The organism is Sphingomonas sp. TX0543 (genome assembly GCF_048565505.1).
In the GTDB taxonomy this organism is placed as follows: Bacteria; Pseudomonadota; Alphaproteobacteria; order Sphingomonadales; family Sphingomonadaceae; genus Sphingomonas.
Genome location: NZ_JBLZUS010000004.1, coordinates 1 through 227097 on the forward strand (window position 1 = coordinate 1; position 227097 = coordinate 227097).

The window sequence follows — 227097 nt, forward strand, 5'->3', positions numbered from 1 at the left end:
TTATACGGCGATAAAGCGAAGGAATAGCTAAATTATCGATCCGATACGTAATTTCCAATTGTACTTGGAGCCCATGAAGCAAAAAAGGGCGACGCCGTGTGCCGGCGTTGCCCCGAGTTTCGGCGTGCGGGAGCGAAAGGGGCGCGCCCGTGCGCCATGCGGTGCCGTGAGGGAGTGCACGGCACCGGGGGTGGATCAGGCGTCCTCGGCGACGCGCTGGCGGCGACCGCGGCCCTTGCCGACCGGCTCCTCTACCGGGGCGGTGGTTTCGCCCAGGCCGTTGTCGGTGGTGCCCGCATCGTGATCGGGGCCCGTTGCCGACCGGGCCGCCATCGGCGCCGAACGGCGGCGACAGATCGTCTACCGCCTTGACGCCGAGCGCGGCACCACATCGCGGCGCTTCTGGGCGCGCTGCCACACGACGTTGTACGAGCCGTCGTCCTGGCGGAAGGCCGAGACCTGCAGCGGCGCGGCGAGCGACGGATCGTCGATGCGGCCGTTCAGGAACGCCTCGCCGGTGTTGTTCGAGGTGAGTTCGAAGAACGCCCCGACCTGCACCCACGTCCGGCCCCGGGGTCAGCGCGTGGATCTCGTAGCGCGGCGCGCGCGGGTTGGACGACTGGACCGGCTTGAGCGCGATCGTCATCGCGACGGCGAGGGTGGAAATGCGGCCGATGAAAATGCCCGCGTCGTTCTGCTTGATCTGACCGATGTTCATGACGTGTTCCTGCTGATGTCGTGCTGGACCCCATGTCCTCGACACCGATCTTCAATCCTCCTCCCCTCCCCGGCCCTTCGGCCGCGGAGCGCGTAGCGCCCCTCACCGACCGCGTCTTCACGCGGACGGTGGATCGTGCGGCAGGCGGACGATGTCGGTGCTCAGTGGGCGAAGCTGGTCGGTGAGCGCGGTGCCGATATCGGCGTGCGCCGCGGCGAGCGCGCCGATCGCGCGGCTGACGACGTCGGTCGCCTCGTCGCTCGGATCGATGCACCAGCATTTGCCGGCGTGGCGGATGTCGATCAGCCGGTCGGACTTGTTGTCGATCCCGAACGTGTAGCCTTGACGCTGGTCGAAGCCGGCGACGGTGACGTCGGTCGTTTTGGCCTTGATCGTGACGACGGGCGCGACCGCGGGGGTCAGCAGCACGGTATCGCGCGGCGTTTGCGCCTGTGGGACCAGCGCGGGTGCGGGGCGGCTTGCCAGTGTTCGGCATCTTCGGGATCGGCACGAGGCTGTTCACCGCGTCCTGCGCCATGTCGGCCGCCATTGCGGTCGCCATGAAGATGGCGGTGCGCGCGGATACTGGGCGATGGCCTCGCGGTGCGGCTCGGTCAGCGTGGGGAGGAGGTGGCAGAGTTTGGTGTCGAGCGCGAAGGCGACGGGCTCGGCGTTGGGATCGATGCACATGATCGTGACCTTTCGGCAAATGCCGGACCCCATGTCCAGGATGCCGATCCGGTCCCTCTCTCCTTCCGGCGCAGCCGGCGCCGGCATCGTCGCGAGGCGTGCCGTGCCGTCCACAGGCGGTCGCGGACGTCGCACGACGCTTCCGGCGGCCGACAAGATGATCGATCGAGCGTTGCAGGAAGAAGGCGTGCGCGCTGTCGGATTCGAGCGTCCCCAACCGGCGTTCGAGCGCCGTGATACGGTGGTGGATCGCATCGATCGTCAGCATGATATCGTCGAACGAGAGCGCGACGACGGTCTGCGGATAGGGATAGGGCAGCGCCGGCGCGACGAAGGCGAGGAAATGGGGCTGCACGGCAAACGGTGCAGGAGGGCGGTCGCGACCGCGCGGCGGATCTGGGAGGCGCCGTGCACGGTTCTGCTAGCAGCACGTCCATCGCCATCGGGCGGACGATGCGCAGTGCGCCGGGGTCGAGGGTGACGGCGATCGGATCGTGCTCGAGGCGAGACCGATGACGCCCTCCGACAGGATGGCGAGAACGTCGCCTTCCTCGATGCAGGGACCGTCATCGAGACAGGCGTCATGCGCGGCTTCGCTGGTGTCGAAATAATGGACGCGATACATGGGCTGGTCCCTTTCTGCTGGGTCAGGAATATTCCGGCGACGTGCGGGAAACCGCGTGGGCGGGAGGCCGGAGAAGCTGAAGGCGCGGAAGCGTCCGCCGGTGTAGGCAGCCGAATCCCACCGGCGGGCGATGCCGGCTGCAGGCGCTCGAGCAGCCGGTTGGCGCGGCGCATCGCCGCGACCGCGGCCTCGTCGTGGTAATGGAGGGCGATCACGCGGACGAAGGGTGCCGGTGTCGTACCGTAGGGTAGGAGGGGTGACGCCTGCGAGAGGACATCCCACCTCCCCCCTCCGAACCGGACGTGCAACTTTCATTGCATCCGGCTCTCCGCTTCGCGTGTCACGGAACGCATGTCCGGCAGCTTTCCCGCATGAAGGAGTTGGTGACAGGACACACAGAGTGCCCGCACCTTCCGGTTCCGCTCAGCGGCAAGCCGCCGATGCACGGGACCGTGCCTCATTCGTCGAACGGGATTGCTGTGATGAAGATGAAACGGTCCTTCCGTGCTTCCGCATGTTGAGCATGCGTCGGCAAGCGCCCGGTCCGTCAGGTTGGTCCTGGCAAACCGGAGCGCCTCGGTGCGCGGTACTTGGTCGATCGACGCCCAGATGACGGGTTGCCTTTCGACTTCAGCCAAGCGCCAGACCGGCACCCTCCTCTCATCCTTTCCAACGCCAAAGCGCGCTGCATATCGACCCGGAGCCACCCTGAAGCGCCGAAGAGCAGCGACAAGGCTGATCCGGTGCTTGTTTCCGAGGGTCTTGAACAGACTACCTCGCCAGAGGTGCTCCAGCTTGCTGAGCGCGCGCTTCACGTCCACCGCCAACGCATAATAGTTAGCGAAGCCGCGAAGTTCGGCATTGTAGACCTTGACGATTTCCGCGTCGTCCATGTGGAGCAATTTCGGACGGCTCCGTGCATGACTTAGATCATACTGACCGTAGTCGTGCCGCAGGCTAAACGCTTGCACCTTGTCGCGAGGAACGAGCAGTTGGATATGATCCGTGACCGTCCGTTTCGTTGCGACGATACCGGGTTTGACTCGTTGTTTGACGAGCCGGTCCGATGCCGTTCTGGTGCGCACGTCATAGCCAAGGAACCGTGCTCCCTTCTTGGCGTCGCGTATCCCGCTCTTGTGCGGCGAGGTGCGGAGCATCAGGTTCGCGGCGAGGTAACCCTCGACCTCGGTCTTGATTTTCTCGGCCTCGGCCCGGCTGCCGATAACCCCGAAGAGGAAATCGTCGGCATACCGGACATAGCGCAGACGCTTGAAGTCTGGATCGAATGGGTCCGTCGCGGGTAGCTTGCGCATGGCCGCTGTGGTTTCCCTGATGCGATCCAACCATGGCTGGATTTCGTCATCCCGCCCGGCAGCACGCAGTGAGTTGACGCGCTTCCGGGCATATTCGGAACGGCGTTGTAGATGCCTGTAATCGGCGGACTTACGCCGTTGAGCACCTTTATCGAAGCCCGCAATCAGGCCGGCGACGAAGCCGTCCAGTTCATGCAGATAGACATTGGCGAGCAGGGGCGAAACGATGCCCCCTTGCGGCGTCCCACTATAGGTTTCATGGAAACGCAGCTGCTCAAGATACCCTGCTTTCAGCATCTTCCCGATCAGCGCGATAAAGCGCCGATCATCGATCCGCTGCTCCAGCAGGCTCAACAACTTCTCGTGGGAGATGTTGTCGAAGTATCCTTCAATGTCGATTTCGACGAGCCACTTCACGCCGCGCCACGTCTTGCGGACGTGATCCAGCGCCGTGTGACAGGACCGTCCCCGCCGAAACCCATGCGACCGATCCGAGAAGATCGGCTCATAGACTTCATTGAGGATCATCCGCACGACTTCCTGAACCAGTCGGTCGGTCGCCGTAGGGATGCCAAGCGGTCGCGTTTTGCCGTTGGCCTTTGGGATGTAGACTCGCCTGACCGGCTGGGGGCGATATTTGCCCTCTGCAAGTTGGGAGATCACGGTGTCGATCTGACTTTCGTCGAGATCGGTCACCGCAACCCCGTCGATGCCCGGGGTCTCGGCCCCGCGGTTCTGTTGGATGCGTGCCAACGCCGTGCCCCACAACGAGCGGGACAGAAGCAATCGAAAAGCACCGTTTATACGCTTGCCGGTCAGGGCAATCGTTCCAAGTGATTCCAGCCTTTTCAGGGCAGCATCGGGTTGCATCAGCATACCTCCGCCAAGAAGCGTGACTGGATCGAAGCTGCCGCACTTCCCCCGGTTGGTTGCGCTTTCGGACGGGTCGCCCCGCCCTTATACGGCCTACCGTCCCCCGCCGAAGCGGAAGCTGTCCCGGACATTACTCCGGGCGTTTGAGTAATATTGCGGCTCCGTCGCCATACAGGTCGACAAGTCGACCAGCTACAGGCGATCCCGTAGTTACGCGTGAAAGGATATACATGAACGGTCTTAGGCGGCCTTTTCATCTCTAGTCCTCCGAGGGAGGTCACGCCGACAAGGTTGGCCGGGCATGCCGCTGGTATGGACATGCCCGCTTCTCGAGCCCGAGATGGTACGTGGGGCTCGACACGTCGGTGCGAGGTCTCAGTCGCTTTCCTCGCCGCCAAGGGTTAGGCCGCGAGAGATTGGGCTTCACGCAGTGTAGCGTTCACCATAACCGTCTTGCCTTGACCCGCCGCTTCGCATGCGACTGTCCACTTTGGGCCTTTTCCGAGCATGCTATGGTCCCGTTCCCCTTTCGGAGTTTCAGCCCGAAGGCACCGGTAAGCTCGGCAGACAGATGTCATTGCCAACAAACATCACGTCATCAGACGCACTCCTTTCTCGCGCCGCAACGGCGCACACCATCCCCCTTCCTCGGGGCCGCCCCAGGCACGGTCGATTTCGTAGAAGGCGAGGATGCTGCGCATGGGGTCAGCTCCGGTTGTCACCGGGTCGGATGATCCTCCCGGTTCATAACAGCCGGTCCCCCTTCCCCTTCCTCAGACGTCCGGTGCTTCGTCGGGACGCTGGTGGCGCAGCGCACGCGCGAGCGCCCGCTTGCGGGCGGTCGCCGCGGCGCGCGACGGATAGGCGCCCGAGAGGCGAGAGGGGTGTGACAAGCTGTTGTCGAACACGACCCAGCCCGTTGCGGTATGGGCGACGTGCATCCCGTCGCTGCGCGAGGGGGTGGTCATGACGGGCGCGCCCGCCTGATCGCGGCCTCGGCGATGAGCTGGCCGGCAAGCGTGTTGCGATGCGACGCGATCCGGCTGTCGGGCGCAGCCACGACTTCGGCCGCGCGTGTCAGCAGCGCAGCGAGGTCAATGTCCGACATCGGCGCCGGGTTGGTCGCGGATCGCGCGGGTTCTTCCCCGGCCTTGTCGAGCATCAGCACGAGGATCGAGGGCTTGATCTCTTCGTCGAGCGGTCGACTGTCGGCGACGAACTTGCCGCCACGCGTGATCGCGAACGCGTTGAAGGTGGGTGATACCCCGTTATCGGCGTTGGGGATCGTGGTGCCGCGATCATATATCCTGACAGTCAAGCCAACTTGGGCGCTTGGCACAGTGGCAAAGCGCTACTGCACTTTGTCACTGTGCCAAGCGCAACCGCCGAAGGCGGAGTTCATCGTGCTCGGCGTGTCATTTGCTCATGCCTACCGGCACTCGTCTGAGCCCTTCAACAGATGGCAAGATTTGGCGTTTCGAATTGAGCCATATTACGGCCGTGTTGGGTGGTCAGTTGCCATTCCTCTGCGCGAGGCATGACCTTTGGGCATTTGCATCCTGCTTCATCGCAACGGCGTGGAGTCCAACTGCGAGCAGAGGTATAGCAAGGCCGACCATAAACTTCCGGGTGGAGGGCGCGAGTTTCAATCTCTCCATCAGAACCGCGCCTGCGAACAGAGCTATCACCGCCCCGATCCGCGTGATTGTGTAGAATACGCTTTCCGGCCTGCATGGCATCGCGGTATTGAAAAAAATGAGAGCGACCGCGATCAAGCCCGCCAGAAAAAAGCCGAGGCTCAAGATTGTGGCGGCGGCAGGAACGAATACGCGCTCGATCATTGCATTCACATACCGTGATTTGGAATGCCCGCAACGGGGCGCGAGCCGCCAGACCGCTTTTCTTGCCGCGCTGCGGTAAGCCGCCCTTCCGCTGACCGATGCCCATGGCCGCGCCGGGAAAGGCCGAAAGGGGTGGTGAGCGGACCGTGAGCTTAGGGTCGCTGGATAAGGGTCGCAATCCAGAATTACCGATGATATTTGACGAGAGGGGTTGGCCAATCGTGACGGCCAAATAGCTGAAAAATCGGGGGCATCATGCGATATTTGATAGCGGCTGCAGTGATGGGTTTAATTACTGTTCCGTCCACCTTGCCAGCGCAAGATATTCGCCAAGTGAAGTATCAACGATGGGGTATGTTTGGTGGATATAAAGACAAATTGATAGGTCAAAATTCATGGAAAGTAATAGCCGGTGTCAACGGAAGGGCTCCGGAAGGCAGCGCTTTTAATATTGCACTCTATCGGGCAGCAGAACTCAGCAAGGTGGCAGGGTTCAAGTATTTCCAGATCATTAATCAGAAAGGTAAGCAGTCATATGTAAGCCTTGGCGGAGCGTCTTCCAAACATAGCGCTGGAGGGGATGCAGAACTGCAGATTATAGCGGTTAACGAACCTTCTGCCCCCGAAAACTGTCTGGCCGAGAGACGGGAACTTTGTATGACGCTTGAGGTAGACGCTACCATGCAGCGAGTGAGCCCATTTCTGAAGTTCCCTCGCCTCAAATGATGTGATGCGGCACTGATCTGAGCCGCCTTGCTTAATGTCCGCAACGGGGCGCTTGCAGACCGGTAGAAAAACTTCGTTGTCGGCGATGCGCCACATCGAAGGCAACGTGCAGTAATCTGTCAACATTCGCCAGTAAACCACCATTTCGAGATCGGCCAGCCATTCTTATTTCGGTCATTTTCTCGCTGACTTTCAGAACCCCCGGGGTCGGCTGAAGGGTACTCTTTCGGCACGGGCGCGGGGATGGCGGTAAATGAGAAACCGGGAACAGGATGAGTCGGGAAGGCGTAGTTTTGGTGAAGAGGTTAGCGATGCTGCCGGGCCTACGGCTCGCGAGGATCGATCCCGGCAATTACCGCATTCAGACGGTCAAGTTCGTTCCGGAGGGCCTGACGCTGGAGATCGGATATGCGTCGCTCGCGTAAGTGCGACTTGGCATCGACAGCCGCGCGTTCCCATGCCGGCCTATGGCGCGCGGTGATGCAGGCATTGGGGCAGCGGGTCGGCTCGCATAGCGCGGTAAGCGGCTGCGAGGGATCGCGGGTCGTCACGCGCTTAAGACAGAGCGCCGTCGCAGGATCGAAGAAGCAATCGGCGAGCTGCCCAACATGGAGGGTACGCGCGACGCTGGCGAGCATCACACGTAACCTTGCTCGGTCGGCGATCATGGCAGGCAAAGGACCGAGTGCGTCCGCGGCCTCGTCGAGAGTCCGCGCGATGCGCGGTCCTGCCGGACCGCCAAGCGATGCGCCGCCTCGCCGTCGGTCGAAATAATCCAACAGGTCATCAAGCTGCCCAAGCTGGCGCTCTGCCTCGACTTCGGCGCGAAACCCGGATCTGCTGGTTCCGGAATAGCCATCGAAAGCGGCAACCGAGGCGTGTTTATACTGGATCATGCCGGCGATGGTGCCGAAAGGACGGTTAGCGATATGCCACGCGATGGTGCGACGAAACTGGCGCGGTGTGATGTGCCATGGCTTGCCATCGGGTCCGGCCGGGACGATCGGCATGTCGGCGCTGCCGAAGGCGGTGGTGACGTGATCGCGAAACGCGTTGAGATGGCGTATCACATCAACTGACAGATGCGTCCTGCCGGAACTGGAGCGTAATGCTGGCCAAAGCGTATCGCTGCCACCGGAGCGTGTCGACCTTGCCGACGCCAGGCGTTCGAGCACCGCTATGGCGTCTGCTACCGGCTCTATCGTTACCCAGCTTGCCGCCTCACCTGTGGTTGCGCGACGCTTATAGATGGTCGATCGAATACGGAATCGCTCGAGCAGGCCGTCCTCGCTGCGCTCAATCGAGAGGCAACCGAGCCGCATCGCCTGGACCTCGGAGTCGCGCATGCCGGTGAGATAGGCGCACACTATATAGGCAGCGACCTGAAGCATCTGCTCTTCACGTGCGAGAGTCTTCACGTCGAAGCGCGCGCACCAGGGCTGACCACTGTCGGGATCAATTGAGATCGGCGTGTCCATTCCGCCTGTTTCGACACCGAGGTTGGCGACGGCAGCCGCGATAATGGCGCGCGAACGCCTGTCGATTCGGAAGCTCATGGCCGGCTCCGCCGCAGCATCGACACAGGCGTGAAGCTCGAGAAGATGGTAGTTAATCGTCGGCGTTGCTTTCTGCGCGCCGACGTTGCTGTTCTTTGCGGCCCAGATTTGCATACCCCAAATCGGCACGCCACGGCCTTGCCGCGCTCGGCGGGCGAGATGGCGCTCGAGGCGAGCATGTTGTCGCCGTCGCCGCTCCGAGTTCGGCAGTCGACGCTCGATGGCGAGCAGCCGGGTGCGGCGCGCCTCGAGACGATCGAGCGCCTCTCGAGCCGCCAGGATGTCGTAGGCGAAGATGCTGACGTAGCGCAATGACCAGGCGAGCAGCGCGGCGATAACATTCTCGGGAAATCGCGGCGTGCGGTTCTCAACGACGTACCGGTGGCCTGCGACGCGAGCGGGTGCCTGTCCGGCCCAAGGTTCGAAAGCGAGACCACCGTTGGGCAAGTGGTCGCGATAGTGATAGAGATGGGAGACTGATTGCAGGTGTTGGCCGACTACTTCGGGTAGGAGGGCGAGATCGTCACGAAGATGACGGGCGTAAGCATCGACTAACGCCGGATCGATGCGTGCAAGATCAAGCCGTTTGAGCTTCAGGCGAACGAAGGCGAAGAAACGGCGTGCGCGGTCGAACGCGTGACGGATACACGTTGGCGGCAACTTTGGGGCGTAGCCGGGAAGATCGACGTTGAGGCGCGCATAGAGATAGGCGCGCATGGCGGCCTGCATATCGGCATGTTCGAGCAAGTCGAAATGCACCATCATCTGGGTGCGCTGGGTGTTCTCACGAAAGATAGCGGGACCGAGATCCCAGCTTGGATCGCCGACGCGCGATAGCTCCTCGCGGGTATAGCCCGGCTTCAGCGGCGCGCTCGCCAGCACTGGGCGATCGTCGAATGCCAGCGCGCGGACATGAGCGGGCGCGGTCATCCTTGTGCCTCCGGCGGCAAATAGAGCCGCTCGTTCTTCATCTGCTGGCGTGCATCGGTGATTACGATATCGGAGAAGGCCGGCAGGATCTGGCGGGTAATGCGGGCATGGACATGACCGAACTTGACCGCCCAGTCGCTCGCCAGCAGGCCCCGTCGCTGCTCTTCGACGAACGCGAGGAAGGCGAGAATGGCGGGAAGCTTGCGCGCGGTGATGACGGCGTTGGGACAATCGAGGCAACCCCAGAAGGGCTGCACGCACGGCGATCCGGCTTCGGTGAAGGGGCTACTATAGAAGCCTGCGCAAGCTGCGAGCCAGACATCCTGCTCGCCGTCGAGTAACGAACCCACTGTACCCGCCGGCGTCAGCGGCAAGGCCTGTGCGGGCGCTTCGCGCAGCGCCTGTTCGGCTGAAGGCGCAAGGACGATCGGCATCGCCGTAGCCAGCGCTTCGCGGAACGCATCAGCGACGGTCGCCTCATGCAGGGGCCGGAGCGATGGGAGATCGGCATAGTGCCGCGCGGCGACCTCACGGGAGTGTCCGACAGCGAAGCGAGCCATGTGGCCTTCAGTTTTGGTGTACCACAGCGCCTTGTGGGTCTTGCGGAGCCGGGAAAGCAATAGGTGGAGCGGTTTGCCGTCGTCATCGACAATATTGTGCCGCGCGGCCCAGGCCGTGACGCGCATGTTCCCAAGAGAGATACCTGTCCGAAGGCCTCCCTTTTGATGATAGGTCCAGAGACAATCGCCGGGCAGGTGCTTACGAGCGGCGGAGGTGATGTCGATCAGGCGGCGGATCAGCCCGCCGGGCGTTCCGCTACCGCCGTCGCGGACGCGCATACTCTTGTGCGCAGCGCCGCCCGCGCGGCGCTTCAGGTAGCGCAGTTCCACAGTGCCGGCACGTGCATTGGCGAGACAGTCCACGGTCAGCGCCGTTAGGCACTCGGGCTCTAAACCGGTGTCGAGCGTGAGCATGACGAGCAAAGACGGTAGATCGGAGCCAAGTAAATGATGCCGGCCATGAATGTAAGCGCTGAACCCGTCGGATGGCAAACCGTGTCGTCTGTGCAAGGCATATAGGTTTACCATGTCGCGCTGGTCGGTCAGGATAGAGCCATCGCGAGCGATGATCGCTTCAACGTTGGCTCGCGCACTCACGATTGCTGGCTTGTCGTCGTCGGTGCGATCCTCAACGCGGAGACGACGAAACATTGCTTCGACGTCAATCCGGGCTGCGTCGCGCAGTGCTCGCGCTACGAATGGGCTGTACGCATCGCGCGGGGTCGAACAGCCGACCGAGGTGGCCAGAATATAGCGTAGCCGCTTTTGCAGATCGGGCGCGATCCAGTCGCGCCCGTCGGCTTCGATTACGCGTAGCGTGTTGACGATCATGCTGACCGTTCCGTGACAAGTTCCCGCGCGTATCCCGCTCCGTTCGAGCGCTTCCGCGAAGCCATCGATGTGGATCGCACGCAGATCACCGGGACCGACCACCTCGGGAGCTTGGTCACCCAGCCAGGCGAAAAACCGCCGATAGCCATACCCATACTGTCTGACAGTCGTGGCGGCTCCCAAGGGGCCGCCGAGCGCGGCCAATCGTCGCAGTGCGCCGGCAAAGGCGATCGCTAGCGGGCGAGGATTGAACCTTGTCATATCGACCAGGACCGTGCCGCCATATCGCGCCTCGATGGTGAACTTAAGGCCGAGTACCGGATCGGGCTTCTGTGGCTCCGGCGTGATCGACGCGAAGATCACAGGACGGCCCTTTCGGGGACGCCCGCTCATGCGCCCTGCTGTCCCGGCAGCAGCGCGAGCAACTCCTCGACGGCAGCATCCACCGTATCGGCGCGGGTCGCTATATGGTCGAGGTAGATATAGGTGGTGGTGAGGCTCGCGTGGCCGAGCAGGCGTTGTACCTGTTGCAGCGGATCGCCCAAAATCAGCCGATAGCTCTCCATTGGTCCCGCTGGCAATGCCGCTTCGCGCAGCCGCTGCTGGATCAGCAATGCGAGCATATGGACGGCGAAGGCGTGGCGAAGCTGGTGCGGACTGATCGACAGCGGGAAGCCATTCTCCGCGCACCGCTTGCAGGCGCGGGTGAAAATCACCTCCCACGAGTTAGGGCGGACAGGCTGCCCGACCTCGGTCAGCCATAGCGCCGCTGGCTCGCAGGGCGTTCCATCCTCGTCGCACAGGATTAGGCGGCATCGTTCCTCCGGTGTGCAGACATCGCGCATGCGGTCGAGACCGGCGCGGGTGACAGGGATCGGTCGGGCGAACTTGGTGACACCGTCGCGCGCGGCGAACTTGGCCAATCCCGAGGCACGCTCGATGGCGACATAGGCTGCGATCTGACGCAGCAGCCGGCGCGGAACCAGAACGCTGCGTCCTCGGTCGCCCTTGGTGAGCGGCGGCGGGAGAGGCAGCCAGAGCTGCTGGGCCCGGTTGCCGTCGCGGTCGATCGAAGGAAGCTCGGCAGCGAGCAGGCACGACGCCTCTTCGAGGCGCAGGCCGGTGGTGACGAGAAGATCAGCAAACAGCGCGTTGCGCAGCCCGTTACGATCGCGAGCACCGGGGCGCTCCGTGCCGTCAGAGGTAAGGCCGCGCAGGCCGATCTCGCGGAAGACGCGGTAGTCTTCCATCGTGACGAACCGCACGTCCGATCGCTTGGCAACACGTTCATAGGCGTCGTTGCGCGCCGCGATCATGCCGCGCCGGCCTCCCTGGGCCGGTCGCCACACGGCGCGCCGGCTGAACGGCACCTCGGCGATCAGACCATGTTCCTCGCCCCAGCGGTAAAGGCGATCGAGGCTAGCCACAGCCCGGTTCCAACTTGCCGCCATGATCCGGTGATCAGCCTCATCGAGTCGTCGCTCACGATGATAGGCGGATACATCATCGCGGGTTGCTTCCCACACCGTCTTCCCACAGGCATCGAGAAAGCGAAGCCAGACCGCGACATCATAAGCATAGGCGCGAAGCGAATGACGCGAACGGACCCCCGACAGCGGTAGGTCGAGAAAGAAGCGATCCAGATCGCGATCATAGAGCGCGTCACCACACAGGATCAGTGGCACATGCGCGTCGAGACCCTTGGCCGCGCGGCGCTCGCAAACAATGATGGTCGACACCGGCGCGAAACCCTCCCCCCGGACCCCCCACCCGGAAGCTGACCTTCACACCGATGCACCCGATGGCCCGGCAGTAATAAGGCTGGCCTTCGCCAGCTCTTGGGTCAGCGCTACGGCCAGCCTGATTACTGCCTACCGTGGGCGTCCATCACCGACCCTACTACAAATTTGCGGTCGGCGCAGACTGTCCAGATAACATCATGGTACTGAATATCTACGAATCCTGCCGGGCTTCGTTCGCGATCGGGCAGGAAGCAAAAGGTCACACGGCGGCCGTCGCTGGTTCGGGCAGTGATGGTGTATTCGCCATCGGGAACGTCGATGGGCTTGTGCGGCACGTCGTTGAAGCCGGCGAAGCCGAGCGCAACGGCCTCGGCCTGGGACATGACGGGGAAGTCCGTGGAAGCGGTCATGACAGTATCCTTTCGCGTTGGATCAGGCGGCTCGGCGCTGGGCGATGAGGTCGGCAAAGCGGTCCCGCACGGCGCGGGCGGTCGGAAAGCGGTTGGCAAGCTCGTGGCGCGCGAGGATCGGCGCGCGGGCCTCGGCAATGGCCGCGGCCTCGGGCAATGTCGGCAGGCGCGGCGGCCAGCCCCTGACGTATCGCAGGCCCTTGGGCATCGCGCCTTCGGCCTCGCGGCGCCGCTGGGCATCGATCTTGGCGGCGGCGATGCGGATCTGCAGGTCTGGCGGCAAGAGATCAGGTGCGGTGTCCGCGAGCCAGCGCGCGGGCTGAAATGAGAACGTGGACGTCGCCTCGAGGTCGCACAGGTGGATCAGAGCATCGCGGTTGGCGGGAGCGCTGGCCGATGCGCGGGCGTCGGCGATCGACTGCAGGACGCAGAAGCGGCAGGAAAGCCGCGAACTGGAGTAGCAGGTGTAGGCTTCGTGAAGCGGGATGCCGAGATGATGGTGCGCAGTGAAGACTTCGGCCGTCGTCCATTCGACGATGGGGTGCCAGAGCATCATGCGGGTGCCATGGGCATTTCCGGCACCGGCGTAGCGCGTGTCCGCCTTCCATTCGGGGGCCCTGGAACGCGCGGTGCTTTCATCACGGCGAATGCCAAGGACGTTGATGATGGTTTCACCGCGCAGCGTTCGCGCAAGGTGCGGGCCGATGACATGGGCCTTGGCCTCGGAGGTGCAAAAGCGCAGCGAAGCCGATGACCATGGACCGATCAGGTTGAAGGTTTCGAGGGCCTCGTAGCGCCGCTTGCCGTTTTCGAAGCGCTGTGCCCAGCGGTCGAACAGGTCGCCGGCATTACGGCGCACGACGCAGAGCGGTAGATCCGCAAGCGCTGCGAGCCGTTCGACCATGGCAGGGGTACTGTCCCATTCGGCGCGGCCGAGGTCGGCATGGATGACCAGGCGACGGTTACGGGGATGGCCGAGCTGATCGAGCACGATCGAGACGGCGAACATCGCGGCCGAGGAATCCTTGCCGCCCGAGACGTTGAAGACGATCCAGGCCCCGGCCTTGATCGCGGCGCGGATCTCGGCAGGCAGGGCGAGCGAAGGCAGTCCTGCCGGCGTGGTGCCGGCAGGCTGCAGATGCTGATGCAGCATGGGATCAGCGCGGCGTCAGATGGGTGGTGATCGCAGTTTCCTCGACGACGGGAAGCCTGCTGGCGAGGTCACGCGCGATCGCTTCGCGGTAGGCGACCGCCATCCACATTTCGCGGGGGTGGCCTCTGTACTCCTTGCCGACCAGCTCGATCTTGTCGCCATACTGTTCGATGCGCTGCCCGTTGTAGCAGACCAGGATTTCCCATTGGGTGACGCTGAAGCGCTTCTGTTCGATGGTGACAAGGGCGGGATCGAAGACCGGCCTGGGTGTCTCGGAAGGACCGGCGCCCGTTCCGAGCACGCGGCCGATGATGCCGGTGGTGCTGTGAAAATCGATCCCGGCTTCGGTGATGATGACGCAGCCGCCGCCAAATTCGTCAGGCCGCAAGGCATCGCAGGTGTGCGCCCATGAGAATGCGCAAGGGAGTGCGGATTTGCAGGCGGTGAAGATCAGGTTGGCCACCTGATCGACGCCGAACTGGTTGCCGCTGAAGCTGACTTTGCAGTGTCCCTCGGCATCGACTTCGCTGATGACGATGCTGCAGTCGAACGAGGGGAAGTCGGGATCGTCGAAGAGGTCGAGGAAACTCCCGAAATCGTCCCCGTCCTTGGGCGGGAAGAGAGCGGCGAAGCGCGGGCCGAGGTTGTCGTATTCGAGGTCGCGGGGAGTATCGCTCGCGAAATCCTCGACGATCTCGCTCGCGCGCAGCGCCAGCCTGACCATTTCGGCATCCTCGGCGGTCATCTCGAGGATGAAGGAACTGGAGAGGTAATTGTTTGCCATGATGGATCTCCTGAGCGGTCAGGCAGCATCGCCGGCGAGACGCGCGCGGGCGGTCTCGGCGAGCTTGGGGAATGCGGCCGAAAGGTTGGTGTGGATCGTCTCGAATGCGGGGATCGCGAAACGGCCGTTGGCGCCGGGGCGCGTGGTCAGCAGCGCGCCGATCGTCACTTCGTCGAGTTCGGGCTGGGGAATGGAGGCGACGTTGCCGTCATATTCGACGGGACAGGCAATCGCAGCCTCGATCCAGGAGCCGAGCCCCTCTTCTACGGCCTCAGCGTAGGCGACGACGGCAGGATCGTCTTCATCGTCGATATGCAGGACGAGGGTACGATAGGTGCCAAAATCATGCCGGTTAGGCTTGTTGGTGAGGCGGCATCCCTGCGGAGGAAGGCCATGGATGGCGATGATGCCGATCCGATATGCGTCGATCTCGAAGCGATTGACCCGCTCGAAGTCGGGGGTCTGGCCAAGCTGGGCGCAGTCGGCGTTCGCGGGCGCTGCGCCAATGTCGATGGTGTAGGACAAGGGAACCTCCGTCGATCCTCCATGGATCGCCCGTCCCCTTCCCCCTCATCTCAAGGGGCATCAGGCTCGATGGTGAAGTTCCAGCCATGGATATGGAGCATCTCGTTCGCGTCACGGTCGAAGGCCAGGAAAGTGTCATCGAGGTCGGCTTCGGGTTCGATCAGCAATTCGAGGGTATGGTGGGTACTGTCCGCGATGACGGCGCGCGTGTAACCGGCCTCGCGGGCTTCGGCCTCGGTGTGGATCGGCGGAGGCGATGCCTGGATGAAGGGCTTCGCAGCCTTCTGGGCAGGCCCATCGAAAGTGCCGAGGGTCTTCAGGCGATCGGTTTCCAGCGTCGCGCCAAGATCCTCGGGCAGATCGGCATATTCGGTCGCGACCGTGATCGCGGCCGCTGCAGTGGGAAGTTCGCCGGGGGCAGCGCCTTTCCAGATGTAGGTCGTTTCCTCCCCGTCGATACGGGGATGGGGCTGCATGACCTGGACGAAGAACGTGGCCAAAGGCCGGTCCCATCCGATGGCGACGCTGCTCGCAACGCCTTTTCCGGGAAAATCGTAACGGCTCATGAGGGTGGATCTCCGTTCAATTCGCCAGTGCGAGCCATTCCACATGCCAAGGGCGCGGGAACGGATTGTAGCGGATGAAGGCAGGGACAAGGGGCATGCCCATGGCAGCAAGGCTTTCCGTCATGGAAACCCGCTGGAGGGCTTCGGCAAGGTCATCTTCCAGCATCAAGTCCAGCATGGCAGCTTCGTGGACCTGTTCACAAGTGAGCATTGTCCAGTCCAGCGCATCGAGGAAACCCTCGCGGCGCTGGGTGAAGCGTTCGATCCGTGCGGCATCGCTGCGAACCTGATCGATAACCTGTTGTGTCGTGAGCATGGGATGTCTCCCTAAGCGGCGATGGGTTCGCGGCTGATCGGCGCCGTGGTCTCGACGGGCGCGGGCGATGGCACGATGGCATCGAGACGTAGATCGCGACGGATGCGGGCGGCAAAGCGGGCACGGCGGACAAAGTCGCGCATGGGCGCAAAGCGCAGCTTGTGGCCGGCTGCAGGACCGCGTTTGGCGAAGTATTGCACCTCGTTGCCCTCATGGAGCGGGCCGACGCTGAGCATGATCGAAATGTCATCGCTCGACAGCGCGACATATCCTGCGATCGCGGGATCGCTGGGCGTGGAACTGATGGTAAAGCTGCCGGGGGCGAGGCCGATTTCCAGGGCAAGCGCTTTCATGGCCTTGCGCCCGTCGGCGTGGAAGCGCTCCTTGGCAACCCGGTCATGGGCGACGCCGCGCACGGCCAGGGTAAGAAGCGCAGGGAAGCGTTCGAGTTCTGCCATGCGGCGGCTGCAGGAGAAGCGCAGGCTGTCATCATCGGCGCGGTCGGCGGTGACGGACGAGAAATGCCGCGCGAGAAGCGCGATCGCCGGGTCGTGATCGGGATCGACGCCGGCAACGCGGCAATCTTCCATGGCCCGGTTGAGGGCGTGGAGCGTCGCGGTGATGGTGGTCAGGCTGCTGGGGTCGATCGCCTGCATGTGACGGAACGGGACGTCGTAGGTCATGGTGGGGCTCCGGGTCAGACCGAGCGCATTCCCGCGCTCGATTTTCCCTTCCCCCTCCCCTTTTCAGGGCCTTGGTGCCTTCAGGGTGACTGGATAGTCGCAGTTAAAGCCAAAACTTGGGGTCAGAAGTTCAGACGATCTCGCTTAGAAACTCGAAAACGGTAGCAACTTCCTTCTTGGGTTCTGTCCCATTCCTGATGCTGTTTTTGTAGCAGGTGCAGCTTATTTTTCGTATCAATGTTGGCGTTAGCTCGATGCCTCTATCCAACGCTTCGGTCATTACCGCCTCGATGGTGTCGCCGATGAACTGGACGATCTCTTCGGAGGCGGCCGACGATTCACCTTCGATAAGCCAGGCCAGGTTCGTATCAAACTGCTGGCAAAACCTTTGTGCGACCGGAATTGGCAGATCGCGCAGTTCCAGTTCGTAATTTTTGTAGGATTTATCTGCAATTTCGAGAATTTGGGCTGCGCGTGCCTGCGAAATTTTTAATTTCGCGCGAACGCTGGCCATTCGTGCACCAATACCGGATGTTGCTTGATTGCTCACTAACTGGCTCCACAAATCCTGTATGTTCAGCGATGTGTCAAACATTAGGTGGTTTCGGGAAACCAGTCGACCTCGGTGGCCGTGCCGGTGGCCTCCAGCGCCTCGATGTCGGCGATTGTCCAGCATTTGCGGTCGGACATGCTGAGGTTGGCATAGCCGGCATAGTAGCGGCCCTTGTGCTCGATGAACTGCGTGTAGACGCGCTGCACGACAGCTTCGCTGACGAACCATCCGGGGCTGAAGCGGCTGTAGATGGGAGGCAGGATGCCGAGCATGTGCTCGTAGAAACGCTCAGTGACGCGCGTGAGCGGAAACTTCGCCATCGTGCGCTCGACTTCGCCCTTCAGGTAGGCTTCGCATGTCATAAGGAAGGCTTCGGGATCTTTCTGGCGATAGTCCGCCAGAGCCTTGGCATGGTCGATGCCTTCCGCGACATAAGTCTTTGGGTACTCGCTGCTGGTGGTCATGATGTAGTGATCGGACATGTCAGGTCTTCTGTGGTTGCCGCCCGTGATGCAAGAGGGTTTTGACCTTCTGAACTGGTGATCGAGTGCGGTCTTCTGTCAGGCCTTGATTACGGCGCTTTCGAAGGCCGCTGGCCGGTATGGTGATCAGCGGATCAGGGCCAAATCTCATTGGCGAGCTTTATCACTCAGAGTCCTGAACTGGTTTTCCTGATCCAGATCTGTTCGATCATTTTGCCCATTCGGGTCGTTGCCTTCTCACACCCCTTTCATCCAACCTGTCTAAGTTTGCCTTATCAGGCAGCCTTGACCGGCGTCGGATTCCTGTAATCTTCATTCTTGGTCAGCATGGCCCAGATCTGGCGTGCCATTTTGTTAGCCAATGCGATGGCGACCAGCATGCGCGGCTTGCGAGCCATCATGCGTGCCAGCCATGAGCTTTCCGGGATCGACTTGCGTCCCATCCAATTCAATCGCGACATCGCGCCAATGATCAGCATTTGCCGGATGTCGCTCTGGCCAGCCTTGGTGATCCGCCCAAGCCGTTCCTTACCGCCTGATGAAAACTGTCGCGGGACCAATCCAAGCCAGGCCGCAAAGTCGCGGCCATTGTTAAAGGTCGCCATTTCAGGCGCAAAGGTCTCCACTGCCATCGCCACTAGCGGACCGACGCCAGGCATGGTTTGCAATCGCTTCGATATCGGCGTGGTGGCTGCGAGTTCCTTGATCTTTGCGGTCTTTGTATCAATCCAACCACTGAGCGCCGCGACCTGATCGAGCATCGCGAGGCACTCCTCGCGCATCAAAGGCGGCAAATCGCTATTGGGCGCCTCCAGGATCGCGCCAATGCGGCTGACGTGCTGAATACCCTGAGGAACGATGTGCCCGAACTCATACAAGGCTGCCCGCAAGGCGTTCACTGTCTCTGTCCGCTGACGTACCAGGCGCTGGCGTGATCGATACAGGATCGCCGCGCTCTGCTGAGCCACGGTCTTGGGTTCGACAAAGCGCATCTCGGGCCGTTGAGCCGCCACCACAATCGCTTCGGCATCGGCTGCGTCGTTCTTCTGCCGCTTCACAAATGGGCGCACATAGCGTGGCGCGATCAGCCTGACCTCGTGACCAAATCCGCTCAACAAACGGGCCCAGTAATGGGCACTACCGCACGCCTCCATGACGACCACGGCAGCTGAGTGTTGAGCCATGAACACGCTAAAGGCCTGCCGCGACAGCTTGCGTTGAAACAGTATCTCGCCGTTCATCGACGCCCCGTGAATCTGGAAAACAGACTTTGCCAGGTCCACACCAATCATCGTATCGATACTCATGGTTGCCGTCCTCTCTGCGCGTAGCTTGAACCAAAACTATGCTGGCACAACTTGATGCCGTCAGGGAGGGCGGCAACCACCCCATCTCATTGCGCGCGTGGCTTGCGCGCAAATCCCGTTCCCCCTCTCCTTTCGCGGCCTCGGGTTTCAGGCAGCCTTGGGGCGACCGCAGTAGAGGTCGGCCGCCCACGTCTCGATCCAACCAGAGGTCACTTCATCGTGGGCCAGATCGCCGGTTTGTATAAGCGCGCGGATCTCGGCCTGTGCTTGCTGGATGGCGGCTTCCCATGGATCGGAGGGAATTTGTGAAGGTGCCGGTTCTGTTGTGATCGTGAGCGGGCGATGAGGTTCGTGCAGCCGGTCGAGCTGGGCGATAGTCCATCTTTCCATGTGGTCGGCCGCGAAGACATCGGTCTTCGACACCTGCCGGCGCAGGGCATCGCGGCGCGCGGCCGCGCCCCAGGCCTGGGAATCGAGTGAGGCCACGCGATGCGCATAGGGCTGAAGGTAGGGGATGGCCGCTCCCTTCACGCCGAAGAGGTGGAGGCGGGGGCCGGGGTTTGGCAGCACCGCGTCGAGGTGCGCGACAACAGCGATCAATCCGTCAGGGCCATGGATGTCGCGGCGACACATGGAGCCGACGCCGACGATCGTGCCGGGATTCATCGACCACGCCAGCATCTCGGCGCAGCGCTCGTAGTCTTCTGGATAGCGGCCCTGAAGGACCGGCATGAAGCGGTCGATGATGCCAAGGTCATAGGCGCGCGATCGGCATTCGCGGTTCGTCGCCACGGTGCGGGCGATACGGTCGAGGACTTCGGCGCGATCGGTGGCGATCTCGGCTTCGCAGCAATAGTCGGCGGCCGCGAAACGGCGGAAGGGATAGGATGCGGCGAGCGCCATGTAGTCGGCGATCGACCATGGATAGCCGCCATATCTGGACATCAGGACATAGCCTGCGCTGTCCAGATCGAGGCTTCTGAGCCCGTGGGCGTTCGCAAGTTGGCTAGTGCGCCAGCCATGCCATTCGCGCCAGCCCCCTGAAGCGGTGCGCCAGCGCGACAGGCAATTCGCGGAAATCAGCATGGGCTGCTGCATGATGCGCGCGCGTTGAAGGATCGGCCCTTCGTTGAGATGGGGCAGGCCGACGATCACCTCGATCGTCATGACAGGATCTCGGCGTCGAGTTCGTCGAAGCTGATGACGCTGCCTCGTGCATCATACCGGGCGGCATCGACCAGGGCCTTGAACACGGGGTCGGTGTATGTCGGACGGGCCAGATGATCGACGCTGGCGAGGCGATAGCCAAACACGCCGACCTTGCCGCTCGGCACCCAATCCGCCCAATCGCCATAGGCGGTGGTCACAACAACCTGACCGATGCGGGCCTCGAAGGCTTCGCGCTCGCGCCGGACATGGCTCTGGCGGGGTTCGATGGCCTCGCCGGCATAGGCTTCCCATCGCTCGGGTCGCCAGCTTTTAACGGTGCTGGTGGCGAGCGAGAGTTCGATGTCGAAGAGCGGATCTCCGGCAGCGGCAAACTCGGTCTGGAACGCCAAGATCACGAGCGACCAGTCAACGTCATGCTCGTACTCGGGTTCATCCAGACGCAGCGCCTCGGGCATGGCGGCCTGACGTGTTTCGGACAGGACAAACCCGCCATGCGATGCGGTCGTGACACGCCAGATGCCGGGCAGGCGCTGCGTGGCAGTGACGGTTTTGCCCCAGCGGGTCATCTCCGGTGCGGGGGAGGAAGCGAATGCGGGCATGTGTCTTCTCCTCGATCGTTCGCTTCCCCCTTCCCGCTCCCCTCATTCAGCCTCGGAAAGCCAGGCTGCCATGTTCTGGACGACGGGGCGCCGCTCGCAGTGCCGCCGAGCGCCCTCGGCGCTGTTGATGGCACTGTGAAGGCGGCCAGCGGCCTTGGAGGCCCCGGCCTCGCGCAGCAGGCCGCGCGCACGGCGCATGAGCTTGAGGGCGTCGTCGATCTGTTGTTTGGAACGGGGTGTTGCGGGTTTCAGGCGGGGCATCTCAAGTCCTCCTGTCTCTTGAGGGCAATGCGCGCTGCGACTTCGCTGGCCGTAAGATCGGCACGCTCGATCACACGCCAGGGCTGGATGGCATCGCCGGGGGCGATCATGACGGCGATTCCGGCCTGCATCATGCGCTGCGCGACACGGATGGCATTCTCGCGGCTGCAGAGGCGAGCCCGCAGCGGCGAGAGGCTGGATGGGGGCGTTACATAGAACGGGCACAGATATACGCTAGCGACCGTTGGTGTCGGAAAACACCTGTTTGCCGTACAGTCCCGCGAATGACGTGGTCTGGGACATTCCTGCCGGTCGGCGCCGCGACTGGGAATGTCCGGTTACGCCGACACCCGCCATTCGTAGATCCGCTTAAGCCATCTCGATCAGGTCCGAGCTAGCGGACTGTCCGGTTAGTCCGCTCGGGATCGTGCAAGGAGCCAAGCTGCCCTTCGTTCACCAAGCCCGAGATGCGGGTGCGAACGGCCGAGGTGGATCCGTTGGACGATGGGGACTGCCCGGAATCCATCCGTCAATCCCATAGAGCGGCCGTTCATTCAGCATCGCCGGCTCGCTGCCTAGTCGATCTTGTTGGACGTTGAGGAATGACCGGAATCGTGGGCTGGGTCGTGATATGCGGCCCTTGGTTCGGGCATTCCTCTTGCGGATCGGGTGAAAGAGTGGGGGGAATAATGCACCGCTCCTGTCTTAGGCTGTAAACTCATAAAGCTGTAGCTGCGCTATCTGCACATGCTATCATTTTCGTAAGGGGCCCCGAGAATCACTTGAGGATTGAGCGGCTCCGATCGGGGGCTCGGGTGCGATCATGGGGGCGGAGGACGAGCGGTGAGGGCGATGGAATGCGACTAGCCCGCTGGTGCAGCTAACTACAGAAGCATCAGCTGCCACTTGTTTGCGAGTTTTCATTCGAAGTCTGCCCTGTTATGCATTGCTGACCTTGATGTTCATGGCCAGCCAAGAACTCGGGTTGACCGGTAGGTCACATTTAATCTGGCGAGAGGAGTAAATGTCCGTCGTCAGAACATTCGGCACAACTCGCGGCGTAGATTAGCGGAGTGCGGACCTCGTCAGGGGGTTGATGTTAGGCGGCGAACTTGCGGTGCTGCAAGCGCCGATGTTCGATGGTCTGTCGCTTGATCCTTTCGCGCAGTTTGATGATTGCCGGTGCCCTGCCGAAGTAGGCATCGGCGGGCGTCACGTTGCTGAGGCTCTCGTGGTAACGCTGGTGGTTGTAGTGCTCGACGAAGGCCTCGATCCGGGCCTCGAGGTCGCCGGGCAGGAAGTAGTTTTCCAGCAGGATGCGGTTTTTCAGGGTCTGATGCCAGCGCTCGATCTTGCCCTGGGTCTGCGGGTGTAGCGGGGCACCGCGCACATGGCTCATCTTCTGGGCCTCGATGTATTCCGCCAGTTCGCCGGCGATGTAGCTGGGGCCATTGTCCGACAGCAGCCTTGGCTTGTGCAGCACCGTGGCGCTGTCGCAGCCCGATGCGGCCAGTGCCATGTCCAGCGTGTCGGTCACGTCCTCGGCGCGCATGTTGGTGCACAGCTTCCAGGCGATGATGTAGCGTGAGAAGTCGTCGAGCACGGTCGACAGGTACATCCAGCCCCACCCGATAATCTTGAAGTATGTGAAGTCGGTCTGCCACATCTCGTTCGGCCGGGTGGTCTTGGTGTGGAACTGATCGGCGGCCTTGATCACCACATAGGCCGGGCTGGTGATCAGGTCATGGGCCTTCAGAAGGCGGTAAACCGTGGCTTCCGACACGAAGTAACGCCTTTCGTCGGTAAAGCGCACCGCCAGCTCCCGTGGGCTCAGCTCGGACTGCTCCAGTGCCAGTTCGATGATCTGATCATGGATGTCAGGCGGGATCCGGTTCCACACGCGGCTCGGTGCCGATGGCCGATCTTCCAACGCCTCCGGTCCGCCTTCGAGGAACCGGTCGTACCAGCGGTAGAACGTCCGGCGTGCGATCCCCAGCTTGTCGAGGGTGAGCTTCGCCGGCAGATGCGACTGCTCGACGATCCGGATGATCTCGAGCTTCTCGGATGCGGGATATCTCATTCGTCGTCGCCCCCATCCGCGATCATGCTTTTTTTGAGCAGACGGTTTTCGAGCGTCAGGTCGGCCACGCATTCCTTCAGGGCACGGGCTTCGCGGCGCAGGTCCTGCACCTCGCCGCTGGTCGCGGCACGAGCCGTGTCACCCGCCAGGCGCCGCTTGCCCGCTTCCATGAACTCCTTCGACCAGGTGTAATACAGGCTCTGGGCAATGCCTTCCTTGCGGCATAGTTCGGCAATGCTGTCTTCGCCACGCAGCCCATCGAGCACAATGCGGATCTTGTCTTCGGCCGAAAAATGCCGCCGGGTCTGCCGCCGGATGTCCTTCACCACACGCTCAGCAGGGGCCTTGGCAGGCGATTTTTTCAAGGAGTGTTGGGGCTTCATCTTCGTTCCTTCGTCACTACGACGAAGCCCCAACACTCCTTAATTCACAACCTCAAATCTGTGCCATTGGCGCTGACGGGGAACACTGAAGCGCCTCGCAGGTAGGCCCAAATTCGATCGAAAACCGGCTCAGAAACAGGTCCAAATCCGCTCCGTGCGCGAGGCGTGCCACTATCGCCTTGAGTGGCACGGAATTGGTGGCGAGTACTGTCTCCAGCTCTGTGCGCGTTAATGATTGTGAACCGGACGAACCAGGAAAATAGCAAAACAGTCTGTAATGAACCTTCGGAGGGGCGCTATGATGAGAGAAATGCTCCAGCATCAGCAGGATTGGCTTGTAGACCTTTCCCAATGTGAACTTCTCAGCCTGCTCGTGATATTTGCACTGCACGGCCGTCGTTAGGTCCGGTGTCGTGACGTCGATGTCCTCGATCGCTCCCTCGATCGTTATAGTAGAGCCGTCAGTCGCTTCGAGGATCTCCGAAAGATATCGGAGAAACTGATAGACGTAACCTTTGATCGAATATTCGGCAGTCCGCGCCACAGCATTCATCCTCCTATGTTGAGCGTGGGCTGCTGGTCCCAACCGGTCAAGGAGAGTTCAAGCAGCAGGCGCATTGAGGCGGTCATTCAGCATGGCGGAAGAAAGGCTGATCCTATTAGCAGCGACATGGCGGAACGTCCGATCGCGGCAGGTCAGCACAATGACCTGCATCCGCTCGGCCACCTCGCTCAGTATTTCGACCATCAGATCGAGCCGGGCATCGTCGGCATAGACGAGTGGATCGTCCAGGATCAACGATACCGGCCGCCCCTGGTCGAGAAGCATATCTGCAAACGCGATCCGCGTCAGTACCGCTAGCTGCTCCTGTGTGCCGCGCGACAGATCGCTGCACCCTTCGCTGATCCCGCCGCGCACCACAGCTTCGAGGGTGAGATCCTCTGAAAAACTGAGGTCGCAGCCCGGCAAAAGACGCTCGATGTGCCGCTTTGCGCGCTTTGCGACCGGTCCGACGAACTTGGCTGAGGTCTCATCGCGCGCTTCGTCAAGCGTATCGCGCAGCAGTTTGAGCGTATCGGCCTCCTCGGTGATCCGCTGCAGAGCCGCGCGTGCCGCCTCCGCCTCTTCGCGAGCACCCGCCTCCCGATCGGCGAGACCTTTGCCGCCCTCACTCTCAATCGTCCCCTCCAGTCGCGCCTCGTCCATCTCGAGCTTGGTGCGTGCCTCCCCCGCCGCCTTTGTCCGCGCATCGATTGTCTCGATCTTCCGCGTGATCACCGCAGGGTCGTGCGCCGTAGCGTCGCGCGCGGCCTCCTCCAGCTTCACAGCTGCCTCGGCGGTCTGCTCACGGGCACGAGCCAGGTCCACCGCGAGCGTCGGGAATTCAGGACGGCTTTCAATCGTCTCGATCTGGGTGCCGGCGTTGGTGAGAGTGCTGGCAGCACCCGCTTCCGCGCTGGCCAGCGGCGCGTCCTCTTGTTCAACACGGCGCAGGGCTTCGACAGCGCTCTCCTGGGCACCTTCGGCCCGTGCAAGAGTCGTATCAGCCGCTTCCAAGTTTGCGGTAAGCAAAGCGATATCCGGAATATCGGCTTCCACGATGGCTGTCTCGTCGATCAGTCCGACGACAAAGAGCTTTAGCGCCTCTGGACCGGCAGCGAGCTCGATAATGTCATCCGAAGCGGTGACAGCCGCAATGCGCGCAGCGATAGTGCGCAGCTCACTCGCGGCGTCGCGCGCGGCGTCGTTCCGTGCGCGTGCTGCCGACAGGCTCTCAACTTCCAACTCTAACAGAGCGGACCTCTGGCGCTCCAGCGCTGAAGCCAAAGCTCCTTCGGCGCTCGCCGCGCCTGCCGGCGGCGTGATGACCAGCTCGGCACTCCCGAACCGAACGCGAGTCTCGCCTGTAAGAGCGCGTTCGCCGAGCGCCATCGGCTCGCCATCTATCGATACGCCGGCTGCATCGCCCACCAGGGCAATCCGCGTGGCGCCTGCGGCCCGCAACGCGCGCGCTTCAGCTACGAGCCGCTCGTTTGTCTCAAGCGCTTCCATGGCTTTGGTGGAAATGATCGTCGTGGCAAGAGCCGCAGCCTCTCCCTGAAGCCGCTCAAGGTCGATGAGTTCGGTATGACGCGCGTGTGCCGCGTCTACGGCACTACGGCGACGCGAGGCGCGCAAAACGACCTCGCCCGTGCTGAGAGCACGGCGAGCCTCCTGGCGGGCCGTGCGCGCAGCCTCCAGTGCGCTGCGTGTCTCGGCAAGACGTTGCTTCGCCGTTGCCAAGCCATCGAGAATTTCGGCGCGGCGTATGCGCGCATCGGCCAGCGCGAGTTCGGCGCTGTTCCGATCGTCCGTCGCCTTGCGATGACGATCGACAAGGTCTTCCAAGCTACGGGCCTTCGCGCTGATGGCCTCATGCTCGGCCCGCCGCGTTGCGAGGATTTGGGCGGCCGCGCGAGCTGTCTCGAGAGAGGCGGCGAGATCCTTCCGCGTTTGCACATCTGTGTCGTCCGCGATCTCGCGGTGAACGACCTTGAGCCGGGCCCGCGCAATTTCGAGCTCGGCGAACGTCCTTTCAAGCCCAGCCAGACGTTCAGCGGCGTCGCGCGCGGCCGCTTCCGCCTGCTCGACACGCTCGCGTGCTTCATTCTGTCGCCCGCGTTTTTGTCCGGTGGGGGACCAGTACCGCCCATATTGCTCGTCGATCCTGGATCGGACGCGCGTGTAGGCGGGGCCGCCCATGATTGAGCCGACTTCCGCTTCAAGCGTCGAGCGGACCGTGTCCCGCACGATCTGTCCTGGCCCGGTGACCGCGAGCGCCTCAGCTTGTGCGACCCAAAGAAGTCCGAGCGCGCCGTATGTGCCGGCATCGCCCTTCTGGCTGGTATCGCGTACTGACCCCAGCAGCGTGTGCAGGCGGGCTTCCGCTTCTTCGCCCTGTGCCTTGCCCTGTGGACCGGTGACCTCGATCGACGCGCCACGCAGGAAGCGCTTGGTCACCGTCCATGGCGCGCCATCGGCGTCGAACGAAACCTGAATCTCCGGTCCGACAGCTTCGCCATAAGGCGCGAACGATTGGGCAAGCTGGTTCTTCGTGCCGTGGCGAACGAAAAACGCCGCGCGAAGCGCCTCAAGCAATGTCGACTTACCGGTTTCGTTGGGTTCGATGACGATATTGAGACCGTCGGTCAGCCCCTCGATCGCCATTGGCTCCCGAAACTTGCGGAAGCCATCGACGGCGATACGACGCAGGTACAGGCTCATGCCCTGTCCTCCCGGCTATATTCGACGAAGAGGCGCTCCAGGGCACGCTTCGCGATCAAAGCGTCGGCACCGCCCGTTTCGATCGAGGCGGACAGCTTCGCCGCCGCGACGCCGAGCATGCCCTCTACCGAAAGGCTTGCGAGGTCGTCTTCGCTCGGGCGGCCGACAAGGTCGTCAGACCGAACGTCGAGATAACGGACCCGGTGCCCGACATCATTTTCCAGCCTGCCCAGCATCCCGACCCGATCCGTAAGGCTGGTGATTCCGGCCAGCGACAGTTCGAGGAGGGTGGACGGGGGATCAATGGATCCCAGCAATTGATCGCACTCGGCATCGAAACCGGCTTGGTCGTTCACCGTCCAGCTTCGCCTGATCCACTGGAAACGCCCCGTGCGGATCGGGGTGACCGACGGGTCGCCGCCTTCGGCTATATCGACGAGCAGCACGTGGCCGGGCTCGTCGCGCTGGAAGCGATCAGTTTCGGGTGTGCCGGCGTACCAGGTGCGCGCGTCGATATTGAGCGTCCCGTGCCAGTCTCCAAGCGCAAGATAATCGAGCGAGGAGCGACGGGCCCGGTCGGGCGCGATCTGGTTCTTGGTTTCGCCTTGGGTGCCGAAGTCACGGATCGATCCGTGCGCGAGGCCAATGCGAATGCGACTGCCGGGTGTCTCCATGCTGTCGAAGAGCTCGGTAGGATCATCGAGATTGTGGCGATGCGTAAGGGGCGCCGGCAGGAGCCAGATTCCCGGCTCGATCTCGTGAGGCTGCGCTTCTGCCAAGACGGTAATGCCGTTACCAGCGCGGTGACGCACGCGGTCCCAGAGGCCACCATTGCGCGCAAAGTCGTGATTGCCGGGCAAGAGCCACCACCGGCATGCATGGCGCTCCATTCGAGAGATCGCCTGAACGATCGTGCGGTCTTCTGGTCCCTCGGTGTCGAAGACGTCGCCGGCGACCAGAACGTGAGCCGCGCCGTGGAGAGCTGCCTCCTTGCCAATTGCATCAATGGCGTCGAAGCGTGCCTCGGACAGCGCGGCGCGTACCTCCGGCTCAAACCGGCCATACGGCTTTCCGAGCTGCCAGTCCGCTGTGTGAATGAGCTTCATTGTGGCTTCGCAGATCGGTGTGTCATCGCAATCCCATCGCACGGGCCCAGGCATCGACCTGACCAAAGGCATCCTGCTGCCACTCGTCCGGCGTTCGGCCGTCCAGGATATCGGAGCCTTCGACGAAATTGCGCACGCACGTCGGCCCGTAGCCGTCCGGATCGTCGAATTTCGCCACGACATGCGCGAAGCCGTCCCGGCCACTCTGATGCTCCAACAGCGGGCGGCAATCGTCCGCAAGCGCATCGATCCCGCCGGGATAATTCCGGATCGAGTAATAGACGTCGTAGGCGTCTTTCTGCTTGTACCGTCCGTCGAGCGCGAAGCCTTTCATGGCGAGAAGCGCCGGAATCGAGGCGACAGCGATCATCACCTTGTTGGTCCCGCCCTTGGGCATATCGCCTTCGATCGCGACGAGCTCGTGGAAGTGAATGGCAAGCTCCGCGCCCGACGCACGCTGGGTCGCGAATTCGGTGGTGAGCGGCGGCCGGTTCTTTTCCAGCACGGCGTCATAGGGCCGCAGGAAATCGACGATCACATCAATCGGCGGTCCATCGTCCTTCGGCTGGACCGTCCGGACCATCTGGAAATATTTGAGCGTGTCGCGGGGTGCGTACCCCTGTTCGTGGAGGGCATCGACGAGAGCGACATACTCCTCGCCGGCGGCCAAGGCCTGCGCGTCGAGACTGAGATCGATGTCGAGGGTGCCGACGTGGCGCATCTCGCTGTCCTCGAGCAGCAGCCAAGGCACGGCGCCGCCGATAACCGCGAACTTCCCACGAAAGCTGCCCAGCGTCTGGCCGATCTCAACGAGCACCGACTTCACAGCGGCGCTGGTGCGGTCGTCATAATCTGTGGCCGATTGCGGTTCGTCGTTCATGAAGGCCACCGCAAAAGCTTGTCCTTCAGATGTTCTGCCCCTTCGACGCCGCGCTCGCCGCCCGCCATGAGATCGAGATAGGTTTGAACCGGGCTCGTCGCGATGACCCCCGGTGCGACGGCCCGCGCGTCGTCGAGCACGCCATCTTCATCGGGGACGCGCACGACAATGTTCGCACCCTTTGCGGGTGCAGTCAGATTTAAGATTGTTTGCAAGGCGCCAAGGCCCTTCTCGTCAGCGTAGAAATAGCTGGTGCCTTGGCGAACGAAGGGCGCGTACCAATCGGCCGCGCTGAACGAGGCCAGCGCCACCCTTCCCTGCTCGGTCGCTAAATCACGCAGGCGCTCCGTCAGGGCTTTGCCATGGAGGTGGGTATAGAGGCGGACCTCCTCCCCTCTGGGCGGCTCATAGTTGCGGGCCCATTCGTCCAGCAGACCGGAAGGATCGACGAGCCGCAGCCCCTGTTCGGTCTGATCGGCCCATTCGCGTTCGCGCAGGGCGGTGCCGATCGTGCTGACCAACCCGAGGCTGACCTTGGCTTCTTCAGCAAGCTCGGTCACGCGCCAGGGCCGATGCGGCTCGTTCAGCAGTACGCGCAAGATCCGGGTCGACTTTGGCTTGAACAGGGTGCGCAGGGAACGTCGTTCGGGATCGGGTTTCCCCTCGACCTTGCGCTCGATGAAGATGGTATCGACAACGAGGCGCGCGTTGCCCTGAAAATCGAGGTAGGCGATGTCTTCCTCGCGACATGCCGCCTGCGCCTGTTCGGATAAATAGGGCGCGATGAACATCGGCACCCCCTCTTGGCCGGTCTGATCGAGATAGCGTTTGAGCTGGTAGGCCACTTGGTGCGCTATCCGGGGTTGCCCGTTGCCTTTGACCTCGACCACGATCTTGAGCGGTCGGCCGGCGAACTCGGTTTCCGCGACGATGTCTACGCCGCGATCAGCCTCGCCTGGCTTGCCGATCATCGTCATCTGGCCAAGGGCAAATTGGGGGATCGAGCCCAGGAAGGCCTTGAGCGCTTCTGCCGCCCGTCGTTCGGTGTCCATTGCGTCTTTCACCGAACCGTTGAAATCATGATTCGGCTGAAATTGCAAATTATTTCACTGAAACATGCTTTTCAACAAACCGTTGAAAGTCGCAGAATGGTGAAATGATCTATGGTCCCGGCGTGGTTATGAGGCTTTTTGAGACCAAAGGGCCCGAGCCGCTGCTTCGGTGATGGTGTACACCGCCTCGCGCTGAGCGCCACGATTGTGGTGGTCCACGCGGTAGCCCTGGTAGTGTCGTCGGACCAGACCGGCGCGCACGAGATCAGAAACGGCGCGGCTGACGTTGCACCGGCCTGAGCGCCGGACCCGTTCACGGACCTCATTGTCGATCGCCCTTGCGGCCTGCTCGGCGTCGTCTGGCAAGGCATCCTGCGCAGCAAGCGAAGCTTTGACCTCTTCGACGATGATCAGGCGACGGGCATCACGCTTTGCCATCGGAACCAGTGAATCGCACAACCAGTCGCGGAGCGGTACGCGAACCTCGTCTTCGGTATCGACATAGGGGCCCGCTGAACCGCTGTTCCCCCCGGCGGCTTTGGCAATCAGGTTGAGGACCATGAACGCATAGCGCGGTCGTGGCGAGAAATCCGCGATCCGTTCGATCAGCGCCGGCAAATTCAGGGGCTTGGCAGGCGCTCCCTGACCGACTTCAACGGCATCGAAAAGGTCGGCTTGGTGGAACATAAGATGAATCTTAGCATCGCTTGCGGCAATGTGAATCCCGTTCGTGCGTCTTTCGTCAGTTTTTTCTGCTGTGACACTTCTTGCCCGCTTGGCCGCTCGCGCGGCCACCGCAGGTCAGCCGCAGTTGGTATCTAGGCCTGCTCGACGGCCCGGAGGCGCTCGGTAACGTCGCTGACGCCTGGTGCATCCCACACATCATCGCGAAGGTAGAATTTATGGCTCTTCGTATAATCGACGAAGCTCGTTCGCTCGAACACCACGCTTGCAGGGATCAGCGCCGCGCGAATGACGCAGAAGTCGTCGTTGAAGAGAACGCCGGCCAATATATCGAAACCGTCCGTCGACCGGATCGCCGACATCTGACGCGACTTGTTGCGCCTGTGCAGCCGCCGGCCCTTGATCTGATAGCGGACGCCGTCCGAGTCCGCCGCGTCGAAGCCCTTCTTCTGTCCGTCGTCAGAACATTCGGCACAACTCGCGGCGTAGATTAGCGGAGTGCGGACCTCGTCAGGGGGTTGATGTTAGGCGGCGAACTTGCGGTGCTGCAAGCGCCGATGTTCGATGGTCTGTCGCTTGATCCTTTCGCGCAGTTTGATGATTGCCGGTGCCCTGCCGAAGTAGGCATCGGCGGGCGTCACGTTGCTGAGGCTCTCGTGGTAACGCTGGTGGTTGTAGTGCTCGACGAAGGCCTCGATCCGGGCCTCGAGGTCGCCGGGCAGGAAGTAGTTTTCCAGCAGGATGCGGTTTTTCAGGGTCTGATGCCAGCGCTCGATCTTGCCCTGGGTCTGCGGGTGTAGCGGGGCACCGCGCACATGGCTCATCTTCTGGGCCTCGATGTATTCCGCCAGTTCGCCGGCGATGTAGCTGGGGCCATTGTCCGACAGCAGCCTTGGCTTGTGCAGCACCGTGGCGCTGTCGCAGCCCGATGCGGCCAGTGCCATGTCCAGCGTGTCGGTCACGTCCTCGGCGCGCATGTTGGTGCACAGCTTCCAGGCGATGATGTAGCGTGAGAAGTCGTCGAGCACGGTCGACAGGTACATCCAGCCCCACCCGATAATCTTGAAGTATGTGAAGTCGGTCTGCCACATCTCGTTCGGCCGGGTGGTCTTGGTGTGGAACTGATCGGCGGCCTTGATCACCACATAGGCCGGGCTGGTGATCAGGTCATGGGCCTTCAGAAGGCGGTAAACCGTGGCTTCCGACACGAAGTAACGCCTTTCGTCGGTAAAGCGCACCGCCAGCTCCCGTGGGCTCAGCTCGGACTGCTCCAGTGCCAGTTCGATGATCTGATCATGGATGTCAGGCGGGATCCGGTTCCACACGCGGCTCGGTGCCGATGGCCGATCTTCCAACGCCTCCGGTCCGCCTTCGAGGAACCGGTCGTACCAGCGGTAGAACGTCCGGCGTGCGATCCCCAGCTTGTCGAGGGTGAGCTTCGCCGGCAGATGCGACTGCTCGACGATCCGGATGATCTCGAGCTTCTCGGATGCGGGATATCTCATTCGTCGTCGCCCCCATCCGCGATCATGCTTTTTTTGAGCAGACGGTTTTCGAGCGTCAGGTCGGCCACGCATTCCTTCAGGGCACGGGCTTCGCGGCGCAGGTCCTGCACCTCGCCGCTGGTCGCGGCACGAGCCGTGTCACCCGCCAGGCGCCGCTTGCCCGCTTCCATGAACTCCTTCGACCAGGTGTAATACAGGCTCTGGGCAATGCCTTCCTTGCGGCATAGTTCGGCAATGCTGTCTTCGCCACGCAGCCCATCGAGCACAATGCGGATCTTGTCTTCGGCCGAAAAATGCCGCCGGGTCTGCCGCCGGATGTCCTTCACCACACGCTCAGCAGGGGCCTTGGCAGGCGATTTTTTCAAGGAGTGTTGGGGCTTCATCTTCGTTCCTTCGTCACTACGACGAAGCCCCAACACTCCTTAATTCACAACCTCAAATCTGTGCCATTGGCGCTGACGGGGAACAATCCATCGCGACGGCTTGCTGTTCCAGCATGTGTCCTGGGTCGCAGCGAGGATGGCCGTTCCGAACGGATACATGACGGCGCCACAAGTGCGGCAGGCTGACAAGGGATTTGACGGGTTCATTGTGGATTTGGACGATGACGGCGAAGAAATCGTCCGGATCGTGCTGTGCGAGGACAAGGCCTCGAAATCGCCACGCGGTCTGATCACCTCGAAAGTTTGGACCGATATTGAAGCGATCCTGCGCGGTGAACGTGACGACGAGATCCTTGCCGACCTCGTGACGCTTCTCAAGAGCGTGCCGGGGATCGACGCCGAGACCGCAGTTGATGAGGTGTTCTGGGAAGGGGCACGGGAGTTCAGGGTCGCGGTGGCAACAGGAGAAAACCAACGCAAGGATGGTGAGTTCCAGCACATCGTCGCTGGCTTCAAAGCCGTAGCGGGTGGCGCGAAATCGTCCCGATCCGCCGGAGTGTTAGCGTTCGATGAGGTTCGAAAAGGGCTTGCTCTTCTTGCTGACGAGGTAGCTGCCAAGGTGGTGGAGATCACCGATGTTTGACTCTAGCTCGCGCGCGCTCCTGAGGCAGGCGCCGGATCTGCCAGGCTTGGACCCTGAGGCATTGGATGAACTTCTCACCGCCGCCCACATCGAACTGTCGACGATACGCCTGCTGGCCAGAGAAGGAGAGCCGGGCGCCGCAAGCGAGGTGATTGATCGGGTCAGACGCCTCGCCTCGACTTTCGAGGCATACGTTGCGCTCGACTTGCGCCCCGAGCAGACGCGGGCAGCTGCGTTCGTCGCGGCAAGCGCCCATCAGGTGCTCGGCCGCATCCGCGAATCCGGGACTCGCCGGCTAACGGTGGTATCGAGCGACACAATTAGCTCGACAATCTCCGCGACGCTCCTCTTTCTCATAGCTGATCGCGCCGCCGACGCAGCCGAAGTTGCCGGTCAGCTCAGAGCGAGAGGCGAGCCTCGCGCCGTCCGACGGTCGTTGATTCTCAGCATCCGCGAACTTGCGACTGGCAACCTTGGCCCACTGGTTGAACGAAATCTTGACGAGGATCGCATCGTCCAGGACGACAGCCGTGAAGTTGCCGCCGATCTGTTACTTCGGGAATGTGCCCGAGTAGTACAGGCACTCGGGCATGAGGCACGGGGCCAAGCGGAACTCGACATCGACATCCGCGGACGACTTGAACGCGTCATCCGTCTTTCCGAGGCCACCATCGTCGATATCAGCCATGGAGTAGGAGGGGCAGCCCACTTCCAGTTCGCGGGCCCGCACCACCTTGCCTCGCTCCTCAGCCGTCTCATCGACGGGGTCCAGGAAGCAATGCTTGTAAGAATACCGGCGCCGTCTGGAGCTAATTCGGAGGCATGGTCTGGGTGGCTGCACTCGCAGGCGCAGTCGCGTCCCTTCCTCTGGATCAATCACCTCAAGGCCGTCAGGACCGGCTACCTTAATGGACGCTTGTAGATCCGCGGAAATAATCGACAACTTCGTAAGCGCGATAGGCATCGCTCATCGACATGCCTTGGCGCACATAACGCGGCCATTCAGGAAACCTAAGGGCAGACACATACGTGTGACCCAGGCTGATGGGCACGCCATCTGCCAGGCTGCGCTGAAGTACCCGATGAACCGGAGCCCCCTCTGTCAGTTCGAGGGCCTGGGCGATTGCTGGTGATGCCGGGACAATTTCGTCCGAGAGGATCTCTCCGTCCGGTTCCACGCCTTCAGACAAAAGATTCTGACGAAACCGCGCTCGGCGCCCGACACGATAATTCAGCTTTGACGCTGATTCGACAAACGTCCCGCGTCCTTGCTCGACACGTAGCTTGCCGTCGACAGCGAGTGCTTCCACAGCCCTTCGAACAGCATACCGCGTCGCCCCAAACAGGGAGCAGAGCTCAGGCTCCGTCGGTAGCTTGGCGCCAGGCTTGAGCACGCCATTCTGGATTTCTGTCGAGATGGCGTCGCGGATCGTCTGCCACCCGGAATTCCGAGGTGCCGCATCATTCGGATGATTCATGATCCGTTCGTAGCACGATATCATTCGAATGTTAAATCCGACATCGATCACGGACCTTTAGTTGTTCGTCGAAGGTTGGCTGGTAAAACTCGCGGAAATCTGCGGACTTTTGCGAACGTCTGACCTGCGATCGTCAAATCATTCGGATGAATTTTTCCCCATGTCGTGAAACTATCATAATCCAACACTAGCGGGACATTCGAATGTTTCAGGGATGTCCCGGCGCGCAGGCCGGGGCGGGCCGGGGGCACGGTCAGCTGCGCGGACCAATCGGTTCAAACATGGATTTCACGAGGGTTCAAATGACTGTTTCCGCAACCGAATTGCTGGAGCGCTACGACTCCACCACAAATAAGTCGCACTATTCATCCGAACGAGTTTTCGGCGCCCGTCGCGCCAGCCTCCTTGGCGCGGCCTGCATCGTGGCTCTTGGCATTTGCGCTCAGCCAGCCATCGCAGACGAAGCCGCCGCTGACAGCGATGGCTCCGATATCGTCGTGACGGCAACCAAGCGCCGTGAAGAGATCTCGAAGGTGCCTATCAGCGTCGAGGCCTACAATCCCGAAGCGCTGGAAAAATCAGCCATCCGCAGCGTGTCCGACCTCGCCCAGATGACGCCGGGCGTCCAGTTCGACAAGTCGGCCGGATACTATGGCGGCGGTGCGCTGACCAACATCGCCATCCGGGGCATCAACTCGTCCGTCGGTCACTCCACGACCGGTATCTATATCGACGATACCCCGATCCAGGCGCGTGCCACGTGGATTTCGGGCTTCGGCAATCCTCTGCCCCTGATGTTCGATGTGGATCACGTCGAAGTCGACCGCGGCCCCCAGGGCACGCTGTTTGGCGCAGGCGCAGAAGGCGGTGCGCTGCGCTTCATCAGCCCTGAGCCCGGTCTCGATCATTACACGGGTATGGCGCGTACCGAGCTCTCGTTCACGCAGGGCGGCAGCCCAAGCTACGAAGCCGGCGCCGCGCTCGGCGGGCCCATTGTCAATGACAAGCTCGGGTTCCGGGTCAGCGGTTGGTATCGCCACGACGGCGGTTACATCGACCGGGTCGATCCGTTCAACCTGAAGACCGTGCAGGCGAACTCGAATTTCTCCGACTCCTATGCGCTTCGCGCTGCAGTGACAGCAGCACCGACGGAGTGGCTGAAGATCACGCCGTCGATCTACTTCCAGAAGGTCAATACGAACGACAGCGCTTCGTACTACGAGTACCTTTCCGATCCGAGCGAAGGCAAGTTCAAGAACGGGCGTCTTCTGCGTCAGCCTAACCAAGATCAGTTCGTGCTTCCCTCGCTGAAGCTCGAAGCCGATTTAGGCGGTGTTACGTTGACCTCGGTCAGCTCGTACCTCGACCGCAAGGGCAGCGTGCTCGCTGACATCACCAGCTTCTATGGCGCGGTAACTGTCGGTTATGGCAACCCGATGGGCCTCGCCTATCCCGCGCGCCAAACCGACGCGGCCTGGAAGGATGTCACCACCTCGCTGCACCAGTTCACGCAGGAAGTGCGTCTTTCCTCCTCGAACCCGGATGCTGCGCTAAAGTGGACCGTTGGTGCATTCTACTCCGACAGCACCCAGCACGACACCCACGTTTCGATCGACCCGTATTATTCAGCCTACCTCGGCATGGATCCCTACGTGTCCGAGTTCACCGGCAGCCTCTACTCCTACGACAAGCAGATCGCAGGTTTCGGTCAGGTCGATTGGGAAGTGGTCAAGGGCCTGACGCTGACGGCAGGCGCTCGTATCGCGAGCACCAAATCGAGCTTCTACCAGGAGCAGAGCGGCTACTGGACCGGCGGCCTGTTCCCGGTTTCGAGCGGCAAGAACCACGAGAAGCCATTCACCCCCAAGGTGGGCGTGACCTATCATGCCAGCCCGAACCTCATGCTCTATGCATCGGCCGGCAAGGGCTACCGCGTCGGCGGCACCAACATCCCGATCCCGCTGCAGACCGAAGAGGGCGGCGTTGGCTGCCCGGTTCCCTCGCAGCCGGCCTCCTTCAAGGCGGATTCGGTCTGGAGCTACGAAGCCGGTCTGAAGGGCAAGCTGTTCGGCGGCCGTCTGGGCGTGGACGCCAACGCCTTCCATATCGACTGGAACGACATCCAGCAGGGTGTCTATATCCCGACCTGCGGCTACACCTACACGACCAACGCCGGCAAGGCTGAGGTCAACGGCTTCAATCTCACCCTCAATGCCAAGGTGACCGACGCGTTCAAGCTGGGCGTGTCCGCCAGCTACACGGGCACCCGCATGAAGGAGACGATCGAGCAGTACGGCGTCATCCTGAACACCAAGGGCGATGTCATCGGCTCACCGCCCTGGGTCAATTCGCCCTGGGACCTGCGCGCCACCGCGGAATATACCTTCGTCCTGCCCGGCGACATCGATGGCTATCTGCGTGCAGAAGATGTCTTCCACAGCCGTAATCCGGGACCGTTCAACTCGCAGAACCCGGCATCGCCGGTGCTCTACAAGCCCGACATCCCGGCAAACCCGGCGACTAACCAGCTCAACCTGCGTGCAGGCGTGAACTGGCAGAACGTCGATATCGCGCTCTTCATGACCAACGCGCTGAACGCCCATCCGGCACTTGGCCGCTACCAGGACCTGGTGGGATCGGATCTCTTCACTGACACCACCTTCCGGCCCCGCACGATCGGCATGTCGGCATCGAAGCGGTTCTAAGTTCAATAATCACGGTCGGATCGGCGCTTGTCGATCCGACCTCTTAACCCGATTGCCGCCCAGATTTGCTAAGCATGATCTCGCAATGGGCGCTGGTCGATCAAAACGTTCACAGTGAGCGCACAAGCGCGAAGACCTGCCGGGTTGCTCAGGAACAGGTCTGCAAAATGCTCAGGAGTATGACATGAAGATCAGCACCGATCGCATTCTCACCACCCATGTTGGCAGCTTGCCGCGTCCGGCAAGCCTGGAAGCCAAGCTGCTGGCACGCGAACGCGGCGAACTCGACGCCGCATCGCTTGACGCGATGCCCGATGAAATCACGACTGCGGTTCGCGACGTGGTGAAGCGGCAGGCCGATCTTGGCATCTCCATCGTCGACGACGGCGAGATGAGCAAATACGCCTATGCAACTTATGCGCGTGACCGCATGACCGGCCTCACCGGCGTCGATCACCCGCTGGCCCTGTCCGAGCTCACCGAATTCCCCGAGTTCGCCAGCAAGATCGTGATGGAAATCAAGACCCCGGCCTGCGTCGGCCCGCTCTCCTATCATGGCGATGAGCATGTCGCGTCCGACATCAACAACCTGAAGGCCGCGCTTGAAGGCGTCGCGGTTGAGGACGCGTTCATGAATGCCTCTTCGCCAGGCATCATGGCGCATTACATGCCCAATAAGTTTTACGCGACGCAGGAGGAATACCTCTACGCGCTCGCAGACACGATGAAGCGGGAGTACGACGCCATCGTCGCCTCCGGCCTTCTCCTTCAGATCGACTGTCCCGAACTCGCGCTTGGCCGGCATTTCCGCGCGCAGCCGATGGAAGTCGCGGACTTCCGTAAGGAAGTCGCACTTCACGTCGAAGTGCTCAACCACGCCCTGCGCGACATTCCGGCCGACCGTCTGCGTCTGCACTTGTGCTGGGGTAACTACGAATCGCCCCACCACCACGACATCGACCTGCACGAAATCTTCGACCTGATCGTGACCGCCAAGCCGATGGCGATCCTGCTCGAAGCGGCCAACCCGCGCCATTCCCACGAATGGAGCCTGTTCAAGGAGACGCCGCTTCCCGAGGACAAGGTGATCGTGCCTGGCGTCATCGACACCTGCACGAACTATATCGAGCACCCGGAAGTGGTGGCGCAGCGTATCGAGCAATACGCCAATCTGGTGGGCCGCGAACGCGTGATCGCCGGTACAGACTGCGGGTTTGCAAGCTTCGCCTCCTTCCATACCGTCGATCCGGCAATTGGCTGGCGTAAGCTCGAAGCGATGGTTCAGGGCGCCGAGATCGCCTCGCGCCGCCTGTGGCGCTGAGCGAGACCCGTAAGATGAAAATCATCCAGATTACGGATTTGCACCTTGTTCCCAAAGGGCGAAGTCTGTTCGAAAACGATCCCGGCGTGCGGCTTGAGGCCTGCATCGCCGATATCGCTGCCAACCACGCTGATGCCGACTTGTGTGTCATTACCGGCGACCTGGCCCATCATGGCGAGCACGGCGCATACATCCGCCTGCGAGAAGCGCTAGAAGCGCTGCCGGTGCCCGTCCGCCTGGTTATCGGCAATCACGACGCCCGTGACGAGTTTCTCCAGGTGTTTCCCGAAGAGCCAACCGACGCAGATGGTTTCGTTCAGTCTTTCATCGACACCGACGCCGGGCGCCTCCTGTTCCTCGACACCAAGAAGGCGACCGGGCACGCAGGCGCCTATTGCGCAAAGCGACAGGCATGGCTGAAGGCGCGGCTTGAAGAGGCAGCGGGTCGTCCATGCTACCTGTTCATGCATCACCATCCGCTGCCCGTGAACCTGCGCGCGGTCGACGAGATCATGCTCGAGGATCCGGACGCCTTTGCAAAGGTGCTTGAAGGACACGATATCCGGCACATCTTCTTCGGCCACGTGCACCGGCCGATCGCAGGGAGCTGGCGCGGCATTCCCTTCACTACCCTGCGCGGCCTCAACCACCAACTCTGGCTCGACTTCACCATCGAGCGCGGCATCCCCTGCAGCATGGAGCCGCCGGCCTATGCCATCGCATTCCTGCAAGGCGGAGCCGTCATCGTTCACACCCACGACTTTCTCGATGCCAGCCCGAAGTACATGTACGATCCAGACCTCCCCGTGGAGCAGCAGGTCGTTCGTATGGCGCCGCGCGAGACCCGCATCACGGACAACGCCCAGTGACTGTCACCCAACTCCCCGATCCGGTGCTCCAGCGCACCAACGAGTTCACGTCGGCGGAAGCTGTGTCGACGAGCCAGTTGCCCTTCCTTGATCTGTCACTCCTGTATGGCAGCCAGGAGGACCGTCAGCAGCTGGTCGGCGAATTGCGCGAGATCCTTTTCGATCATGGCTTTTTCTATCTTCGTGGTCACGGCGTCAGGCCCGACCTCATCTCGCAGGCCCTGACGGCATCGAGGATGTTCTTTGCCTTGCCGCGCGAGGCCAAGCTCGAAATCGACATCGTCAAATCGGCCCAATTCCGCGGCTACACCCGTATCGGCGGTGAACTGACCGGCGGCCGACAGGATTGGCGCGAGCAGGTCGATTTCGACCGCGAGGAGGACTTCGCCGAGATTGGTCCGGACACGCCCGCATGGAAGCGGACGATTGGCCCTAACCAGTGGCCCTCGGCAATGCCCAGCCTGAAGCCGATCATCACGACGTACCAGGCCGAAGTGACCCGCGTCGCGATCGATTTGCTGAAAGCCATCGCACTTGCTCTCGGGCAACCGGAAGGTGCTTTCGAGCCGCTCTACAAATCGGCTCCGCGTCAGCACCTGAAGATCGTTCGCTATCCCGGCCGTGATGTGGCCCGCTCTGAACAGGGCGTCGGGGCGCACAAGGACGGCGGTCTCGTGACGATCCTGCTCCAGGACAGCACCGAGGGTCTCCGTGTCCAGCGCCAGGATGGCAGCTGGGTCGAAGCACCACCGATCCCGGGCACCTTTGTCGTGAACACCGGGGAATTGCTCGAGCTTGCAACGGATGGTTTCGTGCGCGCAGACGTCCATGCAGCGGTGACACCGCCTTCCGGAATCGTTCGGTACTCCATCCCGTTCTTTCTTGGTGCCAGCCACGAAGGACATATCCCTCTCATCGACCTCCCGCCCGAACTCAAGGCGGTCGCCCGCGGCGTGAGCTCTGACCCGGCCAACCCGCTGTTCCGCAGCGTCGGTGAGAACCACCTGAAGTCGCGTATCCGTTCGCATCCCGATGTTGCGCGGGCCCATTACGGTGACCTGATCGATCCCGATGCCGCCACAAGCGCTAAGGCAACGCAAACCCATGGGGTTAATGATGTCTAGACATCTAGGTTCAATCACGCTTTCGTTTGCATTCGCAGAGACGCTGAATGCAAGTTGTCTCCCTAAGAGCCCGAGCGGAAAGTAGTTGAGCGATATCAGCAGGATGTGATTCACCGTCGTTGTCGAGACGAATGGAGAAGCACATGGCCTGGACTGATACCGCCCGGCGGCAGCATATGCGCAATGGGCCGGGCTACCCAAGCGATTTACGCGACGGGGAATGGGCGCTGATCGAGCCTTTGTTGCCACCGGCTCGCAGTGGTGGGCGGCCGCGGACAACGCGCCTGCGCGCGGTGATGGACGCGATCTTGTACATAGCGTCGAGCGGTTGTGCATGGCGCATGTTGCCCAAATGCTTTCCACCGATCTCGACAGTGCGCGGTTATTTCTACGGCTGGCGGGACAGTGGCCTGCTCACGACAATCAACCATCTTCTGGCGATGACAGCGCGCCAGCAGGTTGGCCGGGAGGCGAGCCCGACGGCGGGCGTGATCGACAGCCAGTCGGTCAAAACGACGGAAAGCGGCGGCGTTTCCGGCTACGATGCGGGCAAGAAGATCAAGGGCCGCAAGCGGCACATCCTCACCGACACCTGCGGATTTTTGATCTTCATCCTCGTCCATGCCGCCGACATCCAGGATCGCGATGGCGCGCCCGATGTCCTCAAAGCCGTCCGCTTCCGGTTCCCCTGGCTGCGGCACGTCTTCGCCGATGGCGGCTATGCAGGCAGCAAACTCAAGGACGCGCTCAAGGGCCACGGCAGGTGGACGCTCGAAATCATCAAGCGATCGGATACCGCCAAAGGCTTCGAGATCTTGCCGCGCCGATGGGTGGTCGAACGCACATTCGCATGGCTGGGCCGGTGCCGCCGTCTGGCCAAAGACTGGGAGCGATCCATCGAAAGCTCCACCGCATGGGCCACCGTGGCCAGCATCCGCATGCTCACCCGCAGGATCGCAACATTCTCAAACCATTGAGAAACTTTTGAATCGGGCTCTAAGGTCTCGAAAGGCCCCTTGAATGGCTGATCTGCTCACAAACGCCCAACTGGTTCTGGCCGACCGCGTCGTCACGGGCAGCATCCGCCTTGACGGCGCGCAAATCGCTGCCGTCGAACCAGAGGCGACACTCGCAGTCCCGGGCGAAGACCTGGAAGGCGACTTCTTGCTGCCGGGGCTGATCGACCTTCACACCGACAATATCGAGCGCCACTTCCGTCCGCGCCCTCGCGTGACCTGGCCGTTCCCGATCGGATCGGTTCTGACGCACGACTGGGAACTCCTCGGCGCCGGTATCACCACGGTTGTCGATTCACTCGCGCTCGGCGACTACGATGGCGATGGTGCCCGTGCAGCCATGCTTGACGGAGCGATCAGCAGTCTGAAAGCGGCGCGCGACGCCGGCTTGCTGAAGGCTGAGCACTACCTTCACTTGCGCTGCGAGCTTGCCGATCCCGGTGTCCTCGAGTTTGCGAGAGGCAGGCTGGCAGACCCAACCGTCCGCCTCATCAGCCTCATGGATCACACGCCCGGCCAGCGCCAATGGCGCAACCTGGACATCTACCGCGAATACTACCGCAAAAAGCATGCGCGGGTCTGGAATGATGAAGAGTTTGCAGCGCATCTCGAAGTCTGCCGGAACAACCAGCAGACCCATACCCCCCGTAGCCGCGATGCAATCCTTGCAGAGGCTGCCCTTCATGGCCTGCCCCTGGCGAGCCATGACGATACCACTGTCGAGGATGTCGACCAGTCGCACACGTACGGCGTGGGTATCTGCGAGTTTCCGACCACGCTCGAAGCGGCCCAGCGCGCTCACGATCATGGGATGAAGAACGTCATGGGCGCGCCAAACGTCGTTCTTGGCAAGTCCCACTCGGGCAATGTCAGCGCAATCGAACTTGCGCACGCCGGTCTCGTCGACATCCTTAGCTCGGACTATGTGCCCTCGAGCATGCTGCAGGCCATCTTCAAGCTGGCTGGCATGGGCTTCGACCTGGCCAAGGTGGTCGCGATGGGCTCGCTGGCACCCGCACAGGCGCTTCGTTTCGACGATCGCGGCTCCATCGCTCCTAGCCTTCGTGCCGATCTTTTGCGCGTCCGGGTGGTCGATGGCCTGCCAGTGATCCGAAACATCTGGATCGGTGGCCGACGCATCCTGTGATCCGTGGGAGCAGGACTCCCAGCACTTCCTTTCTCGATGGAATTCTCAACGATGGAAAACGCCCTACCTCAAGGGACCGGTGCGGATACCGCGCGCGCGGATTGGATCGGCATCCTCTCGCGCGCCCGTGCCGACGACGTGGAAAATCTGGCCGCTGCTCATCTTGCCGACGTGGATTTCGAATGGCTTCGCGCTCCGCACGTCGGACTGGTCATGGTCCGCGGCCGGGCCGGTGGCACCGGCGCGCAGTTCAACCTTGGCGAAATGACGGTCACGCGTTGCTCGGTGCGCCTGCCCGACGGGGCTGTCGGACACGGCTATGCTTCGGGCCGCAGCCGCAGGCAGGCGGAACTGGCTGCTCTGCTTGATGCACGCCTTCAGCAGCATGAGTTGCAAGCGACCTTGCTCGAACAGGTGATCGAGCCGCTGCGCAAGGTCGAAAGCGACCGTCGCCTTCTCGCGAGCCGCAAGGCCGCAGCAACCAAAGTCGAGTTCTTCACGATGGTTCGCGGAGACAACCTGTCATGACACAGCACGCCTTCACCCCGCCCGCAAGTGCAAGCCTCCTGCCAGGCTTCGCCGATCCGGTCTTCGACTCCCAGGCGACATTCCGCGCGATCATGACGGCGACCGCCTATCCGGGGCGCGTCATCACGCTCGATCAGAACCAGCAAGCTCCCGAGCCGCTCTCCAGCGCGACCGGCGCACTGGCGCTGACATTGCTCGATGGCGAAACCTCCGTTTGGCTCGCTCCGTCGGCTGCGGGAGAAGCAGTCAGGACCTGGCTTGGGTTCCACACGGGAGTCCCGGTCAGTGGGGAGGCCGACGTTGCGCGGTTTGCGGTCGTTTCCGATCCTTCTGAAATGCCCGGCCTGACCGCCTTTGCTCAGGGGACTGACGAATATCCTGATCGTTCGACGACCCTGATTATCCAGGTCTCCTCACTCGATCAGGGGCCGCCACGGACCTGGCGCGGGCCGGGTATCAAGGGGGAGCGATCGGTCGCCATCGATGGCCTGCCGGACAGCTTCTGGTCGGACTGGGATCTCAACCGGGAGCTCTATCCCGCCGGCGTCGACATCTTCTTCACATGCGGCAGCGCGATGGTCGGTCTGCCGCGTACCATTACCGTGGAGATCTGACATGGCTTATGTGGCCGTAAAGGGTGGCGAGCAGGCCATCCGCAACTCCCACCGGCTGATCGCCGAAACCCGCCGGGGTTCCCCTGACGTCAACGAACTTGGCCTCGACCAGATCAGCGAGCAGCTCGATCTCGCGGTCGACCGAGTAATGACGGAAGGCTCCATCTACGACCGCGAACTCGCGGCGCTCGCGCTGAAGCAGGCGCGAGGCGATACGGTCGAGGCGGTATTCCTGTTGCGCGCATACCGCACGACCCTGCCGCGTATCGCGACCTCGGAAGCGGTCGATACAGCGGCAATGGCCGTCCGACGTCGCGTGTCTGCGATCTTCAAGGATATCCCCGGCGGCCAGGTGCTGGGACCAACCTACGACTACACCCACCGTCTGCTGGACTTCGCACTCGCCGCCGAGGGTGATCCGGAAACAGCTGTCCTTGCCGATGAACCGCTCGATCAGGTTGTCCCGCGGGTAATCGACGTGCTGGACGGGGAAGGCATCATCGAGCCGGAAATCCCGGTGCCTCAGGATGACGTCTTCGATCTGACACGCGAACCGATGTCGTTCCCCGCTGGCCGCGACCAACGCCTTCAGAGCCTCGCACGCGCTGATGAGGGCATGCTGCTCGGCCTCGCCTATTCGACGATGCGAGGATACGGCAACGCTCACCCCTTCGTCGGCGAGATGCGCCTTGGCGAAATTCTGGTCGAGATCGTGCCGGAGGAGCTTGGCTTCCCGGTGGCGGTAGCCGAAGTCACCGTGACCGAATGCCAGATGGTCAACCAGTTCCAGGGCAGCGAGACTGTCCCTCCGCAGTTTTCACGCGGTTACGGTCTCGCTTTCGGCCACTGCGAACGCAAAGCCATGTCCATGGCTCTGGTAGACCGGGCCCTGCGGGCCCCTGAATTCGGCGAGAGCGTCCGCTACCCGGCGCAGGACGAGGAATTCGTCCTTTCGCATGCCGACAACGTCGAGGCGAGCGGCTTCGTATCGCACCTGAAGCTGCCCCACTATGTTGACTTCCAGGCTGAGATCCAGCTGGTCCGCCAACTGCGCGCCGAGCGCGACGCCGCGCGAACCAGCACCAGCGAAAACAAGGAACCGGCGCAATGACCGCGCGCACCCACGAAATCGAAGGCGAAGGCTACAACTTCGCCTACCTCGATGAACAGACAAAGCGAATGATCCGACGTTCGCTGATAAAAGCTCTCTCCATTCCCGGCTACCAGGTGCCGTTCGGAGGGCGCGAGATGCCGCTCGCCTATGGCTGGGGTACGGGCGGCATGCAGATCACCGCCGCAGTGATCGGTCCTGAAGACCGCCTGAAGGTTATCGACCAGGGCGCTGACGATACCGTGAATGCGGTGTCGATCCGACGCTTCTTCGAGACCGTCACCGACGTTGCCGTCACCGACAAGGTCGATGAAGCAACCATCGTTCAGACCCGCCACCGCATCCCGGAAACGCCGCTGCGCGAAGAGCAGCTCATCGTCTACCAGGTTCCGCAGCCCGAGCCACTGCGCATGATCGAGCCTCGCGAGACCGAAGTGCGCAAGATGCACGCCTACGCAGAATATGGCGCCATGCAGGTCACCCTGTTCGAGGATATTGCCCACTACGGGCGTATCACGCGCAGCTACGACTACCCTACGATCGCAAATGGCCGCCATCTCATGGCACCGTCACCCATTCCCAAGTTCGACAATCCGAAAATGGAAATGAACCCGGCGATCCAGCTGTTCGGCGCTGGTCGCGAACGCCGCATCTACGCGGTCCCGCCTTACACCTCGGTCCGAAGCCTCGATTTCGACGACTATCCCTTCGAGGTGCAGCAGTGGGAGGGAAGCTGCTCGCTCTGCGGCTCCTCCGAAAGCTATCTCGATGAGATCATCACCGACGACAAGGGCTCACGCATGTTCGTGTGTTCGGACACCGATTTCTGCAACGAACGTCAGGCGCGTCAGACCGATATGCCTGTTTCCATCGAGGAGAACGTACGATGACCGGTGCAGCTGAACACAAGCGCCGAGCGCTGTTCGAAGTCTCCAATCTTTCGAAGTCCTACGGCGGCCAGATCGGGTGCGAGGATATTTCCTTCGCCCTCTACCCCGGCGAAGTTCTCGGCATCGTCGGCGAGTCCGGCTCGGGCAAGTCCACTCTCCTGGGCTGCCTTTCCGGCCGCCTCACCCCCGATGCGGGGACGATCACCTACGATGTCAAGGACCGGGGCCCGACCGATGTGCTCGGGCTGTCCGAGCCAGAGCGTCGCCGTCTGGCCCGGACGGACTGGGGCATGGTCCACCAGCACGCGCGTGACGGTTTGCGCATGGACATCAGCGCGGGAGGCAACATCGGCGAACGGCTAATGGCGGTGGGCAATCGTCATTACGGCGACATCCGCGAGGAAGCGCAGGACTGGCTGACCAAGGTTGAGATCGACCTTTCCCGGACCAACGACAAGCCGATGTTCTTCTCCGGCGGCATGCAGCAGCGCCTGCAGATCGCCAGAAACCTCGTCACGCAGCCACGGCTCGTCTTCATGGACGAGCCAACCGGGGGCCTTGATGTTTCCGTGCAGGCTCGTCTGCTCGACCTCCTGCGCGGGCTTGTCCGGGAAATCGGGGTCGCTGTGATCCTGGTCACACATGACCTTGCGGTCGTTCGCCTGCTTGCCGATCGACTGATGGTGATGCAGCGTGGCCGGGTCATCGAGCAGGGGCTGACCGATCAGGTCCTCGACGATCCCCACCATCCGTACACCCAGCTGCTCGTTTCATCTGTGCTTCAGGCCTGAGGAGATCACCACCATGAGCGTCCTGCTCCAGGCCCGTGGCCTTACCAAGACTTTCACTCTTCACACCCAGGGCGGTGTGCAAATACCCGTTTTCAACGATGTCGCTTTCGACGTTTCTGCTGGCGAATGCGTTTGCCTCCACGGTCCTTCGGGCGCCGGCAAGTCGACCCTGCTGCGTTCCCTCTACGCGAATTACAAGCTCGACGCTGGCGAAATCCTGATCGCCGCCGACGATCGGGCGATCGACCTGGTGGCGGCGCAGCCTTGGGAAATCGTTGAGCTTCGCCGTCGTACGATCGGCTACGTCAGCCAGTTCCTGAGGGTGATCCCGCGCGTGTCCACTCTGGACGTCGTTACGGAGCCAGCGCGCGCGGCCGGTGTTGACAAGGACGAAGCGACCCGCCGGGCAAAATCGCTGCTCTCTCGGCTCAACATTCCCGAACGTCTCTGGTCGTTGGCACCAGCGACCTTCTCGGGAGGCGAGCAGCAGCGCGTGAACATTGCCCGCGGATTTGTCGTTGAGTACCCGGTCCTGCTTCTGGACGAGCCAACGGCATCGCTCGATGCCGCGAACCGCAAGACGGTCGCTGCGCTCATTCGCGAAGCCAAAGCACGCGGCGCTGCGGTGGTCGGGATCTTCCACGATGAGGAAGTGCGTGATGCCGTCGCCGATCGCCTGTTCGAGGTGGGTCAGGCGAGCAAGCGTCTTTCCGAGGTCGCGGCATGACGGTAGTCCAGCCCCGCTACGCGATCTACTTTACGCCGCCAGTGGACCACCCACTGACACAGGCCGCCGTCGCGTGGCTGGGCCGCGATGCTTTCGACCCCGCTAATACCCCCGCCATCGTCCATCGCGATGCCAGCCTTACGACCGAGCCCCGTCGATACGGTTTTCACGCAACGCTCAAGGCCCCGTTTCGACTGGCCCCTGAAGCGCGGATCGAGGATTTCGAAGCCGCCGTTGCACGGTTCGCAGCAACCCATCGCCCGTTCCCGGTTGTGCCACTTCGCCTGGAACAGATCGGTGGCTTCTACGCTCTCGTGCCCGATGCGCCTTGCCCCGCGTTAAACGACTTTGCTGGCGCAGTCGTCGGCGCCTTTGATGGCTTTCGCGCGCCACCGACGGATGATGAGCTTGCTCGGCGCAAGCAAGCTGATCTCGACGACGTTGAAACGGCCCATCTCGAACGCTGGGGCTATCCCTATGTGTTCGAGCGCTTTCGCTTCCATATGACGCTGTCGAACCGTGTCACCGGGGAGGAGGCGTCAAGCATTGAGCCGGAACTACGGGACCGGTTCGACGCTCTGGCGAGAAACGGGATACTCATCGATGCACTCGCCCTGTTCGAAGAGAGCGAGCCCGGGGCCGACTTTCACGTCCGATCCTATTTCCAGTTGGGAGCAGGCTTGCGAGACCTGGGCGCCTCCTACTGGTCGTCGGCCCCAGCGGCGTCGGCAAGGACACGCTGCTCGATTACGCGCGGACCAAGCTTGCCAGCGACCCGCGCATCCGTTTCGTACGTCGCGTCATCACACGAGCGGCTTCGCCGGGAGAGGATCATGAACCCATTGATGACCAGGCATTCGACCAACGCTCCGCGCGCGGGGAGTTTGCCCTTCAATGGGACGCCCATGGCCTGAGATATGGCATTCCAGCGGCGATAGAAGGTTGGCTGGCCCGCGGCGATACCGTGGTCGTCAACGGCTCGCGCCGCATCATCCGCGATGCACGCAGAGTCTATCCCTCACTCGAGGTTATCGGCATTAGCGCTTCTGAACAGGCCATCGCGGAGCGGCTCGCGCAACGCGGCCGGGAAGATGAGGCCGCGATCGGTGCGCGCCTCGCACGTAGCAGGACAATGGCCTTTGATGTCGGAGATGCCTTGATGATCGACAATTCGGGCGAAATCCCAGTGGCAGGCGAAGCGCTTGTCGCGGCTCTCGCTCGTCGAGAATGCCTTGATGGCGCGGTTCAAGAAGGCTGCAAGTCGTGAAGCGCTGGGAAGCGATTCGACTTTCACTCCTGCAGGACATGCGGGGCGGTGCCTTTTGCCCTGGCGACAAGCTGCCTGCCGATTCCGAACTTGCCGCCAGGTTCGGCGTGAACCGGCATACAGTCCGTCAGGCCATCCGCACCCTCGAAACGGAGGGGACGTGTTCTCGCTAAGTAGAGAAGTCACAATCTGCGCCATATAGAAATGTCACAGGTTGGGGAACAGCAGGGGCTGCGTGGAGCCATCGACACAGCGCAGCGCAGACCCTGCTGATGCGCTGACCTTGGGGTAGTAGACCCATGGACCCGCTGCCCTGCAGTGGGCCCGGTCATATCCTCTGCAGGAAGCTGAGCGTACCGCGTTCGCGCAACGCCTCATCACTGAGCCTGGGACCGCGCTTGAGCTTCGAGCCACCCAGTTTGCGGCGGTCGATCTTTGGCGGCGGTTCCGGTTCGGGGAACAGATGCATGGGCTGGTCACGGCGGGCTGGGGCGTCGTTGTTGCGCTTGCGGTGATGCGGCATGATTGCCTGCATCTGTTTGGCCAGCAACAACGCCGCATCCAGATGCTTGTTCTCGACAATGGCAGGCTGGTTCACCTGCCGCATCTTGTCGAACTGACGATAGGGCAGGACATGACCCTCATGCTCGATCTCCAGTCGGCCGTCGGGATATTCACAAACCGTCACCCGCTTGCGCGCCAGATTCAGGCTGACATCGTTTGGCTCTAGAATGAACATCGCCTTGTTGTAATGCAGCGTCAGCGCCGCCGTCACGGTCCGCTGCTCACGCCAGACCATGATCGCGCGCAGATCGTCATGCGGGGCGAGGGGGCGGTGCAGATCGCGGGCATCGAAGGCTGGGCGGGCAAACCGCGCATTGTGCCTGGTCCTATAGCTATCGAGAAAGGCGTTGGCGTCCTCGATCGACGAGATACCCTCCAATCGCATCGCTTTCACCAGGCGGTCCTGTAAAGTGGCGTTGGCCCTCTCGACGCGGCCCTTGGCCTGCGGCGAGTTGGCGCAGATGATCTCGATGTTCAGCGCATCCAGCGCACGGCCAAAATGCGTCATGCCATCCCCGCGTGCCGCACTGGCTTTGGCATTACGGAAAACACTGTGCTTGTCGGAATAGAACGCCACCGGCTTGCCGTGTCGCTCGATGTACGCGCGGGTCGCCTCCATATAGGCAAAGGTGCTCTCGCTCTCGACCATCTGGAGGTGCATCAGCTCGCTGGTCGCGTCGTCAATATAGACGAGAAGCGTGCATTGCGGCCCGCGATCCTCAAACCACCAGTGCTTCGAGCCGTCGATCTGGATCAGTTCACCGCGACAGTCCCGGCGATAGCGCGGCTGATATGGGCGAGGACGGCGAGCCTGACGATCCTTCCAAATCCCGGCCTCGATCATCATCTGCCGCAGCTTCTCACGCGAGATCCGGAGATCATGCCGCTCGGCCAGATACTCCGCAGCCAGGGTAGGCCCAAAATCATGATAATGGGTCCGAACCAGTGCGACAATCTGATCTCTGATAGCATCATCCAAGCGCCGGTTGCTTGGTCGACCACGGCGGCGCGACAATAGCCCGGATGATCCATCGTCAAGGTAACGCGTCAACAGTCGATGGGCGTGGCGGCGGCTGACGCTCATCAGCCTCGCTGCCTCGGTAACGGTCATGCGACCTGAAACCACATGCATCAGCGTCTCAACCCGCGAAAGCTCCTCGGTACTCATACGCAACACCGCCATGCTCAATACCTCCGAACAGCCGGAGGGCACGGTAGCCCAAGTGAGACATCTCTACTTTGCGCGACTGTGACATTTGAACGTTGCTGCTACAATCTGCCAGTTCGATAACATAGATTATGTAAAATCGTGCCGTCCCGTACGCCGTCACGCAGCCTCAGTATATACCCGACTTCAAGTCGCTGTTGCGTGCTCGTCGATGGCTTTCTCCGTCGCTCAACACTCGGCATTGCCGTCTGCAGATGCCATGATCAAGCCTGAGCACCGGCAGGAGGCGAGAAGTCGGGCGCCCGCGCCATGCAAGCGCCCGATTTCCCATTGGCTACTCTGAAAAGCCGATTCGCCTGAGATGTAGTCCTACATACCGTTCGAGAGATTGGTGTCGGGATCGTTGGTCCGCATATCCTCGGCCTTCTTGTCCCCCAGCTCGCGCGCCGCGTCGGCGCGGTTTTCCAGGCGATCCTCCGCAGCTTCTGTCGGCGCGTTGTCGGCCGCATCTTCGAGGTTGTCCGCGACGCGCTCGGCGTTCGCTTCGATGTTGTCGGCAGCCTGTTCGCGCGGACTGCTGTTGCAAGCCGCCAGCGACATCAGCGCGACCGCGGCCGTGCCCGCCAAGATCCTCTTCATCGTTCGTCTCCCGTGGTTGAACCTCGAAAAAATCGCCCGGCTGACTTCACTTCTTCGCGGCGTTGAACTCGGCGTGCCGATCCTAAAATTCTCCGCCGCGTCGGTTATTTAATCAGAAAGACTCGCGCGCAACATCCATGCATTCTGCTCATGGACGCCGATCCTAGCCACCAGCATATCGTGACTGAACAGGTCGCCAGCCTCGTCCGCCAGCTGCGCAAACTCGCTCATACGCCGCGCGACCTTCTCGTTATCGTCGACAAGCTCGGCGATCATCTCGCGAGTCGGCTTGTGGGGCGCATCATTGTCGATGACCGTCAGCTCGCGGAATGAGGCGTTACCCGTTGGGGCAAGTTTGCCCAGCGCCCTGATGCGCTCGGCGATCGCGTCGGCCGCTTCGTGGAGCTCCTGATACTGCGCCTCGGTCATGTTGTGCAAACCGTAGAAGCTGGAACCCTGGACGTTCCAATGAACCCCGAGGGTCTTGGCATACAGGTATAGCTGTCGGCAGTCGCCTTGGTCAGTGCCTCGGCCACCTGATCGCGAGCGCTGCTCTCGACGCTGGTGTTCAGTGCCGTGCCATCGCTCTCGACGCGTTCGGCGCGTTTTGAACCCTTCTCCGACTTCGCCATGGGCCTACTCCTTCGATCAATTAACGACGGTCACGAGGACGGCGGGACAATCGTCCCGCCGCCTCGATCACTTCTTCTTGGGCGCGCGCTTCGGTGCGGCAGCGGCTGCGGTATCCTCGTCCTCGTCGGGGCTGTCCACGCCCGCCTCAGTCAGCGCTTCACCCAGGGCCTTCAGCTTGTCCTGCCACTTATCGGCCTTCTCGGCGATCTTCGTCGTGGCGGTGCCAAGGCGGTGGACAAGCGCATGGACCCGATCGGCGTCCGGCTCGGACTTCTCGAGCTGCTTGCGAAGCGACGTCAGATCACGCAAGATGCCCTTCGCACCCGGAACATCGACGTCTGCCAGCGCGGCTTCCCAATCCTCGATCATATCAACACCCTTTGGCGGGCTTGGTATCTTCGAGTCCGCGGTTGATCGCGTTCATCGTCCCTGCGAACTTCACTGCCATTTTATTGATCCTCTTAAAACTTGACCGTGTGCGACGGTGGGGCAGGCATCAGGCCTGGGTCTGTGTCGGACTATCGCTGGGCGCGTCGCCCGGGGCTGCGGGTTCCTCTACCGGCTGCTAATCGGGAACTTCCGGATCATCGATCGACGGCGCAACGGGATTATCCGGCCCGGGCAAACTGCCCGGCTGGTTGTCCGGCCGGGGTGCGCCATCGGGATCATGGAGGGACGGGAGCGTAGGGATCGGGAGGAAGGGTAGCCATCAGGATATCCTTTGAAGATTACTTGCTGTTGACGTCATTGCCCGCTGTCGGCGTCGTCACCGGGTCCACCATACGATCGAGCTTGGCGACTGAAATGGGTCCGGGCGATCGGACATCGTCGGCATGCGAGAACAGCCAACGACCAATTAGACCGGCGAGCACGGCACCGACCAGCGGCGCGACCCAGAACACCCAAAGCTGAGCAAGAGCGGTGCCTCCCATCATCAAGGCAGGGCCGGTACTGCGCGCAGGATTGACCGACGTGTTGGTCACCGGGATCGAGAGGAGGTGGATCAGGGTCAGCGCCAAACCGATCGCCAGAGGCGCGAATGCCGCTGGCGACCGTTCGTCGGTCGCGCCCAGGATGACCATCAGGAAAGCTGCCGTCAGCACCGTCTCGACGACCAGCGCAATGACCAACGGATATCCTTTGGGGGATGCATCGCCGTACCCGTTCGTCACAAATCCTCCGAGATCGAACCCGGGCATGCTGCGGGCGATCATGAGAAGGAGCAGCGAAGCGACGATCGCGCCGACGAGTTGGGCCGCCACGTAAGCGGGAATCTCACGCGCCGGGAAGCGGCCTGCGGCGGTCAAGCCGACTGTAACCGCAGGATTGAAATGTCCCCCGGAAATCGCGCCAATGGCGAACGCCATGGTGAACACGGTAAGGCCGAACGCCAGCGCGACGCCGAGAACGCCGACACCGCCCTCCCCGGTCGCGAGCACGGCGGTGCCGCACCCACCGAGCACGAGCCAGAATGTGCCGAACGCCTCCGCCGTCATGCGCTTGGACATGCGCGCGCGTGGAGGGTGCACGACCGCGTCAGTCATATGCGGACCTCGGCGAAGCGCGTTAGCGAGGTGTCAGGCCTTAGGCATCCAGTCGTTCATTGGTGACGATCCCCGTTCTATGTAAAATGCCTATGCACGGCAGGATGCATAACCAGAGTGTAAGCGGCGGGTTCCGTTCAGGCACGAAAGAACCGCTCGCGCACGGACTCTAGAGATGACGATGGCTTGGCTGCGTTGGCCTCAAATAATTCAGCCCGGCCTCGCGCGTGCGGACCGGGCTGAAAAGTCACGTCGGCAACGCGTATCGGCGTCGCTAAGGTTCTGGTGTTAGCGTTCCATGCTATGCTTCAGGTCGCGCATCTGATCGTGGCCTTCCTGCACCGACTGGTTGGCCTTGGCGATTGCCGCCCGCACCTCCGGCGACAGATCCTCCTTCGCCAACGCATCGTCGAACTTCGCCTTGATATGGTCTTCGCCCCGCTCGACCTCGTCGATGATCGCCTTGTCGTCCTGCCCCGTGACCTTGGCCTTGAGGTCGAGGAACATGCGGTGGGCTCCGGCAAGCACGGTCCCGTCATCTTCGGGATCGCCGCCCAAACGGCGGACTTCCGCCTGAAGGTCGCTCACGACCTCGCGGCGTTCACGAGCACGATCCGAGAACACGCTGCCGTAGCGAGGATTTTCGATATCGCCCGCGGCTTCAGTATAGCCATCCACGCTGTCGAGGGTGGTGGCGATCAGCCTGTTGAGGACGCTGATATCATTGTCACGGTCTGCCATTGGGTACTCCTTCGTTGGTGAGAGGTGCGAACGCTCGGGTTCGTTCGATGTTACCTGTGCCGAGAGTTTTAAGCCGTTGCTGCGCCGAGTGCTTGCGCCCCGACCGATTTTATAGGCGGCGACTGCGCCGACGATGGCCACCGCCGCCTTGCCGGGCTTGCCGTTGCGCAGCAGGAGCAGCCCCGCGGCACACAACGCACCCTCGACCCAGGCCGGGCCGTAGGTCGGGGGAGCGCGTGTCCCGAACTTGTCGGGCGCCCTCGCCCGTCGATCGTCACCTGACGGGTCTGGCGTTCGCCCGTGCGGCGAATCGCTGAGAGGAGAGGTGGATGGCTGCGCCTCTGCCCCCCGCCCTCGACCTGACGTTCGAGCTCGGCATTCAACTCGGCGCCCAGCAGAAAGACGAACGCCGACAGCCACAGCCAGGTGAGCATCACAATCACCGCGCTCAGCGAACCATAGGTCGCGCCATAGTTGCCGAAATTCGACACATAGACGCCAAAGCCGGCGGTTCCGACCAGCCACAGCACGGTGGCAGCCAGCGATCCCGGCGACAGCCAGACCCATGACGGTTTGCGGCGGTCCGGTCCGAAGCGATACAGGATCGCGGCAGCCGTCACGACGAATGCTCCCAAAAGGGCGTAACCTGTGACCCTGATGAGTGTGAGAAGAACGTCCGAAGCGCGCGGAACCAGGCTTTCGAGAAATCCGAGAAGCGTTGTCGATGCGATCGCCAGGAAGATCAGGAACACACCGCCGGCGACCAGCGCGAAATACAGGAGGTTGACGCGGAAGAACCCGCGCCGCTCGGTCTCGCCATAAGCGACGTTGAGCGCTGTCACGATCGCCGACGCGCCTTTGGTGGCGCCATAGAAGGCGAGCGCGATCGCAATGATCAGGCCGAGACCCTGCTTGCCCTTCGAGGTCTCGACAACGGTCACGAGTTGTTCGGTGATGATGGTGGCCGCCTCGCGCGGCACTGCGGCGAACACGTGCTCGACGTTACTGCGAACCGTCTCGGGCTCGGCGAAGAGACCGTAGCTGAGGACAACCGCGCCGAGCAGCGGGACGATCGCGGCGAATGCATAGAAGGCGATACCGGCGGCGATGAGGCCGATATTGTCCTTGCCGGTCTCTTCCCAGGTTCGGCGGAGCACGGCCAGCCAGCCTTCGGTCGGGATCGCGAACGGCGACCGCGCTCCAGTACCGGCCTTGTCGTTCCCGATCGTCATGCCGCGCCTGCCGATAATCGAGGGTTAAGCCGCCGCAATGTCTCAGCGGAGCGGTGGAGGGCTTTGCGCTCCTCTTCGTCGAGATCGAGCTCGATGATCCGCTCGATCCCGTTCTTGCCGAGCACGCACGGTTTGCCGAGGCACACGTCGGTCAGACCATATTCACCATCAAGGACCGTGGAGACCGCGAGAACCGCGTGCTCATTGCGCAGTACGGCTTCGCAGATCCGCTGGACGCACAGGCCGATGGCATATTCGGTATGCCCCTTGCGACGAACGACCTCGGGTGCCGCGCGACGAACACGCTCGAGCATCCGATCAAGGTCCCGTGCCTCTCCGCTGTCCGAGTGTCGGAGGAGAGGCACGCCGGCGATGCGTGCACCGCTCCATACGGCGACTTCGGAATCCCCATGTTCGCCGATGATATAGGCATCGACCCCGCGCGGCTCGATATCGAATGCTTCGGCGAGCATCCCGCGCAATCTGGCGGTATCGACCAACGTCCCGGTCCCGACAACCTGGCCTGTCGGGAGCCCCGATTCCTCGAGCGCGACCTGGACGAGCAGGTCGACCGGGTTGGTTGCCATGACGATCACGCCGTCGAACCCCTCCTTCTTGAGCTTGCCGACGATCTCACGCACGATCGGTGCGTTGGCGTCGAGGAGATCGAGCCGCGAGGTGTCGCCGCCGCCTGTGGCCTTTCCGGCAGCGATGACCACTACGGAGCTGGATGCGGCGTCAGCGTAGCTGCCGTTGATGACGTTGATGGGAGACTTCATCGGGACCGCGACCGCGTGTTCGAGGTCCATGACCTCGCCTTCGGTCCTTTCGCGGTCTCGGCCGACCAGCACGAGTTCGCGGATGAAGCTGCTCTGGATGAGCGCGTAGGCGCTCGCCATCCCGACCCGCCCGCAGCCGATGATGTAGACCCGGTTGTCGTGCGTTGCGGAGGCGGAATGATCGTTCATTGTGAGGCTTTCGTTTCATCGAATAAAGGCGGGTGCAGGGAGCGGGACCACGCGAGCCGTCAGTGCAGCGGCGCGCGACGGTGGACGATGAGCTGCTTGAGGCCGAAAACGATCACACCCGCGACCAGGACGAAGCCGGCGTCGACCGCCAATCGCACCCCGCTGGCGGCCGCCAGATCCAGACGCCCCATCGCCAGGGCTATGCCAGCCACCGACGCTGCTTCGATCAGCCGCATAGCGACCAGTGCGCCCGCGATCACGCTTCGGCGGTATGAGGCCTGGATGAGTACGCCGGCAAAAGCCCCGGCAAGCGCGATCGTCAAAAGCTCCGGCGAAGGATGGATCGTATGCTTGAGGACGTCGCCCTCGAGGAAGGCTGACGATTGGACGCCGCCGAAGTTGGAAAGCAGTAGCCATGTCGCCCCTGCGGCAGCCGCCAGAACCGCGTAGCCGGTGAGCGTCGCCAGCATGCCGGCACGGGCTACTTCGGCCCGTCTCAGCACCATGCCCAACGGCAGTTTCGCCAGGGGCTCGAATCCGGGAGCGATGATCGCGGACGCGACATATGCCACTGCCGCGATCGCGGGCTCGGTGAACGCTCCGGCGGCGCCGATAACGCCGCCAAGCGCCATCAGAAGCAGGAAATTTGCGGTGAGGCGTCCCTGATGCCGGAGACCGGTTTCGAGCTCCTCCCATATCGCCTCGTCGACGTCGGCGTCGATCTGCTTCTGGTTTTCGGGGTCGCTGATGCTCGCGACCTCCGCCGTTAAGACCGTGAACGGCGTATCGCCGCCGATCGTCGCCACGGCGCGCATCACATCGTCGGTTGCACGATTGAGGGCGTGGACGGTCACCACGTCGCCGACGGGTTTGATCGAAGCGCCGTGCTGCCACGTCAGCACGACTACCCCTTCGAGCTGGCTCAGCGCGGCGATCAGCTGCTCGCCGCGGTGCGAGGGCACGGTAATGTCGATGACACGATGCACGATTATTCCTTGGCCGGATAAGGGTGATTTTCGACGCGACATCGCAGGCGTTGCGCTCTTGAATCGTATGCGTCCGCAAGGCGTCGGTGGGCGATAACTGCCTCGACGCTCCGGCTAAGGCGCGCTGCCCGCTTTTCCGCGTGCGCACGGCTTTCGCAGTAGCCGAGCTCGCGCTCGATCGCGGCAGCTTCGCAATCATCGGGTGTTTCCATATCGCGCCATTCCGGTGTCAAAGCAGTAGGGGTAAGATGGGGCCCGGGAGCGCGTGCCCCCGGGTCCCGATCAAGTTGCTACGCGCGACCTCTCCGGGCCTTCAGGTACAGTCCCGGGCGATCGACCCGTGAACATCATTTGCCGCGAATGGCGTCTGCACGGTCTTCGGCCGCGCCGGCCTTCTGCTCGGCATCCCGACGGACCTTCTTGGCTCGTTCCTCGAGCGCATCGGCTTCCCGATCGGCCGTACTGCGTATCGCGTCCGCGCGGTCCTCGGCGGCATCGGCGTTCGCTTCGATCGCCGCGTTCGCGCTTTCTGCCGCACGATCCTGCGCCTCTCCCGCCGTTTCTGCCGGGCCGCTGACCAACGTATCTTCGCCGGAGACGACGCCGGCATTGGCGTCCGCCTGCTCTCCGGCGTTTTCGCAACGGCCGTCACAGCCCGCCAGCAGGATGCCGACAGCCAACAGCGATTTGCTCATCCAGCGGGTCATGCCTGCGTGTCCTGTTCGCGCGGAGCGATCGGCGACGCAGGGGCGACCGGTACGGTAGAGGGCGCAGCAGGCCGGTTCGCCTCATCCTCTGCCTTGCCCAGCAGCCTCTGAACGATCCTGCCGGCTTGATCGCGCCCGCCAAGGCCAAAAGCGAGTGCGAACGCCACCGCGATCGCCCCGAGAATGAGGCCGAACGCCAGATTGATGATGTCGTCCGCCAAACCCATGAAGCGCAACCCGATAGCTGTGCCCAGGACGATGATCGCCACCTTTGTGAGCGAAGCGGTAAAGTCGGCACCGGCCCCGCCGCTTGCCTTAATCGTCGTCGAGATCAGGCGTGCGATTGCGACGGCTGCGGCGATGATGATCGCACCGAAGACCACCTGACCGAAGAGCGTCAGCACCTCCGCCATGATCCGCGAACCATAGGCGAAATTGAGCTGCCGGAACGCCTCCATCAGGCCGAAGATGACAATGGCGATGAAGACGCCCGACCCGATCATCTTCGTCGGGGTGAGCGTCGCACCCGCCTTGACGGATACCTGCTCGGCGCCGGTGACGCCGTCGACGGAAGCATCGCTCCGGGGAAACAGGCCCAGGGAGTTGATCGCCTTGTCAACGCCGGTCGAGCCCAGGAAGGACGTGATCAGCTGCGAAGCGAATTTGCCGAGGTAGTAGGCAAGCGTGATGATGATGCCTGCCGCGATCACATGCGGAATGGCGTCGAGAATGATCCGCAGCATGGCAGTCGCCGGCTGCGAGATGGCGGCGATATTGAGTGTGTCGAGCGCCGCGATCGCCACTGGAATGATGATCAGCGCAAACACGACGCTACCGACCGCGCCCGGCAAGGCGCTCGGGTCGGCGGGCGGCATGCTGCCGACGTGCGCCGACAATCGTTCGACATGGCTCGCGGTGATGACGGCTTCGACCGCCTTCTTCGCCACGCTTGCCAGGATATACCCGAGAAAAAGGATCAGACCGGCGCCGATGATCCGCGGGACGGCATTGCCGAAGCCGTTCAGCATTTCGGCAAGCGGACCCGTCGCGCTAGCGAGGCCGAGCGGTTGCGCTGCAAGGAAGAAGGCAACCAGCAAAACGACCCAGAACGCAGCATCCCCGACCTGCGCACCGATCGTCGACTGATCGCGTGGCGGATGGTTGGGTTGATTGGCGCGCCGCGCCAGCGGGGTCCGATTGATGAGGTTCGCGACGCCCCATTTGACAGCGCGTGCAACCAGCCATCCGATCAGAAGAATGACCAGCGCGCCGATAATGCGCGGCCCCCATTCCTGCGCGTACATCCAGACTTGGTTCGTAAAGTCGCGGGTCCCGTCGATCACGGTTCCCCCCGCATATCGCACATCGTTCATATCAACCTCCCTGAACCCCGGCCGCTTCCCTCAACGCACCCCAAGATGCGGCCGCTTTCGTGACTTCCAGGGGTATTTTGACATCGTTGACCTGAGCGCCCGCGCGGATCAGGTCATTGGCCGTCAGGCGCCCGGCCTGCGACTGACTTAAAGCTTGTGCGGCGCGCCCGAGTTGTCGGAGCTGGCCCAGCGACAGGCGCGACTGCAGGCGAGCTCCCATGCATCGCGCCGAACCTTCGCTTAGTCCGTATTCTCCAAGCCCGGTCGCTATTCGTGTCGAAGGGCTGGCACAGGAAGCGAGCAGAACAGCCCCGGCGACAGGCATCGCCGTGCCGCCTAGCGCTCTCCATGCCGATCGAACCATGCCGCTATCGCCCCGTTATGTATTCAACCGTTCATTAACGGTTTTTCACATGGCGCGTTCCCGCGGAGGTTTCTTTGTCGAAATTGATCGACGTGTAGGGCGGCGCGTTGAGCATGCAGCTAGAGAGGAGCTTTTAATTGGCTGACGATCCCGGAGATCGCGAGAACGGTGCGGCTCGTTTGAGCAGCAACTACCTTCTCGATCGGGTTCCTCCCGATGAGCGGGCGCGGATGGACGATCGTCTGAAGCCCGTGCTGCTGGAAGCCGGACAGGTATTGTACGAGCCCGGGCAACCGCTCACTCACGTCTTTCTGCCGCTGACCGGCATGATCTCGCTGGTCGCGGTCATGAGCGACGGTCGAACCGCTGAGGGAATGACGATCGGGCGTGAGGGAGCCGCAGGATTGAGTGCGAGCGGCTATGTCGACGACGCTTTCAACCGCTACGTCGTTCAACTCCCCGGCAGCGGCTACCGGGTCAAAGCGGAAGATTTCGAAGATCTGGTCAACGAGAGCGTTGCATTCTGTTCGGCCGTTACTCGCTGGCGCGAGGTCATGGTGCGAATGTCACTGCAGTCGGTTGCCTGCAACGCGCTTCACACCGTTCGCCAGCGCCTCGCGCGCTGGATCCTGACCACCCACGACCGGACCGAGACCGACAGGCTGCCCTTGAAGCAGGAATTCCTTGCCGAAATGCTCGGGGTCAAGCGAAACGCAGTCAACATCGTTGCCCGCGAGTTTCTCTCGACCGGAGCGATAGAGTATAAACGCGGCAAGATCTCGGTGATCAATCCCGACCTACTGCGGGAGGAATCCTGCGAATGTTACGCACTCATCCGGGGTGAGATATCGAAACTGTTCACGCAGCCACCGAGCAGTGAGTGCGAAGACTGACCTCTGGTGCGGCGATCGCGAGCATGGTCTTGGTGTGATATGGACGCGGTCAGGTCGCTGAGACGCTTGGAACCGATTATTTGTCCGCCGTCTGCCCGTCAAGCGCTCGAAGCGCGTTGTGAATCGCCGTTGCCGCTTTCGCCGCGTGACCTATCGCCACGCTGATCTGATCGAGACCGGCCACGACATCGCCCGCAGCGTAGCAACCGGGTAGATTGCTGCCCTGATCCTCGTCGGTGGCAATGCACCGACAGTCGCTCAACGCGACCCACAGATCGACGGCCAGCGCATTGTTGATGTCCGAGCCGAGCGCCGGATACACGGTGTCCACGACTAAGGTGCCGGCACCGTGTTCCAGAGTGATAATGACATCATCTCCCGACCCGAAGTCGATCGAGGCCAGCGGCGCACCGGCGAGCGCGATCCCGGCCTCTTGGAGCGCCTGTCGGTCCCGTTCGTCGAGGTCCACGGTCCGCTCTGCCAGCAACGTGATCTTTGACGAATATGTCCTGAGAAAAAGCGCCTCGGCGACGCCGTGTTCGTCGGCGCCGATTACGGCGATGCGCGTGTCGGTGACCTCGAAACCGTCACGGATCGGGCAGTAGCGCAACTTACCGCTTTCCAGTGCCCGCCTGTGCGTGGCGGGATCGATCTGCGGACTGCGATTGACCACACCTGTCGCGAGCAAGGTCATACGCGCGTCCAGCGTGCGGTTCACTGTCGATACGAGGACCCATCTCCCTTCCGCTCCAATGCCGTTGCGCGCTCATGATGCAGCACCACGCCATAGCGCTCGGCCTGCGCGCGCATCCGCACGAGCAGCTCGTTCCCGCCGATCCCTTCCGGGAAGCCGGGATGATTATGCGATTTGGGAATCCAGCTTGCACGGCTGTTGCCGTCATCAAATACAACGACGTCGCGACGGAACCGTGCGCGATAAATGGCGGCGGTCAGGCCTGCCGGTCCGCCGCCGATGATCACGCAGGCAATCATTCGGGAGCATCGCCGGATCTGAGGTCCCACGATCTGAAGCCAGCGTCGCGTGCACGCTTGGCATCAGCGACGCAGTGTTCCGCTGGCGGGTTCGATCGGATCCGCCCCCGTAACCAGATGCCACCCTTTGCGGATTGCGTATTGAACGCCCCACCCAAGTGCGTAGGTCGCGACGATGGGCGCCAGTCCCCGGATCGCCGTTTCGGCGACGGTGCCGATGATAGCGCCCCTGATCCCGCTGTCGCCGTCACCGCGGTCGATTGCAGCGCCTATAAGCGCGCCGAGAAGATTTGCCATGTCCCGTCCTTTCGCAGGGATGCGCCCGACCGAGGTCGGGCGTGGAGACGTCTCGAGCGATCACGCCAGCGTTCGAACCGACGCTTCCCGATCCCAATAACGCTTCTTTGCCGCCTCCACGAAGCCGGCAAGGTCGGTGACGCCCTCGTCGGGCTCGACCCCCGCCTTGTCGAGGAGCGGCTTGGCGGCGTCGTTGGCGCCGATCGCCTTCAAGTGGCCGAAAGCGTCCATCACCCATTGCGCCGCGGCGCCTTCCTTGACGAGCTTGGCCGCAGCCGCCTCAGACAGGATCACCGCGCAAGCATCGACCGTCACCGAGGGCTGGCCGAACAGCTGCGCGTCCGCGGCGATCGCGCTGCCGTCGGACAGGGGCACCTTGCCGACCTTGGGCGCGATCGTCATCGGCGTGCCGCCAGCGGCCTTCACCGCGTCCTTGAGCGTCGACAGCTCGCCGGCGTTGGTTCCGTCGGCGATCAGGATGCCGACCGTGCGACCTTCCAGCGTGTGCTTTTCGAGCGGACCGCGGATGATCCGCAGCGCGGGCGAGGGATCCATGTCAAGCACCGGCACCGCGGTCTCCGACGCCGGCGGCAGGTCCATCGCGAGACCATCGGCGACGCGTTGCGCCAGATCCTCGTCGACGTTACGCAGGTTGGCCATTACCGCGATGCGTATATGCTCGAGGCTGACCTTGCTGAGCTCGAACACCAACGCCGAGGCAATGTGCGCTTGCTCGGCCGGGTCCATCGACCGGAAGAACAAGCGCGCCTGGCTGTAATGGTCGGCGAAGCTCTCCGGCCGGATACGCAGTTTCTGGCCCTGCTCTTCCGACGGGGAAAGTCTTGTAGCCACGTACCGGGTCTTCGCGCGCGCCAGCTTCTTCGCCCGCCTGCGCCAGGCTGTTGGGCTCGTAATTGGCGCGGCCCTTGGGAACCGCCATCTGCATGTGGCCGTCGCGCTGCTGGTTCATGAACGGGCAGCCCGCCGCCGCCGCGCGTCCCTTGGCGGCGTTGATCGGCAACTGATGGAAGTTGACCGAACCGAGCCTCGACAACTGCGTATCGGTGTAGCTGAACAGCCGGCCCTGCAGCAGCGGATCGTTCGAGAAGCCGATGCCCGGGACGACATGGCTCGGCACGAATGCGGCCTGTTCGGTTTCGGCGAAGAAGTTGTCGGGATAGCGGTCCAGCACCATCTTCCCGACAATGCGGACAGGCAGCACCTCCTCGGGTATGATCTTGGTCGCGTCGAGCACATCGTAGGGCTGGCTCTCGGCAAACGCCTCGTCGAACAGCTGCACGCCCAGTTCCCAGGTCGGGAAATCGCCGCGATCGATGCTCTCGAAGAGATTGCGGCGCTGAAAGTCCGGATCGGCGCCGGCAATCTTCACCGTCTCGTCCCAGATCGTTGAGGCGAGGCCCGCCTTCGGCTTCCAGTGGAACTTGACGAAGGTCGACTTCCCGTCCTTGTTGATGAAGCGGAACGTGTGGACGCCGAACCCCTCCATGTTCGCGAAGGTGCGGGGCAGTGTCCTGTCTGACATCGCCCACATGACCATGTGGGTGGACTCAGGCATTAGCGAAATGAAGTCAGAACGTGTCGTGCGCGGTTGCCGCTTGCGGGTAGCCGCGATCGGCCTCCATCTTGGCGGCGTGGATCAGGTCGGGAAACTTGATCGCGTCCTGGACGAAGAAGACGGGGATGTTGTTGCCGACAAGGTCCCAATTGCCTTCGCGTGTATAGAACTTGACCGCGAAGCCGCGCACGTCGCGCGGCGTGTCGACTGACCCCGCGCCGCCCGCAACGGTCGAGAAGCGCGTGAACACCTCGGTGCGCTGGCCTTTCTTCTGGAACAGATCGGCAACGGTGATATCGGCGAGGCTCTCGGTGCACTCGAAATAGCCGTGCGCGGCCGAGCCGCGGGCGTGGACGATGCGCTCGGGGATGCGCTCGTGATCGAAATGGTTCATCTTCTTGCGGAAGACTTCGTCCTCGATCAGCACCGGGCCGCGCGGCCCCGCCTTCAGCTGGTTCTGGTTGTCGGAAATGGGCATGCCATGGTTGGTCGTGAGGACCGGATGATCGTCGTCAGCGATCTGGTGCGTTTCCCCACCTGCATAATCCTGCTTCCGCGCTTTGCCGTCCGACTCCATTGCTAAATCCCCTTCAAGTTCACGCAGAACGGCGTCGACGGTTACGATGTCGAGTGCCTTCCAACAGTCAAAGGGGCGCCCAGATTAAGGCGCCCTTTGCATTAGTCACGCTCCGTTCGGCCGCGCCTGATCAGATTTTATCGCCGAGCGCGCCCTTGATGCCGCCCTTGAGCTTCTGCCCTTTGCCGGTCGCCTGCTGTGCGGCGCCGTCTGCTGCCAGGTCGGGGCTATCGGTCCGGGTGCCGACCTCCTGCTTGGCGTCACCGACCAGGTCGTTGATCGCGCCCTTCACCTTGTCCACGAACTCGCCCATGATGCATCTCCATTGATTGCAATAGGCTTCAACGACGACCGCGCGCTTTGGCTCCCGCTATGCACGGAAAAATGCATAAGACCGGAACGCATGGCGGCTGAACCTGTTTCGGCCGACAACAGGGGAAAAGCCGATGCACCGATTACTGATCGCCGAGGACATTCCGGCCGTTGCCAGCCACCTAGAGGATCTCGCGCGGGATTCCGGGATCGACGCGATCATGATCGTCGACAGTATCGAGAGCGCTCGAGCCGTCATCGAATTTGCTCCTGAGATCGCGATCATCGACCTCAATCTGGCCGACGGCTTCACCGGCCCGATGATCGCTGATGAGCTGCGCCGGAGCTGCGACACCCGGATCATCTATCTCACGGCCAACCCGGAGCTTCTCCCGGAGGCATTGCATGAGGAGCACCGGGTGTTGCGAAAGCCGCTGATTGGACAGGAGATGCAAAGGGCGCTGCTTGGAGACGCTTCGGAGACGTTCGCATGACGGAGGATCAAGACCTCGCAGCCATGTCCGGGAGGCAACCGGAATCGGGCAGCGCTCGCGTCGCGCCGGCCAATTCACCAGGCGTCGAAGGGCTATTGGGCTTGGCGGTCGCGGTGGTGGTTGTTGCCGGGCTGTTTTTCGCAAAGGACGTGCTGATACCGATCACGCTCGCGACCCTGCTATCGTTCGTTCTTTCCCCGATCGTCAGCCTGCTTCGGCGTCTCCGGCTCTCGAATCGCTCGCGGTCCTGACCACCGTCATCGCCGCTTTTGGTATGATCGAGGGGATCGGGAAATTGGTAGGTTTCCAGGCAGCGTCGCTGTCGGCGGACGCACCGAAATATGCTCAGACGATCGAAACGAAGATCGAGGGAGTGAAGGTCTTCGCCGCAGAAAAGATGGCTTTCCTGACCAAGACGCCCGCACGCCCCGCGCCTGCAGCGCCTTCCCTGACGTCGGGAAGCCGGACGGCGATCCCGGTCAGGGTTCTGGAGAACGAACCTTCGGTTCTCGATACCGCGCTCGGCTTTCTGAAGTCGGTGCTCGCGCCGTTCGAGACGTTCGTGATCGTGCTGGTCGTCGCGATCTTCATCCTCATGCAGACGGAGGATCTCCGAGACCGACTCTCGACCCGAAGCTTTGCCTCGTCGCCGACACCGCCATCATCAAGGGCCGCACACTCGCCGAGTTGGTCACCGCAGCCGTGGCGGGCGGGGCGGCAATGGTGCAGCTCCGCGACAAGGGTGACGATGCGCGGCGGTTCGTCAAGGACGCCCGCAACCTCCACGAGCTGCTTGTTCCGCTGGGCATACCGCTCGTGATCAAAGACCGGGTGGACATCGCCGCGGCTGTCGGGGCCGAAGGGGTCCATCTCGGCCAATCCGACCTTCCACCCGCCGATGCGCGGCGCATCCTTGGTGAAGCGGCGATCGTCGGGCTGTCGGTGACCAACGAGGCGGAAGCCGCCGACGCTGATCCGGCGATCGTCGACTATCTTGGCGTCGGGCCGGTGTTCGCGACCGCCACCAAGTCCGACGCCGCAGCGCCCTCGGGACCACGGGCGTGGCGGCCATTCGCGCTCGAGCGCCGTCCTTGCCGCTCATGGGAATCGGCGGACTGAACACCGAGACGCTCCCCGCCCCGCTCGACACGGTGCCGATCGACGGCATCGCCGTCGTCTCAGCACTGTGCACGGCGAGCGACCCTCAGGCGGTCGCTGCTCACTTGCGCGCCTTGATGGAGGATCGGCGCCGGGCGCCGTAAACGGCTACGCTTAGGCGCGCAGCCGCCCCGTGCCGGGCTCGATCGGGTCGGAGCCGGCGATCGCGTGCCAGCCCTTGCGGATCGCATATTGCACACTCCAGCCGAGCGCGTAGGTCGCGACGATCGGCGCCAGTCCCTTGATTGCGCTTTCGGCGACGGTGCCGATGATCGCGCCCTTGATGCCGCTGTCGCCGTCGCCACGGTCGATAGCGGCCCCGACCAGGGCACCGAGCAGATTGGCCATCCTGCTATTCTCCAAATTACTGGTTGAACTTTAAACGTTCGTGCGGGCAGTTTTGTCCCACTCGGGGGGAGACCTCAGCGCGCCAGTGGTGAACGATCATATTGCGCAAAGAGCGCGGCGACGTCGTCGTACAGCGCGATCGCCCCGGCCGCCTTCAACGCCTCATCCGCGAACTTGCCTGACCGCAGCGCGATGCAGCCGATGCCGCACTGCTTGGCCGCCTCGATGTCATAGGGCGTGTCGCCGATCGCGAGAACATCGTCGGGCGACAGGCCGTCCAGCTCCTTCATCGCCGCTGCGAAGATGTCGGGCGCCGGCTTGGTGCGCGCGACATCGTCGGCGCTGGTCGTGGCGAGCACGAGGTCGCGCGCGTCCAGCAGGTCTAGATAATGGTCGACCTCGGCTTGCGAAGCCGAGGAGGCTAGGACGATCTTCTGCCCCGCATCGTGCACGCGTTGCAGCAGGTCACGCGCGCCAGGGAACGGCCCCATTTGTCTCAGGAACAGCGACTTGAAGAGCTTGCCATGGGCCTCGCCCAGCGCTTCTGCCTCGTCTTCGCTGACACCCGGAATGAGCGCCGGGACCAGGTGATCGGCACCCTTGCCGATCTGGTCGTGGATCTTCTGCGGTTCGACCCGGTGACCGCCCCCGCTGAAGGCCAGCTCCCACGCCTTCACATGCGCGTCGTTGCTGTCGATCAGCGTACCGTCGATATCGAATAGAACCGCCTTGATCATCATCAACCTTCTCTTTTGTTCTGGAGTTTGGCGCCTGTGCCGCCGGGCCGTCCTGTCATGAGGCATGCGCTTCGAGCGCCACGCGAACCTGTTCCTCTTCGAGGTCGAGTTCCTGCACGAGCGTCGCCAGCGTCTCGCCGTCGAGCTCGTTGCGCTTTTCAAGCAGTTTCTGGCGAGCGGCGCCTAGCGCTTCGAGGCGCAGCTTGAGGGTCGCAGCCATGCGTTCCGCTGCGTCTTCGCCGCCGTCGCCGAGCCGTTCGGCATGCTCGACCCGCGTCTGGAAATCATGGACCAGCATTTCGGCGACATCGGCGTGCTTCGGGTCCTTCAGCTTCTCCGACAGGGCGCCGAGCGCGGCAGCAGCGACCTCCTTGCGCGCCGCGATGACCACGGGCTTCGCTTCCTCGATCTCCGGGTCATGCGGATCGAGCCGGCGAATGAGCGGGGCGAGCGTGGTGCCCTGGAGCACCAGGGTGGCCAGGATGGCGACGAACGCGAGGAAGACGATGATGTCGCGCGCCGGGAAACCGTCCGGCAACGCCAGTGCCGCCGCGAGGCTGACGACGCCGCGCATTCCCGCCCAGGAAATGATGGTCGGATAGCTCAACGGGGGCTTGAACCCCTGCCCGCGCAGACCGGACCAGAGCGCGGCCACGGGATAGAAGGTGCCGAACACCCAGACAAAGCGTGCCACGATCAGCGCGGCCGATACCGCCGTCCCGAGAACGAAAAGCTGGCCCGGATCGTACTGGCCGAGGCGCTCGACGATCCCGCGCAGCTGAAGCCCGACGAGCAGGAAGACAAAGCTGGTGAGGACGAACTCGACGAACTCCCAGGCGGTGTTCGCCTCCAGGCGGGTGCGCGCTGCGAGCTGGAGCTGTCGCCGCCCGACCAGCCCGCCACAGGCGACCGCCGCCAGCACGCCCGAGACATGGATCGCTTCCGCCGCGAAGTAGCTCGCAAAGGCGGACAGAAAGGAGACGACGATCTCGAGCAAGCGGTCGTGCAAGCGTAACATCGCCCAGTTCGTCAGCCAGCCGACGAGGAGCCCGATCGCCAGCCCTCCGACCGCGGTCCACAGAAAGGACAGCGATGCATCGGCAAAGCTGATCGTGCCTGCCATCGTCGCCGCGACGGCGAAGCGGTAGAGCACAAGCGCGGAGGCGTCGTTGATGAGGCTCTCGCCTTCGAGCACCGCAACGATCCGCCGTGGCAGCCGGAACGCCTTCAGGACCGAGGTCGCCGACACGGCGTCGGGCGGCGCGATGATGGCGCCCAGCGCGATCGCGGCCGCCCAGGGCACGTCGGGCACGAGATGCCGGACCGTCACTGCGACCACACCGGCGGTGAACAGCACCGCGCCGATCGCCAGCAGCATGATGAACACGACATTGGCCCGGAACGCGCCCCAGTCGGTCCTGAGCGCGCTCGCCTGGAGCAGCGGCGGCAGGAACAGGGCGAGCGCCAGCTCAGGCTTGAGTTCGAGCGGCGGCAAGCCGGGGACGAGCGCCAGTGCCATGCCGCCGAGCACCAGCATCACCGCGGAAGGGATATTGAGCCGGCGCGCGACGAGTGCCAGGACCACTGAAATCCCGAGCAGCAGCAGCAGTGTCTCGAAGATCAGCATGGCGTGCTACTTTCGCTCGAGCGTTTCGCCATCGCGCTCTCGCAAGTCATTGTGAATAGCTGTCGCGGCGATCGCCGCCTGACCCATCGCGACGCTGATCTGGTCCAGCCCGCGCACGAGATCGCCCACAGCGTACAGGCCGACGATGCCGAGGCGCATGTGACTGTCGGTGATGACCGACTTGTCCCCCGCCTGCTTGAGGCCGAAGGGCACGAGCAACTCGTCGTTCACGTCGGACCCAAGAGCCGGATAGAGCGTGTCGAAGGCGAAATCGCGCCCGTCCGCAAGGCGCACGCGCGCGTGCGGCTTCCCGAACTCGAATGATGATGCAGCCGTCGTCTCCACAGCGATGCCGGCTTTGTCCAATGCTGCGCGATCGCTCCGGTCGAGATCGGATTTGACGAGCGTCAACAGCGTCACGTCATCGCTATAAGTCCGGAGAAACAGCGCTTCCGCCACGCCGTGCGTGTTGGACCCGAGAACAGCGACACGCTTGCCGGTGACTTCATAGCCGTCGCAGATCGGGCAGTAACGCAGCGTTCCACTATCGAGCGCCGGCTGATGATCGTCTTCCGCGATGGGTGGCCGGCGGTTGACCACGCCCGTCGCAAACAGGATCGCTCGCGCACTTGCCTCCCCACCCGCGTACGACACCGTGAAATTACCGTCCTGCCGCGTCACGCAACCGACGCGCGCAGCGAGGATCGTTGCCCCGTAATGCTCGGCTTGGGAACGCATCCGGGCAAGCAGCTCGTTACCCGGGATGCCCTCCGGGAAGCCGGCGTGGTTATGCGAGCGCGGGATCCATGACGCGCGGCTCGGCCCTCCATCGAAGACGGTCACCTTGCGATGGAAGCGCGCCAGATAGGTAGCCGCGGTAAGCCCGGCCGGTCCTGCCCCGATGATCGCGCAGTCTAACATGAACGCTCCTCTCGACGTTCGACCCGTCCAGCCACGCCGACACCGGACATGCCTGCCGCTCTTGCAAGCAGGCATGCCCGGCAGGAAGGTTTAGCCGAAGCTCAGTCTTCCTTGGCTTTGATATTCACAGAAGTTTCTGCGAGCTTCGTCATGTATTCGTCGCCACCGTAGATCTCCTTGGTGGCGTCGCGGAGCTTCTTGTTGGCGTCCTTCAGGCCAAGCGCCTTGGCGTAAGCGGCCGCCGTGCCGAAGCCTGCGAGTCCGTAATGGGTCATGCGCTGGTACTGCGCGATGATCACCGCATCGAGCACCGGCCCCTTCTTGGGCGCCTCCTCGGCGGTGTGCTTGGTCGCCTCGGCGACCAGCCCTTCCATGCCCTTGCAATGCTCCTTCGAGACCTTTTCGCCGCTATCGGCGAGAAGCTCCTTCAGCACGCCGGTGTGATTGCCGATACCCTCGACCGACTTGGTGAGCATCTCCTTGAGCGCGGGATCGGAGACCTTGCTCGTGATCTTCTTGAGGCAGCGCTGCATCTGATCGTTGGCCGACCAGAGGTCCTTCAGCTCGTCGGTGTACAAGTCTTCAAGATTTTCGGGTGTAGACATCGGATCGTCTCCTTTGGGGGTAGTATGATTGCAAGAAGCAGGGCGGTCGTTCGCTCGCGCTCGCGGGCCGCCCCGATGCTGGGACGCATGACCTCTGACGGGCCTGAACCCCGGAAGGTTTGCGGATCAGCGATTGCGAATGGCGTCCGCGCGGTCTTCCTCGGCGTCAGCCTTCTGTTCCGCTCGCTCGCGCACCTGCCGTGCTTGCTCCTCCAGCGCGTCGGCCTTCCGGTCGGCCTCGGCGCGAACCGCATCGGCATCATCCTCCGCCGCGTCGGCGCGCGCCTCGATGGCGGCGTTCCTGCTGGCGTCGGCCTGGTCCTGCGCCTCCCCGACCCGCTCCGCAGGCCCCTTTGCGATGGTATCCTCGCTGGAGACAACGCCGGCGTTCGCGTCCGCCTTCTCGCCGGCATCCTCCTTCGGGCCGTCGCACCCGGCGACGAGAGCGAGCGCCGCGACGACGGCGAACAGCGCCGGCCGGATCACAGCCCGGTCTCCCGATTCTGCATCGTCGCCGGCGGCGCTTGCGGCTTGGGTTGCGTCGGCCGATTGGCTTCGTCCTCGGCCTTGCCGAGCAGGCGCTGCACGACGCGTCCCGCCGGCTCGCGCCCGCCGAGCCCGAAGGCGAGCGCAAACGCGACGGCAATGGCGCCCAGGATCAGGCCGAAGGCGAGGTTGATGATGTCATCCGCAAGCCCCATGAACCGCAGCCCGATCGCGGTGCCGAGCACGATGATCGCGATCTTGGTCAGCGAGGCGGTAAACTCCGCCCCTGCCCCACCGCTCGACCGGATCGCCTTGGCGATCGCTTGCGCAATGGCGACCGCGGCGGCGATGATGATCGCGCCGAACACGACTTGGCCGAACAGCGCCAGCACCTCGGCCATGATCCGCGAACCATAAGCGAAATCGAGCTGGCGGAACGCTTCCATCAGGCCGAAGATCAAGATGGCGATGAACGCGCCGGTGCCGACCATCTTGGACGGGGTGACCGGCGCGCTCCCCGATGGCGACACCATCGTCTGGGTCCGTCCGCTCGCCGGATCGACCGTCTCCGACCTGACGGCACTGCCCTGCGGGAAGAGGCCCAGCGACCCAATCGTGCGATCGAACCCGGTCGTCACCAGGAACTGCGTGAGCAGCTGTGAGGCGAACTTGCCGATCGCATAAGCCAGCGCGAGGATAATGCCGGCGGCAATGACGTGCGGGATCGCATCAAGGATGATGCGCAGCATCTGGGTCGCCGGCTGCGAGATGGCGGCGATGTTGAGCGTGTCGAGCGCGGCGATTGCGACGGGGATGAAGATCAGCGCGAAAACGACCCCGCCCGCAAGCCGCGGCAGGGCGGTGGGATCGCTGGGCGCGGCAGCGCCGATCGTGCTCGACAGACGCTCGACGTGACTGGCGGTGATGACCGCCTCGACCGCCTTCTTGGCGACACTGGCGACGATGTAGCCGATGAACAGGATCAACCCGGCGCCGATGATGCGCGGCACGGCTTGCCCGAACCCGTTCAGCATTTGACCCAATGGCCCGGTCGCGCTGGCAAGGCCGAGCGGCTGCGCCGCCAGGAACAAGGCGACGAGCAGCACGATCCAATAGGCGGCATTGCCGACCTGGGCGCCGACGGTCTCGGGGTGCCGCTCATGCAGGTTGGGGCGATTGGCATGGCGCGCGAGCGGGGTCGCGTTGACGAGCTTGGCCACCCCCCATTTGACGGCCCGCGCCACGAGCCACCCGACCACGAGGATGAGGAGCGCCGCCAGGATGCGCGGGCCCCATGTCTCGGCCAGGAACAGCGCCTGGTTTCCAAAGTCGCGTGTGCCGGCGACGACGGTGCCGCCTGCAGTCTCTAGGTCGTCCATGTCGTCCTCCTTGGACCTTGGCGCGTCATGTCAGGATAATCGCCGGTACGGCCGTAAGACCGTACCGGCGATCCCCCTTTACTCAGTCGGGGCGCTTGCCCTGCTGTGCTTCGCCGGCGCGCTCCTGGGCTTCACCCGAGCGCTTCAGGCCCTCGTTGCCGGTCAGGTCGCCAAGCCCCTGCTTGACGTTGCCCAGCGCTTCCTTGCCGAGCCCGGCCGCCTTGTCGCCGAACCCGGTGCCGGCTTCACGGTCGTCATCGTAGCGCCCACCCCCGGCAACGCCGCGGCCGGCAGTCCGCTCCAGGCCGGACCGGTCGTCGCCGCCGATCTGCTCGACATCGACATCGGTGCGGCGCACCGTCTCGTTGATGTCCTCGACGCGCTCGTCGCTGGTCTTGCGGACCACAACCTCCTCGACGACGCGGGCCGTCTTGGCGACGACCGCCTCTTCATCGGTTTCGGTCATCTCGATCGTGCGCTCGCGAAACGCGTCGTCTCCGGGCGTCACGGCGCGATCGACGGGGCGGCGCTCGACATTGATGCTCTCGTCACGCAGACGGATCTGCTCATGGACCGGCTTCTCGGTCACATAGGAGCGGACCCGGACGCCGCCGCGATCGACCTCGCGCTTGCCGACGACCAGCTGCTCCTCGACCACCTCCAGGCGCTCCTCGTCCGCGCCGACGCCGATCGCGCCCCGGTCGCGATCATAGTCGCCGGATCGCAGCGCGCCGCTCGCCGTGCCGGCAGCCGGATAGTCCCAGCCCTGCGAACGCCACTGGCCGGCGCGCTCGTCGATGTCGACGCTGTTGGCGTTCTCCAGCGCGCGCACGGCATCGTCCACCTCGTCCTCATCGACGTCGGCGGTCAAGAGGTAGCCACCGCGACGGATCCCTTCCTCATAGGTGTGGCGATCCTCGTCGGGCAGGAAGGCGTTCTTGATCGAACCCCAGAGGCCGGGATCCTGGTGCGTGGAGTATCCACGGCTCATGTCGCCGACGGTCGACTGGTCGTGAATCCTGACATGATCGGCGTCGACGCGCGCATCCTGGAGCCGCTGCTTGGCGGCCTCGGCATCGTGTCGGCTGTCGAACAGCGCGGTGATGGTGCGGGACATGGGTACTCTCCTTCGGGGGAACTAAAACGTGATTACCTGGCGATGACGACCAGTTCGGTCCGGCGGTTTTCCGCTTGGCCTGACGCAGTCGCGTTGGTGTCGACGGGGTCGTTCTCACCGCCAGAGATTGTCTCGATGCGAGCGCCATCGATGCCCTTGGCGACGAGCGCCGCCTTGACGCTGTCGGCGCGAGCCTTGCCGAGCGCCAGGTTGGCGGCGCTAGGGCCACGGGCGTCGGCATAACCGGCAATCCGGACACGCGCCGTGCCATATTGCTTGAGCACCGCGGCGATGGCGTTCACCTCGTCCGCATCAACGGGCCGGATGTCGCTTTTCGCAGTGTCGAAATTCAGCTTCTCGAACTGGAAGGTGCGCGGCGCGGCTTCGGTTCCGGCGAGATAGCCGCCAAGGCCCGAGGTGCCGGCGAGCACGGTCGAGGTATCGGCATCCGGTGTAGTGGCGACGACCTCGGCGGGGGATGCGGTCGGAGCAGGCGTGACGACCGCCCTCTCCTTTTCGCCGTTGCAGCGGCTGAGCGCAACGATCAGCGCCAGCAAGCCAAGCCCGAGCAGCGCCCATGGCAACCAGTTGGTCTTCTTCGAGGTCTTCTCGATATGGACATGGCGGGGCGGCGCACCTTGGCCGCGCTCGGGATCTGTCATCCATTCTCTCCTTCGGCGATGTTCTCGCGGGTCACCTCGGCGCGCATCACGCGCCGGGTCGCGTCGGCCTCGACCGGCACGGTGACAGTGGTGCGGCGAAGACGAAGCTCCTCGACCAGAAACAGGCGTTTCTCGATCACCAGCCGCTCCTCGATGACCGGCACGATCAGGAATTCGCCTTCCTCGCGCACGGTCGGAGCAACCTCGACCTGCCGGCCGATCGGCACCCTCTCGACATCGACGATCTCGCGATTGAGCGCCTCGGCGACGCGGACCTGCTCTTCGTCGACAAAGGTGCGGACCTGCACGCGGCCGGTCGTGACCGCGCGCTTCTCGATCGCGACCGTCTCCTCGACGAGCGGGATGCGGGTCTCGCCGAAGTGTTGGTCGGCGCTCACAGGCGCGCTGCTCCGTCGGCAAGGACATTGCACCCAGCCGCGGCCCTGGCCACTTCGAGCGGCACCCGTACATCCTCGATCCGCGACGATACGCGGACCAGGTCGCCGATCGTCAGCCGACCTGGCGAGGGGTCTCCGTCATGAAAGCCGCGGGCGGCGCGGCCGAGCTGGCGAAGTTGGCCGGTGGAGAGACGTGCCTCCAATCGATCACCGACGCATTGCGCCTGCTTCTCGTCCAAGCCATAGCGGATCAAGGATGTCGCGATACGCTGCGAAGGATCTATACACCCGGCCAGGCCAAGCACGATCGGAGAAAGAGAAAGCAGGCCGATACTGATCGACCCGCACGAGGCACGCTGCATCTACTGTCGACCTGCTGTGTATCTTACCGGGCATAAACAGGCGCTTCGCCGCAGGGTTCCCGATCACGTCGGCACATCTTTGAGTTTTTTACCTCCCGCCTCTAAGACTTAATCTCGCGCAATGCGTTTGGAAGCGACCGACAACCCGTCGCAGATGAGGAGCCATCGTGATCGCCGATGCCATTGTTGATGATCAGGCGGCATGCTCCTCCAGCAGCAATCACCTTCTCGATCGCATACCGGCCGACGAGCGCGTCAAGATCGACGAGCATCTCGAGCCCGTCACGCTGAACCAGGGCGAGGTCCTGTACGAGCCTGGCCAGCTGATGACGCATGTCTATTTTCCGACCTCGGGCATGATTTTGCTCGTCGCGGTCATGGAGGCCGGTCGCTCGACAGAGTCCGCCACGGTCGGGCGTGAAGGTGCGACCGGCATGAGCGCCAGCGGCTATGTCGACCCCGCCTTCACGCGCCACGTGGTGCAGATCGCGGGCGCGGGCTATCGCACCACCGCCGAGCGCTTCGAGGACATGGTCGATACAAGCGTCAAGCTGTGCTCGGCGGTCGTGCGCTGGCGCGAGGTGCTGCTGCGGATGACGCTGCAGTCGGTCGCGTGCAACTCGCTCCATGACGTCCGCCATCGCTGCGCCCGCTGGATCCTCACTACCCACGATCGGACGGAAGCGAACAGGCTCCCCCTCACTCAGGAGTTCCTCGCCGAGATGCTGGGGGTCAAGCGCAACGCGATCAACATCGTCGCGCGCGATCTCCAGCGGCTGGGGATCATCGAGTATAAGCGCGGCCGCGTGACGGTGGTCGACCGGGACGGCCTCGCGGCGGTGTCGTGCGAATGTTACGGCAAGATCCGTGGCGGTGCCAAGCTGTTCGCAGACCCGCCCAGCAGCGAGTGTGACGATTGATCGAAACGGGGTCGCCTCAGCGCTGCTGATCAATTTGGCGGCAGCGAAACTCCTGGCCGGAGCAGAGTGGCATCGCGGTCTTCCTGGTCCGCTGGGGCTCAGGACTATGACCTGGCTAAAAGGGTTTCGCGGAGCAGGCGCGACAGGTCTTCCACCGCATAGGGCTTGTGCAGTAGCGGGAACCCGTGCTGTCCTTCCTCAACCAGCACATGGCTGTAGCCGGAGGTGAGGATCACCGGCAGGCCCGGGTACAGGCGGCGGACTTCTTTCCCGAACTCCACACCGCCCATGCCAGGCATCACCACATCCGAGAAGACGGCATCGAAGTCCAGAGACGCCGCGAGCAAGGCCAGCGCGTCCGCGGCGTTGCTGGCCCACTCGGTACCGTAGCCGAGTTCGTTCAGCAGCTGGGTTGAGAATCCACCAACCTCCAGTGTGTAGGGCGGTGACAAACCCGGCCACGGGAGCGCCGGCATAGGTGCCGGTGCGGCGGAGAGAAATCCTGCCAGTGGTAAGCTGCTCCATTTGGGGCGGCGAGGATGTTTGCCTTGGAGAGCTACGCGGCCGTTCGGCGTTTCGTGTTCGTGGAAGGTCATAGTCGCCGGGAAGCGGCGAAGGTGTTCGGTCTGAGCCGGGACACGGTGGCGAAGATGTGCGCGTCCTCGCTGCCACCAGGCTACCGGCGCGCGAAGCCGCCGGAGAAGCCGAAGCTGGGGCCGCTGTTGCCGATCATCGACGCCATGCTGCGCGAGGACCGCCTGTCGCCGGCCAGGCAGCAGCACACCGCCAAACGGATCTTCGAGCGGCTGCGCGACGAGCATGGCTATGGCGGCGGCTACACGGTGGTGAAGGACTATGTGCGGCTAAGTCGGGCCCGCAGCCGGGAGACGTTCGTGCCGCTGGCGCACCCGCCGGGCCATGCCCAGGTCGACTTCGGCGAGGCGTGGGCCGAGATCGGCGGCGTGCGGCAGAAGGTTCATTATTTCTGCATGGACCTACCGCATTCCGATGCGTGTTTCGTGAAGGCCTATCCGCGCGAGACGACCGAGGCGTTCCTGGACGGCCATGTTTCGGCCTTCGCCTTCTTCGGCGGCGTGCCGCTGTCCATTCTCTACGACAATCTGAAGATTGCGGTGGCGAGGATCTGCGGCGACGGCAAGCGCGAGCGCACGCGGGCCTTCACCGAGCTGGTCAGCCACTACCTGTTTGCCGACCGGTTTGGCCGGCCCGGCAAGGGCAACGACAAGGGGAAGGTCGAGGCGCTGGTAAAGCACGCCCGCGCGATGTTCATGGTGCCCATTCCCGTGGCGGCCAGCTTCGACGAGTTGAACGAGCGCCTGGCGAAGGACTGCCTGGCCCGACAGAACGGGCATGCCGGACGCCATGCCGACACCATCGCCGAGCGGCTTGCCGCCGACCGGCAGGTCTTCCGGGCCTTGCCGGCGGTGCCGCTGGAGCCGTGCGAGAAGCGGTCGGCGCGCGTGTCGTCGACCGCGCTGGTGCGCTACCGGACCAACGACTATTCGGTGCCGACCGCCTACGGCTTCCGCGACGTCCTGGTGAAGGGGTTCGTCGACGAGGTCGTCATCAGCATCGCCGGCGAGGAGATCGCCCGCCATCCGCGCAGCTATGGCGAGGGCGCCTTCGTCGCCAAGGCGGGCTGCAGATCACCGCGTAAAAGGTCCCGCCCGAGCGCACCACATCGACGATATCGGTCCCGCTGAGAACTCGGCCGATAGGAAAGCTTCGCCACACGCTACCGGTCACGTCCAGCACGTGGATCGCATCGCCCGGAATATCACGCCAAACGCAATAATCCTCGTCGAGCGGCATACATGGGGTAACAGCGGGCGCTCGCAGGACGCATGATCCTCACCGTGGCGCTGCCGCCACTTTGGTGACGGAGGACATCCTGATGACGAGCTATGTCGGTTTCGACGTCTCCCTGGCGGAGACGAGCGTGTGCGTGCTGGATGCCGGTGGCAAGGTTAGGTTCGAGGGCAAGGTGAAGAGCCGGCCCGACGACCTGATCGCCTGCGTCCGCGAACACGCCGACGATGCGGAGCGGATCGGTCTGGAGACGGGGCAGACCGCGGCGCTGCTGTTCCGCGCGATGGAAGCGGCGGGATTGCCTGTCGTCTGCCTTGAGACCCGCCATGCGCATAAGGCTCTGTCCGCCCGTAACAACAAGACTGACCGGAACGACGCTCGCGGCCTCGCCGAGCTGATGCGCGTCGGCTGGTACCGCGAAGCCTGGGTTCGGGGCGCACCAGCGCACGCCATCCGTAGCCTGCTGCTCGGCCGCCGCATGCTGCTGGCGACCAGGCGCACGCTGGAGAACACGTTGCGGGGTGCGGTGAAGCGGTTCGGCCTCATTATCACCAAGACCGCCGGACGCACGTTCAAGCACCGTGCCGCAGCGGCGATGGAGCTGGACCCGGCCTATGCCGCGTTCGCGAGGCCGATCTTCGCCGTGCTTGAGACGGTGGTCGACCAAATCGCGTCGTATGATCGACAGCTTCGCGCCGCTGCGCGCGAGAACGAGACGGTCGGCCGGCTGATGACCGTGCCCGGCATCGGCCACCTGACCGCGCTGGCTTACTACTCGAACATAGAAGACCCGTCGCGGTTCAAGCGCTCCGAGGATGTCGGCGCCTACCTTGGCCTGACCCCGCGTGTGCATCAGTCGGGCGAGATGGACAGGACCGGCCGGATTACTAAGAGTGGCGACAGCATGACACGCAGCTACCTGTTCGAGGCGGCCAACGTCATTCTCACCCGCGTGACCAAGCCAACGCCGTTGCGGGCGTGGGGCCTTCGACTGGCGGAACGTACCGGACCGAAGAAGGCGCAGGTTGGTATCGCGCGGAAGCTGGCCGTCATGATGCACGCCATCTGGTCCGATGGCACCGAGTTCGAGTGGAGGGTCGCCGCCTAGCGCGCCTCAGTCCCCAAGCTCCCTGCGGGGAGGCGTCCTTGCCGGGACGCGAGCCGGCGTTGACCTCGGAGCGATCGTCGCGGCATCGACCCGCGCGGCTGTAACATTGAGGCAGCGCCAGCCAACGGACACCCATCGTGAGGCGGCCTGCCGACCTCGGAACGAACCTTGTGCCCGGCATTGACCTCGCCTTGGAGGGCCGCTGACCACGAATAGTTGCGTGTTTCGCGCCACCGCCGTCTGTGCCTGCGTGACGCTCCGCGCTACTATTCAAAGGATGGTTTCAAGAACCCATCAGCGCGTCGCTTGAGTTCGGCGGTTCTTTGAAGGTTAAATGCAATCTCGCATCTTGCACCTAATTCTGAATAACCAGTGCCTCCGGCAGCCTGATCGCTAATCATATTGCATTGAGCCTTTCGATATTGAAGCCATGCGCGTTGAGAGTCAAGCAAGCCATCTGCCATGCTGGGCTTGTTCAAACGCTCACGTCTGTTATCAACATCTTCGGCCCGCAGCTTTTTGAGTGTGATCTTCCATTGAGCAGCCATTTGGCGATCGGTCTGCTCGGCCAATTGCCCATAGCAGACTTTGGCATCTAGATTAGAAGGTGCCTTGCCACATGGCAGGGAGGCCGCAGCGAGCATCAAGACGATCATATCAGCCTACCCTTGGCGTCGAGTTTCATAGAGAAATGCTATAGCCGTTGATATCCGATTTTGCATCGTCGCCTTCTCTCTAGATCTTGGACCATCTCTGAAGGCGGTGATGCGAAAAGGCTTGCCAAGACTGCTGTTAACGAACACGATCGCTCCGACGAGCGGGTTGCGGGAACGCCACCAATGCGGTGGAGCGTGAATGGGGCGCGGCTTCCCGCCATCCAGTAGCTCGGACCCAGTCGCATAAGGTCTGTGAGGCCGGGAACCTCAACCAGTTCGCCCCCAGGTAGGGTAATTTCGCGGGCACCGCCGCTCCAGTCGCGGGCTTTGATGGCCGCAAAAACCCGGTCGCGTTCGACCTTACGAAGGTCGTCGACCATCATTGCGTCCACGACCCGCTGCGCCAAGGTCTCTCCGCTTGTGACGTCGATCACCAAGACTTGGTTCTGATGAACGACGACAACACCGAATTTACCAGCGATCGCCGCTCGCCCATCGGGATAGCCGCTAGCTCCCGAGGGCTGGTCGGGCCAATCAATCCGGCGAAGCTCGCGACCGTTGCCGTCCCAGAGTTGAACGAGCCCAGCACTGCTGACGGTAAGGACGCGGGAACCGTCCTCGTTCATGGCGTAGCCCCACACATCCTGGAGCAACATCGAGCGGGTGACGATCCGGCCAGGCCGGCGCACCAGATATTCCAGCAGCTTCAGCTCGCGCGGCAGCAGCTCGAGTGCGCGGCCAGCGCGCGATGCGGAGCCGGCGAGCAGGTCTAGGTCGAGCGGACCGATGATCAGCCGGGTCTCGCGGGTCTCGTCGGGTCGCCGCAAGAGCGCCTCGACCCGCGCGACCAGCTCCACCAGCGCGAACGGCTTGGGCAGGTAATCGTCACCGCCGGCGCGGAGGCCGCGAACGCGGTCATCCAGGCTGCCGAGCGCGCTCAGCACCAGCGCCGGCGTGCGCCGCCCGTCGTCTCGGAGGTCGGCAATGAGGTCGAGTCCCTCGCCATCGGGGAGCTGGCGATCGACGATCAGCAGATCCGCGTTCCCTTTTCGCGCCGCGTCCAGCCCATCGGCGACTGTCGAGCGATGCGTCACCTGGTAGCCGCTTGCGGCCAATTCGAGAGTGACCTCCCTTGCGGTGCCAGCGTCGTTCTCGATGAGCAGGATGTGCGTCACGCTATTCAGTTCGGCCGCGATCAGGGCGGACGCTCACAAGAGGAAAGCACGAAAGCCTTCCTTACCCACAAACGCGACGTCCAACAGCGTCGGTCGGGCAAGCTGGGCGACCTGGCCGACTTCGGACAGGTGAACGCCATCGTGAAAGCGGCCCGGCTCTCGCCACCCTCGCCACGGTTCGTCACCGACGACGCCACCCGTTCGGCGTTGAACGACCCTTTCCTCGTCGATGTGGCGCAGACGCTCTCAATCTATGGGCTTCACGCGGGCGATCTGCGACGGTCGGCTGAGGCATCCACCGCACTCGTTCAAGCCGCGGCGGCGCATATCAGGGGTGGTGCCACGGTTGGGCAGGAAGCGCTGCTCGCCGACACCGTGGTGATCGGTCATGTCTCGGGAACCGACGAAGCCGAGCAGCTCGACGATGGTGCGTCGTCCTCTGTATCGGTGGTCGTCGACCAGGCGTTGAAGGGCAAGGCCAAGGTCGGCGACACGCTCAAATTTCGGCGGACGAGCGGTAAGCTGCCCGATGGGCGGCGGCTCTCGGCAAGCGACGAGGATCCGTTGGCGAACGGTGCGCCGGTTGCCCTGCTCGCGTCGCGCTCGCGCTACGAGACGGAGCTTGCTCCTCAGGGTGGAAGCGCGCGGTGCCCCAGCTGTGTCGTCGAAGTCGTGCCCGTCTTTTTGGTGAACGGACAGTCGCTGGTTCCGACCGGCGGATATCCGACCGCCACCACCCTCGACCCCCTCACCGCTGCCACGAAGTAAGGAATAGGAAAAATGACCAGGAAATCTGCGCTGCTCGCCTGCGTGCTCGCCTTCGCCAACGCCGCACCGGCGTTTGCCGGGCCGATCCCGCAACCCTATTATTTCCCGAACGGTTCGCGGGGTGTGAAGATCAACTATGCGCTTCCGGCCGCCTGCGACGCCAACACCAAGGCCGCGGTCGACACGATCAACGCCGCGGGGCGCTCGTTCCAGCTCACCGGAACGACGCAGAACTACACGTCGACTTACTACTCGGCGACCGAGGACCCGGAATTCATCAACATCCAGGACGGCTCCAGCATGTCGGCGATCATGCGGACCATTATTTACGGCTATTCCGGTCCAGCGCCTGCGCAGGCGATCGATGCGACCGTGTACGTGAACACCGACCGCATCTACTACGACACGGGCGACACGGCGCAATCGACCGATTTAATCTGCGGTTCGTCGATTACGTCGAGCAATATCGGCCAGCATATCGACTGGCAGTCCGCGATGACGCATGAGATGGGTCACGTGAAAGGGATGGACCACCGCACCGATGGTTCGACAGGGCCATGCTTGATGACGACCTATCTCAACCCTGGGCAGATCAAGCGAAGCCTATGCTCTGACGAGCGGGCGCTGCTGGTCGGGTTCTATGGCTAATCGAGGCAAGGCCTCGATCGGGGCGGGATGGCTTTTGGCCTGCATCGCCTTGGCAGAGTGCGACCGCGGCTCCGATAAGGAGCCGCGGTCCACCGAGCTTTCCGGCCCGGTCGGAACCGAGCATTCGGTCCACCCCCGCAATGTAGCCGGCGACCGCCTGCTGATTGCTGGCTGCTGCACGTTCGACGTGCAGGATGCTCAGGTGACCAAGCTCGAAGGAGATGTGGACGGCCGCATGGTCGAGGGGAACGGTTATCGGGTGGAGATTTCGTTCGGGAACGGCCTGGCCCGCCGGTCTCTCTCCACAACTGCGCCCTCGACCCTCAACATCGATGACGTAACTCTCCGGAAGTTCAGGCCAGCAAGTGCCGGACAGAAAGAGCCCGATCTCCTCTACGCCGCTATCGTCCCCCTCAATGCAGAGGCGCAACGCCGTCGCGTCCGGAGCCCCGGCCTTGAAGTCAGGGCTTGGTGCGCCACGCCTGCGGGCTGCCAGGCCGCAACTCGGTTAGTCGAGGGGATCAGATTCTGACCATTCCCGTCAGTGGCGCCAAGCGTGAGCGCGGCGCACTGATTGCGAGCAGCCGCAGAAGATGGCGAGCACATTATCAGGAAACGTGAGCAGTCGCGCGTGCTCAGTGTCAGCTAATCCGAGCAGAAAGGTGATCTGTTTGCGAGCAGGAGCCCATCCGATTGCGAGCGGCTACAGATATTGACCAACCTTCGGGTCAAGCGATGCCCAGGCGACGTCCGGCTCTGCGTGCCGTTCGCCCCTGGCGGACGCCTCAGCCGTGTGCTGAGCGCTGGTCACGTCGTGTTGATCCTGAACCGAGGTTCGCTCACAAGATGCCAGAACCAGTATCGCTGCCGCGACCAGAAGCCGTTCGAAGGGGATCATATTGTTACCTGTTCTGTCTACCGATCCTGACATTCAGCCTCTAGCAGGCCGACGATCGCATCGAAAGTTGTCGGCCACGTTTGGTGTCGACGTGGATGGCTGATCTGACGTGACCCCCGTTTCTTCATCCATCTGGAACTAGAGACCGGCCCCTCGAAGGGACGGACGGAATGAAGCGGAAGCAGTTTTCGGAAGAGCAGATCATCGGCATCCTGAAGGAGGCCGAGGCGGGGGCGGTGGTGACGGAGCTGTGCCGCAAGTACGGGATGTCGAGCGCGACCTACTATGCGTGGAAGGCGAAGTTCGGCGGCCTGGAGGTGTCTGACGCCAAGCGCCTGCGGTCGCTCGAAGAGGAGAACGCCCGGCTCAAACGGCTATTGGCGGACACGATGCTCGACAACGCGGGGTTGAAAGACCTGCTATCAAAAAAGTGGTGACGCCCGCCGCGAAGCGGCAAGCGGTCGCGCATCTCCAGGCGACGTTAGGGATGAGCGAGCGGCGGGCGTGCATGGTTGTTGGTGCAGACCGCACGAGCATGCGGTATCGCTCGTGCCGGGCAGATGATGGCGACCTGCGGTCGCGTTTGCGTGAGCTGGCGCAGCAGCGTCGGCGGTTCGGCTATCGGCGTCTGCACATCCTGCTTCGCCGGGACGGCATCACGATCAACCGCAAGAAGACCCAGCGGCTCTATCGTGAGGAAGGGCTGACTGTCAGGCGCCGGAAGGGACGAAAGCGCGCCGTCGGCGCGCGGGCGCCCGCGCCGGTGCTGGCACTTCCCAATCAGCGCTGGAGCCTGGACTTCGTGCACGACCAGCTCGTTACCGGCCGACGGTTCCGCGTGCTCAACATCGTCGACGACGTCACGCGCGAATGCCTCCGGGCGGTAGTGGACACGTCAATCTCGGGCCGGCGGGTCGTGCGCGAACTGGCCGATCTGATCGCCGAGCGCGGCAAGCCGAAGATGATCGTCAGCGACAACGTCCTATGTCAGGAAGCAGCGGCGGGTTTTGGCCAGCAGATATCCATGCGCCGACAACCGTCGGCGCGGCATGCAATCTGAGCCAGATGGCTCCCACCGTCAACGGGATCGCTCCCTGCCATAGCAAACACAGGATCCAGCAGCGCCGAGGCGGCCGTGGTCCTCACCATCCTTAAAACGAGATACGCACCCAGGTGGAAGGCCCGAACATTATCTACAGGGTCGCTCGACGAGCGCCCTCACGGCACTTGCAGAGAGGGGTCCTTCCACCTGGCATCCGACCGTTCGAGGAACGGCCGGTACTCTGTCCCCGTCTTGATGACGGCGTGAGCCACGCGCGCCATCTTGGCGGTGAGCGCCGTCATCGCCTTGCGGCGACGGTCGGCATCGTCCGCGTGCCCGGCGACATATCGTCCGAGCTTGTCGCGGAAGCTGTTGTCGCGCTGACGCGCGGCGACCTGGGCAGCCATCCAGAAGGTCCGGCGCAGGCGCGCATTGCCGTACTTGGACAGCTTCGTGCGGCCACGGAACGTGCCTGACTGACACGTTGCGAGATCGAGACCGCAGAACTTCAGGAACTGACGATGATGGTTGAAGCGCCGCAGATCACCGGCCTCGGCCAGGATGGTCAGCGCGTTGATCGGACCGATGCCCGGAATGTTGCGCAGCAGCTGGTAATCGACGTCATCGGCGAGCCGCGCATGGGCCAGCCGCTCGATCTCGTCTCGCTGGTGGATGAGGCTGCGGCCCTGCGCGATGACCATGCGGAACATGGTGATGGCGGCTGAGCTCTCCGGCACCGGCAGTGCCGTCGAGGCGGACGCCGTCTCGTAGATGTCGTTGATGAGGCGTGCCTTGGAGACCTTGCGGCCGATGAGCGGCCATGCCGCGGCCGAGAACGCCTCGCGGTCCAGCGCCGTGATGGTGGCCGGCGTCGGAAACCGCTCGATGAGCGCCAGGAACCAGTCGGACCGGCTGTTGCCTGCGAAGCGGGCGATCTCGGGGAAGTACAGCGGCAGGTAGTGGGTCAGGATCCGATGCCAGGTCTGCGTCTTCATCCTTGAGATCGTCTCGTGAGTCTTCGAGAGCTCCTGCAGGTCGTTGATTCCGGCCACCAGCGGGTCGACGTAGCGCTGCGTCGCACCGATCCGCAGCATGTGCAGGATGACCTGCGCGTCCTTGGAGTCGTTCTTGTCCCAGCCGTTGTGCAGCGCCTCGCGCGTTCTGGCGAGCGCGACCGACGAGATGAGGCGCAGCTCGAACCCTGCCGTCAGCAGCCGGTGCGCCAGCGTACGATGGTAATTACCCGTCGCCTCGAACCCGACGATGATAGGGCGCCCGATGGCAGCGAGTTGCTCGGCAAAGCCGTCATAGTCCTGCCTGGTCGCCATGACGGTCATCCGCCGGCGCCGGCCGCCTTCCGGTCGCTCGATGAGAACCTCCTGTCGGCTCTTGGACATGTCGATGGCTACCAGCACGGCGCCGGCAGGCGTAGAGGTGAGCTTGGTCATGGTCGGTCGGCCTCCAAAGTGTTGTCTCGACAACCTCACTTTAGATACCTGCTGACCGGCCATGGCTTGCCCTGATGAAGTCTACGGCCGCTACGCGGCCTTGTCTTCATCAGGGCCATAGCGGCTCCCGAACCAGCGCTTCCCAATGTGCTACGGGACTGAACTGACGTCGAACGCGGTGCTCGTCTGGTCGGGAGATGTCGGCGTCGAGTGGCACTACATCGCGCCTGGCAAGCCGACGCAGAATGGCTTTGTCGAGAGCTTCAACGGTCGCATGCGCGACGAGCTGCTCAACGAGACGCTGTTCTTCACCATCGGTCAGGCCCGCTCGATCCTGTCGCGCTGGGTCGACGACTACAACACCGAGCGGCCGCACTCGTCGCTCGGCTACGCTACTCCGGCAGCCTTCGCTGCCGGGCTCGAACAGCAACGGGCGGGGTTAACCCCGCCCGTTGCTTCACCTGCGCTCATGCGCGACAACACCCGTCGGTCTCTGGTTGCCGCTGGATGAAAGACCGGGGTCACGTCAGCGGCGATCCTGGCCGAGTTGGAATGTGAGGAGGCGCAGGGTTACTATTTTGCCCGTCCGATGGAGGAAGAAGCGCTGCGGCTATGGCTCGTTGCCTCTCCGCAAGAAACATCCGTTGCAGCCTGACTGACACCTAGATCTGCCGACATACTTGGCGCAAGCTGATCGACACCGCCGCTGAACATAATGCACAGCGGCGGTGGCGATCGGCGTCGATAAGCGTCCTGTTCCCGGTTGTTCCGCTAATCAGCCGTGCGGCCGCATGACAACCTTGATTACACCTTCCTGCTTGTCACGGAACTTGGCGTACATCTCGGGCGCGTCCTCAAGACTGGCCGGATGCGTAATCACGAAGCTGGGATCGATCTCGCCCGCGACGATCTTATCCAGTAGCGGCTTGGTGAAACGTTGCACGTGGGTCTGCCCAAGCTTGATCGTCAGCCCCTTGTTCATCGCTGCACCGATCGGAAGCTTGTCACCCATCCCGACGTAGACGCCGGGCACGGACACCGTGCCGCCCTTGCGGCAGCTTATGATCGCCTGCCGCAGGACGTGGACGCGATCAGTGGCGAGCATCATGCTTGCCTTCACCTTGTCCATGACCGCGTCCGCCGCCCCGTGCGCGGCCGCCTCGCAGCCGACAGCATCGATGCAGCTGTCGGGGCCCCGGCCCTTGGTTCGCGCCTGCAGCTCGTCATAGACATCGGTTTCGGCGAAGTTAATCGTCTCAGCGCCACCGGCCTCCGCCATGGCGAGTCGCTCGGGCACCTCGTCGATCGCGATCACGCGGCCGGCGCCCATCATCAGCGCGGAGCGGATGGCGAACTGGCCGACCGGACCGCAGCCCCAGATCGCGACGGTGTCGCCATGCTCGATTTGCGCATTCTCGGCGGCCATGTAGCCGGTCGGGAAGATATCCGATAGGAAGAGGGCCTGCTCATCGGTAACGTTGTCGGGAATCTTGATCGGACCGACATCCGCCATCGGCACGCGAAGATACTCCGCCTGGCCGCCGCAGTAGCCGCCCAGCATGTGGCTGAAGCCGAACAGCCCGGCGGGCGAATGGCCCATCGCCTTGGCGGCCATCTCGGCGTTCGGATTGGTTTGATCACAGGCCGCAAACAGACCCTTTTTGCAGAACCAGCAATCGCCGCAGCTGATCGTGAACGGCACCACCACCCGGTCCCCGATCTTGAGGTTGGTGACCTCGGACCCGAGCGCCACGACCTCGCCCATGTTCTCGTGGCCGAGGATGTCGCCGGCCTCCATGGTGGGCTGGTAGCCATCCAGCAGGTGAAGGTCCGACCCGCAGATCGCGCAGGCGGTTACTTTGATGATCGCATCGCGCGGGTGCTTGATCTCGGGATCCGCAACGGTGTCGACGCGGACATCGCCTTTACCGTGCCAGCATAGTGCGCGCATGTCGTTTCCTCATCTGAGTGGATGTCCCTGTCGTCAGGGCCATGTCTATGACGCTCAACGCCTTGAGCCGCGGCATGGGTCCCTGTCCATTTGATTCGTTTACATCAACGAGCGGCCGTAAAACGGCCGTACGGCCAGCGGGTTGAACGCAGACGGCATGCCCGGCTTGAAAGCCAGCAAGATAATGAAGTGGGTCGCCCAGGCCGTGCAGCCGGCCGACACGATGGTGACAGGTTCTCACAGGCTGCGCGTCTTCCGCCCTGAGCGTACGGCATGGTCGGCCAGGGCAAAGGACGCATAGATACCGCAGAGGCAAACCAGGCCCGCGAGCAGCACCAACTACGGATCGTGGTCGTGCCGGACGCAGTCGAAAACCTGTACGACCTGGGACTACATCATGCTCGGCTAACGGCAAGGCATTACGACATCCTCAACCGGTTCATATCGGCTTTCCCTGGCTGTGATCCAAGACCAAGGAAGCCGCAGTCGGGTTCTGCGCAGCCATGAGCACTTACGTTGCCGAGCCCGCGCCTGTCGTCCGAACCGGCAACCATGCTCGACTGACAGAACTTGATTTTCGCTCCTCCGGGTCGGTTCCCAGTCGCTACAAAGATTTATGCCTCGCACCGCCGTGGCGCTGGTGGCATTAAGGGCGTGATCGGAGGATTACGTCCATGGCACGCAAGAGCATCAAAAGCGACGCGGTGAAACTCAAGGGCGAGACGGCCAAGAAGGCACCGCCGCTGCCGGCGGGTGCCGACCAGCCGACGAACTATGCCGAGCAGCAGGGCCATGGCGGCGAAACCCGCCAGACGACCTCGGACGCGGCACTTACCATGACCACGCAGCAGGGCATCCCGATCGCGGATGCCCAGAACAGTCTCAAGGCGGGTCTGCGGGGCCCCACGCTGCTCGAAGACTTCATCCTCCGCGAAAAGATCTTCCATTTCGATCACGAGCGCATCCCGGAGCGCGTCGTCCACGCACGCGGCTATGGCGCGCACGGCGTGTTCGAACTGACCGACAGTCTGGCCGACTACACCCGCGCCGACGTGCTGAGCACGGTCGGGCAGCAGACGGAGGTGTTCGTCCGCTTCTCAACGGTAGCGGGCAACAAGGGCTCGCGCGATCTGGCGCGCGACGTGCGCGGCTTCGCCGTCAAGATGTACACGAAGCAGGGCAACTGGGACATCGTCGGCAACAACATCCCGGTGTTCTTCATCCAGGATGCCATCAAGTTCCCCGATCTGGTCCATGCGGCCAAGCAGGAGCCCGACCGGGCGTTCCCCCAGGCGCAAACCGCACACGACAATTTCTGGGATTTCGCCAGCCTCACCCCGGAAGCCTGGCACATGATCATGTGGATCATGTCCGATCGCACGATCCCCCGCTCCTTCCGGACGATGGAGGGCTTCGGCGTCCATAGCTTCCGCCTGGTGAACGCGGAAGGCAGGTCGACCTTCGTCAAGTTCCACTGGAAGCCGCGCCAGGGGCTCCAGTCGGTGCTGTGGAATGAGGCGGTCAAGATCAGCGGCGCCGATCCCGACTATCATCGCCGCGATCTTTGGGAGGCGATCGAGTGCGGTGACTTCCCGCAATGGGATCTCGGCGTCCAGCTGTTCGATCAGGAAACCGCCGACAAGCTTCCCTTCGACCATCTCGACTCGACCAAGCTGATCCCCGAGGAGGACGTGCCGGTCCGCATCGTCGGTACGCTCACGCTCAATCGCAACGTCGACAACTTCTTCGCCGAAACCGAGCAGGTCGCTTATTGCACGCAGAACATCGTGCCGGGCATCGACTTCAGTGACGACCCGCTGCTGCACGGCCGCAACTTCTCCTATCTCGATACCCAGCTGAAGCGGCTCGGCAGCCCGAACTTCACCCACCTGCCGATCAATGCCCCGCGCTGTCCGGTGATGAACTTCCAGCAGGACGGCCACATGGCGATGCGCAATCCGAAGGGGCGCGTGAACTATGAGCCGAACAGCTGGGGCGCGGAAGGCGGTCCGCGCGAGAACCCGGAGATCGGCTTCACCAGCTTCCCCGCTGAGGTTCAGGGGACCAAGCAGCGGATTCGGTCCGAAACCTTTGCCGATCATTACAGCCAGGCGCGGCAGTTCTATCTCAGCCAGCAGCCGATCGAGCAGAAGCACATCGGCGACGCGCTGGTGTTCGAGCTGTCGAAGGTAGATCGTGTCGACATCCGGGCCCGGGCGGTCAGCCACCTGCGCAACATCGACGAGGATCTCGCCGCTACCGTTGCGAACGGGCTCGGCCTCGACCTGCCGGACGCCGCCAAGGCGGCCAAGCCGACGCTAGACCTGCCGACATCGTCGGCGCTCTCGATCGTCGCCAACGGCCCGGCGAATTTCGCCGGGCGAAAGATGGGCCTGCTGCTGACCGATGGGTCGAGCGCCGAGCTGTTCAATGCGCTGACCAAGGCGCTGGAAGCCGAAGGCGCGGTCTGGGAGGTGGTCGCGCCGAAGATCGGCGGGGTCACGCTCGACGACGGCACCAAGGTCGCGGCCAAGCAGAAGATCGACGGCGGACCTTCGGTCCTGTTCGATGCCGTCGCGGTGCTCCCGTCCGAGGAGGGGGCTGCGATGCTCGCCAAGGATGCGGCCTCCAAGGACTTCGTGGCGGACGCGTTCGGCCACTGCAAGTTCATCGGCTACACCGATGCAGCCGCCACGTTGTTCGACGCTTCTCGGGTGCCGGAGCTTGACGATGGCTTCGTAGCCCTAAGCAAGAGCAAGGACGTCAAGGCGTTCGTCACGACCTGTCGTGACCTCAGGTTCTGGGCTCGGGAAATGAAGGTCGATCTCGACGCGGCGGCCTGACGACCCTGGCGGGAGCGGCAGGTGGACGTCCTGCCGCTCCACTTAACGGCAAGCCTCATATCGCACGGACGTGGGACGCGCTGCCTCGCTCGCGTTCAACGGGATCGGGTCATACCATCGGCGCGGGCCGCGGTAACGACCCAGCGGCCGGTGCGGCGCGCGGTGCGAACCGTCCAACAACGCCCGGTCTCTGCGAGGAACCGGGCGTGGATCCCTGCCGCATGCTGGACGAAATCGTAGAAATCGATCCTGTGGTGCGCGAGCACGATGATGCCGCCTGGGCGCAGGCGAGCGGCCATCTCACGCGCAAACCGGGCCATCTCTCGCGCTGAGAGGTAATACAGGATCTCGGCGATCACGATCACGTCATAGACGAGACGTGGCGGACGACCGGGGAGCACGAGCAGCGATGCGCACGCACGAGGCCAGGCCGCGACGGCGCGTGCCGTCAGGTCGACCCCCTCCCTCGTGCCCTCGGTCGCATCGAGGCGCAACGCCATCCTCGCGATCGCGGCACTGTTGGATCCGTTGCCGCTGGCCAGCTCCAGCACCCGTCCGACCGGTCGGTGACCTATTGCGTGCAGGATCGCGGCACGCTTCACCGCCTCGTCACGGGCGGTGAAGGTGCGCCAGGGATCGTCGTCGCCGGCGAACTTGGCGGCGAACCCGGCAAGATCGATCGGGCTCGTCACTTCGAACCCGGCCGGTAGCGCTCGACCGGACGAGCAAAGGCCGCAAGCTCGTGTCTCGCGATCGTGAAGCCTGCTGGGTCATCGGAAACGGCGCCGAGCTGCGTCCGGTAGACGCGGATCAGGGACCGCTTAACCGGAACTCCTCCAGGCACAGCGATGCGCCATGCCGGTCCGGACCTGTCCGGGCGAGGCGGCCACACGCGGTAGGTCAGCCGACCGGCGCCACCCGGGCATCCGGCTACGGCCGCGGCTACGGCGCGGTGATCGGGATGGTCGTCATCGCAGGCCGGTCCGACGATGAGATCGAGATCCCGGCATCGTGCGACCTGGCGGCGCAGCGCGCGATAACAGCGCCCCGGGATCGAGGGCAACTGGCCATCGGGCAAATTGAGGAACGAGACGTCGCCAGCAACGATGCCGAGACGACGTAGCGCATGAAGGCTCTCACGCTGGCGAGCCGCGACCAGTCGCGTCCTCGGCCATTTTCGGCTGCCCCGGTGAGATGCGGCACCATCGGTCACGACCGCAACCCGGACCCGAGCTCCATGGCGGCGAAGCCGCGCAATGAGGCCTGCCGCGCCGATGACCTCGTCATCCGGGTGCGGGGCGATCACCAGCGCGACACGCACGTTTCGCAGCGCGATCCTCACAGGATGGGGTCGAGGATGTGCTCGGCGACAGCCTGGCCGACGCGAAGGCGATGCGCGTCAGGCGCCGGCTGGCGCAGGTACACCATGAGATCGGCGATCTTTGCCGCCAGCGGATGCGACAGGAACAACCCCTGCAGCCCGACCGCCTCCTGCGCGATCGTCAGGGCGCGCTCGGCAAAACCGGCGATCGATAGCCGCGCAGCGGACACCCGGGCGAGGCGTTCCGCATCCGTCCCGCTGAACCAGGCGCCCGCCGTGTCGCGGATGCTCGCCGCTGCACCCTGGGCAAGCAGGAACAGGTCGGCGAGCCGTGATGCCTGGAACGGATCGGAAGCGCGCTCGTGGGTGGTCAGGTGGTCACGCACTGCATCGAGCAGACCCGCGATACCGCCGGCATGAACCGCGGCGAGGCGCAGCGCGCCTCCGCTGAAGAACGGCTCCCGCGCGTAGCTGCCGGGCTCGCCGATCGGGTCATCTTCACCGATCGCGGCGCGGGACCAGCGTACCAGATGTGTCTCCGACCGCTGCATGCCGATCGTCTGCCACCACTCCCGATCGATGGCAGGCGGATCGGCATCCAGGTCGAGCAGGAGCAGCTGCGGCCCGCGATCGCTATCCGCGGTCACCAGCGCGTGAGTCAGTATCCCCGCCCCCGATGCATAGCCCTTGCCGCCGGTCAGCCGTCCGCCGGTAAGCACCAGCGGCTCACCCGGCAGGCCCGCATTCCACACACCCAACGTCGCTCCCGCAGCGATCCGCGCCCGCAACGCAGCGACCTGGGACGACGTGCCGTATCGAAATACGATCTGCACCGCATCGACATGCCCCTCCAGCAGGCGACCGACGGGGAGATCCCGGCGTCCCGCGGCGTAAAGAGGGCGGAGCAGTTCCAGATATGCCTCGGGAGTCGCCGGATCGCCGACGGGGTCGGTCGCCCACCCCGCCGCGACGATCGCATGGCGCAGAGCCTCGACCGTCGTCATGCCGCCTGCTCGCAAAGCTGGTTCTCGAGCGTTGCCAGGGCATGCTCGGCCTCAGCGAGGGTGACATCGGGTATATCGGGCAGTGCCGGCACGACACGCATCGCGAACGCCTCGGCATTGGGACAGTCGCGCGCGACACCGATCACATGGTCACCGGTCAATCCGATACGGTCGCCGAAGCGGGCTGCGACAAAGAAATCGGGGAGCCCAGCCCAGATGCGGCGCGCCTCCGCCTGCTGCCGGTATTGCCATGCCGCCCCTCGCGGATGCGGCATCGAGGGTGCCCCATGATGGTCGATGGCGCTGAGCGCAGCGGCCATGCCTCCCGGTGCCCGGCCGAGCCGCCGTGAGGAGGTCGCAACCACCATGCCGGGATCGCGGCGCACGCGAAAGCCGGCGCGCCCGGCATCGTCGAGCAGGGCGGCGTCCTCGCCGCATGGCACCGGCTGGAAGCCGCCCAGCGCCTGATAGGCTCCGGGTCGGAAGGCCATGTTGGCGCCTCCTGAGCAGTGGGAGCCGGTCGGACTGTCCCACGGAACGGGGTCGACCGATCGTCGGTAGGCGTGAAGCCGATCGAGGTAGCGCTCGACCCTCCCCTGCACCGGATCCCGCTCCGCTGCGATCCGGACGATTCGCCCGGCGACAAGGTCGGCCGAGGCCAGGCCCTGCAGTGCCGCCCTGACCCAATCGGCACGGGGCTGGCTGTCGGCGTCGGTCGTCAGGAGAATACCGTGGGGCGTGCTCGTCGCATGATGCAGGCCGAGGGCGATGGCGGCCCGGCGTGCACGACCGGCATTGGCATCAGGGGACGGGTCTCCCTGAGCCACCGTGAAAGGAAGGGCCATGCGACCAGCATGCTCGCGTATCACCTGCTCGCTCGCATCCGAGCAATTATCGAGGAGGAAGAACACGGCAGCCTCGACGTCGCCCAGGTCCAGTCGCCCGATCGCCTCCAGCAACTTCGGTAACGCAGTCTCCTCGTTGCGGACCGGAACACAGATCGCAGCTGACACAGGTCGCAACGGCACCCCCACCATCGGTTTCGCAGGACCGGCGACCCTGCCTTGCAGGACTGTAGGTGATAAACGCCGGTTTCGATAGCTGCTCGCGGTGATGCAAGATGCCAGATCGTCATGCAGGACTCCGGTTTGCCGGGTCTCGACCGAGAGATCGGCGTCGGGTTAGGTAGCCGTCGCGGTTCGCGCCGGACACCTACAAGCTGCAGTTCGACATGGCGGGCTACCCGGACGCGAAGGCGGCGCCATTCTTCCCCGAGATCGATCCCGTGTTCGGCGTCACCAACCCTGCCGCGCACTACCATGTGCCGGTCGTGGTCAGCCCCTTCGGCTACTCCACCTACAGGGGCAATTGATCACCGATCACGCCTCGATCCCTGCCTGGTGCATCGGCTTATAGAGCTCGTGCTCAAGCGACCGCAGGTAGCGGTCGAGGCGCTCTACCAGTGTTGCGACGTACGCAGCATAGGCTGGAACGTTCGAAGCTATCGCGTTGCTGCTCCAACGCCGTATGTGGTCGGAGTAGCGCAGTCGAAGCTCGCGATCCTCTTCCATGATCCGCTCGTAAGTCGGCATCTGATCGGCGAAATAGCCTCGAGCCTCCTTGTTCCAGCCCTGCTGTGTAGGCAGATGCTCCCGTACCGTATTGGCCAGGTTCATTCGTAGCCGGCCGAGGTCGGTAAGCGGAGGTCCAGCCCTGACGCAGTCACGAAGTGCGTAGGCAGCGGCGCGGATCGCCTCGTGGGAGCGCCTGCTATCACCGGGCCTCATCATCTCGTTCTACTCGCCATCATCTTACTAGCCGTCATTGCTGGCGCGCCGCGCGCCGATCATGGCCGTCGCACGCTCCGTCGCCACGCGCGTGTCGTTGGCCAGCTTCTTGACCTCCGACGCCACCACCGTGAAGCCCCGGACTGCCTCGCCCGCCCGCGCCGCCTCGATGGATGCGTTGAGCGCGAGCAGGTTGGTCTGGGCGGCGATGCCGCCAATCGCGGTCACGATCGTGTCCAGCTCGGCCACCGTGTCCTGCAGCGCCTGTCGGCGCAGGTCGAGCGATCGCTGCATCGCCTCGCTCTCAGCAAGGCGGTGCTCGGCTTCCCGCTCCAGCAGCACCTGGCGCGTGATGTCGGTGGCGATCTTAACGACCTTTCTCGGTCGGCCGTCGGCATCGAGGATCGGGTTGTAGGAGGCCTGGATCCAAATCTCGCGGCCGTCATGCCCGATCCGACGATATCGCCCCGCATCGAACTCACCCCGCGACAGACGTTCCCAAAGCCTCGTGTAAACGGCCGAGCGCGCCTCGGCAGCGTCGCACAACATGCGGTGGTGCTGGCCCACGAGCGCCTCGCTGTCGTAGCCCAGCATGGTCTGCGCGTTCCGGTTGGCGGACAGGATCAGCCCGTTCAGATCGAACTCGATCACGGCCTGGCTGCGATCGACGGCCGCATCGCGGCCGGCGAACTCCGCATCGCGCTCACGCGCCTCGGTAATGTCGGTCGCGAACTTGACGATCTTCAGCGGCCGTCCGTCCGGATCGAGGATCGGATTGTAGGTCGCCTGCAGCCACACGTCGCGGCCGTCCTTGCCGATCCGGCGGTATAGACCTGCGTCGAAGGCACCGCCGGCAAGCTTGCGCCAGAACGCGGCATAGTCTGGCGAGCGCGCATAGTCAGGGTCGCATAGGAGGCGATGGTGACGGCCGATGACCTCGGCCCGGCTATAGCCCAGCGCGTCGAGGAAGTTCTGGTTGGCCTCCAGAATCGTTCCGTCCAGCCCAAGCTCGACGACGGCCTGACTGCGGTCCATCGCCTTTGAGCGCGCCTCGAACTCGGCGCTGCGCAGTTTCGCATCCGTTACGTCGGTGGCGAAGCCGACGATCTTCACGACCCGGCCGTCCGCATCGAGAACCGGGTTGTAGGTTGCCTGGAACCACAGGTCGCGGCCCTCACGGTCGCGCCGCTTGAAGACGCCCGTCATGTGCTCGCCGCGGCCAAGCGTCTCCCAGGCTGCTGCATAAGCGGCACTCGAGGCGAGGTCGGGCGGACACAGAATCCGGTGATGCTCGCCCGCGACATCCTCCGGTGCATAGCCGAGTGCCTTGAGATAGCCGTTACTGGTCGCGAGGATGATGCCATCAGGGGCAAGCTCGATCGTCAGGGCCGAGCGCCGCATCGCCAGCGTGAGCGCTTCGAACTCGGCGTTGCGCTGCCGGCTCTCCGTCATGTCGGACGCGAACTTCACGATCCTCACCGGGCAACCATCCGGGTCGAGCACCGGATTGTAGGTGGCGCGAAACCACAGCTCGCGGCCATCCTTGCCGACGCGGCGGTAGGTCCCGACATCGAACTCGCCCCGGCCGAGCTTCGCCCAGAAGGCAGCATAGTGGGCTGTGCCGGCGTAAGCGGGGTCGCAGAAGATCCGGTGATGCCGCCCGACCACCTCGTCGCGCGCATAGCCCGTCAGGCGCAGGAAGACGTCGTTGGCCTCAAGGACAGTGCCGTCGGTTGCGAACTCGATCACTGCCTGGCTGCGATCGAGCGCCGCGAGCCTCGCCGCTGAATCGGCAGCCGCCAGCTTGCTCACCGTCACGTCGGTTGCGACCTCCAGAACCCGGATCGGTCGCCCCTTCTCATCGAGCACCGGGGTGTAGGTCGATTGCAGCCAGACGACACGGCCGTCCTTCGCGGCGCGCCGGTACTCACCGGTCTGGTGCTCGCCGGCAGCGAGCTTTGCCCAGAACGCCGGATCGCTCGATCCTGGTGCCCTGACACCCATGTCGTGCGTGCGATCGGGGAGCCCTGCAATTTCGTCCAGCCGGTAGCCCAGCGTATCGAGGAAGCTTTCGTTCGCCCAGCGGACGGTGCCGTCGAGGTCGAACTCGGCAACGAGGCTGGAGCGGACCAGCGCCGCCCAACCCGCATCCGTTGTCCCGCGCGCGCGCAAGGCGAGCACGGCGCGCGCCTTGGCGGCGCCGACCGTCACGACCAGGACGGCCAGCGCCGCAACAGCGATGAGCGGAGCCATCAGGTCGGGCGACAGCACGATCCCGCCCGTGCCAGCTGCGGATCCAGGGATCACGGCGCTGATCGCGGCCATGCCGGTGAAGTGCAGCAACAGGATCGCCAGCGTCAGCAGAGCGGCAGCGGCAGTTCCCGTCCCCATGCCGCGGCGAGCAATGGAGAGGTACAGCGCCGGGGCGACCGGCAGCACTGCGAGGACGACCGAGGCGACGATCAGGACGGACGAGAAGCGGAAGGTGCCCGGAAACAGGACGGCGCTCATGCCCAGATAGTGCATGGCCGAGATACCCGAGCCGACCATCGCCGCGCCAACGACATAGCCGATGCGGTCCTGCCTGAGGACGCACGTCCGCAACCCGGCCCAGGTCACAACGATGGCGATGGCCAGAGACGCCAGGGTGCGTCCCGGCAGGTAGCCGACCACAATGCCTGGATCGTAGCCGAGCATCGCGATGAAGTGGGTCGCCCAGATCCCCGTGCCCGACGCAAAGGCCGCGCCGAGCAGCCAGCGGGACCGCTCGCGCGCCGGCGCGGCGCCGAGATGGCGCAGCAGGAATACGACGCTGCCGGTCGCCGCGATGCAGACCAGGGCCGCGAGCGCGACCAGCCACTTGTTATGCTGATGGGTCAGACAGAAGAAGACGTCGAACATCTGTTGCGCCCTTTCACGCCGCGAGAACTTGATAGGGTGCAGCACCGCAAGTTCGCCGCCTAACATCAACCCCCTGACGAGGTCCGCACTCCGCTAATATACGCCGCGAGTTGTGCCGAATGTTCTGACGACGGACAATGCTGACGGGAAGTCTGACTTCAGTGCAATGCGGCCTGCTGGACTCGCTGCTGCTGCAGCACAATGCAGGCCGCATCAGCATTCTTGCCTGGATCCGCCAACCACCCGGTAGACCGGGACGACGTGCCTTCGCGGAAATTCTCGAGCGATTGTCCACATTGCGGGCAGTCGGCTTGGAGCCTGAAGTTGTAGCCCCAGTCCATCCAGAACGACTGCGGCGCCTTAATCAGGAGGGCGTGCGGCTCACTGAGCAACATCTATCCGTCCTGAACCCGATCCGTCGCCGGGCCATTCTGGCTGCCACCGTTGCCGAAATGCAGATCGCCCTGACTGACGATGCCGTGATGATGTTCGAACGTTTGATCGCACAGATGTTCCGGCGTGCCGAGCCCCGGGAAGAGGCTGCGCTGAAGCGCGACAAACGCACCATCAATGGCAAAATTCGTCTGCTGGCCCGTCTCGGAACTGCGATCATTGATGCAAGGGACAGCGGTGCAGATCCTCTCAGCGCCATTGAAGAGGTTATCGGATGGGACGATCTCGGTTCCGAGATCGAGGAAGCCAAGCGACTTGTCCGTCCCGATCCGCTCGATCCCGTCGAACTCGCGCGATCGAACCTGCCGATCCTGCGACAGATCGGTCCGGCCTTCGTCGCAAGCTTCACCTTCGGTGCGGTGCCTGCCTGTGTGGGTCTTGCTCGAGCCATCGCGACAATGCGCGATCTCGGAAGTGGCCGCCTGCGCAAGCTACCAGCAGATGCCGCGCTTGGTTTCGTCCGACCGGCATGGCGGCGACGGATTGGCCGAGCCGGTCTTGATCGCCGTATTTTCGAGTTCTGTGTCCTCGCCGAGTTGCGGGACCGCTTGCGAGCGGGTGACGTGTGGGTCGAAGGCAGCCGGCGATACAGAGCCGTGGAGCAGCAACTTATCTCCACCCCGGTGTTCACTGCTATGAGGGCCGCTGGTCCATTGCCTGTCCCGGTCGCCGATACGGCCGCAGTCTGGCTCGAGGAGCGCAAGGCGCTCCTTTCCCGAAGGCTGGCCGAGGTGGACGCAAAGGTGGAAGCGGACGCGCTCGAAGATGTGCACTTTTCAGGCGGCAAGCTGCGGATATCGCCACTTCGAGCCATCACACCGGAGGAAGCCGAAAGGGCACTCTCTCCCTTGTATGGCCATTTGCCGGCCATCCGCATTACTGACCTGCTGGCGGAGGTTGATCGTTGGACCGGCTTCTCGAAATGCTTTACCCATCTCACCACGGGCCGCGTACATGATGATCCCCGCACTGTCCTGACAGCGGTTCTTGCCGACGCCACCAATCTCGGCCACGCCCGCATGGCAGAGGCCTGCGATTTGGTGAGCCAGCGCCAACTCGGTTGGCTTGCGGCATGGCATTTACGCGAAGACAGCTACGGCGCCGCCTTGGCGATGTTGGCCGATGCTCAGCATCGCATGACGCTGTCAAATGTGTTCGGCGATGAAAATGTGTCGAGTTCCGATGGCCAGAACTTTCCACTTGATCGCCGCGCGCAGGCGACCGGTTCTGTCAATCCCCACAAGGGCAGTGAACCTTCGGTATCCTTCTATACTCACGTCTCGGATCGCTATGCGCCGTTTGATGCCAAGGTTATTTCCGCCGGTGCGAGCGAGGCAGCCCACGTCCTTGACGGCCTGCTGCATCATGGTGCCGAACTTGCGATTGAACGCCACCATACCGATGGCGGCGGCATTTCCGACCATGTTTTCGCGCTCTGCCATTTGCTGGGGTTCCAGTTCGCACCGCGAATTCCCAATATCGCCGCCCGGCGCCTCCACTTGTTCCGCGATGCGCGGCCAGGGCCGACCATAGCCCCGATGGCCGCGCAAGCCATTGATGAACAGCTCATCGCTAGCCACTGGGAAGACATCGTCCGCCTCGCAACATCTATCCGGACCGGAGTCACGAGTGCCTCCGCCATGCTCGAGCGCCTTGGTTCATATCCGCGCGCCAACGGCCTGGCGCTGGCGCTACGCGAGATAGGCCGGGTTGAACGGACGCTTTTCACCCTAGACTGGATCGAAAAGCCGGAAGAACGGCGCCGTGCTACGCGCGAACCGAACAAGGGCGAGGCGCAGAACGCCCTCAAGCGCGCGATCTTCTTTCACCGCACCGGCCGGATACGCGACCATGAGCTACAGGCTCAAGGACACCGAGCGTCCGCGCTCAATCTGGTGGCTGGAGCCATTGTCCTCTGGAACACGACCTACCTCGAGGCGGTGCTTCGCCATATGGAGCAGCAAGGAAAGGAAATCCCGGCCGAATTTCTCCAACATCTGTCACCGCTGGGCTGGCAACACATCAATCTGACCGGCGATTACCTTTGGACGGATCATGACTTAACGACCGGCACGCTACGGCCGCTGCGCCAAAAGATCGGCGCTACCGTGCCCCAAAAGGCTTAGCGTATATCTGTGCCCTTTTTATGTGACGCCCCCGTCTAGCTCGGGACGGCGAACATCGCGATTGCGGCCGCGCCCATCACCGCCGTCGCGAGCCATCCGAAGATCTTGAGCGGGGCCGATGCGACGAACTCGCCCATGATGCTGCGCTTCGACACCACGATCATCAGTCCGATCAGCACCGGCACTGCCGCGATGCCGTTGATGACGGCGCTCCAGAACAGCGCCTTCATCGGGCTGATCGGAGACCAGTCGATGGCGAGCCCCAGAACCATGCCGAGCGTGATGACGGCGTAGAAGGCCTTAGCCCTCATCGGCTCGTGTTCGAGGCTCGCCGTCCATCCACCGATCTCGCACACCCCGTAGGCGGAGGATCCCGCAAGAACCGGCACCGCCAGCAGCCCGGTGCCGATGATGCCGAGGCTGAAGATCACGGAGGCGAGGCTTCCCGCCACCGGTTTCAACGCCTGTGCTGCATCGGCCGCGCTCTGGATGTCGGTCTTGCCGGCCGCGTGGAGGGTCGTCGCCGTGCCGAGCATGATCGCCAGCGCGACGATGTTGGACACCGCCATGCCGGCGAACGTGTCCCATCGGATCCGGCTCAGCGCGTCGGGAGCTTGGGAGCGTTTCTCCCTGAGAGGCTTCCGCTCCTCGATCTGGTCGAGATCCTCGACCTCCTGCGCGGCCTGCCAGAAGAAGAGGTAGGGGCTGATCGTCGTCCCGAAGATCGCCACGACCGTGGTCACGGCGCCGGCTCCTGCGATCGACGGGATGGTCAGGCCGGCCGCCGCCGCCTGCCAGTCGACCTTCACTATGAAGATCAGCGCGATGTAGGCGAACAGCACGAGCGTCAGCCATTTCAGGACGTTCACGTAGCGGTGGTAGGGCACGAAGAGCTGAAGAAGCAGCGAGAGGACGGCGAAGAACACGGTGAAGGCGTGTGGTCCGTCTCCGATCACGAGCGCCGAGGCCTCGCCCATTGCGGCCAGATCGGCGCCGACGTTGATCGTGTTGGCGACGAACAGCAGTCCGATCAGGGCGATGACGAGCCAGCGCGGCATGACCTTACGGAGGCTGTTGCCGAGGCCATGTCCAGTGACCCGTCCGACCCAGGCGCTTGCAAGCTGGACGGCGACCATGAGGGGATAGCACAGGGTCATGGTCCACATGAGACCGGTGCCGAACTGGGCGCCGGCCTGCGAATAGGTGGCGATGCCGCTGGGGTCGTCGTCGGCTGCGCCCGTCACGAGCCCGGGCCCCAGCCTCCTGACCTTGTCGAGAATACCCACCTCGTCCTCCCCGTCCTGATCGGCTGTGGCTGGATTGGTCCTAGGCACCGGCCGTGTCGCCACGCTGGCGGCGCACCCACGAACATAGGCTATTTGCGACCGGCGGCAAACGCGCTGATCTCGATCAGCGCCGTCGAGGTTGTCGGCCGCGCGCGCGGAACGAAGCGCGCTCCGGACGGTTGCGGTTTCGATTGGAGACGACTGTCCGCCGTCAGCACCAATGGCACAGATTTGAGGTTGTGATTTAAGGAGGATCTGGGCTTCGTCGTAGTGACGAAGGAACGAAGATGAAGCCCAGATCCTGCGATGTAAAATCGCCCGCCAAGGCCCCAGCAGAGCGGATAGTGAAGGACATCCGCCGACAGACCCGGCGCCACTTTTCGGCCGAGGACAAGATCCGCATCGTGCTGGATGGCCTGCGCGGGGAAGACAGCATCGCCGAGCTATGCCGCAAGGAAGGCATTGCCCAGAGCTGTGGATCGGCGTGGAAAAGGGACCCCGGTAGCGGGGTGATCGGCGTCGAAAAGGGACCCCTCATCCCGGTGGTCTAGGCTGTTCGCTTGGCGGTGTGTCAGGCGGCGAGAGCGGGATGCTGGTATTGGAGACGGTGTTGAGGATCCGGCGCGAGCACGCGTCGGGGAAGGCCATCAAGGCGATAGCGCGGGACCTGCACCTGTCGCGCAAGGTGGTGCGCAAGGCGATCCGGGCGCCGGAAGCGGACATGGGTTATCGGCGAGAGGTGCAGCCGCTGCCGAAGCTGGGTCCGTTTCAGGCGCGACTGGATGCGTTGCTGGAGGAAGATGAGGCACGGCCGCGGCGCGAGAAGCTGCGCCTCACGCGCATCCACGACCTGCTGCTACGCGAGGGGTTCGATGGCTCGTACGACGCGGTTCGCCGTTATGCGGCCCGCTGGCGGCAGGCGCGACGTCGCGATGTGATGGATGCGCCGGCGTTCATCCCGCTGCTGTTCCGACCGGGCGAGGCCTACCAGTTCGACTGGAGCCATGAGGACGTGGAGATCTCGGGCAAGCCGATGCGCGTGAAGGTCGCGCATGTGCGAGGGACTGTCAGGAATTTTGTGCGGGAGGCCATAGGATGGAATGGAAGGGACCATCGATATGGCAATCGACAAGGACGTTTTGGACCAGCTTCTGGCTGGTCGTGACCCGCAGGAGCTGTTTGCAAAGGACGGTCTGCTCGACGAGCTGAAGAAGGCGTTGTCGGAGCGGATGCTGTCGGCTGAGCTCGACGATCATCTGGAAAGCGAAGGCGCCGCAGGCACCATCAACCGGCGCAACGGGTCATCGAGAAAGACGATGCTGACGGGCACATCGAAGGTGACGCTGGACGTGCCACGCGACCGGGCGGGGACGTTCGACCCGAAGCTCATCGCCAAATACCAGCGCTGACGTGACCCCGGTCTTTCATCCAGCGGCAACCAGAGACCGACCGTGGTTTTCGCGCATGAGCGCAGGTGAAGCAACGGGCGGGGTTAACCCCGCCCGTTGCTGTTCGAGCCCGGCAGCGAAGGCTGCCGGAGTAGCGTAGCCGAGCGACGAGTGCGGCCGCTCGGTGTTGTAGTCGTCGACCCAGCGCGACAGGATCGAGCGGGCCTGACCGATGGTGAAGAACAGCGTCTCGTTGAGCAGCTCGTCGCGCATGCGACCGTTGAAGCTCTCGACAAAGCCATTCTGCGTCGGCTTGCCAGGCGCGATGTAGTGCCACTCGACGCCGACATCTCCCGACCAGACGAGCACCGCGTTCGACGTCAGTTCAGTCCCGTAGCACATTGGGAAGCGCTGGTTCGGGAGCCGCTATGGCCCTGATGAAGACAAGGCCGCGTAGCGGCCGTAGACTTCATCAGGGCAAGCCATGGCCGGTCAGCAGGTATCTAAAGTGAGGTTGTCGAGACAACACTTTGGAGGCCGACCGACCATGACCAAGCTCACCTCTACGCCTGCCGGCGCCGTGCTGGTAGCCATCGACATGTCCAAGAGCCGACAGGAGGTTCTCATCGAGCGACCGGAAGGCGGCCGGCGCCGGCGGATGACCGTCATGGCGACCAGGCAGGACTATGACGGCTTTGCCGAGCAACTCGCTGCCATCGGGCGCCCTATCATCGTCGGGTTCGAGGCGACGGGTAATTACCATCGTACGCTGGCGCACCGGCTGCTGACGGCAGGGTTCGAGCTGCGCCTCATCTCGTCGGTCGCGCTCGCCAGAACGCGCGAGGCGCTGCACAACGGCTGGGACAAGAACGACTCCAAGGACGCGCAGGTCATCCTGCACATGCTGCGGATCGGTGCGACGCAGCGCTACGTCGACCCGCTGGTGGCCGGAATCAACGACCTGCAGGAGCTCTCGAAGACTCACGAGACGATCTCAAGGATGAAGACGCAGACCTGGCATCGGATCCTGACCCACTACCTGCCGCTGTACTTCCCCGAGATCGCCCGCTTCGCAGGCAACAGCCGGTCCGACTGGTTCCTGGCGCTCATCGAGCGGTTTCCGACGCCGGCCACCATCACGGCGCTGGACCGCGAGGCGTTCTCGGCCGCGGCATGGCCGCTCATCGGCCGCAAGGTCTCCAAGGCACGCCTCATCAACGACATCTACGAGACGGCGTCCGCCTCGACGGCACTGCCGGTGCCGGAGAGCTCAGCCGCCATCACCATGTTCCGCATGGTCATCGCGCAGGGCCGCAGCCTCATCCACCAGCGAGACGAGATCGAGCGGCTGGCCCATGCGCGGCTCGCCGATGACGTCGATTACCAGCTGCTGCGCAACATTCCGGGCATCGGTCCGATCAACGCGCTGACCATCCTGGCCGAGGCCGGTGATCTGCGGCGCTTCAACCATCATCGTCAGTTCCTGAAGTTCTGCGGTCTCGATCTCGCAACGTGTCAGTCAGGCACGTTCCGTGGCCGCACGAAGCTGTCCAAGTACGGCAATGCGCGCCTGCGCCGGACCTTCTGGATGGCTGCCCAGGTCGCCGCGCGTCAGCGCGACAACAGCTTCCGCGACAAGCTCGGACGATATGTCGCCGGGCACGCGGACGATGCCGACCGTCGCCGCAAGGCGATGACGGCGCTCACCGCCAAGATGGCGCGCGTGGCTCACGCCGTCATCAAGACGGGGACAGAGTACCGGCCGTTCCTCGAACGGTCGGATGCCAGGTGGAAGGACCCCTCTCTGCAAGTGCCGTGAGGGCGCTCGTCGAGCGACCCTGTAGATAATGTTCGGGCCTTCCACCTGGGTGCGTATCTCGTTTTAAGGATGGTGAGGACCACGGCCGCCTCGGCGCTGCTGGATCCTGTGTTTGCTATGGCAGGGAGCGATCCCGTTGACGGTGGGAGCCATCTGGCTCAGATTGCATGCCGCGCCGACGGTTGTCGGCGCATGGATATCTGCTGGCCAAAACCCGCCGCTGCTTCCTGACATAGGACGTTGTCGCTGACGATCATCTTCGGCTTGCCGCGCTCGGCGATCAGATCGGCCAGTTCGCGCACGACCCGCCGGCCCGAGATTGACGTGTCCACTACCGCCCGGAGGCATTCGCGCGTGACGTCGTCGACGATGTTGAGCACGCGGAACCGTCGGCCGGTAACGAGCTGGTCGTGCACGAAGTCCAGGCTCCAGCGCTGATTGGGAAGTGCCAGCACCGGCGCGGGCGCCCGCGCGCCGACGGCGCGCTTTCGTCCCTTCCGGCGCCTGACAGTCAGCCCTTCCTCACGATAGAGCCGCTGGGTCTTCTTGCGGTTGATCGTGATGCCGTCCCGGCGAAGCAGGATGTGCAGACGCCGATAGCCGAACCGCCGACGCTGCTGCGCCAGCTCACGCAAACGCGACCGCAGGTCGCCATCATCTGCCCGGCACGAGCGATACCGCATGCTCGTGCGGTCTGCACCAACAACCATGCACGCCCGCCGCTCGCTCATCCCTAACGTCGCCTGGAGATGCGCGACCGCTTGCCGCTTCGCGGCGGGCGTCACCACTTTTTTGATAGCAGGTCTTTCAACCCCGCGTTGTCGAGCATCGTGTCCGCCAATAGCCGTTTGAGCCGGGCGTTCTCCTCTTCGAGCGACCGCAGGCGCTTGGCGTCAGACACCTCCAGGCCGCCGAACTTCGCCTTCCACGCATAGTAGGTCGCGCTCGACATCCCGTACTTGCGGCACAGCTCCGTCACCACCGCCGCCGCCTCGGCCTCCTTCAGGATGCCGATGATCTGCTCTTCCGAAAACTGCTTCCGCTTCATTCCGTCCGTCCCTTCGAGGGGCCGGTCTCTAGTTCCAGATGGATGAAGAAACGGGGGTCACGTCAGCGCCGTTTCCCCGACTTCGACGACAAGATCGTCTCGATGTACGCGCGCGGGATGACGGTGCGCGAAATCCGCGGGCACCTCGAGGAGCTGTACGGGATCGACGTCTCGCCGGACCTGATCTCGACCGTCACCGATGCGGTGCTGGAGACGGTTGCCGAATGGCAGGGTCGGCCGCTCGACGCCTGCTATCCGCTGGTGTTTTTCGACGCGATCCGGGTGAAGATCCGCGACGAAGGGTTCGTCCGCAACAAGGCGGTCTACATCGCGCTGGGCATTCAGCCGGACGGGACCAAGGAGGTGCTCGGCATCTGGATCGAGCAGACCGAGGGGGCCAAATTCTGGCTGCGCGTCATGAACGAGCTCAGGAACCGCGGCGTCGCCGACATCCTGATCGCCGTCGTCGACGGCCTGAAGGGGTTCCCGGAGGCGATCAACGCTGTCTTCCCCGAGGCCATCGTCCAGACCTGCATCGTCCATCTGATCCGCAACAGCATGAGCTTTGCGTCCTGGAAGGAGCGCAAGTTCATCGCCCAGGCGTTGCGCGGCGTCTACCGTGCCGAGACGCCCGAGGCCGGCATGGCTGCGCTGGAGGCGTTCGAGGCAGGCCCCTGGGGCCAGAAACACCCGGCCATCGCCATAAGCTGGCGGCGACACTGGGACCAGGTGATCCCGTTCTTCGCCTTTCCCGAGGGCGTCCGCCGGATCATCTACACTACGAACGCCATCGAGGCCCTGAATTCGAAGGTTCGCCGTGCCGTCCGTACCCGCGGCCATTTCCCCGGTGACGATGCCGCGATGAAGCTGTTATATCTCGTGCTCAATCACGCGGCGGACGAATGGAAGCGCCCACCGCGCGAATGGGGTGAGGCCAAAAGTCAGTTCGCCGTAATCTTCGGTGAGCGCTTCGTCATCTAATGACGGTAACCGGCCTCCCGCACAAAATTCCTGACAGTCCCATGTGCGACTGTGCGCGTCGCGGGCCATGTATGTGCGGGCCTACGTCGTGATCAAAGCCGCCGATGCGTTCCACACCAAAACCACCCGACCGAACGAGATGTGGCAAACCGACTTCACGTACTTCCAAGATCATCGGGTGGGGCTGGATGTATCTGTCGACTGTGCTCGACGACTTCTCTCGCTACATCATCGCCTGGAGGCTGTGCACCAACATGCGGGCCGAGGACGTGACCGATACATTGGACCTCGCCCTCGCTGTCTCGGGCTGCGACAGCGCCACGGTGCTGCACAAACCTCGGCTGCTCAGCGACAACGGCCCCAGCTACATTGCCGGCGAACTGGCTGAATACATCGAGGCCAGGAAGATGAGCCACGTGCGCGGCGCCCCGATGCACCCGCAAACCCAGGGCAAGATCGAACGCTGGCACCAGACTTTGAAGAACCGCATTCTGCTGGAGAACTACTTCCTGCCCGGCGACCTTGAGGCCCAGATCGAGGCGTTCGTCGAGCATTACAACCACCAGCGATACCACGAGAGCCTGAACAACGTGACGCCCGCCGATGCCTACTTCGGCAGAGTGGCAGCCATCATCAAACAGCGCGAAAGGATCAAACGCCAGACCATCGAAAATCGGCGCTTGCAACACCGCAAGCTAGCTGCCTAACATCAACCCCCAGACGAGGCCCGCACTCCGCTAGTTTACGCCGCGAGTTGTGCCGAATGTTCTGACGACGGACAGCCATGACCCTGAACCTCCTTGAGGCTGTCCGTCAGACGGTCCTCTGGCGGCCAACAGGAATATGTCCGTTAACTCTGGACCTGTAACGGCGATTCGGACAAGATCGCATAATGACGGGAAAACTGTAGATATCAGCGCTTGTCCGTCGTCAGAACATTCGGCACAACTCGCGGCGTAGATTAGCGGAGTGCGGACCTCGTCAGGGGGTTGATGTTAGGCGGCGAACTTGCGGTGCTGCAAGCGCCGATGTTCGATGGTCTGTCGCTTGATCCTTTCGCGCAGTTTGATGATTGCCGGTGCCCTGCCGAAGTAGGCATCGGCGGGCGTCACGTTGCTGAGGCTCTCGTGGTAACGCTGGTGGTTGTAGTGCTCGACGAAGGCCTCGATCCGGGCCTCGAGGTCGCCGGGCAGGAAGTAGTTTTCCAGCAGGATGCGGTTTTTCAGGGTCTGATGCCAGCGCTCGATCTTGCCCTGGGTCTGCGGGTGTAGCGGGGCACCGCGCACATGGCTCATCTTCTGGGCCTCGATGTATTCCGCCAGTTCGCCGGCGATGTAGCTGGGGCCATTGTCCGACAGCAGCCTTGGCTTGTGCAGCACCGTGGCGCTGTCGCAGCCCGATGCGGCCAGTGCCATGTCCAGCGTGTCGGTCACGTCCTCGGCGCGCATGTTGGTGCACAGCTTCCAGGCGATGATGTAGCGTGAGAAGTCGTCGAGCACGGTCGACAGGTACATCCAGCCCCACCCGATAATCTTGAAGTATGTGAAGTCGGTCTGCCACATCTCGTTCGGCCGGGTGGTCTTGGTGTGGAACTGATCGGCGGCCTTGATCACCACATAGGCCGGGCTGGTGATCAGGTCATGGGCCTTCAGAAGGCGGTAAACCGTGGCTTCCGACACGAAGTAACGCCTTTCGTCGGTAAAGCGCACCGCCAGCTCCCGTGGGCTCAGCTCGGACTGCTCCAGTGCCAGTTCGATGATCTGATCATGGATGTCAGGCGGGATCCGGTTCCACACGCGGCTCGGTGCCGATGGCCGATCTTCCAACGCCTCCGGTCCGCCTTCGAGGAACCGGTCGTACCAGCGGTAGAACGTCCGGCGTGCGATCCCCAGCTTGTCGAGGGTGAGCTTCGCCGGCAGATGCGACTGCTCGACGATCCGGATGATCTCGAGCTTCTCGGATGCGGGATATCTCATTCGTCGTCGCCCCCATCCGCGATCATGCTTTTTTTGAGCAGACGGTTTTCGAGCGTCAGGTCGGCCACGCATTCCTTCAGGGCACGGGCTTCGCGGCGCAGGTCCTGCACCTCGCCGCTGGTCGCGGCACGAGCCGTGTCACCCGCCAGGCGCCGCTTGCCCGCTTCCATGAACTCCTTCGACCAGGTGTAATACAGGCTCTGGGCAATGCCTTCCTTGCGGCATAGTTCGGCAATGCTGTCTTCGCCACGCAGCCCATCGAGCACAATGCGGATCTTGTCTTCGGCCGAAAAATGCCGCCGGGTCTGCCGCCGGATGTCCTTCACCACACGCTCAGCAGGGGCCTTGGCAGGCGATTTTTTCAAGGAGTGTTGGGGCTTCATCTTCGTTCCTTCGTCACTACGACGAAGCCCCAACACTCCTTAATTCACAACCTCAAATCTGTGCCATTGGCGCTGACGGGGAACAGATATCAGCGCTAATTGGCACGGTTCTATCAGCGCTAAGTGACACCGATCACGAGGGTGCTGCGCGCCGCTTCCACCACGTCGTCGGTGATTGCATTCAGGCCGTTGATCCGCAGGATGCGCTCGATCTGAACGAACAGCCGGTGGAGCAGACGGAAATTGCCGCTCGTGATCCGCACGATGGTGGCGACCGCCTGCGCGTCGGTGAAGTCCGCTTCGTCCATCGCAAGTCCGAGGTCGCGCCATCGCCGGGTCAGCACGAAGGTCAGTTCCTCATCCTGCAAGGGCCGGTACTGGTGGGCGAAGCCCACACGGCTGAAAAGCTGTGCGTATCGTCCCATCCGTTTTTCGATCCCCGGCATCCCGATCAGGATCAGGCCGATGCCCTTCCGGTCGAATAGGTCGCGCAGATATTCCAGCCCCGTGTTGGACAGCCGGTCGGCTTCATCGACGATCAGCAATTCGACATGATGTTTGCGAGGCGAAACAATGACCTGTCCCTTCGGCCGGACATGGTGATCGATGCAGATATCGACCCGATCTAAAAGGCGGGGCAGGTCCTGACGCAGTTCGCGTAGCGTGCTGCCGACGGTCGGCGTATAGAAGACGGCACGCGCACGGGCGAGGTCGGCATATATCTTCAGATCGGAATTCTGCCGCGCACCCCAGGTCATGAGCAAATCGACTGCGCCGTCCCAGCGGGCATAGCGGCGCGCGGACAGGGTTTTACCGACGCCGGCCGTGCCGTGACACAGGCCGATATAGCGGTGCTTGCGGACGGCATTGGCAAACTCGGTGAAGCGGCGATGCTCCTGCGTCGAGATGAAGCTGGTGGCGCGGGCGCTGCCATCTGCCATTATTCGCCCTCGTAGTAAGTGCGGAGGCGCGGCTTGCTGCGTATCGCCTCGGGAGGATTGGTAGGTCTGGGCATCGGCGTTGGTGCCTGCACTGAACTGGAACCGGGCGCGCGCAGGATTGCGGGCAGATAGTCGGCAACGCGGGCCTTCCGCTCTCCGATCTCGCTTCGCAGACGACGGCGATAGGCGAGACGCGCGGCTTGAACATCCTTGAGGGTGATGCTCAGGCCAGCATGGTCCGGACTGACGGCGCGGCACAGAAAGGCGTTGCGGTGGAATACCCGAACCTCGCCTACGTCGCGAGGATCGTAGCGGATCGTCACCGGTTCGCCGACATAGGCGGCGAGCGTGGGATTGAAGTAGCGCAGTCCCTCGAAACGGATACCGTCACGGTGAACGATGCGCGGCTTGGCGACCATGACCAGCAGCGAGTCCAGTTCCTCCAGCGTTTCTGGCATACGGGGCAGCCAGCCATCGCCGCGCCACGCATTGACGGGCGTTACGCCGATCGCGCGGTGCGGGCGGACATTATAGGTTGTGACGATGTAAGCGCCGATCGCGGCGTCCAGTTCGGGCAGCGTCAGGCGAGGCGTTGAAACCGGTTTGCCGTTGCGAAGATTGCCCGGAAGTTCTGCCAGCAGTTCGGTGTTGATGGTGCGGAACAGCCGCTCGATCTTGCCGCGTCCCTGTGGACGGGCGACGGCGGAGTAGATCAGGCGGATACGTAGATCGGCCGCAGCCTGTTCGAGATGGAGGCTGGTGAAGTCCGATCCGTGATCGACATACAGCACGTCGGGAATGCCGCACACCGGCCATGCTGGATCGGCCTTGCGCCAGATCGCCTGTCGCAGCGCGAGCGAGGTGTTGAGCGCGGAGGGCGCGCCGAGGAAAACCATGTAGCCCGCGATCACGCGCGAGTGATCGTCCAGCACCGTCGTCAGCCACGGCCGCACCGGGCGACCGCCTGCATCGAGGATCAGGATATCGAGCTGGGTATGATCGGCTTGCCAGATCGCATTGGGGCACTCGGCGCGGTGTCGATGGACCAACTCGAACTTGTCGCGGAAGGCCGCGGCACCTTCGTGCGCCAAGGTCAGCATCGCCGGATCGATCCGGCGCACGATATCGCGCACACTGCCATAGGACGGCATTCGCCATTGCCGTTCGCCGACGATGGCGGCGAGACGGCGATGGATGGTCACGATCGATGGCGGCGGTTTGAGCAGCGCCATGCCCTCGATCAGTTCGACCAGTTCTTTCGGGAAGGTGCGCTTGCCGGCTTCCGGTCGGGTCTGACGCGCCAGCCCTGCCGGACCATCGGAGCGGTAGCGGCTGAGCCAGCGGCGGGCGGTGCGGAGCGATATGCCGGCATCGGTCGCGGCCTCGCCCAGCGGCACCCCATCATGGAGGTGCCGGCGAAGCACGGCCATCCGTTTCGCGACTTCGGCACTTCCCGGTTCCGGCTTTCGATCATCGGTCATGGTGATCTGCCCCGTCCGAAAGAGGATCGTTCAGCGGACCCGCCCCGGTCAGTTGATCGACCCACGGAAAACGGCCAGAAGCCGAGTCTCACATAGATAGTACCATATGTTTTGCGGTGACGGGGCCTTATACGTTACACTCCGATCCATGACGCACACGCTGATCGGCTATGCCCGCTGCTCGACCGATAAACAGGACCTCGCCGCCCAGCATGACGCGCTGCTCAAGCTCGGGGTGGCGGCCGATCGCATCTACACTGACAAGGGGTTCACCGGCACGAACCGGGATCGGCCCGGCCTCGACCAAGCGCTAGCCGCAGTACGAAGCGGCGACACGCTGGTGGTCCCGAAGCTCGATCGACTTGCCCGTTCGGTGCCGGACGCGCGCGCGATTGGGGATGGCCTGGCCGCCCGCGGCGTGAAGCTTCAGCTCGGTGCCAGCATCCACGACCCGACGGACCCGATGGGCAAGCTGTTCTTCAACATCCTCGCCACATTCGCCGAGTTCGAGGCAGACCTTATCAAGCTCCGCACCCGCGAGGGGATGGCGGTCGCGCGCTCCAAGGGTAAGCTGCGCGGGAAGAAGCCCAAGCTATCGGATCGCCAGCAGAAGGAGCTGCGCCGAATGTACGACACCGACGATTACTCGATCAGCGATCTGGCCGAACTGTTCTCCATATCTCGCCCCACCGTGTACCGAACACTCGGCCGCAACCCCGTCACACCTGCAAAGGCAGCCTGACAATGTTGGCCATTCTGCTCATGACAGCCGTTGGCGGCTTCTCGTTCAATGTAAATGTCTTGTCTAATAGATCGAAGACCATTCATGGTGTTCCGGCCGGGGAACGGGCCGAATGGAAGGAGCACATAGAGGCCATTGTGCCGAGCGATCCTCGCGATGCCGACTTGGCGCGCCTTCTGCTGGGACAGGCACGCGCATTCGCCCGAGACTATTATGCCGGCGACACAGGCGATGCTTCCGGTTCCTTCGAGGCTACCAATACTGCGGGTTCGCTAGATGTATTTGAAACGCTAGAGGCAGCTTCAAGCGATCTAGTCAGCGTTCATATCGGCGCCAGCTACTATGAAGCGAGCATGGCTCACCCTAACAGCGATGCCTCCCTCAACATCGTGTGGTCACGTCAATTGCACCGGCCACTTACCCAAGCCGATGTGCTGTCCATAGCGCCAGACCGTGCTCTAAAGCTCAAGGCCTTGGCAGCATTCGACAATCAGGAGGGTATCGATGCGAGCCAGTTTACTGATGGCCTGCCGCTCGATTGGAAGCACGCCACGGTTGGACCAGCAGGCATATCATGGACCTTCGGCCCATACGAACTCGGCGGCTATGCATCTGGTGGCTCGGCAACCGTCAGTTGGGCCTCGCTTGCTCCCTATCTGCGTCGGCCACTGCCATTCTCGATCGCTGAGTTACGTGCGCCCGCTGACACCAAAACTTCGCATGCGCGATGATCGTGGCGCATACCGTGGGGTGTCATCTAGCACTGACAGGATCATGCCACTCGCCGCTGACATCTACAGGGATGGTGAAACGGGAAATTTGGCGTGTTCTCAAATACTCTCACGTCACTGGAAACGAGAACAAGCGCGTCCGCGATTGACAACGACTGACCGCCGTGGCTGATTGGCCGTATGGGGATGGCGATCTCCCCACGAGGCGTCAGCCAGAGAATCGCGTCCAGCATCACTACGCAAGGGACGCGTCATGCCTGCTCCAAATGCCATTGCCCCGGATAAGCTCACGCGCATCGTTGCGTTGACCGGATCACCCCGCATCGTCGATCTACGCGACGCGCCATCCGAAGTAATTCCCGGTACGACCTTTCCCGCTCATCGGGAGCCCGCAAGGTGGGACATACCTGCCGGATCATCGGTGGTGATCGTCGACGAAAAGGATGACGGATCTGCCGTCGCCACCGCGGCGATCCTGCGGAGCGATGGTGTCGCGGCGGAGGCGCTGGAAGGGGGCTTCGCCGCTTGGCTTGAGGGAGGGTGGCCCACGGTATCGCTGGCGCACCTGCCACCGCGCCACGATGACGGTCGGACCTGGTGGGTGACACGCGCGCGGCCCAAGGTTGACCGCATTGCCTGCCCGTGGCTTATCCGGCGCTTCGTCGATCCCGATGCCCGTTTCCTCTTTGTCGCACCGACAGAGGTGCTGACCGTTGCCGCGCAGCAGCAGGCCGAGCCGTTCGACATTGCCGACGAGCGCGTGTTCTGGAGCCATCGCGGCGAACGCTGCACCTTCGACGTGATGGTCGAGGCGTTCGGGCTGGAGAACCATGAGCCTCTGGTTCGTCTCGCCGCGATCGTCCGCGGTGCCGACACCGATCGGCTCGACGTTGTGCCGGAGGCGGCCGGCCTCCTCGCGATCTCGCTAGGGCTTTCGCGCATCCACAGCGACGATCACGCCCAGCTCGAAGCCGGCATGGCGATCTACGACGCCCTCTATCGCTGGTGTCGCGACGCGCAGGGCGAGAAGCATAACTGGACCTCGCATCAGCCTGCGCGCGCCAAGGTGCCGGCATGACTGCGGCCACCATTGATGCCCCGGCTCGCACCCGGCCGGAGCCGGTCACGCTCGGCCAAGCCTTCTGGGTATGGCTGCGCATCGCCATGCTGTCGTTCGGCGGGCCGGCCGGCCAGATCGCGGTGATGCACCGCATCCTTGTCGACGAGAAGCGATGGATCGGCGAGCAGCGATTCCTCCACGCGCTCAACTACTGCATGTTGCTGCCCGGCCCCGAGGCGCAGCAGCTCGCCACCTACATCGGGTGGCTGATGCACCGCACGAAGGGCGGCATCGTCGCGGGTGTGCTGTTCGTCGTGCCGGGTGCGGTCGCGATCATGGCGCTGAGCTGGATCTATGTCCTCTACGGCCGCGTCGGCATCGTATCGGCACTGTTCTTCGGTCTGAAGTGCGCGGTGTTGGCCGTTGTGCTTCAGGCGGTGGTGCGGATCGGTGGACGGGCGCTCAAATCGACCCCGGCGCGCGTGCTGGCCGGGGTCGCCTTCGTGCTGATCTTCTTTGTCGGCGCGCCCTTTCCGGTGATCGTGCTGGGCGCCGGGCTGATTGGCTGGTGGTCGGCGCGGCAGGGCAGCACCGCGTTCCGCGGTGGTGGTCACGGCGCATCAAAGGGTGCGGTCGTCGCCGATGCGGACACGCTGCTGGGCGAGGAACTGCCCGACCATGCGCGCCCGAGCTGGCGCGAGACCATGCGCACCGCGCTTGTCTGGCTTGCTCTGTGGCTGGCGCCGGTCGCCACGCTGCTGATCGCACTCGGTCCCGACGACGTGTTCAGCCGGATCGCGACCTTCTTCTCGACGATGGCGATGGTGACGTTCGGGGGTGCCTATGCCGTCCTTGCCTACGTCGCGCAGCAGGCCGTCGATACCTACGGATGGCTGGGGCCGAAGGAGATGCTTGACGGGCTCGGCATGGCGGAGACGACGCCGGGGCCGCTCATCATGGTCCTGCAATTCGTCGGCTTTCTCGGCGCGTATCGCGACCCCGGCGCGCTGTCGCCGCTGCTCGCGGGCACGCTCGGCGGGTTGCTCGCGACCTGGGTGACGTTCGTGCCGTGCTTCCTGTGGATCTTCCTCGGTGCGCCGTTCATCGAACGGCTGCGCGGCAATGCCGCGGTCGCGAGCGCGCTGTCCGCGATCACCGCCGCGGTCGTCGGGGTGGTCCTCAACCTTGCGATCTGGTTCGCGCTGCACACTCTCTTCCGCAAAACGATCGCGGTCACGGCAGGTCCGTTGCGCTTCGACGCGCCGGTGCTGACCAGCATCGATCCAGCCGCGCTCGTGCTGTCGCTGGGAGCCGCCTATGCGATCTTCATGACGCGCGCTGGGGTCATCACGACGCTGCTGGCAACCGCTGCCGCCGGCCTGGCTCTGCATTTCCTCGGTGTGATCGCCTGATGCGCGTCCCCAAGGTGTGCGTCGCCCTTGCGGCGATGGGCTGGTGTACGCCGATTGCAGCGCAGGTGACGGTGTCGGGGACGTCGCGCATCCGGGCGGAAGCGATCGACGGACAGGCGCGTGCCGGTTTCAACGAGAGCGACACGCTGTTGAACCTGCGCACGACCGTTGCGGCGCAGTACGATGACGGCCCGATCAAGATCGTGGGCGAGCTGTGGGACAGCCGTGTCTACGGCGACAACCGCGGCACACCCCTGTCGACGGGCGACGTGAACGCCCTCGAATTGGTGCAGGCCTATGTCGAGTGGCGGCCTCGCGCGCCGTTCGGCGACGGCACCAGCGCCATGATCCAGGCAGGACGCTTCCTGCTCAACATCGGTTCGCGCCGGTTGGTGGCAGCCGACGATTATCGGAATACCACCAACGGCTATACGGGCATTCGTGCCGATTTGGGGTGGCGAGGCGGTTGGAAGTCCACCCTTCTCTATGTCCTGCCGCAGCAACGCAGGCCGGACGATCTGTCGTCGCTGCGCAGGAACGCCGTCGCGCCGGATTATGAAGGCTTCGATCTCGTCCTCTGGGGAGGACTCCTTAGCCGCGCGAACACCATCAGCCGCGCGATGGTGGAAACGTCGTTCTTCCATCTCGGCGAACGCGATCGGGCCGGGCGTCCGACCCGCGATCGTTCGCTCAACACCGCGTCCGCTCGCATCATCGTCGATCCCGTCGCCGGCGGGTTCGACTATGAGGTCGAGGGCATCGTCCAACGCGGGGAGATTTCAAGCAGCCTGGCTGCAAACGCCGCGCGACAGAAGGTCGCTGCCTGGTTCCTCCACGGAGACGTCGGCTATACTTTCAGGGGAGGGTGGAAGCCGCGGATCGCGTTGGAATATGACCATGCCAGCGGCGATCGTCCGGGTGGAGACTATGGGCGCTTCGACACGCTGTTCGGAATGCGCCGCGCCGACCTAGCGCCCGCTGGCCTGTACAACGCCATCATCCGCAGCAATCTCGTCAGCCCAGGGGTCCGCATCGAAGCGACACCCGGCAAACGTACAGATCTCATGGGGTCGCTCCGCCCATTCTGGCTCGCGGCCCGACAGGACGCCTTCTCGTTTACCGGGGTGCGCGACACGACCGGGCGGGCTGGATCATACGCAGGAACGCAATTCGACGGCCGCGTCCGTCATCAAGTGTCGAAATCGCTTCGCCTCGAGGTCGATGCCGTCCTGCTCGGCAAGGGGCGCTTCCTGCGCACGGCGCCGAACGCGCCACCCGGTCGATGGACGAAATATGTCTCGCTCAACGCAACCGCGAACTTCTGAAGAGGGATACGTCCGCATGACAGTAGATCGACGCACTGCAATCGCTGGTGGCCTTGTCGCGGGATTGGCGGCGATGCCCGCCGTTGCTGGTGCACAGACATCTGCCGTCCCTGGTTTCACGCCACGCCCGTTGCCCTTCGACGCATCGACCCTGCCCGGTCTGTCAGCGAAGCTCATCACCAGTCACCATGACAACAATTACGTCGGAGCGGTGAAGCGGCTCGGGGCGATCAAGGCGGAGTTTGCGAAGGTCGATCCGCTGACCGCGCCGGGCTTCACGCTGAATGGGCTCAAGCGGGAGGAGCTGATCGCCTGGAACTCGATGATCCTGCATGAAATCTACTTCGCGGGGCTGGGCGGTAGCGCAAAGGTCGGCGGACGTCTGGCGCAGGCGATCGAGCGCGATTTCGGCAGCCATGCACGCTGGGCGGCCGAATTTACCGGGATGGGCAAGGCACTGGCCGGTGGTTCGGGCTGGGTGCTTCTGACCTGGAGCGAGCGCGACAATCGGCTGACGAACACGTGGGCCGCGGATCACACAATGACGCTCGCCGGAGGAACTCCGCTGCTGGCGCTCGATATGTACGAACACGCCTATGCGATCGACTATGGTGCCAAGGCCGGTGATTACGTCGACGCCTATATGAAGGTGCTGAGTTGGGATGCGGCCAGCCGGCGCTTCGACAGGCTGGCCGCCGATTCTAGAGCCTGATCCCGAAGCGCGGTGCCGCCCAGGTCATCACGGCATAGAGGCAGATCGTCAGCACACAGCCGGCGAGTAGAGCAGGCCAGAACCCGACGTCTCGGCGCAGCAGCGCCGGTATCAACAGGAACATCGGCAGGGAGGGCAGGACGTACCAGAAGGTGGCACCCGCATGGTCCGCCATGTTCGCGGTATCCGGCCTATCCCTCCACAGCCATATCATGCCCAGCACAGAGACGAGCGGCAGCGACGCAATCATTGCCCCGAACCCTGGATAGCGTTTGGCCGTCTCCGAAACGACGGCAATGATGACACCGGAAATGGCTGCTTTCAGGAAGAGATAGAACACTGGTGGCCCTCGGGTATCGGCTGCTCGATCACCGCCCCATGCTTCAACCTTCCGTCGATCGGTTCAACAGGGAGTTACGAGCCGGGCCTGTGCCTTCACGATTGGCAACGGCCGGCGAGACAGCCGGGGCATTCCCACGAGGATCGAATTTCGGGAAACAAAAAGGCTTCTCTAAACCCGTCCGAACTAGGTTGCCGGAAGGGCGCTACGGGCTTCCAGCCACTCAATTGCGTACGCGAGCATGGGTCGAGCATCCACCAGCAAGGAAGGGGCAAGGCCGATCGAGCCTTCGCGACCGCTCCCGCCTGCGACATAAGCAGTGACGATCTGCTCGATGTAGTTTTCAGGCAGGCCTTCCACCACAGGCTCGGTGGTGTCGAACTCCTCTATGAAACGCCAAGTAGTTTCCGCTCCGTCGGCAAAAGGCACCTCGTACCGACGCACTCGCTTGGCCGGCAGGTTCGCCAGATGATCGGCGTGGTGGATTAGCGTCATCGTGTCCCAAGGAGCGCCGATCATCAGGATGCGACCGTTCGCCTCGATCAGCTTGGCGAGCGGCGAGCCTTCGCCATAGCCGTAATCTTGAGAGTGATCGGCGGTGATCCAGCTCGCCAGCCTGCCAATCGCCGCGACCGAGGCGCCGGGATTACCGCTCCGCCTGGCACCGGGTATCGTGCGGACGAACTCGGCAATGACGCCATTCATCCGCACTGCTCTCGACGCGTGCGGATCGAACCCCGGCACATGATCCCGCCATCGAGCAAGGACGCGGCCGTCACTGTCCAGCAAGTCGTCATGCACACTGTCCCAGCTCGTATAGACCAGCAGCGTACCATCGGGACCGATCACATCCAGCAAAGCCGTGGAAAGGGCATCGGGGCCATTGAGCATTGGTCCGACCTTGCTCATCGCGGCGTGCACCATGACGGTATCGCCCACGCTCAAACCTATCCGGATTAGATCGTCGCGGAGCGAAGATCGGGTGTTGTAGCTAGGTCGATCAATCGTCATGCGACCGATTATGGGCGACGCCGGCAGCACGGCCAAGCCTCACGATCGCTTCGCCGCAAGGTAGGTTTTGAGAATGCTCCCGTGCCCTCGATCATCATTGATAGTCGAGGATGGCTTTGCAACTGTGAACGTCCGCCAGCGGAGGGAGCAGTGATGCGAAAGATGGTTGCGATCGGGGTTGCTAGCGCGATTATCGTGGCTCACCCCACAACAGCTATAGCGCAGAATGCTGACAGCTTTGATTTTGCCGTCTCGCATACGGCAGCATGGTCATTAAAAGCCACGACAAACGTAAACTGGAACACGGATCGACCCGACCTCCCCCCAACCATCTCTAGCGTCTCGTGCCAAGGCGAAAGCCCGCAGCTAAGTTTTGAGGTTAATGATACCGCGGGTGTGGCATCACTTAGAATACGGTTTCTTGGTCAGGTTAAACCAGACGGAGATCAAGACGAGATAACATCTATCGGCGACCACTTATGGTTGTACATTGATGGCACGCGATGGGAGTACGCTAACATATCCGCACGCCCTTCAGAATTCAGCAACGTAAACTATCCGAAGTCGGACGATGAAATCATCATGACGATATGGAGGGGCTATCATGCGATTAGGCTCAGGACTCATTGGTCATAGCCAGAAGATGACGGTGGCCGCGAGCGCGACGGCGGCCAGGAAGACGGTTGGGCATCTGTCATAGCGGGTAGCGACACGGCGCCAGTCCTTCAGGCGTCCGAACATGATCTCGATCCGACTGCGACCTCGGTAGCGGCGCTTGTCGTATTTGACGGGTTTGCTGCGCGATTTCCGCCCCGGGATGCACGCTTTGATGCCCTTCTCCTGAAGCGCATCCCTGAACCAGTCGGCGTCGTAGCCGCGGTCGCCGAGCAGCCACTGCGCCTTGGGCAGGTCGTCCAGCAGGGCCGCGGCGCCGGTGTAGTCGCTGACCTGGCCGGCGGTCATGAAGAAGCTCAAGGGGCGGCCGGTGGCATCACTGACGGCGTGCAGCTTCGTGTTCATGCCGCCTTTGGTACGGCCTATGAGGCGGCCAAGATCCCCTTTTTAACCCGCAGGCTCGATGCGGTGCGGTGCGCCTTGAGGTAGGTAGCGTCGATCATGACGGTCTTGGGCTCGGCGCTCGCGGCAGCCAGCCCCTCCATCATCTGGAGGAAGATGCCTTTCTCACCCCAGCGCTTCCATCGGTTGTAGAGCGTCTTGTGCGGGCCGTAGTCCTTCGGCGCATCGCACCAGCGCAACCCGTTGCGGTTGACGAAGACGATGCCGCTGAGCACCCGCCGGTCATCCACCCGCGGCTTGCCGTGGCTCTTGGGGAAGTACGGTCGCAGACGCGCCATTTGCTCCTCGGACAGCCAGTACAGGTTGCTCATTTCCGGTCTCCTCGCGGAGCCTGAATCAGATCGCGACGCCCACATCAATGGGTCCTGAGCCTAGAGTGGCAGATAGCGATCCTTGGATGAATATAAATATATTGTACGATCATATTATTAACGCAAAGAAGTTGGAATGGGGATATAAGTCGAGGGATTGGTCAATTGTAAATAAGGGCATCTTAGAAAACCGATTGCCCGCCGGCTGGAAAAACCGGAGATACAATATTGATAACACCGGCCTAAAGCAGGCTGTCAAATGGTGCGCAGGGCAGATTACCTCGAAGGCGGCATACTCGCTGCCAAGCAACGTAAAACCGCCGACTCGTTGATGTGGGCGGCAAACGTTAGGCTCCTTACGCAGTACCCGCGCGGCTGGCGCGGCGTTCCCGAGTGCGAAGGCCGATCGAGAACGATGGTGCCCCGTGATGATGGATCACGTCTGTGTATAACTTCGAGCACACTGCTTAGTCTACACAGATGGCTCTTCCGAGACGGCCGTTGTCCACTGTCGTCCAACAACCCGATATTCGATTATCTGGTTTACAGACACCAACGACTGCGGAACCTTTCTTAATTAGCTCGCGCTTATCCTGGGGATAAATGCAGCCTCCTTGACACTGCTTGTTGCTAGTACAGGTTTTTCCGCCATCCTTAAACCTTACGACACAAATTTCGTGCCATATCATTCCCGTTTCCTCGACCTTGCCCCCGCTTGCTAAGCAGGCGTCACGATCTTTGAGTGTGAGCCGTATCGGTCCACCTTGGCCTGCTGCGACACTCCCGCCAGTGTTTAGAACCGCGATCGTTAAAACGAGGCTCAGGAGCGCGTTTCTACTTATCATAACCGTATGCTGCCATTGGTAATCTCCAGCTTCAAGCGAGTGATTCGCTTTGACGCCAGCCGTAGTTGGCGTCGAACCGGCGTTTGGGGTATCGGTCAAACCTCTCGGGAGGCTGCCTCATGTTCGCTATGCTGTTGCTGGCCGCGACCAGCCGTTGCGCCTCACTCCTGCTATGCCCTACCGATACAGAACTGATAGACGCACTTCTGGCCCACGATACTGCCGTTAAGAAGGCAGTTGCAGATGAGGCTCTCCGGCAGGGTGAGGTTGTCCTGTTTCATCTCCCCCAAGGGGTTTGGCGGATTCAGAACGTGAGTTGCGGCGAACGCGAGCCTAGCGACCTCCCGACTACAACTTGCGCATTTATAGCTCGTTACGCCACGCGTGACTCCCCACTAATCGCCCAATTGAGAAAGCAGAACGGCAACTGGCGCATTGTCGAGGTGCATCCCCTAGCCCCCAGTCACAGCTAAACTCGTAATTTCCTTCCTAACGCTAGTCGCCGCTCGGTGTTTACCCATCAAGACCAAACTTTGGGAATGTCCGGGTTCCGTGAGGTTGGCTAATCCAACTTCCGCTATGGCTTTTTTAATATGGAAGAGCAATGATATATTGGACAGCGACAATATTAATCGCCCTTTCAGCAACTGCCGCCGCCTCTGCGGAACGGGTACAGACATCGGATAAGGTATGCCGTACTGCAATTAAACAGTTTGCTATTAGTCACGGCATTAATGTCAATGCTCTAACACCTCCCTGCTATATGGCGCCCTGTTCATACGAAGGAATCTCTTTAGACGTAAATCGTAGGAACTTTAAGAAACTCAACAGGTATCTGGCCGCGTCACCCAATACGCGAACGTGCTCACGCACCTTCGACGTTATTAAGGCTGGCCCGCGCAGCGATCGTCGCATTCCCTAAGTGGCGCTATCAAACGAGCTGGCTTTCTCTCAAACGAAGGTTCGTCGGAATGGCTGACGGTCGCAAGGCGCGCTGGACGGCAAGGAGGTAGCCGTCTTCCCGAAATATGTTCCCGATTGCTCTTTCCCAAAATGGCTGATTGGAGACGGAGAATTGGGACGGTCCCGCCCGTGAGAGAATCCCGCCTCTGGCATCCACCCGGAGCGGATAATGTGAGCAGGCATCTCCGATTGCGAGCAGCGCCGGATGATGGCGAGCACATTGGCAGTTAGTTCGAGCAGGGTGCCACCCGCCAGTGGCAGATAACGTGAGCAGGAAATCCGGCTGTTTGCGAGCAGACGCCGATACGATCGCAAGCGCCTACAGATAGGGAGGCGTGTCCCCGCCGCCCGCAGCTGCGGCAGCGTAGTCGGATCATTTTGTTGGCGACCTCACCGTCACCTTTGAAGCGCTCGAGGATCCGCTCGGCCGGAAAGTTGATGGTGCGGCCGCACGAGCAAACGATCCGCATGTCAGCGCGGTCGGCGACCCATTCGCCTAGCGTTCGGTAGGAGGTGTCGTTCGTCCGCCGGTTGCTCACAGCGGCGAAACGTCCTCGTACCGGCCTGCTTTCCGCAGCTGCCGCACGATCCCGTTGAACGCCGCGGTGACGCCTTGGGCGCGGCCTATCTCGTTCGTCTGCGAGGCGGCGTCCCAGTAGAGCTCCAGTGGCCAGCGCTCAGGGCAGTGCGGCAGGAGACAGCGCAGCGCGAGCCGAACCTCCATCCCGTCGACGGTGGTCTCGGAGCATTTAGCGACGCCAGCACGCAGGATGTGCACCGACAGCGCGATCACCACGCGCTGGTGCCGAGGCAGCGTCGACACGGATCAGTGGAAGTCGTGCGATTTGAAGCGCACGACGTCCTCAGGATCCTTACCGTCCGCATGGGGCGGCCAGTATTGGTTGCGCGGCTCGGGCTGCCATCCCTTGTCCCCGCGATCCGGTGAGCCTGGATGCTGGCCCGCATCGCCGCGCCCGGTGCGGTGCGGGAAGGACATATCTCCGACACGGTGGAGCAGGTCGCCGTGGTCGACGATGCGGTCGCAGATGACGTGGATGACCTCGCCTTCCTTCTGCACGCGCCCCTTCAGACCGACCATGGAAGCCGACATCACGGTGCGGCGCTGCGCCTCGAAGCGGTCGGGCCAGAGGATGCCGTTGGCGATGCCGGTCTCATCCTCGATCGTGATGAACAGCACACCCTTGGCGGATCCGGGCTTTTGACGCACCAGGATGATGCCCGCGACTTCGACATGGCGGCCGTCGCGGACGCTGGCGAGGTCAGCGCAGCGGGTGACGCCGCGGCGTCGCAGCTCGTCGCGCACGAACGTCAGCGGGTGAGCGCGGAGCGACAGCTGGAGGTTACGATAATCCTCGATCACCTCGCGACCGTCGGTCAGCGCCCGTAGCTGCACCTCTGGCTCGATCCCTTCCGCGCTCAGTGTCTCGGCCGCGCGATCGGCTGCGGCGAACAGCGGCAGCGAAGCCTCGCCGAGCCCCCTCACCTTCCAGAGGCCCTGCCGGCGATCGGCGCCGAAGCTGTGGAAGGCATCGCCGTCCGCCAGCTTCTCGATCGCGACGCGCTGTGCGCCCGACCGGCGCCAGACGTCCTCAACGCAGTCATATGCCGTGGTGCTGCGCGCGGAGACGATCTTCGCCCCGTCAGCGTTCGAGAGCCCGCGGATCACCCGCAGGCCGAGCCGCACCGCCAGATAGCGCTCGCCGGTTCGCTCGAGCGTGCAATCCCATCGGCTCGCATTGACGCAAGGTGGTCGCACCTCGACGCCATGCTCGCGCGCGTCGCGGACGATCTGCGCGGGCGCGTAGAAGCCCATAGGCTGCGCGTTCATCAGCGCGGCGCAGAACACGTCTGGATGATGGTGTTTCATCCAGCTGCTCGCATAGGAGATCTTGGCGAAGCTGGCGGCGTGGCTCTCCGGAAAGCCGTAGGAGCCGAAGCCCTCAAGCTGGCGGAAGGTGCGCTCGGCGAAGTCGCGCGGATAGCCGCGTGCGACCATGCCCTCGATCAGCTTCTCGCTAAAGTGGCTGACCCCACCGGTGAATTTGAACGTGGCCATGGCGCGGCGTAGCTGGTCCGCCTCGGCCGGTGTGAAGCCGGCGCCGACGATCGCCACCTTCATGGCCTGCTCTTGGAACAGCGGCACACCGAGCGTCTTCTCGAGCACCGCGCGTAGCTCGGGACGCGGGTATTCCGGCCGTTCGAGTCCCTCGCGCCGGCGTAGGTAGGGATGGACCATGTCGCCCTGGATCGGGCCCGGGCGCACGATCGCGACCTGGATGACAAGGTCGTAGAAGCGGCGCGGCTTCATGCGCGGCAGCATGCTCATCTGCGCGCGGCTCTCGATCTGGAAGGTGCCGAGCGTGTCGGCCTTCTGGATCATGGCGTAGACGTCGGGATCATCGTCCTGCAGGTCGGCCAGCCCAACCCGGATGCCCTTGTCCTGTTCGAGTAGGTTGAAGGCCCGGTTCATGCAGCCGAGCATGCCCAAGCCGAGGACGTCGACCTTCATGAACTTGAGGCTGTCGATGTCGTCCTTGTCCCACTCGATGATCTGGCGATCCTCCATCGCAGCGGGCTCGATCGGCACCAGGTCATCGAGGCGATCATGCGTCAGCACGAAGCCGCCCGGGTGCTGCGACATGTGGCGCGGCACGCCGATGAGCTTGCGCGCGAGGTCGAGCGTGAGCCGCAGCCGGCGGTCGGCGATGTCGAGGTTGAGCTCGTCCACCTGTTTCTCGCCGACGCCCTCGGCCGACCAGCCCCACACAAGGCCGGCGAGCGAGGAGGTCAGGTCCTCCGGTAAGCCTAGCGCCTTTCCGACGTCGCGCACGGCGCCACGCGCGCGGTAGCGCGTCACGACCGCGGTCAGCGCGGAGTGGTTGCGACCGTAGGTCTCATAGATCCACTGGATGATCTCCTCGCGGCGCTCATGCTCGAAGTCGACGTCAATGTCGGGCGGCTCGCGGCGCTCGCCCGACACGAACCGCTCGAAGAGCAGCTCGTGCTTGATTGGGTCGATCGAGGTCACGCCGAGCACGAAGCACACACAGCTATTCGCGGCCGAGCCGCGGCCCTGGCAGAGGATCCCGCGCCGGCGCGCCTCGCGCACGATCGCATAGACGGTGAGGAAGTAGGGTGCGTAGCCAAGCTCGCCGATCAACCGCATCTCATGCGCGATCTGGGTGGTGTAGGCTTCCGGCACATTGCCATCGAACATGCGCTCGACCGCCTCGGTCGCCAGCTTCTGCAAGGCCTCCTGTGCCGTCAGCCCCTCGATCAGCCGCTCGTGCGGGTACTGGTAGGCCAACTCGCCGAGGTCGAAGGTGCAGATGCGCGCGATGTCGACGCTCGCCTGCAGCGCGTCCGGATAGGCGCGAAAGCGCCGGACCATCTCGTCGGGCGATTTCAGCGCGCGGTCCGCATTCACCTCCCGGCGGTAGCCCAGCTCATCAACGGTGCATTTCTCGCGCACCGCCGTGACCACGTCCTGCAGCAGCCGCGCCTCGGGCGCATGGTAGAGCACATCGCCAGTGACGACCGCGCGCACGCCGGCGCCGCCCGCCTGCCTTGCGAGCGCGTCGATGCGGACCGCGTCACCCGGCCGACGCCGCTGGTACAGCGCCATGTAGCCACGGCGCCCGTAGACTGCCTTGAGGTCCTTCAGCGCCGCCAGGTTCTCCTCGTCTGCTTCGCCCGGCAGCAGGATGGCGATGACGCCCTCGGACCATGGCTCGAGGTCGTGCCAGTGGAGCAGGCATGCGCCCTTCCCTGCCCGCTTCTTTCCGACGGTGAGCAGCCGCGTGATCCGCGACCAGGCGGGACGATCGGTGGGATAGAGTAGCAGGCGACGGCCACAGGAGAGGTCGACGCGCGTGCCCGCGATCGAGCGCACGCGGGTCGCCTTCTGCGCCTCCCATGCGCGCACGACGCCCCCAACGGTGCCGATGTCGCTGACGCCGATCGCGGGGTAGCCGAGCAGGGCCGCGGCCGCGAACAGCTCCTCCGGCGACGACGCGCCGCGCAGGAGCGAGAAATGGGTGAGCACCTGCAGCTCGACATAGTGGGTCATCCGAAGACCCCGTGCATCCACCAGGACAGGTCGCCGGTCTGGTCCTCGAAACCGTCGCCGCGCCGGAACACCCAGTAGCGGCCGCCCGCCTCGTCCTCGACGCGGTAATAGTCGCGCACCGCCCACACCTCGGCGTCACGCCGCCACCACTCGCCGTGGACGCGCTCGGGGCCGTCGCCGGCAACGATCTTGTAGGTCTTGCCCCGCCACTCAAATCGGCGCGGTGGCTGGTCTGGCATCAGCGCCATGACGCGCGCCAGCGGTTCCGGCCGAGAAAAGAGACGGATCGGGCGCTTCCACGCGGGCCATGATCCTGGCATCTCCACCGGGTCGGAGCGGGTGACGGCCCGCTCCGGCACATGGCTCTCGACCGGTGCAAGTCGGTAGACGGCATAGCCCCCGATCCTGCCGGCGATGACGTCGACCAGGCGTGCCGGGTCTCGCACCAGCGTCTCACCGGCGAGGACGGCGCCAAGGTCGACCGCATCCAACGGTTCGGTATGCGGCGCTACCAGCCAGAATTGCTCGAGCCCCATGCCGGGGTCGATCCGCTCGATCCTGAGCTTCAGGAGCCTGAGGAGGTGCGATACCTCGCGCGTCGGGCGCGACGTGCCGACACCCACGACCTGTTCCGTGCCGTCGACGCGCAAGCCGGTGAGGCGGAGTGCCCGTGCGCCCAAGCCTCGCGCCTGCAGGACCTGTGCAAGGTCGGTCAGCAGGTCGCCCATGACTTGCTCGATCGCCTCGGCCGTGCCGATCGGCTCAAGGAGACGACGCTCGACGATCGGAACCTCGGCATCCTCGCGCGGGGTGATTGGCTCGGCGACAGCGCCGAGCGCCTGGTCCAAGCGCGTGATCGCCGGCAGGCCAAGCCGACGCGCCAGTGGCCCTCGCGCGACCGGCAGCAGATCCGCTACTGTCTCGAAGCCGAAGCGTTTGGCGGCGCTGAGTGCGCTCGGCGCCAGGCGCAAGGCGACGATCGGCAGCGGCGAGATCGCACTGGCGGTTGCACCCGGCTCGACGCGGGTCAGCTCGCTGCGGCCGAAGCGAGCGAGCGCATGGGCCGCCCCTGCCGTGTCAGCGACGGCCACGCGCGCGGTGAAACCGGCACGACGGCAGAAGGCGATCAGCCGCCTGCAGAACCGCTCCTCGCCACCATGCAGATGCGCGCAGCCTGCAAGGTCGATCCAGAGCCCATCAGAAGGCGTGACAGCAGCAATGGGCGACCAGCGCCGAACCGCGAACAACGCAAGGCGATCGAGGAGTGCAGCATCAGCCTCCGGCTCGGCCGGACGGAAGTCGAGATCCGAAACGAGCGCGCGCGCATGGGTCGCAGCCATACCGGGATGGATGCCAAGCGCCCGTGCACCTTCGCATGCAGCAACCACCTCCTCGCGCCGGCCAGCCTTCCCGATCAGCGCCAACGGTGGAAGGCTATTGGTTTTAATATCCAACGGCGATGCTTTCGGCGTCAGATGCCCTGCGATTACGGCCTTATAGGGATGGCTCGCTGCCTCTGATCGACGGCCGAGCTCGCGCATGGGCGGTTGCGCATGGGTTGGCAGCGCCGCGATCTGCGTCTCGACGTCGGCGCGGGAAGGCAGACCTTCGCGTGCCCACCGCGCACCTGGCCGCCAACCGCCGCCCCGCGGTACCGAACAGGCGCCGGGGTCGTCATCTACCGGCAGCTCGAGGACAGGCCGTTCAGGCTGCCGCGAAGCGGACCGTTCCAACCGTCTCAGCCGCTCGATGGCCAAGTCCGGCAGGAACAGCGAGACGACCCGTCTCATCGCTGCCCTCCACAATCAGGGAGAACCCCTCACCCCCACGCTGGCGAGCGCATTCCACCGCCCATCTCGCCCTTCCTACACCCGCGACCTCAAGCCGCTCGGACGGCGCGGTGCCGATCCTCCAGCGGGTCCAGGCCGCAGATGGCTCGGCGAGCGGATCCTCGTTGAGACCGCGCCGACGACGTAGAAGCAGGACCGGCATGTCAGCCTCGGCCGCGACCAGTTGCAGACGGCGGGTTGCGACCATGGAGACTTTGCTGGCCTCTGCGACGATCGCAGACGGTGTGCCGTCACGCACCGCATCCTCGATCACCGCGAGGAGAGCCGCGTCATCACGGGGTTGTGCATGGATCACGGTTGCGGCCGGTAGTCCGATCTGCTCCAGCGCCGGCGCATACAGGTCGGCGCGGCAGCTGGCCCACAACACCGGTCCGCCTGTCGCAGCAGCTTCACGCGCGGCGATGCTGGCGAGGAATAGGGTCGTTGCCGCGTCGTCGACCATCGTGGCGCTCTGTCCGGTCGCCTCGTGTAGCGCACCAGCGCGAAGGCCCCCTGCCCCGAGCCGTCCGTCGATCGCGTCGACGCCAAAGGGCATGACGCGGAAGTCGGTCGCGGGTGTGGCGATCGTCCGGAGATGCGCTATAGTCGGCGCTGAGGGATTAAGGGCGGCGGACATAAGGGTTAGACTCTACTTGTTCCCTTTATGTTCCGTTAATGCGCCCACCGCGTCAACCGGGTTTCGGGCTGGCCGGCGTCAACTCGTCGCAGATACCCCGACCATCCTGCTCTCGATCGCGACCGGTCCGGCGCCTGGCTGCTTGGCGCGTTGAAGTTGTGTCTGGGCTGCTTCCACTAGCTCCTGAGGCCCCCGGCTGCGTCCCGCTGCAACGCCGGCGGACAAGGAAATCCGGCCAAGCGGCGCATCGCTCTCGCGCACCTTCATTTCGCGAGCGCTTATTGCCTTACAGAGGTCCTCTACCAATTCGCTGGCAGCTGTGAGGCTGATCGGCTCGAGGAGGATGGCAAACGTGCCTCCGTCCCATCGGGCGACCAGATGGCTGCGGCAGTGATCCGTCATCGCTCGTGCGACGGCTTTTAGAAGGCGATCGCCAACTGCGGGCGAGTGGCTCTCGTTGACGCGGCGCAAGCCATCGACGTCAACGAAAGCGAGGCAGGCTGGTTCGCTCCATCCAGCAGCAAGTCGGTCCTCCAGGCCTTTCCGGTTCGTGACCCCAGTCAGTGGGTCGTGTTGTCCCGCTGTCTGGAGGTCTGCCAGTTCGGCACGAATCTGCCGCGCCCGTTGCGCCGCCTGTGCGAAGCTAGCTTCCGCCTCCTCCGCGCGTTTGAGCATCGCCGACAGTAATGGACCGACACTGGTGCCCGGCTGATCCAGGAGCTCGGCCGATGCGGTGACGAGTTCGCGATTGAGGTCGCTGGTCACCGTCATTGCATCGCCGACGACGTCGAGCACACGCAGCGTGATGTGATCTAATTCGGGTACGAGGTTCCTCGCCTGCCCTGCCGGGCGCAGCTTACGGACCTGCTCTTCGGTCAGCCGTACACCGCCATCGATGGCGCTATCGACACGGCCGCGCAGCTGCTCGTCATCTCCAGCCAGATATTCATGGGCGAAGGCGTAGTGGTCCGGCGTGTGCGCGAGCCGATGCTGATCGAGGAAGACGATGACGTCTGGTCCGCCTGGCGGGCGCTTGCGTTGATCTACCATCACCCTGATCCCTCGTGGCGCGATCCCTCCCCGCCGTCACTCAACTGTTAGCGGTCATAGATCTATGTTGCGATCCTTCATCGCCTCCGCGGCCAAATCGCCGATAGGACCGACGCCTCCGACCATCTGGAAAACGACCGTGACGTCGTGATCGTCGATCTTCGACAGCATCAGCCTGACGGCGCCGGTGCCCGCCTTGTCCAGCACAGTCGTTGTGTCGTCGCTCGCCATCGGTAAGGTCCCCACGCTTTCAGAGGGAGTACGATTAGCATGAACGTTGGTGAGCTGGCCAAGGGCGTCGCGGCTGCGACGGGTACGAGCGAGGCGGATGCGAAGAAGGCGATTGCCGCGGTGTTCGACCAGATCGCGGCCGCGGCCGCGAAGGGCGAAGAGGTCTCGATCAATGGCTTTGGCAAGTTCACCGTCAAGGATCGGCCGGAGCGCGAGGGCCGCAACCCGTCGACCGGTGAGGCCATGACGATCGCGGCGTCAAAGAAGGTCGCGTTCACGGCTGCCAAGGGCCTGAAGGACAAGCTCTGAGGCATGCGCGCCGGCGGGGTAGCTCGCCGGCGCCAACAGGAGGCGCGGATGTGCAATCGGTATCGGCTCACGGCCAAGCAGGCCGAGGTGATGGCGGCGTTCGGCATCCGGCCGCCCTTTGAGCCGGACGAAACCTTCCCCGCTGGCGACATATTTCCAACGGGCAACAAGACGCCATTTTATGGCGCGGTGATTGTGCAGGACGGCGACGAGCGCCGGCTTGAGCGCATGGAGTGGGGCGTCCCGACGCAGGTGCCTAGCAAGCGCGATCCTTCGGTCAGGCTGACTAAGTACGTGACCAACGTGCGCAACCTCAGCTCGAGCTTTTGGCGATCGATGCTGACCACCCCGGCGCGGCGCTGCCTAGTGCCAGTGACGTCATTTTCGGAGTACGGGCTTACCGCAGGCGAGGACGGAAAGAAACCGCTTCACTGGTTCGACGTGCCGAGCCGTCCGGTTTTTGCTTTCGCTGGCATATGGCGTCCCACAGATCGCGGTAGTGCATACGGATTTCTCACCACTGAGCCGAACACGATTGTCGCACCAATTCATCCCAAAGCGATGCCGGTGATTCTTCACGACGAAGATTATGACCGGTGGCTTTCAGCGCCCTGGGATGATGTGAAGCGGCTGGTTGAGCCCTACCCATCCCAGCTCATGTGTGTAAGAGTGGCATCATCGGATCAGCACCACTCATAATTGTGCAGCGAGGCGGCTTACCGAAGGGGTTACTGTGGCACTATGAGCCTTGTTAACGTCTTTCCTGGTATAGCAATCTGCATATCGTTGTTCGCGGTATTTTTCGCGCGAAGATCGTCTCAGATTGCCTTGTTAGCGAACGCGCCGTCTGTGTTCATACAGTCCGGAATCCGACCGCTGGACGAGCACGAGGATCAACTGATAGTTGCTCTCGTAAACTCAGGTCCAACGGAAGCGCTTGACGTCTATATCGAGCTTTACTCAAGTCTGGATCAAGGCGAAATCAACAACGGCTTTCCGTTGCGTTTGCCACTTTCCACATGGCGAGAGCCGCGCATCCTAGCGAAGTCCTCGATACGTCTCACATCCAGAATGATAATGTACCGGGGCCTCGGCCTTCCACCTAGATTTTACGCTAGCGGATTCCTCTTCGCGTGGGTTTTCTGGAAGGACCGTCTCGGGGGGCATCACGCTAGATTTGAGCCTGTTTATGACCTCGACGGTGACGCCCACGCTGACACCTCCAAGGCGCGCACAATCGGACCCACCAAGGTTTCGCCGCTAGCGCACGCACGTTGGAAAGCAGAAACACGACGACGCCGACGACTACGTCAGAAGAGATCCAAACCTCATCAGGTGATCGATCCGCGTATCCGAACGCAGTCCGTTTACTCGGTCAAAGCCGAACCAGGCGATTTTGCGAAGCCCCTTGAGGAACTGTTTCCCACGGCTGCGCACTCCACATTGAGCTACCCACTCCTAACGATAACTTCAGAGCAAGAAGGTGACGCGCCACGGATGTATGTCGTCACGGACGAGCCTAACGTTGTTGACACGGTTTGGACGTATCTTACAACGTGGGCTGAGCAGGCTGCGGATACTCAGCTTCGCCGTTACAGATCCCTAAATGATTATACAGTCATCCGCATCCCGTGGAACCATGCAACTGTGGTGACCAAGCTTGAATCCATATTGGATCAGGTTCGAGCGGCTTATCAGGAAAATCCAGGAAGAACGAAACCTCCTTCGATTCACCTTAATCTATCGGAGACAGATGGCAATCGCGTGTCAGCTAGCTCTGTAATTTCTGGGCACTCATAACGCTTTGGCTACCTTGTCTCTGGTATCGCCCTACCTGCCTTAGACGCACTTAATCAGCCAACCATCCGGCTGTAGAAAAGGATTGCCGATGACTGTCGCACAAGCCCTCTTCGGCGCTCACTCACCCGAGGCAAAGCTTACTGTTTGGCAGCAGCTATCTGTTTGGCTAATTGCATTAGGTGGTGCACTGGTAGGTCTCCTTTTAGTCCCTACTTTAGTATTCTCAGACTTACTGAATGACCTCACCGCTCAGCGTTCGCTCGGCCATGCGACGGTGCTAACATCGTCGCATTTATGGGGGCTTGCCTTATCGCTAGTCTTTGCAGTCTTTTCGTCGGTTATCGCTGGCGGCGTATTGAAAATGGCTACCAATAATTCTCCAATACAGTGGTCGGCCTACGCACTTTTGTTATCTCTATGCGCGCTTGCAGCGGCGACGTACTTTATAAGTGAGGCGCGTCCCGCCTTCTCAGGGCCAACTGCTAAGGGCACCGTGTGGGTAATGCCGTGGCTTGGAACGATTGCTGTTCTTCTTGGATGGACGCTGAAGGCGCCGTGGGATCGCAGCGCTCAGATTGTAAGCGAGAAGACTACCGAAGTAACTGGGTGGCTTGATAAACCAGACGCCTTCACAAAAGCTGTTACATCGAGATTTGCGGCCTTTCCACTACTCGCAGCCGAGGTGCTCGAGGCAAAGGACCGAAAGGCACCGCTCGAACCCGAGTGATCCTGAGATAGCTATTTTCAAGCTATCCCATTGCCGATCGAGCAAACGCGATATAGATTGGAGGCACGTTCGGCGATAGGTCCACAATCCCACCTGTCGGGAAGCCTTTAAGTAGCCTTTCAGCTACCCTGGGTTTCCACGTTTTGAGACTATACGGTCTCTTGGCTGACGACCCCTCTTATGAGGGTTTGTGGTTTGCCGGGCGCGTGATGAGGGAGATGCATATGGCCCAAAAGCCCCGCATCAGTCTTGATCCCGAGAAGGTGGTTCTTATCACCGCAGTCCTCGGACTGCTTGATAAAATCGCTGATATCGTGATCAAGGCTGTCAGCTATGACCGTCGCTGTCCACAATTACTCCTTTAAGTACGATCGCCGGGGCAAGCCGGTTTTTGCCCCGTCCAAGGTAGGCCGGCGCATCGGCAGTGAGATCAAAGACGCAGTCGAAGCAACTTTCGCTTTCAGTCCGATCTTCTTTCATTTTCGTGCCGGAGGGCATGTCGCCGCGATTCATCATCACCGGCCGTCTCGGTTTTTTGCCCGGATAGACATCGCTCGCTTCTTTTATAGTATTTCCCGACGCCGCGTACAAAGTGCACTAGACCGGATAGGTGTAGGTAACGCGGCTTTCTATGCGAAGTGGTCGACCGTCGCTAACCCGTTTGAGGCTCCGAGGTACGCCTTGCCTTACGGCTTTGTGCAGTCGCCGATTCTCGCATCTTTAGTGCTGGCCTCGTCCACCGTCGGAGAGCATCTAGGCATGCTACCGCCCGAGGTCACTGTAAGCGTCTACGTCGATGACATATCGCTTTCTTCGGACAACCTGGGGGTTCTGGAGGCGGCATATGACGCAACGATCAGCGTCCTCGAAGCAGATGGTTTTCAGGTCAGCGCAGATAAACTCCGTCCACCCGCTGCGGCCATCGACGTTTTCAACTGTGACTTGGCCCACGGGCTTTCGAAGGTCCGTGATGATCGTATCGATCAATTTATGTCCAACGCGCCCTCACACGAGGCGGAAGCAGCTTTCGCTGCCTACTGCGCATCGGTCGAGGTCGGTAACGGCTAAAGAGGTTGGGGTCGGTTCCGGCTGAGGGCGAAATGACACCCTAAGCGTCGGCGTCTTTCGGCCAGAGGTATTCGCCGGTGAGGAGGATGTGCGCCCATCCGAGCGGAGAGACGTGGGCGAGAAGATGGTCCGGCGTCTCCAGCCCTTCGCGTCGCCGTGCCTCGACAGCATGACCAAGATGCAGGGTGTTCCAGTAGACGATGATGGCGGTGAGCAGGTTGAGGCCGGCGATCCGGTAGTGCTGGCCCTCGGTGGTGCGGTCACGGATTTCGCCCTGGCGGCCGATGCGCAGGGCGTTTTTCAGCGCATGATGCGCCTCGCCCTTGTTGAGTCCGACCTGCGCGCGGCGCTGCATCCCGGTGTCGAGAATCCATTCGATGATGAACAGCGTGCGCTCGATCCGACCCACCTCGCGCAGGGCTGTGGCCAGGTCATTCTGGCGCGGATAGGCGGCGAGCTTGCGCAGGATGCGGCTCGGCGCGACCTGCCCGGCACTCATGGTGGCGGCACAGCGGAACAGGTCGGGCCAGTTGGCGACGACCAGCGCCTCGCGCGCCTTGCCGCCCACCAGCGGGCGCAGTTCAGTCGGCGTGGCGGCAGGGTCGAAGACGTACAGCCGCTTGGACGGCAGGTCGCGGATGCGAAGTACGAGGCGATAGCCGAGCATCGCGCTGATCCCGAACAGATGGTCGGTGAACCCGCCGGTGTCGGCGTACTGCTCCTCGATCCGCCGCCCGGCCTCGTTCATCGTCAGCCCGTCGAGCAGATAGGGTGCCTCGCTGACGGTCGCGGGGATAGGCTGTGATGCGAACGGCGCGAAGCGGTCGTTGACATGGGTATAGGCCTTGATGCCGGGGTCGTTGCCGTAGCGGGCATTGACCGTGTTCATCGCCTCGCCCTGCCGCGCAGCGGGGTAGAACTGGCCGTCGGCCGACGCGGTGGTGCCCATACCCCACACCCGCGCCATCGGCAGGTCGCCCTGCGCGGCGACCACGGTCGCCAGCGCCTGGTCGATCGCCTCGCTCTCGACATGCCAGCGCGCGAGGCGGGAGAGCTGCCAGTAATCATGGGTGTTGCACGCCTCGGCCATCTTGCGCAGGCCGAGGTTCAGCCCCTCTGCGAGCAAAACGTTGAGCAGGCCGATCCGGTCGCTGCACGGTATGCCGGTGCGCAGATGGGTGAAGGCATCGGTGAAGCCGAGCGCGGCATCGACTTCGAGCAGCAGGTCGGTGATGCGGACAGGCGGCAGGCGACGGTACAGATCGAGCACCAGTTCATCGATCCCGTCCGGCGGATCGGCGGTAAGACGGTCGATGCGCAGCATCCCGTCCTCGATGCCGCCGTGGGGGATTGTGCCGTTGCGCGCGGCGCGACCGAGGCGGGCGAGGGCATCGGCAAGCCGCGCCTTGCGGTCGGCCAGCCAGACATGCGGGTCGGGCGGGACCGCCAGCTTCATGCTGCGTGCGACCGCCATGGGCACGAGGACATGGCGCAGGTCGCCGTAGCGATGCGAGCGGTCGAGCCAGATGTCGCCTGAGCGCAGCGCGTCGCGCAGGTGGAACATCACCGCGACCTCGCGGAGACGCGCATCGTCACTGCCCTTCACCCGCAACTGACGCCGCCACTTGGAATGCGGGCGCAGGAAATCGTCGGTCACCGGCAGTTCGCCTTTGGCGGCGATGGCCTTCACCGCGTCGAGCAGGGGGCGGGCGACCGGTGCGGCTGCGAGGTCAAGGCAGCGTAGCATGCGCGGCGCATAGCGGCGGAAGCGGTGATATCCCTGATCGACATGCGCCAGCGGATCGTCGCTCAGCGTGTCGGTCAGCGTCGTGGCTGTCGCGACAAGGTAGTCGAGCCGGTCCCAGCCCGCCACGCGCGCGACCGCATCCTCCAGCGACGCACCATAACCATGTGCGTCCAGCAACGACCGGCCGATCGCGGCGAACCCGTCCAGCGTCGCGGTGACCGCGCTTCTGGTTTCCGCGGTGCGGGCATCGTGGAGTTGCTTCGCCTCGCGCCAGGTTCGGCCGACGATGCGGTCATGCGTCTCGATCACCGCATCGGCGGTCGCGGCAGCCCATTCGACGACGCAGACCGCGAGGATGGCGCGGCGCCGGTCGGCGTTCAGATCGCGCAGGCCATCGGCGAAATAGCGTTCGCCCTGCCGGCGCAGCCGGGCGACGCGGTGCGGCGGGACGCCAGCGAGCAGGTCAGCGCCGAGGTTCATCGCGCGGAGAAACTCCAACCGGTCGAGCAGCCGGTTCGCCGCGGCGGAATTGTTGCCCGGCTCGATCCGGCGCAGCCAGATGAAGCGGCTGATCGCGCCTGGCAGCATCTCGGTCGTCAACCGATCGAGCCGGGTGCAGGCGACGCGATCGAGGCGCGCGGCAATCCGCTTCTCGATATTGCGCTCGGTCGCGACCAGCGCGTCGGCGCACAGTCGCTCGATGGTGGTGATCGCCGGCAGGATGGTCATGGTGTCGCGGCAGCGGGCGATGAAGCGCCGGGCGAGATCGTCATTCGAGCGCGCCTGTTCGGCTTGGCCAAGCAGCCAGTCGCGAAACGCGCGTGCCGGTGCGCCCTGACCGGGGAACGATCTGTAGCCGTAGGTCCGTCGCAACACCTCCATGTGCTGCTGGCGGGTCTGTCGGCGGACGGCATAGCGGGCGAGCGTGTCGCCGGTGATGCCGAGCTGGGCGCCGAGGAAGGCCGACACCGCCAGCGGGATGACCTCACCCGGTACCAACATCCGGCCGGGATAACGCAGCGCACACAGTTGCAGCGCGAAGCCGATCCTGTTCTCCGGCCGGCGTCGCCGGTCGATATGGACCAGGTCGTCGTCGGCCAGGATGTAGTGCCGCAGCAGCGATGCCTCGTCGGTCGGCAGGTCGAGCAGCACCGACCGCTGCCGGGCGCTCAGGATATGGCGGCGCGGCATGGCACAGTGTCCCGATTGAACAGAAGTCTGTTTTGGACAACACTGACTCCACGCAAATCAAGGGTTTTCGGGGCCGGATTTCGGGAAGGTTCAATTGGGACAACGCGCTGCCATCTACGCCCGGGTCTCGACCGCCGACCAGTCGTGCGAGCGGCAGTTGCGCGACCTTGCCGGTTTCGCCGAACGCGGCGGTTATGAGGTGGTCGAGGTGTTTCGCGAAACTGCCTCGGGCATGAAGGCCAACCGCTCGGCGCGCACTGAGGTGATGAAGCTGGCGCAGGCGCGGCACATCGATGCGATCCTCGTCACCGAACTCAGCCGCTGGGGGCGCTCGACGCAGGACCTGCTCGATACGCTCAACCGGCTGTCGGGTTGGCGGGTGTCGGTCGTCGCCATGAGCGGCATGACGTTCGAGGTCGACACCCCGCACGGGCGGATGATGGCGACGATGCTTGCCGGCATCGCGCAGTTCGAGCGCGACATGCTGAGCGAACGGGTTCGCTCCGGCCTCGCCGCAGCTCGCGCGCGCGGCCGCAAGCTCGGGCGGCAGACCGGCGACCGCCCCAAGTCCGACCGGCTCGCCCCCAGGGTGCTGGCGCTCGTCGCCGAGGGGCGCAGCTATCGCTGGATCGCGCGCGACCTCGGCCTCAGCAAGAACACCGTCACCGCGATCGTTGGGCGGTCGAAGGCGGACAGGTCTCCCGAGATCGAGGTAATAGCATGACCAGCCCGGCAGACGATAATCGCTCCATACCCGAGCTATTCAATGCTGCATTTGAAGGTGACAATGATGCAGCATGGGACGCTGTGGCTGCACTACATTGGCGCGGATCGAAGGATGTGCTGGACCGGGCACTTGCCCTGGCCTGCTCACGTGATCCTAAAGAACGCGGACGGGCTGCCGACATTCTCGGGCAGATCGGCATTCCAGATCGTACATTTCCTGATCAGTGCTTTGCGGCCGTCCTCCGCCTGCTCGCGGATGATGACCAGCAGGTGGTGTTTGATGCCATCTTTGCACTTCATCATATAGATCGGTCACGTGCTGCCCCGTACATCATCCCCTTTGCGCACCACAGCTGGGACAACATCCGGTATGCAGTCGCGTTTGCATTAGGAGCTGTTGATAGCGTCGAAGCGCAGACCACTCTGCTATCGTTGATGACAGATCGCGATCCCGAGGTGCGAAATTGGGCAACTTTCGGGATTGGTCAGCAAAGCGACGCTGACTCAGATGCCATCCGACACGCGCTAAAGAATCAACTCTGCGACGCTGATCCTGACGTTCGCTATGAGGCAATCATTGGTCTTGGTCGTCGCCGCGATCGACGTGCGTTGGGTTTCCTCAAAACCATGCTCCACGATGATCCAGATGACGTTTTTGCACGCGAAGCGGCAGCAAAGCTCTTGGGCATAAACGAAAGCGGGGATCGAGCAACTGACGAGCTGCTTGGTTCACTTCAGCGGCTTCAGCGATGGGGCGGCGACAGGAAGACCGATAGTTCATAACCGCTGCTGCAATCAGGCATGCATCGCGTGAAACGGCTTCGCACTTTCTCCAACCATGCTCTTTCGGCTTAGAGTGTCATTTCGCCCTCAGCCGGAGCCGACCCCATATTTGACGTTCTGCGGCCAAGCGGCGCGCGTTTCGTTGCCGACTATGGCGAGCAGCGCAGCCGGACGATGCGGGCTCTGTTTCGGCAGATTCAGCGCCTCGACGGGTTCGCGAACACCCAGCCGAACGCTGATGGCGTGCTACCCCGCATGTTCGCCGCGGCGGGGTTCGATCGCGTGATCGAGCGCCAGTCGATATCAACGCCGACCGGCTCCATTTCTATCTACTCGGCACACAAGCCTTAGCTCGGTATCAGCCGAAAAGGCGGGGGCGGACGGTTGCCTCCATCAAGGGCGCCTGTCGCGAGAACTCTCTGTCATCACGGCCCTCCGTCCGTAGCTGCCGGGCGTTCAGCGCCATTCCGGCGAAACGCTTCTGCCGTCGATCCTCTTGCGGGTAAGTATGGCCCGAGCAGCAGTAGCCCGACCCCGAGCGAAATCCACACGTCGGCGAGGTTGAAAACGAAGGGGTGCCAGCTCCCGAAGTGCAGCCCGAGGAAGTCGGTTACAGACCAGCGTGCGGCGCGGTCGATCAGATTGCCCACGGCGCCGGCCGCGGCGACCGCTAAGGCCGTGCGCTGCCAGCCCTGCGAGCGGTAGGCCCACGCGACAAGGCCGAGGGTCAGGATTGCCGTGAGCCCGATCAGGAGGGCGCGCCCGACGTCGCCATCAGAGGCGAGCAGGCTGAACGACACGCCCTCGTTAAAGGTCAGGCGCAGCGAGACGAAGGGCAGGAAATCGCCCGCCGGCCCATAGGGTTCGAGCGCAGCCCGCGCCCATGCCTTGGTCGCCAGGTCTAGCGCGGCCCCCGTGGCGATCAGCAGCGTGGCCGTGCCCGCTTTCATGTCCGCTGCGTACCCGCGAGGTCCTGGCGCCCGTCGCGGATGCGCGACATGCCGGCCAGTGTGCGCGAGCGAAGCGGGGGCAAATGCGAGCCTCGCCTAGTGAGCCGTCGCCGGGCCGGAACCCGAGCGAGATCGGTTGCGCCGATTCCAGGCAAACCCCACTGCGATGGCGACCGCCATCAGGAGTTGCGCCAGCGCCGATTGCCAGGTGGGGAATAACCCTAGGACGGATCGACATTCAGGATTCCCAAGGGGAGTGATCGCTGATTCATAGGTATCCGTGTTGAGACGCGGAGCGGATGATGGTGGCCAAGCGGTATGAACTGAATGATGCACAGTGGTCGAGGATCGCGCTGCTGTTGCCGGGCAAGGCGACGGATCCGGGGCGAACTGGATCCGATAACCGCTTGTTCGTGAACGGATGTTTGTGGGTGCTGCGGTCTGGGGCGCATTGGAGCGACCTGCCGGAGCGCTACGGCAAGTGGAAGACCGTGCATCGCCGCTTCAGTCGCTGGTGCCATGCCGGTGTCTGGGAGCGGGTGTTCGCAGCGCTGACGATCGACCGGAATAACCAATATCTGATGATCGACAGTACCATCGTTCGGGCGCACCAGCAGGCGGCGACTGGAAAAGGGGGGCGTGCGATCAGGCGCTGGGGCGTTCCCGAGGCGGACTGACCACCAAGGTCCACATGCTGGCGGACGCGCTCGGCCGGCCGCTGCGCTTCATCGTCACGCCCGGCCAGACCGGAGATATCACCCAGGCGCCGGCCCTGCTCCACGGCCAGGAGGGCGGCGCCGTACTCGCCGACAAAGCCTATGACAGCAATGCCTTACGGGCCATCATCGCCGACATGGGGGCTGAAGCGGTCATCCCATCGAACCGCCACCGCAAGGTCGCCATCCCTCACAACGCCACCATCTACAAACACCGCAACTGCATCGAGCGATGTTTTGCCCGCCTCAAGCACTTCCGGCGCTTCGCCACGCGCTATGACCGACGCACCGCCCACTTCGCAGGCTTCATACACCTCGCCGCCGCCATGATATGGCTACGATGAATGTCGATCCGTCCTAGCATCGACAGCCGCGGCACGTCCGCGAGCGGTGCGATGTTGATAAGGCCGGCCTCCTGGAGAGCGGCGACGCCCTTGCCCGCAAGCACGACGGTCAGAACGGCCATGAGCCAGGAGCTATAGCGGAAGAACTGCGCGATCGGCAGCTTGCGGCTGTAGCGGAGCATTGCCCAGGCGATCACACCAAGCAGTCCAATGGCCGATCCGGCGCCGGCGAGCAGCATCCCGTTGTCACCTTGCGCGGAGAGAGCGGCGTAGAACAGGATCGTCTCGAAAACCTCGCGATAGACGACCACGAAGGCGAGTCCGAACAGGAACCAGCCCGACCCGCCCGAGAGCGCCCGCGACATCTTCTCGCGAATATAGCGCTGCCACTGATCGGCTTGCGCCTTACCGTGCATCCAAATCCCGACCGAGAGCAGCACGAACGCGGCGAACAGCGAGCCGAACCCTTCGGTCAGCTCCCGGCTCGCGCCGCTGATCCCGATTGCATAGGTGGCGACCGCCCAGGTGATTCCGCCCGCGATGATCGCGCTGACCCAGCCGCCATGAACGTAGCGCAGCGCCTCGCCGCGGTCGGCTTTACGCAGGAATGCGATCATGGCGACGACGATGAGCAGGGCTTCGAGCCCTTCACGCAGCAGGATCGTGAACGCGCCCAGGAACGTGGACGCCTCGGTGGCGGCATCGGGCGCGAGCGCCGCTTCTGCATCATCGAAAAAGCCGCCCAGCACCGTGACCTTCTCCGCGAGATCATCGGGCGATGCGCCCCGGTCGATCGCGGCGCGGAACTCCCCCATGGCGCCCTCGATTCGGCCCATCAGCGTCGCGTCGCGCGCGGTGAGCGTTGGTTCGATCGGCTCGAACCCATCGAGATAGGCTGACAGCGCCAGCTCTTTTGCCATCCGCGCATCGCCACGCCGGGCAGCGGCCACGCTTTCGGCGAGTTTGGCGCGGGCGACCGCGAGCGAGCCGGGAGCCTGTTGCATCACCTGTTCAGGGTGGCGACGCAGGAACGCGAGCACGGCGTCAGCCTTGGCGTCGCCGATCGCCGCGCCGAGCGCGGCCGGGGTGAGTGCGACCAGGGTTTTCAGGTCCGGGATGCGACGGCGAAGGGTCGGATCGGATTTCCACAGCCGCTCGCCTTCGCGCGCCTGCGCGTCCGTGAAGGCGAAGCTCCCGGCTCGGAATGCTACCGCCCAGCGCTGATCGTTCGGCAGATCGGCGAAGCTCTGCATCGCCGTCCCGTCGATGCCCTGCGTCACCACCTGATAGAGCGCGAAGACGCTGCGCTGGCGCGCACGTTCGGCATCGGTAAAGGCGATCGGGGGTGTCGCGAGCTTGGCGGCGTCGGGGCCACGGCCGTTGCCCGTCATGCCGTGACAGGACGCGCAGGATTGTTGGAACAGGGCATGGCCGGAGACGAGGTTCGGAGCCTTATCGGGCGCGAGCGGCACCGGGTAGGCGCGCAGCAGATCGGCCGCGAGCCCGTGCGCCAGTGTTGCCACCTGTTCAGTCGATCCCTTTTCCGCGATTACCGCTTGGAGGTTGGCGGCCCGCTGAATGAGGGCTTGGCGCTCCGGCTTCGCCGGCAGGCCTTGAAGCCGTGTCGAGACCGACGCGGCAAACTCATTCATTTCGGCGTATTCCGACGCGCTCTTGATCCGACCGTTCGCGACCGCGCCTCCATAATCGACGGCCATATAGTCGAGCAGCCGCCATGCGGTTTGCACGTCGCCGGGTTCGGCGAATGCCGCAGCAGGGATCAGCAGCGCAGCGAGCGCGGCGAGCAGCCGCAGCGAGAGCATTGCCCGGATCAAGGTGAGCAGACGCACTACCGCTCTCCCAGTTCGCGCCGAGCGCCAGTGACGATTTCATACGCGGAGTGGAGGAACAGGAGGGCGATGAGGCCGGCGACGGCGAGGTCCGGCCAGGCGCTTCCTGTCCACGCCACCAGACCGGCCGCGGCGATCACCGCGACATTGGCGAGCGCGTCGTTGCGGCTGAACAGCCAGATCGCGCGAACATTGGCGTCCCCTTCCCGGAAACGCGCAAGCACCAAGGCGGACACGACATTGATCGCGAGCGCGACAACGCCGATTGTGCCCATCAGTTCGGCATCCGGCGCGGTTGCGTTCAGGGCGCGCCAAATCGCGAAACCGATTACGCCCACGCCAAGCGCACCGAGAAACAACCCCTGCGTCAGCGCGACCTTTGCCCTCGCCCGTGCGGACCAGGCAAGCGCGAGAAGACCGATAAGGCTGATCGACCCGTCCCCGAGAAAATCGAGGGAATCCGCTTTCAGCGCTTGGCTATCGGCGATGAACCCGCCGAACAGCTCGGCGACTCCGAAGCCGAGGTTGAGCACCACGACGGTCAGCAGCGCACGGCGATAGGCCGGATCGGTTTGCGCGCGCGCGGGCTCCCCGTGGCACCCGCAGCTTTCGGTAGAAGCATTCATGCGGCCTTCCTTACCACCTCCAGTCGCTGTAGAAGCAAGCGAAATGTGCGACACGTTCGCATTAGCAAGGATGGCATGATGAAGCCGGTGATGATTGGGCAGCTCGCCAGCGAGACGTCGACAAAAGTGACGACGATCCGGTTTTATGAGTCGATCGGGTTGCTGCGCTCCGCCCCGCGCACGGCGTCGGGCCGTAGAACCTATGATGCCAGCGACATCGAGCGTTTGCACTTCATCCGCAACGGTCGCCGGCTCGGCTTTTCGGTCGACGAAATACGATCGTTGATGGGGCTGGCGCAGAACCCGGACCAGGATTGTGGTGCCGCCTCAGCTATCGCTGCTCAGCACCTCAAGGATGTTGAGGAGAGGCTGGCGCAACTCGCGGTGTTGCGGGATGAGTTGGCAATGCTCAGCCAGAGCTGCACCAAGGCGCGCATGGCCGATTGTCGGATCATGAAGGCGATCGGCAAAGGCCACCTTCAAGCCGATCAGTAATAGTCGGCTAGCCTGAGGTCGCGCACATCACCCGAGGCCATCGTCAGCTTTACGAGGGTGCCAGCAGGCCGGGAGCGCACTTGCCAGAGCTCCCCACGCGTATAGTTCGCATCGATCGAATGGCCGTTCACCGCCACGATCCGGTCGCCGACCGCCCAGCCAGCCTTTTCCGCGGGACTGTTCGCCGCCACATGAACGACGGTGAGCGCCGTTGGTGAGGCTGCGAGGCCAAGGCCGCTACGGTCCTTCAGCATCGGCAGGCGACGACGAGGACCGAGTGGCCGGAGCCACACGAATCCGGCGGTCACGTCGAACACCACGTCGAATTGAGCGATCAGCGGTAGGCCGACATTGCCAACCGTGCTGGTGGAGAGCCAAGCTCTCATCCCGAGTGTGGGGACGTTCGAGACGCCAAGCCCTTCAATGTTGATGTTCTGGGTTGTGAAAGCATCGTTGACTCGCACGCCATCGACGCCGCCGATCGCCGCGGTCGAGACGAGCTTCCCGTTCAACAGCCCTTGATCGCGGGCATAGGCCGACGAGAGCATCAGCGCGGCCGAGCTGCCAAGATCGATCATCAAGGGCACGGGAGACAGGCCCTCGACGGAGGCCCGGATGAACAGCTCCTGCTTGGCACCGCGTCCGAGCGCGACAGCGCGCCAGTCGGGGCCGGCGAGAAACGTGCCTGACTTGACGACCGCCATACGCCTGTTCGCGAAATCGAGCGCGATGCAGCTGCCCGTGAACATATCGGCACCGAGGAGAACGTCGATCGGTCGTCCGAAGGCCGCCGACACTGAACTCAGATCACCAACAACGGCAAAGGGTAAGCGACGGGTTTCGCGGGCGAGCTGTACGTCGATGTCGCGGACCAGCAGCACCGGGGCCTTGGCGCTCAGCCCGCTAATCATGCGCCGCTCACCATTGTTCAAGCCGAGCTTCGCCGCGAGCGCCGTGCTCATGATCGACGCGCCGCTGCCACTGTCGAGCACCGCCCGCGCCGGCACTCCGCGCACTTGTGCCGAAACAAGGAGGGTATCACCCGTGCCGACTTCCAGCGGCTCCCATTCGAGGTGAGCCGCGCCGAAGTTCCACGAGGCCGCAGACCGGGAAGTCTGTCGCGCGAGCGTTGGAGAACCGAGCACCAAGCCGGTTCCACAGGCCACCAGCCGCGCCACTAATGAGCGTCGAGACATACCGATTGCTTCAACACGGGCCGTCAAAAAGCCACCTCCAGCCCCCCGTCCGCAGGAGAGCAAATTGCGGTTACATGCTCTAGCAACTGGAGGAGCAAGGGTTTTTGAAGCGCCCGAAATGCTATCCTGTTCAAATGCCCTCTCGAAAATGAGGGTAGCGTCCGCGGTCGTGGTGTAATTTCCCGGTGTAGATGACGGTGTATGCCGGGGTGGGGCCGAGGCCCCACCCCGGCGTCGGCGTCTCGGTGGCCACCGGGCTCATCGGTTAAGGTGGAAGTGTCGAGCTTCACCAACACCCGAGGAGTTTTTCCCGATGACCGACGACAGACTACCGCTTGCCGAACTGATGGCGAAGACCGGAGACGGCGATTTTCTGCGCAGCGTCGCCGAGAGCGTGTTGCAGATCATCATGGAGGCCGACGTCGACGGCCTCATCGGCGCCGGTCGCCACGAGCGCTCCGGCGAGCGCAGCACCTGGCGCAATGGCTACCGCGACCGCACCCTGGATACGCGACTGGGCACGCTCAACCTGAAGATCCCCAAGCTGCGCACCGGCGCCTATTTCCCCGGCTTCCTCGAACCCCGCAAGACGGTGGAGAAGGCGCTGGTCAGCGTCATCCAGGAGGCCTGGATCGCCGGCGTCAGCACGCGGCGCGTCGATGATCTGGTGCAGGCGATGGGGATGAGTGGCATCTCGAAGTCGAGCGTGTCGAAACTGTGCAAGGACATCGACGAGCGGGTGAACGCCTTCCTGAAGCGCCCGCTCGCCGGCGAGTGGCCGTATCTCTGGCTGGACGCGACCTACCTCAAGGTGCGCGAGGGCGGCCGCATCGTCAGCGTGGCAGCCATAATCGCCGTCGCCGTCACCACCGAAGGCAAGCGCGAGATCGTCGGCCTGCACATCGGCCCCAGCGAGGCCGAGCCGTTCTGGTCGACCTTCCTGCGCGACCTCGTCCGGCGCGGCCTGAAGGGTGTGAAGCTGGTCATCTCCGATGCGCATGAGGGCTTGAAGGCCGCCATCACCCGCGTCGTCGGCGCCACCTGGCAGCGTTGCCGCGTCCACTTCATGCGCAACGCGCTGGCTCATGTGCCCAAGGGCCAGAACACCATGGTGGCTGCCGCCATCCGGCAGGTCTTCCTCCAGCCCGATCATGCCGCAGCCACCCAGACCTGGCGTCACGTCGCCGACCAGCTGCGCGCCCGCTGGCCGAAACTCGGCGCCTGCATGGACAACGCCGAGCACGACGTGCTCGCCTACATGACCTTCCCCGAACAGCATCGCACGAAGTTGCACTCCACCAACCCATTGGAACGGCTGAACAAGGAGGTGAAGCGCCGCGCCGACGTGGTCGGCATCTTCCCCAACGAGGATAGCATCACCCGCCTCATCGGCGCCGTGCTCCTCGAGCAGAACGACGAATACCAGCTCCAGAACCGCTACATGCAGATCGAAGGCATGACCGCTCTCGCCACACCACAGATCGAGGAGGTACCGCCCCTACAGATTACACCCAAGGCCGCCTGAACGATGCGGCCCGGTGGCACACCTGAAATTACACCACGTTGACGGACACGACCAAAATGAGCAGTTGAGGCAGGTCAGGAACCGGTCGAATAAGACCGAAGTAGGCAATTTCGCTTGCGCGACCTTGGCGAGCAGGACCCCAGTTCACGAAGAAACGTGAAGCTATCGCCTCACCCGCAGCAGCCCGCCACAGTCCCGTTTGCTTTCGCTTCCTGGATCGGAGGGCATGGGACATCGCCAAATGAGCAGAACACGCAGCAGTCGCCAGCCAGGGGCCGCAGCACCACCGCGCAATGCCGGCAATCATAGAAGAATTGGCAGGCGTTGGTGGGCATCCTTTCGGTGGCCACCCCGCCGCATTTGGGACAGGTCAGGGTTGAGGTGAGCTGCATCAGGAAAGCGCGTTCATCAGCGGCGCTTCTAGGATGTCAATCGGCGTCCAAAAAGGACCCCCTATCGGCGTCCAAAAAGGACCCCCTATCGGCGTCCAAAAGGGACCCCGTTTGTCGAGCGGTGTGACGGGTATGGCGGGCGTGCCGTTCGCGCTGGTTGCGGCGTAGGGCGGGCGTAGCCCGACCGGAGGCGCAACCAGCGCGAAGCATCTTCTGCCGGTGGTCCCGCGCGTCAGCTGCGGTGCTTGAATCGCCAGCTGTCGTTGCCGGTCTCGACGATGTCGCAGTGGTGGGTAATGCGGTCGAGCAGCGCGGTGGTCATCTTGGGGTCGCCAAAGACGGTCGGCCACTCACCGAAGGCCAGGTTCGTGGTGACGATGACCGAGGTCTGCTCATAGAGCTTGCTGACGAGATGGAAGAGCAGCTGACCGCCCGAGCGTGCAAACGGCAGGTAGCCAAGCTCGTCGAGCACCACGAGGTCGAGACGCGAGAGCTGGGCCGCCAACGTGCCGGCCTTGCCGAGGCGCGTTTCCTCCTCGAGCCGGTTCACCAGGTCCACCGTGTTGAAGTAGCGCCCGCGGGCGCCGGCTCGTACCACATTGGCGGTGATGGCGGTGGCGAGGTGCGTCTTGCCGGTGCCCGTCCCACCGACCAGCACGACGTTGCGCCGGCCGGGGAGGAACGAGCCGCTGTGCAGGGAGCGCACCAGTCCTTCGTTGATGGGAGTGTCGCCGAAGACGAAGGCGTCGAGGTCCTTCACCGCCGGCAGCCTGGCGGCCGACATCCGGTAACGAACCGACGCTGCATGGCGGTGCGTCGCCTCGGCACGCAGCAGGTCGGTCAGGACCTCCATGGTCGTGCGCTTGCGCTGGAGACCGGTGGTCACCGCCTCGTCGAAGGCGCCAGCCATGCCCTTCAGCCCCAACTCGGTCATGGCCGTCATCATCTCATGCCGCTGCATGGAGGCCTCGCAGGCTGTCATAGCGGTTGCAGTCGGCGCGGGGCGGATGGCGCAGCGCCAGGTCCTCGGGGGTGACAATGGTCAGCGGTCGTGGCGGTTCTCGCCTGCGGGCCAGGATGTTGACGATGACGTCGTCGCTGGCGGTGCCGGCCAGCAGCGCCTCTCGCACGGCCGCTTCCACCGCCTCCAGTCCGTCGTCGAGCACCGCTGCCAGCACCCGCACGAACCGCCGGTCGGCATCGTCACCGACGCCGAGCTTGCGCCGCAGTCGTGCCAGCGCAGGCGGCAGCTCCCAGCCCTGGAACGGTGCGCCGTTGCGCAGGGCGCCCGGCTTGGTCGCCAACACCGGCAGATAATGCCACGGGTCGTAGATGGTCCGGTCGCGGCCAAAGAACCGGGGATGGTCGGCGACTACTTCACCATCGCAGCGCACGACGATGCGGTCGGCATAGGCGCGAACCTGCACCGCGCGTCGCGCCACCCTGGCAGAAACGGAGTAGCGGTTGCGGTCGAAGCTGATGAGGCATGTGCCGCTTACCGCATGCTCGCTCTCGTGGAAGCCGTCGAAGGGCGCGACAACAGGCTGGAGTACAGCCTGTTCGGCTGCCCATGCCTCAGCGACCGTCAGTTCCTTCTGCTCGGGATGCTGGTGCATGTCGGCCCAGCGCCGACACTCGGCCTCCAACCAGCCGTTCAGCTCCGCGAGGCTGGTAAAGCGCAGGCGTGGCTGGAAGAAGCGGCCGCGCGCGGTCTGCACCTGGTTCTCGACCTGACCCTTCTCCCAACCCGACGCGGGCGAGCAGGCGGTCGGCTCGACCATGTAGTGGTTGGCCATGACCAGGAAGCGCCGGTTGAAGACACGCTCCTTGCCGGTGAACACGCTCGTCACCGCCGTCTTCATGTTGTCGTAGATGCCGCGCGTCGGCACGCCTCCGAAGAAGGCAAACGCCCGCGCATGCGCGTCGAACAGCATCTCCTGTGTCTCGCGCGGATAGGCCCGCACATACATGGCCCGCGACGCGCACAGTCGCACATGCGCGACCTTCACGCGCATCGGCTTGCCCGAGATCTCCACGTCCTCATGGCTCCAGTCGAACTGATAGGCCTCGCCCGGTCGGAACAGCAGCGGGATGAACGCCGGCGCATCCATCACATCGCGACGTCGCGCCTGCCGCCAGCGGGCCGCATAACGGCGAACCGCGTCGTACGAGCCGTCGAACCCTTCGCGTAGCAGCAGGTCGTGGATGCGCGTGAGGCGCAGCTTCTCGCGCCGCGGCCGTGCCTCATCGTCCTCCAGCAAAGCATCCAGTCGCGCCTGGAACGGACCCAGCTTCGGCAGCGGCTGCACTGCCCGCCGGTAGCCCATGTCCGCCTCCGGTGCCCGGATCGCCTTGCGCACCACCTTGCGCGACAGGTGCAGGTCCCGCGCTATCGCCTTGATGGCCTTCCCCGACGCGTGCTCGCGCCGGATCCTCAACACCGTCTCCAATACCAGCATCCCGCTCTCGCCGCCTGACACACCGCCAAGCGAACAGCCTAGACCACCGGGATGAGGGGTCCCTTTTCGACGCCGATCACCCCGCTACCGGGGTCCTTTTTCCACGCCGATCCACACTTCTAGGAGGTCCCAGGCGAACGCGATAAGCGTCAGAACCGTTCCAATCGCGAGCAGGATAGGTGTCGCGCGCGAGGGCAGCGGCATTGTGCAGGACCGGTCCCCAGCACAGGACCTCCGCCGCTGCGCGTAGGCCCACCACCCAGCAGCCAAGCCGATGAGGGAGGTCGCCGTTAGCGGCCACCGTAGTGGTATCAGCGCGGCGAAGTTGCTGGACAGGCCCGCCCCCAGGCCGAGCGCCGCGAGTGCGAGGGGCAGGACGCAGCATGACGCCGCAGCTAGAACAGCGGCTAAGCTCGCAAGCGCGCCGAGGGCGGATAGCCCCGTGTCGGCGCGACGTCGTGACGTTGGTGCGCCTAGGGGTTCACGCGGGATGGTCTCTTGGTTCATCTATCGCCTCTAGCGGGTTAGCCCGTTATGCATCCTGTAGTGACTACAGGAGCAAGCAATATATGCGCGTTGAGGAAAGCATCACGATCGGCGAGCTGTCTCGCCGGACTGGCGTGAATATCGAGACGATCCGGTACTTCGAGCGCGTTGGTGTTCTCGCAACGCCACCCCGCACAAGCGGCGGGCGGCGGGTATATGGGACCGGTCACGTCCGCGCACTTGGGTTCGTCCGTCGCGCGCGCGAACTCGGCTTCTCCCCGGCCGAGGTGCGCGCGATCCTGTCTCTTGGCGGTTCTGCGCAGGCGTCATGCAGTGAGGTCCGCGAGATCGCGGCTCACCATCTAGAGCGTGTGCGCGCTAAGATGGAGGATCTGGCGCAACTAGAAAGCCTGCTGGCTGCGACCATCGACCGTTGCGAAGGCGACGGGGCGGCGAGGTGCGCCGTGATCGACTTGCTGAACCAACATTCGACTGCGTAGATGTCGCATCGCACCCCGTACTCGCGCAAACGGTCGATAACGGAGCCGATCACCATCACCACGGCACGCGGCCCTAGCCACCTATGTGGACGTTGCGCATCACGAAGCCGCTTTTCGGAAGCGCTGGCAGCCTGGCGAAATCGATGCTCAGGTCTTGGTCCGGTACGTCATAGCGCATCGCGTTGACGAGGAGGTGTGCCGCCACCTTCATGATCGCGAGGACGATCCATTCGCCGGGACAGCGATGGCCGAGATAGTGATCGCCGCCGCCCTGCGGAATGAAGTTGAAGGAGTCTTCGTCCCAAGCCCTGAAACGCTCAGGGCGAAACTCCTGGGGGTCGGCCCAGGTCGCTGCGTCGTGATTGCTCCCATAAAGGTCTAGCACCACTTGACGCCCTTCCGGAAAGGCCATCCCCTCCCACTCGAAATCTTGGCTCGCGCGCGCCACCACAGCGGGAAAGAAGGGATAGAATCGGCGGACCTCTTGGACGAAGAGCTCGGCATAGTCCGGCTGCTGAACCAAGGCCGCCCTGATCCCTGAACAGGTTTGCAGCGCGTGGGCGACGAAGGTGATGTACACTGCGATCGCGACGGTCGGGCGAAGGACATTTACCAGTTCGACCGCTGCGACGTGCGGCGAAAGAAGATCGTCGTGCCGGTCGCGATGCCAGGCTATCGCGTAAGCCGCGGTCCCCGAGCCCGAGCCGATGCTCCCGGCCCGAATGCCTTCAATGATCCGCTTCGCCCATGCGTCGACGCGACGACGGGCCAGCCGTGACCAAAGATGCCTTGGGCTCGCCGAGCCGGCGGCGTCGAACAGCGCCCGCAGCTCGCCCGCGCGGTTGCCGGCTTCATCGTCCGGAAGAGGAACTCCCGCCCAAGCGCATACCGCTCGCGTCAGCGGCTCATGCAACTCGTCATAGAAGACGATCTCTCCTTTGCGCGTCCAGCCCGGCACCGCCCTGCGCCACTCGGCCTCGAACAATTGCGCCAGCGCCCGCACGCGCTCTGGTGTCATCAGGCCCATGAACATCTGCTTGCGGTGCCGATGGGTCTCGCCGTCCAGACCCTGAACGCCGCCTTGGCCCAGCAGTGTCTTCTGAATAGCGACCGGCATGGCACCTTCGCGCTCGAAGCGGGTCGTATCGTAGAAGATTTCGGCGGCCTTGGCCCCCTTAAGGCAGTTGGTCTTTTTCAGCAGGAAACGGGATTCAAAAGCGTTTGCGCCTAGGCGCTGGCACTGCCTGGAGATGAACCGATAGGGATCGGCGAGGAGAGAAAGGGTTTCGTCCGGGCCTTTCGTGTGTGGTGTCTTAGGCATGACCGGTCCGGTGATTGTTGGGTCTCCTTTGATTAACTCGGAGGAATATCACGGGTTGCAGGCTCACGACAGGTGACGAACGAGGACGATCAGGGCGGAGCAGGCGCGGCCGAGGCGTTCGAGGCCATGCGCGGCGAGCTGGCGCTGCGCCGTGGAGGGCTTGGCGGCCGAGCGCGGCGATCGACATACCCGACCATACCGAGACGCTTGGCGTGCTCCAGCAGAACGTGAACACGGCAGGCGAGAACGTCGCGCGCATCGGCCAATTCCTGAAAGCGGCCCCGGCGCTGGCGATGACGCCGGAGCAGATGGCGCAGCGCATCGCCGCGGCGGGCAGCGCCGCCCGGCGCGAGGATCAGGCGGCGCTCGCCAAGGCGGGCGAGGACAAGGCCCGCATCATGGCCGATCTTCGCGCCATCGCCGGGTCCGCATGGACACGCGCCGACCAGAAGAATCGGCAGCTATGGTTTGCCCTGGGTGGGGTGGCGGCCGGCATCCTCGCATGGGCGATCGTGCCGGGCCTGGTCGCGCGCGAGATCGCACCGGCGAGCTGGCAATGGCCCGAGCGCATGGCGGCGCGGACGCTCGACTTGCCCCGCTGGGAAGCCGGGCAGCGTATGATCCAGAGCGCCAGTCCCACCGCGTTCCGCGCCATCGTCGGGGCCGACAGGATCGTGACGGCCAACCGCGCGGCGATCGAGGGGTGCGGCAAAGCCGCAGCGCGAAACGCGTGAAACGGTGCGACGCACGATCACGCTCAAGTGGAGTAAAAGTTAGCCGCGCAAGTTATTCAGCCAAGCGTTCGATGATCGGACAATCAGGCCGATCATCGCCATGACAGGCTTGGGCGAGCCCGGTAAGCGAGCGGCGCATGGCGTCCAAGACGCGGACCTTGCGGCCCAGTTCGGCAGCGCGGGCTTCCGCCAGCGTCTTCACTTCCGCGCTCGACCGATCGCGATCCGACCACAGCCCCAGCAGCGTGCGGATTTCCTCGATCGGGAACCCCAGGTCGCGCGCGTTGGCGATAAATCGCAGCCGATGAACGTCAGCGTCGGCGTAGTCCCGGTAGTTCCCGCGCCGTGGCGGCGCGGGCACCAAACCAATCTTTTCATAGTGGCGGATCATGCGTTGGGAGACGCCGCTGGCGTCCGACGCCGCTCCGATGTTCACAGCTTTACCGCGTTGAGCCGCAGTGCGTTCAGGACCACGGTGAAGGACGAGAGCGCCATCGCTGCACCGGCCAGCATCGGCGACAGCAGGATACCGGCAACCGGGTAAAGCACGCCGGCCGCAACCGGCACGCCGATTCCGTTGAACAAGAACGAGAAGAACAGGTTTTGGCGGATATTTCGCATCGTCGCGCGAGCGAGCTTGCGGGCGCGCACGATCGCCGAGAGATCGCCGCGCGTGAGCGTCATGCCGGCGCTTTCGATCGCCACGTCTGTTCCCGTTCCCATCGCCAAGCCGACATCCGCGGCGGCGAGCGCCGGGGCGTCGTTGATCCCATCGCCCGCCATTGCGACCCTTGCGCCGCTCGCTTTCAGCTCGCCGATGATACGCGCCTTGTCTTCCGGCAGCAGATCGGCGCGCACGTCATCAAGACCGCCCACGGCGCGCGCGACAGCATCGGCCGTCCCACGATTGTCGCCGGTGAGCATGACGACCCGCAGGCCCTCCTTGCGAAGCGCGGCAATAGCGTCGCGCGCCGATGCGCGCACCGGATCGGCGACTGCGAGCAGACCGGCGAGCGCCCCGTCGATCGCGACGAGGATGATGCCCGCGCCTTCGCCACGGTGACGATCGGCCGCGGCGTCGACCGGCTTGAGATCAGCGCCGATCCGGCTCATTTGCACCGCATTGCCAATCACGACCGAGCGGCCGCCCACCGTGGCGCTGACACCCAGCCCGGTTTGCGAGGCAAAGTCCGCGACTGTGCCGAGCTGCAATCCTCGTTCTTTGGCGGCAACGACGATTGCGTGCGCGAGCGGATGTTCGGATTGGCCTTCGACGGCCGCGGCAAGCGCGAGCATGTCGTTCTCTCCGACCGCGCTGACCGTCTCGACCGCGATCAGCTTGGGCTTGCCTTCCGTGAGCGTACCCGTCTTGTCGATGACAAGGGTATCGACCTTTTCCAGCCCCTGTAAGGCTTCCGCGTTCTTCACCAGCACGCCGGCCTGAGCGCCGCGTCCCGTGCCGACCATGATCGACATGGGCGTGGCGAGCCCGAGCGCGCACGGGCAGGCGATCACCAGCACTGCGATGGCGTTAAGCAGGGCATGGCCCATGCGCGGCTCAGGGCCGACCAGCGACCAAGTGATGAAGGTCGCAATCGAGATCAGCACGACGAGCGGCACGAACCATCCTGAAACCCGATCGGCGACCGCCTGTATCGGGGCGCGGCTTCGCTGCGCTTCCGCGACCATGCGGACGATACGCGCGAGCATCGTGTCCGAACCAACCGCGCGGGCTTCCATCACCAGGCTGCCCGTCCCGTTGACGGTGCCCCCGGTAACGATCGCCTCGACTTCCTTGAGGACCGGCGCGGGTTCGCCGGTGAGCATGGCTTCGTCGACCGACGAACGACCCTCGACCACGACGCCATCGACCGGGATGGCTTCACCGGGGCGGACCCGCAGCCGGTCACCGGTTGCCACGTCGGCAAGCCCGACTTCTTCTTCAGAACCGTCAGGCTGCAAGCGTCGCGCCGTCTTGGGGGCGAGATCCATGAGAGCGCGGATCGCGCGCCCTGTCGCCGCCCTAGCGCGCAGTTCGAGCACTTGCCCGAGCAGCACCAGTGTCACCACGACGCCGGCCGCCTCGTAATAGACGGGAACCATGCTCCCATGCGTGCGGAAGGTCGCTGGGAAGATGCCCGGCGCGAGCGTCGCGACCACGCTATAGAGGAAGGCGGCACCTACGCCGATCGCGATCAGTGTGAACATATTGAGATGGCGGGTACGAAGCGATGTCCACCCCCGCTCGAAAAACGGCCAGCCCGCCCACAGCACGATCGGCGCGGTGAGTGCGAGCTGGACCCAAGGCGAGGCCGCAGGGCTAACCACATGCAGGCCTAACATTTCCGCGAACATCGAGACGACGAGCAGCGGGATCGTGAGCGCGCCCGCCACCCACAGTCGGCGCGTGAAGTCGACCAGCTCAGGGTTGGGAGTATCGTCGAGCGACGGTTCTTCGGGTTCGAGCGCCATGCCGCAGATTGGGCAAGTTCCCGGCCCTTCCTGGCGAATTTGCGGGTGCATCGGGCACGTCCACATCGCCCCCGGCGTCGCCATCGGCTCCGGTTTCGGCTTATCGCTCAGATAGGCGTCAGGATTGGCGACAAACTTGCTCCGGCATCCTGCGCTACAGAAATGATAGGCATGACCAGCGTGCTCGGCATGGTGTGTCGTTTTTGCGGGATCGACCGTCATGCCGCACACCGCGTCGATCACTGCTGCTGCGGCATCGTTGTCCTTACTGCCCGAGCAGCAGCCGCCCGCTTCGGTGTGATGATGTTCGTGCTCGATCTTTGCGGGAGCGGCCGAGCCGCCCCCGCAACAGGATGAGGGCGTGGAGACCGATTCAGGCGCAGGCTTCGAACAGCCGCAACCCCCGGCTTGGGAATGGGAATGAGGGTCGTTCATGGCAAGACTCCTTCGACCCGAGAGCATGTAGGGTATGACACCGTGTTAGGGTCAAGGCCCTGTCGGCACCGCTGGCGTGTATGTTGAATCTACGCGCGGGAGCGGCGTTGCCCTCATATTGCGGGGGCCAGCTCTACACCCTCGACGCCATAAGGGCCGCAGCTTAGGTCTATTACTAGCTCGCCAAACGCGGGCCGGGGGCAATCGGGGACATATGGCAGCGCAGATCGACAGTCTTTCTACTGGCACCGACCATGACGGCCTGGTGCGCCGCTTAATTGCCCGCTGGCGTGACGATCAGGGCGCGACCTATCGGAGCTGGTTTCTTTGGGACGAGCGGTTGAAGAACTTCCGATCAATCCGGCGCGGCATCACCCAGGTTGTCGGCGAGATCGAGCGCGGCACGTTCGGCGTCGCCTACCGCGGATCGTCGCTCGAAACCGTCGTCCATTCCGTCGCCGAGCAGCGGCAAATCTTCAAGGGCGCGGACCATGCGTTCCTCTGGAAGCCGAAGCTCCGCATCCCCGACATTTACGAGAGCCCCGACAATCAGCGCGCGTTCGGCCGCTTGCTCGACGCCTGTTCCTGTTGCGACACGGCCGAGGAGATCATCAGCCATATCCACGCGATCGACCGTTTGAAGATCAAGGGGCTGGGTCCGGCGGTCGCCAACCTCCTCTACTTCCTTCACCCGACGCTGGTGCCGCCCTTCAACACCGCAATCGTTAAGGGCTACAACGCGCTGACGGGGGCGAATGTGAAGCTCGGGAGCTGGGAGCATTTTCTGGCGATGCGGACCGGCATCCTCGATCTCAACGACCGCTTCCGCGAGCTGCTATCGAATGATTTAGGCGCGATCGGCGGTCTGTTGTTCGACATCGGCTCCGATCGCTATCCGGCTCCGCCCCTCGACGTGAGCGGCGCGACGCTGGCGAGCTGGGGGCAGCGGCTTGAGGCGGCGCGCGAGGAAGCGCGCACGCTCAGCAAGGCCGCTCAGCGCGAGGGCGAGAACGAGCGCACCCATACCGAAATCCAGGCATGGCTTCGCGATCTAGGGTTGGCGCTCGGCTATGACGTATGGATCGCCGCGAACGACCGCAGCCGCGCCTTCGACGGATCACCCTTGGGCGCAGGATGCCTTGAGCGCCTGCCCGACACGATCGCGACGTCGAAGGGCGCTGACTCGATCCGGCTGATCGACGTGCTGTGGCTTGAGAAGGCCGGCGATCATGTCGCCGCGGCGTTCGAGGTGGAGCATTCGACCTCGATCTATTCGGGCATCGTCAGGATGCTCGACCTGGCCTTGAGCGGTGGCGACCTTCACGCGACCGCGGGGCTGTTCCTTGTCGCGCCCGACGCGCGCGAGACGGACGTTCGCGCGCAGTTGCAGCGGCCCGCGTTCAGCCGCGTAGCCGACCTCGACATATCCTACCTGCCCTATGGCGAGCTGGAGAAGAACCGGGAGGCCATCGCGCGGTTCGGATCGGGACTGAAAGCGATCAAGGCCGTTTCCAGCAAGCTCGCCTAGCCCGCTCCGCGCAAGGGATGATCCGGAGAGCCGCGTATCCTCTAGCATGTAGAGGAGTGCTGCCGTGACGATGCCATCCCCGGCCCCCTGGCTCGACGCCGTGCTGATCGGGTGGTTCGTGCTGACCGCCCTTTCGGTCGCTTACGTCGCGTGGGATGCCTTCACCCGCAACCCCGAGCTGCGCGTGATGAAATGGGGGTGGCTGTTGGTCACGCTCTATGGTGGCCCGATCATGGCCGCGGCCTATGTCCTGTCCTGCCAGGAGCCGGCGAACGAGCGGCACGAGGATTTCGTTCGACCGCTCTGGAAGCAGGCGTTCGGCTCGGCCATCCATTGCATGGCGGGCGATGCAACCGGCGTCATCGCCGCAGCCGCGATCACCACGGCGCTCGGCCTGCCGATGTGGCAGGACGTGATCGCGGAATATGTGTTCGGCTTCGCGTTCGGACTGCTGATTTTCCAGGCGCTTTTCATGCGCGACATGGCGGGCGGTTCCTATTGGGGCGCGCTTCGCATGTCGTTCATCCCCGAATGGCTGTCGATGAATGCCGTCATGGCCGGCATGATCCCGACGATGGTGGTGTTGATGAGCCGCGACATGGCCGCGATGCACGCCAGCTCGCTCCGCTTTTGGGGCGTCATGTCGCTGGCGACACTCGTCGGGTTCGCAGTCGCCTATCCGATCAACCTTTGGCTGGTTGGCGTGCGCTTGAAGCACGGCATGGGCACGGTGCGCGCGCTGGGGCATGGCGGACACGAAGTCGGCGCGGACCGGCAATCGGCCACGCCGATGCCGGACATGGGACACGACGCAATGGCAGGGATGAGCGGCATGGCGGCCGGCGCGCGCGTGACCGGACCTCAGATCGCCGCGATGACAGTGTTGACGCTCATCATGCTTGGCGCGGGCATCATCGTTGCGACGCTGTTCGGTCGGTGGGCCATGTAACTTGCCGCGAACGACGGAGATCGCGGCAAGGGGTGATCGCGCGGCGCGCGTATCTAGGAACAGGCGGGGGCTCATACGGAGATAATGCGATGCACCAGATCGACCCCGGCATGAAGGCGTGCATGGACGCCTGCCACGAATGCCATGTGACCTGTCTTCACATGGCGATGAACCATTGCCTCGAAATGGGCGGCCAGCACGCCGCGCCCGAGCATATGAAGATCATGGCCGACTGCGCGCAAATTTGCGCGGTTGCGATCGACTTCATGGCGCGCAAGTCCGCCCACCATCAGCATATCTGCCGCGAGTGTGCCGAGATCTGCCGGGCTTGCGCAGCGAGCTGCGAGGCCCTGGGCGGCATGGAGGATTGCGTGGCAGCGTGCCGGAAGTGCGCCGATTCCTGCGATCGGATGGCGGCATAGCGGGGCTTGCGCGGGCGGTCGCCCGCCCGCGCAGCTATCTGCATATCAACGGCCCATGCTCGCGATCACAGCGAACAGCTCGGCCGTGAACTTGGTCAGGAGCTCGGTCGCTGCGCTCCCGAAAATCACCAAACATACGCCTAGCGCGATCAGCTTAGGCACGAAGCTCAGCGTCTGTTCGCTAATCGACGTCGCCGCCTGGATGATGCTGATTATCAGCCCGACGATCATCATCGGCACGAGCAGCACCACGCAGATCAGGCCGGCCACGGCCAGCATCCTCCCCGTCTCGTCGAGCAGGATCGACTGATCCATCAGGCGCGGCCCCGTGAACGGCCGGGGACCGCGAGGGCTCCCCGGCCGCGCATCACATCGCCGATGCAGGCGGCGCGAGCGTCCCGAGCCAGGCGATCAGCCCGAGAACCGCGATGACACAGGCGGTTTCGATCGCCAGACTTGTCCGCAGCGCGCCGAGGGCGCCCTTGTGATCGTCCGCTGCGATCGACCGCTCGAATGCCGGCGTGAGCCGGAAGCGGTTGAGCGAGGCGAGCCCTAGCATGGCGACGAACAGCGCCAGCTTTGCGATCAGGAGCTGACCATAGAGCGTCGCAGGAAGCGTGGCGAGGTTGCCGATCCCGACCAGCATCCAGCCGTTGACCAGGCCGGTGACGAGGATCGTGCCGACCACAACCGTCCCGATCGCGCCGAACCCGTGCAGCGCGCGGTGCGTCAGCCCCAGATGCGCCGCGTCTACGCGCGCCGCGGGTCGGGAGACGAGCAGGAGCAGCCCCAGTAGTGCGCCAACCCAAGCGCCCGAGGCGATCAGATGGAGAATGTCGACGATGAGGTGGACCCAGCCCATCACGGCTTCGTCCATCGCGCCGTGTCCGGTCCACGCCAGCGTTGCGAGTGCCACGGCCGAGCAGAGCGCGACGATGCTCAGCCAGATGCCGCGCCCGCCCGCGACCAGCGCTGCCAGCGCCGCGAGGGCCACCATGACCATGCGCAGCTTCCATGCTGCTCCGATCGCAGAGCCGGTGAGCAGCGCGCCGACTGCTTCACGGTCGATCGGCCAGGCCGGCGTTCCGGCCATTGAGGAGGCCATCAGCACGACCCAGGCGCCTGAAAACAACAGGCTCAGGCCAGCGCTGGCGATGAACCAGGGACGCAGCGCGAGCGCGTCGCCGCGCTCGCGCGCCCGCAGCCCATAAAGGCTGAATGCGGCAAGGCCGAACAGCGCAGCCAGCGTCACGTAGAGCGCGAAGCGGACGCCGATAAGCGACCAGTCCCCCATCGCCTCACTTCACCGCGAAGACGTAGGTTCCTGCGACCTTGTGGGTGTCGGTCGAGACGACATTCCACGCGACGCTATACCGACCCGATGGGAGCGGCGATTTCGGGGTGATGACGAGGGTCCGGCCATCGGACGAGAGCGCGGAGGCGCTGGCCATCTTCATGGCTGCCATGCCGGGCATCGCTGCCATCGTGAGATCGGCCTTGGAGAAGGCTGGCATCAGCTTCTCGCTGAAATGAAGTTCGATACGAGCGGGCTTCGCGACCGTCGCATTGGCGGCCGGCGATGCCGACACCAGCTTAGGATGGGCTTTCGCCGTTCCGGCGAACATGACGAGAGCGGCAGCAGCAGTCAGAACGGATAGGCGGCGCATAGGGGGCCTTTCGACAGGAGGGTTCCTGTCCTTCATTACGCGCCCCGATCGACCACCCCTCACGGATGGATTTGAGGGATGGGCGCGTCGCTTGCGTAATCCATGCTAGAGGGGTGGAGTGAACGACATGGACCTCGACGCAGTATTGATGAGGCTGGCGCAAGCACCCGTGCCCGCGAGCCTTGATGGCATGGAAGATCGCGTGCTGGCGCGGGTCGCCGCACGTCCAGCGGCGCGCGCCGGCTTAGGCGTTGGGGCAATGACGATCGCTGCGGCGCTCGTCATGGGCATCTTCGGTGCCGGTGTGCCCGCGAAGGAAGCCAGCGCGGCTTCGCTATCGCCCTTGGGGCCGGTGTCGCCGCTCGCGCCCTCCACGCTGCTCGTCGGCGTGCAATGAGCGGCCGCATCCGCCTTCTGCTTGGCATTGTCGCGTGCTTCATCGCCGCGATCATCGGTGTGTTCGTGGGGCGGGCGCTACTTCCGCCACGTGCCCAGCCCGGCTCGGAGCTGCACGACGTGCTGCATCATAAGCTGGCGCTGGACGCCAACCAGGAAGCGCGACTTGAAGTGCTGGAGCAGCGTTTCGCCGTGCAGCGGCGCGCATTCGAGCTGGAATTGCGGGCGAACAATGCCCGGCTCGCTGAAGCGATCGAGGCCGAGCATGGCAACGGGCCGCGCGTCGCCGCAGCGGTCGACCAGAGCCACGCCGTCATGGGCGAGCTCCAGAAAGCGACGCTGGCGCACATCTTCGCCATGCGCCAGCTCTTGCGGCCCAATCAGACCGGCCAGTTCGATCAGGCCGTGGTGAAGGCGCTCACCGACGACGCACGTTGAGGTTCGGCGCGTGAGCCTCGACTGGACCACGCTTACGGACGGCGAGCTGGCGACCCTCAGCATCGCCGGGCGCGAAGCCGCCTTCGCCGAGATCATGCGCCGCCATCGGCAGTCAATCTTCCGCATGGTGCGCGCGTGCGTCGGCGAGGCCGACGAGGCGCTGGACCTTCTGCAGGAGACCTTCGTCGCGGCGCATCAGGCCCTGCCCCGCTACGACGGCGATCGATCGATGCGCGCGTGGCTATCGACGATCGCGATCAACAAGTGCCGCGATTGGGGGCGCAAGCGCACCGTGCGGCGCTTTCTGGCGTTCGCCGCACCGATCGGCGCGGAAGCCGAAGCCATTGCAGACGACCAGGTGGCGATCGACGACGCGACGGGCGACCGACAGGAACTCGACCGCGTGACGCGCGCCATTGCGGGCTTGCCGACCGCATTGAAGGAATCCTTGGTGCTGCGCACGATCGAGGGGTTGAGCCAGGCTGAAACCGCGGCAGTGTTGTCGATCAGCGAAAAGGCGGTAGAAACCCGCCTCTATCGCGCGCGATCGAAGTTGCTGGAGCGATTGGGCGGGCGCTGAGGGATAGCGCCCTGAGCTGCGTATCAAGGCTAGAGGGACACTCCCGTTCGAGAGCCTTGAGGACCGTATGAGCCGCACTATCGATCGCCGCCAGATGCTTCGCGGCGCCGCCCTTGCTGGCGGTGGCATGGCGCTGACCGCCTATATGCCCGCGTGGGCGCAGCCTGTCTCGGGCGGGATCGTCAAACCGCTGCCGACCGTCTCGGGCACTGACATCGCGCTGACGATCGACAGTTTCAGACTTCCCGTCGACGGCAAGTCGACGCCCGCAATCGGCGTCAACGGCACGGTGCCGGCCCCTCTCATTCGCTTGAAGGAGGGGCAAAAGGTCCGCCTCTCCGTCACCAACAATCTCGACGAGGACAGTTCGATCCACTGGCATGGGCTGCTCGTGCCGTTCGCGATGGACGGCGTGCCCGGCATCAGCTTCCCCGGCATCAAGGCGCGCTCGACCTTCATCTACGAGTTCCCGATCATCCAGTCGGGCACCTACTGGTATCACAGCCATTCCGGCGAGCAGGAGCAGGGCGGACTTTACGGGCCGATCGTGATCGACCCGGCCGGTGCCGATCCGATCGCGTTCGACCGCGAGCATGTGATCGTGCTGTCCGACCACAGCCAGATGACCGGCGAGCAGATTTTCCGGAAGCTGAAGCAGATGGGCGGCGCCTATTTCAACTATCAGCGGCCGACCCTCGCGGGCTTGCTCGCGGGTCGGGAAATGCCGCTCAAGGACCGGATCGAGTGGGGAAAGATGCGAATGGACCCCGCCGACATCGCCGACGTCACCGGCTCGACCTATACCTTCCTGGTCAACGGCTACGGGCCGTATGACAACTGGACGGGGCTGTTCAAGCCGGGCGAGCGGGTCCGCTTGCGGATCATCAACGCCGCGGCGCAGACCAACTTCAACGTCCGCATCCCCGACCTGCCGATGACCGTCGTGCAGGCCGATGGGCAGAATGTCCGTCCGGTGAAGATCGACGAGTTCCAGATCGGCGTTGCCGAGACGTTCGACGTGATCGTGACGCCCGAGGACCGGGCCTACAGCTTCGTCTCCGAGGCTATCGATCGCTCCGGCATGGGCCGGGCGACGCTCGCCCCGCGTGAGGGGATGGTCGCCCCGGTCCCGCCGCTTCGTCCGCGCACGCTGCTGACCATGACCGATATGGGCATGGACATGGGGAGCATGGGCGGGATGCAGGGCATGTCCGGCATGAAGGACGAGAGCCCGGTCGCCACGCGCGGGCCGGACCCCACCTTGATGCAGAACGCCTCGCGCAATCTTTGGAAGCTGACGGGCTGGAAGGGGCCGACCGATCACGGGACGGTCGCGGCAGGCGCAGCGATGGCGGGCATGTCCGGCATGTCGGGCATGGACCACAGCCAGATGGGCGGCGCTGTAATGCCCGGGATGGACCATAGCCAAATGGCAGCGGGCGGTGCTGGCATGGCCGGCATGGACCACGGGTCGGGTGGCGGCATGAACATGAACATGCGCGACCCGAAGAATGCGCCGGGCGTGAAGATGGGGCCGGGCGTGCAGACCATCTCCCCGATGCCGAAGGACCGTAGCGGTGAACCGCCCCAGGGTCTGGAGGGCCTGGATCACCGCGTCCTCACCTATCGCGACCTCGTTTCGCTCGCGCCCAACCCCGACGTGCGCGCGCCGTCGCGTCAGTTCGAGATCCATCTGACCGGTAACATGGAGCGCTACATGTGGGGCTTCGACGGGCAGAAGCTGAGCGATCCCGCCGACCCCATCCCGTTCCGCAAAGGCGAGCGGGCGCGGGTGACGTTGGTCAACGATACGATGATGCCGCACCCCATCCATCTCCACGGCCATTTCTTCGAGCTGGTGACGGGGCACGGCAATCATGCGCCGCGCAAGCACACCGTCAACGTGCCGCCTGGAGGCAAGATGACCTTTGATCTGACCGCCGATGCACCCGGCGATTGGGCGTTCCACTGTCACAATCTCTACCACATGACCGCAGGCATGATGCGCGTCGTCACCGTTCGCCCGTTCGCGGGAGAGGCGGCATGAACCGGCTGACCGCGGCGCTCGCCGCCACCACCATGCTCGGCATCGCCGGTCCTGTCGCCGCTCAGTCGATGCAGGGCATGGATCATTCGGCAATGCCGGGCATGACCATGCCGATGCCTGCGAAAAAGAAGCCGGTGGTGAAGCCCACGGCCAAAGGCAAGCCGGCCAAGACTAGGTCAGCTCCTGCGAGGCGACCATCAGCTTCGACGACGAAACGCCGCGCCGCGCCAACGGCCGGCATGAATGGTATGGATCACGGGACCATGCCGGGCATGGATCACTCGTCTATGCCCGGCATGGACCATGCGGCTCCGCAGGGCTCACAGCAGGGCATGGAAGCCATGCCGGGGATGCAGATGCCCGGAAACGGCCAAACGGTCCCTCAGGGCTCCCAGCAGCCGATGCAGGGCATGGACCATTCGGCGATGCCGGGGATGACCATGCCAGCCGACCAGCACAGCGGCCACGACATGCAGGGCATGTCGGGAATGGCCGGAATGCCAGGCATGGCGGCCGATGGGGTGCAGCAGACTGGCACCGCGCTTCCCGCAGGAAACGCCCCCGCCCCGCCCCTGCCGACCGACCATGCGGCCGACAGCGTTTACGGCGCGGACGCGATGGCGATGGGTCGCCATCACCTTCAGCAGCATCACGGCGGTCAAAACTTCAGCCAGGTGCTATTGAACCTCGCTGAGTATCAATTCCGCAACGGTCGTGACGGCTATCGCTGGGATGGCGAGGCGTGGTTCGGGGGTGACATCAACCGCCTCTTCATCAAGTCTGAGGGCGAGGGAGCCTTCCGCGAGGGCATCGAGAGCGCCGAGGTGCAGGCGCTCTATAGCCGGACCATTGGCCCTTATTTCAATCTACAAGCGGGTGTCCGCCAGGATTTGGGGCCGTCCCCGAAACGCACCTATGCGACCGTCGGGCTGGAGGGGCTGGCACCGGGCTTCTTCGAGCTAGAGGGCGCGGTATTCCTGTCCAACAAGGGCGACCTGCTAGGGCGGCTTGAGGGCTATTACGACCAGCGCATCACCCAGCGGCTGATCCTGCAACCGCGCGCCGAGCTCAATTTCGCTGCGCAGGACGTGCCGGAAAACCGGATCGGATCGGGCCTATCCAACGCCGAGCTTGGATTGCGGCTGCGTTATGAGATCCGGCGCGAGTTCGCCCCCTATGTCGGCGTGTCATGGGATCGCCGCTTCGGCGACACCGCCCGCTACGCGCGCGCCGATGGGGATCGCGCAACGTCCAAGAGCATCGTCGCCGGCGTTCGTGTCTGGTTCTGATCGATGGAGGAACAGATGGCTCAAGACGGCAGGCGCTCGATAAGGCAGCACTTCCCGAGCCTGCCGTTCGTAGGCGCCCTGGCGATCGTCCTGGCGCTGGGCGCAGCCGCGTTTATCTACCTTGGCGTGTATAACATCGCGGCCGACGAACCGCACACGCCGGCGGTCTATTCAATGCTCGAACGCCTGCGCGATCGGTCGATTGAGGCACGCGCGCGCGGCATAACACCCCCGGCCGATCTGGCATCGGCGCAGCGCGTGTCAGTCGGCGCGGGCCTTTACGGAGAAATGTGTTCCGGTTGCCATCTCGGCCCCGGCGTCGAGAAATCCGAGATGAGCCAGGGCCTCTATCCACAGGCGCCGGAACTCGCGCGCGCTCAAGATCTCACCCCCGCCCAGCAATTCTGGATCATCAAGCACGGGGTGAAGCTCAGCGCCATGCCGGCATGGGGCAAGACGCATCCCGACCCCCTAATTTGGAATATGGTCGCGTTCGTCCGCAAGCTCCCCGGCATGACGCCCGAACAGTATAAGGCACTGGTCGCGAGCGCCCCGGCCGATCACGACGAGATGATGAAGGACATGCCGGGTATGAAGTGACCCCGGCGACGAGGTTGAGGGAGGAGTGGTTCTGAAAAGCGCGAAACTGAGGCTGCATCTACTCGCGAGCCGCACGCACAAATGGCTCGCGATCATCATCGGCGCGCAGCTCCTGCTATGGTTCGCAAGCGGCGCCCTGATGAGCTTCCTGCCGATCGATCGGGTGCATGGCGATCACCTCGTTGACCGCAAAGCCGCGGCGCCCCTTCCCCGCGGCAGCACGTTCGCCCCACCATCGGCGATCGTAGGCGCAGCAGATGCGCCCATCGAGGCCATCACCTATCGCATGTGGCTTGGCCGCCCGGTCGCCGAGGTCGCGACAGCCAAGGGAACGCGCCTGTTCGACGCCGCGACGGGCCAAGCGCTGCCAGCACCAACGGCTCGTGAGGCCGAGGAGATCGCGCGTTTGGCATGGCGTGGCGGTGCTCGACCAGCGGCGAAGGTAGAGCGGATCGAGCGCGCCAGCCCCGAATATCGCGGCACGCTCCCCGCCTGGCGCGTCGCGTTCGCCGACCTCGATTCCACCCGCGTCTTTGTCGCGGCCGACACCGGTCGGATCTCGGCTGTCCGAACCGGCACTTGGCGGCTCTACGACTTCTTCTGGGGCCTTCACATCATGGATTGGACGAATCACGAGAACTTCAACACGCCCTGGCTGCTCGCCTTCGCGATCGGTGGGCTTGCGCTTTGGTTAGGGGGGGCAGTGCTTCTCTACATGCGATGGCCCAAAACGCGGCGTCGCAACATCGTGATCGAGGCATAATATACGCGGCTCAGGAGCGTAGCCCTCGGAAATAAAGTCCTGTTTCCTGACAATTTCTCGCGCGTTCTAGCACCCCGGGTGAGGGATAGCCGCCTCGCACGCGTAGAAGTCTTAGAACCCAGGGAGATCAATAATGCGCTTTGCACCAACATTCGCAGCTTTGGCGCTGCTCGCCACGCCCGCCCTCGCGCAGCAGAGCGGCGGAATGCAGGGCATGAACCACGGTCAGATGGCCGGCATGAACCACGACGACATGGCGGGCATGATGGCCGGCAATCCCTACGGCCAGGCCGAGATGGACATGCATCAGAAGATGATGGCGGCCAAGCAGGGCGACGCGGCCGAAATGTGGACGCGCAAGATGATCGAGCATCACCGAGGCGCCATCGCCATGTCGCGCGTTGCGGTGCGTGACGCGCGCGACGCCGAGACCAAGCGCATGGCGCAGATGACGATCACGAAACAGGAAAAGGATATTGCCGAGCTGCAGGCGTGGCTCAGCAAGCACGGCAAGCGCCCGCAATAAGGGAGCGCTGCCCCGCCCTGTCGATCCCCCTACCCCCCGGCAGGGCGGGGATTTCCTTTTAGGAGCTGATGATGAAGAATGGTGTTCGTGGCGCCGTCGCCGCCTTGCTAATGACCATCCCAGCGGTCGCATCGGCCGCGGCCGACATCGCCATGCACCGCGATCCGGGTTGCGGCTGTTGCGAGAAATGGGCGGCGCAGGTGCGTCAGCAGTTCGGCCGCAAGGTCCAGATCATCGACGATGATCGCCGTGAGGTGCTGCAGCGTAAGATCGGCCTGCCCGCTGACCTCGCGTCCTGCCATACCGCGATCATCGACGGCATGGCGTTTGAGGGACATGTCCCGATCGCGGACATGAAGCGCGCGCTGGCCCAGCATCCTAAAGGCGTGCGCGGCTTGGCCGTGGCCGGAATGCCGATGGGCTCACCGGGCATGGAGGTGCCCGGCATGAGAACCCAGCCCTATGACGTCATTGCGTTCGGTGCCGCTGGCCGGCGTGTCTTTGCTAGCCACGGCGCCTAAACGACAGGTTGTCTTGTGAGCGGCAAATCTTCCCCGGCGCTTCATGCCGGCACTACGGCACCCGGCAAACCACCCGTATTGACCTCGGCGTTGACAATTGGGATAGTATCCGGGTGTTGAAAGCTCGTCTTTCTCTCTTGCTTCTTGTTGGAGCGTTGCTTGGCCTTTTGGGCCAAGGAATTGCGTATGCGGCCGGCCCATCGCTCTCACCCAAGATGGCGATGAGCCATGTCACCCCATCCCGCATGGATTGCGCGGGTATGGCGACCCCGGATCCGTCATCGGAACACCCATGCAAAGGACTGACGCTGGCGTGTATCGCCCAAATGGGATGCGTTGTTCCCATGACGTTTGAGGAGCCGGCAAGAGTGCTGAAGCGCTCGATCGCATCTCAAATCGTTATCTGGCCTGCCAGCCGGGCACTTGCCGGCCTCAACGTCGCTCCCGAGCCCGAACCGCCTACCGTTTGATCGAGTCAAGCCGTGTCAGGCTGCAGCCGTTCGCCGGTTGCGGCTCTGCCGATTTTAAATCTCGATCAAATTGGAAAGTGACATGAAAACGTTCATCTTGGCGGTATTTGCCGCTAGCCTCGCCGCGTCGGCAGCGACGGCGGCCACATCTGAAAATAAAAGCAATGGTCATTGGGAGTGGCGTTCCAATTACCAGCCGGGCCCGCGGGCGCCGCTTCAAGCCCCACGTCGCGTATGGGTTACGGACGTTCCCCAGTCGAGCGCCTGCGTGTGCCCGATGATGGAACGCGGTCGCGACGCCTGCATGTCAATGAAGGGCGGCCAGTCAACTTAAGCTGGCGAGCCTGAACAGGTGCCGGGCTCCGATCAACCATTTGGAGCCCGGCCATCATTGTGACATGAAGGGACTAGAGGGATGCGCGCATCCATGATGCTCGCGGTCGCCGCGCTCACGACGAGCGCCGCGCACGCGCAGACACTTACCTATGACCAAGCGCTGCGCGATGCGGTTGCCAACGCCCCGGGAGCGGTTGCCGGTCGCGCGGGGGTCAGCGCCGCCCAAGCCGATGCACGTGCGGCGGGAAGCCTTCCGGACCCCCGTGTGTCGATCGGAATCGAGAATTATCCTGTCTCTGGGCCACCCGCCTTCTCCCTATCCAGAGACGACATGACGATGGGGCGTGTCGGTTTCCAACAGGACCTACCCAACCTTGCCAAGCGTCATGCCGCGCAAGCGCAGGCACGCGCCGTGATCGCAACGGCAGAAGCATCGCAAGCGACCAAGCTCCGGGAGGTGCGATTGGGAGCGGGGCAGGCATGGATCGACCTTGCTTATGCCGAGCGTCGACTAGCTGCCCTCGACACCGTTCTGCTATTCCTTCGATCTCTCCCTTCCGCTGCGCGGGCCGCCGTGACGACCGGTTCGGTCCGCCCTGGTCAGACACTGACGACCGATCAGGAGATCGCGGCACTCGACGACCGCCGCGACGAGTTGATGGCCGCCGTTGCGCGCGCCCGCGCGATGCTGGCTCGCTGGACCGGCGTATCGGCGCCCGAGATTGCCGGCGATATGCCCGCGATCGATCTGGCTCCGGCGCGGCTGCGGGACGCGCTCAGCCTTCACTCCGACATGGTTCTCGCCGAGGCCGGTATTCAGCGCGCCCAGGCCGACGTGGATGCGGCGCGAGCGGAGAAGCGACCCGATTGGGGGGTAGAGGTAGCTTATCAACGCCGTGACCCCCGGTATGGCGACATGGTGTCGGCGGGAGTTTCGATGAGCCTGCCGCTGTTCGCTCGATCGCGTCAGAACCCGCGCATCGAAGCCCGCAAATCCGCACAGGCGCAGGCCGAGGCCGCGCGCGAAGAAACCCGGCGCACATTGGCAGCCGATCTGGAGGCCGCGCTGGCGGACCACCAAATGCATCACAGCCAATGGCAGCGCGCGCGCGACGTGCTCCTTCCGCTCGCTCGGAAGCGAGCCGATCTGGAGATAGCGAGCTACTCTGCCGGTCGCGCGAGTCTTGCGGATGCCATCGAAGCCAAGACCGCGCTCGCCGACGCCGAGCTGACCGTGCTCGACCGTGAGGCGCTCGTCGCCGCAGACTCTGTCCGCCTCACCATTACCTTCGGGAGCGCCGATCGATGAGCGACACTACCATTACCCGCGCCCGCCTTGTCACCGCGGTAAGCGCGCTGGTGCTGGTCGCAGGGGGCGTGGGCTTCGGGCTCGCGAAACTTGGCACGTCCTCGGCTGCCGATCAAACGGCATCCCCAGCCCCGCAGAAGAAGATCCTCTACTGGTATGATCCGATGATCCCGGGGGAGCGGCACGACGGCCCGGGTCTCTCGTCGATGGGGATGAAACTGATCCCCCGCTATGCCGACGAGGGCGCAGGCGGTAGCGCCGCACCGGGCGTAGCGATCGATCCGGCCAGCCTCCAGCGGCTCGGCGCGCGGATCGTCACGGTCGAACGCGGATCGTTGTCAAACTCGGCCTCGGCAACCGGCAGCATCGAGTTCAATGACCGCAACGTTGCGGTCGTGCAGGCACGCAGCGGCGGCTTCGTTCAGCGCGTCTATGCGCGCGCGCCAGGCGATGTCGTGCCGGCAGGCGCCCCGCTCGCCGATATCCTTGTGCCCGAATGGGCGGGCGCGCAGGCGGAGTATCTCGCCGTGCGCCGCACCGGGGATGCCGGGCTCACGCGGGCGGCACGAGAGCGCCTGTTGCTTCTCGGGATGCCCGCCGGATCGATTGCATCGGCGGAGTGGCGCGGCCGACCGCAAGGTGTGACGACGATCAGCACGCCCGTGGGGGGCGTCATCAAGACGCTCGGCGTCCGACAGGGGATGACGGTCGCGCAAGGACAGACACTGGCGGAGGTGAACGGCCTCGCCACCGTGTGGCTGAACGCGGCTGTCCCTGAGGCCCTCGCAGGAAACCTGCGGATCGGCACGCCCGTCATCGCCACGCTGGCGGCTTTCCCGGGCGAAAGCTTCAGGGGCCGCATCGCTGCGATCCTGCCCCAGGCCGAGGCAGCGAGCCGCACGCTCACAATCCGCGTCGAGCTCCCCAACCGTGCCGGCCGGTTGCGCCCCGGTATGTTCGCCAGCGTGGCGCTCGACCAGGGGAGCCGCGATGCACTCCTTGTTCCGAGTGAGGCCGTGATCCGGACCGGCCGGCGCACACTCGTCATGTTGGCAGGGCCGGGTGGACGCTTTCGACCCGCCGAGGTTCGCACTGGCGCAGAAGGCGGCGGCAAAACCGAGATAGTCGCCGGCCTGACCGAGGGTGAGAAGGTTGTGGCGTCGGGCCAGTTCCTGATCGACTCCGAAGCGAGCCTCGCTGGCCTCGATGCGCGTCCGATTGGTGTCGAAGCGTCACCCGCAACAAAGCCGGCCGTGAAACCCACCGCGTCGATCTACGAGACGGTCGGCAGCATCGAGGCGATCGATCGCAGTTCCGTCACCCTGTCCCATCAGCCCGTTCCGGCGATCGGCTGGCCGGCCATGACAATGACGTTCCGCGTCGCCGATCCCGCGTTGGTGCGTGGGTATCGCAAGGGTGAGCGGGTGCGGTTCGGCTTTGATCAACCCGCCGATGGTCCAACGCTGCGCCGCATGACGCGCGAGGCTGGGCGATGATTGCCGCGATCATCCGCTGGTCGGTCGCGAACCGCTTCCTCGTCGTCCTGGCGGCCATCGCGCTCGCCATGGCCGGGGTGTTCGCAATGCGTGCCACCCCCGTCGATGCGCTCCCCGACCTGTCCGACACGCAGGTCATCATCCGCACGAGCTGGCCGGGCCAAGCCCCGCAGATCGTCGAGAACCAGGTGACGTATCCGCTCACCACGACGATGCTGTCCGTGCCTGGCGCGAAAACCGTGCGCGGCTATTCGTTCTTCGGCGACAGCTACGTCTATGTCCTCTTCGAGGATGGGACCGACCTCTATTGGGCGCGCTCACGCGTGCTGGAGTATCTGAGCCAGGTGCAGGGACGGCTTCCCCAAGGCGCGCAGGCCGCGCTGGGTCCTGATGCGACGGGGGTCGGCTGGGTCTATGAATACACGCTGTTGGACCGCACCGGCCGCCGTGACCTGTCGCAGCTCCGATCCTTGCAGGACTGGTTCCTACGTTATGAACTGAAAACGCTGCCCGGCGTTGCGGAGGTGGCGAGCATCGGCGGAATGGTGAAGCAATATCAGGTGCTGCTCGACCCGACGCGGCTCGCCGCATTCGGTGTCACGCACACTCAGGCCGTCGATGCCATTCGCCGCGCCAATCAGGAGGCCGGCGGGTCCGTCCTCGAGCTGGGCGAAGCCGAATATATGGTGCGCGCGTCAGGTTACTTGCGCACCGTCGACGATTTCCGCGCGATCCCGCTCAAGGTCGCCGGTGCCGGCGTCCCCGTTACCTTGGGCGACGTCGCGTCGATCCAGATCGGCCCCGAGATGCGCCGCGGCATCGCCGAGCTGAACGGCGAAGGCGAGGTCGCGGGCGGAGTCGTCATCCTGCGTCAGGGCAAGAATGCACGGCAGACGATCGAAGCCGTCAAGGCCAAGCTCGCGGAACTGAAAGCGAGCCTTCCCCCGGCGTCGAGATCGTCACCACCTATGACCGCTCGCAATTGATCGACCGCGCGGTGGAGAATTTGACGGGCAAGCTGATCGAGGAGTTCGTCGTCGTCGCGATCATCTGCGGGTTGTTTCTGTGGCATGTCCGGTCTGCGCTGGTCGCGATCGTCACCTTGCCTCTGGGGGTGCTCGCGGCCTTGCTCGTCATGCGTGTGCAGGGGGTGAACGCCAACATCATGTCTTTGGGCGGTATCGCCATCGCGATCGGCGCGATGGTCGATGCCGCGATCGTGATGATCGAGAACGCGCACAAGCGGATCGAGCGATGGGAACACGACCATCCGGGCGTGGCGCTGGCGGGCGAGGAACGCTGGCGCGTCATCACCGAGGCCGCGGCCGAGGTCGGGCCGGCGCTGTTCTTCAGCCTCGTCATCATCACGCTGTCGTTCGTGCCGGTGTTCACGCTCGAAGCGCAGGAGGGACGGCTGTTCGCCCCGCTCGCCTTCACCAAGAGCTATGCGATGGCGGCAGCGGCGATCCTGTCGGTAACGCTCGTGCCGGTCCTGATGGGATGGCTGATCCGGGGACGCATTCCGGCCGAGAACGACAACATTATCAACCGCGTGCTCACCCGTGCCTATCGCCCGGCGCTCGACCGCGTGTTGGCGCGGCCTTGGGCGGCGATCGGCATCGCCGCCCTGGTACTGGCGACGACGGCATGGCCGCTGACCCGATTGGGTGGCGAGTTCATCCCGACGATGGATGAGGGCGATCTGCTCTACATGCCGTCCGCGCTTCCCGGCCTTTCGGCCGCGAGCGCCTCGGCCCTGCTCCAGCGCACAGACCGGCTGATAAAAACCGTTCCCGAGGTCAAAACCGTGTTCGGCAAAGCCGGGCGCGCCGAGACCGCGACCGACCCGGCACCGCTCGAGATGTTCGAGACGACCATCCAATTCAAGCCGCGCGATCAATGGCGCGCGGGGATGACGCCGGCAAAGCTGGTGGAGGAGCTGGACCGCACAGTGCGCGTGCCCGGCCTCACGAACGTATGGGTGCCTCCGATCCGCAATCGGATCGATATGCTCGCGACCGGCATCAAGAGTCCCATCGGGGTGAAAGTGTCGGGGTCCAACCTCTCCGAGCTGGACCGCATCGCCGGCAGCATCGAACGTGTCGCCAGGACCGTGCCGGGCGTCAGCTCGGCATTGGCAGAACGGTTGACCGGAGGCCGCTATGTCGATGTCGATATCGATCGGGTGACCGCGGGGCGCTACGGTCTCAACATCGCCGATGTGCAGGAGATTGTGTCCGGCGCGATCGGCGGCGAGACGATCGGCCAGACGGTGGAGGGCCTTGCCCGCTACCCGATCAGCGTCCGCTACCCCCGCGAGCTGCGTGACAGTCTGGAGGGACTGCGAACTCTCCCAATCGTCACCGCATCGGGTCAGCAGATCACACTCGGCACCGTCGCATCCGTGTCGATCGCGGAAGGTCCACCGATGCTCAAGACGGAAAATGGTCGACTCTCGACATGGGTCTATGTCGACGTGCGCGGGCGCGACCTGGCCTCCACGGTCGCCGATCTGCGCCGTGCTGTTGGCAAAGATGTTCGGCTCAGCCCCGGCGTCTCGATCGCCTATTCCGGACAATTCGAGTATCTGCAGCGTGCCGAGGCTCGGTTGATGCTCGTCGTGCCGGCGACACTCGCGATCATCTTCCTTCTCCTCTACCTTACCTTCGGTCGCCTCGACGAGGCGGCGCTTATCATGGGCACACTGCCCTTCGCGCTGACCGGCGGCATCTGGACATTATGGCTGCTCGGCTATGCGCAATCGGTCGCCACAGGTGTCGGGTTCATCGCGCTCGCCGGCGTGTCGGCGGAGTTCGGCGTCGTCATGCTGATCTACCTGAAACACGCATTGGCCGAGCGCGGGCCGTCACCGTCGGGCGAGCAAGTATCGGAAGCGATCAGGGAGGGCGCGCTGTTGCGGGTACGTCCCAAGGCGATGACCGTCGCTGTCATCGTCGCCGGGCTGTTCCCCGTGCTGATCGGGCATGGCGCCGGATCGGAGGTGATGAGCCGGATCGCCGCGCCGATGATCGGTGGAATGCTGACCGCCCCTTTCCTCTCCATGTTCATCCTGCCAGCCGCCTACTTGCTCTTGCGGCGGCGAGCTTCAACCCGCCCCGAAAGGAAGATCTGATGAAAGCCACTTTCTCCATGCGCGCCGCATTCATGCTACTAGTCACGCCGATCGCAGCGAGCGCTCTTGCTCAAGGCAGCAGGCCGGCTGCATCGGCTGTAAAATCCGGCAGCGGATCGGGGACGATCACTGCCGTCGACGCGAAAGGTGGAACCGTAACCATCAAGCACGGCCCGATCCCGACGATCGGCTGGCCCGCAATGACGATGACCTTCCGGGCATCCCCCCCGACCCTGCTCAAGGGACTGCGGTCGGGGCAGCGGGTCGCATTCACCGCCAAGGCGAAGGGTATGACGGCAGAAGTTACGGCGATCAGCCCGCATTGACGACGCGTGCCGACCTTCGCGTCAGTGCGCCATCGCCAGCACGGGCGGCGCAGCGATCATCCACAGCGCCATCGCGACCATCATCAGGTTTTCGGTGAGCGAGATGAAGCCGAGCGGCACGTTGCTGTCCCCGCCCACGCACGCGCATTTCAGCTCACGCTTGTCGATGTAGACGGCCTTGAACACCGACACCGCGCCGATCGTACCGATAACGAGCGCGACGGGCACCGACAGCCAGGTCAACGCGCCGGCTGCCATCAGGACGCCCGCCGCTCCTTCCGCGTAGGGATAGACATAGGAATAGGGCACCCAGCGCTTCGCGAGCAGATCGTAGTTGAGGAACATGCTCGAGAAGCTCTCGACGTTCTGGAGCTTGAGCATCGCCAGAGCGCACATCGAGAACGCGATGAACCATTCACCCGCCCGCACCGTGAAGGGCGTGCCGAGTACCGCATAGCTGGCGGCGAGCGCCATCAGCGCCGTCATCGCGAACACGGCAATCACCGGGCGATAGGTGACGGCCTTGGGGTCGCGGACCATCTTGCCGAAGAAGCGGCGCAGATCGTCATAGCCGCCGACCCGCTCCCCGGCGATAAAGATCTGCGGGGTCGTCTTGACGCCGTGCTTCGCCTTGAAAGCGTCGGTTTCTTCCCGCGTCATCAGCCAATGGTCATCGACCGCATAGCCTTCCCGGCGCAGAAGATCCTTCGCCTTCAGCCCGAAAGGGCAGGTATGTTCCGGCATCACCATCCGGTAGATCGTCGCCTGTTTGGCGGGGGCGCTCGCCATGCCGCTTCTCCAATATCCTCGCCCCGCCTATATAGGGTCCGTACCATAGTACGGAGTCAAGGCATGACCGGCATGACGATCGCGGCGCTCGCGCGCGAGGGCGGCGTCGGCGTCGAAACGGTGCGCTACTATCAGCGTCGCGGTTTGCTGGACGAGCCAGACCGGCCGACCGGGGCTGGCGCCGGAGGCGGCATCCGGCGCTACGGCACCGATGACGCCCGCCGCCTTCGCTTCATCCGCTCGGCGCAGGCAGCCGGTTTCACGCTCGAGCAGATCGGTGAGCTTCTGGCGCTGGATGCGACCGACGATCGCGCCCGCGCGCGCCAGCTCGCGGGCGAGCGCATTGCCGAACTGGATGCGAAGATCGAGGAGCTTGAGCGGGTGCGCGCCTCGCTTCGCCGGCTCGCACATGAATGCGGGTCAGGAGCGGAGGGACCATGCCCGATCCTGACCGCCTTCGAGGGCTAGCGGCACTCGACGGTCAGGTGCGCGATTTCATGAACCGGTGCGAGGCGGGCGCGGATATCGTCGCCGGTCACGCCCTGCCCGCCTACGACGCTGACGATCGCGGCGTGGGCTTCCGGACCGACGCGCCAGACATGAAGATCGGTGATACGCGCGTCGCCTGGCGCCTCGACCAACTCGCGCACTTCCTCCTCTACATGATGATCGGTCGCATCGAGCAACACGGACGCCGTGTCGCGCATCAGCGTCCATGACCAGCGCGCGATGACGATCGCACCGACGATGCCCATCACCGGATCCATCCAGACCCAGCCGAGATAGCGGCCCGCCAGCAGCGCGGCGATGGCGAGAACCGAGGTGAGCGCGTCGGCCAGGACATGGACATAGGCGGAGCGCATGTTGTTGTCACCGCCATGCGCGCCGTGCGCATGCCCGTGCCCGTGATGGTGGTCATGCCCGTGATGATGGTCGTGCCCGTGATGGTGCCCGCCCGAGAGCAGGAAGGCGCAGGCGATGTTCACGCCCAGACCGACCACCGCGATGAGCGTCGCTTCCCCGAATGCGACCGTGATCGGCTGAAACAGGCGAAGGATGGACTCGACACCGATCCCGAGCGCGATCAGGCCCAGCACCATCGCCGACGCGAACCCGGCCAGGTCGCCGACCTTGCCCGTGCCGAAGCTATAGGCCCGGCTGGAGGCATGGCGCTTGGCATAGGCGTAAGCGGCCGCGGCGACCCCGAGCGCGCCCGCGTGTGTCGCCATGTGAAAGCCATCGGCGAGCAGCGCCATCGAGCCGGTCAGATAACCGGCGATGATCTCCACCACCATCATCCCGGCGGTAAGCGCCACGACCCACAGGGTCCCGCGGGCATTGTCGTCGTGCGCCGCGCCCAGGAATACATGGTCGTGCGTGAAGGCGTCGATTTCGGGCAAAGCCGCCATGAAAAGCGTCCTATTTGGCGTAGCGGCGGATCACCGCCAGCAGTTCTTCGGCACCTGCCGCCCGCTCGGCATCATCGAGGCCGGGCCGCGACACATGCGCTTCGAGGTGTTCGGCGATAATCTCGTCCATGAGGCCATTCACCGCACCGCGCACGGCGGCAACCAGATGGAGCACGTCGGAACACGACGAGTCCGATTGAAGTGCTCGCTCGACCGCGCCGACTTGTCCGGCGATGCGACGAACGCGGGCGACCAGATCGACATTGGTTTGAGACAAATGTGACATAGGATACCCCCCTAGCCTATAGGCCAGTAAACAGCAAGTCGGTGTCAAAACCGTCCGTGGCTGTTGAAAAAACCTAGTAGACGCTAATCCTGTCCAGTTTGGTATAATTTTCTGGATATCTGTATAAGTAGTTTCGCTCCTAAATCGTTGTTAGGGGACCGATAGTATCGCTGCTGTCCATCCTGGCAGGGTCAGGTTGTTAGGTTCAAGAATGACACCATCATCGTCCGAAGTAAGCATCACAGTCGGCTTACCAGTGACAGTAACCTGCTGAACGTGTCTTGAAAAATTGATGGCAACAAAGACCGACCCGCGCCGATAAACGAACAAGGCCGGATGGTCTGGAAGAATGTCAACGTAACCGCTTGCTGCCAAATCAGGTTGGCGCAATCTCCAGCAAATGAGGCGGCGGTAGAAACCGAGGACGGAGCTGTTCTTGCTCGTCTGAGTTGCGACATTGATCGTATTGAAGTTCGGGTTCACCGGTATCCAGGGCTTCCCCCGCGTGAACCCCGCATTGGACAGAGAGGACCACTGCATCGGTGTACGAGCATTGTCGCGACTGGTTTGCGCGATGTCCCGAAGATAGCTGGCGGCGGGCACCTTTCCGGTTTCTACGTCGTCCTTCCACTGACCATGCACCTCGACGTCGTTGAACTCACCGATCTCTCGCACGCGAAATGGCGTGTTTTCGAGGCGGAGAACGCGGACACGGCTATCGCCATTCTCGATCAACATCAGGAGATTCGCGTCGTTCTCACCGACGTGCAAATGCCGGGCTCGATGGATGGTGTGAAGCTGGCGCATTATGTTCGCGATCGCTTCCCGCCTACCGTCCTGTTCGTCGTATCCGGCGACGCGCCAATCCCTGAAAGCGAATTACCTGCACAAGCGACGTTTCTGCCCAAGCCATTCGATCCGCACAGGCTACTACGCCAGATCGAGAGTATGGCACGGGCTTAACTATCCCAAAAACGATCGAGACTGTTGAAAAAGGCATATGTGTGAGCATCGTGGCGGATGGCTGTTGACGCCGGTCACCGGGGACTCGCTTCGTATCAGGCGGGCGCTGCCTGCCGCGCGAGCAGCTGGAGGTTGTAGGCCGCAGCCGCCATGGTGAACTCTTCGGCAGCTCCGGCGAGGCTACGTAGCTTGAGGGTTCGCAGGCCGAGGTTGCGTTTCAAGTGGCCGAACACGCGCTCGATCCGTTTTCGTCGGCGATGGGCCTGCACGTAAGCATCGGTGCCGGCAAGGGCGCGGACGGCGTCGCGAGCATCCTCGCTCACGAGGCGGGTGACGCCGCGTTTCTTGCCGATTGTGCATTGCGGCTTCAGTTCGCAGGCGGCGCAATCCGCCGGACGGCTTCGATAGACGCGGACCTGACTTGCCCGGTTGGTGCCGCAGTAGCTGAGCGGCTTGTTCGCCGGGCAGCGATAGGTGTCGGCCTCCCGGTCGTAGCTGAAAGCATCTCGGGTGAAGAAGGCGTCGCGTTGGCGGCCGCGGTCGATGACCGGAATGTACGGCGTGATGTTACGCTCGATCAGCCAGCCAAGCAGCGGACCACTGCCATACGCCTTGTCGGCCGAGAGGCTCGCAGGCGCGATGCCCAGCCTGGTTCCGGCGCGTGACACCAGCGTCCGGGTCGCCGCGACTTCGGCTGCAAAGCGCGCCGGTGTCGCTTCAACGTCGAGGATGCAGTCGGTATCGAGGTCGAGCAGCGGATTGATGGCGTAGGCATAACGTGCAGGACCGTGCTTGCAGGTGAGCGCCGCCTGCGGGTCGGTCGGCGAGATGCTGGCCGGCTCGACTGGCGCCGGTTCATCGGGACCCGGCGGCAGCGCGGCATCCAGCGCTGCCAAATATTCGGCGACAGGCCGCGACACAGTGTCCCTGCCACGAAGCTCATCTGCAGCGTCGGCGCCCTTCAGTCTCTTCTCGCGACTGGCGTCGGCCATGATCGTACTGCCGTCCACCGCCACGTCGCGCCCTGCCACCAGCCCGGCTGCTGCGCACTGTGCGACCACCTGCTCAAACAGCAGGCGATGCAGGTCACAGGCGCGGAACCGGCCGTGCCGGTTCTTGGAGAAGGTGGAGTGGTCGGGCACCCGGTCCGCCAGATCGAGCCGACAAAATCAGCGATAGGCGAGATTGAGATGCACCTCCTCGCACAAGCGCCGTTCCGACCGGATGCCGAACAGGTAGCCGACCAGCAGCATCCTGAGCATCATTTCCGGATCGATCGAAGGTCGCCCGCTCGCGCTATAGCTCGCTACCAGTGCCTCGCGCACGAAGCCGAGGTCCAACACGCTATCGATCCGCCGCAGCAGGTGGTCGCTCGGCACATGGTCGTCGAGCCGGAAGCCGTAGAACAGCGCACCCTGTGCTACTTGCCGACCCATCATATCCATGACCCTCCACCGCTATGCCGCAGTGAATCACGCCTTCATCGCCCTCGCAACCAGCCGTTTTTCAACAGTCTCGATCGTTTTCCGAACACTGGCGCGCTCCGGCCCTTTCCACTATCGACGTTTTCGTGCTGACCGACGCGCTACTAAGGCTCCGGGTGTCCTATGCGCGAGTGCTGATGGTGCTCGCTGCGGTGATGCTCGCCTCGGGCCCTAGCTTGATGATGTCGGCGAACCTAGCCGTCGCCGCTGCCGATCGAACGGCTCCCGTTGATCTCACGATGCTTATGGATGACACGCCCGACATAGGGCCTGTGGCGGACCCGCCGCCTCCCTTGGTCGGGGCGGTAAACCTCATCTTCATGGGTGTCCTGCCCGACGAACGGCTTACCGATCTGGTCAGCGTTCTTTTCGAGCGGCCGTCTTGGTCGCTGGCTTTCTGCGCTCCGCTGGCGTCCTGCTCGCCGCACGTTCCGAAGCGACCTCCAAGGTTCTGAGCCGAGCGGCGCTCTTGCGCTGAACGCGCCCGCACCTCGGGCGCGCCTTCCCGCTCGTTACGGTCTTTGCGGAGTGTTCCCGTGCCTGTCGATCATCCCTGCGCGCCCGCCCTGGCGCGCCGGTCGGCGCATCCTCCCGTCATCCGGCCTCGCCGGCTGATCGGGCTTGGCTGCGTCGCCGCCCTGCTTGCCTCGTCCTGCGCAACTGCGCCCTCCACGCCGGTCCAGCCGCAAGGCACGGGTGCGGCGTTTCGCGCCCGCTCGCTCGATGATCCCGGCCTGGCCGCGCTGGCGGCGCACGCCGGCTTTCCCGCATGGCCGCCCGAACGCCTCGACGGGCACGCGCTATCGCTGGTCGCGTTGGAGAACGGGCAAGCCGTCCAGCTCGCTCGCGCCAAGTGGCGGGTCGCGCAAGCGGCCGTGCTGACGGCCGGGCAGCGCCCCAATCCCACGCTTAGCCTCAACCCGGTCTATGCCACCGCAACCGCGCCCGGCGCGATTCCGTGGCTGCTCGCGGCGACGCTGGTCCAGCTAATGGAGACGGGGGGCAAGCGTCCCCTGCGGGTCGAGGCCGCCCGTTATCGGGCGGAAGCCGCTCGCCTCGATCTGCTCAGCACGGGACGGCAAGCGACGCAGACGGTCGATAGCCTACTGCTTGATCTGTCGGCCGCCCAAGCGCGCCTCGCCGCGCTCGACGCGCAAGTGACGGCCTATGCCGGGCTGGTCGAAGCCGCCGAAAAGAAGCTGCGGGTGGGCGAGGATTCGAGCGTGGCGCTAATGGCCGCGCGCGCGACGCTACGCCGAACGCAACTCGACGCCCAAGCGACCGCGGCGATGCAAGCCGACACGCTGCACCAACTCGCCATCGCGATCGGGCTCCCGGCCGAACGCCTTCTTATGTCCCGCCTGGCTTTGCCCCGGCTCGATGCGGGCCTGTCGCCCGGCTTCATCACCCGCGCGCGCGACGCCGCGCCGCTCAACCGCGCTGATCTGCTCGCCCGCCTCGCCGATTACGCCGCGGCCGATGCGGACCTCCGGTTGCAGCTCGCCGGGCGCACACCGAACATCGAAGCTGGCCCCAGCTTTGAATACGATCAGGGCGAGAAGAAATGGGGGGTCACGCTTGCGGCGAGCCTCCCCGTGTTCAACGCCAATGGCGGGCCGATCGCGGAAGCGCGGGCGGTGCGGACCCAGGCGGAACGCCAGTTCACGACGGCACAAGCGGCCGTGATCGGCGAAGTGGATCGGGCCGCGGAAGCCTATGCCCAAGCGGTCCGCTCGCTAGGCGTCGCCGAACGGCTGTATGCCGAGCAGGAGCGGCGCGCACGCGCCGTCGAAACGATGTTCGCCCGCGGCGAAATCGACCGGGTGGAGCTGCTGACCGCGCGCGCCGAACTCGCCGCGCAAGTCACCGGGGGGGCCGATGCGCGAGGCGCGGTCGCCAAGGCGGCGCTGGCGCTCCAAGCGGCCGCGCACCTGCGTCCGGACGGCTTCGATCCGGTCCCCCTGATCCTCTCGGAAGGCGAACGCTGATGCGCCGCAACCTCCCTCATACCGCCCTGCTCGCCGGGCTCGCCCTCCTCGTCGCCGCGGGTGGCGCGCTCGCCCTCCGAGCGGTCGGCCCCGACAACACCGCTGGCGCGGGTGAAGGCGCGGTGGAAAGCGCGATCAAGGTCACGGGCTCGGGCGCGCAAACCCAGATCGTCGTGCCGCGCTCGCTGCTCGGGACGGGCAATCTCGCCGTCGCGCCCGTCATGGCGGCGTCGCAAGCGCAGACCCGCAACGGGCTCGCGACCGTCATCTCGCTGCAACCTTTGTCGCAGCAACGCCAGTCGCTCGCGACCGCGACGGCCGAAGTGCGCCGGGCCTCGGTCGCGGCGGAAGCGGCATGGCTAGAAGCCAACCGGCTCGCACTGCTCCATGCGGATGGGCAAATCGCGTCGGCCAAGGCGCTCGAAGCGCAGCGCGCTACGGCCGCGACCGAAACCGCGGCGCTCGCCAACGCCCGCGCCCAAGTCGCGCTGCAAGGGGCGGGTGCGCGCGAACAGTTCGGGCCGGTGCTGGGCGGCTGGATCGTCCGCGACGCCGCGCCGCTCAACAGCCTGTTCGCCGGGCGCACGTTGCTCGTCCAGGTGTCGGGCGCGGACCTCGGCGCGAGTTTTCCGGCCCGCGTCGCGCTGATCCTGCCCGATGGCGGTCGGGTCCAGGCGTCGATCATCGGTCGCGCCGCACAAGCCGATCCGAAGTTCCAGGCGGCCGGGTTCTATGGGACCGTTCCCGCCCGCCCCGGCCTCGCGCCGGGGGTGAGCGTGCCCGCCGAAGTGCCGAGCGGTCCCCCTGTTCGGGGCGTCGCCGTGCCTGACGCCGCGATCATCCGCACGGAAGGGCGGTCGATCGTCTATGTCGAAACGCGGCCGGGGGTGTTCACCCCCACGCCGGTCGTCACCGGCGCGCGCACCTCGGCCGGGGTCATCGTCACTTCGGGCCTGCAACCCGGCGCGCGCGTGGTCGTGCGGGGTGCGCAGCTCCTGTTCTCTCAAAACCAGCAGGGCGCGGGAGGCGGCGAATGAGACCCACCGGCTTCATCGGCGGGCTTATCACGGGCTCGCTGCGGCACCGCTTCGTCGTCCTCGGCCTGGCGCTGCTGCTCGCCGCCTATGGCGTATTCCGCCTCGTCTCGGCCGACTACGACGTGTTCCCTGACTTTGCGCCGCCCCGCGCGTCGATCCAGACGGAAGCGCCAGGGCTGACCGCAGAACAGGTTGAGGCGCTGGTCACCCGCCCGATCGAAACGCGCATCCTGGGCGTGCCGGGGGTCGCCACGGTGCGCTCCCGCTCGGTGCAAGGCGTGTCGGACATTTCGGTGATTTTCGACGCCAGCGCCGATCTGTTCCGCGCGCGCCAGCAGCTCAACGAGTCGCTGGCGGGGCTGGGAAGCGAGCTGCCGCAAGGAATCGCGGTGCCGACGCTCGCGCCGCTTACCTCGTCCACGGGCATCGTCCTGATCGCCGGTGTCACGTCCAACCGCCTATCGGCAATGGAGTTGCGCACGCTCGCCGATTGGACGATCCGGCCGCGCCTGCTCGCCGTGCCGGGGGTGGCCCAAGTCTCGATCTATGGCGGCGACATCAAGCAATATCAGGTCGCGGTCGATCCCGCGAAGCTCGCCCGCTATGGTCTGTCCTTCGCCGAACTGGCGGCTGCGGTCCAGCGGACGTTAGGAGTGCGCGGCGCGGGGTTCATCGACACCGCCAACCAGCGCATCACGATCGAAGCGAGCGACCCCGCGGAAGCGACACGGCGGCTCGCCGGAACGGTCGTGGTCATGGGGCAGGGGCAGCGGCTCACGCTCGCCGATATTTCCAGCGTCGAAGCGGCCCCGGCTCCGGCGGTCGGAGCGGCGCTCATCGACGGCCGCCCCGGCCTTCAGCTTCTCATCTCCGACCAATATGGCGCGAACACGGTCAAGGTCGCGCAAGCGGTCGAGGCGGCGATCGGCGACCTCAACGCCGAATTGAAGCCCCAAGGAGTGGTGATCCGCCCGGACCTGTTCCGCCCCGCCGGGTTCATCGCCACGGCGCTCGGCAACCTGCAACTCGCGCTGGGCGTGGGCGGCGTGCTGGTCATCGCCGTCGTCTTCCTATTCCTCTGGAACATCCGCATGGCCGTGATCGCGCTCACCGCCATACCGCTTGCGCTCTTGGCCGGGACGCTGGTGCTGGAGCTGCTCGGCTACAGCCTTAACACCATGACGCTGGGGGGCCTCGGCATCGCGGTCGGCCTCTTGGTCGACGACGCGGTGATCGTGGTCGAGAATGTCTATCGCCGCCTGCGCCTCGCCCGCGACGCGGGTGAGGACGCGGCTATAAACGACGCGATCGGCGCGGCGACGTTCGAGGTGCGCAGCGCCGTGGTCTATGCCACCATCGCCATTGCGCTAATCTTCGTCCCCGTGCTCGCCATTCAGGACGTGGCCGGGCGGCTGTTCGGGCCGCTGGGGCTCGCCTACATCCTCGCGACGCTCGCCTCGCTCGTTGTGGCCCTCACGGTCACCCCGGCGCTCTGCTCGCTCCTGATCCGGCCCGATCGGCTGCCGCATGACGAACCAGCGCTGACGCACCGGCTCAAGCGGAGCTATACTGGCCTCCTCGGCCGCGTCGATCGCAACCTCGGCCTGACCGCGGCGCTGGTGATCGGCGCGTCGATCGCTGTGTTCTCGGTCGTGCCGCGGCTCGGCACCGCCTTCATCCCTGAACTGAAGGAAGGGCATTACGTCCTCCAAATGCAGCTCGCGCCTGGCAGCTCGCTCGCCGCCTCGGAAGCGGTCGGCCGCCAGGTCGCCTCGGCCGTGCTGCGCGCGCCCCATGTGCGCAGCGTCTCGCAACGCACCGGCCGCGCCCAGGCGGGCGCGGAAGTGGCGGGCGGGCCGGAGTTCAGCGAACTCGACATTGACCTCGAACCGACCGACGCCGAAGGGCAGGAAGCCGCCGAAACCGCCATCCGCCACGCGCTCGCCGGGATACCCGGCCCGGTCTTTGTGCTGCGCACCTTCCTCACCGATCGCCTCGGCGACGTGATCTCGGGCGATACGGCCCCGATCGTCGTCCGCCTGCACGGGGAGGATTTGGACGCGCTCGATCGCGCTGCCGCGATGGTCACCGAAGCCGTCCGCGCCGTGCCCGGCACGGTCGATGTGGTGCAGGCGAGCCCAACCGGCGCGCCCAAGCTGGTCGTCAAGCTGCGACAGGACGCGTTGGTGCGCTGGGGGTTCAACCCGCTCGACGTGCTGGATCAAATACAGGCCGCCTATCAGGGGCAGGTCGTCGGCCAAGTTTATGAAGGGGAGCGAGTCTTCAACGCGGCGCTGATCCTTAGCCCCTCGCTACGGTCCTCGCCCGAAAGCGTGTCGAGCCTGCTGCTCAAGTCGCCCGATGGTGCGTTCGTCCCGGCCGCGCAGCTTGCCGACATAAGCGAGGCGAGCGGCCGCTATGAGGTGGTGCATATCGCGGGCCAGCGGGTCCAAACGGTCACCGCCGGCACGACCGATGCCAATGTGGGGGCGGTCACCGCCCGCGTCGCCGCCAAGGTGAACGGCCTGAAGCTCCCGGCCGGAGTGACAGCCGGAATCGAGGGCGCCGCGGCCGAACAGGCGAAGTCGGCGCGCACCCTGCTCATCAATTCGATCCTGGCCGCGGTCGCGATGCTGCTGCTGCTCTCCCTGACCGTGCCGCGGGGGCGCAATCTCGGCCTCGTGTTCCTCAATCTGCCCTTCGCGATGGTGGGCGGCGTGCTGGCGCTGTGGCTGACGGGTGGGATCGCCTCATTGGGCGCGCTGGTCGGGTTCGTCACCCTGTTCGGGATCACGCTCCGCAACGCGATCATGATGGTGTCGCACTATGATCTGCTGACACGGGAGGAAGGTCACGCCTGGAACATGGCGACTTCGATCGAAGGTGCGGCCGATCGGCTCGCCCCGATCCTGATGACGACGCTCGCGACGGCGTTCGGGCTGCTGCCGCTCGCGATCGGAAGCGGCGAGCCCGGCCGCGAGATCGAGGGGCCGATGGCGGTCGTGATCCTGGGCGGCCTAGTCAGCTCGGCCGCGCTCAACCTGCTCGTCCTGCCCGGCCTCGCGCTCCGGTTCGGGCGGTTCGGCCCGGAGCCGTCTAGTTCCAATAAGCGCGTGGGAGAAGGAACGTGAACGCGTCTGTTTCGCCCGGGCTGCGCCGTGTAGTCCGCGCGGTTGCCCTGCTCAACATCGGCTATTTTGGAATCGAGTTCGCCGTCGCGCTCGCGATCGGGTCGGTGTCGCTGTTCGCCGATAGCGTCGATTTCCTGGAAGACACGTCGGTCAACCTGCTCATCCTCCTTGGGCTGGGATGGTCCGCCCGCAACCGGGCGAAGCTCGGGATGGGGCTGGCTGCGGTCCTGCTCGTGCCAGGCGTCGCGACAGTCTGGACCGCTTGGGAGAAGTTCAACCACCCTTCACCGCCCGAGCCGTTCACGCTCGCCGTAACCGGCCTGGGGGCGTTGCTCGTCAACCTGACCTGCGCGCTCATGCTCGCGCGCCACCGCCACGGGGGCGGGAGCCTCACACGGGCGGCGTTCCTGTCCGCCCGCAACGACACGCTCGCCAACGTCGCAATCATCGTCGCGGGCCTGGTCACCGCCTTCCTGTGGCGCTCGGCTTGGCCGGACCTGATCGTAGGGCTCGGAATCGCGTTGATGAACATGGACGCGGCAAAAGAGGTCTGGGAAGCCGCGCGCGAGGAACATCGTAACGCGGGCTGACGAGGCCTCGCCGTCCGTAAAACGGACGGGGCTGTTGAAAAATGCACCGCTGGCGCTCGGTACGTTTGGGGGCGGAATGACACCCCAAGGCATAGCGATCCCGTCTCGCATGGGATCGACAAACGAGACGCCCTAACCCTTCCCCAAAATCCGTCGCCGGGTGAGCGGTGAGACACCTGATCCACGAATGGGTAAGCAAGACTAGCGACACGCCATATATCCGCTATGCTAGAATTATGGAAACTGGTTCGGCCATCGCTGCACTGGGTGCTCTTGCGCAGGGCACGCGCCTCGATGTGTTCCGCCTGCTGGTCCGCCACGAACCTGCTGGAATGGCGGCCGGCGAAATCGCCCGTCAGCTCGACGTGCCACAGAACACCATGTCGGCACACCTCGGCATTCTCGCCCGCGCTGGCTTGGTCCGGTCTGAGCGCCATAGCCGATCGATCATCTACCGGGCCGATCTGGACGGCCTGCGCGCGCTGACGCTGTTCCTCGTCAAGGACTGCTGCGCCGGCTCGCCTAAACTGTGTGCGCCACTCCTCGCCGAACTCGCCCCCTGCTGCTGAAAGGACGCCCCGTGGCCGTCGATATCGTCATCTATCACAACCCCGCGTGCGGCACGTCACGCAACACCCTCGCCATGATCCGCAATGCCGGCATCGAGCCGCATGTGGTCGAGTATCTGAAAACCCCGCCCGCCCGCGCGCTGCTGGTCGCACTGATCGACCGCGCCGGCATGACGCCCCGCGAGCTGCTGCGCGAGAAGGGCACACCCTATGCAAAGCTAGGCTTGGGCGACACGTCGCTGTCTGACGACGCGTTGGTGGACGCGATGATGGCGCATCCCATCCTCATCAACCGGCCGCTGGTCGTTTCGCCGATCGGCGTGAAGCTGTGCCGACCGTCCGAAGCCGTCCTCGACCTGCTGCCAAGCGGCCAGCTAGCCGCATTCGCCAAGGAAGACGGCGAACAGGTGGTCGATGCGTCAGGCCAGCGCGTCGCCTGATGCTCCTTGCCGTCCTGATCTTCGTCGCGACGATCGCGCTCGTCATCTGGCAGCCCAAGCGCCTCGGCATCGGGTGGAGCGCGATGGGCGGGGCGGTCGTGGCGCTGCTTGCAGGCGTCGTCACCCTGTCCGACGTGCCGGTGGTATGGGGCATCGTCTGGAACGCAACCGCCGCGTTCGTCGCGATCATCGTCATCAGCCTGTTGCTGGATGAAGCCGGGTTCTTCGAATGGGCGGCACTGCATGTCGCGCGCTGGGGCGGGGGGCATGGTCGTCGGCTGTTCGTCCTGATCGTGCTGCTCGGCGCAGGTGTATCCGCGCTGTTCGCCAATGACGGTGCGGCGCTCATCCTGACGCCGATCGTCATCGCTATGCTGCGGGCGCTCGGCTTCAAGGACAGAGCCACGCTGGCGTTCGTCATGGCGGCGGGGTTCATCGCTGACACCGCCAGCTTGCCGCTGGTCGTCTCGAACCTCGTCAACATCGTGTCGGCCGACTTCTTCGGGATCGGGTTCGGGGAATATGCGTCCGTGATGGTGCCGGTCGATCTGGTGTCGATCGCCGCTACGCTGGGCGCGCTGCTGATCTTCTTCCGGCGCGATATACCGCAGGATTACGATGTCGCGGCGTTGCGCGCTCCTCATGCCGCGATCCGGGATGCCGCGACCTTCCGCGCCGGATGGATCGTCCTCGCGCTCCTGCTCGCCGGCTTCTTCCTGCTTGAACCGCTGGGCGTGCCAGTCAGCGCCGTTGCCGCTGCCGGCGCGATCCTGCTGCTGGTGATCGCCGGGCGAGGCCATGTGATCCAGACCGGCAAGGTGCTGCGCGGAGCGCCGTGGCAGGTCGTGATCTTCTCGCTCGGCATGTACCTGGTCGTCTATGGCCTGCGGAACGCAGGGTTGACCGACCATCTGGCAGCGCTGCTCGATCGCACCGCGCAAGGCGGCGTGTGGGGTGCGGCGCTGGGAACCGGCCTGATCGCGGCCGTCCTGTCGTCGGTGATGAATAACATGCCGACCGTGCTGGTGGGCGCGCTGTCGATCGACGCCGCGCACGCAACCGGGGCGGTCCGGGAAGCGATGATCTACGCCAACGTGATCGGCTGCGACCTCGGCCCCAAGCTGACGCCGATCGGCTCGCTCGCAACGCTGCTGTGGCTGCACGTCCTGGGACAGAAGGGCATTCGGATCGGGTGGGGCTATTATTTCCGGGTCGGGGTGACGCTCACCGTGCCTGTCCTGCTCATCACACTGGCGGCGCTCGCGCTGCGAATTGGGATTGCCTGATGCCTCTGCGTGACCTTGCCGACCCCGATCATCTGCCAGCGCTTGATAGGCGCTATGCGATCGATCGTCCCGCCCTTGGGCTGGGCGCTGGTGATCCGCCGCCCCGCATCCTGCTGCTCTACGGATCGTTGCGCGAACGATCCTATTCGCGCCTGTGCATCGAGGAGGCGGCTCGCCTGCTCCGCTTCTTCGGCTGCGAGACGCGCATCTTCGACCCGGCGACGCTGCCACTGCCCGACCAGCACGCAGGCGACGATCACCCTGCCGTCCACGAGCTGCGCGAGCTGTCGATGTGGTCGGAGGGACAGGTGTGGTGCAGCCCCGAACGCCACGGCCAGATAACCGGCATCATGAAGCTGCAAATCGATCACCTACCGCTCAGCATGGGCGGGATGCGTCCCACCCAAGGCCGCACGCTGGCTGTCATGCAGGTGTCGGCGGGATCGCAGTCGTTCAACAGCGTCAACACGCTGCGCGTTCTCGGTCGTTGGATGCGGATGGTGACGATCCCCAACCAGTCGTCGGTCGCCAAGGCGTTCGACGAGTTCGATGATGCAGGCCGCATGAAGCCGTCGAGCTATTACGACCGGATCGTGGACGTGATGGAAGAGCTGGTGCGCTTCACCGTACTGCTGCGCCCACATACCACCCAACTGGTCGACCGCTACTCCGAGCGAAAGGAAGCCGGTGTACCGATCGATCCGGCAACGGACCTGTCGGCCATCGCCGTTGCTCCGGGGCGCTGATCGCCATTCACGCAAACGACCCAATCGAAGCCTAGGTTACAGCCATGCAGAACATCGCACCCATCGATCGTCGTTCCTTTATGGGCCTGACCTCACTCGCGTTTTCGGGCCTGGCGCTGAGCGGTTGCGCGACATCGAGCCTTTCTCGTTCATCGATCGCGGCAGGCTATGGCCCGCTGGAGGCTGACCCGCGCCAGCTCCTCGATCTGCCGCGTGGCTTCTCATACCGCGTCATTTCCGCCCTGGGCGATCCAATGGACGACGGTCTGCGCGTACCGGATCATGCCGATGGCATGGGAGCGTTCCGGCTCGATGCGCGCCGGGTAGCTTTGGTCCGCAACCACGAGCTGTCGCCGAAACATGGCAGCATCGGTCCGTTCGCGTCCGCTCGCAGCACAGGGTCCGGCTTCGACCGCGGAACGGACGATAGCTGGTTGCCGGGCGGAACGACGACCCTCGTGTACGATCAGATGACCGGCCAGGTTGAGCGCCAGCATCTAAGCCTCGTCGGCACGATCCGGAATTGTGCAGGCGGTATCACGCCGTGGGGAAGCTGGCTCAGTTGCGAAGAAGACGTGTCGCGCGCGGGAAATGGCTTGCGCGAGGATCATGGCTGGGTGTTCGAGGTTCCTGCCGCGCACGCGGGGCGGACCGAGGCCGTTCCGATGCGCGCCATGGGGCGCTTCAACCATGAAGCAGCCGCCGTCGATCCGCGGACCGGCATCGTCTATCTGACCGAAGATCGCGACGACAGCCTGTTCTATCGGTTTCTTCCTGCATCGCCCGGGCAGCTCGCGCGCGGAGGTCGTTTGCAGGCGCTGGCGTTCGTGGACCAAGCGCTCGGCACCGACAGCCGCAACTGGGACACGCACACGCTGTCCGTAGGGCAATGGGCCGATGCCCGCTGGATCAATCTCGACGGCACCGACAGTGCGAACGACGACTTGCGGAAGCGTGGCAATCTGGCAGGCGCCGTGCGTTTCGCCAGAGGCGAAGGCATCCACTTCGGGTCAGGCGAACTCTACTTTTGCTGCACTTCCGGGGGCGCGGCGAAGCTGAGCCAGATCATGCGCTACAAGCCCTCTGCCAGCGAGGGTCAGGCCGGCGAAGCCGACGCGCCGGGCAGGCTTCAGCTCTTCGTGGAGTCGACGAGCACCGCCATGCTGAACTTCGGCGACAATCTGACGGTCGCGCCGAACGGGCACCTGATCGTCTGTGAAGACCAATATACCGACGTGGTCGACAACCACCTTCGTGGGATCACGCCGCAAGGGGCGGTCTATTCCTTCGCCCGCCTCCATGCGCAAACGGAGCTGGCCGGCGCGTGCTTCTCACCGGACGGCCGAACAATGTTCGTCAACCTGTACAGCCCTGCCAAGACGCTGGCGATCACCGGCCCCTGGAACGCTGTCACCGTATAAACGCGGCGACAGCGAAACCATCGATCCGGCACTATCAGGGAGCCGGATCGGTAACGGCCATCGATGTGTCGGAAACCCTGGAGCCGGCGCGTGACGCACGTTGCGGTCCCAACAAAGTACGAAACGGCGCTTCAACGACATGAAACGTGACGAAGGCCGTCGCGATCAGGGCGAGCGCCATGCCCAGACACCATGTGCCCTGCATAGCCACTGACGAGGCCGGCCTGAAACGCCACGCCAGGTCGCCGAGAAGGATGATCGGGAAGTTCAGCAGGTATAGGGAGTAGGATATCTTCCCGAGCATCTGCGCAGGGCTTCGCGATAGCGGCGCAGCCAGCACCCCGCGATCGTCGGCCGTCGACGCCAGCAAGAGCGCGAGAAAGGGGATGGCAAGCCAATCGCTCCGGAACACCATCAAGGCGAGCATCATGCCGGCGAGACTGGCTGCCTGCATGGTCGTCGCCAGCAAGTCGCTCAACGCGCCGTGCCGGCGCCTTGCCTGCTCGATCGACACGCCCGCCAGGAACCCGGCAAGACAGCGAAGAACCGCGAGAGGGTCGAGTACGTCCAGCGAAGTACGTGTCGTCAGAATATAGCCGTAGATCAAGACCGCCGCGATCGAGGCGACGAGGCAGACCCGTCGAGGCCATTTGGCTAGCGCGACGGCGATGAGCGGCACGAGAAGATAGACGTGCATCTCCGCGCTGATCGACCATGACGGGATATTCCAGCTCAGCGCCGCACCGGTATTCCAGATGTGCACGAGTGCGGCCTGAAGGATCAGATAATCAAAATCAGGCGCGTCGAGGAACGACCAGAACCGGGCGCCGCCCAGCATCGCCTGTGTCGGGCGAAACGCCAGAACCAGCGCAGCGAGCAAGGCCAGCGCCGCCAGATGCATCGGCAGGACTCTGGCAATACGCGCACGTAGGAAACCGATGACATCGGATCTGCGCCCGCTACCAAGTCGATCGAAATAGGAGAGCGACAGGACGTAGCCGCTCAGCATGAAGAAGAAGTCGACCCAGAGATATCCACGATCGACCAGCGGCGTGAACGGCCCGAGCGGCATCCGGTAATTCGGATCGAGCTGGAGATGATAGGCAAACACGGCCAACGCCGCGATGCCTCTCAACGCATTGTGGCAGGCAAGAAAGCGGCGAGCTTCAACGACCACCGCGCGTCCCGAACCAATGTCGGTCGAGAGACCAATCACCCGCACCGACGATCAGCAGATACAGGCAACCGAGGAGCATCGTCAGGTCGGCGCGGGACTCGTGCTGCGCGCTCCAGAAGCCATAGCGTTTGAAGTCGGGCAGGCTGAAGGGGCCGAAGCCCTCGCCGAGCAGGATGGGGAGCTTCGTCGAAATCAGCGCCACGATCATCGTGACGATCAAAGGGATCGTCGCCCACCTCGTGAACAGGCCGAGGATGATGAGGGCGCCGCACACCAATTCCACCACGCCGACGAACGGCCCCATAATCTCGGGCGCAGGAATGCCAATCTTGGCGAAGCGTCCGGCGCCTAGGATGTCGGGGAAGATCAGCTTCTGGATGCCTTCGGGAAAGAACACCACCAACCCCACCGCAAGACGGATCAGGATTGTCCATGGGCTGGCGTTGCTGTCGGCCCAACGTGCACGCATCGTCATCGGTGATTTCGTCCTTTGCTCTCTTTGGTTGCGACCCACCTGGATGCAGCTCGGCCGCCCAGCTCGCCGGCGATAAGCGCCGCCGCCAGCAGGATCGTCCCGGCGACGGGTTCCTCTTCGAGAAAGAACAGGCTGCCACCGACGACTGCGCCCACGACATTGACCCCCGCCCATGCCCATTCCGGTTTCGATATCTGTGACGGCGACATCAGGCGGTCATCCGCCGGGCAGCGATGCCGTGAAGCGGGCAAGGTCGGAAAGGCCGAGCGCCTGCTCGATGGCACCGACACGGCTCAGCGCGGTATCGAAGCCATCAGCACCGAACTGCTTGTGTTCGATCTCCTCGAACTGCTCACCCAGCTCCTTGAACCGGTCCTCCCCCAAGGCCTTTTTGAAGGCGGGAAACACGACCGTATCCTCTCGCGCCGAATGTGCTTCATACATGCGTGCAAAGCCGGTCATCGCCTTCGCCATAGCTGCCGCCTGGCCGGTTGCGATGGTCCCCGCCTTGGTCTGATCGATGATGTAGTCGGTGATCTGACGGCCCCGCTCGTGCTGGGCAAGGAGGACGGCGGGTAGCTGGGCCGCGGCACCCCCGGCCTTCTGCACGGCCGGAAAGACATAGGCCTCCTCCAGCATCTTCTCGTGATATTGCTCCCCGAAGGCACGAAAGAGCGCGGCGGCCTGATTAAGCGCGCCCACGTCGATCCGGGCGCCGGATGCGATCAGCGGCCCCGCCTCGCGATAGACGATCAGCACACGGCGTAGCACGCCGTGCTCTCGCATCAGGTCTTCGTTCGCCGTAACCTCTTCCTCGCCGCCCTCCTTGTGTTCGCCCCCACGATCGTGATCGCCTGCCTCCCGCGAGCAGGCCGCGGTCGCCAGCATCGCTGGGATCACCAGCCCCGCGGTGGTCAGCAGGGCACGGCGACCGACATCGTGATCGTTTATAGGCGAAGCCATGTTATACCTCCGGTGAGACGAAAGGGACGATCGAAGTACGTGAGGGACCGTAAACCGACATTCACAAGGACGCTATCGGTTTTCGACATCGAAGTTCGTCTATATAGCTCGCAGGATGATGATTGATGGATCACCGCGAGCTACTGTCCGGATTTGTGCGCCTGCACATCCTGCTTCATGCGGCCGACGCGCCGATCTACGGCCAGTGGATGATGGAGGAGCTGGCGCATCACGGCTATCGCCTGAGCGCTGGAACCCTGTACCCGATGCTCCACGGCATGGAGAAGAAGGGCTATCTGACCAGTCACGAAGAACGGCACGGACGCGCGGTCCGCAAATTGTATGTCGCGACCGATCTTGGACGCGAGGCCTTGGAGATCGCACGTGGGAAGGCGCGCGAGCTGTTCGGCGAACTGGTGGAAGGGCATGGGCGTGAGCGACGCCCCGGAGACGACACCGCCTGACGCCGGTCGGGTCGGCGAGGTGTTCCTCGCCTTCCTCAAGCTCGGCCTCACCTCGTTTGGCGGACCGATCGCCCATCTTGGATATTTCCACGACGAGCTGGTGCTACGTCGCAAATGGATCAGCGAGGAAGCCTATGCCGAGCTGGTGGCATTGTGCCAGTTCCTGCCTGGCCCAGCGTCCAGTCAGACCGGCTTCGTGCTTGGCCTCCTGCGCGCAGGTCCGCTTGGCGCGCTCGCGGCCTGGACTGCGTTCACATTACCGTCCGCGCTGCTCATGCTGGCGGTGGCTTCTGGCGCATCGAGCCTTCAGGGCACCGTTGCGGCCGGCGCCATTCATGGCCTCAAGCTCGTTGCCATCGTGATCGTCGCCCAAGCCGTATGGGGAATGGCGCGGTCGCTTACTCCCGATCTCCGGCGCGCGGTGATCGCGGTAGCTGCTGCCCTCGTCCTCGTCCTTTCGGGCGGGGCGATCGGGCAGGTCGCGGCCATCATCATCGGCGGATTAGCCGGCCTTGTCCTATGTCGCGATCTGGCGGCATCTCCCGGCGATGGCCTGCCGGTACGGGTTCCCCGTCGTGTGGGCGTCACCAGCATGATCCTGTTCGCGGTGATGCTGCTCGCATTGCCCGTCGTGAGTGCAGCGCTCGGCGGGCCGGGGTGGAACATGTTCGACATCTTCTACCGAGCCGGCGCACTCGTATTCGGGGGCGGCCATGTCGTCCTGCCGCTGCTGCGCGCTGATCTCGTTCCAACGGGTCTGATGACGGACGATCAGTTTCTAGCGGGCTACGGTGCCGCGCAGGCGCTTCCTGGCCCCTTGTTCGCCATCGCCGGATACCTTGGCCCGATTGCAGCCGGCAGCGCATGGGGTGCGCTTCCGGCGCTCCTTGGCGTGTTCCTGCCCGGCTTGCTGATCGTCATCGGCGTCCTGCCGTTCTGGTCGCGCTTGCGGCTTAATCCCGTCGCGCGATCGATCGTAGCGGGCGTGAACGCCTCGGTAGTCGGCATCCTGGCAATGGCGCTCTACGATCCGCTTTGGACAACCGGGATACGCTCGCTAGCGGACGTGGCGGCAGTTGGTGTGGGACTGGTCGCGATGATGCGCTGGCATATCCCGCCGATCGCGCTCGTTGTTACGATGGTCGTCTTCTCGGGAGCCGCAGCCGCACCGCTATGATGACTGCGCAAGGCCTTTCCCAAAAACGAAGGATGGTCGGGACGATCGGCTGGAGCATTCACCTAAGGACGGCAAGATAGGTGCCGTTCCCGAAATGTGTTCCCGATTGCCTTCCCCGAAACTGACCACCGGACACGGAGAAACGGGAAAACCGAACCGCAAGAAAAATGACCGGTTTTCTGGCGGTCGACGATTTTGCCTCCTCAGCGCATTCCGAAAGTCGGAAAACCCGTTGCGGAAACCACCGGCACATTGCGGGGTGCCGGATGTCTTTTCTGGCGGGGTAATTATGCTCATCGGATATGTCAGGGTGTCCAAGGCTGACGGCTCGCAGACGCTAGCACCCCAGCGCGATGCTCTGCTCGCCGCCGGTGTCGACGCCGCGCGCATTTATGAAGACCTCGCATCGGGTCGGCACGACGCCCGCCCCGGCCTGACCTCCTGCTTGAAGGCATTGCAGCCCGGCAACACACTGGTCCTCTGGAAGCTGGATCGTCTCGGACGCGACCTTCGTCATCTGGTCATCACGGCCGAGGCGCTGCGGGAACGCGGGATCGGGCTGAAGGTGCTGGCGGGTGCCGGCGCGCAGATCGACACCACGACCGCCGACGGCCGCCTCGCCTTCGGCATCTTCGCAGCGTTCGCCGAGTTCGAGCGCGAGCTCATCGCCGAGCGGACGCAGGCAGGACTTGCCGCGGCACGCGCGCGGGGACGGATGGGCGGTCGGCCGCGCAAGATGGACAAGGCCACCCTTGCGATGGCTATGGCCGCGATGTCCGATCGCAACGCGGTCGCTGCCGACGTCGCGCGCCGCCTCGGCATGACGACCACGACGCTTTATATGTACGTGAATGGTGACGGTGTCCGCCGTCAGCACCAATGGCACAGATTTGAGGTTGTGATTTAAGGAGGATCTGGGCTTCGTCGTAGTGACGAAGGAACGAAGATGAAGCCCAGATCCTCCGATGTAAAATCGCCCGCCAAGGCCCCAGCAGAGCGGATAGTGAAGGACATCCGCCGACAGACCCGGCGCCACTTTTCGGCCGAGGACAAGATCCGCATCGTGCTGGATGGCCTGCGCGGGGAAGACAGCATCGCCGAGCTATGCCGCAAGGAAGGCATTGCCCAGAGCCTGTATTACACCTGGTCGAAGGAGTTCATGGAAGCTGGCAAGCGCCGCCTGGCCGGCGACACCGCCCGTGCCGCGACCACCGGAGAGGTCCAGGACCTGCGCCGCGAAGCCCGGGCCCTGAAGGAATGCGTGGCCGATCTGACACTGGAAAACCGTCTGCTCAAAAAAGCATGGTCGCGGATGGGGGCAACGACGAATGAGGTATCCCGCATCCGAGAAGCTCGTGATCATCAGAACCGTCGAGCAGTCGCACCTGTCGGCCAAGCGCACGCTGGACCAACTCGGCATCCCTCGTCGGACATTCTACCGCTGGTATGATCGCTACCTCGAAGGCGGGCCGGAGGCGTTGGAAGATCGGCCATCGGCGCCGAGCCGGGTGTGGAACCGCATCCCGGCGGGCATCCACGACCAGATCATCGAGCTGGCGCTGGAACAGTCTGAGCTGAGCCCCCGGGAACTGGCCGTGCGCTTCACCGATGGGCAGCGTTACTTCGTGTCGGAATCCACGGTTTACCGCTTGTTGAAGGCCCACGACCTGATCACCAGCCCGGCCTATGTCGTGATCAAGGCTGCCGATCAGTTCCACACGAAAACCACGCGGCCGAACGAGATGTGGCAGACCGACTTCACCTGCTTCAAGATCATCGGTGGGGCTGGATGTATCTGTCGACCGTGCTCGACGACTTCTCACGCTACATCATCGCCTGGAAGCTGTGCACCAACATGCGAGCCGAGGACGTCACCGACACGCTGGACCTCGCCCTGGCGGCTTCTGGTTGCGACAGCGCCACGGTGCTGCACAAACCCCGGCTACTCAGCGATAATGGCCCCAGCTACATCGCGGGTGAGCTGGCGGAATACATCGAGGCCCGGAAGATGAGCCATGTCCGCGGCGCCCCGTGTCATCCCCAAACCCAGGGCAAGATCGAGCGCTGGCACCAGACCCTGAAAAACCGCATCTTGCTGGAAAACTACTTCCTGCCCGGCGACCTCGAAGCCCACATCGAGACCTTCGTCGAGCACTACAATCACCAGCGATACCACGAGAGCCTAGCCAACGTGACGCCTGCCGATGCCTACTTCGGCAGGGCTCCGGCAATCATCAAACTGCGCGAAAGGATCAAGCGACAGACCATCGAACATCGGCGCTTGCAGCACCGCAAGTTCGCCGCCTAACATCAACCCCCTGACGAGGTCCGCACTCCGCTAATATACGCCGCGAGTTGTGCCGAATGTTCTGACGACGGACAAGGTATGCCGCTGCCAGGTCGCCGTCAGTCGGCTCTGGTGCGTGTAGTTCGGTCACCGGGAGTGAGCAGCCCCCACCGGGTGGTCCGGGTTGTTAGTTAGTGCATTGTCGTCTCCGCTGCCATTGGCGGTCGTAGGTGGAGCGAAGCGGAACCGGAGGCCGGCAATGGCGGTGTCGCCGCTTCTGGTACCGGCGGGCGGTAGCCCAGGCTGCTGTGCGGCCGGACGGTGTTGTAGTGACGGCACCACGCCTCGATCAGCACCTTGGCCTCGGCGAGGCTGTAGAAGATCTCGCCGTTGAGCAGTTCGTCGCGCATGCGACCGTTGAAGCTCTCGACAAAGCCATTCTGCGTCGGCTTGCCAGGCGCGATGTAGTGCCACTCGACGCCGACATCTCCCGACCAGACGAGCACCGCGTTCGACGTCAGTTCAGTCCCGTAGCACATTGGGAAGCGCTGGTTCGGGAGCCGCTATGGCCCTGATGAAGACAAGGCCGCGTAGCGGCCGTAGACTTCATCAGGGCAAGCCATGGCCGGTCAGCAGGTATCTAAAGTGAGGTTGTCGAGACAACACTTTGGAGGCCGACCGACCATGACCAAGCTCACCTCTACGCCTGCCGGCGCCGTGCTGGTAGCCATCGACATGTCCAAGAGCCGACAGGAGGTTCTCATCGAGCGACCGGAAGGCGGCCGGCGCCGGCGGATGACCGTCATGGCGACCAGGCAGGACTATGACGGCTTTGCCGAGCAACTCGCTGCCATCGGGCGCCCTATCATCGTCGGGTTCGAGGCGACGGGTAATTACCATCGTACGCTGGCGCACCGGCTGCTGACGGCAGGGTTCGAGCTGCGCCTCATCTCGTCGGTCGCGCTCGCCAGAACGCGCGAGGCGCTGCACAACGGCTGGGACAAGAACGACTCCAAGGACGCGCAGGTCATCCTGCACATGCTGCGGATCGGTGCGACGCAGCGCTACGTCGACCCGCTGGTGGCCGGAATCAACGACCTGCAGGAGCTCTCGAAGACTCACGAGACGATCTCAAGGATGAAGACGCAGACCTGGCATCGGATCCTGACCCACTACCTGCCGCTGTACTTCCCCGAGATCGCCCGCTTCGCAGGCAACAGCCGGTCCGACTGGTTCCTGGCGCTCATCGAGCGGTTTCCGACGCCGGCCACCATCACGGCGCTGGACCGCGAGGCGTTCTCGGCCGCGGCATGGCCGCTCATCGGCCGCAAGGTCTCCAAGGCACGCCTCATCAACGACATCTACGAGACGGCGTCCGCCTCGACGGCACTGCCGGTGCCGGAGAGCTCAGCCGCCATCACCATGTTCCGCATGGTCATCGCGCAGGGCCGCAGCCTCATCCACCAGCGAGACGAGATCGAGCGGCTGGCCCATGCGCGGCTCGCCGATGACGTCGATTACCAGCTGCTGCGCAACATTCCGGGCATCGGTCCGATCAACGCGCTGACCATCCTGGCCGAGGCCGGTGATCTGCGGCGCTTCAACCATCATCGTCAGTTCCTGAAGTTCTGCGGTCTCGATCTCGCAACGTGTCAGTCAGGCACGTTCCGTGGCCGCACGAAGCTGTCCAAGTACGGCAATGCGCGCCTGCGCCGGACCTTCTGGATGGCTGCCCAGGTCGCCGCGCGTCAGCGCGACAACAGCTTCCGCGACAAGCTCGGACGATATGTCGCCGGGCACGCGGACGATGCCGACCGTCGCCGCAAGGCGATGACGGCGCTCACCGCCAAGATGGCGCGCGTGGCTCACGCCGTCATCAAGACGGGGACAGAGTACCGGCCGTTCCTCGAACGGTCGGATGCCAGGTGGAAGGACCCCTCTCTGCAAGTGCCGTGAGGGCGCTCGTCGAGCGACCCTGTAGATAATGTTCGGGCCTTCCACCTGGGTGCGTATCTCGTTTTAAGGATGGTGAGGACCACGGCCGCCTCGGCGCTGCTGGATCCTGTGTTTGCTATGGCAGGGAGCGATCCCGTTGACGGTGGGAGCCATCTGGCTCAGATTGCATGCCGCGCCGACGGTTGTCGGCGCATGGATATCTGCTGGCCAAAACCCGCCGCTGCTTCCTGACATAGGACGTTGTCCGACCTGATGTGCGCTGGCGGACCGCGTTCAATGAACAGGTCGGCCAATGCGGCCAGCACGTCTTCGTGGCGGAGCTGGCGTGACACGACCAGCGCCAGACTCTCGCGACTGGCCTCGTCGATGATGGTCAGGATGCGGAACTTGCGCCCGTCGTGGGTGCGCTCCTCGACAAAGTCATAGGCCCAGACGTGCCCCGGATACTCTGGTCGAAGCCGGATGCAGGAGCCGTCATTGAGCCACAGCCGGCCGCGTTTCGGTTGGCGCTGCGGCACCTTCAGCCCCTCGCGCCGCCAGATCCGCTCGACCCGTTTGTGGTTCACCGACCAGCCCGCCGCATGCAGCAGCGCGGTCACCCGACGGTAGCCATAGCGCCCGTACTGCTTTGCCAACGCCACGACATCGTCGGTGAACGCCTGCTCGTCATCTGCCCCGCACGGTACTTTGCGCTGCGTCGACCGGTGCTGCCCGAGCACGCGGCACACCCGTCGCTCGGATACGTCCAGCACCTCTTTCACCTGGTCGATGCAGCGCCGGCGCCGCGCGGGGCTCAGAAGTTTCCCCGTGCCGCCTCCTGCAGGATCAGCTTGTCCAGCGTCAGGTCGGAGATCGCGCGACGCAGCCGCAGGTTCTCTTTCTCCAGGTCTTCCATCCGCCGTGCCTGATCCGTCTTCAGGCCGCCATACTCCTTGCGCCAGCGATAGTAGGTCTGCTCGCTGACCGCGATCCGCCGGCACGCCTCGGCGGTCGTCCCGCCCTGGCCCAGCACAATCTCCACCTCACGCAGCTTGCCGATGATCTCCTCGGGCTTGTGCTTCTTCGCAGGCATTCGTCGTCCCTTCCTGATCCAGACTGTCATAGTCGATGGACTACTCAGAAGGGGGCAGCTCAGGAGGGTGATGGCAATTGCCAGCACCGCGTCCATGAATGCCTCGAGGCGGTCCGATTTGCGTTCGGTTGCTTTGAAAGACGATGTCGCCATCTGACGCTACAGCATTTCGAGTGGGCGACGGCCCGCTGGCCGGGGAAATGCCGCATCGAGTGTCGCAAGGTCGGCGTCGGAGAGGACGATATCTGCGGCCGCGCGGTTCTCCCGCACATGTGCAATCGAACTCGCTTTCGGGATGGCGATAAGACCATCGTGGCGCAACGTCCAGGCAAGTGCGACCTGCGCAGGGGTTCCGCCAACCTGGGCCGCTACTTTGTCGAGGGCGGGATGGCTTGTGAGGCGTCCCTGCTCGACGGGACTATACGCCATCACTGGCACTTTGTGCTGTGCGAGCCACGGCAACAGGTCCAACTCAGGGCCTCGACGGACGAGATTGTAGAGGATCTGATCGGTCACGCAGCCATCCCCGCCGGCAGCGACAAGCTCGTCCATATCGTCGGTATCGAGGTTGCTGACACCCCAATGCCGAATTTTCCCCGCTGATTTCAACGCCTCCATTGCCTCTATCGTCTCAGCGAGCGGCACCGATCCACGCCAGTGGAGCAGGTAGAGGTCGAGCCGATCGGTGCCGAGCCGCTTCAGGCTCGCCTCGCACGCACCGGCAAGGCGGAAGCGCGATGCGTTCTGTGGATACGCCTTGCTGACGAGGAACAACTGGTCGCGACGATCGCCGAGCGCTTCGCAGATCAGCGTTTCCGCCGCACCATCGCCATACATTTCAGCGGTATCGATGAGCGTCATGCCTAGCTCGACACCGGCGCGTAGCGCGGCGATCTCATCGGATCGCCGCTCAGCACGTTCACCCATCTTCCAGGTGCCTTGACCCATTGAAGGAACCACTTCCCCGCCGAGCAATGTCACGTGTTTCATGTGCTTTCGTCCAATGAGATGAGTTCGACTGTTCGGTCGCGAGAGGCGGATTGGCAGATGACCACCATGTAACGGTCATATCGCGGCCGGCCATCGATCGAGTGCCATTTTGGCGATGGAGAGCAGTTCGTTGATCGTAGCGCCGTCGCGCGCCTGAACGGACATGCCTTCCATGACCGTATTGATGAATTTGCCTAGCACGGCCGGATCGGTGTTGGCCGCAAGCTCGCCCTGCGCGGCGCCGCGTTGCAGACGCTCGATCAGGAGGGCCTCCGCCGCGATGCGCTTGTCGCGCAGCAGGCATTCGATGGCGGCGGACGCCGGCGAAACGGCTGCCGCTGCCGAATACATGAAGCAGCCGGCCGGCGTTCCAGGTTCCGAGAATGATGACGCCGCTCGTTCCAGCAGGCCTTTGACGGCCTCGTAGGTGGACAACGCCGGATCGTTGATGGGTGCATAGAGGTGGACGCTGAACGTCGCGGCGTAGCGCTCGATCACCGCCGCAAACAGCCCCGCCTTGTTGTCAAACGCTGCATAGAGACTGGCAGCGGCGACGCCAGTCTCCGCCACCAGATCGGCCATCGATGTCGCCTCGTAGCCGCGCTGCCAGAACAGCCGCACCGCCTTGTCGAGCGCAGCGTCAGTGTCGAACACACGAGGGCGACCTGCGCGGCGACGGGCTTTCGTCTCTGTCATCTCTGGTGCACGATATGGAACGATCGATAAATAATGTCTTGAAACGGGTGGTCTTCTCCCTTATAGAACGATCATTCAATAATCAAGGAATCTCCAATGAGCCGCATCGTCCGCATCCACGAATATGGCGACGCCAGCGTCCTCAGGATTGAAGATGTGGCCGTCCCCGCGCCCGCGGCCGACGAAGTGCAGATCGCGGTGAAGGCGATAGGCATAAACCGCGCCGAGGTGATGTTCCGCAACCATGCCTACCTTCAGGAAGCCGAGTTCCCGAGCCGCCTTGGCTATGAGGCTGCCGGCACTGTCGTTACGGTCGGCGCGGACGTGACCGGGGTTGCGGAAGGCGAAGCCGTCAGCGTCATCCCCCCGCTCGATATCGCGCGCTGGGGCACTTATGGCGAGGTCGCCAACGTGCCCGCCCGCCTCGTCGTCAAGCATCCGGCGGCGCTGTCGTTCGAGGAAGCGGCGGCCGTGTGGATGCAGTATGTCACCGCCTGGGGTGCGCTGGTGGAGCAGGCGAAACTCGGCGAGGGCGATTTCGTCATCGTCACTGCTGCCTCCAGCAGCGTCGGCCTTGCTGCCTTCCAGATTGCGCGGATGGTCGGCGCGACGGTAATCGCGACGACGCGTACCGGCGCCAAGCGCCAGGCCCTGATCGATGCCGGTGCACATCATGTCGTCGCAACCGGGGAAGAGGATCTGGTAGCGAGGGTGATGGAGATAACCGATGGTCAGGGTGCGCGCGTGGTGCTCGATCCGGTCGGAGGCCCGTCGTTCGAGCCGCTGACCGAGAGCATGGCACGCGGCGGCATCCTGCTCGAATATGGCGCGCTCAGCGGCGAACCGACGCCGTTCCCGTTGTTCTCCGTGCTGGGCAAGAGCCTCACGCTCAAGGGGTATCTCTACAGCGAGATCGTCTCGGACGATGCCGCCCTCGATCGCGCCAAGGCGTTCATCGTGGCGGGTCTGGAATCGGGCGCGCTCAAGCCGCGGATCGCGCGCACTTTCCCGCTCGACGCCATCCAAGACGCTCACCGCTTCCTCGAATCGAACGACCAGATCGGCAAGGTCGTCGTTACGGTCTGACCGGCATACCGGGGAGTGAGCCATCGCTCCCCCACGAATTTGCGCTAACGCAACGGCCTCGCACCAGCAATCGGTTTAACTCAACGAGGGTATCCCAACATGAAATCGCGCGCCGCTGTAGCCTTCGAGGCGGGCAAGCCACTCGAAATCGTCGAGATCGATGTCGCCCCACCCCGGAAAGGCGAAGTCCTCATACGGGTGACGCACACCGGTGTGTGCCACACCGACGCGTACACGCTGGCGGGGAGTGATCCGGAGGGTGTTTTCCCGGTGGTTCTGGGCCACGAGGGCGCGGGCATCGTTGTCGAGGTCGGTGAAGGCGTCACCAGCGTCGGACCGGGCGATCACGTGATTCCGCTCTACACCGCCGAATGCGGCAAGTGCGACTTCTGCCTGTCGGGCAAGACCAACCTGTGCGTCGCTGTCCGCGAAACGCAGGGCAAGGGCTTGATGCCCGATGGGACCACCCGCTTTTCGTACAATGGTCAGCCCCTCTATCATTACATGGGCTGTTCAACCTTCAGTGAATATACTGTCGTCGCCGAAGTCTCGCTCGCCAAGATCAATCCCGAGGCAAACCCCGAACATGTCTGCCTGCTCGGCTGCGGCGTCACGACCGGCATCGGCGCAGTCCACAATACCGCCAAGGTCCAGCCCGGAGACTCGGTCGCCGTGTTCGGCCTCGGCGGCATCGGCCTCGCGGCGATTCAGGGTGCGCGCCAGGCGAAGGCGGGTCGCATCATCGCCATCGACACCAATCCATCCAAGTTCGAGCTGGCACGCCAGTTCGGTGCGACCGAGTGCATCAACCCCAAGGACCATGACAAGCCCATCCAGCAAGTGCTGATCGAGATGACGGGCTGGGGCATCGATCATACCTTCGAGTGCATCGGCAACGTCCACGTCATGCGCGCCGCGCTTGAATCAGCGCACCGTGGCTGGGGTCAGTCGATCGTGATTGGCGTTGCCGGCGCGGGCGAGGAAATCTCCACCCGCCCATTCCAGCTCGTCACGGGCCGCGTATGGAAGGGGTCCGCTTTCGGTGGCGTCAAGGGACGGACACAGCTCCCCGGCATGGTCGAGGATGCGATGAGAGGCGATATCGATCTGGCCCCATTCGTAACCCACACGATGGGTTTGGAGGAGATCAACGAGGCCTTCGAACTGATGCACGAAGGCAAGTCGATCCGCACGGTCATTCACTACTGACCCGCCGATCCGAAGCGGCGCGAGGCGCTCGGATCGACAACTCGGCCGTCATCATGGCCGGGCCCCCGGCCATGATGAAGCGCGCCCTGGCAAATGGGCAACGCGTCGCGATGCGGTAACAAGCGCCGAATTGCGGTCGTTACATGCCGATAGCGGCACGGACCAGGCCGCCTAGCCCAGGCGCTTACCAGCGGAGTGCGTGTGGCCTCGTCGCGCGACCCAACGGGAAAAATGGTTTTGTCGGAACCTTTGTCCAATGCTGGAGAAATATTTCAAAGGTGCCGAACATAGGGCCAGCCTGGCCGTTGGATGTATTGAGTCGGAAATGCATTCATGTGTTACCCGACTGTGATGAACCACGGGCCGCACAGGAGTATAGGGCAGGAAGACTGAATTGAAGAGCAAGGACATTCACGCGACGACGCCGGCCACCGATCATGGGCATGCGGGGCCGCCCGCTTGCGTGCAGGTTCGTGGCGCGCGCCAGAATAACCTCAAAAATATTGACGTCGATGTACCGCGCGACGCCTTCGTGGTGTTCACCGGCATATCGGGCTCGGGCAAGTCATCGCTCGCGTTCGGCACCCTTTATGCCGAAGCCCAGCGGCGTTATCTGGAATCGGTTGCGCCCTATGCCCGTCGCCTGATCGACCAGGCCGGCGTGCCGGAGGTCGACGCGATCGACGGTTTGCCGCCTGCGGTCGCGTTGCAGCAGCAGCGCGGCTCGGCCAACGCGCGATCCTCGGTCGGCAGCGTAACGACGCTCTCCAGCCTGGTGCGGATGCTCTATTCGCGCGTCGGCGAATATCCGCGCCATCAACCCATGCTCTATGCGGAGGATTTCTCCCCCAACACGGTCGCGGGGGCCTGCGCGACCTGCCACGGCATCGGGCGCGTTTATGACGCGACCGAAGAAACGATGGTGCCCGACGACACGCTGACGATCCGGGAACGCGCAGTCGCCGCTTGGCCGGCGGCATGGCATGGCCAGAACCTGCGCGATATCCTCGTGTCGCTCGGCTATGACGTCGATACGCCGTGGCGCGATCTGCCGAAGAAGGATCGCGACTGGATTCTCTTCACTGAAGAGACGCCGACGGTGCCGGTCTATGCGGGCCTGACGCCCGAACAGACCCGCGTGGCGCTGAAGCGCCGCATGGAACCGAGCTATCAGGGCACCTTCACCGGCGCGCGCCGCTATGTGCTGGAAACCTTTGCTAACACGAAAAGCGCGCTGATGAAGAAGCGCGTCTCGCAATACATCATCGGACGCGCTTGCCCGACCTGCGACGGCAAGCGCCTGAAGCGCGAAGCCCTGTCCGTGAAGTTCGCGGGCCTCGACATCGCCGAGTTCGGCGATCTGACGATGTTGAAACTCCGGGACTTGCTCACGCCCGTCGCGCATGGCGAATATGGGGGCGCCGCGGCGGTCCCGAAGGGCCATGTCCTCGGCAAGGCGGCCCGCGATGCGGCGGTCGAACGGAGGGTCGCGGCAGGAGGTTCGGCGCACAAGAGCGCGCCCGACGTACGCCGCACGCCCAATCTCTCCGACGAGAAGCGGATCGCCGCCCAACGCCTTGCCTGCGAATTGATCGAGAGGCTGGACCCGTTGATCGATCTTGGCCTTGGCTATATTCCGCTGGACCGCAGCACGCCGACGCTCTCCTCCGGAGAACTGCAGCGCTTGCGGCTTGCCACGCAATTGTCGTCACAGCTTTTCGGCGTGGTCTACGTGCTTGACGAGCCCTCGGCAGGGTTGCACCCGGCAGATGGCGAAGCCTTGCTCACCATCCTCGAGCGTCTCAAGGCGGCGGGCAACTCCCTGTTCGTCGTCGAACATGATCTCGACGTGATCCGCCGCGCGCAATGGCTCGTCGATGTCGGGCCAGGAGCTGGGGAAAAGGGCGGTGAAGTCCTCTACAGCGGGCCGATAGAGGGGCTTGCCGACGTCGAGACTTCGATCACCCGCCGCTACCTGTTCGCAGAGCCGCTCCGCAGTGAGCGCACACCGCGCGATCCCAAGGGATGGCTACGCCTGGAAGGGATCAGGCGGAACAATCTCCATGGTCTCGACGTCGAGTTTCCCATCGGCTGCTTCACCGCTGTCACCGGCGTTTCGGGATCGGGCAAATCCAGTCTTGTCAGTCAGGCGCTGCCCGAGCTCGTCACGGGACACCTCGGCGGGTCCCCCGTGGCCGAGGAGGATATCGATCCGCTGCTCGATGTTGCGCAGAACGACACTGAAGGGCGTATTGTCGCAGGCATGGAGCATGTTCGCAGGCTGGTGCGGGTCGATCAGAAACCGATCGGCCGCACGCCGCGCTCGAACCTATCCACCTACAGCGGCATGTTCGACCATGTGCGACGGATCTTCGCTGATACGCCGCTCGCCCGCCGGCGGCACTACAGCCCGGGAAGGTTCTCGTTCAACGTCGCGCAAGGCCGCTGCCCAGTGTGCGAGGGCGAGGGATACGTCATGGTGGAGCTGCTGTTCCTGCCGAGCGTTTTTGCCCCGTGCTCGACCTGTCATGGCTCTCGCTACAACCCGCAAACGCTCGAAGTCGAATGGAACGGGCGCAATATCGCCCAGGTGCTCGAACTGACGGTCGACGATGCGTGCGATTTCTTCGCTGGCGAGGCATCTGTGATGCGCTCACTCGACGTGTTGCGGGAGATCGGTCTTGGCTATCTGCGGCTCGGTCAGCCGGCGACCGAGCTGTCTGGCGGGGAGGCGCAGCGCATCAAGCTGGCGACTGAACTGCAACGCGCTCAACGCGGCAACACGATCTACATCCTCGACGAGCCAACTTCGGGGCTTCACCCCTCCGATGGCGACCGGCTGATGCAACACCTGCAGGGTCTCGTAGACGCCGGCAATACCGTCATAGTCGTCGAACATGACATGCGCGCCATCACGCAGACGGACTGGATCATCGACCTGGGACCGGGGGCCGGGGAAGATGGGGGCCGTATCGTTGCCAGCGGCGTCCCTGGCGTCGTTGCGGAAGCGGAAGGCAGTCTCACCGCCCGCTATCTCAAGGCGGCGCTGTAGGTCGTAAATCTGGCCGAACGCACGTTCGATCAGGTGCATCTCGACCACACGTTGGAATGGGTCGAATCTGGAAGCGGGAGCTTGCGATGTGTCACCGCGGTTGACGCGGCTTAGGGTTTGAGTGTCCGTCAGATGCGCCGTGCTCGCGTGATACGCGGCGTGGCGGACGGCCAATCGCTGGCCATCCGCCACGCTTGCTTTGTGCGGACCTTCTCCAGGGAGAGGGCTCTCACATGGTTTCGTCGAAACGCCCCGCGCTAATTCCCTGCTTCCAGCGCTGCGCCCACACCTTCTGCGATTTCCTCAACGAGTTTGGCACAGAAGGCGGGCAAATCATTGGGATCGCGGCTGGTAACAAGGCCGTTGTCGACCACGACTTCCTCATTGGTCCATGCACCGCCGGCGTTCTCGATATCGACCTTCAGCGTCGGGTAGGACGTCAAGGTGCGACCCTTAAGCACGCCCGCCTCGATCAATGTCCAGGGTGCATGGCATATAGCCGCAACAGGTTTTTTCTGATCGAAGAAAGCCCGGATGAAACCAATTGCCTCGACGCTGCCGCGCAGCTTGTCGGCACCGACAGTCCCTCCGGGAACAACAAGTCCGTCGAAATCGTCGGCTTGCACCTCGGAAAACGTCTTGTCGATAGTATAGCTGGCGCCCTCGTCAAGATCGCTATTGACTGTGCGAGCCTCGCCCGGTTCAAAACCGACCACGGTCACTTCGCCACCAGCGTCCTCGACAGCTTGCTTGGGCTTCAAGAATTCTGGTTCTTCCGTCCCGCGGGGTGCGATCAGAATGGCAACCGATTTGCCTTCCAAAGTCATAATCTATTTCCTGTTCCCTCGAAGACTAAGGTCAGGTGCCCGGCTTGAGCACGACCTTCGTCCAGCCAACATCGCGCTCGTCGAAGTGCTTGTAGGCGTCTGGTGCCTGATCAAGCGGCAGTCGGTGCGAGATGATTTGGGCGGGATTGGCCCGGTCTTTCTCGATAAGCTTCATCAGTCGCCGGTTGTAGTGCTTTACGTTGCACTGGCCGGTGCCGATCTTCTGGCCCTTGAACCAGAAGTTGCCGAAGTCGAACGCCATCTTGCCTTCCTTCTGGAGATCGTCAGGTGCGTTCGGGTCTTCCGGAATGAACACGCCGACGACGCCGATTCCGCCGGTGGCCTTCGTGCTTTTGACGAGGCAGTTCATCGTGTAGTTGCTGCGCTCCTTGCCGTGGCGATCGCAACACTGATATCCGACCGCCTCGACCCCCCGGTCGGTCCCGAGGCCGCCGGTCGCGTCAAGGATCTGCTGGGCGGGATCGCCCTTGCGCATGTCGATCGGAATAGCACCCATCGCCTCGGCCAGTTTCAGACGGTCATCGTGAGAATCGACGACAAAGATCTGAGAGGCGCCGCGGATTTCCGCCGAGTGCGCGGCCATCAAACCGACCGGACCGGCGCCGTAGATCGCAATGCTTTCGCCAGGAAGGAAACCTGACAGTTCGACGCCATGCCACCCCGTCGGGAAGATGTCGGAGAGCATGACATAGTCATCCTCCTTCTCCTCAGCGTCCTCAGGCAGCTTCAGGCAATTGAAGTCCGCATAAGGGACGCGCATCAACTCGGCCTGACCACCTTGCCACGGACCCATCTCGGCAAAGCCATACGCTGCGCCGGCGGTTCCAGGGTTGGTCGTGAGGCAGAAACCCGTCAAACCGCGTTCGCAATTTTCGCAGAAGCCGCAACCAACGTTGAACGGCATGCACACGCGATCGCCCTTCTTGATGCGATCTACGGCAGAACCGACTTCGATGACCTCGCCAAGGTTTTCGTGGCCGAAGACCCTGCCCTTCTCGAAGCTGGTACGGCCTTCATACATGTGAAGGTCCGACCCGCAGATATTGGTCGTGGTGAGCCGGATGATAACATCGGTTTGCTTTTCGATCCTGGGATCGTCAATGGTATTAACAGAAACATCTTTGGGCCCGTTGTACACGACAGCTTTCACGGATCTTTCCTTTCGCAGCTCTTTTCAACGCGTCATCAGATCGGGAGCGTGGTCATGATCCTGTTCATAGCAACGGCGGAGGACTTGGCACCTTTCAAGTGATCGCAGTTTACTCAATCTTCCGCCACCGGAGAGGTTCCGTCGCGTTGGGGCCATCCTGAAATGGATTCACGGCCGCTTTCTGAATGACCGGGCCAGAACGGCCGAATAACGTGCTAAACGGAGGCGACCCGCGACGAGCGCGAGGCGCGCCCGCCGCTGTCGATTGAGCCGGCACCGCCGCGCCCGGCACCGCGCTCAAGGGCTCAGCCGCGCGCGAACGCCTGCGCCGCCGCCTCGGCCACGCCCTGGTCCTGCTTGCCGTTGCCGCCCGACACGCCCACCGCGCCGATCACCGTCTCGCCCTCCTTGATCGGCACGCCCCCGGCGAAGATCATCACCTTGCCGCCGTTGGAGGCATGGATGCCGTAGAAGTCGGCGCCCGGCTGGGCGAGCTTCGCCAGCGCCTTGGTCTCGACGTCGAACGCGCGCGCCGTCCATGCCTTGCTGATCGCGATGTCGACGCTGCCGCGCCACGCATCGTCCATCCGCGCGAACGCCAGGAGGCAGCCGCCCGCGTCCACCACCGCGATGTTCGACGGGCTGCCGATCCGCTCGGCCTCCGCGATCCCCGCATCGATGATCGTCCGCGCGTCGTTCAGGTCGAGTGTCTGGATGGTGTGCATGACGTGTCTCCGTGGCCAGTTCGGGGAAAACCGCTCAACACCGCCCCGCCTTCCCCCCCCCTGTCTGATGCGACGGTGGTATGAAGGTGTTGCGGAAGGGAGCCCGTCCCCCCGAGGGTCTGGAGCCCGATAGGGAGCAAGGGTCCCTTCCGCGTTGGTCACAACCCTGAACAGTTGCTTGGGACTGCTGATCCCGCACGACATGGACAGGAGCCTATACCATGCCACAAGCCGTCATCGGCTGCGACCTTTCGCGTGCCGTCATCGACATTTGCGAGCTGCCATCAGGCCGGATCGGGCAGATCGCCAATACACCCGAGGCCATCGCCGTCTGGCTCGACACGCTCGACCGCGACATCCGCCTCGTCTTCGAGGCGACCAGCGGCTGCGACGGCGACCTGATCGCTGCGCTGGCGACACGCGGCCATCCCTTCTCGCGCGTCAATCCGCGTCAGGCCCGCGAGTTCGCCAGAGCCACCGGCACGCTGGCCAAGACTGACCGCGTCGATGCCCGCGTGCTCGCGCAGATGGGCGGCGCTGAACCTGCCCGCTACCATCCCGCTCAGCCCTGCCCGTTCGCGCCTGGCCGATTTCCTGCGTCGCCGCAGACAGTTGGTCGACATGCGCAAAGCCGAAAAGCTGCATCGCCACAGCGCAGGTCAGCCCGAAATCGCACAAGCCATCGAAGCCATGATCGACCTGCTCAGCCAGCAGATCGCCACGCTCGACCGCCAGATCGCAGGCTTCATCGCCCAGGATCAGGCATTGGCCGAACAGGCACGCCTGCTGAACGCCGTTCTCGGCATCGGACCTACCGCCCTGGCCACCCTGCTCGGTGAACTTCCCGAACTCGGCACCCTCTGCCGCCGCAAGATCGCCTCGCTCGCAGGCCTCGCACCCCACGCCCGCGAGAGCGGGACATGGCGCGGCGTCAGGCGCATATGGGGTGGGCGACGCAAGGTCCGCGAAGCCCTCTACATCGCCGCCCTCAACGCTTCACGCCGTATCCCCGTCCTCACCGCCATGCGCGACAGGATGCGCGCCAAGGGCAAGGCGCCCAAGACGATACTCATCGCCGTCGCACGGCAACTCCTCGTCATCCTCAACGCCATGATCCGAAAGCGACAGCCTATCGCCCTCGGGTGAACATCACAGTTGCCCCCACGCGGGCGATGAGAGCGAAGCGCTAGGGTGCCGACTGCTCCCGCTATTTCGCGGCCAGCAGGGTGAACTTGTGAATCTGCGGCTGTTCGGAAAACAGTTCGTCCGCCTTGTCCATCAGTGCGGCGGCAACCTTGCCGTCAAGATGGGCCTGCCGATCCTCCTCCGTGTCGAACGTATCGAAGATCGAGTATGCACCGGGACCTTCCTCGATGGCATACCAGGTCAGAGTGCCCGGCTCAGCTTGAACGAGCGGCAATGCCGAGGTCAGGAAATCGGCGACATCGCGCTCCTTTCCGGGCTTGGCCTTCAGTGGAACATACAGGGCAAGTTTGGGCATAAATCACTCCTCAAGTGAAACGGACAGATATCATTCGGCAAAGTAACGGACGAGCGGGCCGGCACGTTCCCTATGAGGCGGAGCACACGCGGCCCCGCCTCCTCGTCGAAATCAGAACTGCTGTGCGGTCGGCCGGATGACGATCGCGTTGATGTCGACGTCATCAGGTTGTTCGACAGCGAACGCGATAGCACGCGCCACCGATGCCGCCGGGATGGCCTGCTTGTAGAAGTCCAGCACCGTCTCAGCAGCCGTACCCGACGTCGTGAACTTCAGGTCGCTCTCGACGGCTCCGGGCTCGATCGACGTGACGCGGACCTTCTCGCCCACCTCCTGGCGAAGACCTTCGCTGATCGCGCTGACGGCGAACTTGGTGCCGGAATAGACCGTGCCGCCCGGGGCGAAGACCTTGATGCCGGCGACCGAACTCAGGTTGATGATGTGGCCGCTGCCCTGCTCCAGGAAGCCGGGAAGAGCCGCGGCGATGCCGTAGAGCGTGCCCTTCAAATTGACGTCGATCATCTGGTCCCACTCGTCGGTGTTGACCTCGGCCATCGGACGGATCGGCATCAGACCGGCGTTGTTGATCAGTACGTCGAGACGGCCGAAGTCGGCGACGATCGCGGCGACGACGGACTGGACCGCCGACTTGTCAGTGACGTCAAGCGCATAGGCGCCTGCCGTTCCGCCGTTCTCGGCGATCTGCGCGACGACCTCGTCGAGCTTGTCCTTGCGCCGTGCGGCGATGGCCACCTTGGCGCCGCGTTCAGCGAGAAGCCGCGCGGTTTCCGCGCCGATACCGGTGCTGCCGCCGGTGATGAGAACAACCTTGCCTTCGATGCCTTTGGTCATGACTGTGTGTCCTTGATTTCAGATGTTGATTTTCCGCTGGATCGCGGCCCCGCGCCAGCGGTAGCCGCCGCGTGGATAAACGAGGCCAATAAGGCCCAGGCGAAGCGCAGGTGCCAACAGGCCGATCATCCGCAGCTCCTCTACGTAGAACGGTTGTGCCAGCAGCGCCGACCCCACCCATTCTTTAAGCTTGCCCATGGCAGCACCCTCAGGTCGCGGAGACGGGGTTGAGGACGAACGCGGCGCGCTCGGCCAGATCGCCGATCTCAGAGAGGTAGTTCTGGAAGTGGGGCGTCGCGCGGTGGGCGGCAACTGCATCCGCGTCCGCGTACAGCTCGTCGAGGACGAAGCGGTTCGGATCGCTCTGGTCCTGCCAGAGATCGTAGCGCAAATTGCCCGGCTCGGCACGGCTCGGCTTTAACATGGCGTCGAGCAGAGCGTGCAGGCGGTCGACGGTATCCGCACGGGCGGTGAGCACGGCGACGATCTTCACGTTGGCTGTCATGGCACCATATCCTGTCCTGGTTATATCCGAAGCGGGGCGCATCCTGAGCGCCCCGCCCGTCATCCTGGTACTCACGCAGCGGCGCGATCGAGGGCTTCGATCAAAGCGTCGGCCATGGCTTGGTCCGACGCCGGATTCTGACCCGTGATCAGCTCCCGGTCCACGACGACATTCGAAGCGAAGTTCTTGTCGGTGACAGAGACGTCGCCACCGGCCGAGCGCAGCGCCTTTTCCATGTCGAAGAAGAGCTCGCCCTTCAGCACTTGCTCCTCGGCGATCTTCTCCTCGCTCGCCGAGAAGACGGTCATGCGGTAGCCCGAGTAGATCCAGTCTCGCGCCAGGTCGGCCGCCCCGGCGTCATCGCCTTCCTCCAGCGCCTTGCGGAAGGCCGGAGCATCGTCGAGCGTAGCGACAACGGCTACCGGTCCGTGGCAGAGGAGCGCGGTCGGCTTGGCCGCCATGTGGAAGTGACGGAGGATCGTGCCCGCGTCGTGGTCCTGCATCAGGTCGACGACGGGAGCGTGGCCGCCCGGCACGAACACTCCGACGAAGCCGTCCAGGCCGCCCTCGACGACAGAGCGCAAGCCGCGGACGTCGTTCATCGCCGGGTGGCTGGCAAAAAAGTCCTTGGCGCGCTGGAATGCCGTCTCATCGCCGCCAAAATGATCAACCGAAACGGAGACGGCGTCGATGTGTGGCTTGGCCCCATTGGGCGTGGCGAGAACAATATCATAGCCGGCGTCGAGCAGAGCCAGCGCGGGGACCGCCGTCTCGTTGAGATACTGACCGACCGTCGCGGTACCACCGCCACGCAGACCGATCTGCGTCGCGTTCGATCCAAGAACGAGAACCTGTCCCTTGCTCATCTGAACCTCCATGTTCGCGGCGTCCGTCGCCGATGGATGAGAAATGGGCCTTGTTGACATATTCTAGAAGTTTATCTTCTTGATTTCAGATATAAGTATGACAGTATAACTGCGTGCGCTATGATCTGAACCTGCTGCCGATCTTTGTCGCGTTGATGGAGGAGCGCAGCGTCACGCGGGCCGCCGAGCGCATGGGCATGACACAGCCCGCCCTGTCTAACGCCCTATCGCGTCTACGACTAATGCTTCAGGACCAGCTGTTCGTCCGCGAGCGCTACGGCATCCAGCCGACCCCAATCGCGCTAGAACTCGCGCCGCTGATCGCCGAGGCACTTGCCCAGCTCGACGACGCGGTCCTCGGTCAGCAGGCCTTCGACCCCGCACAGGCCGAACGCCTCTTCACCATCGCGCCGAACGGCTATGTCGAATTCGTCCTCGTCCCCGCGGTCGTGGCGCGACTGCAGAAAGTCGCACCCGGCATTAAGCTCCGCCTGACCCCCTACGGCAACGATCTCGTTGAGACGGGCGTCGTGTCGGGCACGACGGCGCTCGTGCTGGGCCGCATCGTTGACCCGCCCGACAACCTCGTCGTCCAGCACCTGATGGACGAGGGGCTCGCCTGCGCCGTCCGCGCCGACCATCCGGACGTCGGCGATGCCATGACGCGCGAGCAGTTCGAGACGATGAAGCACGTCAACATCGTGCCGCCCGGACGGATGCGCGCCGGGCTCTTCCAGGCGCTGGCGCAGCAGCAGCTAAAGCGCGACGTCGCGATCTCCGTGACCAACTTCTTCGCGGTCGCGGAGATGGTGGCGGTGACCGACTATTGCGCCACCTTGCCCTCGCTCATCTGCAGGCGGCTGATGCACGACCCTCGGCTGAAGATCCTGCCGGCCCCGGTCGACCTCGGCAGCTTCCCCGTCGAGATGGCCTGGCACGTCCGCTACCGGCACGATCCCGCACACCGCTGGCTGCGGACGCTGATCGGCGAGGTCATCACCGATCTCAAGGGAAAGACGGCAGCGGCAGCCACGCCGTCGCCAGCCTGAGGGACGCTGTCGGACCGGCAACGGCGGTTGTGCATATCCCCCGACTCACCAAGTATCGCTATATAGCCTCTGAAACGACAGGACTTATCATGCGCGCAGTAGCTTATCAGCAGCACGGCACGATCGATCGTGCGGAATCGCTCGTCGACATCGAGCTTCCCGATCCCGTAGTCACTGGGCGCGATCTCCTCGTCGAGGTGAAGGCCGTCTCGGTAAACCCGGTTGATACGAAGGTCCGCAGCGGCTCGGGTCCGATCCGCGGCGACTGGCGTGTGCTGGGTTGGGATGCCGCTGGTGTCGTTCGTTCCGTCGGCCCGGACGTGAACGACTTCAAAGCCGGGGACGAGGTGTTCTACGCGGGCAGCATCGGCCGCGATGGGACTAACGCCGAGTTGCACCTGGTCGATGAGCGCATTGTCGGGAAGAAGCCGGCCAGCCTCGATTGGGCAGAGGCAGCGGCGTTGCCGCTGACGGCGATCACCGCGTGGGAGGCCCTCTTCGAGCGATTGTCCGTGCGTACTCCTGTAGCCGGTGCAGCACATGCGCTGTTGATTGTCGGGGGTGCTGGCGGGGTAGGCTCGATGGCAATTCAGCTTGCTCGCCAAGTACCCGAGCTGATCGTCATTGCGACGGCCTCGCGCCCTGAAACGCAGGCCTGGGTGGGTGAGCTCGGTGCGCACCATGTCATCGATCATCGCCAGCCGCTGGCTCGGCAAGTGGCGAATTTGGGCATCGGCGCGCCGGCTTTCGTCTTCTCGACCACGCACACCGACGAGCATATCGAGCAGATCGCCGAGCTGATCGCCCCGCAGGGACGTTTTGCGCTCATCGACGACCCCAAGACGCTCGATGTCGTACCGTTCAAACGCAAGTCGGTGTCGACCCACTGGGAGTTTATGTTCACCCGGTCCATGTTCGAGACCGCTGATATGGAAACGCAGGGTCAGATTCTGTCGGCCATCGCCAGCCTCGTGGACGCCGGTGAGGTGCGCACCACCCTCACCGAACGGTTCTCCCCCATCAACGCCGCGAACCTCAAGCGCGCGCACCAGGCGCTTGAGAGCACTACCGCACGCGGCAAGATCGTCATCGAGGGTTGGCAGTGATGCGGTTCACGCTCACTCAACGTCCGTCGCGCCCGCGGCCCCCGCTGCACCAACTGAAAGGGACCAAGCCTCGGCGTTATTGATGCCAGCCACGTGCGGTTGTGGGCGTCGCTTTCGCTGGGTCACTGATCTACAATCGTAAAAGACCGTGATGGTTCGAGATAGCAGACGCGGTCCTCGGGTGAAAACTCGGGACGTCTGCTAGCTCGACATCTCACCAATCGGTGCCAAGAGCGGGGAGTGCTTCGGCTAAGAAGTCAATCCACGCCCGCGTCTTGGCGGCGGGGCGCCGCGTCGGGTGTGTGATGGCATATGCCGCTCCCAGCATCATAGGCGGCTCGTCCAGCTCAAGCTCGCTCAATTGGCCGGCGCGAAGCGCCTCTGCCGCAATAAAGCGTGGCCCATAGACCAGCCCTTGGCCCGCGATGGCCGCGCGAACCAAGGCCTCGCCATTGTCGGAACACATCGATCCTGAGATCGGCACCTTGATCGTCCCGTCTTTGCCGAACGCCCACGATGTCGTTCCTGCAAGCGACGCGTTGGTGTGGCCCAGACAATCGTGATCGCCGAGATCGGCCAGGCGGGTTGGCGTTCCCCGCCTCGCCAAATAAGAGGGGGCGGCACACAACACGACGCGCATCGCCACGAGCTTGCGGGCAAGAAGCGCACTGTTGGCGAGGCGCCCGATCCGTACGGCGACATCCCAACGTTCTTCCAGCAGGTCGACGTAACGATCGTTGAAGCTCAGTTCGATCGTCACCTCGGGATGACGTGCGGAGAAAGCAGGGATGAGTGAGGCAAGGTGCAGAACGCCGAAGGTGGCGGGCGCACTGACGCGCAGCAGCCCCTGCGCGGTGATCGAGCGCGACGATGCCTCCGCCTCGGCTTCTCCGATCTCCATCAGGATACGTTCGGCCTTTTCGAAATAGTCCGTGCCTGCCTCGGTCAGCGACAGCCGACGCGTCGAGCGCTGGACCAGCGTGGTGCCGAGCCGCGCTTCGAGGGCGTCTAGGTGCTTGGCCGCCATCGCCGGCGACATGTGCAGATCGCGTGCGGCAGCAGAGATGCCACCGAGCCTGATCGCCTTTACGAACACGTCCATACCCGTCAACCGATCCGCCATGATTTCCTACCCGTGGTTGAAGCTGACTCTTCTACGTGGCAGATTATCATTGCGCGATAGTGGGCACATATCCCGGTCAACAGATCGAACAATGATCCAGGCGGCTTCCGTGGCGCCTGCACCGGAGTGTATGACCATGAGCGTCCAGCCTACCTACTTCATCCCGCATGGCGGCGGCCCCTGCTTCTTCATGGACGATCCGCGCGGCGTGTGGAGCGGTATGGAAGCGTTCCTGCGCAGCTTGCCGGATGCGCTCGCCGAAAAGCCTAAGGCTATCCTCGTCGTCTCGGGACATTGGGAGACGGACGGCTTTGCCTTGACCGGCGCCGAACGGCCCGAGCTGATCTACGACTATTACAACTTCCCGCCCCATACCTATCAGCTGCGCTACGACGTACCAGGCTCGCCCGCGCTCGCCGCCCGTGCCGCGGCCCTGCTCAAGGATGCGGGCATCCCCTCGTCTGTCGACGCGAAACGGGGCTTGGATCACGGCGTGTTCGTGCCCCTCAAGGTGGCCTTTCCGGATGCCGACATTCCGCTGATCGAGATGTCCGTCGAGCGGGGGCTGAACCCGGCCCTCCATGTCGCTGCCGGGCGCGCCCTCGCGCCGCTGCGTAAGGAAGGTGTGCTGATCCTGGGTTCGGGCATGAGCTTCCACAACATGCGCGCCTATGGCGACCCGCGCTCGACGCCCGGCTCGCAGGCGTTCGACCAGTGGCTGGCCGAGAGCATGGAACTGGATGGTGCGCAGCGAGCCGAGCGTCTGGCGCATTGGGCCGATGCGCCATCGGCGCGGTTCGCCCATCCGCCCGCCAAGGAGGAGCATCTGCTGCCCCTGATGGTCGCGGCCGGCGCGGCCGAAGGCGAAGGCGCCCGGGTCTATGCCGAGGAAGTGCTGTCGACCGCCATCTCGGGTTTCCGTTTCAACTGATCTCACCGCGTCACTGAAGGAGAATTATCATGACCATCGCCGTCACCGGCGCGACCGGCCAGCTCGGCCGCCTCGTCATCGAAAGCCTGAAGCGCAAGTCGACCGGCGAGCCGATCGTGGCGCTGGTGCGCTCGCCCGAAAAGGCCAGCGACCTGGGTGTCGAGGCACGCGCGTTCGATTACGCGCAGCCTGAGACGCTCGCTCCGGCACTGGCCGGGATCGACACGTTGCTCTTGATCTCGTCGAGCGAGGTCGGGCAGCGCGAGGCACAGCACCGCAACGTCATCGAGGCCGCCAAGACGGCGGGCATCAAGCGTATCGTCTACACCAGCCTGCTGCACGCCGACCGATCGCCGATCAGCCTAGGCGAGGAGCACCGTGCGACCGAAGCGCTGCTGGCGTCCTCCGGTATCCCGACGACCCTCCTGCGCAATGGCTGGTACACCGAGAACTACACCGGCTCGATTCCCGCAGCCCTGGAGAATGGCGCGCTCGTCGGCAGCGCTGGCGAGGGACGCCTGTCGCTCGCGACCCGCGCCGATTATGCCCAAGCCGCAGCCATCGTGCTGACCAGCGACGGCCATGAGGGCAAGACCTATGAGCTGGCCGGCGACGACGCGGTGACGCTCGCCGACCTTGCCGCCGAGATATCGCGCCAGACCGGCCGCGACATCCCGTACCGCGACCTGCCGCAGGCCGAATACGCTGCGATCCTGAAGCAGGTGGGCCTGCCCGAGGGCTTCGCCGAGGGAGTTGCGGCATGGGACGTCGATGCCTCGAACGGCGCGCTGTTCGATGACGGCCATCAGCTCTCGAAGCTGATCGGACGTCCGACGACGCCGCTGGCCGACGCCGTGCGGGCGCAACTCGCCGCGCAGGGCTGACGTTACGCAATCCTCCGACGGTTAAAAAGCCATCCCTGGAGATAGCGCATGAACATCGACCTTTCCGGCAAGACGGCGCTCGTGACCGGTTCGACGGCCGGCATTGGCTTTGCGATTGCGAAGGGGTTGACGGCGGCCGGGGCAATCGTCGTCCTGAACGGGCGCGACGAGAGCCGCACCCAGGAGGCTGTTGCCAAGCTGAAGCGTGAGGTCGGGGATGCCGATGTGCGCGGTGTGGCCGGAGACGTCGGAACGGAAACCGGATGCGATGCCATCGTATCCGCGCTTCCGGAGGTCGACATCCTGGTCAACAATGCCGGCATCTTCGGCCCGCAGGACTTTTTCGAGACACTCGATGAGGAATGGGAGCGCTTCTTCCGGGTCAACGTGTTGTCGGGCGTACGCCTGTCCCGGGCCTATCTCCCGGGGATGCGGGACAAAGGCTGGGGTCGCGTGCTGTTCCTGTCCTCGGAATCCGGCCTGAACATCCCGGCGGACATGATCCACTACGGCGTGACCAAAACGGCCGACCTTGCCTTGTCGCGTGGGCTGGCCAAGCGCATGGCGGGCACGGGCGTGACGGTGAACGCCATTCTTCCCGGTCCAACGTTGTCGGAGGGCGTGACCGAGATGCTGGCGGACGCGGTCGCATCGGGCAAATCGTTGGAAGAGGCCGGCGCCGATTTCGTCAGGGCGCACCGACCGTCCTCGATTATTCGGCGTGCTGCCACGGTCGGGGAAGTCGCCAACCTGTGCGTCTATATCGCCTCTCCGCAGGCGTCCGCGACCACCGGTGCGGCGCTACGCGTTGACGGCGGTGTGGTGGATACGATCGCCTGACTTTCAGTTTGTCCCATCCCGATTGGAAAGGGCGGCCAACACGACCAATGCGCGAGTTGCACGACAGACGGCAAGGCGGGTGCCGTTTCCCGAACTGCTTGTCGAGCGTGGCGAAACGGAAAGCCAGACCGCCAGAAAAACGACCGTGGCTGTTGAAAAATTCAACGCGCGCTGTTGGTGCTACTCCAGATATTCAGCCCTCCATAAAGCGCCAAGAGTGCCATAAGCTTGGCCAGTGGACCAAATACGTCCTCCAAGCTTGCACCCATCTGATTCAAAGGAACGAAAATATGCATGGCGCAGGTGGCGGGGGAAAACCAGGCGAGCGCAGAAAGCCAGCCCGGCATTGCGTGGAGTGGCCAGGCAAAACCCGCTAGAAACACGAGCGGCACAGATGTCGGCAACAGGATCTTCAATGCATCGTCGCCGCTGTTGAACAACTTACCCAGCAACAGCCCGAGCGCCGCCACGGTTGCCGCAAAGACAGGAACTGCGACGAGGAGCGCCGGCAGCGCCCCAGCGTGCGGGATATCCTGGATCCAATAGATCATTCCGAAATAGAGCAAGGCGGACAGCACGCCGACAAGGGTGCATGCCGCCCACATGCCAAGCGCGGCTGCGACGGACATCCGCCGTTCCCTGCGGCGTTGGCGTTCCGCCATCAGCCGGGCGCAGGCGAGCAGTAGCGTCTGCTGCAGGATGATGTTGGCGACCGCCGGGAAAATGTAGTCGCGGTAGCCGAGCGTGGTGTTGAACAACGGGTGGACAAGGATCGTCGGCATCGCCGCAAGCCGGGCACCGCCTTGCGCCGCGCGCCAGCGGTCGATCGCGCCGGCCAGCGTCGCGGCGACGCCGGTGCCGATGCTCTGCGCACGCAGCAGATACGTCCCGTTCAGCCACAATGCGATGCCCGTCGTACCTCTACCCGTCAGCGCGCCGCCGGTAAAATCGCGCGAGATCAGCAGGATGCCGTCCGCCTTCCGGTCACGCACGGCACCGCGCGCTGCGACCATGTCGGGAACCTCGCCGACGACGCGGACGCTGCGCGTTTCGCCAAGATCGTCGAGCAGGCGGCGCGCGGCGGTCCCGCCGTCGCCGTTCACAACCACCACGGGCAGCGCGCGGGCGGACTGGTGCGCATAGGGCGCTGGATAGTAGAAGGCATAGAGCAGCACCGACAATATCGCGAGCGATAGGAGATCGCGCGTCGTGACGATCGTCAATAGCGTGTGTTCGAGAGCCGCTCGAAACGTCATCGGCCTTCCCGGTCACGGCGGATAAGGATTATGCCCAGGCCGCCTGCGACCAGCGGATACAGCAGCAGCGTTCCCGCTGCCTTCAGGAACGGCCCGGCGGAGGCACCAAGCACCTGATCCATCTGCAGCGTCATGTAGTGGGTCAGCGGCAACACCTGGTGCCAGACCCGCGCGAACAGGCCCGCGCCATCAATCGGCAGCGAAGCGCCCGAATAGGCGAGCGCCGATCCCGCAACGATGACAGCGCCCGACAAGGCGGTGGCAATGCTGCGCGTTGCAGCGACGAGCAATAGCGCGACCGCCGCGGTGGCGACGAAGAGCAATGCTTGCCCCGCCACGATCAGCAGCAGCGATCCGTCTGCGCGATAGCCTTGTGCGAGCGTGAGCCACAGCAGCCACGCAACACCCCAGAACGTTCCCGCAATCACATGAGGAGAAAGCCGCCCGGCCAGCGTTGCCGCAACGCCACCCCGTACGGCGAACGCGGCGAACGAGCCATCGTTCATCAGCACCCCGATGCTTCCCACGCAGGCAACCGCGATCAACAGGTGCAACACCCCTGGGCCCAGCAGCAGTCCTAGATACCATTCCAGGCTGAGCGATGGATTGCCGAGCACCGTCACCTGCACGCCGGGCAGCAACGCCGGATCGACCGCGGCCAGTCCCGCCAAGCCGTGGGTGGACGCCCCGTACTGCGCCAGCGTGGCGGCGACTGCAACGCGCAGGTTCGTCGCCGCGAGTGCCCCCGTCGACAGGAACGCCGCCTGATGGAATATCTCGACCGGGGCGCGACCGGCATTACGGGTCCCGACGCCCCGGGGGATCACCACGGCGGCGACCGCCTGTTCGCGCCGCATCATCGTCACCGCGGCAGCAACGTCGGGCACCCGGCCGACAATCCGCAGGCCTGGGGAGGCGTCGATGGCGCGCACGATGCGCCGGGCCAGCACGCCGCCGTCACGATCTACAATGACGGTGGGCAAATGGTGCGGCGATCCTGCAGATAGCATCGCTGCCATCGCGCCCAGCAAGATTAGCGGCATGACAGTCAGCAACGCCAGATCGACGGGCGTCGAAATGATGCGGCCCCATTCGGCCCGGCACGCATTAAACAGGGTGACCATCGCGGGCGTCACGCCGGCGGTTCGAACAGGACGCTCATGCCCGGCCGCAACCCTTGCGCCCCGCCTTCGGGTTTCAGCGTGACCTCGAACGCGCGGACGTCATAGCCGCGCGACTGGCGCGTGGCGCGCCATGTCGCGAAACTGCCTTGCGGCGCAATGTGGCTGATCCGGAACCGTAGGTCGCGGCCGAGCGCCGGGACGTGGCCGACGAGAAGGCGACCGGGCGTCAGTCCGTGATAGGCATCTTCGCGCACGGTCAACGCAACGTGCGGGTGATCGACGTCGATCACCTGAAACGCCGGCAGGATCGGGCTCACGATCTCGCCGGGGCGCAGCAACCGGCGTGACACCTCGCCGTCGATCGGAGACACGAGCCGCTTCTCGCGCTCCAGTGCGGCAGCGGTCGCGGTCGCGGCTCCGGCGGCGCGGACCTGCGCGTCGGCGATCGCGCGATTTTGCGGCCTGATGCCGGCGCGTGCCTTGTCGTACTGGGCCTTTGTCGCCTCCGCCGCACGGCCGGTGCTGTCGCGCGCGGCATGAGCCTCGTCGCGGCGCTGCGCGGCGATAACGCCTTGCGCATAAAGCGTGTCGGCACGGCGGCTCGACACCGCGGCCAGGTCGGCCGTCGCCTGTGCCGCCAGCCAGGTGGAACGCAATGAGGTCAGGTCTTCCGCCCTGGCCCCCTCGATGGCCACAGATTGCAGCGCCCGTGCGCTGTCGAGCGCCGCCTGCGCCTGCTGCTGACCACCATCGATCTCCGGCGCCGACAGGATCGCCATCACCTGCCCGCGGCGGACCCGGTCGCCCTCGTCCACCGCCAGCGTCTCCACACGAGCCAGCGCCTTGGTGGCAACATTGATCTCATCTGCCTCCACCTCGCCTTGCCATTGTTCGGGCGCGGGACGGCTCGCCAGCCACAGCCCGAGGCCGACGATTACGACGACGACGGCGATGCCGATCCACAGCAACCAGCGCGCGCGGCGCGAGGGGGCGGCAGGATCGACGTCTACTGCCGGATCGGTCATGGGCGGTCATCCGTGGGCAGATGGATGTCGGCGCCGGCGATATGATCCGCGAACGTATCGAGTTGGCCCGATGCCGACAGGAGCGCCGCCAGCGCGAGGTCATATTCATAGGCGATCGCCGCCCGCTGCGTGCGGGCCGTGGCAAGGGCGGCTTCCGCGGCCAGCACCGCGGTCATCGTTGCTTCTCCCTCGCGGAACGCAATCTCCTGCACTCGCAAATTCTCCTGTGCAGCCGCGAGCGAACTGTCGGTCAGCAGGAAGGCGCGCCGTGCCGATTCGACCAGATCCCACGCGCGCAACGTCGCGGTAATCGCGCTCTTGCGCGCTTCACGCGCGGCATCGTCGGCGGCCGCGGCGTTTGCCTTTGCTGCGTTCAGGGCATGGCGACGATCGACGTTGGACAGCAATGTGTAGCGCACGCCGACTCCGGCCACCCAGTCAGGCTCGGTCGGCAATGCATTCGATCGGTTGAGAGTGTATTCGCCGAACGCGAACGCCTGCGGGCGGTAGCGCGATCTCGCAAGATCCACGCCGGCGCGGGCGACCGCACCTGCCGCGTCGGCCTGCCGCGTCTGTGGTAATCTTGCCTCGCCGCCGGTGAAGCTGCCCGCGGGCGCAAGCGGATGACTGACGACAAAGAGACCGGTGGTGGGGCGTACCCGGTCCACCTCAAGCAGGCGGGCAAGGTCGTCCCGGGCGCCATCGTGGGCGATCGCGGCGCGCTGCCAGGTTCGCTCGGCGGTGTCGCGCGCGACCTGCGCCTCGAGCGTGCGCGCGTGAGCAACGACCCCAGCGGCCTCCATTTTGCGAACGTCCGACAGCAGGCGGTCGAGTGCGTCGCGGCTTTCCCGCGCCGACGCGGCGAGCGCCGCAGCGGCCTGTTCGCCGAAATAGACGCGGATGAGGTTGAGCTGCGCGAGGTCGCGCCCTTGCGCCGCGCGCGCCGCGGCGATGTCAGCGGCTGCGCGGGCGCCGCGCTGGATCGCAGGTATCGCTCCGCCGGAATAGAGCGGCAGTACCCCCTGCACCGTTGGACGGAACACATCGTCACGGTAGCGATAGTTCAGCTGGTCGGGGATCGCGGTGAACAGGCCGGGCAAAGCCTGCCCGATCCTGCCCACGATGTCGGATGCAATCTGCTGAAACGCAGGCGGGACGGTCATCGGGATGCCGGACAGGAAATCCTGCGTCGCATCGCGCGCATCCTCTTTCTGTCCGGTCAGATCGACCGCCAGCGTCTTCTGATATTCAATGTACTGCGCCGACGCGGTAACGACCGGACGCCTGAGCGTCGCTACCGCGGCTGCCGTTTCGCGCGCCGCATCTTCTGCGTGGTCGGCGGCCGCCAGCGCTGGCGAGGTCGTCTCCAGGCGTCGGCTTGCCGCATCGAACGTCATGGCGACGTCCTGTGCTGCCGCGCCGGCAGCGATTGGCATCAGCGATGCCGCGATTATTGTCGCGCGTGCCATCCCGAACCCTGCCCAGCCCCCGATCATCGTCAATTCTGTCATCCCGGCCATACGCGGCAATCGACGAACCACGACCGCGATGATTCTGTTCTATTGATGATCGAGACGATCCGCGACGGCAAGATCGGCCGGGGTGGGCGGCGTCTTGCGCCACGAACCAGTGCGTCCCCGCTCGACGCCATAGGCGTACAGGCGTCGCATGTAGGTCTTCTCGAACAGGCGGTCGCTGGGTGCGACGTCGTTCCCGATGAACGTCAAGTTCCAGTCGATGCCGTGGCGATGCGCGTAGACGTAGCTGGTTTCCGCCAGTGTCAGCAGCGCTGCCTGCTGGTTGAGCGCGAAGGCGCGCTTCAGGATCGGGACGAGCCGCGGCGTCACCATCTGAAAATCGCCGCCAAGCCTGCTGTTCATCAACAGGTAGACGTGCAGCCGGGCGGCGTCCCCGATCGGCGCGTCGCTGACCGCGAGCTGCGGCGGGATTGCGAGGATGCCAGCGGTCGTCCCGCCATCGGCATGAAGCTCGCGTACGGGCGCCCCGTTGCTGGACGCGTCGATCACCACCGGGGGAAACACCACAGGAATGGACGACGATGCCAGCAATACCCGCCGGAACAGCTCGACCTTGTCCGGCAACATGCTGGCGGCGATTGCCCCCATATCCCAGATCACGCTGCGTTGCGCGTCGAGATTGGCGGTGGCGACGAACAGGCGGCGCCCCTTGGCCTGCTCCTCCGCGATGCGCGCTACAAGTTCCGGTGTCACCTCACGTGCGATCAGTTTCGCAAGCGGTGCGGTGGAGGCGACACTGGTCGATCCCGGTATCGCAAGTGGGAAGCGGGGATGGAAGATGTCCCTTGCGGATACGCTGGTGTAAAACCGGGCGATCGATGCATCGCCTTCCTTGCCCAGAAAGGCAAAGGGAGCGATCAATGCCCCGGTGCTGACCCCAGTGACAACGCTGAACTCCGGACGCGTGCCGCTCTGCGTCCAGCCGTTGAGCACACCGGCGCCATAGGCACCCTCGTCAGCACCACCCGAAAGGGCCAGCATCGTTACCGGCTGCCCGGCCGGCACATCGGGTCGCATCCGCTGCGCGGCATCCGGCAGATCCGCCCAGAAACGGACCTCCGGCGCACCGGCAATAGCGGCCGCGGCACTTTGCGCCCCGGTGAACGGCACGCGCTCCACCGTGGTACATCCACTGACAAACGCCATTGCGGCTATCGTAACGGCGCGGAGGATCTGTCTGGTCATCGCATGGCTCCACTAGCCGTAGTTGCTTCAGTGTCACGAAGATAGAAATGCTGAGCAAGATCGGGACGAATACGCACAAGTTGCCTGGACCCGCGATCGATGCACACCAGCGTAGACTCAACTATGGCAACGTCTTCGCCGTTTCGCTCGAAGCGAGTTTCAAAGTGGGCACGACATCCTTGATGACCAATGACGCGCACTACGGCGACGATCAGATCGTGCAGCACGGCGGGCCTGTGATAGACCACGTCATGACGGTGCGCGATCCAGGCGAGCGTCTCTACCTGTTCTGGCGGCGCGGTCTTGCGCCAATAGGCGTTGACCGCTTCTTGCATCCACATGAGATAGATGGCGTTGTTCACATGATCGAGATCGTCGATCGCTCCCGGACCGACCCTGATCGGATGCCGATATTCAACGTAGCGGCCCGGACCATGGTCAGGCATCTCAGTTCCACGATCCTGCCGCGATCCATCGCAAAGCGGTGAGCGAAGGCATGAACATATATTCGCCGCCACGCAGCCGGTTGTACGTGGTGACACCGTCTATACGGCGACGAACCGGCTCGGCAGGCACGGTGAAGCGTCCGGGTTCCTCATGCAGGCCGACCACAGGATCACGCTCCTTCCCCAGGTCGATGAAATTACCGCGATTGATCCATTCCTGCTGCAGAAACTCGATCGTGTCGAACGCACGTGCCGAGATGAAGATGAAGAAGATGCCGCGATCGTCCTCGCCATCGTCGGCAGCAGTCAGGTCGGCCGACCATTTCGGACCGAAGGTGGAAGAGCGGCGGATGATCCGGTGGATGTTTTCGTCGGTCAGGATCGTCAGTCGCTCACCGCGCGGATTGAGGCGGCGCATGTGCGCGCCATGCGGACAGACAATTCCCGCCTTGTCGCCCGAGAAATCAAAGTCGTTGCGCCGGGCCGGATCGGCGCCCAGCTCTTCGTCGTCGCGGGTCGGCGACAGGATCAGCGGTGCCCCCGATCGCCAGCGGCCGAACATCTTGGCGGCCAGCAGCTCCTGCGCCGCCTCATCGTTTGCCTGGCCGCGCACGAAATCGTTGAATGCGCCCGGTCGACTGTCATACTTGCGCAGCACGACATAGGAACCGTTCCGCCCCAGCGCGTCAGGCTGCGGTATCTCCAGCGGCGCTCCCGTTTCGCTGTCCTCGCCCAGGATGAACTCGCCCGGCGCGATCGCGCGCTCCTGCCCCGGCTGTGGATCGACCCCGGCACCCGCGACGGTCGGCTGCGACACCGAGTCACGAAAGCCGAACGGGTTCTTGGCATCCGCATCGGCTCCGAAACGATGTGTTCCGATCAGCGTCACGCCGCTCGATGCATGATATTCGGACATTGCCCGGTCGGTGGCTTCGTCAAGCCGGGCCTGATCCGAAGCGAAGATGGTGAGCGCGATGTGGCAGCGATTGTCGCGATACGCCTCCTCCCATTGCTCGGGAGCATTCTCTCCCGCGTCACGCAGCTGCTCGGCGCGCGCCGCCATTCCCTGACGAAACGACAGAGGAAAGCTGGCGAGCGAGCCTTCGGGCACCCCAAGCGCCTTCAGACCCGCGTGACTGATCGCCACGCCGGTCCATGCCGTCAGCTCTTCGGTCCAGTCTGCTGCGGCAGGGATATGCGGCGCGAGCCTTCGCAGGAGATCGCGGCCACCCGCGGCGTCGTCGACGTGAAGCATTGCGTGAATGCCGACATACGGTTCAGGCCGCGCGCGCAGGATCAACGCCTGAATGTCGTCCAGCTGCAGCGTCACGCGGTCAGGGCGGAAGCGGTCCTTGAGGTGCTGGAGGATACCCATCAGTAATCCACTCCGTGCGGCACCGACACCTGCCTGGACAGCAGGGCCAGCGCGTCCCGTGTCGCGGGGTCCACAGCGGTGTTGCCGGCCATTGTATCGAGGAAGGCATCGAGCGCCGTCTCCATCCGCTGCAGCCGCCGCACGTCCACAACCGTCACCTGCGGGTTGGCGACGAACCAACCGGCCGCGTCGATCTGGTGATCGGCGATGAAATCCTTCACGTCAGGCGAGGCAATCCCCGGCCACCCTTCGACATTGGCGAACAAGAGATCCATCAGGTCAGGGATCTTGGTCGCGAAGTCGTTGATATAGGTATCCCAGTCACCGTCGTACGCCGTAGCGAACAGGATGCGCGTGTCGTCGTCGAACAGGACGAAACGCATGTCATGCAGCGTCGAAACTTTCTGGGCGCCGTCGAAATTGCCGCCGGTCAGGTTGAAGATGCGACGCAGCCGGTCGCCGCCGCCAGGCTTGAGTTTGGCGATTGCAGTCAGTTCGGACACATTGCCCGATTGCCGGCCGGCCCGGCCCGCCGACCCGGCGGTGCCCTTGAACAGAGGGTTGTGGTTGCGGATCAAGCCTTCGATCGCGATCCTGGCCAGCGTGGGGGCATCGGCGGCGATTTCTGCGGCGAGGCGACGGAACTCTTGCAGACGGGTTTCGTCATCAAGCCTGGGATCTTTACTGTCGGCCATGAACGGCTCCTTCTGGTTTGGATCAATCCGGAATTTCATCAAGCGAGCGTGGTTCGCGCCGAGCCACGGCATTCAGCCTGTGCCGCTGGCTGGAGGACGATTCATACGCTGCCTTGCGGATTCGCATGATGCCGCCGAGCGGCCGATGCGCCGCGACCCCGTTCCACGGGTTGAAGGCGAGATGGTCGTCGCCATGCACCTGTCTGGCCGGGGCATAGGCATCCTGGGGAGGGAAGGTCAGCGTTGCGATCGCGCGATGCGGTGAAAGGGCAGGATCCCACAGGACCGCCGCGTCCTCGATCGGCATTGTATCCGGGTCGACGCATAGCTGCGCGCGTAATTCGTAGGTGGCGCCGGCGTGCCGGAAATGGTCGACTACCGCGTCACGCATGGTCGAGAAGCCCGCCTCGACCTGCCGTCCGGTCAGTTCGGCCACCCCCCCGACCGGCGCCAGCGACAGTTTCGCAACATGATCGCCGTAGCGGATTGC

The 227097-nt window shown here is 63.8% G+C and carries 213 protein-coding genes and 26 pseudogenes (1 of these 239 only partly in view); 103 read left to right on the forward strand and 136 right to left on the reverse strand.

Going from position 1 to position 227097, the window contains the following annotated elements:
• Positions 1–360 precede the first annotated feature (360 nt).
• The 9 genes and pseudogenes from ACM61V_RS19550 to ACM61V_RS19590 form a co-directional block, all read right to left on the reverse strand.
• Positions 361–558, reverse strand: a complete 198-nt coding sequence (locus ACM61V_RS19550; RefSeq protein ID WP_419714583.1) for a DUF736 family protein — start codon at positions 556–558, stop codon at positions 361–363.
• 52 nt (positions 559–610) lie between these two features.
• Positions 611–718 (reverse strand): annotated as a pseudogene (locus tag ACM61V_RS19555) (DUF736 domain-containing protein); the annotation flags it as partial.
• A gap of 117 nt (positions 719–835) precedes the next feature.
• Positions 836–1147, reverse strand: a complete 312-nt coding sequence (locus ACM61V_RS19560) for a hypothetical protein (RefSeq protein ID WP_419714584.1) — start codon at positions 1145–1147, stop codon at positions 836–838.
• A gap of 90 nt (positions 1148–1237) precedes the next feature.
• Positions 1238–1522 (reverse strand): hypothetical protein, encoded by a 285-nt coding sequence (locus tag ACM61V_RS19565; protein WP_419714585.1) that lies wholly within the window; start codon positions 1520–1522, stop codon positions 1238–1240.
• A gap of 307 nt (positions 1523–1829) precedes the next feature.
• On the reverse strand, positions 1830–2033 hold the full coding sequence (locus tag ACM61V_RS19570; protein WP_419714586.1) for a hypothetical protein: 204 nt from the start codon (positions 2031–2033) through the stop codon (positions 1830–1832).
• Positions 2034–2344: 311 nt separating this feature from the next.
• Positions 2345–4099: a reverse transcriptase domain-containing protein gene (locus ACM61V_RS19575; protein WP_419714587.1), complete on the reverse strand. Its 1755-nt coding sequence runs from the start codon at positions 4097–4099 to the stop codon at positions 2345–2347.
• 893 nt (positions 4100–4992) lie between these two features.
• Positions 4993–5187, reverse strand: coding sequence for a hypothetical protein (locus ACM61V_RS19580; RefSeq protein ID WP_010409103.1), 195 nt, complete (start codon positions 5185–5187; stop codon positions 4993–4995).
• A complete protein-coding gene (locus ACM61V_RS19585; protein ID WP_419714588.1) occupies positions 5184–5537 on the reverse strand; it encodes a hypothetical protein in 354 nt (117 codons plus the stop codon). Before ACM61V_RS19585 ends, ACM61V_RS19580 begins: the two co-directional genes overlap by 4 nt.
• Positions 5538–5730: 193 nt before the next feature.
• Positions 5731–6060: a hypothetical protein gene (locus ACM61V_RS19590; protein ID WP_021235316.1), complete on the reverse strand. Its 330-nt coding sequence runs from the start codon at positions 6058–6060 to the stop codon at positions 5731–5733.
• Between the two features lie 255 nt (positions 6061–6315).
• Between ACM61V_RS19590 and ACM61V_RS19595 the strand changes: the two genes are divergently transcribed.
• Positions 6316–6786: a hypothetical protein gene (locus tag ACM61V_RS19595; protein WP_126849361.1), complete on the forward strand. Its 471-nt coding sequence runs from the start codon at positions 6316–6318 to the stop codon at positions 6784–6786.
• A gap of 323 nt (positions 6787–7109) precedes the next feature.
• On the opposite strand, the gene ACM61V_RS19600 is transcribed toward ACM61V_RS19595, so the two are convergent.
• From ACM61V_RS19600 to ACM61V_RS19720, 25 genes are all read right to left on the reverse strand, one after another.
• Positions 7110–9272, reverse strand: coding sequence for a hypothetical protein (locus ACM61V_RS19600; protein ID WP_021235314.1), 2163 nt, complete (start codon positions 9270–9272; stop codon positions 7110–7112).
• Positions 9269–11056 (reverse strand): hypothetical protein, encoded by a 1788-nt coding sequence (locus tag ACM61V_RS19605; protein ID WP_031342828.1) that lies wholly within the window; start codon positions 11054–11056, stop codon positions 9269–9271. The genes ACM61V_RS19600 and ACM61V_RS19605 overlap by 4 nt, the downstream gene beginning before the upstream one ends.
• Positions 11053–12402, reverse strand: coding sequence for a tyrosine-type recombinase/integrase (locus ACM61V_RS19610; protein WP_021235312.1), 1350 nt, complete (start codon positions 12400–12402; stop codon positions 11053–11055). Before ACM61V_RS19610 ends, ACM61V_RS19605 begins: the two co-directional genes overlap by 4 nt.
• Positions 12403–12527: 125 nt before the next feature.
• The gene (locus ACM61V_RS19615; RefSeq protein WP_126849360.1) at positions 12528–12815 is read right to left on the reverse strand and encodes a hypothetical protein; all 288 of its coding nucleotides are present in this window, start codon (positions 12813–12815) and stop codon (positions 12528–12530) included.
• A 22-nt stretch (positions 12816–12837) separates the two neighbouring features.
• Positions 12838–13968, reverse strand: coding sequence for a phosphoadenosine phosphosulfate reductase family protein (locus ACM61V_RS19620; protein WP_126849359.1), 1131 nt, complete (start codon positions 13966–13968; stop codon positions 12838–12840).
• Between the two features lie 4 nt (positions 13969–13972).
• On the reverse strand, positions 13973–14713 hold the full coding sequence (locus ACM61V_RS19625; protein WP_260591678.1) for a hypothetical protein: 741 nt from the start codon (positions 14711–14713) through the stop codon (positions 13973–13975).
• Between the two features lie 57 nt (positions 14714–14770).
• Positions 14771–15277 carry a hypothetical protein gene (locus ACM61V_RS19630; RefSeq protein WP_126849357.1) on the reverse strand — a complete coding sequence of 169 codons (507 nt, stop codon included), beginning with the start codon at positions 15275–15277 and terminating at the stop codon, positions 14771–14773.
• A gap of 50 nt (positions 15278–15327) precedes the next feature.
• A complete protein-coding gene (locus tag ACM61V_RS19635) occupies positions 15328–15843 on the reverse strand; it encodes a hypothetical protein (protein ID WP_185867736.1) in 516 nt (171 codons plus the stop codon).
• A gap of 16 nt (positions 15844–15859) precedes the next feature.
• Positions 15860–16159, reverse strand: a complete 300-nt coding sequence (locus ACM61V_RS19640) for a hypothetical protein (RefSeq protein ID WP_126849356.1) — start codon at positions 16157–16159, stop codon at positions 15860–15862.
• Positions 16160–16170: 11 nt separating this feature from the next.
• On the reverse strand, positions 16171–16815 hold the full coding sequence (locus ACM61V_RS19645; protein ID WP_419714589.1) for a hypothetical protein: 645 nt from the start codon (positions 16813–16815) through the stop codon (positions 16171–16173).
• 157 nt (positions 16816–16972) lie between these two features.
• Positions 16973–17392, reverse strand: a complete 420-nt coding sequence (locus ACM61V_RS19650) for a helix-turn-helix domain-containing protein (protein ID WP_126849354.1) — start codon at positions 17390–17392, stop codon at positions 16973–16975.
• Between the two features lie 44 nt (positions 17393–17436).
• Positions 17437–17877 carry a hypothetical protein gene (locus ACM61V_RS19655; RefSeq protein ID WP_126849353.1) on the reverse strand — a complete coding sequence of 147 codons (441 nt, stop codon included), beginning with the start codon at positions 17875–17877 and terminating at the stop codon, positions 17437–17439.
• A 275-nt stretch (positions 17878–18152) separates the two neighbouring features.
• Entirely contained in the window at positions 18153–19184 is a 1032-nt protein-coding gene (locus ACM61V_RS19660; RefSeq protein WP_419713774.1) for an IS110 family transposase, read from the reverse strand.
• A 147-nt stretch (positions 19185–19331) separates the two neighbouring features.
• On the reverse strand, positions 19332–20351 hold the full coding sequence (locus tag ACM61V_RS19665) for a DUF7221 family queuine tRNA-ribosyltransferase-like protein (RefSeq protein WP_126849352.1): 1020 nt from the start codon (positions 20349–20351) through the stop codon (positions 19332–19334).
• Positions 20348–20953, reverse strand: a complete 606-nt coding sequence (locus ACM61V_RS19670) for a DUF7007 domain-containing protein (RefSeq protein WP_260591677.1) — start codon at positions 20951–20953, stop codon at positions 20348–20350. Before ACM61V_RS19670 ends, ACM61V_RS19665 begins: the two co-directional genes overlap by 4 nt.
• 42 nt (positions 20954–20995) lie before the next feature.
• Positions 20996–21214: a hypothetical protein gene (locus tag ACM61V_RS19675; protein ID WP_126849351.1), complete on the reverse strand. Its 219-nt coding sequence runs from the start codon at positions 21212–21214 to the stop codon at positions 20996–20998.
• Positions 21215–22313: 1099 nt separating this feature from the next.
• Positions 22314–23677, reverse strand: a protein-coding gene (locus ACM61V_RS19680; RefSeq protein WP_119592876.1) for an IS3 family transposase whose coding sequence is annotated in 2 segments (ribosomal slippage) — positions 22314–23329 and positions 23329–23677 — 1365 coding nt in all. Because the reading frame shifts where the segments join, the coding sequence is not laid out codon by codon here.
• Positions 23678–23729: 52 nt separating this feature from the next.
• Positions 23730–24221, reverse strand: a complete 492-nt coding sequence (locus ACM61V_RS19685; RefSeq protein WP_419714590.1) for a hypothetical protein — start codon at positions 24219–24221, stop codon at positions 23730–23732.
• A gap of 57 nt (positions 24222–24278) precedes the next feature.
• Positions 24279–26942 carry an AAA family ATPase gene (locus tag ACM61V_RS19690; protein WP_419714591.1) on the reverse strand — a complete coding sequence of 888 codons (2664 nt, stop codon included), beginning with the start codon at positions 26940–26942 and terminating at the stop codon, positions 24279–24281.
• Positions 26939–28048 carry a metallophosphoesterase family protein gene (locus ACM61V_RS19695; protein ID WP_126849307.1) on the reverse strand — a complete coding sequence of 370 codons (1110 nt, stop codon included), beginning with the start codon at positions 28046–28048 and terminating at the stop codon, positions 26939–26941. The genes ACM61V_RS19690 and ACM61V_RS19695 overlap by 4 nt, the downstream gene beginning before the upstream one ends.
• 22 nt (positions 28049–28070) lie before the next feature.
• On the reverse strand, positions 28071–28928 hold the full coding sequence (locus tag ACM61V_RS19700; RefSeq protein ID WP_126849306.1) for a nucleotidyl transferase AbiEii/AbiGii toxin family protein: 858 nt from the start codon (positions 28926–28928) through the stop codon (positions 28071–28073).
• Positions 28925–29980, reverse strand: coding sequence for a type IV toxin-antitoxin system AbiEi family antitoxin (locus tag ACM61V_RS19705; protein WP_260591670.1), 1056 nt, complete (start codon positions 29978–29980; stop codon positions 28925–28927). Before ACM61V_RS19705 ends, ACM61V_RS19700 begins: the two co-directional genes overlap by 4 nt.
• Before the next feature lie 126 nt (positions 29981–30106).
• On the reverse strand, positions 30107–30667 hold the full coding sequence (locus ACM61V_RS19710; protein WP_126849304.1) for a hypothetical protein: 561 nt from the start codon (positions 30665–30667) through the stop codon (positions 30107–30109).
• 131 nt (positions 30668–30798) lie between these two features.
• On the reverse strand, positions 30799–31026 hold the full coding sequence (locus ACM61V_RS19715) for a hypothetical protein (RefSeq protein ID WP_419714592.1): 228 nt from the start codon (positions 31024–31026) through the stop codon (positions 30799–30801).
• Between the two features lie 162 nt (positions 31027–31188).
• A protein-coding gene (locus ACM61V_RS19720) for an IS3 family transposase (protein ID WP_119592876.1) occupies positions 31189–32552 on the reverse strand; the annotation gives its coding sequence in 2 pieces (ribosomal slippage) (positions 31189–32204 and positions 32204–32552; 1365 coding nt in all).
• A 157-nt stretch (positions 32553–32709) separates the two neighbouring features.
• On the opposite strand from ACM61V_RS19720, the gene ACM61V_RS19725 reads away from it, so the two are divergent.
• Positions 32710–33195 carry a hypothetical protein gene (locus ACM61V_RS19725; RefSeq protein WP_419714593.1) on the forward strand — a complete coding sequence of 162 codons (486 nt, stop codon included), beginning with the start codon at positions 32710–32712 and terminating at the stop codon, positions 33193–33195.
• Positions 33188–34117: a hypothetical protein gene (locus ACM61V_RS19730; protein WP_185867743.1), complete on the forward strand. Its 930-nt coding sequence runs from the start codon at positions 33188–33190 to the stop codon at positions 34115–34117. Before ACM61V_RS19725 ends, ACM61V_RS19730 begins: the two co-directional genes overlap by 8 nt.
• Here the strand turns inward: ACM61V_RS19730 and ACM61V_RS19735 are convergent.
• Positions 34101–34673, reverse strand: a complete 573-nt coding sequence (locus ACM61V_RS19735) for a GntR family transcriptional regulator (protein ID WP_171007696.1) — start codon at positions 34671–34673, stop codon at positions 34101–34103. The two genes, ACM61V_RS19730 and ACM61V_RS19735, sit on opposite strands and share 17 nt — an antisense overlap.
• Positions 34674–34975: 302 nt before the next feature.
• Between ACM61V_RS19735 and ACM61V_RS19740 the strand changes: the two genes are divergently transcribed.
• The 15 genes and pseudogenes from ACM61V_RS19740 to ACM61V_RS19810 all read left to right on the forward strand — a co-directional run bounded on the left by ACM61V_RS19740 (position 34976) and on the right by ACM61V_RS19810 (position 48956).
• Positions 34976–37378: a TonB-dependent receptor gene (locus tag ACM61V_RS19740; RefSeq protein ID WP_419713685.1), complete on the forward strand. Its 2403-nt coding sequence runs from the start codon at positions 34976–34978 to the stop codon at positions 37376–37378.
• Positions 37379–37562: 184 nt separating this feature from the next.
• Positions 37563–38699, forward strand: coding sequence for a cobalamin-independent methionine synthase II family protein (locus ACM61V_RS19745; protein WP_419713684.1), 1137 nt, complete (start codon positions 37563–37565; stop codon positions 38697–38699).
• A gap of 14 nt (positions 38700–38713) precedes the next feature.
• A complete protein-coding gene (locus tag ACM61V_RS19750; protein ID WP_124811530.1) occupies positions 38714–39568 on the forward strand; it encodes a phosphodiesterase in 855 nt (284 codons plus the stop codon).
• A 23-nt stretch (positions 39569–39591) separates the two neighbouring features.
• Positions 39592–40692 carry an isopenicillin N synthase family dioxygenase gene (locus tag ACM61V_RS19755; RefSeq protein ID WP_419713683.1) on the forward strand — a complete coding sequence of 367 codons (1101 nt, stop codon included), beginning with the start codon at positions 39592–39594 and terminating at the stop codon, positions 40690–40692.
• 143 nt (positions 40693–40835) lie between these two features.
• Complete coding sequence (locus ACM61V_RS19760; protein WP_198356566.1) at positions 40836–41669, forward strand: IS5 family transposase; 834 nt, start codon at positions 40836–40838, stop codon at positions 41667–41669.
• A 43-nt stretch (positions 41670–41712) separates the two neighbouring features.
• Positions 41713–42855 (forward strand): alpha-D-ribose 1-methylphosphonate 5-triphosphate diphosphatase, encoded by a 1143-nt coding sequence (locus ACM61V_RS19765; RefSeq protein WP_124811486.1) that lies wholly within the window; start codon positions 41713–41715, stop codon positions 42853–42855.
• Positions 42856–42906: 51 nt separating this feature from the next.
• The gene (gene phnG / locus ACM61V_RS19770) at positions 42907–43383 is read left to right on the forward strand and encodes a phosphonate C-P lyase system protein PhnG (RefSeq protein WP_124811485.1); all 477 of its coding nucleotides are present in this window, start codon (positions 42907–42909) and stop codon (positions 43381–43383) included.
• Positions 43380–43997, forward strand: a complete 618-nt coding sequence (gene phnH, locus ACM61V_RS19775; RefSeq protein ID WP_124811484.1) for a phosphonate C-P lyase system protein PhnH — start codon at positions 43380–43382, stop codon at positions 43995–43997. The genes phnG and phnH overlap by 4 nt, the downstream gene beginning before the upstream one ends.
• Before the next feature lies 1 nt (position 43998).
• The gene (locus tag ACM61V_RS19780; RefSeq protein ID WP_124811483.1) at positions 43999–45108 is read left to right on the forward strand and encodes a carbon-phosphorus lyase complex subunit PhnI; all 1110 of its coding nucleotides are present in this window, start codon (positions 43999–44001) and stop codon (positions 45106–45108) included.
• Positions 45105–45998, forward strand: coding sequence for an alpha-D-ribose 1-methylphosphonate 5-phosphate C-P-lyase PhnJ (locus ACM61V_RS19785; protein ID WP_124811482.1), 894 nt, complete (start codon positions 45105–45107; stop codon positions 45996–45998). The genes ACM61V_RS19780 and ACM61V_RS19785 overlap by 4 nt, the downstream gene beginning before the upstream one ends.
• Positions 45995–46789 (forward strand): phosphonate C-P lyase system protein PhnK, encoded by a 795-nt coding sequence (gene phnK / locus ACM61V_RS19790; RefSeq protein ID WP_124811481.1) that lies wholly within the window; start codon positions 45995–45997, stop codon positions 46787–46789. The genes ACM61V_RS19785 and phnK overlap by 4 nt, the downstream gene beginning before the upstream one ends.
• Before the next feature lie 13 nt (positions 46790–46802).
• Positions 46803–47516 (forward strand): phosphonate C-P lyase system protein PhnL, encoded by a 714-nt coding sequence (phnL, locus tag ACM61V_RS19795; protein ID WP_124811480.1) that lies wholly within the window; start codon positions 46803–46805, stop codon positions 47514–47516.
• Positions 47513–48178, forward strand: a pseudogene (locus ACM61V_RS19800) (DUF1045 domain-containing protein); the annotation flags it as partial. The gene phnL and the pseudogene ACM61V_RS19800, both read left to right, overlap by 4 nt.
• 77 nt (positions 48179–48255) lie before the next feature.
• Positions 48256–48783 carry a phosphonate metabolism protein/1,5-bisphosphokinase (PRPP-forming) PhnN gene (gene phnN / locus ACM61V_RS19805; protein WP_419714706.1) on the forward strand — a complete coding sequence of 176 codons (528 nt, stop codon included), beginning with the start codon at positions 48256–48258 and terminating at the stop codon, positions 48781–48783.
• A complete protein-coding gene (locus ACM61V_RS19810) occupies positions 48780–48956 on the forward strand; it encodes a GntR family transcriptional regulator (RefSeq protein WP_223806904.1) in 177 nt (58 codons plus the stop codon). Before phnN ends, ACM61V_RS19810 begins: the two co-directional genes overlap by 4 nt.
• 155 nt (positions 48957–49111) lie before the next feature.
• Here ACM61V_RS19810 and ACM61V_RS19815 read toward each other — a convergent pair whose 3' ends face one another.
• The 12 genes from ACM61V_RS19815 to ACM61V_RS19870 form a co-directional block, all read right to left on the reverse strand.
• Positions 49112–50530, reverse strand: a complete 1419-nt coding sequence (locus ACM61V_RS19815) for an ISNCY family transposase (RefSeq protein WP_226019824.1) — start codon at positions 50528–50530, stop codon at positions 49112–49114.
• A 354-nt stretch (positions 50531–50884) separates the two neighbouring features.
• Positions 50885–51154, reverse strand: a complete 270-nt coding sequence (locus ACM61V_RS19820; protein WP_147037478.1) for a hypothetical protein — start codon at positions 51152–51154, stop codon at positions 50885–50887.
• Between the two features lie 108 nt (positions 51155–51262).
• A complete protein-coding gene (locus ACM61V_RS19825; protein WP_244305324.1) occupies positions 51263–51649 on the reverse strand; it encodes a Dps family protein in 387 nt (128 codons plus the stop codon).
• Positions 51580–51786, reverse strand: a complete 207-nt coding sequence (locus tag ACM61V_RS19830; RefSeq protein WP_244305322.1) for a hypothetical protein — start codon at positions 51784–51786, stop codon at positions 51580–51582. The genes ACM61V_RS19825 and ACM61V_RS19830 overlap by 70 nt, the downstream gene beginning before the upstream one ends.
• 67 nt (positions 51787–51853) lie before the next feature.
• On the reverse strand, positions 51854–52156 hold the full coding sequence (locus ACM61V_RS19835) for a hypothetical protein (RefSeq protein WP_419714594.1): 303 nt from the start codon (positions 52154–52156) through the stop codon (positions 51854–51856).
• A 359-nt stretch (positions 52157–52515) separates the two neighbouring features.
• Positions 52516–53331 carry an aquaporin Z gene (gene aqpZ, locus ACM61V_RS19840; protein WP_147036707.1) on the reverse strand — a complete coding sequence of 272 codons (816 nt, stop codon included), beginning with the start codon at positions 53329–53331 and terminating at the stop codon, positions 52516–52518.
• Positions 53332–53619: 288 nt separating this feature from the next.
• Positions 53620–54213, reverse strand: a complete 594-nt coding sequence (locus ACM61V_RS19845; protein WP_419714595.1) for a PA2169 family four-helix-bundle protein — start codon at positions 54211–54213, stop codon at positions 53620–53622.
• Complete coding sequence (locus tag ACM61V_RS19850) at positions 54141–55304, reverse strand: YihY/virulence factor BrkB family protein (protein WP_419714596.1); 1164 nt, start codon at positions 55302–55304, stop codon at positions 54141–54143. The genes ACM61V_RS19845 and ACM61V_RS19850 overlap by 73 nt, the downstream gene beginning before the upstream one ends.
• Entirely contained in the window at positions 55301–56272 is a 972-nt protein-coding gene (locus tag ACM61V_RS19855) for an L-lactate dehydrogenase (RefSeq protein WP_147036709.1), read from the reverse strand. The genes ACM61V_RS19850 and ACM61V_RS19855 overlap by 4 nt, the downstream gene beginning before the upstream one ends.
• A 59-nt stretch (positions 56273–56331) precedes the next feature.
• Positions 56332–57258, reverse strand: a complete 927-nt coding sequence (locus ACM61V_RS19860) for a DUF389 domain-containing protein (protein WP_167509765.1) — start codon at positions 57256–57258, stop codon at positions 56332–56334.
• A 347-nt stretch (positions 57259–57605) separates the two neighbouring features.
• Positions 57606–57965 (reverse strand): hypothetical protein, encoded by a 360-nt coding sequence (locus ACM61V_RS19865; RefSeq protein ID WP_147036711.1) that lies wholly within the window; start codon positions 57963–57965, stop codon positions 57606–57608.
• Positions 57962–59338: a mechanosensitive ion channel gene (locus ACM61V_RS19870; RefSeq protein WP_147036712.1), complete on the reverse strand. Its 1377-nt coding sequence runs from the start codon at positions 59336–59338 to the stop codon at positions 57962–57964. Before ACM61V_RS19870 ends, ACM61V_RS19865 begins: the two co-directional genes overlap by 4 nt.
• Before the next feature lie 501 nt (positions 59339–59839).
• Between ACM61V_RS19870 and ACM61V_RS19875 the strand changes: the two genes are divergently transcribed.
• Positions 59840–60595, forward strand: coding sequence for a Crp/Fnr family transcriptional regulator (locus ACM61V_RS19875; protein WP_244305153.1), 756 nt, complete (start codon positions 59840–59842; stop codon positions 60593–60595).
• 76 nt (positions 60596–60671) lie between these two features.
• On the opposite strand, the gene ACM61V_RS19880 is transcribed toward ACM61V_RS19875, so the two are convergent.
• The 5 genes and pseudogenes from ACM61V_RS19880 to ACM61V_RS19900 all read right to left on the reverse strand — a co-directional run bounded on the left by ACM61V_RS19880 (position 60672) and on the right by ACM61V_RS19900 (position 64351).
• Positions 60672–61289 carry an NAD(P)/FAD-dependent oxidoreductase gene (locus ACM61V_RS19880; RefSeq protein ID WP_244305155.1) on the reverse strand — a complete coding sequence of 206 codons (618 nt, stop codon included), beginning with the start codon at positions 61287–61289 and terminating at the stop codon, positions 60672–60674.
• A gap of 20 nt (positions 61290–61309) precedes the next feature.
• Positions 61310–61576: an NAD(P)/FAD-dependent oxidoreductase gene (locus ACM61V_RS19885; protein ID WP_244305157.1), complete on the reverse strand. Its 267-nt coding sequence runs from the start codon at positions 61574–61576 to the stop codon at positions 61310–61312.
• 75 nt (positions 61577–61651) lie between these two features.
• Positions 61652–61885 (reverse strand): hypothetical protein, encoded by a 234-nt coding sequence (locus ACM61V_RS19890; protein WP_419714597.1) that lies wholly within the window; start codon positions 61883–61885, stop codon positions 61652–61654.
• Positions 61886–61945: 60 nt separating this feature from the next.
• Positions 61946–64038 (reverse strand): annotated as a pseudogene (locus ACM61V_RS19895) (catalase).
• 130 nt (positions 64039–64168) lie between these two features.
• A complete protein-coding gene (locus ACM61V_RS19900) occupies positions 64169–64351 on the reverse strand; it encodes a CsbD family protein (protein ID WP_147036715.1) in 183 nt (60 codons plus the stop codon).
• A 133-nt stretch (positions 64352–64484) separates the two neighbouring features.
• Here ACM61V_RS19900 and ACM61V_RS19905 point away from each other — a divergent pair, with 133 nt between their 5' ends.
• Entirely contained in the window at positions 64485–64844 is a 360-nt protein-coding gene (locus ACM61V_RS19905) for a response regulator (protein ID WP_147036716.1), read from the forward strand.
• The gene (locus ACM61V_RS19910; RefSeq protein WP_147036717.1) at positions 64841–65095 is read left to right on the forward strand and encodes a hypothetical protein; all 255 of its coding nucleotides are present in this window, start codon (positions 64841–64843) and stop codon (positions 65093–65095) included. Before ACM61V_RS19905 ends, ACM61V_RS19910 begins: the two co-directional genes overlap by 4 nt.
• A gap of 94 nt (positions 65096–65189) precedes the next feature.
• On the opposite strand, the gene ACM61V_RS19915 is transcribed toward ACM61V_RS19910, so the two are convergent.
• The gene (locus ACM61V_RS19915; protein WP_419714598.1) at positions 65190–65441 is read right to left on the reverse strand and encodes a hypothetical protein; all 252 of its coding nucleotides are present in this window, start codon (positions 65439–65441) and stop codon (positions 65190–65192) included.
• Between the two features lie 51 nt (positions 65442–65492).
• Between ACM61V_RS19915 and ACM61V_RS19920 the strand changes: the two are divergent.
• Positions 65493–65963, forward strand: a pseudogene (locus ACM61V_RS19920) (thiamine phosphate synthase); the annotation flags it as partial.
• 153 nt (positions 65964–66116) lie between these two features.
• Here ACM61V_RS19920 and ACM61V_RS19925 read toward each other — a convergent pair.
• From ACM61V_RS19925 to ACM61V_RS19975, 11 genes are all read right to left on the reverse strand, one after another.
• Complete coding sequence (locus ACM61V_RS19925) at positions 66117–66350, reverse strand: hypothetical protein (protein WP_147036718.1); 234 nt, start codon at positions 66348–66350, stop codon at positions 66117–66119.
• A gap of 74 nt (positions 66351–66424) precedes the next feature.
• Positions 66425–67090, reverse strand: a complete 666-nt coding sequence (locus ACM61V_RS19930; RefSeq protein ID WP_167509767.1) for an HAD family hydrolase — start codon at positions 67088–67090, stop codon at positions 66425–66427.
• Positions 67091–67142: 52 nt separating this feature from the next.
• Positions 67143–68714 carry a Na+/H+ antiporter gene (locus ACM61V_RS19935; protein WP_147036720.1) on the reverse strand — a complete coding sequence of 524 codons (1572 nt, stop codon included), beginning with the start codon at positions 68712–68714 and terminating at the stop codon, positions 67143–67145.
• A gap of 6 nt (positions 68715–68720) precedes the next feature.
• Positions 68721–69635: an NAD(P)/FAD-dependent oxidoreductase gene (locus ACM61V_RS19940; protein WP_147036724.1), complete on the reverse strand. Its 915-nt coding sequence runs from the start codon at positions 69633–69635 to the stop codon at positions 68721–68723.
• 101 nt (positions 69636–69736) lie between these two features.
• Positions 69737–70240, reverse strand: coding sequence for a ferritin-like domain-containing protein (locus tag ACM61V_RS19945; RefSeq protein ID WP_147036721.1), 504 nt, complete (start codon positions 70238–70240; stop codon positions 69737–69739).
• 126 nt (positions 70241–70366) lie between these two features.
• Positions 70367–70726, reverse strand: coding sequence for a hypothetical protein (locus ACM61V_RS19950; RefSeq protein WP_147036722.1), 360 nt, complete (start codon positions 70724–70726; stop codon positions 70367–70369).
• Positions 70723–72105, reverse strand: a complete 1383-nt coding sequence (locus ACM61V_RS19955; protein ID WP_183949608.1) for a mechanosensitive ion channel — start codon at positions 72103–72105, stop codon at positions 70723–70725. Before ACM61V_RS19955 ends, ACM61V_RS19950 begins: the two co-directional genes overlap by 4 nt.
• 82 nt (positions 72106–72187) lie before the next feature.
• A complete protein-coding gene (locus ACM61V_RS19960) occupies positions 72188–73222 on the reverse strand; it encodes a DUF2382 domain-containing protein (protein ID WP_147037352.1) in 1035 nt (344 codons plus the stop codon).
• Positions 73223–73254: 32 nt separating this feature from the next.
• Entirely contained in the window at positions 73255–73884 is a 630-nt protein-coding gene (locus tag ACM61V_RS19965) for an OmpA family protein (RefSeq protein ID WP_147037353.1), read from the reverse strand.
• Positions 73881–74282 carry a YsnF/AvaK domain-containing protein gene (locus ACM61V_RS19970; protein WP_167509792.1) on the reverse strand — a complete coding sequence of 134 codons (402 nt, stop codon included), beginning with the start codon at positions 74280–74282 and terminating at the stop codon, positions 73881–73883. The genes ACM61V_RS19965 and ACM61V_RS19970 overlap by 4 nt, the downstream gene beginning before the upstream one ends.
• On the reverse strand, positions 74279–74536 hold the full coding sequence (locus tag ACM61V_RS19975) for a hypothetical protein (protein ID WP_419714599.1): 258 nt from the start codon (positions 74534–74536) through the stop codon (positions 74279–74281). Before ACM61V_RS19975 ends, ACM61V_RS19970 begins: the two co-directional genes overlap by 4 nt.
• Before the next feature lie 275 nt (positions 74537–74811).
• Here ACM61V_RS19975 and ACM61V_RS19980 point away from each other — a divergent pair, with 275 nt between their 5' ends.
• Positions 74812–75564, forward strand: coding sequence for a Crp/Fnr family transcriptional regulator (locus ACM61V_RS19980; RefSeq protein WP_244305297.1), 753 nt, complete (start codon positions 74812–74814; stop codon positions 75562–75564).
• A gap of 104 nt (positions 75565–75668) precedes the next feature.
• Here the strand turns inward: ACM61V_RS19980 and ACM61V_RS19985 are convergent, their stop codons facing one another.
• The gene (locus tag ACM61V_RS19985) at positions 75669–76040 is read right to left on the reverse strand and encodes a response regulator (RefSeq protein WP_419714600.1); all 372 of its coding nucleotides are present in this window, start codon (positions 76038–76040) and stop codon (positions 75669–75671) included.
• A gap of 63 nt (positions 76041–76103) precedes the next feature.
• Between ACM61V_RS19985 and istA (ACM61V_RS19990) the strand changes: the two are divergent.
• A pseudogene (istA, locus tag ACM61V_RS19990) lies at positions 76104–77219 on the forward strand (IS21 family transposase); the annotation flags it as partial.
• A 260-nt stretch (positions 77220–77479) separates the two neighbouring features.
• Complete coding sequence (locus tag ACM61V_RS19995) at positions 77480–78502, forward strand: IS110 family transposase (protein ID WP_419714601.1); 1023 nt, start codon at positions 77480–77482, stop codon at positions 78500–78502.
• Between the two features lie 266 nt (positions 78503–78768).
• Here ACM61V_RS19995 and ACM61V_RS20000 read toward each other — a convergent pair whose 3' ends face one another.
• Positions 78769–79158 carry a lysozyme inhibitor LprI family protein gene (locus ACM61V_RS20000; RefSeq protein ID WP_147037252.1) on the reverse strand — a complete coding sequence of 130 codons (390 nt, stop codon included), beginning with the start codon at positions 79156–79158 and terminating at the stop codon, positions 78769–78771.
• A gap of 38 nt (positions 79159–79196) precedes the next feature.
• Entirely contained in the window at positions 79197–80333 is a 1137-nt protein-coding gene (locus ACM61V_RS20005; protein WP_419714602.1) for a response regulator, read from the reverse strand.
• Between ACM61V_RS20005 and ACM61V_RS20010 the strand changes: the two genes are divergently transcribed.
• The 4 genes and pseudogenes from ACM61V_RS20010 to ACM61V_RS20025 form a co-directional block, all read left to right on the forward strand.
• Positions 80325–81101 carry a hypothetical protein gene (locus tag ACM61V_RS20010; RefSeq protein ID WP_419714603.1) on the forward strand — a complete coding sequence of 259 codons (777 nt, stop codon included), beginning with the start codon at positions 80325–80327 and terminating at the stop codon, positions 81099–81101. The two genes, ACM61V_RS20005 and ACM61V_RS20010, sit on opposite strands and share 9 nt — an antisense overlap.
• A 12-nt stretch (positions 81102–81113) precedes the next feature.
• Positions 81114–81749 carry a hypothetical protein gene (locus tag ACM61V_RS20015; protein WP_147037256.1) on the forward strand — a complete coding sequence of 212 codons (636 nt, stop codon included), beginning with the start codon at positions 81114–81116 and terminating at the stop codon, positions 81747–81749.
• Positions 81750–81951: 202 nt separating this feature from the next.
• Positions 81952–82281 (forward strand): hypothetical protein, encoded by a 330-nt coding sequence (locus ACM61V_RS20020; protein ID WP_147037257.1) that lies wholly within the window; start codon positions 81952–81954, stop codon positions 82279–82281.
• Between the two features lie 536 nt (positions 82282–82817).
• Positions 82818–83626 (forward strand): annotated as a pseudogene (locus tag ACM61V_RS20025) (IS3 family transposase); the annotation flags it as partial.
• Between the two features lie 214 nt (positions 83627–83840).
• Here the strand turns inward: ACM61V_RS20025 and ACM61V_RS20030 are convergent.
• Positions 83841–85137: pseudogene (locus ACM61V_RS20030) on the reverse strand (IS110 family transposase).
• 154 nt (positions 85138–85291) lie between these two features.
• Between ACM61V_RS20030 and ACM61V_RS20035 the strand changes: the two are divergent.
• Positions 85292–85648: pseudogene (locus ACM61V_RS20035) on the forward strand (integrase core domain-containing protein); the annotation flags it as partial.
• 264 nt (positions 85649–85912) lie between these two features.
• On the opposite strand, the gene ACM61V_RS20040 reads toward ACM61V_RS20035, so the two are convergent.
• Complete coding sequence (locus ACM61V_RS20040) at positions 85913–87088, reverse strand: zinc-dependent alcohol dehydrogenase (protein ID WP_419714604.1); 1176 nt, start codon at positions 87086–87088, stop codon at positions 85913–85915.
• A gap of 674 nt (positions 87089–87762) precedes the next feature.
• On the opposite strand from ACM61V_RS20040, the gene ACM61V_RS20045 reads away from it, so the two are divergent.
• Positions 87763–89931: a catalase gene (locus ACM61V_RS20045; protein ID WP_147036812.1), complete on the forward strand. Its 2169-nt coding sequence runs from the start codon at positions 87763–87765 to the stop codon at positions 89929–89931.
• Between the two features lie 95 nt (positions 89932–90026).
• On the opposite strand, the gene ACM61V_RS20050 is transcribed toward ACM61V_RS20045, so the two are convergent.
• Genes ACM61V_RS20050 through ACM61V_RS20065 form a run of 4 tightly spaced genes read right to left on the reverse strand, consistent with a single transcriptional unit; the run spans position 90027 to position 93284 of the window.
• Positions 90027–90623, reverse strand: coding sequence for a class I SAM-dependent methyltransferase (locus tag ACM61V_RS20050; RefSeq protein WP_147036813.1), 597 nt, complete (start codon positions 90621–90623; stop codon positions 90027–90029).
• A complete protein-coding gene (locus ACM61V_RS20055) occupies positions 90620–91273 on the reverse strand; it encodes a PIG-L deacetylase family protein (RefSeq protein ID WP_076711214.1) in 654 nt (217 codons plus the stop codon). The genes ACM61V_RS20050 and ACM61V_RS20055 overlap by 4 nt, the downstream gene beginning before the upstream one ends.
• Complete coding sequence (locus tag ACM61V_RS20060) at positions 91270–92256, reverse strand: acyl-CoA dehydrogenase (RefSeq protein ID WP_147036814.1); 987 nt, start codon at positions 92254–92256, stop codon at positions 91270–91272. The genes ACM61V_RS20055 and ACM61V_RS20060 overlap by 4 nt, the downstream gene beginning before the upstream one ends.
• Positions 92253–93284 carry a glycosyltransferase gene (locus tag ACM61V_RS20065; protein WP_419714605.1) on the reverse strand — a complete coding sequence of 344 codons (1032 nt, stop codon included), beginning with the start codon at positions 93282–93284 and terminating at the stop codon, positions 92253–92255. The genes ACM61V_RS20060 and ACM61V_RS20065 overlap by 4 nt, the downstream gene beginning before the upstream one ends.
• A gap of 182 nt (positions 93285–93466) precedes the next feature.
• On the opposite strand from ACM61V_RS20065, the pseudogene ACM61V_RS20070 reads away from it, so the two are divergent.
• Positions 93467–93628: pseudogene (locus ACM61V_RS20070) on the forward strand (hydroxyisourate hydrolase); the annotation flags it as partial.
• 7 nt (positions 93629–93635) lie between these two features.
• Here ACM61V_RS20070 and ACM61V_RS20075 read toward each other — a convergent pair.
• Both ACM61V_RS20075 and ACM61V_RS20080 read right to left on the reverse strand, forming a co-directional pair.
• Positions 93636–93932, reverse strand: coding sequence for a hypothetical protein (locus ACM61V_RS20075; protein ID WP_419714606.1), 297 nt, complete (start codon positions 93930–93932; stop codon positions 93636–93638).
• A gap of 138 nt (positions 93933–94070) precedes the next feature.
• Complete coding sequence (locus ACM61V_RS20080; RefSeq protein ID WP_307724551.1) at positions 94071–96944, reverse strand: PAS domain S-box protein; 2874 nt, start codon at positions 96942–96944, stop codon at positions 94071–94073.
• A gap of 140 nt (positions 96945–97084) precedes the next feature.
• Between ACM61V_RS20080 and ACM61V_RS20085 the strand changes: the two are divergent.
• Positions 97085–99523, forward strand: a pseudogene (locus tag ACM61V_RS20085) (Tn3 family transposase); the annotation flags it as partial.
• Between the two features lie 35 nt (positions 99524–99558).
• On the opposite strand, the gene ACM61V_RS20090 reads toward ACM61V_RS20085, so the two are convergent.
• Positions 99559–100809 carry an NRAMP family divalent metal transporter gene (locus ACM61V_RS20090; RefSeq protein WP_147037467.1) on the reverse strand — a complete coding sequence of 417 codons (1251 nt, stop codon included), beginning with the start codon at positions 100807–100809 and terminating at the stop codon, positions 99559–99561.
• Between the two features lie 287 nt (positions 100810–101096).
• Here ACM61V_RS20090 and ACM61V_RS20095 point away from each other — a divergent pair.
• The 3 pseudogenes from ACM61V_RS20095 to ACM61V_RS20105 form a co-directional block, all read left to right on the forward strand.
• Positions 101097–101306 (forward strand): annotated as a pseudogene (locus ACM61V_RS20095) (transposase); the annotation flags it as partial.
• 92 nt (positions 101307–101398) lie between these two features.
• A pseudogene (locus ACM61V_RS20100) lies at positions 101399–101869 on the forward strand (IS21 family transposase); the annotation flags it as partial.
• Between the two features lie 58 nt (positions 101870–101927).
• A pseudogene (locus ACM61V_RS20105) lies at positions 101928–102215 on the forward strand (transposase); the annotation flags it as partial.
• A gap of 18 nt (positions 102216–102233) precedes the next feature.
• Here ACM61V_RS20105 and ACM61V_RS20110 read toward each other — a convergent pair.
• Positions 102234–102590 (reverse strand): annotated as a pseudogene (locus tag ACM61V_RS20110) (integrase core domain-containing protein); the annotation flags it as partial.
• A gap of 154 nt (positions 102591–102744) precedes the next feature.
• Between ACM61V_RS20110 and ACM61V_RS20115 the strand changes: the two are divergent.
• Positions 102745–104041: pseudogene (locus ACM61V_RS20115) on the forward strand (IS110 family transposase).
• A 214-nt stretch (positions 104042–104255) separates the two neighbouring features.
• Here ACM61V_RS20115 and ACM61V_RS20120 read toward each other — a convergent pair.
• A pseudogene (locus ACM61V_RS20120) lies at positions 104256–105064 on the reverse strand (IS3 family transposase); the annotation flags it as partial.
• Positions 105065–105127: 63 nt separating this feature from the next.
• Between ACM61V_RS20120 and ACM61V_RS20125 the strand changes: the two are divergent.
• A pseudogene (locus tag ACM61V_RS20125) lies at positions 105128–106045 on the forward strand (IS256 family transposase); the annotation flags it as partial.
• A gap of 79 nt (positions 106046–106124) precedes the next feature.
• Positions 106125–106752: pseudogene (locus ACM61V_RS20130) on the forward strand (transposase); the annotation flags it as partial.
• A gap of 288 nt (positions 106753–107040) precedes the next feature.
• Here the strand turns inward: ACM61V_RS20130 and ACM61V_RS20135 are convergent.
• The 3 genes from ACM61V_RS20135 to ACM61V_RS20145 form a co-directional block, all read right to left on the reverse strand.
• A protein-coding gene (locus ACM61V_RS20135; protein WP_119592876.1) for an IS3 family transposase occupies positions 107041–108404 on the reverse strand; the annotation gives its coding sequence in 2 pieces (ribosomal slippage) (positions 107041–108056 and positions 108056–108404; 1365 coding nt in all).
• Between the two features lie 119 nt (positions 108405–108523).
• A complete protein-coding gene (locus ACM61V_RS20140; protein WP_419714607.1) occupies positions 108524–109345 on the reverse strand; it encodes an AAA family ATPase in 822 nt (273 codons plus the stop codon).
• Entirely contained in the window at positions 109345–110826 is a 1482-nt protein-coding gene (locus ACM61V_RS20145; RefSeq protein WP_419714608.1) for a Mu transposase C-terminal domain-containing protein, read from the reverse strand. The genes ACM61V_RS20140 and ACM61V_RS20145 overlap by 1 nt, the downstream gene beginning before the upstream one ends.
• Before the next feature lie 148 nt (positions 110827–110974).
• Between ACM61V_RS20145 and ACM61V_RS20150 the strand changes: the two genes are divergently transcribed.
• The 6 genes from ACM61V_RS20150 (at position 110975) to ACM61V_RS20175 (ending at position 116808) form a co-directional block, all read left to right on the forward strand.
• Positions 110975–111568, forward strand: a complete 594-nt coding sequence (locus ACM61V_RS20150) for a recombinase family protein (protein ID WP_419714609.1) — start codon at positions 110975–110977, stop codon at positions 111566–111568.
• A 2-nt stretch (positions 111569–111570) separates the two neighbouring features.
• The gene (locus ACM61V_RS20155; protein WP_419714610.1) at positions 111571–112299 is read left to right on the forward strand and encodes a hypothetical protein; all 729 of its coding nucleotides are present in this window, start codon (positions 111571–111573) and stop codon (positions 112297–112299) included.
• A gap of 253 nt (positions 112300–112552) precedes the next feature.
• On the forward strand, positions 112553–113377 hold the full coding sequence (locus ACM61V_RS20160) for a chromate resistance protein ChrB domain-containing protein (protein ID WP_419714611.1): 825 nt from the start codon (positions 112553–112555) through the stop codon (positions 113375–113377).
• Positions 113374–114771, forward strand: a complete 1398-nt coding sequence (chrA, locus tag ACM61V_RS20165) for a chromate efflux transporter (RefSeq protein ID WP_419714612.1) — start codon at positions 113374–113376, stop codon at positions 114769–114771. The genes ACM61V_RS20160 and chrA (ACM61V_RS20165) overlap by 4 nt, the downstream gene beginning before the upstream one ends.
• Positions 114771–116096 (forward strand): alginate export family protein, encoded by a 1326-nt coding sequence (locus ACM61V_RS20170; protein WP_419714613.1) that lies wholly within the window; start codon positions 114771–114773, stop codon positions 116094–116096. The genes chrA (ACM61V_RS20165) and ACM61V_RS20170 overlap by 1 nt, the downstream gene beginning before the upstream one ends.
• Before the next feature lie 16 nt (positions 116097–116112).
• Positions 116113–116808 (forward strand): superoxide dismutase, encoded by a 696-nt coding sequence (locus tag ACM61V_RS20175; RefSeq protein ID WP_419714614.1) that lies wholly within the window; start codon positions 116113–116115, stop codon positions 116806–116808.
• Here the strand turns inward: ACM61V_RS20175 and ACM61V_RS20180 are convergent.
• The 9 genes from ACM61V_RS20180 to ACM61V_RS20220 all read right to left on the reverse strand — a co-directional run bounded on the left by ACM61V_RS20180 (position 116798) and on the right by ACM61V_RS20220 (position 129192).
• Positions 116798–117148: a DUF3147 family protein gene (locus tag ACM61V_RS20180; RefSeq protein ID WP_419714615.1), complete on the reverse strand. Its 351-nt coding sequence runs from the start codon at positions 117146–117148 to the stop codon at positions 116798–116800. The genes ACM61V_RS20175 and ACM61V_RS20180 overlap by 11 nt on opposite strands.
• A gap of 186 nt (positions 117149–117334) precedes the next feature.
• Positions 117335–118159, reverse strand: coding sequence for an aminoglycoside 3-N-acetyltransferase (gene aac(3) / locus ACM61V_RS20185; protein ID WP_419714616.1), 825 nt, complete (start codon positions 118157–118159; stop codon positions 117335–117337).
• Positions 118160–118789: 630 nt separating this feature from the next.
• Positions 118790–119547, reverse strand: a protein-coding gene (locus ACM61V_RS20190) for an IS5 family transposase (RefSeq protein WP_419714617.1) whose coding sequence is annotated in 2 segments (ribosomal slippage) — positions 118790–119214 and positions 119214–119547 — 759 coding nt in all. Because the reading frame shifts where the segments join, the coding sequence is not laid out codon by codon here.
• Positions 119548–121890: 2343 nt separating this feature from the next.
• The gene (locus ACM61V_RS20195; RefSeq protein ID WP_419714618.1) at positions 121891–122151 is read right to left on the reverse strand and encodes a hypothetical protein; all 261 of its coding nucleotides are present in this window, start codon (positions 122149–122151) and stop codon (positions 121891–121893) included.
• A gap of 30 nt (positions 122152–122181) precedes the next feature.
• The gene (locus tag ACM61V_RS20200) at positions 122182–125445 is read right to left on the reverse strand and encodes an error-prone DNA polymerase (protein WP_419714619.1); all 3264 of its coding nucleotides are present in this window, start codon (positions 125443–125445) and stop codon (positions 122182–122184) included.
• Positions 125442–127235 (reverse strand): DNA polymerase Y family protein, encoded by a 1794-nt coding sequence (locus ACM61V_RS20205; protein WP_419714620.1) that lies wholly within the window; start codon positions 127233–127235, stop codon positions 125442–125444. Before ACM61V_RS20205 ends, ACM61V_RS20200 begins: the two co-directional genes overlap by 4 nt.
• Positions 127150–127911, reverse strand: coding sequence for an ImuA family protein (locus ACM61V_RS20210; protein ID WP_419714621.1), 762 nt, complete (start codon positions 127909–127911; stop codon positions 127150–127152). Before ACM61V_RS20210 ends, ACM61V_RS20205 begins: the two co-directional genes overlap by 86 nt.
• Before the next feature lie 78 nt (positions 127912–127989).
• Positions 127990–128961 (reverse strand): GGDEF domain-containing protein, encoded by a 972-nt coding sequence (locus tag ACM61V_RS20215; RefSeq protein WP_419714622.1) that lies wholly within the window; start codon positions 128959–128961, stop codon positions 127990–127992.
• A gap of 54 nt (positions 128962–129015) precedes the next feature.
• Positions 129016–129192: a hypothetical protein gene (locus ACM61V_RS20220; RefSeq protein ID WP_419714623.1), complete on the reverse strand. Its 177-nt coding sequence runs from the start codon at positions 129190–129192 to the stop codon at positions 129016–129018.
• 39 nt (positions 129193–129231) lie between these two features.
• Here ACM61V_RS20220 and ACM61V_RS20225 point away from each other — a divergent pair, with 39 nt between their 5' ends.
• The 4 genes from ACM61V_RS20225 to ACM61V_RS20240 all read left to right on the forward strand — a co-directional run bounded on the left by ACM61V_RS20225 (position 129232) and on the right by ACM61V_RS20240 (position 133096).
• A complete protein-coding gene (locus ACM61V_RS20225) occupies positions 129232–129501 on the forward strand; it encodes an HU family DNA-binding protein (protein WP_419714624.1) in 270 nt (89 codons plus the stop codon).
• A gap of 48 nt (positions 129502–129549) precedes the next feature.
• Positions 129550–130200: an SOS response-associated peptidase gene (locus ACM61V_RS20230; protein WP_419714625.1), complete on the forward strand. Its 651-nt coding sequence runs from the start codon at positions 129550–129552 to the stop codon at positions 130198–130200.
• A 1189-nt stretch (positions 130201–131389) separates the two neighbouring features.
• Positions 131390–132028 carry a hypothetical protein gene (locus tag ACM61V_RS20235; RefSeq protein ID WP_419714626.1) on the forward strand — a complete coding sequence of 213 codons (639 nt, stop codon included), beginning with the start codon at positions 131390–131392 and terminating at the stop codon, positions 132026–132028.
• 333 nt (positions 132029–132361) lie between these two features.
• Positions 132362–133096 carry a reverse transcriptase domain-containing protein gene (locus tag ACM61V_RS20240; RefSeq protein WP_419714627.1) on the forward strand — a complete coding sequence of 245 codons (735 nt, stop codon included), beginning with the start codon at positions 132362–132364 and terminating at the stop codon, positions 133094–133096.
• A gap of 40 nt (positions 133097–133136) precedes the next feature.
• Here the strand turns inward: ACM61V_RS20240 and ACM61V_RS20245 are convergent, their stop codons facing one another.
• A complete protein-coding gene (locus ACM61V_RS20245) occupies positions 133137–136034 on the reverse strand; it encodes a Tn3 family transposase (RefSeq protein ID WP_288936969.1) in 2898 nt (965 codons plus the stop codon).
• A 94-nt stretch (positions 136035–136128) separates the two neighbouring features.
• Here ACM61V_RS20245 and ACM61V_RS20250 point away from each other — a divergent pair, with 94 nt between their 5' ends.
• The 3 genes from ACM61V_RS20250 to ACM61V_RS20260 all read left to right on the forward strand — a co-directional run bounded on the left by ACM61V_RS20250 (position 136129) and on the right by ACM61V_RS20260 (position 137894).
• On the forward strand, positions 136129–136758 hold the full coding sequence (locus ACM61V_RS20250; protein ID WP_147037438.1) for a recombinase family protein: 630 nt from the start codon (positions 136129–136131) through the stop codon (positions 136756–136758).
• On the forward strand, positions 136755–137543 hold the full coding sequence (locus tag ACM61V_RS20255; RefSeq protein ID WP_267224365.1) for a HEAT repeat domain-containing protein: 789 nt from the start codon (positions 136755–136757) through the stop codon (positions 137541–137543). The genes ACM61V_RS20250 and ACM61V_RS20255 overlap by 4 nt, the downstream gene beginning before the upstream one ends.
• 174 nt (positions 137544–137717) lie before the next feature.
• Entirely contained in the window at positions 137718–137894 is a 177-nt protein-coding gene (locus tag ACM61V_RS20260; RefSeq protein ID WP_419714628.1) for a hypothetical protein, read from the forward strand.
• A 74-nt stretch (positions 137895–137968) separates the two neighbouring features.
• On the opposite strand, the gene lspA is transcribed toward ACM61V_RS20260, so the two are convergent.
• A complete protein-coding gene (gene lspA / locus ACM61V_RS20265; RefSeq protein WP_064311259.1) occupies positions 137969–138493 on the reverse strand; it encodes a signal peptidase II in 525 nt (174 codons plus the stop codon).
• 302 nt (positions 138494–138795) lie between these two features.
• Between lspA and ACM61V_RS20270 the strand changes: the two are divergent.
• Positions 138796–139553, forward strand: a pseudogene (locus ACM61V_RS20270) (IS5 family transposase).
• On the opposite strand, the gene ACM61V_RS20275 reads toward ACM61V_RS20270, so the two are convergent.
• Both ACM61V_RS20275 and ACM61V_RS20280 read right to left on the reverse strand, forming a co-directional pair.
• The gene (locus tag ACM61V_RS20275) at positions 139484–141403 is read right to left on the reverse strand and encodes an FTR1 family protein (protein WP_419714629.1); all 1920 of its coding nucleotides are present in this window, start codon (positions 141401–141403) and stop codon (positions 139484–139486) included. The pseudogene ACM61V_RS20270 and the gene ACM61V_RS20275 sit on opposite strands and share 70 nt — an antisense overlap.
• The gene (locus tag ACM61V_RS20280) at positions 141403–142029 is read right to left on the reverse strand and encodes a cation transporter (RefSeq protein ID WP_004212870.1); all 627 of its coding nucleotides are present in this window, start codon (positions 142027–142029) and stop codon (positions 141403–141405) included. The genes ACM61V_RS20275 and ACM61V_RS20280 overlap by 1 nt, the downstream gene beginning before the upstream one ends.
• Positions 142030–142104: 75 nt before the next feature.
• Here ACM61V_RS20280 and ACM61V_RS20285 point away from each other — a divergent pair, with 75 nt between their 5' ends.
• On the forward strand, positions 142105–142524 hold the full coding sequence (locus ACM61V_RS20285) for a MerR family transcriptional regulator (RefSeq protein WP_061780296.1): 420 nt from the start codon (positions 142105–142107) through the stop codon (positions 142522–142524).
• Here ACM61V_RS20285 and ACM61V_RS20290 read toward each other — a convergent pair.
• A complete protein-coding gene (locus ACM61V_RS20290) occupies positions 142518–143720 on the reverse strand; it encodes an aspartyl protease family protein (protein ID WP_082795033.1) in 1203 nt (400 codons plus the stop codon). The two genes, ACM61V_RS20285 and ACM61V_RS20290, sit on opposite strands and share 7 nt — an antisense overlap.
• Positions 143721–144033: 313 nt before the next feature.
• Between ACM61V_RS20290 and ACM61V_RS20295 the strand changes: the two genes are divergently transcribed.
• On the forward strand, positions 144034–145245 hold the full coding sequence (locus ACM61V_RS20295) for an IS256 family transposase (protein ID WP_062127151.1): 1212 nt from the start codon (positions 144034–144036) through the stop codon (positions 145243–145245).
• A gap of 170 nt (positions 145246–145415) precedes the next feature.
• Here ACM61V_RS20295 and ACM61V_RS20300 read toward each other — a convergent pair whose 3' ends face one another.
• From ACM61V_RS20300 to ACM61V_RS20315, 4 genes are all read right to left on the reverse strand, one after another.
• Positions 145416–145637: a GDCCVxC domain-containing (seleno)protein gene (locus ACM61V_RS20300; protein WP_081609171.1), complete on the reverse strand. Its 222-nt coding sequence runs from the start codon at positions 145635–145637 to the stop codon at positions 145416–145418.
• A gap of 232 nt (positions 145638–145869) precedes the next feature.
• Complete coding sequence (gene istB / locus ACM61V_RS20305) at positions 145870–146598, reverse strand: IS21-like element helper ATPase IstB (RefSeq protein WP_061781605.1); 729 nt, start codon at positions 146596–146598, stop codon at positions 145870–145872.
• A complete protein-coding gene (gene istA / locus ACM61V_RS20310) occupies positions 146585–148096 on the reverse strand; it encodes an IS21 family transposase (protein WP_125961258.1) in 1512 nt (503 codons plus the stop codon). Before istA (ACM61V_RS20310) ends, istB begins: the two co-directional genes overlap by 14 nt.
• 84 nt (positions 148097–148180) lie before the next feature.
• Entirely contained in the window at positions 148181–148603 is a 423-nt protein-coding gene (locus tag ACM61V_RS20315) for a mercuric transporter MerT family protein (RefSeq protein WP_419714630.1), read from the reverse strand.
• A 62-nt stretch (positions 148604–148665) separates the two neighbouring features.
• Here ACM61V_RS20315 and ACM61V_RS20320 point away from each other — a divergent pair, with 62 nt between their 5' ends.
• Positions 148666–149082 (forward strand): MerR family transcriptional regulator, encoded by a 417-nt coding sequence (locus ACM61V_RS20320; protein WP_017980798.1) that lies wholly within the window; start codon positions 148666–148668, stop codon positions 149080–149082.
• A 73-nt stretch (positions 149083–149155) separates the two neighbouring features.
• Here ACM61V_RS20320 and ACM61V_RS20325 read toward each other — a convergent pair whose 3' ends face one another.
• On the reverse strand, positions 149156–150115 hold the full coding sequence (locus tag ACM61V_RS20325) for a cytochrome P450 (RefSeq protein WP_240456357.1): 960 nt from the start codon (positions 150113–150115) through the stop codon (positions 149156–149158).
• A 15-nt stretch (positions 150116–150130) separates the two neighbouring features.
• Between ACM61V_RS20325 and ACM61V_RS20330 the strand changes: the two genes are divergently transcribed.
• Positions 150131–150313, forward strand: coding sequence for a hypothetical protein (locus tag ACM61V_RS20330; RefSeq protein WP_419714631.1), 183 nt, complete (start codon positions 150131–150133; stop codon positions 150311–150313).
• Between the two features lie 302 nt (positions 150314–150615).
• Positions 150616–151137, forward strand: coding sequence for a DUF6118 family protein (locus tag ACM61V_RS20335; RefSeq protein ID WP_017980796.1), 522 nt, complete (start codon positions 150616–150618; stop codon positions 151135–151137).
• A gap of 52 nt (positions 151138–151189) precedes the next feature.
• On the opposite strand, the gene cueR is transcribed toward ACM61V_RS20335, so the two are convergent.
• Positions 151190–151573, reverse strand: coding sequence for a Cu(I)-responsive transcriptional regulator (gene cueR, locus ACM61V_RS20340; protein WP_017980795.1), 384 nt, complete (start codon positions 151571–151573; stop codon positions 151190–151192).
• Positions 151570–153927 (reverse strand): heavy metal translocating P-type ATPase, encoded by a 2358-nt coding sequence (locus ACM61V_RS20345; RefSeq protein WP_371262954.1) that lies wholly within the window; start codon positions 153925–153927, stop codon positions 151570–151572. The genes cueR and ACM61V_RS20345 overlap by 4 nt, the downstream gene beginning before the upstream one ends.
• 331 nt (positions 153928–154258) lie before the next feature.
• Here ACM61V_RS20345 and ACM61V_RS20350 point away from each other — a divergent pair, with 331 nt between their 5' ends.
• From ACM61V_RS20350 to ACM61V_RS20360, 3 genes are all read left to right on the forward strand, one after another.
• Positions 154259–155572, forward strand: coding sequence for a hypothetical protein (locus ACM61V_RS20350; protein WP_017980793.1), 1314 nt, complete (start codon positions 154259–154261; stop codon positions 155570–155572).
• Positions 155573–155642: 70 nt separating this feature from the next.
• Complete coding sequence (locus tag ACM61V_RS20355) at positions 155643–156521, forward strand: DUF4396 domain-containing protein (protein ID WP_017980792.1); 879 nt, start codon at positions 155643–155645, stop codon at positions 156519–156521.
• A gap of 89 nt (positions 156522–156610) precedes the next feature.
• Positions 156611–156943 (forward strand): four-helix bundle copper-binding protein, encoded by a 333-nt coding sequence (locus ACM61V_RS20360; protein ID WP_017980791.1) that lies wholly within the window; start codon positions 156611–156613, stop codon positions 156941–156943.
• Positions 156944–156988: 45 nt separating this feature from the next.
• Here the strand turns inward: ACM61V_RS20360 and ACM61V_RS20365 are convergent, their stop codons facing one another.
• The 3 genes from ACM61V_RS20365 to copC are packed head-to-tail and all read right to left on the reverse strand — an operon-like array spanning position 156989 to position 158610.
• Positions 156989–157258, reverse strand: coding sequence for a flagellar biosynthetic protein FliQ (locus ACM61V_RS20365; protein WP_017980790.1), 270 nt, complete (start codon positions 157256–157258; stop codon positions 156989–156991).
• A gap of 52 nt (positions 157259–157310) precedes the next feature.
• On the reverse strand, positions 157311–158237 hold the full coding sequence (copD, locus tag ACM61V_RS20370; RefSeq protein WP_017980789.1) for a copper homeostasis membrane protein CopD: 927 nt from the start codon (positions 158235–158237) through the stop codon (positions 157311–157313).
• A gap of 4 nt (positions 158238–158241) precedes the next feature.
• Positions 158242–158610, reverse strand: coding sequence for a copper homeostasis periplasmic binding protein CopC (gene copC, locus ACM61V_RS20375; RefSeq protein ID WP_419714632.1), 369 nt, complete (start codon positions 158608–158610; stop codon positions 158242–158244).
• A gap of 127 nt (positions 158611–158737) precedes the next feature.
• Between copC and ACM61V_RS20380 the strand changes: the two genes are divergently transcribed.
• From ACM61V_RS20380 to ACM61V_RS20440, 13 genes and pseudogenes are all read left to right on the forward strand, one after another.
• Entirely contained in the window at positions 158738–159007 is a 270-nt protein-coding gene (locus tag ACM61V_RS20380; protein WP_020486670.1) for a hypothetical protein, read from the forward strand.
• Positions 159004–159444 (forward strand): periplasmic heavy metal sensor, encoded by a 441-nt coding sequence (locus tag ACM61V_RS20385; RefSeq protein WP_017980786.1) that lies wholly within the window; start codon positions 159004–159006, stop codon positions 159442–159444. Before ACM61V_RS20380 ends, ACM61V_RS20385 begins: the two co-directional genes overlap by 4 nt.
• 10 nt (positions 159445–159454) lie before the next feature.
• On the forward strand, positions 159455–160024 hold the full coding sequence (locus ACM61V_RS20390; protein ID WP_017980785.1) for an RNA polymerase sigma factor: 570 nt from the start codon (positions 159455–159457) through the stop codon (positions 160022–160024).
• A gap of 67 nt (positions 160025–160091) precedes the next feature.
• Complete coding sequence (locus ACM61V_RS20395; protein ID WP_419714633.1) at positions 160092–162071, forward strand: copper resistance system multicopper oxidase; 1980 nt, start codon at positions 160092–160094, stop codon at positions 162069–162071.
• The gene (locus tag ACM61V_RS20400; protein ID WP_024310688.1) at positions 162068–163360 is read left to right on the forward strand and encodes a copper resistance protein B; all 1293 of its coding nucleotides are present in this window, start codon (positions 162068–162070) and stop codon (positions 163358–163360) included. The genes ACM61V_RS20395 and ACM61V_RS20400 overlap by 4 nt, the downstream gene beginning before the upstream one ends.
• Before the next feature lie 3 nt (positions 163361–163363).
• Positions 163364–163960: a c-type cytochrome gene (locus ACM61V_RS20405; protein ID WP_017980781.1), complete on the forward strand. Its 597-nt coding sequence runs from the start codon at positions 163364–163366 to the stop codon at positions 163958–163960.
• Between the two features lie 25 nt (positions 163961–163985).
• Complete coding sequence (locus tag ACM61V_RS20410; RefSeq protein ID WP_017980780.1) at positions 163986–164723, forward strand: PepSY domain-containing protein; 738 nt, start codon at positions 163986–163988, stop codon at positions 164721–164723.
• A gap of 160 nt (positions 164724–164883) precedes the next feature.
• Positions 164884–165249, forward strand: a complete 366-nt coding sequence (locus ACM61V_RS20415; RefSeq protein ID WP_018251211.1) for a DUF305 domain-containing protein — start codon at positions 164884–164886, stop codon at positions 165247–165249.
• 68 nt (positions 165250–165317) lie between these two features.
• On the forward strand, positions 165318–165770 hold the full coding sequence (locus tag ACM61V_RS20420; protein WP_017980778.1) for a DUF411 domain-containing protein: 453 nt from the start codon (positions 165318–165320) through the stop codon (positions 165768–165770).
• An 885-nt stretch (positions 165771–166655) separates the two neighbouring features.
• Entirely contained in the window at positions 166656–167885 is a 1230-nt protein-coding gene (locus ACM61V_RS20425; RefSeq protein ID WP_017980777.1) for a TolC family protein, read from the forward strand.
• Positions 167882–169381: an efflux RND transporter periplasmic adaptor subunit gene (locus ACM61V_RS20430; protein ID WP_061780583.1), complete on the forward strand. Its 1500-nt coding sequence runs from the start codon at positions 167882–167884 to the stop codon at positions 169379–169381. The genes ACM61V_RS20425 and ACM61V_RS20430 overlap by 4 nt, the downstream gene beginning before the upstream one ends.
• Positions 169378–172514 (forward strand): annotated as a pseudogene (locus ACM61V_RS20435) (efflux RND transporter permease subunit). Before ACM61V_RS20430 ends, ACM61V_RS20435 begins: the two are co-directional and overlap by 4 nt.
• Positions 172514–172840, forward strand: coding sequence for a copper-binding protein (locus ACM61V_RS20440; RefSeq protein WP_017980774.1), 327 nt, complete (start codon positions 172514–172516; stop codon positions 172838–172840). The pseudogene ACM61V_RS20435 and the gene ACM61V_RS20440 overlap by 1 nt, the downstream one beginning before the upstream one ends.
• Positions 172841–172861: 21 nt before the next feature.
• Here the strand turns inward: ACM61V_RS20440 and ACM61V_RS20445 are convergent, their stop codons facing one another.
• Positions 172862–173629, reverse strand: a complete 768-nt coding sequence (locus ACM61V_RS20445) for a glutaredoxin family protein (protein ID WP_017980773.1) — start codon at positions 173627–173629, stop codon at positions 172862–172864.
• Between the two features lie 63 nt (positions 173630–173692).
• Here ACM61V_RS20445 and ACM61V_RS20450 point away from each other — a divergent pair, with 63 nt between their 5' ends.
• Positions 173693–174097 (forward strand): MerR family transcriptional regulator, encoded by a 405-nt coding sequence (locus ACM61V_RS20450; RefSeq protein WP_017980772.1) that lies wholly within the window; start codon positions 173693–173695, stop codon positions 174095–174097.
• On the opposite strand, the gene dmeF is transcribed toward ACM61V_RS20450, so the two are convergent.
• The 3 genes from dmeF to ACM61V_RS20465 form a co-directional block, all read right to left on the reverse strand.
• Positions 174094–175038, reverse strand: coding sequence for a CDF family Co(II)/Ni(II) efflux transporter DmeF (gene dmeF / locus ACM61V_RS20455; protein WP_419714634.1), 945 nt, complete (start codon positions 175036–175038; stop codon positions 174094–174096). The two genes, ACM61V_RS20450 and dmeF, sit on opposite strands and share 4 nt — an antisense overlap.
• A gap of 10 nt (positions 175039–175048) precedes the next feature.
• The gene (locus tag ACM61V_RS20460) at positions 175049–175324 is read right to left on the reverse strand and encodes a metal/formaldehyde-sensitive transcriptional repressor (protein WP_081609170.1); all 276 of its coding nucleotides are present in this window, start codon (positions 175322–175324) and stop codon (positions 175049–175051) included.
• A gap of 150 nt (positions 175325–175474) precedes the next feature.
• Entirely contained in the window at positions 175475–176131 is a 657-nt protein-coding gene (locus tag ACM61V_RS20465; protein WP_419714635.1) for a DUF3459 domain-containing protein, read from the reverse strand.
• On the opposite strand from ACM61V_RS20465, the gene ACM61V_RS20470 reads away from it, so the two are divergent.
• Positions 176048–176287 carry a response regulator gene (locus ACM61V_RS20470; RefSeq protein WP_419714707.1) on the forward strand — a complete coding sequence of 80 codons (240 nt, stop codon included), beginning with the start codon at positions 176048–176050 and terminating at the stop codon, positions 176285–176287. The genes ACM61V_RS20465 and ACM61V_RS20470 overlap by 84 nt on opposite strands.
• Before the next feature lie 95 nt (positions 176288–176382).
• Here ACM61V_RS20470 and ACM61V_RS20475 read toward each other — a convergent pair.
• A pseudogene (locus ACM61V_RS20475) lies at positions 176383–177726 on the reverse strand (transposase).
• Positions 177727–177887: 161 nt separating this feature from the next.
• On the opposite strand from ACM61V_RS20475, the gene ACM61V_RS20480 reads away from it, so the two are divergent.
• The 10 genes from ACM61V_RS20480 to ACM61V_RS20525 all read left to right on the forward strand — a co-directional run bounded on the left by ACM61V_RS20480 (position 177888) and on the right by ACM61V_RS20525 (position 188979).
• Positions 177888–178226: a hypothetical protein gene (locus ACM61V_RS20480; RefSeq protein ID WP_419714636.1), complete on the forward strand. Its 339-nt coding sequence runs from the start codon at positions 177888–177890 to the stop codon at positions 178224–178226.
• A gap of 81 nt (positions 178227–178307) precedes the next feature.
• A complete protein-coding gene (locus ACM61V_RS20485) occupies positions 178308–179759 on the forward strand; it encodes a TolC family protein (protein ID WP_419714637.1) in 1452 nt (483 codons plus the stop codon).
• On the forward strand, positions 179759–180796 hold the full coding sequence (locus ACM61V_RS20490) for an efflux RND transporter periplasmic adaptor subunit (protein ID WP_419714638.1): 1038 nt from the start codon (positions 179759–179761) through the stop codon (positions 180794–180796). The genes ACM61V_RS20485 and ACM61V_RS20490 overlap by 1 nt, the downstream gene beginning before the upstream one ends.
• The gene (locus tag ACM61V_RS20495) at positions 180793–183927 is read left to right on the forward strand and encodes an efflux RND transporter permease subunit (RefSeq protein WP_419714639.1); all 3135 of its coding nucleotides are present in this window, start codon (positions 180793–180795) and stop codon (positions 183925–183927) included. Before ACM61V_RS20490 ends, ACM61V_RS20495 begins: the two co-directional genes overlap by 4 nt.
• Positions 183924–184517: a cation transporter gene (locus ACM61V_RS20500; protein ID WP_419714640.1), complete on the forward strand. Its 594-nt coding sequence runs from the start codon at positions 183924–183926 to the stop codon at positions 184515–184517. Before ACM61V_RS20495 ends, ACM61V_RS20500 begins: the two co-directional genes overlap by 4 nt.
• A 236-nt stretch (positions 184518–184753) precedes the next feature.
• A complete protein-coding gene (locus ACM61V_RS20505) occupies positions 184754–185086 on the forward strand; it encodes an ArsR/SmtB family transcription factor (protein WP_039396652.1) in 333 nt (110 codons plus the stop codon).
• A gap of 11 nt (positions 185087–185097) precedes the next feature.
• The gene (arsC, locus tag ACM61V_RS20510) at positions 185098–185526 is read left to right on the forward strand and encodes an arsenate reductase (glutaredoxin) (RefSeq protein WP_039396656.1); all 429 of its coding nucleotides are present in this window, start codon (positions 185098–185100) and stop codon (positions 185524–185526) included.
• Positions 185526–186812 (forward strand): arsenic transporter, encoded by a 1287-nt coding sequence (locus ACM61V_RS20515; RefSeq protein WP_185707952.1) that lies wholly within the window; start codon positions 185526–185528, stop codon positions 186810–186812. The genes arsC and ACM61V_RS20515 overlap by 1 nt, the downstream gene beginning before the upstream one ends.
• Positions 186812–187558, forward strand: a complete 747-nt coding sequence (arsH, locus tag ACM61V_RS20520) for an arsenical resistance protein ArsH (protein WP_039396659.1) — start codon at positions 186812–186814, stop codon at positions 187556–187558. The genes ACM61V_RS20515 and arsH overlap by 1 nt, the downstream gene beginning before the upstream one ends.
• A 44-nt stretch (positions 187559–187602) precedes the next feature.
• Complete coding sequence (locus ACM61V_RS20525; protein WP_419714641.1) at positions 187603–188979, forward strand: alkaline phosphatase PhoX; 1377 nt, start codon at positions 187603–187605, stop codon at positions 188977–188979.
• 34 nt (positions 188980–189013) lie between these two features.
• On the opposite strand, the gene ACM61V_RS20530 is transcribed toward ACM61V_RS20525, so the two are convergent.
• From ACM61V_RS20530 to ACM61V_RS20545, 4 genes are read right to left on the reverse strand one after another with little or no spacing between them, the layout of a single operon-like run.
• Complete coding sequence (locus ACM61V_RS20530) at positions 189014–190156, reverse strand: acyltransferase family protein (protein WP_419714642.1); 1143 nt, start codon at positions 190154–190156, stop codon at positions 189014–189016.
• Complete coding sequence (locus ACM61V_RS20535) at positions 190146–190631, reverse strand: DoxX family protein (protein WP_343545662.1); 486 nt, start codon at positions 190629–190631, stop codon at positions 190146–190148. The genes ACM61V_RS20530 and ACM61V_RS20535 overlap by 11 nt, the downstream gene beginning before the upstream one ends.
• On the reverse strand, positions 190628–190840 hold the full coding sequence (locus ACM61V_RS20540) for a hypothetical protein (RefSeq protein ID WP_419714643.1): 213 nt from the start codon (positions 190838–190840) through the stop codon (positions 190628–190630). Before ACM61V_RS20540 ends, ACM61V_RS20535 begins: the two co-directional genes overlap by 4 nt.
• 7 nt (positions 190841–190847) lie before the next feature.
• A complete protein-coding gene (locus tag ACM61V_RS20545) occupies positions 190848–191594 on the reverse strand; it encodes a hemerythrin domain-containing protein (RefSeq protein WP_419714644.1) in 747 nt (248 codons plus the stop codon).
• Positions 191595–191719: 125 nt separating this feature from the next.
• Here ACM61V_RS20545 and ACM61V_RS20550 point away from each other — a divergent pair, with 125 nt between their 5' ends.
• The 6 genes and pseudogenes from ACM61V_RS20550 (at position 191720) to ACM61V_RS20575 (ending at position 195543) form a co-directional block, all read left to right on the forward strand.
• A complete protein-coding gene (locus ACM61V_RS20550; protein ID WP_343545660.1) occupies positions 191720–192058 on the forward strand; it encodes a PadR family transcriptional regulator in 339 nt (112 codons plus the stop codon).
• Positions 192027–193235: a chromate efflux transporter gene (gene chrA / locus ACM61V_RS20555; protein WP_343545659.1), complete on the forward strand. Its 1209-nt coding sequence runs from the start codon at positions 192027–192029 to the stop codon at positions 193233–193235. The genes ACM61V_RS20550 and chrA (ACM61V_RS20555) overlap by 32 nt, the downstream gene beginning before the upstream one ends.
• A gap of 289 nt (positions 193236–193524) precedes the next feature.
• Positions 193525–194142, forward strand: a complete 618-nt coding sequence (locus tag ACM61V_RS20560; protein ID WP_298278867.1) for a recombinase family protein — start codon at positions 193525–193527, stop codon at positions 194140–194142.
• 39 nt (positions 194143–194181) lie between these two features.
• Positions 194182–194685 carry a transposase gene (locus ACM61V_RS20565; RefSeq protein ID WP_345907746.1) on the forward strand — a complete coding sequence of 168 codons (504 nt, stop codon included), beginning with the start codon at positions 194182–194184 and terminating at the stop codon, positions 194683–194685.
• Positions 194591–194830: pseudogene (locus ACM61V_RS20570) on the forward strand (helix-turn-helix domain-containing protein); the annotation flags it as partial. The gene ACM61V_RS20565 and the pseudogene ACM61V_RS20570, both read left to right, overlap by 95 nt.
• 149 nt (positions 194831–194979) lie before the next feature.
• On the forward strand, positions 194980–195543 hold the full coding sequence (locus tag ACM61V_RS20575; RefSeq protein ID WP_419714645.1) for a transposase: 564 nt from the start codon (positions 194980–194982) through the stop codon (positions 195541–195543).
• A 170-nt stretch (positions 195544–195713) separates the two neighbouring features.
• Here the strand turns inward: ACM61V_RS20575 and ACM61V_RS20580 are convergent.
• Positions 195714–196031 (reverse strand): annotated as a pseudogene (locus tag ACM61V_RS20580) (integrase core domain-containing protein); the annotation flags it as partial.
• 175 nt (positions 196032–196206) lie between these two features.
• Here ACM61V_RS20580 and ACM61V_RS20585 point away from each other — a divergent pair.
• Positions 196207–197503 (forward strand): annotated as a pseudogene (locus ACM61V_RS20585) (IS110 family transposase).
• 214 nt (positions 197504–197717) lie between these two features.
• Here ACM61V_RS20585 and ACM61V_RS20590 read toward each other — a convergent pair.
• The 3 genes and pseudogenes from ACM61V_RS20590 to ACM61V_RS20600 all read right to left on the reverse strand — a co-directional run.
• Positions 197718–198550: pseudogene (locus ACM61V_RS20590) on the reverse strand (IS3 family transposase); the annotation flags it as partial.
• A gap of 159 nt (positions 198551–198709) precedes the next feature.
• Complete coding sequence (locus ACM61V_RS20595; protein ID WP_345907805.1) at positions 198710–199540, reverse strand: aldo/keto reductase; 831 nt, start codon at positions 199538–199540, stop codon at positions 198710–198712.
• A 75-nt stretch (positions 199541–199615) separates the two neighbouring features.
• Positions 199616–200194 (reverse strand): TetR/AcrR family transcriptional regulator, encoded by a 579-nt coding sequence (locus ACM61V_RS20600; RefSeq protein ID WP_198382195.1) that lies wholly within the window; start codon positions 200192–200194, stop codon positions 199616–199618.
• 138 nt (positions 200195–200332) lie between these two features.
• On the opposite strand from ACM61V_RS20600, the gene ACM61V_RS20605 reads away from it, so the two are divergent.
• The 3 genes from ACM61V_RS20605 to ACM61V_RS20615 all read left to right on the forward strand — a co-directional run bounded on the left by ACM61V_RS20605 (position 200333) and on the right by ACM61V_RS20615 (position 205583).
• Complete coding sequence (locus ACM61V_RS20605; RefSeq protein ID WP_345907804.1) at positions 200333–201322, forward strand: zinc-dependent alcohol dehydrogenase family protein; 990 nt, start codon at positions 200333–200335, stop codon at positions 201320–201322.
• A gap of 99 nt (positions 201323–201421) precedes the next feature.
• Positions 201422–202531 (forward strand): S-(hydroxymethyl)glutathione dehydrogenase/class III alcohol dehydrogenase, encoded by a 1110-nt coding sequence (locus ACM61V_RS20610; protein ID WP_043061438.1) that lies wholly within the window; start codon positions 201422–201424, stop codon positions 202529–202531.
• A gap of 394 nt (positions 202532–202925) precedes the next feature.
• On the forward strand, positions 202926–205583 hold the full coding sequence (locus ACM61V_RS20615) for an excinuclease ABC subunit A (RefSeq protein WP_419714646.1): 2658 nt from the start codon (positions 202926–202928) through the stop codon (positions 205581–205583).
• A gap of 257 nt (positions 205584–205840) precedes the next feature.
• On the opposite strand, the gene ACM61V_RS20620 is transcribed toward ACM61V_RS20615, so the two are convergent.
• From ACM61V_RS20620 to ACM61V_RS20630, 3 genes are all read right to left on the reverse strand, one after another.
• Positions 205841–206410, reverse strand: coding sequence for a type 1 glutamine amidotransferase domain-containing protein (locus ACM61V_RS20620; RefSeq protein ID WP_419714647.1), 570 nt, complete (start codon positions 206408–206410; stop codon positions 205841–205843).
• Positions 206411–206441: 31 nt separating this feature from the next.
• Positions 206442–207581 (reverse strand): glutathione-independent formaldehyde dehydrogenase, encoded by a 1140-nt coding sequence (locus ACM61V_RS20625; RefSeq protein WP_419714648.1) that lies wholly within the window; start codon positions 207579–207581, stop codon positions 206442–206444.
• Positions 207582–207886: 305 nt separating this feature from the next.
• The gene (locus ACM61V_RS20630; protein ID WP_063690229.1) at positions 207887–208306 is read right to left on the reverse strand and encodes a GlcG/HbpS family heme-binding protein; all 420 of its coding nucleotides are present in this window, start codon (positions 208304–208306) and stop codon (positions 207887–207889) included.
• Positions 208307–208527: 221 nt separating this feature from the next.
• Between ACM61V_RS20630 and ACM61V_RS20635 the strand changes: the two are divergent.
• Positions 208528–208815: pseudogene (locus ACM61V_RS20635) on the forward strand (IS110 family transposase); the annotation flags it as partial.
• A 112-nt stretch (positions 208816–208927) separates the two neighbouring features.
• The gene (locus ACM61V_RS20640; RefSeq protein WP_419714708.1) at positions 208928–209452 is read left to right on the forward strand and encodes a transposase; all 525 of its coding nucleotides are present in this window, start codon (positions 208928–208930) and stop codon (positions 209450–209452) included.
• A gap of 61 nt (positions 209453–209513) precedes the next feature.
• Here ACM61V_RS20640 and ACM61V_RS20645 read toward each other — a convergent pair whose 3' ends face one another.
• From ACM61V_RS20645 to ACM61V_RS20665, 5 genes are all read right to left on the reverse strand, one after another.
• The gene (locus ACM61V_RS20645) at positions 209514–209807 is read right to left on the reverse strand and encodes a putative quinol monooxygenase (protein WP_063690226.1); all 294 of its coding nucleotides are present in this window, start codon (positions 209805–209807) and stop codon (positions 209514–209516) included.
• Positions 209808–209918: 111 nt separating this feature from the next.
• A complete protein-coding gene (locus tag ACM61V_RS20650) occupies positions 209919–210659 on the reverse strand; it encodes an SDR family oxidoreductase (RefSeq protein ID WP_419714649.1) in 741 nt (246 codons plus the stop codon).
• Positions 210660–210677: 18 nt separating this feature from the next.
• Entirely contained in the window at positions 210678–210857 is a 180-nt protein-coding gene (locus ACM61V_RS20655) for a hypothetical protein (protein WP_066781563.1), read from the reverse strand.
• Between the two features lie 10 nt (positions 210858–210867).
• Positions 210868–211164, reverse strand: a complete 297-nt coding sequence (locus ACM61V_RS20660) for a putative quinol monooxygenase (RefSeq protein WP_419714650.1) — start codon at positions 211162–211164, stop codon at positions 210868–210870.
• A 71-nt stretch (positions 211165–211235) separates the two neighbouring features.
• Positions 211236–212030 carry a type 1 glutamine amidotransferase domain-containing protein gene (locus ACM61V_RS20665; RefSeq protein WP_419714651.1) on the reverse strand — a complete coding sequence of 265 codons (795 nt, stop codon included), beginning with the start codon at positions 212028–212030 and terminating at the stop codon, positions 211236–211238.
• A 113-nt stretch (positions 212031–212143) separates the two neighbouring features.
• Between ACM61V_RS20665 and ACM61V_RS20670 the strand changes: the two genes are divergently transcribed.
• Positions 212144–213079 (forward strand): LysR substrate-binding domain-containing protein, encoded by a 936-nt coding sequence (locus tag ACM61V_RS20670; protein WP_066781565.1) that lies wholly within the window; start codon positions 212144–212146, stop codon positions 213077–213079.
• A gap of 89 nt (positions 213080–213168) precedes the next feature.
• Complete coding sequence (locus ACM61V_RS20675; RefSeq protein WP_419714652.1) at positions 213169–214185, forward strand: zinc-binding alcohol dehydrogenase family protein; 1017 nt, start codon at positions 213169–213171, stop codon at positions 214183–214185.
• Between the two features lie 214 nt (positions 214186–214399).
• Here the strand turns inward: ACM61V_RS20675 and ACM61V_RS20680 are convergent, their stop codons facing one another.
• A complete protein-coding gene (locus ACM61V_RS20680) occupies positions 214400–215308 on the reverse strand; it encodes a LysR family transcriptional regulator (RefSeq protein WP_419714653.1) in 909 nt (302 codons plus the stop codon).
• A gap of 91 nt (positions 215309–215399) precedes the next feature.
• On the opposite strand from ACM61V_RS20680, the gene ACM61V_RS20685 reads away from it, so the two are divergent.
• The 3 genes from ACM61V_RS20685 to ACM61V_RS20695 are packed head-to-tail and all read left to right on the forward strand — an operon-like array spanning position 215400 to position 217963.
• Positions 215400–216239: a DODA-type extradiol aromatic ring-opening family dioxygenase gene (locus tag ACM61V_RS20685; RefSeq protein WP_419714654.1), complete on the forward strand. Its 840-nt coding sequence runs from the start codon at positions 215400–215402 to the stop codon at positions 216237–216239.
• A gap of 29 nt (positions 216240–216268) precedes the next feature.
• Positions 216269–217123 carry an SDR family oxidoreductase gene (locus ACM61V_RS20690; RefSeq protein ID WP_348979194.1) on the forward strand — a complete coding sequence of 285 codons (855 nt, stop codon included), beginning with the start codon at positions 216269–216271 and terminating at the stop codon, positions 217121–217123.
• 48 nt (positions 217124–217171) lie between these two features.
• Complete coding sequence (locus tag ACM61V_RS20695; protein ID WP_419714655.1) at positions 217172–217963, forward strand: SDR family NAD(P)-dependent oxidoreductase; 792 nt, start codon at positions 217172–217174, stop codon at positions 217961–217963.
• Positions 217964–218124: 161 nt separating this feature from the next.
• On the opposite strand, the gene ACM61V_RS20700 is transcribed toward ACM61V_RS20695, so the two are convergent.
• The 9 genes in view from ACM61V_RS20700 to ACM61V_RS20740 are tightly spaced (at most 39 nt apart) and all read right to left on the reverse strand, a layout consistent with a single transcriptional unit that may run on beyond the window.
• Positions 218125–219219 (reverse strand): ABC transporter permease, encoded by a 1095-nt coding sequence (locus ACM61V_RS20700; protein ID WP_419714656.1) that lies wholly within the window; start codon positions 219217–219219, stop codon positions 218125–218127.
• Positions 219216–220355 carry an ABC transporter permease gene (locus ACM61V_RS20705; RefSeq protein ID WP_419714657.1) on the reverse strand — a complete coding sequence of 380 codons (1140 nt, stop codon included), beginning with the start codon at positions 220353–220355 and terminating at the stop codon, positions 219216–219218. Before ACM61V_RS20705 ends, ACM61V_RS20700 begins: the two co-directional genes overlap by 4 nt.
• A complete protein-coding gene (locus ACM61V_RS20710; RefSeq protein ID WP_174195218.1) occupies positions 220352–221368 on the reverse strand; it encodes an HlyD family secretion protein in 1017 nt (338 codons plus the stop codon). The genes ACM61V_RS20705 and ACM61V_RS20710 overlap by 4 nt, the downstream gene beginning before the upstream one ends.
• Positions 221365–222888, reverse strand: a complete 1524-nt coding sequence (locus ACM61V_RS20715; RefSeq protein ID WP_419714658.1) for a TolC family protein — start codon at positions 222886–222888, stop codon at positions 221365–221367. Before ACM61V_RS20715 ends, ACM61V_RS20710 begins: the two co-directional genes overlap by 4 nt.
• A gap of 39 nt (positions 222889–222927) precedes the next feature.
• Complete coding sequence (locus ACM61V_RS20720; RefSeq protein ID WP_114688833.1) at positions 222928–224091, reverse strand: patatin-like phospholipase family protein; 1164 nt, start codon at positions 224089–224091, stop codon at positions 222928–222930.
• Entirely contained in the window at positions 224088–224537 is a 450-nt protein-coding gene (locus ACM61V_RS20725) for an acyl-CoA thioesterase (protein WP_069319930.1), read from the reverse strand. Before ACM61V_RS20725 ends, ACM61V_RS20720 begins: the two co-directional genes overlap by 4 nt.
• 1 nt (position 224538) lies before the next feature.
• Positions 224539–225912: a Dyp-type peroxidase gene (locus ACM61V_RS20730; RefSeq protein ID WP_066693436.1), complete on the reverse strand. Its 1374-nt coding sequence runs from the start codon at positions 225910–225912 to the stop codon at positions 224539–224541.
• Positions 225912–226679, reverse strand: a complete 768-nt coding sequence (locus tag ACM61V_RS20735) for a hypothetical protein (RefSeq protein WP_419714659.1) — start codon at positions 226677–226679, stop codon at positions 225912–225914. Before ACM61V_RS20735 ends, ACM61V_RS20730 begins: the two co-directional genes overlap by 1 nt.
• Positions 226630–227097: the final stretch of a catalase family protein gene (locus ACM61V_RS20740; protein WP_239017960.1), read on the reverse strand. It continues 621 nt past the right edge of the window; 468 of the gene's 1089 nt are visible here — the last part of the coding sequence; its start codon lies off the right edge, out of view; its stop codon occupies positions 226630–226632. Before ACM61V_RS20740 ends, ACM61V_RS20735 begins: the two co-directional genes overlap by 50 nt.

Coding starts and splice junctions, on each gene's coding strand:
- ACM61V_RS19570 (WP_419714586.1), bottom strand. CDS start 2,033: ATGTATCGCGTCCATTATTTCGACACCAGCGAAGCCGCGCATGACGCC.
- ACM61V_RS19580 (WP_010409103.1), bottom strand. CDS start 5,187: ATGACCACCCCCTCGCGCAGCGACGGGATGCACGTCGCCCATACCGCA.
- ACM61V_RS19590 (WP_021235316.1), bottom strand. CDS start 6,060: ATGATCGAGCGCGTATTCGTTCCTGCCGCCGCCACAATCTTGAGCCTC.
- ACM61V_RS19595 (WP_126849361.1), top strand. CDS start 6,316: ATGCGATATTTGATAGCGGCTGCAGTGATGGGTTTAATTACTGTTCCG.
- ACM61V_RS19600 (WP_021235314.1), bottom strand. CDS start 9,272: ATGACCGCGCCCGCTCATGTCCGCGCGCTGGCATTCGACGATCGCCCA.
- ACM61V_RS19605 (WP_031342828.1), bottom strand. CDS start 11,056: ATGAGCGGGCGTCCCCGAAAGGGCCGTCCTGTGATCTTCGCGTCGATC.
- ACM61V_RS19615 (WP_126849360.1), bottom strand. CDS start 12,815: ATGACCGCTTCCACGGACTTCCCCGTCATGTCCCAGGCCGAGGCCGTT.
- ACM61V_RS19620 (WP_126849359.1), bottom strand. CDS start 13,968: ATGCTGCATCAGCATCTGCAGCCTGCCGGCACCACGCCGGCAGGACTG.
- ACM61V_RS19625 (WP_260591678.1), bottom strand. CDS start 14,713: ATGACCGCCGAGGATGCCGAAATGGTCAGGCTGGCGCTGCGCGCGAGC.
- ACM61V_RS19635 (WP_185867736.1), bottom strand. CDS start 15,843: ATGAGCCGTTACGATTTTCCCGGAAAAGGCGTTGCGAGCAGCGTCGCC.
- ACM61V_RS19640 (WP_126849356.1), bottom strand. CDS start 16,159: ATGCTCACGACACAACAGGTTATCGATCAGGTTCGCAGCGATGCCGCA.
- ACM61V_RS19645 (WP_419714589.1), bottom strand. CDS start 16,815: ATGCAGGCGATCGACCCCAGCAGCCTGACCACCATCACCGCGACGCTC.
- ACM61V_RS19655 (WP_126849353.1), bottom strand. CDS start 17,877: ATGTCCGATCACTACATCATGACCACCAGCAGCGAGTACCCAAAGACT.
- ACM61V_RS19660 (WP_419713774.1), bottom strand. CDS start 19,184: ATGAGTATCGATACGATGATTGGTGTGGACCTGGCAAAGTCTGTTTTC.
- ACM61V_RS19665 (WP_126849352.1), bottom strand. CDS start 20,351: ATGACGATCGAGGTGATCGTCGGCCTGCCCCATCTCAACGAAGGGCCG.
- ACM61V_RS19670 (WP_260591677.1), bottom strand. CDS start 20,953: ATGCCCGCATTCGCTTCCTCCCCCGCACCGGAGATGACCCGCTGGGGC.
- ACM61V_RS19675 (WP_126849351.1), bottom strand. CDS start 21,214: ATGCCCCGCCTGAAACCCGCAACACCCCGTTCCAAACAACAGATCGAC.
- ACM61V_RS19690 (WP_419714591.1), bottom strand. CDS start 26,942: ATGAGCCTGTACCTGCGTCGTATCGCCGTCGATGGCTTCCGCAAGTTT.
- ACM61V_RS19695 (WP_126849307.1), bottom strand. CDS start 28,048: ATGAAGCTCATTCACACAGCGGACTGGCAGCTCGGAAAGCCGTATGGC.
- ACM61V_RS19700 (WP_126849306.1), bottom strand. CDS start 28,928: ATGAACGACGAACCGCAATCGGCCACAGATTATGACGACCGCACCAGC.
- ACM61V_RS19705 (WP_260591670.1), bottom strand. CDS start 29,980: ATGGACACCGAACGACGGGCGGCAGAAGCGCTCAAGGCCTTCCTGGGC.
- ACM61V_RS19710 (WP_126849304.1), bottom strand. CDS start 30,667: ATGTTCCACCAAGCCGACCTTTTCGATGCCGTTGAAGTCGGTCAGGGA.
- ACM61V_RS19715 (WP_419714592.1), bottom strand. CDS start 31,026: ATGTCGGCGATCCGGTCGACGGACGGTTTCGATATATTGGCCGGCGTT.
- ACM61V_RS19725 (WP_419714593.1), top strand. CDS start 32,710: ATGACGGCGCCACAAGTGCGGCAGGCTGACAAGGGATTTGACGGGTTC.
- ACM61V_RS19730 (WP_185867743.1), top strand. CDS start 33,188: ATGTTTGACTCTAGCTCGCGCGCGCTCCTGAGGCAGGCGCCGGATCTG.
- ACM61V_RS19735 (WP_171007696.1), bottom strand. CDS start 34,673: ATGAATCATCCGAATGATGCGGCACCTCGGAATTCCGGGTGGCAGACG.
- ACM61V_RS19740 (WP_419713685.1), top strand. CDS start 34,976: ATGACTGTTTCCGCAACCGAATTGCTGGAGCGCTACGACTCCACCACA.
- ACM61V_RS19745 (WP_419713684.1), top strand. CDS start 37,563: ATGAAGATCAGCACCGATCGCATTCTCACCACCCATGTTGGCAGCTTG.
- ACM61V_RS19750 (WP_124811530.1), top strand. CDS start 38,714: ATGAAAATCATCCAGATTACGGATTTGCACCTTGTTCCCAAAGGGCGA.
- ACM61V_RS19760 (WP_198356566.1), top strand. CDS start 40,836: ATGGCCTGGACTGATACCGCCCGGCGGCAGCATATGCGCAATGGGCCG.
- ACM61V_RS19765 (WP_124811486.1), top strand. CDS start 41,713: ATGGCTGATCTGCTCACAAACGCCCAACTGGTTCTGGCCGACCGCGTC.
- phnG (WP_124811485.1), top strand. CDS start 42,907: ATGGAAAACGCCCTACCTCAAGGGACCGGTGCGGATACCGCGCGCGCG.
- phnH (WP_124811484.1), top strand. CDS start 43,380: ATGACACAGCACGCCTTCACCCCGCCCGCAAGTGCAAGCCTCCTGCCA.
- ACM61V_RS19780 (WP_124811483.1), top strand. CDS start 43,999: ATGGCTTATGTGGCCGTAAAGGGTGGCGAGCAGGCCATCCGCAACTCC.
- ACM61V_RS19785 (WP_124811482.1), top strand. CDS start 45,105: ATGACCGCGCGCACCCACGAAATCGAAGGCGAAGGCTACAACTTCGCC.
- phnK (WP_124811481.1), top strand. CDS start 45,995: ATGACCGGTGCAGCTGAACACAAGCGCCGAGCGCTGTTCGAAGTCTCC.
- phnL (WP_124811480.1), top strand. CDS start 46,803: ATGAGCGTCCTGCTCCAGGCCCGTGGCCTTACCAAGACTTTCACTCTT.
- ACM61V_RS19815 (WP_226019824.1), bottom strand. CDS start 50,530: ATGGCGGTGTTGCGTATGAGTACCGAGGAGCTTTCGCGGGTTGAGACG.
- ACM61V_RS19820 (WP_147037478.1), bottom strand. CDS start 51,154: ATGAAGAGGATCTTGGCGGGCACGGCCGCGGTCGCGCTGATGTCGCTG.
- ACM61V_RS19830 (WP_244305322.1), bottom strand. CDS start 51,786: ATGGCGAAGTCGGAGAAGGGTTCAAAACGCGCCGAACGCGTCGAGAGC.
- ACM61V_RS19835 (WP_419714594.1), bottom strand. CDS start 52,156: ATGATCGAGGATTGGGAAGCCGCGCTGGCAGACGTCGATGTTCCGGGT.
- aqpZ (WP_147036707.1), bottom strand. CDS start 53,331: ATGACTGACGCGGTCGTGCACCCTCCACGCGCGCGCATGTCCAAGCGC.
- ACM61V_RS19850 (WP_419714596.1), bottom strand. CDS start 55,304: ATGACGATCGGGAACGACAAGGCCGGTACTGGAGCGCGGTCGCCGTTC.
- ACM61V_RS19855 (WP_147036709.1), bottom strand. CDS start 56,272: ATGAACGATCATTCCGCCTCCGCAACGCACGACAACCGGGTCTACATC.
- ACM61V_RS19865 (WP_147036711.1), bottom strand. CDS start 57,965: ATGACCCGCTGGATGAGCAAATCGCTGTTGGCTGTCGGCATCCTGCTG.
- ACM61V_RS19870 (WP_147036712.1), bottom strand. CDS start 59,338: ATGAACGATGTGCGATATGCGGGGGGAACCGTGATCGACGGGACCCGC.
- ACM61V_RS19880 (WP_244305155.1), bottom strand. CDS start 61,289: ATGACCTTGCTCGCGACAGGTGTGGTCAATCGCAGTCCGCAGATCGAT.
- ACM61V_RS19890 (WP_419714597.1), bottom strand. CDS start 61,885: ATGGCAAATCTTCTCGGCGCGCTTATAGGCGCTGCAATCGACCGCGGT.
- ACM61V_RS19900 (WP_147036715.1), bottom strand. CDS start 64,351: ATGGGCGAGTTCGTGGACAAGGTGAAGGGCGCGATCAACGACCTGGTC.
- ACM61V_RS19905 (WP_147036716.1), top strand. CDS start 64,485: ATGCACCGATTACTGATCGCCGAGGACATTCCGGCCGTTGCCAGCCAC.
- ACM61V_RS19910 (WP_147036717.1), top strand. CDS start 64,841: ATGACGGAGGATCAAGACCTCGCAGCCATGTCCGGGAGGCAACCGGAA.
- ACM61V_RS19915 (WP_419714598.1), bottom strand. CDS start 65,441: ATGAGGATGAAGATCGCGACGACCAGCACGATCACGAACGTCTCGAAC.
- ACM61V_RS19925 (WP_147036718.1), bottom strand. CDS start 66,350: ATGGCCAATCTGCTCGGTGCCCTGGTCGGGGCCGCTATCGACCGTGGC.
- ACM61V_RS19930 (WP_167509767.1), bottom strand. CDS start 67,090: ATGATGATCAAGGCGGTTCTATTCGATATCGACGGTACGCTGATCGAC.
- ACM61V_RS19935 (WP_147036720.1), bottom strand. CDS start 68,714: ATGCTGATCTTCGAGACACTGCTGCTGCTGCTCGGGATTTCAGTGGTC.
- ACM61V_RS19940 (WP_147036724.1), bottom strand. CDS start 69,635: ATGTTAGACTGCGCGATCATCGGGGCAGGACCGGCCGGGCTTACCGCG.
- ACM61V_RS19945 (WP_147036721.1), bottom strand. CDS start 70,240: ATGTCTACACCCGAAAATCTTGAAGACTTGTACACCGACGAGCTGAAG.
- ACM61V_RS19955 (WP_183949608.1), bottom strand. CDS start 72,105: ATGGACGACCTAGAGACTGCAGGCGGCACCGTCGTCGCCGGCACACGC.
- ACM61V_RS19960 (WP_147037352.1), bottom strand. CDS start 73,222: ATGTCCCGCACCATCACCGCGCTGTTCGACAGCCGACACGATGCCGAG.
- ACM61V_RS19965 (WP_147037353.1), bottom strand. CDS start 73,884: ATGACAGATCCCGAGCGCGGCCAAGGTGCGCCGCCCCGCCATGTCCAT.
- ACM61V_RS19985 (WP_419714600.1), bottom strand. CDS start 76,040: ATGCCGGCGCTCCCGTGGCCGGGTTTGTCACCGCCCTACACACTGGAG.
- ACM61V_RS19995 (WP_419714601.1), top strand. CDS start 77,480: ATGACGAGCTATGTCGGTTTCGACGTCTCCCTGGCGGAGACGAGCGTG.
- ACM61V_RS20000 (WP_147037252.1), bottom strand. CDS start 79,158: ATGATCGTCTTGATGCTCGCTGCGGCCTCCCTGCCATGTGGCAAGGCA.
- ACM61V_RS20015 (WP_147037256.1), top strand. CDS start 81,114: ATGACCAGGAAATCTGCGCTGCTCGCCTGCGTGCTCGCCTTCGCCAAC.
- ACM61V_RS20040 (WP_419714604.1), bottom strand. CDS start 87,088: ATGCGCGCACTATGCTGGCACGGTAAAGGCGATGTCCGCGTCGACACC.
- ACM61V_RS20045 (WP_147036812.1), top strand. CDS start 87,763: ATGGCACGCAAGAGCATCAAAAGCGACGCGGTGAAACTCAAGGGCGAG.
- ACM61V_RS20060 (WP_147036814.1), bottom strand. CDS start 92,256: ATGACGACGGTCGAGGCTCTGCGCCATGCGATCGTCGCGGCGGGGTGG.
- ACM61V_RS20075 (WP_419714606.1), bottom strand. CDS start 93,932: ATGAACCTGGCCAATACGGTACGGGAGCATCTGCCTACACAGCAGGGC.
- ACM61V_RS20080 (WP_307724551.1), bottom strand. CDS start 96,944: ATGTTCGACGTCTTCTTCTGTCTGACCCATCAGCATAACAAGTGGCTG.
- ACM61V_RS20140 (WP_419714607.1), bottom strand. CDS start 109,345: ATGGCAGATGGCAGCGCCCGCGCCACCAGCTTCATCTCGACGCAGGAG.
- ACM61V_RS20145 (WP_419714608.1), bottom strand. CDS start 110,826: ATGACCGATGATCGAAAGCCGGAACCGGGAAGTGCCGAAGTCGCGAAA.
- ACM61V_RS20150 (WP_419714609.1), top strand. CDS start 110,975: ATGACGCACACGCTGATCGGCTATGCCCGCTGCTCGACCGATAAACAG.
- ACM61V_RS20155 (WP_419714610.1), top strand. CDS start 111,571: ATGTTGGCCATTCTGCTCATGACAGCCGTTGGCGGCTTCTCGTTCAAT.
- ACM61V_RS20160 (WP_419714611.1), top strand. CDS start 112,553: ATGCCTGCTCCAAATGCCATTGCCCCGGATAAGCTCACGCGCATCGTT.
- chrA (WP_419714612.1), top strand. CDS start 113,374: ATGACTGCGGCCACCATTGATGCCCCGGCTCGCACCCGGCCGGAGCCG.
- ACM61V_RS20170 (WP_419714613.1), top strand. CDS start 114,771: ATGCGCGTCCCCAAGGTGTGCGTCGCCCTTGCGGCGATGGGCTGGTGT.
- ACM61V_RS20175 (WP_419714614.1), top strand. CDS start 116,113: ATGACAGTAGATCGACGCACTGCAATCGCTGGTGGCCTTGTCGCGGGA.
- ACM61V_RS20200 (WP_419714619.1), bottom strand. CDS start 125,445: ATGACCCACTATGTCGAGCTGCAGGTGCTCACCCATTTCTCGCTCCTG.
- ACM61V_RS20205 (WP_419714620.1), bottom strand. CDS start 127,235: ATGAGACGGGTCGTCTCGCTGTTCCTGCCGGACTTGGCCATCGAGCGG.
- ACM61V_RS20210 (WP_419714621.1), bottom strand. CDS start 127,911: ATGTCCGCCGCCCTTAATCCCTCAGCGCCGACTATAGCGCATCTCCGG.
- ACM61V_RS20215 (WP_419714622.1), bottom strand. CDS start 128,961: ATGGTAGATCAACGCAAGCGCCCGCCAGGCGGACCAGACGTCATCGTC.
- ACM61V_RS20220 (WP_419714623.1), bottom strand. CDS start 129,192: ATGGCGAGCGACGACACAACGACTGTGCTGGACAAGGCGGGCACCGGC.
- ACM61V_RS20225 (WP_419714624.1), top strand. CDS start 129,232: ATGAACGTTGGTGAGCTGGCCAAGGGCGTCGCGGCTGCGACGGGTACG.
- ACM61V_RS20230 (WP_419714625.1), top strand. CDS start 129,550: ATGTGCAATCGGTATCGGCTCACGGCCAAGCAGGCCGAGGTGATGGCG.
- ACM61V_RS20235 (WP_419714626.1), top strand. CDS start 131,390: ATGACTGTCGCACAAGCCCTCTTCGGCGCTCACTCACCCGAGGCAAAG.
- ACM61V_RS20240 (WP_419714627.1), top strand. CDS start 132,362: ATGACCGTCGCTGTCCACAATTACTCCTTTAAGTACGATCGCCGGGGC.
- ACM61V_RS20245 (WP_288936969.1), bottom strand. CDS start 136,034: ATGCCGCGCCGCCATATCCTGAGCGCCCGGCAGCGGTCGGTGCTGCTC.
- ACM61V_RS20255 (WP_267224365.1), top strand. CDS start 136,755: ATGACCAGCCCGGCAGACGATAATCGCTCCATACCCGAGCTATTCAAT.
- ACM61V_RS20260 (WP_419714628.1), top strand. CDS start 137,718: ATGCGGGCTCTGTTTCGGCAGATTCAGCGCCTCGACGGGTTCGCGAAC.
- lspA (WP_064311259.1), bottom strand. CDS start 138,493: ATGAAAGCGGGCACGGCCACGCTGCTGATCGCCACGGGGGCCGCGCTA.
- ACM61V_RS20280 (WP_004212870.1), bottom strand. CDS start 142,029: ATGAATGCTTCTACCGAAAGCTGCGGGTGCCACGGGGAGCCCGCGCGC.
- ACM61V_RS20285 (WP_061780296.1), top strand. CDS start 142,105: ATGATGAAGCCGGTGATGATTGGGCAGCTCGCCAGCGAGACGTCGACA.
- ACM61V_RS20290 (WP_082795033.1), bottom strand. CDS start 143,720: ATGTCTCGACGCTCATTAGTGGCGCGGCTGGTGGCCTGTGGAACCGGC.
- ACM61V_RS20295 (WP_062127151.1), top strand. CDS start 144,034: ATGACCGACGACAGACTACCGCTTGCCGAACTGATGGCGAAGACCGGA.
- ACM61V_RS20300 (WP_081609171.1), bottom strand. CDS start 145,637: ATGCAGCTCACCTCAACCCTGACCTGTCCCAAATGCGGCGGGGTGGCC.
- istB (WP_061781605.1), bottom strand. CDS start 146,598: ATGCAGCGGCATGAGATGATGACGGCCATGACCGAGTTGGGGCTGAAG.
- istA (WP_125961258.1), bottom strand. CDS start 148,096: ATGCTGGTATTGGAGACGGTGTTGAGGATCCGGCGCGAGCACGCGTCG.
- ACM61V_RS20315 (WP_419714630.1), bottom strand. CDS start 148,603: ATGAACCAAGAGACCATCCCGCGTGAACCCCTAGGCGCACCAACGTCA.
- ACM61V_RS20320 (WP_017980798.1), top strand. CDS start 148,666: ATGCGCGTTGAGGAAAGCATCACGATCGGCGAGCTGTCTCGCCGGACT.
- ACM61V_RS20325 (WP_240456357.1), bottom strand. CDS start 150,115: ATGTTCATGGGCCTGATGACACCAGAGCGCGTGCGGGCGCTGGCGCAA.
- ACM61V_RS20330 (WP_419714631.1), top strand. CDS start 150,131: ATGGGTCTCGCCGTCCAGACCCTGAACGCCGCCTTGGCCCAGCAGTGT.
- ACM61V_RS20350 (WP_017980793.1), top strand. CDS start 154,259: ATGGCAGCGCAGATCGACAGTCTTTCTACTGGCACCGACCATGACGGC.
- ACM61V_RS20355 (WP_017980792.1), top strand. CDS start 155,643: ATGCCATCCCCGGCCCCCTGGCTCGACGCCGTGCTGATCGGGTGGTTC.
- ACM61V_RS20360 (WP_017980791.1), top strand. CDS start 156,611: ATGCACCAGATCGACCCCGGCATGAAGGCGTGCATGGACGCCTGCCAC.
- ACM61V_RS20365 (WP_017980790.1), bottom strand. CDS start 157,258: ATGGATCAGTCGATCCTGCTCGACGAGACGGGGAGGATGCTGGCCGTG.
- copD (WP_017980789.1), bottom strand. CDS start 158,237: ATGGGGGACTGGTCGCTTATCGGCGTCCGCTTCGCGCTCTACGTGACG.
- copC (WP_419714632.1), bottom strand. CDS start 158,610: ATGCGCCGCCTATCCGTTCTGACTGCTGCTGCCGCTCTCGTCATGTTC.
- ACM61V_RS20380 (WP_020486670.1), top strand. CDS start 158,738: ATGGACCTCGACGCAGTATTGATGAGGCTGGCGCAAGCACCCGTGCCC.
- ACM61V_RS20385 (WP_017980786.1), top strand. CDS start 159,004: ATGAGCGGCCGCATCCGCCTTCTGCTTGGCATTGTCGCGTGCTTCATC.
- ACM61V_RS20395 (WP_419714633.1), top strand. CDS start 160,092: ATGAGCCGCACTATCGATCGCCGCCAGATGCTTCGCGGCGCCGCCCTT.
- ACM61V_RS20400 (WP_024310688.1), top strand. CDS start 162,068: ATGAACCGGCTGACCGCGGCGCTCGCCGCCACCACCATGCTCGGCATC.
- ACM61V_RS20405 (WP_017980781.1), top strand. CDS start 163,364: ATGGAGGAACAGATGGCTCAAGACGGCAGGCGCTCGATAAGGCAGCAC.
- ACM61V_RS20420 (WP_017980778.1), top strand. CDS start 165,318: ATGATGAAGAATGGTGTTCGTGGCGCCGTCGCCGCCTTGCTAATGACC.
- ACM61V_RS20425 (WP_017980777.1), top strand. CDS start 166,656: ATGCGCGCATCCATGATGCTCGCGGTCGCCGCGCTCACGACGAGCGCC.
- ACM61V_RS20430 (WP_061780583.1), top strand. CDS start 167,882: ATGAGCGACACTACCATTACCCGCGCCCGCCTTGTCACCGCGGTAAGC.
- ACM61V_RS20440 (WP_017980774.1), top strand. CDS start 172,514: ATGAAAGCCACTTTCTCCATGCGCGCCGCATTCATGCTACTAGTCACG.
- ACM61V_RS20445 (WP_017980773.1), bottom strand. CDS start 173,629: ATGGCGAGCGCCCCCGCCAAACAGGCGACGATCTACCGGATGGTGATG.
- ACM61V_RS20450 (WP_017980772.1), top strand. CDS start 173,693: ATGACCGGCATGACGATCGCGGCGCTCGCGCGCGAGGGCGGCGTCGGC.
- dmeF (WP_419714634.1), bottom strand. CDS start 175,038: ATGGCGGCTTTGCCCGAAATCGACGCCTTCACGCACGACCATGTATTC.
- ACM61V_RS20460 (WP_081609170.1), bottom strand. CDS start 175,324: ATGTCACATTTGTCTCAAACCAATGTCGATCTGGTCGCCCGCGTTCGT.
- ACM61V_RS20465 (WP_419714635.1), bottom strand. CDS start 176,131: ATGCGCCAGCTTCACACCATCCATCGAGCCCGGCATTTGCACGTCGGT.
- ACM61V_RS20490 (WP_419714638.1), top strand. CDS start 179,759: ATGCGCCGCAACCTCCCTCATACCGCCCTGCTCGCCGGGCTCGCCCTC.
- ACM61V_RS20495 (WP_419714639.1), top strand. CDS start 180,793: ATGAGACCCACCGGCTTCATCGGCGGGCTTATCACGGGCTCGCTGCGG.
- ACM61V_RS20505 (WP_039396652.1), top strand. CDS start 184,754: ATGGAAACTGGTTCGGCCATCGCTGCACTGGGTGCTCTTGCGCAGGGC.
- ACM61V_RS20515 (WP_185707952.1), top strand. CDS start 185,526: ATGCTCCTTGCCGTCCTGATCTTCGTCGCGACGATCGCGCTCGTCATC.
- arsH (WP_039396659.1), top strand. CDS start 186,812: ATGCCTCTGCGTGACCTTGCCGACCCCGATCATCTGCCAGCGCTTGAT.
- ACM61V_RS20525 (WP_419714641.1), top strand. CDS start 187,603: ATGCAGAACATCGCACCCATCGATCGTCGTTCCTTTATGGGCCTGACC.
- ACM61V_RS20535 (WP_343545662.1), bottom strand. CDS start 190,631: ATGACGATGCGTGCACGTTGGGCCGACAGCAACGCCAGCCCATGGACA.
- ACM61V_RS20540 (WP_419714643.1), bottom strand. CDS start 190,840: ATGTCGCCGTCACAGATATCGAAACCGGAATGGGCATGGGCGGGGGTC.
- ACM61V_RS20545 (WP_419714644.1), bottom strand. CDS start 191,594: ATGGCTTCGCCTATAAACGATCACGATGTCGGTCGCCGTGCCCTGCTG.
- ACM61V_RS20550 (WP_343545660.1), top strand. CDS start 191,720: ATGGATCACCGCGAGCTACTGTCCGGATTTGTGCGCCTGCACATCCTG.
- ACM61V_RS20560 (WP_298278867.1), top strand. CDS start 193,525: ATGCTCATCGGATATGTCAGGGTGTCCAAGGCTGACGGCTCGCAGACG.
- ACM61V_RS20565 (WP_345907746.1), top strand. CDS start 194,182: ATGAAGCCCAGATCCTCCGATGTAAAATCGCCCGCCAAGGCCCCAGCA.
- ACM61V_RS20595 (WP_345907805.1), bottom strand. CDS start 199,540: ATGAAACACGTGACATTGCTCGGCGGGGAAGTGGTTCCTTCAATGGGT.
- ACM61V_RS20605 (WP_345907804.1), top strand. CDS start 200,333: ATGAGCCGCATCGTCCGCATCCACGAATATGGCGACGCCAGCGTCCTC.
- ACM61V_RS20610 (WP_043061438.1), top strand. CDS start 201,422: ATGAAATCGCGCGCCGCTGTAGCCTTCGAGGCGGGCAAGCCACTCGAA.
- ACM61V_RS20620 (WP_419714647.1), bottom strand. CDS start 206,410: ATGACTTTGGAAGGCAAATCGGTTGCCATTCTGATCGCACCCCGCGGG.
- ACM61V_RS20630 (WP_063690229.1), bottom strand. CDS start 208,306: ATGCACACCATCCAGACACTCGACCTGAACGACGCGCGGACGATCATC.
- ACM61V_RS20640 (WP_419714708.1), top strand. CDS start 208,928: ATGCGCAAAGCCGAAAAGCTGCATCGCCACAGCGCAGGTCAGCCCGAA.
- ACM61V_RS20645 (WP_063690226.1), bottom strand. CDS start 209,807: ATGCCCAAACTTGCCCTGTATGTTCCACTGAAGGCCAAGCCCGGAAAG.
- ACM61V_RS20650 (WP_419714649.1), bottom strand. CDS start 210,659: ATGACCAAAGGCATCGAAGGCAAGGTTGTTCTCATCACCGGCGGCAGC.
- ACM61V_RS20655 (WP_066781563.1), bottom strand. CDS start 210,857: ATGGGCAAGCTTAAAGAATGGGTGGGGTCGGCGCTGCTGGCACAACCG.
- ACM61V_RS20660 (WP_419714650.1), bottom strand. CDS start 211,164: ATGACAGCCAACGTGAAGATCGTCGCCGTGCTCACCGCCCGTGCGGAT.
- ACM61V_RS20665 (WP_419714651.1), bottom strand. CDS start 212,030: ATGAGCAAGGGACAGGTTCTCGTTCTTGGATCGAACGCGACGCAGATC.
- ACM61V_RS20675 (WP_419714652.1), top strand. CDS start 213,169: ATGCGCGCAGTAGCTTATCAGCAGCACGGCACGATCGATCGTGCGGAA.
- ACM61V_RS20680 (WP_419714653.1), bottom strand. CDS start 215,308: ATGGCGGATCGGTTGACGGGTATGGACGTGTTCGTAAAGGCGATCAGG.
- ACM61V_RS20685 (WP_419714654.1), top strand. CDS start 215,400: ATGATCCAGGCGGCTTCCGTGGCGCCTGCACCGGAGTGTATGACCATG.
- ACM61V_RS20690 (WP_348979194.1), top strand. CDS start 216,269: ATGACCATCGCCGTCACCGGCGCGACCGGCCAGCTCGGCCGCCTCGTC.
- ACM61V_RS20695 (WP_419714655.1), top strand. CDS start 217,172: ATGAACATCGACCTTTCCGGCAAGACGGCGCTCGTGACCGGTTCGACG.
- ACM61V_RS20700 (WP_419714656.1), bottom strand. CDS start 219,219: ATGACGTTTCGAGCGGCTCTCGAACACACGCTATTGACGATCGTCACG.
- ACM61V_RS20710 (WP_174195218.1), bottom strand. CDS start 221,368: ATGACCGATCCGGCAGTAGACGTCGATCCTGCCGCCCCCTCGCGCCGC.
- ACM61V_RS20715 (WP_419714658.1), bottom strand. CDS start 222,888: ATGGCCGGGATGACAGAATTGACGATGATCGGGGGCTGGGCAGGGTTC.
- ACM61V_RS20720 (WP_114688833.1), bottom strand. CDS start 224,091: ATGACCAGACAGATCCTCCGCGCCGTTACGATAGCCGCAATGGCGTTT.
- ACM61V_RS20725 (WP_069319930.1), bottom strand. CDS start 224,537: ATGCCTGACCATGGTCCGGGCCGCTACGTTGAATATCGGCATCCGATC.
- ACM61V_RS20730 (WP_066693436.1), bottom strand. CDS start 225,912: ATGGGTATCCTCCAGCACCTCAAGGACCGCTTCCGCCCTGACCGCGTG.
- ACM61V_RS20735 (WP_419714659.1), bottom strand. CDS start 226,679: ATGCCGTGGCTCGGCGCGAACCACGCTCGCTTGATGAAATTCCGGATT.